Annotated in this window: 199 protein-coding genes, 5 tRNA genes, 2 pseudogenes and 2 riboswitches (2 of these 208 running past the window's edge); of the genes and pseudogenes, 93 read left to right on the top strand and 113 right to left on the bottom strand. The window is 73.2% G+C overall.

Annotated elements, in window-relative coordinates; translation table 11 throughout:
• The 3 genes in view from ACRB68_RS42115 to ACRB68_RS23215 are tightly spaced (at most 10 nt apart) and all read right to left on the bottom strand, a layout consistent with a single transcriptional unit that may run on beyond the window.
• Positions 1-667 carry the 5' portion of a carbohydrate kinase family protein gene (locus ACRB68_RS42115; protein WP_153535887.1) on the bottom strand. The gene continues 260 nt to the left of window position 1, outside the view, so only the first 667 of its 927 coding nucleotides appear in the window; it begins with the start codon at positions 665-667; its stop codon lies off the left edge, out of view.
• Positions 664-1,308, bottom strand: coding sequence for a hypothetical protein (locus tag ACRB68_RS23220; protein ID WP_153535885.1), 645 nt, complete (start codon positions 1,306-1,308; stop codon positions 664-666). The genes ACRB68_RS42115 and ACRB68_RS23220 overlap by 4 nt, the downstream gene beginning before the upstream one ends.
• 10 nt (positions 1,309-1,318) lie before the next feature.
• Positions 1,319-2,530: a UDP-N-acetyl glucosamine 2-epimerase gene (locus ACRB68_RS23215; protein WP_153535883.1), complete on the bottom strand. Its 1,212-nt coding sequence runs from the start codon at positions 2,528-2,530 to the stop codon at positions 1,319-1,321.
• Between the two features lie 228 nt (positions 2,531-2,758).
• On the opposite strand from ACRB68_RS23215, the gene ACRB68_RS23210 reads away from it, so the two are divergent.
• A complete protein-coding gene (locus ACRB68_RS23210; protein ID WP_153535881.1) occupies positions 2,759-5,800 on the top strand; it encodes an AfsR/SARP family transcriptional regulator in 3,042 nt (1,013 codons plus the stop codon).
• Positions 5,801-6,161: 361 nt separating this feature from the next.
• Here ACRB68_RS23210 and ACRB68_RS23205 read toward each other — a convergent pair whose 3' ends face one another.
• Positions 6,162-6,614 (bottom strand): ATP-binding protein, encoded by a 453-nt coding sequence (locus tag ACRB68_RS23205; protein WP_194293425.1) that lies wholly within the window; start codon positions 6,612-6,614, stop codon positions 6,162-6,164.
• A 70-nt stretch (positions 6,615-6,684) separates the two neighbouring features.
• Between ACRB68_RS23205 and ACRB68_RS23200 the strand changes: the two genes are divergently transcribed.
• The 5 genes from ACRB68_RS23200 (at position 6,685) to ACRB68_RS23180 (ending at position 15,598) form a co-directional block, all read left to right on the top strand.
• Positions 6,685-7,566, top strand: a complete 882-nt coding sequence (locus ACRB68_RS23200) for a metallophosphoesterase family protein (protein WP_153535877.1) — start codon at positions 6,685-6,687, stop codon at positions 7,564-7,566.
• 490 nt (positions 7,567-8,056) lie between these two features.
• Positions 8,057-13,813 (top strand): type I polyketide synthase, encoded by a 5,757-nt coding sequence (locus tag ACRB68_RS23195; RefSeq protein ID WP_153535875.1) that lies wholly within the window; start codon positions 8,057-8,059, stop codon positions 13,811-13,813.
• Positions 13,810-14,241 (top strand): acyl-CoA thioesterase, encoded by a 432-nt coding sequence (locus tag ACRB68_RS23190; RefSeq protein ID WP_328594638.1) that lies wholly within the window; start codon positions 13,810-13,812, stop codon positions 14,239-14,241. The genes ACRB68_RS23195 and ACRB68_RS23190 overlap by 4 nt, the downstream gene beginning before the upstream one ends.
• Positions 14,242-14,254: 13 nt before the next feature.
• Positions 14,255-15,061 carry a class I SAM-dependent methyltransferase gene (locus ACRB68_RS23185; protein WP_153535873.1) on the top strand — a complete coding sequence of 269 codons (807 nt, stop codon included), beginning with the start codon at positions 14,255-14,257 and terminating at the stop codon, positions 15,059-15,061.
• Between the two features lie 114 nt (positions 15,062-15,175).
• The gene (locus ACRB68_RS23180; protein ID WP_153535871.1) at positions 15,176-15,598 is read left to right on the top strand and encodes an SRPBCC family protein; all 423 of its coding nucleotides are present in this window, start codon (positions 15,176-15,178) and stop codon (positions 15,596-15,598) included.
• A gap of 63 nt (positions 15,599-15,661) precedes the next feature.
• On the opposite strand, the gene ACRB68_RS23175 is transcribed toward ACRB68_RS23180, so the two are convergent.
• The 3 genes from ACRB68_RS23175 to ACRB68_RS42550 all read right to left on the bottom strand — a co-directional run bounded on the left by ACRB68_RS23175 (position 15,662) and on the right by ACRB68_RS42550 (position 17,549).
• Positions 15,662-15,734: transfer RNA gene (locus tag ACRB68_RS23175), tRNA-Lys, on the bottom strand.
• A gap of 55 nt (positions 15,735-15,789) precedes the next feature.
• Complete coding sequence (locus tag ACRB68_RS23170) at positions 15,790-16,392, bottom strand: response regulator transcription factor (RefSeq protein ID WP_153535869.1); 603 nt, start codon at positions 16,390-16,392, stop codon at positions 15,790-15,792.
• Positions 16,389-17,549, bottom strand: a complete 1,161-nt coding sequence (locus tag ACRB68_RS42550) for a sensor histidine kinase (RefSeq protein ID WP_328594637.1) — start codon at positions 17,547-17,549, stop codon at positions 16,389-16,391. Before ACRB68_RS42550 ends, ACRB68_RS23170 begins: the two co-directional genes overlap by 4 nt.
• 135 nt (positions 17,550-17,684) lie before the next feature.
• Here ACRB68_RS42550 and ACRB68_RS23160 point away from each other — a divergent pair, with 135 nt between their 5' ends.
• The gene (locus tag ACRB68_RS23160; RefSeq protein WP_153535867.1) at positions 17,685-18,107 is read left to right on the top strand and encodes a hypothetical protein; all 423 of its coding nucleotides are present in this window, start codon (positions 17,685-17,687) and stop codon (positions 18,105-18,107) included.
• A complete protein-coding gene (locus ACRB68_RS23155; protein ID WP_153535865.1) occupies positions 18,100-18,654 on the top strand; it encodes a hypothetical protein in 555 nt (184 codons plus the stop codon). Before ACRB68_RS23160 ends, ACRB68_RS23155 begins: the two co-directional genes overlap by 8 nt.
• A 49-nt stretch (positions 18,655-18,703) precedes the next feature.
• Here the strand turns inward: ACRB68_RS23155 and ACRB68_RS23150 are convergent.
• Both ACRB68_RS23150 and ACRB68_RS23145 read right to left on the bottom strand, forming a co-directional pair.
• Positions 18,704-18,776 (bottom strand) — tRNA-Lys (locus ACRB68_RS23150).
• A gap of 49 nt (positions 18,777-18,825) precedes the next feature.
• On the bottom strand, positions 18,826-21,660 hold the full coding sequence (locus tag ACRB68_RS23145) for an NACHT domain-containing protein (RefSeq protein ID WP_153535863.1): 2,835 nt from the start codon (positions 21,658-21,660) through the stop codon (positions 18,826-18,828).
• 141 nt (positions 21,661-21,801) lie between these two features.
• Here ACRB68_RS23145 and ACRB68_RS23140 point away from each other — a divergent pair, with 141 nt between their 5' ends.
• From ACRB68_RS23140 to ACRB68_RS23120, 5 genes are all read left to right on the top strand, one after another.
• Positions 21,802-23,304: a serine/threonine-protein kinase gene (locus ACRB68_RS23140; RefSeq protein ID WP_153535861.1), complete on the top strand. Its 1,503-nt coding sequence runs from the start codon at positions 21,802-21,804 to the stop codon at positions 23,302-23,304.
• A 97-nt stretch (positions 23,305-23,401) separates the two neighbouring features.
• Positions 23,402-23,605 (top strand): hypothetical protein, encoded by a 204-nt coding sequence (locus tag ACRB68_RS23135; protein WP_153535859.1) that lies wholly within the window; start codon positions 23,402-23,404, stop codon positions 23,603-23,605.
• 4 nt (positions 23,606-23,609) lie between these two features.
• A complete protein-coding gene (locus ACRB68_RS23130; RefSeq protein ID WP_153535857.1) occupies positions 23,610-24,434 on the top strand; it encodes an SDR family oxidoreductase in 825 nt (274 codons plus the stop codon).
• 104 nt (positions 24,435-24,538) lie between these two features.
• Positions 24,539-25,141 carry a DUF4142 domain-containing protein gene (locus ACRB68_RS23125; RefSeq protein ID WP_153535855.1) on the top strand — a complete coding sequence of 201 codons (603 nt, stop codon included), beginning with the start codon at positions 24,539-24,541 and terminating at the stop codon, positions 25,139-25,141.
• Positions 25,142-25,145: 4 nt separating this feature from the next.
• Positions 25,146-26,399: an erythromycin esterase family protein gene (locus tag ACRB68_RS23120; protein ID WP_153535853.1), complete on the top strand. Its 1,254-nt coding sequence runs from the start codon at positions 25,146-25,148 to the stop codon at positions 26,397-26,399.
• Here ACRB68_RS23120 and ACRB68_RS23115 read toward each other — a convergent pair.
• On the bottom strand, positions 26,393-27,325 hold the full coding sequence (locus tag ACRB68_RS23115; RefSeq protein ID WP_235959865.1) for an alpha/beta hydrolase: 933 nt from the start codon (positions 27,323-27,325) through the stop codon (positions 26,393-26,395). The genes ACRB68_RS23120 and ACRB68_RS23115 overlap by 7 nt on opposite strands.
• Positions 27,326-27,778: 453 nt before the next feature.
• On the opposite strand from ACRB68_RS23115, the gene ACRB68_RS42545 reads away from it, so the two are divergent.
• Entirely contained in the window at positions 27,779-29,167 is a 1,389-nt protein-coding gene (locus ACRB68_RS42545) for a cytochrome P450 (protein WP_207709796.1), read from the top strand.
• Between the two features lie 37 nt (positions 29,168-29,204).
• A complete protein-coding gene (locus ACRB68_RS23105) occupies positions 29,205-30,011 on the top strand; it encodes an SAM-dependent methyltransferase (RefSeq protein ID WP_328594634.1) in 807 nt (268 codons plus the stop codon).
• Between the two features lie 4 nt (positions 30,012-30,015).
• Here the strand turns inward: ACRB68_RS23105 and ACRB68_RS23100 are convergent, their stop codons facing one another.
• The 4 genes from ACRB68_RS23100 to ACRB68_RS23085 all read right to left on the bottom strand — a co-directional run bounded on the left by ACRB68_RS23100 (position 30,016) and on the right by ACRB68_RS23085 (position 34,314).
• The gene (locus tag ACRB68_RS23100) at positions 30,016-31,161 is read right to left on the bottom strand and encodes an acyl-CoA dehydrogenase family protein (protein WP_153535849.1); all 1,146 of its coding nucleotides are present in this window, start codon (positions 31,159-31,161) and stop codon (positions 30,016-30,018) included.
• 59 nt (positions 31,162-31,220) lie between these two features.
• Positions 31,221-32,174 carry an acyl-ACP desaturase gene (locus ACRB68_RS23095; protein ID WP_153535847.1) on the bottom strand — a complete coding sequence of 318 codons (954 nt, stop codon included), beginning with the start codon at positions 32,172-32,174 and terminating at the stop codon, positions 31,221-31,223.
• A 209-nt stretch (positions 32,175-32,383) separates the two neighbouring features.
• Positions 32,384-33,766: a GntP family permease gene (locus ACRB68_RS23090; protein WP_153535845.1), complete on the bottom strand. Its 1,383-nt coding sequence runs from the start codon at positions 33,764-33,766 to the stop codon at positions 32,384-32,386.
• Positions 33,763-34,314, bottom strand: coding sequence for a gluconokinase (locus ACRB68_RS23085; protein WP_207709795.1), 552 nt, complete (start codon positions 34,312-34,314; stop codon positions 33,763-33,765). The genes ACRB68_RS23090 and ACRB68_RS23085 overlap by 4 nt, the downstream gene beginning before the upstream one ends.
• A 146-nt stretch (positions 34,315-34,460) precedes the next feature.
• Between ACRB68_RS23085 and ACRB68_RS23080 the strand changes: the two genes are divergently transcribed.
• On the top strand, positions 34,461-35,171 hold the full coding sequence (locus ACRB68_RS23080) for a FadR/GntR family transcriptional regulator (RefSeq protein ID WP_153535843.1): 711 nt from the start codon (positions 34,461-34,463) through the stop codon (positions 35,169-35,171).
• Positions 35,172-35,233: 62 nt separating this feature from the next.
• Here ACRB68_RS23080 and ACRB68_RS23075 read toward each other — a convergent pair.
• The 5 genes from ACRB68_RS23075 to ACRB68_RS23055 form a co-directional block, all read right to left on the bottom strand.
• Positions 35,234-35,306: transfer RNA gene (locus tag ACRB68_RS23075), tRNA-Lys, on the bottom strand.
• Positions 35,307-35,366: 60 nt separating this feature from the next.
• Positions 35,367-35,969 carry a response regulator transcription factor gene (locus ACRB68_RS23070; protein ID WP_153535841.1) on the bottom strand — a complete coding sequence of 201 codons (603 nt, stop codon included), beginning with the start codon at positions 35,967-35,969 and terminating at the stop codon, positions 35,367-35,369.
• Positions 35,970-36,056: 87 nt separating this feature from the next.
• Positions 36,057-37,019, bottom strand: coding sequence for a TIGR03557 family F420-dependent LLM class oxidoreductase (locus ACRB68_RS23065; RefSeq protein WP_153535839.1), 963 nt, complete (start codon positions 37,017-37,019; stop codon positions 36,057-36,059).
• A 786-nt stretch (positions 37,020-37,805) separates the two neighbouring features.
• Positions 37,806-41,711 carry an FxSxx-COOH system tetratricopeptide repeat protein gene (gene fxsT / locus ACRB68_RS23060; RefSeq protein ID WP_328594899.1) on the bottom strand — a complete coding sequence of 1,302 codons (3,906 nt, stop codon included), beginning with the start codon at positions 41,709-41,711 and terminating at the stop codon, positions 37,806-37,808.
• Between the two features lie 388 nt (positions 41,712-42,099).
• Positions 42,100-42,525 carry a YdcF family protein gene (locus ACRB68_RS23055; protein ID WP_328594632.1) on the bottom strand — a complete coding sequence of 142 codons (426 nt, stop codon included), beginning with the start codon at positions 42,523-42,525 and terminating at the stop codon, positions 42,100-42,102.
• A 330-nt stretch (positions 42,526-42,855) separates the two neighbouring features.
• Between ACRB68_RS23055 and ACRB68_RS23050 the strand changes: the two genes are divergently transcribed.
• Positions 42,856-43,326, top strand: coding sequence for a DUF488 domain-containing protein (locus ACRB68_RS23050; RefSeq protein ID WP_153535835.1), 471 nt, complete (start codon positions 42,856-42,858; stop codon positions 43,324-43,326).
• Here the strand turns inward: ACRB68_RS23050 and ACRB68_RS23045 are convergent.
• From ACRB68_RS23045 to ACRB68_RS23010, 8 genes and pseudogenes are all read right to left on the bottom strand, one after another.
• Entirely contained in the window at positions 43,311-44,135 is an 825-nt protein-coding gene (locus tag ACRB68_RS23045) for a hypothetical protein (RefSeq protein ID WP_194293423.1), read from the bottom strand. The two genes, ACRB68_RS23050 and ACRB68_RS23045, sit on opposite strands and share 16 nt — an antisense overlap.
• 141 nt (positions 44,136-44,276) lie before the next feature.
• Positions 44,277-44,608 (bottom strand): annotated as a pseudogene (locus tag ACRB68_RS42865) (GIY-YIG nuclease family protein).
• A 223-nt stretch (positions 44,609-44,831) separates the two neighbouring features.
• Entirely contained in the window at positions 44,832-46,763 is a 1,932-nt protein-coding gene (locus ACRB68_RS23035; RefSeq protein ID WP_153535830.1) for a DNA/RNA helicase domain-containing protein, read from the bottom strand.
• Positions 46,760-47,686: a hypothetical protein gene (locus ACRB68_RS23030; protein ID WP_153535828.1), complete on the bottom strand. Its 927-nt coding sequence runs from the start codon at positions 47,684-47,686 to the stop codon at positions 46,760-46,762. Before ACRB68_RS23030 ends, ACRB68_RS23035 begins: the two co-directional genes overlap by 4 nt.
• 329 nt (positions 47,687-48,015) lie before the next feature.
• Positions 48,016-48,091, bottom strand: a tRNA-His gene (locus ACRB68_RS23025).
• 70 nt (positions 48,092-48,161) lie between these two features.
• A complete protein-coding gene (gene orn, locus ACRB68_RS23020; RefSeq protein WP_153537629.1) occupies positions 48,162-48,764 on the bottom strand; it encodes an oligoribonuclease in 603 nt (200 codons plus the stop codon).
• A gap of 208 nt (positions 48,765-48,972) precedes the next feature.
• Positions 48,973-49,761, bottom strand: coding sequence for a class I SAM-dependent methyltransferase (locus ACRB68_RS23015; RefSeq protein WP_153535826.1), 789 nt, complete (start codon positions 49,759-49,761; stop codon positions 48,973-48,975).
• Between the two features lie 202 nt (positions 49,762-49,963).
• On the bottom strand, positions 49,964-50,611 hold the full coding sequence (locus ACRB68_RS23010) for a pyridoxamine 5'-phosphate oxidase family protein (protein WP_153535824.1): 648 nt from the start codon (positions 50,609-50,611) through the stop codon (positions 49,964-49,966).
• A 69-nt stretch (positions 50,612-50,680) separates the two neighbouring features.
• On the opposite strand from ACRB68_RS23010, the gene pdxR reads away from it, so the two are divergent.
• On the top strand, positions 50,681-52,045 hold the full coding sequence (gene pdxR, locus ACRB68_RS23005) for a MocR-like pyridoxine biosynthesis transcription factor PdxR (protein WP_153535822.1): 1,365 nt from the start codon (positions 50,681-50,683) through the stop codon (positions 52,043-52,045).
• Here pdxR and ACRB68_RS23000 read toward each other — a convergent pair.
• On the bottom strand, positions 52,005-52,691 hold the full coding sequence (locus ACRB68_RS23000) for a hypothetical protein (RefSeq protein ID WP_194293422.1): 687 nt from the start codon (positions 52,689-52,691) through the stop codon (positions 52,005-52,007). The genes pdxR and ACRB68_RS23000 overlap by 41 nt on opposite strands.
• A gap of 375 nt (positions 52,692-53,066) precedes the next feature.
• Between ACRB68_RS23000 and ACRB68_RS22995 the strand changes: the two genes are divergently transcribed.
• Entirely contained in the window at positions 53,067-54,158 is a 1,092-nt protein-coding gene (locus ACRB68_RS22995) for a phosphotransferase family protein (RefSeq protein WP_153535820.1), read from the top strand.
• A 7-nt stretch (positions 54,159-54,165) separates the two neighbouring features.
• On the opposite strand, the gene ACRB68_RS22990 is transcribed toward ACRB68_RS22995, so the two are convergent.
• The 3 genes from ACRB68_RS22990 to ACRB68_RS22980 all read right to left on the bottom strand — a co-directional run bounded on the left by ACRB68_RS22990 (position 54,166) and on the right by ACRB68_RS22980 (position 59,898).
• Positions 54,166-55,641, bottom strand: coding sequence for an RNA polymerase sigma factor (locus ACRB68_RS22990; RefSeq protein WP_153535818.1), 1,476 nt, complete (start codon positions 55,639-55,641; stop codon positions 54,166-54,168).
• Positions 55,642-55,827: 186 nt separating this feature from the next.
• Positions 55,828-57,354 carry an RNA polymerase sigma factor gene (locus ACRB68_RS22985; RefSeq protein WP_153535816.1) on the bottom strand — a complete coding sequence of 509 codons (1,527 nt, stop codon included), beginning with the start codon at positions 57,352-57,354 and terminating at the stop codon, positions 55,828-55,830.
• A gap of 231 nt (positions 57,355-57,585) precedes the next feature.
• Positions 57,586-59,898: a substrate-binding domain-containing protein gene (locus tag ACRB68_RS22980; RefSeq protein WP_328594629.1), complete on the bottom strand. Its 2,313-nt coding sequence runs from the start codon at positions 59,896-59,898 to the stop codon at positions 57,586-57,588.
• A 316-nt stretch (positions 59,899-60,214) separates the two neighbouring features.
• Here ACRB68_RS22980 and ACRB68_RS22975 point away from each other — a divergent pair, with 316 nt between their 5' ends.
• Complete coding sequence (locus ACRB68_RS22975) at positions 60,215-61,207, top strand: endonuclease/exonuclease/phosphatase family protein (protein WP_153535812.1); 993 nt, start codon at positions 60,215-60,217, stop codon at positions 61,205-61,207.
• Positions 61,208-61,238: 31 nt separating this feature from the next.
• Positions 61,239-62,054 carry a TrmH family RNA methyltransferase gene (locus ACRB68_RS22970; protein WP_153535810.1) on the top strand — a complete coding sequence of 272 codons (816 nt, stop codon included), beginning with the start codon at positions 61,239-61,241 and terminating at the stop codon, positions 62,052-62,054.
• A 1-nt stretch (position 62,055) separates the two neighbouring features.
• Here the strand turns inward: ACRB68_RS22970 and ACRB68_RS22965 are convergent, their stop codons facing one another.
• The 4 genes from ACRB68_RS22965 to ACRB68_RS22950 all read right to left on the bottom strand — a co-directional run bounded on the left by ACRB68_RS22965 (position 62,056) and on the right by ACRB68_RS22950 (position 69,251).
• Positions 62,056-63,120, bottom strand: coding sequence for a hypothetical protein (locus ACRB68_RS22965; RefSeq protein WP_153535808.1), 1,065 nt, complete (start codon positions 63,118-63,120; stop codon positions 62,056-62,058).
• 125 nt (positions 63,121-63,245) lie between these two features.
• Positions 63,246-63,614, bottom strand: coding sequence for a hypothetical protein (locus ACRB68_RS22960; protein ID WP_328594627.1), 369 nt, complete (start codon positions 63,612-63,614; stop codon positions 63,246-63,248).
• Positions 63,611-67,810: an SseB family protein gene (locus ACRB68_RS22955; protein WP_194293421.1), complete on the bottom strand. Its 4,200-nt coding sequence runs from the start codon at positions 67,808-67,810 to the stop codon at positions 63,611-63,613. The genes ACRB68_RS22960 and ACRB68_RS22955 overlap by 4 nt, the downstream gene beginning before the upstream one ends.
• Positions 67,811-67,952: 142 nt before the next feature.
• Complete coding sequence (locus ACRB68_RS22950; RefSeq protein WP_153535803.1) at positions 67,953-69,251, bottom strand: aminotransferase class V-fold PLP-dependent enzyme; 1,299 nt, start codon at positions 69,249-69,251, stop codon at positions 67,953-67,955.
• 48 nt (positions 69,252-69,299) lie between these two features.
• Positions 69,300-69,416: riboswitch (SAM riboswitch) on the bottom strand.
• A 26-nt stretch (positions 69,417-69,442) separates the two neighbouring features.
• On the opposite strand from ACRB68_RS22950, the gene ACRB68_RS22945 reads away from it, so the two are divergent.
• Entirely contained in the window at positions 69,443-69,847 is a 405-nt protein-coding gene (locus ACRB68_RS22945) for a hypothetical protein (protein WP_153535801.1), read from the top strand.
• A 50-nt stretch (positions 69,848-69,897) separates the two neighbouring features.
• Here the strand turns inward: ACRB68_RS22945 and ACRB68_RS40275 are convergent, their stop codons facing one another.
• The 3 genes from ACRB68_RS40275 to ACRB68_RS22930 form a co-directional block, all read right to left on the bottom strand.
• Positions 69,898-72,237 (bottom strand): transglycosylase domain-containing protein, encoded by a 2,340-nt coding sequence (locus ACRB68_RS40275; protein ID WP_194293420.1) that lies wholly within the window; start codon positions 72,235-72,237, stop codon positions 69,898-69,900.
• Between the two features lie 1,618 nt (positions 72,238-73,855).
• Entirely contained in the window at positions 73,856-74,968 is a 1,113-nt protein-coding gene (locus ACRB68_RS22935) for an FKBP-type peptidyl-prolyl cis-trans isomerase (protein ID WP_153535797.1), read from the bottom strand.
• A gap of 198 nt (positions 74,969-75,166) precedes the next feature.
• Positions 75,167-75,628, bottom strand: coding sequence for a hypothetical protein (locus tag ACRB68_RS22930; RefSeq protein ID WP_153535795.1), 462 nt, complete (start codon positions 75,626-75,628; stop codon positions 75,167-75,169).
• A gap of 92 nt (positions 75,629-75,720) precedes the next feature.
• Between ACRB68_RS22930 and ACRB68_RS22925 the strand changes: the two genes are divergently transcribed.
• From ACRB68_RS22925 to ACRB68_RS22905, 5 genes are all read left to right on the top strand, one after another.
• Positions 75,721-77,028, top strand: coding sequence for an FAD-binding oxidoreductase (locus ACRB68_RS22925; protein WP_153535793.1), 1,308 nt, complete (start codon positions 75,721-75,723; stop codon positions 77,026-77,028).
• 180 nt (positions 77,029-77,208) lie between these two features.
• Positions 77,209-78,699, top strand: a complete 1,491-nt coding sequence (locus tag ACRB68_RS22920; protein ID WP_153535791.1) for an MFS transporter — start codon at positions 77,209-77,211, stop codon at positions 78,697-78,699.
• 65 nt (positions 78,700-78,764) lie between these two features.
• A complete protein-coding gene (locus ACRB68_RS22915) occupies positions 78,765-79,304 on the top strand; it encodes an RNA polymerase sigma factor (protein WP_207709794.1) in 540 nt (179 codons plus the stop codon).
• Entirely contained in the window at positions 79,301-79,924 is a 624-nt protein-coding gene (locus tag ACRB68_RS22910) for a hypothetical protein (protein ID WP_207709793.1), read from the top strand. The genes ACRB68_RS22915 and ACRB68_RS22910 overlap by 4 nt, the downstream gene beginning before the upstream one ends.
• 111 nt (positions 79,925-80,035) lie before the next feature.
• Positions 80,036-80,428, top strand: coding sequence for a hypothetical protein (locus tag ACRB68_RS22905; RefSeq protein ID WP_153535787.1), 393 nt, complete (start codon positions 80,036-80,038; stop codon positions 80,426-80,428).
• 54 nt (positions 80,429-80,482) lie between these two features.
• On the opposite strand, the gene ACRB68_RS22900 is transcribed toward ACRB68_RS22905, so the two are convergent.
• From ACRB68_RS22900 to ACRB68_RS22885, 4 genes are all read right to left on the bottom strand, one after another.
• Positions 80,483-82,774 (bottom strand): catalase, encoded by a 2,292-nt coding sequence (locus ACRB68_RS22900; protein WP_153535785.1) that lies wholly within the window; start codon positions 82,772-82,774, stop codon positions 80,483-80,485.
• Between the two features lie 96 nt (positions 82,775-82,870).
• Positions 82,871-83,287: a CBS domain-containing protein gene (locus tag ACRB68_RS22895; protein WP_328594624.1), complete on the bottom strand. Its 417-nt coding sequence runs from the start codon at positions 83,285-83,287 to the stop codon at positions 82,871-82,873.
• Positions 83,288-83,337: 50 nt separating this feature from the next.
• Positions 83,338-84,132 (bottom strand): cytochrome c oxidase assembly protein, encoded by a 795-nt coding sequence (locus ACRB68_RS22890; protein WP_153535783.1) that lies wholly within the window; start codon positions 84,130-84,132, stop codon positions 83,338-83,340.
• Positions 84,122-84,631: a DUF2243 domain-containing protein gene (locus ACRB68_RS22885; RefSeq protein ID WP_153535781.1), complete on the bottom strand. Its 510-nt coding sequence runs from the start codon at positions 84,629-84,631 to the stop codon at positions 84,122-84,124. The genes ACRB68_RS22890 and ACRB68_RS22885 overlap by 11 nt, the downstream gene beginning before the upstream one ends.
• A gap of 105 nt (positions 84,632-84,736) precedes the next feature.
• Here ACRB68_RS22885 and ACRB68_RS22880 point away from each other — a divergent pair, with 105 nt between their 5' ends.
• Complete coding sequence (locus ACRB68_RS22880) at positions 84,737-86,035, top strand: MFS transporter (protein WP_153537620.1); 1,299 nt, start codon at positions 84,737-84,739, stop codon at positions 86,033-86,035.
• Positions 85,997-86,070: transfer RNA gene (locus tag ACRB68_RS22875), tRNA-Arg, on the top strand. The genes ACRB68_RS22880 and ACRB68_RS22875 overlap by 39 nt, the downstream gene beginning before the upstream one ends.
• 207 nt (positions 86,071-86,277) lie before the next feature.
• Here the strand turns inward: ACRB68_RS22875 and ACRB68_RS22870 are convergent.
• The 12 genes from ACRB68_RS22870 to ACRB68_RS22815 all read right to left on the bottom strand — a co-directional run bounded on the left by ACRB68_RS22870 (position 86,278) and on the right by ACRB68_RS22815 (position 94,352).
• Positions 86,278-87,660: a tyrosine-type recombinase/integrase gene (locus ACRB68_RS22870; protein WP_328594623.1), complete on the bottom strand. Its 1,383-nt coding sequence runs from the start codon at positions 87,658-87,660 to the stop codon at positions 86,278-86,280.
• Complete coding sequence (locus tag ACRB68_RS22865; RefSeq protein ID WP_153535777.1) at positions 87,657-87,854, bottom strand: helix-turn-helix transcriptional regulator; 198 nt, start codon at positions 87,852-87,854, stop codon at positions 87,657-87,659. Before ACRB68_RS22865 ends, ACRB68_RS22870 begins: the two co-directional genes overlap by 4 nt.
• Complete coding sequence (locus ACRB68_RS22860; RefSeq protein ID WP_328594622.1) at positions 87,851-89,563, bottom strand: replication initiator; 1,713 nt, start codon at positions 89,561-89,563, stop codon at positions 87,851-87,853. Before ACRB68_RS22860 ends, ACRB68_RS22865 begins: the two co-directional genes overlap by 4 nt.
• Positions 89,560-91,077: an FtsK/SpoIIIE domain-containing protein gene (locus tag ACRB68_RS22855; RefSeq protein WP_235959864.1), complete on the bottom strand. Its 1,518-nt coding sequence runs from the start codon at positions 91,075-91,077 to the stop codon at positions 89,560-89,562. Before ACRB68_RS22855 ends, ACRB68_RS22860 begins: the two co-directional genes overlap by 4 nt.
• Positions 91,078-91,170: 93 nt before the next feature.
• Positions 91,171-91,395, bottom strand: coding sequence for a hypothetical protein (locus tag ACRB68_RS22850; RefSeq protein ID WP_153535775.1), 225 nt, complete (start codon positions 91,393-91,395; stop codon positions 91,171-91,173).
• Positions 91,392-91,676, bottom strand: coding sequence for a hypothetical protein (locus ACRB68_RS22845; RefSeq protein WP_153535773.1), 285 nt, complete (start codon positions 91,674-91,676; stop codon positions 91,392-91,394). The genes ACRB68_RS22850 and ACRB68_RS22845 overlap by 4 nt, the downstream gene beginning before the upstream one ends.
• Positions 91,673-91,945, bottom strand: a complete 273-nt coding sequence (locus ACRB68_RS22840) for a hypothetical protein (protein WP_153535771.1) — start codon at positions 91,943-91,945, stop codon at positions 91,673-91,675. The genes ACRB68_RS22845 and ACRB68_RS22840 overlap by 4 nt, the downstream gene beginning before the upstream one ends.
• Complete coding sequence (locus tag ACRB68_RS22835; protein WP_153535768.1) at positions 91,945-92,415, bottom strand: plasmid replication, integration and excision activator; 471 nt, start codon at positions 92,413-92,415, stop codon at positions 91,945-91,947. The genes ACRB68_RS22840 and ACRB68_RS22835 overlap by 1 nt, the downstream gene beginning before the upstream one ends.
• Positions 92,416-92,569: 154 nt before the next feature.
• Positions 92,570-93,295, bottom strand: a complete 726-nt coding sequence (locus tag ACRB68_RS22830; protein ID WP_153535766.1) for a GntR family transcriptional regulator — start codon at positions 93,293-93,295, stop codon at positions 92,570-92,572.
• 117 nt (positions 93,296-93,412) lie between these two features.
• Positions 93,413-93,853 (bottom strand): hypothetical protein, encoded by a 441-nt coding sequence (locus ACRB68_RS22825; protein WP_153535764.1) that lies wholly within the window; start codon positions 93,851-93,853, stop codon positions 93,413-93,415.
• Positions 93,829-94,050 carry a hypothetical protein gene (locus tag ACRB68_RS22820; protein WP_153535762.1) on the bottom strand — a complete coding sequence of 74 codons (222 nt, stop codon included), beginning with the start codon at positions 94,048-94,050 and terminating at the stop codon, positions 93,829-93,831. The genes ACRB68_RS22825 and ACRB68_RS22820 overlap by 25 nt, the downstream gene beginning before the upstream one ends.
• Positions 94,047-94,352: a hypothetical protein gene (locus tag ACRB68_RS22815; RefSeq protein ID WP_153535760.1), complete on the bottom strand. Its 306-nt coding sequence runs from the start codon at positions 94,350-94,352 to the stop codon at positions 94,047-94,049. Before ACRB68_RS22815 ends, ACRB68_RS22820 begins: the two co-directional genes overlap by 4 nt.
• A 471-nt stretch (positions 94,353-94,823) precedes the next feature.
• Here ACRB68_RS22815 and ACRB68_RS22810 point away from each other — a divergent pair, with 471 nt between their 5' ends.
• Positions 94,824-96,101 (top strand): tetratricopeptide repeat protein, encoded by a 1,278-nt coding sequence (locus tag ACRB68_RS22810; RefSeq protein ID WP_153535758.1) that lies wholly within the window; start codon positions 94,824-94,826, stop codon positions 96,099-96,101.
• Here ACRB68_RS22810 and ACRB68_RS22805 read toward each other — a convergent pair.
• The 3 genes from ACRB68_RS22805 to ACRB68_RS22795 form a co-directional block, all read right to left on the bottom strand.
• On the bottom strand, positions 96,082-96,741 hold the full coding sequence (locus ACRB68_RS22805; RefSeq protein ID WP_153535756.1) for an HAD family hydrolase: 660 nt from the start codon (positions 96,739-96,741) through the stop codon (positions 96,082-96,084). The two genes, ACRB68_RS22810 and ACRB68_RS22805, sit on opposite strands and share 20 nt — an antisense overlap.
• A 167-nt stretch (positions 96,742-96,908) precedes the next feature.
• Positions 96,909-97,361 (bottom strand): hypothetical protein, encoded by a 453-nt coding sequence (locus ACRB68_RS40270; RefSeq protein ID WP_194293419.1) that lies wholly within the window; start codon positions 97,359-97,361, stop codon positions 96,909-96,911.
• Entirely contained in the window at positions 97,345-98,475 is a 1,131-nt protein-coding gene (locus ACRB68_RS22795) for a hypothetical protein (protein WP_153535754.1), read from the bottom strand. The genes ACRB68_RS40270 and ACRB68_RS22795 overlap by 17 nt, the downstream gene beginning before the upstream one ends.
• A 624-nt stretch (positions 98,476-99,099) precedes the next feature.
• Here ACRB68_RS22795 and ACRB68_RS40265 point away from each other — a divergent pair.
• On the top strand, positions 99,100-101,190 hold the full coding sequence (locus ACRB68_RS40265; RefSeq protein WP_194293418.1) for a tetratricopeptide repeat protein: 2,091 nt from the start codon (positions 99,100-99,102) through the stop codon (positions 101,188-101,190).
• A 372-nt stretch (positions 101,191-101,562) separates the two neighbouring features.
• Here the strand turns inward: ACRB68_RS40265 and ACRB68_RS22785 are convergent, their stop codons facing one another.
• Positions 101,563-102,471, bottom strand: coding sequence for a LysR family transcriptional regulator (locus ACRB68_RS22785; RefSeq protein ID WP_153535752.1), 909 nt, complete (start codon positions 102,469-102,471; stop codon positions 101,563-101,565).
• 137 nt (positions 102,472-102,608) lie between these two features.
• Between ACRB68_RS22785 and ACRB68_RS22780 the strand changes: the two genes are divergently transcribed.
• Together ACRB68_RS22780 and ACRB68_RS22775 are read left to right on the top strand one after the other, a co-directional pair.
• On the top strand, positions 102,609-103,412 hold the full coding sequence (locus ACRB68_RS22780; RefSeq protein ID WP_153535750.1) for a 3'(2'),5'-bisphosphate nucleotidase CysQ: 804 nt from the start codon (positions 102,609-102,611) through the stop codon (positions 103,410-103,412).
• A gap of 21 nt (positions 103,413-103,433) precedes the next feature.
• Positions 103,434-104,030 carry an NADPH-dependent F420 reductase gene (locus ACRB68_RS22775; protein WP_153535748.1) on the top strand — a complete coding sequence of 199 codons (597 nt, stop codon included), beginning with the start codon at positions 103,434-103,436 and terminating at the stop codon, positions 104,028-104,030.
• Between the two features lie 7 nt (positions 104,031-104,037).
• Here ACRB68_RS22775 and ACRB68_RS22770 read toward each other — a convergent pair whose 3' ends face one another.
• Positions 104,038-106,416 carry a cellulase family glycosylhydrolase gene (locus ACRB68_RS22770; protein WP_153535746.1) on the bottom strand — a complete coding sequence of 793 codons (2,379 nt, stop codon included), beginning with the start codon at positions 106,414-106,416 and terminating at the stop codon, positions 104,038-104,040.
• 354 nt (positions 106,417-106,770) lie between these two features.
• On the opposite strand from ACRB68_RS22770, the gene ACRB68_RS22765 reads away from it, so the two are divergent.
• Positions 106,771-108,906 (top strand): beta-glucosidase, encoded by a 2,136-nt coding sequence (locus ACRB68_RS22765; RefSeq protein WP_153535744.1) that lies wholly within the window; start codon positions 106,771-106,773, stop codon positions 108,904-108,906.
• Positions 108,907-108,936: 30 nt separating this feature from the next.
• On the opposite strand, the gene ACRB68_RS22760 is transcribed toward ACRB68_RS22765, so the two are convergent.
• The 5 genes from ACRB68_RS22760 to ACRB68_RS22740 all read right to left on the bottom strand — a co-directional run bounded on the left by ACRB68_RS22760 (position 108,937) and on the right by ACRB68_RS22740 (position 115,842).
• Complete coding sequence (locus ACRB68_RS22760) at positions 108,937-110,106, bottom strand: hypothetical protein (protein ID WP_153535742.1); 1,170 nt, start codon at positions 110,104-110,106, stop codon at positions 108,937-108,939.
• Positions 110,103-113,030 carry a DEAD/DEAH box helicase gene (locus tag ACRB68_RS22755; protein ID WP_153535740.1) on the bottom strand — a complete coding sequence of 976 codons (2,928 nt, stop codon included), beginning with the start codon at positions 113,028-113,030 and terminating at the stop codon, positions 110,103-110,105. The genes ACRB68_RS22760 and ACRB68_RS22755 overlap by 4 nt, the downstream gene beginning before the upstream one ends.
• A 16-nt stretch (positions 113,031-113,046) precedes the next feature.
• Entirely contained in the window at positions 113,047-114,060 is a 1,014-nt protein-coding gene (locus ACRB68_RS22750) for an HNH endonuclease signature motif containing protein (protein ID WP_153535738.1), read from the bottom strand.
• Between the two features lie 145 nt (positions 114,061-114,205).
• On the bottom strand, positions 114,206-114,877 hold the full coding sequence (locus ACRB68_RS22745; protein ID WP_153535736.1) for an alpha/beta hydrolase: 672 nt from the start codon (positions 114,875-114,877) through the stop codon (positions 114,206-114,208).
• Between the two features lie 107 nt (positions 114,878-114,984).
• Positions 114,985-115,842 carry a lipase family alpha/beta hydrolase gene (locus ACRB68_RS22740; protein WP_153535734.1) on the bottom strand — a complete coding sequence of 286 codons (858 nt, stop codon included), beginning with the start codon at positions 115,840-115,842 and terminating at the stop codon, positions 114,985-114,987.
• A gap of 100 nt (positions 115,843-115,942) precedes the next feature.
• Here ACRB68_RS22740 and ACRB68_RS22735 point away from each other — a divergent pair, with 100 nt between their 5' ends.
• The 3 genes from ACRB68_RS22735 (at position 115,943) to ACRB68_RS22725 (ending at position 118,938) form a co-directional block, all read left to right on the top strand.
• Positions 115,943-116,599, top strand: coding sequence for a TetR/AcrR family transcriptional regulator (locus ACRB68_RS22735; RefSeq protein ID WP_328594618.1), 657 nt, complete (start codon positions 115,943-115,945; stop codon positions 116,597-116,599).
• Positions 116,600-116,691: 92 nt separating this feature from the next.
• Positions 116,692-118,554 (top strand): HAD-IIIC family phosphatase, encoded by a 1,863-nt coding sequence (locus tag ACRB68_RS22730; protein WP_153535732.1) that lies wholly within the window; start codon positions 116,692-116,694, stop codon positions 118,552-118,554.
• Between the two features lie 9 nt (positions 118,555-118,563).
• Positions 118,564-118,938, top strand: a complete 375-nt coding sequence (locus ACRB68_RS22725; RefSeq protein WP_153535730.1) for a VOC family protein — start codon at positions 118,564-118,566, stop codon at positions 118,936-118,938.
• Here ACRB68_RS22725 and ACRB68_RS22720 read toward each other — a convergent pair.
• From ACRB68_RS22720 to ACRB68_RS22640, 17 genes are all read right to left on the bottom strand, one after another.
• Positions 118,831-120,099: an MFS transporter gene (locus ACRB68_RS22720; RefSeq protein WP_153535728.1), complete on the bottom strand. Its 1,269-nt coding sequence runs from the start codon at positions 120,097-120,099 to the stop codon at positions 118,831-118,833. The genes ACRB68_RS22725 and ACRB68_RS22720 overlap by 108 nt on opposite strands.
• Positions 120,096-120,848, bottom strand: a complete 753-nt coding sequence (locus tag ACRB68_RS22715) for an aminotransferase class IV (RefSeq protein WP_153535726.1) — start codon at positions 120,846-120,848, stop codon at positions 120,096-120,098. Before ACRB68_RS22715 ends, ACRB68_RS22720 begins: the two co-directional genes overlap by 4 nt.
• Positions 120,849-120,857: 9 nt before the next feature.
• Positions 120,858-122,051 (bottom strand): FAD-dependent monooxygenase, encoded by a 1,194-nt coding sequence (locus ACRB68_RS22710; protein WP_153535724.1) that lies wholly within the window; start codon positions 122,049-122,051, stop codon positions 120,858-120,860.
• Positions 122,052-122,056: 5 nt separating this feature from the next.
• Positions 122,057-122,497: a carboxymuconolactone decarboxylase family protein gene (locus tag ACRB68_RS22705; RefSeq protein ID WP_153535722.1), complete on the bottom strand. Its 441-nt coding sequence runs from the start codon at positions 122,495-122,497 to the stop codon at positions 122,057-122,059.
• 28 nt (positions 122,498-122,525) lie between these two features.
• The gene (locus tag ACRB68_RS22700; RefSeq protein WP_153535720.1) at positions 122,526-124,106 is read right to left on the bottom strand and encodes an AMP-binding protein; all 1,581 of its coding nucleotides are present in this window, start codon (positions 124,104-124,106) and stop codon (positions 122,526-122,528) included.
• Positions 124,107-124,129: 23 nt separating this feature from the next.
• On the bottom strand, positions 124,130-125,593 hold the full coding sequence (locus ACRB68_RS22695) for a class I adenylate-forming enzyme family protein (RefSeq protein WP_153535718.1): 1,464 nt from the start codon (positions 125,591-125,593) through the stop codon (positions 124,130-124,132).
• Positions 125,590-127,716, bottom strand: a complete 2,127-nt coding sequence (pabB, locus tag ACRB68_RS22690; protein WP_153535716.1) for an aminodeoxychorismate synthase component I — start codon at positions 127,714-127,716, stop codon at positions 125,590-125,592. Before pabB ends, ACRB68_RS22695 begins: the two co-directional genes overlap by 4 nt.
• A 42-nt stretch (positions 127,717-127,758) precedes the next feature.
• On the bottom strand, positions 127,759-128,463 hold the full coding sequence (locus tag ACRB68_RS22685) for an SAM-dependent methyltransferase (protein WP_153535714.1): 705 nt from the start codon (positions 128,461-128,463) through the stop codon (positions 127,759-127,761).
• Positions 128,464-128,506: 43 nt separating this feature from the next.
• A complete protein-coding gene (phzG, locus tag ACRB68_RS22680; protein WP_153535712.1) occupies positions 128,507-129,145 on the bottom strand; it encodes a phenazine biosynthesis FMN-dependent oxidase PhzG in 639 nt (212 codons plus the stop codon).
• Between the two features lie 19 nt (positions 129,146-129,164).
• A complete protein-coding gene (locus ACRB68_RS22675; protein WP_153535710.1) occupies positions 129,165-130,025 on the bottom strand; it encodes a PhzF family phenazine biosynthesis protein in 861 nt (286 codons plus the stop codon).
• A 29-nt stretch (positions 130,026-130,054) separates the two neighbouring features.
• On the bottom strand, positions 130,055-130,375 hold the full coding sequence (locus tag ACRB68_RS22670; RefSeq protein WP_153535708.1) for a hypothetical protein: 321 nt from the start codon (positions 130,373-130,375) through the stop codon (positions 130,055-130,057).
• The gene (locus ACRB68_RS22665; protein ID WP_153535706.1) at positions 130,315-132,246 is read right to left on the bottom strand and encodes an anthranilate synthase family protein; all 1,932 of its coding nucleotides are present in this window, start codon (positions 132,244-132,246) and stop codon (positions 130,315-130,317) included. Before ACRB68_RS22665 ends, ACRB68_RS22670 begins: the two co-directional genes overlap by 61 nt.
• Positions 132,243-132,866, bottom strand: a complete 624-nt coding sequence (locus ACRB68_RS22660) for an isochorismatase family protein (protein ID WP_328594615.1) — start codon at positions 132,864-132,866, stop codon at positions 132,243-132,245. The genes ACRB68_RS22665 and ACRB68_RS22660 overlap by 4 nt, the downstream gene beginning before the upstream one ends.
• Positions 132,867-132,877: 11 nt before the next feature.
• The gene (locus tag ACRB68_RS22655; RefSeq protein ID WP_153535704.1) at positions 132,878-134,074 is read right to left on the bottom strand and encodes a 3-deoxy-7-phosphoheptulonate synthase; all 1,197 of its coding nucleotides are present in this window, start codon (positions 134,072-134,074) and stop codon (positions 132,878-132,880) included.
• 35 nt (positions 134,075-134,109) lie between these two features.
• Complete coding sequence (locus ACRB68_RS22650; protein WP_153535702.1) at positions 134,110-134,589, bottom strand: PhzA/PhzB family protein; 480 nt, start codon at positions 134,587-134,589, stop codon at positions 134,110-134,112.
• A gap of 29 nt (positions 134,590-134,618) precedes the next feature.
• The gene (locus ACRB68_RS22645) at positions 134,619-135,830 is read right to left on the bottom strand and encodes an acyl-CoA dehydrogenase family protein (RefSeq protein ID WP_153535700.1); all 1,212 of its coding nucleotides are present in this window, start codon (positions 135,828-135,830) and stop codon (positions 134,619-134,621) included.
• A gap of 145 nt (positions 135,831-135,975) precedes the next feature.
• A complete protein-coding gene (locus ACRB68_RS22640) occupies positions 135,976-138,477 on the bottom strand; it encodes an AfsR/SARP family transcriptional regulator (RefSeq protein ID WP_194293417.1) in 2,502 nt (833 codons plus the stop codon).
• 374 nt (positions 138,478-138,851) lie between these two features.
• Here ACRB68_RS22640 and ACRB68_RS22635 point away from each other — a divergent pair, with 374 nt between their 5' ends.
• The 8 genes from ACRB68_RS22635 to ACRB68_RS22600 all read left to right on the top strand — a co-directional run bounded on the left by ACRB68_RS22635 (position 138,852) and on the right by ACRB68_RS22600 (position 146,775).
• Entirely contained in the window at positions 138,852-139,937 is a 1,086-nt protein-coding gene (locus ACRB68_RS22635; RefSeq protein ID WP_207709792.1) for an MDR family NADP-dependent oxidoreductase, read from the top strand.
• A gap of 10 nt (positions 139,938-139,947) precedes the next feature.
• The gene (locus ACRB68_RS22630; protein ID WP_328594613.1) at positions 139,948-141,030 is read left to right on the top strand and encodes a phenazine antibiotic biosynthesis protein; all 1,083 of its coding nucleotides are present in this window, start codon (positions 139,948-139,950) and stop codon (positions 141,028-141,030) included.
• Positions 141,030-142,406 (top strand): aldehyde dehydrogenase family protein, encoded by a 1,377-nt coding sequence (locus ACRB68_RS22625; RefSeq protein ID WP_153535693.1) that lies wholly within the window; start codon positions 141,030-141,032, stop codon positions 142,404-142,406. The genes ACRB68_RS22630 and ACRB68_RS22625 overlap by 1 nt, the downstream gene beginning before the upstream one ends.
• 58 nt (positions 142,407-142,464) lie before the next feature.
• Entirely contained in the window at positions 142,465-143,829 is a 1,365-nt protein-coding gene (locus ACRB68_RS22620) for an FAD-binding oxidoreductase (RefSeq protein ID WP_328594612.1), read from the top strand.
• Positions 143,830-143,859: 30 nt separating this feature from the next.
• The gene (locus ACRB68_RS22615; protein WP_153535691.1) at positions 143,860-145,311 is read left to right on the top strand and encodes a DHA2 family efflux MFS transporter permease subunit; all 1,452 of its coding nucleotides are present in this window, start codon (positions 143,860-143,862) and stop codon (positions 145,309-145,311) included.
• A complete protein-coding gene (locus tag ACRB68_RS22610) occupies positions 145,301-145,537 on the top strand; it encodes an acyl carrier protein (RefSeq protein ID WP_153535689.1) in 237 nt (78 codons plus the stop codon). The genes ACRB68_RS22615 and ACRB68_RS22610 overlap by 11 nt, the downstream gene beginning before the upstream one ends.
• Positions 145,534-146,451, top strand: coding sequence for a hypothetical protein (locus ACRB68_RS22605; protein WP_153535687.1), 918 nt, complete (start codon positions 145,534-145,536; stop codon positions 146,449-146,451). The genes ACRB68_RS22610 and ACRB68_RS22605 overlap by 4 nt, the downstream gene beginning before the upstream one ends.
• Before the next feature lie 69 nt (positions 146,452-146,520).
• Entirely contained in the window at positions 146,521-146,775 is a 255-nt protein-coding gene (locus ACRB68_RS22600) for a hypothetical protein (protein WP_153535685.1), read from the top strand.
• A 57-nt stretch (positions 146,776-146,832) separates the two neighbouring features.
• On the opposite strand, the gene ACRB68_RS22595 is transcribed toward ACRB68_RS22600, so the two are convergent.
• Positions 146,833-147,699 (bottom strand): STAS domain-containing protein, encoded by an 867-nt coding sequence (locus ACRB68_RS22595; protein ID WP_153535682.1) that lies wholly within the window; start codon positions 147,697-147,699, stop codon positions 146,833-146,835.
• Positions 147,696-148,079: a hypothetical protein gene (locus ACRB68_RS22590; RefSeq protein ID WP_153535680.1), complete on the bottom strand. Its 384-nt coding sequence runs from the start codon at positions 148,077-148,079 to the stop codon at positions 147,696-147,698. The genes ACRB68_RS22595 and ACRB68_RS22590 overlap by 4 nt, the downstream gene beginning before the upstream one ends.
• Positions 148,080-148,330: 251 nt before the next feature.
• On the opposite strand from ACRB68_RS22590, the gene treS reads away from it, so the two are divergent.
• Positions 148,331-150,289: a maltose alpha-D-glucosyltransferase gene (gene treS, locus ACRB68_RS22585; RefSeq protein WP_235959860.1), complete on the top strand. Its 1,959-nt coding sequence runs from the start codon at positions 148,331-148,333 to the stop codon at positions 150,287-150,289.
• A gap of 15 nt (positions 150,290-150,304) precedes the next feature.
• Here treS and ACRB68_RS22580 read toward each other — a convergent pair whose 3' ends face one another.
• Positions 150,305-151,687 carry an aldehyde dehydrogenase family protein gene (locus ACRB68_RS22580; protein ID WP_153535678.1) on the bottom strand — a complete coding sequence of 461 codons (1,383 nt, stop codon included), beginning with the start codon at positions 151,685-151,687 and terminating at the stop codon, positions 150,305-150,307.
• A 104-nt stretch (positions 151,688-151,791) separates the two neighbouring features.
• Here ACRB68_RS22580 and ACRB68_RS22575 point away from each other — a divergent pair, with 104 nt between their 5' ends.
• Complete coding sequence (locus ACRB68_RS22575; RefSeq protein ID WP_153535676.1) at positions 151,792-152,364, top strand: TetR/AcrR family transcriptional regulator; 573 nt, start codon at positions 151,792-151,794, stop codon at positions 152,362-152,364.
• On the opposite strand, the gene ACRB68_RS22570 is transcribed toward ACRB68_RS22575, so the two are convergent.
• The 3 genes from ACRB68_RS22570 to ACRB68_RS22560 form a co-directional block, all read right to left on the bottom strand.
• Positions 152,361-153,899 (bottom strand): serine/threonine-protein kinase, encoded by a 1,539-nt coding sequence (locus tag ACRB68_RS22570; protein WP_194293416.1) that lies wholly within the window; start codon positions 153,897-153,899, stop codon positions 152,361-152,363. The genes ACRB68_RS22575 and ACRB68_RS22570 overlap by 4 nt on opposite strands.
• Positions 153,900-153,928: 29 nt before the next feature.
• On the bottom strand, positions 153,929-155,068 hold the full coding sequence (locus ACRB68_RS22565) for a preprotein translocase subunit SecY (protein WP_194293415.1): 1,140 nt from the start codon (positions 155,066-155,068) through the stop codon (positions 153,929-153,931).
• A gap of 160 nt (positions 155,069-155,228) precedes the next feature.
• On the bottom strand, positions 155,229-155,612 hold the full coding sequence (locus ACRB68_RS22560; protein WP_153535670.1) for an ATP-binding protein: 384 nt from the start codon (positions 155,610-155,612) through the stop codon (positions 155,229-155,231).
• 165 nt (positions 155,613-155,777) lie between these two features.
• Between ACRB68_RS22560 and ACRB68_RS22555 the strand changes: the two genes are divergently transcribed.
• From ACRB68_RS22555 to ACRB68_RS22505, 11 genes are all read left to right on the top strand, one after another.
• Positions 155,778-156,539, top strand: coding sequence for a helix-turn-helix domain-containing protein (locus ACRB68_RS22555; protein WP_194293414.1), 762 nt, complete (start codon positions 155,778-155,780; stop codon positions 156,537-156,539).
• Between the two features lie 47 nt (positions 156,540-156,586).
• Positions 156,587-156,709, top strand: coding sequence for a DUF397 domain-containing protein (locus ACRB68_RS42860; protein ID WP_407924302.1), 123 nt, complete (start codon positions 156,587-156,589; stop codon positions 156,707-156,709).
• A 24-nt stretch (positions 156,710-156,733) separates the two neighbouring features.
• Complete coding sequence (locus ACRB68_RS22545) at positions 156,734-156,904, top strand: DUF397 domain-containing protein (protein ID WP_328594610.1); 171 nt, start codon at positions 156,734-156,736, stop codon at positions 156,902-156,904.
• 35 nt (positions 156,905-156,939) lie between these two features.
• Entirely contained in the window at positions 156,940-157,512 is a 573-nt protein-coding gene (locus ACRB68_RS22540; RefSeq protein ID WP_153535662.1) for a hypothetical protein, read from the top strand.
• Positions 157,513-157,635: 123 nt separating this feature from the next.
• Positions 157,636-158,427 carry a phosphotransferase gene (locus ACRB68_RS22535; RefSeq protein WP_194293413.1) on the top strand — a complete coding sequence of 264 codons (792 nt, stop codon included), beginning with the start codon at positions 157,636-157,638 and terminating at the stop codon, positions 158,425-158,427.
• A complete protein-coding gene (locus tag ACRB68_RS22530; protein WP_153535660.1) occupies positions 158,414-159,334 on the top strand; it encodes a cobalamin biosynthesis protein in 921 nt (306 codons plus the stop codon). Before ACRB68_RS22535 ends, ACRB68_RS22530 begins: the two co-directional genes overlap by 14 nt.
• Complete coding sequence (locus tag ACRB68_RS22525) at positions 159,335-160,846, top strand: cobyric acid synthase (RefSeq protein ID WP_328594609.1); 1,512 nt, start codon at positions 159,335-159,337, stop codon at positions 160,844-160,846.
• Between the two features lie 61 nt (positions 160,847-160,907).
• A complete protein-coding gene (locus ACRB68_RS22520) occupies positions 160,908-162,863 on the top strand; it encodes a hypothetical protein (protein WP_328594608.1) in 1,956 nt (651 codons plus the stop codon).
• Positions 162,864-162,958: 95 nt separating this feature from the next.
• Positions 162,959-163,570 (top strand): DUF1444 family protein, encoded by a 612-nt coding sequence (locus ACRB68_RS22515; protein WP_328594607.1) that lies wholly within the window; start codon positions 162,959-162,961, stop codon positions 163,568-163,570.
• Positions 163,571-163,683: 113 nt separating this feature from the next.
• Entirely contained in the window at positions 163,684-165,171 is a 1,488-nt protein-coding gene (locus ACRB68_RS22510; protein WP_153535658.1) for an AMP-binding protein, read from the top strand.
• 108 nt (positions 165,172-165,279) lie between these two features.
• Positions 165,280-166,488 carry a polysaccharide deacetylase family protein gene (locus tag ACRB68_RS22505; RefSeq protein ID WP_235959858.1) on the top strand — a complete coding sequence of 403 codons (1,209 nt, stop codon included), beginning with the start codon at positions 165,280-165,282 and terminating at the stop codon, positions 166,486-166,488.
• A gap of 6 nt (positions 166,489-166,494) precedes the next feature.
• Here ACRB68_RS22505 and ACRB68_RS22500 read toward each other — a convergent pair whose 3' ends face one another.
• Entirely contained in the window at positions 166,495-166,944 is a 450-nt protein-coding gene (locus tag ACRB68_RS22500) for a MarR family winged helix-turn-helix transcriptional regulator (protein WP_153535656.1), read from the bottom strand.
• A gap of 133 nt (positions 166,945-167,077) precedes the next feature.
• On the opposite strand from ACRB68_RS22500, the gene ACRB68_RS22495 reads away from it, so the two are divergent.
• The 3 genes from ACRB68_RS22495 to ACRB68_RS22485 all read left to right on the top strand — a co-directional run bounded on the left by ACRB68_RS22495 (position 167,078) and on the right by ACRB68_RS22485 (position 169,332).
• Positions 167,078-168,268, top strand: a complete 1,191-nt coding sequence (locus tag ACRB68_RS22495) for an MFS transporter (protein WP_153535654.1) — start codon at positions 167,078-167,080, stop codon at positions 168,266-168,268.
• Positions 168,269-168,311: 43 nt separating this feature from the next.
• Positions 168,312-168,947, top strand: a complete 636-nt coding sequence (locus ACRB68_RS22490) for a LysE family translocator (RefSeq protein ID WP_153535652.1) — start codon at positions 168,312-168,314, stop codon at positions 168,945-168,947.
• A 97-nt stretch (positions 168,948-169,044) separates the two neighbouring features.
• The gene (locus ACRB68_RS22485; RefSeq protein ID WP_153535650.1) at positions 169,045-169,332 is read left to right on the top strand and encodes a hypothetical protein; all 288 of its coding nucleotides are present in this window, start codon (positions 169,045-169,047) and stop codon (positions 169,330-169,332) included.
• Positions 169,333-169,381: 49 nt separating this feature from the next.
• Here the strand turns inward: ACRB68_RS22485 and ACRB68_RS22480 are convergent, their stop codons facing one another.
• From ACRB68_RS22480 to ACRB68_RS22470, 3 genes are read right to left on the bottom strand one after another with little or no spacing between them, the layout of a single operon-like run.
• Entirely contained in the window at positions 169,382-169,657 is a 276-nt protein-coding gene (locus ACRB68_RS22480; protein WP_153535648.1) for a hypothetical protein, read from the bottom strand.
• Positions 169,654-170,112 (bottom strand): toxin glutamine deamidase domain-containing protein, encoded by a 459-nt coding sequence (locus ACRB68_RS22475; protein WP_153535646.1) that lies wholly within the window; start codon positions 170,110-170,112, stop codon positions 169,654-169,656. Before ACRB68_RS22475 ends, ACRB68_RS22480 begins: the two co-directional genes overlap by 4 nt.
• A 39-nt stretch (positions 170,113-170,151) precedes the next feature.
• The gene (locus tag ACRB68_RS22470; RefSeq protein WP_194293412.1) at positions 170,152-171,564 is read right to left on the bottom strand and encodes an amino acid permease; all 1,413 of its coding nucleotides are present in this window, start codon (positions 171,562-171,564) and stop codon (positions 170,152-170,154) included.
• A 190-nt stretch (positions 171,565-171,754) separates the two neighbouring features.
• On the opposite strand from ACRB68_RS22470, the gene ACRB68_RS22465 reads away from it, so the two are divergent.
• On the top strand, positions 171,755-172,714 hold the full coding sequence (locus ACRB68_RS22465; protein WP_153535644.1) for an alpha/beta hydrolase: 960 nt from the start codon (positions 171,755-171,757) through the stop codon (positions 172,712-172,714).
• A 2-nt stretch (positions 172,715-172,716) separates the two neighbouring features.
• On the opposite strand, the gene ACRB68_RS22460 is transcribed toward ACRB68_RS22465, so the two are convergent.
• Both ACRB68_RS22460 and ACRB68_RS22455 read right to left on the bottom strand, forming a co-directional pair.
• Positions 172,717-174,468, bottom strand: a complete 1,752-nt coding sequence (locus ACRB68_RS22460; protein ID WP_153535642.1) for a serine/threonine-protein kinase — start codon at positions 174,466-174,468, stop codon at positions 172,717-172,719.
• A 62-nt stretch (positions 174,469-174,530) separates the two neighbouring features.
• A complete protein-coding gene (locus ACRB68_RS22455) occupies positions 174,531-175,205 on the bottom strand; it encodes a TetR family transcriptional regulator (protein ID WP_153535640.1) in 675 nt (224 codons plus the stop codon).
• 283 nt (positions 175,206-175,488) lie between these two features.
• Between ACRB68_RS22455 and ACRB68_RS22450 the strand changes: the two genes are divergently transcribed.
• On the top strand, positions 175,489-175,764 hold the full coding sequence (locus ACRB68_RS22450; RefSeq protein WP_328594604.1) for a hypothetical protein: 276 nt from the start codon (positions 175,489-175,491) through the stop codon (positions 175,762-175,764).
• 123 nt (positions 175,765-175,887) lie between these two features.
• Complete coding sequence (locus tag ACRB68_RS22445; RefSeq protein WP_153535638.1) at positions 175,888-176,160, top strand: DUF6504 family protein; 273 nt, start codon at positions 175,888-175,890, stop codon at positions 176,158-176,160.
• A gap of 8 nt (positions 176,161-176,168) precedes the next feature.
• Here ACRB68_RS22445 and ACRB68_RS22440 read toward each other — a convergent pair whose 3' ends face one another.
• The 4 genes from ACRB68_RS22440 to ACRB68_RS22425 form a co-directional block, all read right to left on the bottom strand.
• Positions 176,169-176,849: a DUF4328 domain-containing protein gene (locus ACRB68_RS22440; RefSeq protein WP_153535636.1), complete on the bottom strand. Its 681-nt coding sequence runs from the start codon at positions 176,847-176,849 to the stop codon at positions 176,169-176,171.
• A gap of 106 nt (positions 176,850-176,955) precedes the next feature.
• Positions 176,956-177,324, bottom strand: a complete 369-nt coding sequence (locus ACRB68_RS22435) for a hypothetical protein (RefSeq protein ID WP_328594603.1) — start codon at positions 177,322-177,324, stop codon at positions 176,956-176,958.
• The gene (locus tag ACRB68_RS22430) at positions 177,294-177,941 is read right to left on the bottom strand and encodes a response regulator transcription factor (RefSeq protein WP_328594601.1); all 648 of its coding nucleotides are present in this window, start codon (positions 177,939-177,941) and stop codon (positions 177,294-177,296) included. Before ACRB68_RS22430 ends, ACRB68_RS22435 begins: the two co-directional genes overlap by 31 nt.
• Positions 177,938-179,122 (bottom strand): sensor histidine kinase, encoded by a 1,185-nt coding sequence (locus ACRB68_RS22425; protein ID WP_153535634.1) that lies wholly within the window; start codon positions 179,120-179,122, stop codon positions 177,938-177,940. Before ACRB68_RS22425 ends, ACRB68_RS22430 begins: the two co-directional genes overlap by 4 nt.
• Before the next feature lie 120 nt (positions 179,123-179,242).
• Between ACRB68_RS22425 and ACRB68_RS22420 the strand changes: the two genes are divergently transcribed.
• The 4 genes from ACRB68_RS22420 (at position 179,243) to ACRB68_RS22405 (ending at position 182,564) form a co-directional block, all read left to right on the top strand.
• On the top strand, positions 179,243-179,380 hold the full coding sequence (locus ACRB68_RS22420; protein WP_153535632.1) for a hypothetical protein: 138 nt from the start codon (positions 179,243-179,245) through the stop codon (positions 179,378-179,380).
• Positions 179,377-180,117 carry an ABC transporter ATP-binding protein gene (locus ACRB68_RS22415; protein ID WP_153535631.1) on the top strand — a complete coding sequence of 247 codons (741 nt, stop codon included), beginning with the start codon at positions 179,377-179,379 and terminating at the stop codon, positions 180,115-180,117. Before ACRB68_RS22420 ends, ACRB68_RS22415 begins: the two co-directional genes overlap by 4 nt.
• Positions 180,117-182,069 carry an FtsX-like permease family protein gene (locus ACRB68_RS22410; RefSeq protein WP_153535629.1) on the top strand — a complete coding sequence of 651 codons (1,953 nt, stop codon included), beginning with the start codon at positions 180,117-180,119 and terminating at the stop codon, positions 182,067-182,069. The genes ACRB68_RS22415 and ACRB68_RS22410 overlap by 1 nt, the downstream gene beginning before the upstream one ends.
• A gap of 285 nt (positions 182,070-182,354) precedes the next feature.
• Positions 182,355-182,564: a hypothetical protein gene (locus ACRB68_RS22405; protein WP_153535627.1), complete on the top strand. Its 210-nt coding sequence runs from the start codon at positions 182,355-182,357 to the stop codon at positions 182,562-182,564.
• Positions 182,565-182,580: 16 nt separating this feature from the next.
• Here ACRB68_RS22405 and ACRB68_RS22400 read toward each other — a convergent pair whose 3' ends face one another.
• From ACRB68_RS22400 to ACRB68_RS22390, 3 genes are read right to left on the bottom strand one after another with little or no spacing between them, the layout of a single operon-like run.
• Entirely contained in the window at positions 182,581-183,228 is a 648-nt protein-coding gene (locus ACRB68_RS22400; protein ID WP_153535624.1) for a serine hydrolase, read from the bottom strand.
• Positions 183,229-183,237: 9 nt separating this feature from the next.
• Positions 183,238-183,801 carry a carboxymuconolactone decarboxylase family protein gene (locus ACRB68_RS22395; protein ID WP_328594600.1) on the bottom strand — a complete coding sequence of 188 codons (564 nt, stop codon included), beginning with the start codon at positions 183,799-183,801 and terminating at the stop codon, positions 183,238-183,240.
• Positions 183,802-183,818: 17 nt separating this feature from the next.
• Entirely contained in the window at positions 183,819-184,604 is a 786-nt protein-coding gene (locus ACRB68_RS22390) for an SAM-dependent methyltransferase (protein WP_153535622.1), read from the bottom strand.
• A gap of 119 nt (positions 184,605-184,723) precedes the next feature.
• Here ACRB68_RS22390 and ACRB68_RS22385 point away from each other — a divergent pair, with 119 nt between their 5' ends.
• Together ACRB68_RS22385 and ACRB68_RS22380 are read left to right on the top strand one after the other, a co-directional pair.
• Positions 184,724-185,521 carry a methyltransferase domain-containing protein gene (locus tag ACRB68_RS22385; RefSeq protein ID WP_153535620.1) on the top strand — a complete coding sequence of 266 codons (798 nt, stop codon included), beginning with the start codon at positions 184,724-184,726 and terminating at the stop codon, positions 185,519-185,521.
• Positions 185,522-185,528: 7 nt separating this feature from the next.
• On the top strand, positions 185,529-186,494 hold the full coding sequence (locus ACRB68_RS22380) for an NAD-dependent epimerase/dehydratase family protein (RefSeq protein WP_153535618.1): 966 nt from the start codon (positions 185,529-185,531) through the stop codon (positions 186,492-186,494).
• 9 nt (positions 186,495-186,503) lie between these two features.
• Here ACRB68_RS22380 and ACRB68_RS22375 read toward each other — a convergent pair whose 3' ends face one another.
• Positions 186,504-187,109 carry an NADPH-dependent FMN reductase gene (locus ACRB68_RS22375; protein WP_153535616.1) on the bottom strand — a complete coding sequence of 202 codons (606 nt, stop codon included), beginning with the start codon at positions 187,107-187,109 and terminating at the stop codon, positions 186,504-186,506.
• A 92-nt stretch (positions 187,110-187,201) separates the two neighbouring features.
• Between ACRB68_RS22375 and ACRB68_RS22370 the strand changes: the two genes are divergently transcribed.
• Both ACRB68_RS22370 and ACRB68_RS22365 read left to right on the top strand, forming a co-directional pair.
• Positions 187,202-187,831, top strand: a complete 630-nt coding sequence (locus ACRB68_RS22370; RefSeq protein WP_153535614.1) for a TetR/AcrR family transcriptional regulator — start codon at positions 187,202-187,204, stop codon at positions 187,829-187,831.
• A gap of 2 nt (positions 187,832-187,833) precedes the next feature.
• Positions 187,834-188,805: an aldo/keto reductase gene (locus ACRB68_RS22365; RefSeq protein WP_328594599.1), complete on the top strand. Its 972-nt coding sequence runs from the start codon at positions 187,834-187,836 to the stop codon at positions 188,803-188,805.
• On the opposite strand, the gene ACRB68_RS22360 is transcribed toward ACRB68_RS22365, so the two are convergent.
• From ACRB68_RS22360 to ACRB68_RS22345, 4 genes are all read right to left on the bottom strand, one after another.
• Positions 188,789-190,465, bottom strand: a complete 1,677-nt coding sequence (locus ACRB68_RS22360; RefSeq protein WP_153535612.1) for an acetolactate synthase large subunit — start codon at positions 190,463-190,465, stop codon at positions 188,789-188,791. The genes ACRB68_RS22365 and ACRB68_RS22360 overlap by 17 nt on opposite strands.
• A 110-nt stretch (positions 190,466-190,575) precedes the next feature.
• Positions 190,576-191,595, bottom strand: coding sequence for an LLM class F420-dependent oxidoreductase (locus ACRB68_RS22355; protein WP_153535610.1), 1,020 nt, complete (start codon positions 191,593-191,595; stop codon positions 190,576-190,578).
• A gap of 245 nt (positions 191,596-191,840) precedes the next feature.
• A complete protein-coding gene (locus ACRB68_RS22350) occupies positions 191,841-192,041 on the bottom strand; it encodes a DUF397 domain-containing protein (RefSeq protein WP_328594597.1) in 201 nt (66 codons plus the stop codon).
• Positions 192,038-192,880, bottom strand: coding sequence for a helix-turn-helix domain-containing protein (locus ACRB68_RS22345; RefSeq protein WP_153535608.1), 843 nt, complete (start codon positions 192,878-192,880; stop codon positions 192,038-192,040). The genes ACRB68_RS22350 and ACRB68_RS22345 overlap by 4 nt, the downstream gene beginning before the upstream one ends.
• 181 nt (positions 192,881-193,061) lie before the next feature.
• On the opposite strand from ACRB68_RS22345, the gene ACRB68_RS22340 reads away from it, so the two are divergent.
• Positions 193,062-193,637 (top strand): ATP-binding protein, encoded by a 576-nt coding sequence (locus tag ACRB68_RS22340; RefSeq protein ID WP_328594596.1) that lies wholly within the window; start codon positions 193,062-193,064, stop codon positions 193,635-193,637.
• Here ACRB68_RS22340 and ACRB68_RS22335 read toward each other — a convergent pair.
• Positions 193,634-194,260, bottom strand: coding sequence for a TetR/AcrR family transcriptional regulator (locus ACRB68_RS22335; protein ID WP_207709791.1), 627 nt, complete (start codon positions 194,258-194,260; stop codon positions 193,634-193,636). The two genes, ACRB68_RS22340 and ACRB68_RS22335, sit on opposite strands and share 4 nt — an antisense overlap.
• An 89-nt stretch (positions 194,261-194,349) precedes the next feature.
• Positions 194,350-194,473: riboswitch (cobalamin riboswitch) on the top strand.
• Positions 194,474-194,549: 76 nt separating this feature from the next.
• On the opposite strand from ACRB68_RS22335, the gene ACRB68_RS22330 reads away from it, so the two are divergent.
• The 14 genes from ACRB68_RS22330 to ACRB68_RS22265 all read left to right on the top strand — a co-directional run bounded on the left by ACRB68_RS22330 (position 194,550) and on the right by ACRB68_RS22265 (position 213,848).
• Positions 194,550-196,517, top strand: a complete 1,968-nt coding sequence (locus tag ACRB68_RS22330; RefSeq protein WP_153535606.1) for a putative cobaltochelatase — start codon at positions 194,550-194,552, stop codon at positions 196,515-196,517.
• Positions 196,518-196,532: 15 nt separating this feature from the next.
• Complete coding sequence (gene cobO, locus ACRB68_RS22325) at positions 196,533-197,135, top strand: cob(I)yrinic acid a,c-diamide adenosyltransferase (protein ID WP_153535604.1); 603 nt, start codon at positions 196,533-196,535, stop codon at positions 197,133-197,135.
• A 1-nt stretch (position 197,136) separates the two neighbouring features.
• Positions 197,137-198,456 carry a cobyrinate a,c-diamide synthase gene (locus ACRB68_RS22320; protein ID WP_153535602.1) on the top strand — a complete coding sequence of 440 codons (1,320 nt, stop codon included), beginning with the start codon at positions 197,137-197,139 and terminating at the stop codon, positions 198,454-198,456.
• Positions 198,453-199,529: a GNAT family N-acetyltransferase gene (locus ACRB68_RS22315; RefSeq protein ID WP_153535600.1), complete on the top strand. Its 1,077-nt coding sequence runs from the start codon at positions 198,453-198,455 to the stop codon at positions 199,527-199,529. The genes ACRB68_RS22320 and ACRB68_RS22315 overlap by 4 nt, the downstream gene beginning before the upstream one ends.
• A gap of 4 nt (positions 199,530-199,533) precedes the next feature.
• Complete coding sequence (gene cbiE / locus ACRB68_RS22310) at positions 199,534-200,748, top strand: precorrin-6y C5,15-methyltransferase (decarboxylating) subunit CbiE (RefSeq protein ID WP_153535598.1); 1,215 nt, start codon at positions 199,534-199,536, stop codon at positions 200,746-200,748.
• Positions 200,745-201,215, top strand: a complete 471-nt coding sequence (locus ACRB68_RS22305; RefSeq protein WP_153535596.1) for a cobalamin biosynthesis protein — start codon at positions 200,745-200,747, stop codon at positions 201,213-201,215. The genes cbiE and ACRB68_RS22305 overlap by 4 nt, the downstream gene beginning before the upstream one ends.
• A gap of 82 nt (positions 201,216-201,297) precedes the next feature.
• Entirely contained in the window at positions 201,298-201,894 is a 597-nt protein-coding gene (locus ACRB68_RS22300) for a precorrin-8X methylmutase (protein ID WP_328594595.1), read from the top strand.
• Complete coding sequence (cobC, locus tag ACRB68_RS22295; protein WP_153535592.1) at positions 201,891-202,910, top strand: Rv2231c family pyridoxal phosphate-dependent protein CobC; 1,020 nt, start codon at positions 201,891-201,893, stop codon at positions 202,908-202,910. Before ACRB68_RS22300 ends, cobC begins: the two co-directional genes overlap by 4 nt.
• Positions 202,894-204,624 carry a nicotinate-nucleotide--dimethylbenzimidazole phosphoribosyltransferase gene (cobT, locus tag ACRB68_RS22290; RefSeq protein WP_407924301.1) on the top strand — a complete coding sequence of 577 codons (1,731 nt, stop codon included), beginning with the start codon at positions 202,894-202,896 and terminating at the stop codon, positions 204,622-204,624. Before cobC ends, cobT begins: the two co-directional genes overlap by 17 nt.
• A 154-nt stretch (positions 204,625-204,778) precedes the next feature.
• Positions 204,779-206,017 (top strand): uroporphyrinogen-III C-methyltransferase, encoded by a 1,239-nt coding sequence (gene cobA, locus ACRB68_RS22285; RefSeq protein WP_328594594.1) that lies wholly within the window; start codon positions 204,779-204,781, stop codon positions 206,015-206,017.
• Positions 206,018-207,222: 1,205 nt separating this feature from the next.
• Positions 207,223-208,992 (top strand): GTPase family protein, encoded by a 1,770-nt coding sequence (locus tag ACRB68_RS22280; protein ID WP_328594593.1) that lies wholly within the window; start codon positions 207,223-207,225, stop codon positions 208,990-208,992.
• Positions 208,989-210,653, top strand: coding sequence for a GTPase family protein (locus tag ACRB68_RS22275; RefSeq protein WP_153535590.1), 1,665 nt, complete (start codon positions 208,989-208,991; stop codon positions 210,651-210,653). The genes ACRB68_RS22280 and ACRB68_RS22275 overlap by 4 nt, the downstream gene beginning before the upstream one ends.
• 99 nt (positions 210,654-210,752) lie before the next feature.
• Positions 210,753-211,481: a single-stranded DNA-binding protein gene (locus tag ACRB68_RS22270; protein ID WP_328594592.1), complete on the top strand. Its 729-nt coding sequence runs from the start codon at positions 210,753-210,755 to the stop codon at positions 211,479-211,481.
• A 1,164-nt stretch (positions 211,482-212,645) separates the two neighbouring features.
• The gene (locus ACRB68_RS22265; protein WP_328594591.1) at positions 212,646-213,848 is read left to right on the top strand and encodes a GGDEF domain-containing protein; all 1,203 of its coding nucleotides are present in this window, start codon (positions 212,646-212,648) and stop codon (positions 213,846-213,848) included.
• 626 nt (positions 213,849-214,474) lie between these two features.
• Here ACRB68_RS22265 and ACRB68_RS22260 read toward each other — a convergent pair.
• Positions 214,475-215,512: an amidohydrolase family protein gene (locus ACRB68_RS22260; protein ID WP_328594590.1), complete on the bottom strand. Its 1,038-nt coding sequence runs from the start codon at positions 215,510-215,512 to the stop codon at positions 214,475-214,477.
• Complete coding sequence (locus tag ACRB68_RS22255) at positions 215,509-216,210, bottom strand: SDR family NAD(P)-dependent oxidoreductase (RefSeq protein ID WP_153535586.1); 702 nt, start codon at positions 216,208-216,210, stop codon at positions 215,509-215,511. Before ACRB68_RS22255 ends, ACRB68_RS22260 begins: the two co-directional genes overlap by 4 nt.
• 300 nt (positions 216,211-216,510) lie before the next feature.
• Here ACRB68_RS22255 and ACRB68_RS22250 point away from each other — a divergent pair, with 300 nt between their 5' ends.
• The 5 genes from ACRB68_RS22250 (at position 216,511) to ACRB68_RS22230 (ending at position 220,384) form a co-directional block, all read left to right on the top strand.
• Complete coding sequence (locus ACRB68_RS22250) at positions 216,511-216,957, top strand: MarR family winged helix-turn-helix transcriptional regulator (protein ID WP_328594589.1); 447 nt, start codon at positions 216,511-216,513, stop codon at positions 216,955-216,957.
• A 343-nt stretch (positions 216,958-217,300) separates the two neighbouring features.
• A complete protein-coding gene (gene ettA / locus ACRB68_RS22245) occupies positions 217,301-218,965 on the top strand; it encodes an energy-dependent translational throttle protein EttA (RefSeq protein ID WP_153535584.1) in 1,665 nt (554 codons plus the stop codon).
• A 156-nt stretch (positions 218,966-219,121) separates the two neighbouring features.
• Positions 219,122-219,559, top strand: a complete 438-nt coding sequence (locus tag ACRB68_RS22240; RefSeq protein ID WP_153535582.1) for an acyl-CoA thioesterase — start codon at positions 219,122-219,124, stop codon at positions 219,557-219,559.
• Positions 219,556-220,110 (top strand): GNAT family N-acetyltransferase, encoded by a 555-nt coding sequence (locus tag ACRB68_RS22235; RefSeq protein ID WP_153535580.1) that lies wholly within the window; start codon positions 219,556-219,558, stop codon positions 220,108-220,110. The genes ACRB68_RS22240 and ACRB68_RS22235 overlap by 4 nt, the downstream gene beginning before the upstream one ends.
• 52 nt (positions 220,111-220,162) lie before the next feature.
• Positions 220,163-220,384, top strand: coding sequence for a hypothetical protein (locus ACRB68_RS22230; RefSeq protein ID WP_153535578.1), 222 nt, complete (start codon positions 220,163-220,165; stop codon positions 220,382-220,384).
• 4 nt (positions 220,385-220,388) lie between these two features.
• On the opposite strand, the gene ACRB68_RS22225 is transcribed toward ACRB68_RS22230, so the two are convergent.
• From ACRB68_RS22225 to ACRB68_RS22205, 5 genes and pseudogenes are all read right to left on the bottom strand, one after another.
• The gene (locus ACRB68_RS22225; protein WP_153535576.1) at positions 220,389-220,997 is read right to left on the bottom strand and encodes a hypothetical protein; all 609 of its coding nucleotides are present in this window, start codon (positions 220,995-220,997) and stop codon (positions 220,389-220,391) included.
• A 120-nt stretch (positions 220,998-221,117) separates the two neighbouring features.
• Positions 221,118-222,674 (bottom strand): glycoside hydrolase family 13 protein, encoded by a 1,557-nt coding sequence (locus ACRB68_RS22220; RefSeq protein ID WP_153535574.1) that lies wholly within the window; start codon positions 222,672-222,674, stop codon positions 221,118-221,120.
• Between the two features lie 22 nt (positions 222,675-222,696).
• A pseudogene (locus ACRB68_RS22215) lies at positions 222,697-223,062 on the bottom strand (globin); the annotation flags it as partial.
• A gap of 70 nt (positions 223,063-223,132) precedes the next feature.
• Positions 223,133-224,137, bottom strand: a complete 1,005-nt coding sequence (locus ACRB68_RS22210; RefSeq protein WP_153535570.1) for a mechanosensitive ion channel family protein — start codon at positions 224,135-224,137, stop codon at positions 223,133-223,135.
• Between the two features lie 296 nt (positions 224,138-224,433).
• Positions 224,434-224,811 carry a hypothetical protein gene (locus tag ACRB68_RS22205; RefSeq protein WP_328594586.1) on the bottom strand — a complete coding sequence of 126 codons (378 nt, stop codon included), beginning with the start codon at positions 224,809-224,811 and terminating at the stop codon, positions 224,434-224,436.
• A 468-nt stretch (positions 224,812-225,279) separates the two neighbouring features.
• Here ACRB68_RS22205 and ACRB68_RS22200 point away from each other — a divergent pair, with 468 nt between their 5' ends.
• Positions 225,280-226,250, top strand: the 5' portion of a protein-coding gene (locus ACRB68_RS22200) for an XRE family transcriptional regulator (protein WP_328594584.1). The gene runs 616 nt beyond the window's last position; only the first 971 of its 1,587 coding nucleotides appear in the window; it begins with the start codon at positions 225,280-225,282; the stop codon falls past the right edge of the window.

Below are 226,250 nucleotides of genomic sequence, written 5' to 3'. Positions count from 1 at the left end.
CGCGCAGCCCGAGCATGGCGCCGCGCGCGCCGAGGCCGACGCCGGCCAGGCGGCAGCGCGGGTAGCGCGCGAACAGGCCCGCCACCCACGCCCGCGGGTCGGCCAGCCGCTCGTGGCTGCAGAACACGATGTCCGCCGCCTCCAGCCAGGGCCGGTTGTAGGCGTCGTCGTGGTCGGCGACGCGGTGGACGTCGACCGCCACCGGCACGCCGAGCGCCGCGGCCTCCGGCACCAGCGGCCGGACGAACTTGGCGTTGGTGAGCACCAGCAGGTCCGCGCCCCGCGCCAGGCCGTGCAGGACATGGGCCGGGTAGGCGACCCGGGCGACCGGCGTGAGGTGGGGCAGCCCCATGCGCCGCCCGTCCGGATCGACCAGGACCACGCCCATGGAGGACTCGGCGGCCTCCACGACCCCCGGGCCGAGCAGCCCGAGCCGGCCGAGCTCCGCGCGGATCAGCAGGCCCGCCGCGTCCCGGCCGACGGGGGAGCAGAGGCGCACCTGGTCGCCGAGCGCGCGCTGCACGCGGGCGATGTGCCCCGCCGCGCCGGAGACCCCGGCGCCCATCCAGTCCGGGGTCAGCGACGGCCGGTACCGCAGGGGGAACTCCGGCACCGCGGCCGACACGTACAGGCTCGTCACGCCCGCCACCACGATCGCGGCGCTCACGACGCGGCCCGCCGGTCGGCCCGCGCGGCGGCGGGGACGACGGGCGCGACACGGCCGGCGACCTCCAGCAGCGCCGCCGGGCCGTCCGCCGGGCGCAGCCGCCCGGCGGCCAGGACGGCGCCCGTCAGATGCCGCACCGCGAACCCCTCCGCGCACCAGGCGTACAGGAACGAGCCGCACAGCTCCCGCCAGAGGCGCGCCGCGCCGCGCGCGCAGGCGAACCCGGCCGCGCCGCCGTCGCGCAGCACGGCGGTGCAGCCGGCCGGGTCCCACCCGACCGCCACCGCGCATCCGGGGTAGCGCGCCAGCACCCGGCGCAGCCGCGCGGCGGGCGCGCCGGCCGGCCGGTCGGCCTGGCCGGTGAGCACGTCGGCGGTCTCCTCCCGGCCCTCGTCGCCGGGGGCGTCGTGGCGCGCCACGGTGTGCGCGTCGACGCCCACGAGCGGGCCCGGCCAGGCCGGCGCGACCGCGTCCGGGCCGGTGAACAGCATCAGGAGCGGCTCGCAGGGCAGCCCGCCGCGCGGGATGAACAGCACGGCGGGCACCCCGCCCGCCGCAGGGCCGAGGCGGGCGCGCGGCCGCTCCAGGGCCAGCGGGTGCTCCAGCCGGAACAGCCAGGTACAGACGGTCTTCTCGGTCATGACGGCTCCGCTACGAGACGAGGAACGGGGGGAGGGCCGGCGGCGTGACCGGCACGCTGGCGGGCTGCGGCAGCCGCAGCTGCCGGTACATCAGCTGCCGCATGTTGCGGCCGAACCGCCCCGGCTCGGAGGTGATCCGCGCGGTCACCTGCCGCAGCGCCTCGGGCCGGAACTCCGCGGCGGCCCGCACCAGCCGGCGGTGCAGCGACCCGCGGCCGGTGAGGCGCGGCGCCGCCTCCCCGAGCCGCGCGGCGGGGGAGCCGGGGCTGACGTCGGCGTCGTGGAAGCCGCCGAGCAGCACCGGGACGCCCATGACGGCCGCGTACACCGTCGCCGATCCGTGGTCGCCGATGACCCAGTCGGCGGCGGCGAGCACGCCCCGCCAGTCGGCCTCGGGCGGGACGAGCCGCAGCCCGCGCCGCAGGTGGTCGGCCATCCAGGCCCTGATCTGCCACGTCCCGTACGCCGACCACAGGTTCGGGTGCAGCAGCGTCACCACCTGGAACCCGTCCCCCGGCAGGTCCGACAGCAGCCGCGACCACAGCTCCGGGCGCCGCCCGAGCAGGGAGTTGCGGCCCCACGTCGAGGTCACCACGACCAGCTTGCGGCCGTCGCCCGCGCCGAGCGCCACCTGGTAGGAGGAGCGCCGGTCCCGGCTGGCGACCAGCGCGTCGTAGGCCGGGTCGCCCACCACGCTGGCGACCGGGAGCGCCGCCGGGCACGAGCGCGCGAGCGCCGCCCGGTCGGCGGTGTGCGGCAGCGCGATCGCCGACGGGATCAGCGCGCCGTCGTGCACCAGCCGCTGCGGGTCCAGCCCGTAGACGAGCCGGGAGCCCACCGCGCGGCCCGCCCGCGCGGCCGCGAACTTGGTGAAGCCGGCCCCGTGCGGCATGACGATCAGCGGCGCGTGCACCTCGTGCAGGCCGCCGTAGGAGGCGGCGACGGCGAGGTCGAACCGGGTCTGGACGGCCTGCGCCCAGGGCACCGTGGCGGCGCCGAGGCCGGCCAGGAACTCCGGCACCCCCTCGCCGAAGACGTCGGGCCCCTGGGTGAAGACCGTCTGGACGCGCAGGTCGTTCTCCAGCAGGCGGGCGGCGTCCAGCAGCCGCTGACCGGAGGTGACGGTGTGCACGATCAGCAGCACGGTCCGACAGCCCGTGCGCGTCGCCCAGCGGCCGGCGTCCGGACCGACCGGAACCCGCCGCCATTCATTGCCTGACATCGCGTTCGTGCCCCCTTTGTTCGGCATGCGATTGTCGTGACGCGACCCACCCCGATGATTGGAAGCGGGCCTTGCGGCGGCGCTTGCGGAATCCCTTGCGGCGCTGCTGAACGGGCGTCCCATAGTGGCCACGGGACAGAACGCTTACTTATGGATATCCGCACTTGACAGTGCAACGATCACACTTGTCAAAGGCGTCGGTCGTGTCATTCCCAGCAGGGAGAGCGGATGGAATTCCGCATCCTCGGCCCGATGGAGCTGTGGGCGCGCGGTGAGCGCCACACGCCGGGCTGGGCGATGGAGCGCCGGGTGCTGGCCTGCCTGCTGCTGGCGCCCGGCCGGCCGGTGCCCGCCGAGACCCTGATCGAGCGGCTCTGGGACGACGAGCCGCCGAGCCGCGCCCGCAGCCTGCTGCACACTCAGATCACCCGGCTCCGCGGCCGGCTGCACGGCCTGGACGCCGACGTCCGGCTCCGGCACCGGCCGGGCGGCTACGTGCTGGAGACCGACCCCGAGAAGATCGACTACCACCGGTTCCGGACCCTGCGGGCGCAGGCCCGCGCCGTCGCCGACAGCGGGGACCCCGGGCGCGCGCTGCGGCTGCTGCGCGAGGCCGCGACGCTGTGGCGCGGCATCCCGCTGGACGGCGTCGCGGGGACCTGGGCCGACCGGGCGCGGCGCAACATCGAGGAGGACCTGCTCAGCGGCGCCCTCGACCGGCTGGCCCTGGAGCTGTCCCGGCACGGGCACGGCGAGGTGGTCACCGAGCTGAACGACCTGGCCGCCCGCTTCCCCTACGACGAGAAACCGGTCGAGCTGCTCATGGTGGCGCTGTACCGCAGCGGCCGGTCCGCCGAGGCCCTGCAGATCTACGAGCGGTTACGGCGGCGCCTGGACGACGAGCTCGGCGCCACCCCCGGAGCCGCCGTGCGCGAGCTGCACCGGCGCGTCCTCACCGCCGACCCGGACCTGATGCTCCCGGCGCGGGCCGCCCCCGCGGCGCGGCGGCCGAGCGACCTGCCGCGCGACGTCCCCACCTTCACCGGCCGCACGGCCGAGCTGGCCGCGCTGACCGCGCTCGCCGAACGCGACGGCGAGGCCGTCGCCGTCCTCGCCGTCGACGGGATGCCCGGCGTCGGCAAGACCGCGCTGGCCGTCCACCTCGCGCACCGGCTGGCGGACCGCTACCCCGACGGGCACGTCTTCCTCCAGCTGAACGCCCACCACTTCGAGTACGCGCCGCTCGACCCCGCCACCGCCCTGGAGCGGCTGCTGTCGATCTTCGGCGTCCCCGTCGAGGACCAGCCCGAGAGCCTGGAGGCCCGCGCCGGGCAGTGGCGCGGGCGGCTCGCGGGCCGCCGGGTGCTGCTGGTGCTGGACGACGTCGTCGGCCACGACCAGATCCGGCACCTGCTGCCGGGCACGCCGGGCAGCCTCGTCATCGTCACCGGCCGGCACCGCCTGGCGGGCCTGGACGCCGTCCGGCCGGTCAGCCTGGACGTGCTCGCGCCGGACGACGCCGTCCGGCTGCTCTCACGCGTCACCGCCGGCCGGATCGCCGCCGGCGACCCGCACGCGCGGACCGTCGCCGCCCTGTGCGGCCACCTCCCGCTCGCCCTGCAGCTCGCGGGCAGCCGCCTGCTGCACCGGCCGAGCTGGAGCGCCGCCGACCTCGCCGCCCGGCTCGGCGAGGGAGGCGACCGGCTGACCGGGATCCGCGCCGGCGACCGCGACCTCACCGGCGTCTTCGAGCTGTCCTACCGCGACCTGCCCGAGCGGGCCCGCCGGGCGTTCCGCCTCCTCGGCCTGTACCCCGGCGCGGACATCGCCGCCGCCGAGGCGGCGGTGCTCTTCGGCGCCTCCCGCGCGCAGAGCGAGGAGATCCTGGAGATCCTGCTGGACCACCACCTGGTCACCGAGCCGCAGCACGGGCGGCATCGCTTCCACGACCTGCTCCGCGAGTACGCGCGGCGGCTCGCCGCCGCGGACCCGCCGCCGGACGGCGAGGCGGCGCTGGACCGGCTGCTGGACCACTACCTGGACACCGCCGGCGGCGCGGGCACGCCCCGCCGCTGGCTCCGCGCGGAGATCGGCAACCTGCTGGCGGCGGCGGCCTTCGCCGCCGACCACGGCCGGCCGGCGCACGCGGCCCGGCTGGCCGCCCTGCTCGCCTCCTACATGGAGGCCGGCGGCCTGTGGGGCAAGGCCGCCGGCCTGCACGAACGCGCGGTGCGGATCTGGCGGGACCTCGGCGACGAGGCGGCGATGATGCGGGCGCTCGCGGACCTGGCCGAGATCGCCTGGCGGTCGGGGGACCACGAGCGGGCCCTGTCCGCCGCCGGGGAGGGACTGGAGATCGCCCGGGCCCGGCGGGACCGGCGCGCCACGGCGGGATTCCTGGACCGGTTCGGGCTCGTCCACTGGCACCGCTCGGAGTACGACGTCGCGACCGGGTACTTCGAACGGGCCCTCGCGGCCTACCGCGAGAGCGGGGAGCGCCGCGGCGAGGCGGAGGTGCTCGACCATATGGGGATCGTCCTGTGGCACCAGGGCAGGTACGCCGACGCCATCGCCCGCATGGAGGCCGCGCTGGCCCTCTACGAGAGCGAGGGCTATCTGCACGGGCAGCAGATGACGCTCCACAACATCGGCCGCGTGGAGAACAGCATCGGCCGCTATGAAGAGGCCATCGGGCATTACGAGCGATCCGCGGCGGTCAAGGAAATGAGGCCGCAGCACAGAGCCATCTGGCTGACCAATGTCGCCAATATCTACCGCGACACCGGCCGCGCGGAACATGCCATCGAGGAATACCGCAGGGCGCTGCTCATCTACCGGGAGATCGGCGACCGGCGCGGCGAGTGCGACTCGCTCAACCAGATCGGCGTCTGCTTCGCCCAGCTCGGCCGGGAGGGCGAGGCGGTCATCCACCACCAGATGGCGCTCAGTCTTTCCCAGGACCTGTCCGAGCGCTTCGAGCAGGCCCACGCGCTGTACGGCATCGGCGAGGCGCACCTGCGGGCGGGCCGTACCGGCCCCGCGCGCGAGCACTTCGAGAAGTCGCTGGAGATCGCCCGCTCGATCGCCGACGCCTACCAGGAGGCCCGCGCCCTCGACGGCATCGCCGACGTGCTGACGCAGACGCGCGGCCACGCCCAGGCCGAGCCGTACCGCCGGCGCGCGATGCGGCTCTACGAGGAGCTGGGCGTGCCAGAGGCGGATTCGCTGCGGGCCCGCCTGCGCGGGCCGAACGACGCCTCCGGTGCCTGAAATAGCACATTTGCGAAATATGTTCAGCTATGCCGATTAGTGCTGATCGTCGATCTTCCGCATTCGGTGCGCCGGCGCGGCGGCGGTGCGGTAGCGTCTCTTTCGCCCAGGCATAGCCTGCAATTTTCAGGCATGTACCGGTAGGTAATTGCACGCAGAACCATCGAGCGAGGAGAAAAACCTCTGATGCGCAGTTTCTCGACGATCGTGACCGTGACGGGCACGTTCATGACCATGGCGGTCGTACTGAACGAGGTCTTCGGGTCGCTGTTCGCATAGAGCCTGCCCGGCAGGGCGGCGCAGTAGCACCAGGGTCGGCGCGGCGATGTCCGCGCCGGCCCTCACGTCGTCCGCGGGCCGGTCAGGCGCCGAGGTGCAGTTCGAACCAGGAGGTCGCGGTGCCGTCGGGGTTGCGGCGGGTGCCGTGGGCGGTGGTGAGCGCCTCGACCAGGTGCAGGCCCCGGCCGCCCAGGTCGGGCAGGTCGGCCGGCAGCGGCGGGGGCCCGGTGTCGCCGGGACCGCCGTCGGTGACCTCCACGTGGAGGCGGCCGCCGGAGTGGGCGACGGTGAGCAGGATCGTCCCGCCCGGGCAGGGGCGGGCGTGCACGATGGCGTTGGTGACGACCTCGCTCGTCACCAGGGTGAGGTCGTCGAGGGCGGCGCCGGGGTGGCGCTCGGCGACCAGGGCACGGATGTAGGAGCGGGCCACCCGCACGGCGGCGGGGGTGGCGGCGAGGTCGACCTCGCCCAGCAGGGGGCCGGAGAACCGGGGCGGGGTCCGGCAGGCGGCGGCTTCGCGCAGGTGTTCGGTCATCCGCTCAAGGGGGTCCGTAGGGAGACGGGCTCGCATCGTTCGCACTCTGGCGCACCGGGCGGGCGAAGTCATGGGCACTTGCGCGCGCGCAACGCTCCAGCGATCGCTGTCTAGGATCCGCAGTGTGGGAGACCTCTACGCGATCAGCGATCTGCACGTGGGACACAGCGACAACCGGGCGTTCGTCGAGGGGCTGCGGCCGCGGTCGGGGAGCGACTGGCTCGTCGTCGCCGGCGACGTCGCCGAGCGGTTCGCCGACGTGGAGTGGGCGCTGCGCACCCTGGCCGGGCGGTACGCCAAGGTGATCTGGGTGCCCGGCAACCACGAGCTGTGGACGCCGAAGGGCGACCCGGTCCAGCTGCGGGGCGAGAGCCGGTACCGGCGGCTGGTCGCGATGTGCCGGGAGCACGGGGTGGTGACGCCCGAGGACCCGTACCCGGTGTGGGTGGGGGAGGGCGGGCCGCTGACGATCGCGCCGCTGTTCGTGCTCTACGACTACACGTTCCGGCCGGCGGGCGCCGCCACCAAGGAGGAGGCGCTGAGGATAGCCTACGAGGCGGGCGTGGTGTGCAGCGACGAGATGCTGCTGCACCCGGACCCGTATCCGACGCGCGACGCCTGGTGCGACGCCCGGATCGCCTACACCGAGCGGCGCATGGCCGATCTCGCGCCGGGCACCCGGACCGTCCTGGTCAACCACTTCCCGCTGACCCGCGAGCCCACCGAGATCCTCTGGTACCCCGAGTTCGCGCAGTGGTGCGGCAGCGAGCGCACCGCGGACTGGCACGTCCGCTTCAACGCGGCGGCGGTGGTCTACGGGCACCTGCACATCCCCCGGACGATGTGGAGCGACGGCGTCCGCTTCGAGGAGGTCTCGGTCGGCTACCCGCGCGAGTGGCGCCGGCGCGGCGAGGCCCCGGCCGGGCCGCGCCGGATCCTGCCGCTGCCGTGACGCGGTAATTCGGATTTTCATTCGGACGTTTTCCGGCTACCCGCGAGGTAATGGCCGACGGCTCCATCGGCTACCGCCGGCATGCGCGTTATGACGCTCGGCTGTTCTTCTCTCTCAGCGCATTCGAAAGGTGACGCACGGCCGATGATGCCAATCGGGCATCGGGGGACGCGGCGGGCCGGACGGCGCGTCCGGGCGCAGGGCGGCAGTGGCGGGGATGAGCGTTCCGATAAGGGCGCAGAAGGGCCGGAAAAAGTACTCACTTCTTGAGTGCCGGGCCGCTTGACGGCTGATCACCCGCCTGCTTACAGTCGAGTAACTTAGGTTGATCTTGAGGGGGACGGGCTCGGCGACGCCGCCGTCCACCGCTCCCGGAATGGTCGATCCCGCCTCGCGCGCTCCTTTTCACCTTACAGATGGACGTGTCTATTTGCCATGCCCGGATTCCGGGCCGCGCGAGGTGCCCGCCCGCGCCTTATGGGGGATGCACATGGATTCTCGTATTGCGATCGTCGGAATGGCGTGCCGGTTCCCCGACGCCGCCGACCCCGACGAACTGTGGGACAACGTCCTGGCCGGACGCCGGTCCTTCCGCCGCATCCCGGACCAGCGGATCCGGCTGGCGGACTACTACAACGCCGACCGCTCCTCGCCCGACCACATCTACATCACCGAGGCCGCGCTGCTGCGCGACTGGGAGTTCGACCGGGTCCGCTTCAAGGTCGCCGGGTCCACCTTCCGCAACGCCGACCTCACGCACTGGCTCGCGCTGGACGTGGCCGCCGAGGCCCTCGCCGACGCCGGGTTCCCCGAGGGCCGCGGCGCCCCCGGCGAGGCGACCGGCGTCGTCGTCGGCAACTCCCTGACCGGCGAGGGCATCCGCGCCGCGCAGATGCGGCTGCGCTGGCCCTACGTGCGCCGCGTCGTCGCCGCCGCGCTGGAGGGCGACATCGCCGCCGACCGGCTCGCGACCGTCCTCGCCGAGCTGGAGCACTCCTACAAGGCGCCGTTCCCGGTCCCCGACGGCGACTCGCTGGCGGGCGGCCTGTCCAACACCATCGCCGGCCGCATCTGCAACCACTTCGACTTCAACGGCGGCGGCTACGTGGTGGACGGCGCGTGCGCGTCGTCGCTGCTGTCGGTCATCACCGCCTGCAACGCCCTGCTGAGCGGCGACATGGACCTGGCCGTCGCGGGCGGCGTGGACATCAGCGTCGACGCCACCGAGCTGATCGGCTTCTCCCGGGCGGGCGCGCTCGCCATCGACGAGATGCGCGTCTACGACCAGCGCTCGGCCGGCTTCTGGCCCGGCGAGGGCTGCGGCATGGTGGTGCTGATGCGCGCCGAGGACGCCGTCGCGCGCGGCCACCGGGTGCACGGGTTCATCGACGGCTGGGGCGTGTCCTCCGACGGCGCGGGCGGCATCACCCGCCCCGAGACCGACGGCCAGCGCCTGGCCCTGGACCGCGCCTACCGCCGGGCCGGCTTCGGCCCGGCCGAGGTCGCCTACTTCGAGGGCCACGGCACCGGCACCGCCGTCGGCGACGCCGCCGAGCTGGAGACGATCATCGAGGCGCGGCGCGCCGCCGACCCGGCGGCGCCGCCCGCCGCGATCGGCTCGATCAAGGCCAACATCGGGCACACCAAGGCCGCCGCGGGCGTCGCCGGGCTGATCAAGAGCGTGAAGGCGGTCGGCGCGGGCGTGCTCCCGCCGACGACCGGCTGCGAGCGCCCGCACCCGCTGCTCGGCGAGGGCGCCCCCGCGCTGCGCGTGCTGCGCAAGGGCGAGGCGTGGCCCGAGGGCGCGCCGCTGCGCGCCGGCGTCAGCGCGATGGGCTTCGGCGGCATCAACACCCACGTGGTCGTCGAGGCGCCCCGCGCGGGCCGCCGCATCCGGGTCGACAACCGCACCCGCGCCGTCCTCAACTCGGTGCAGGACGCCGAGCTGTTCTGCCTGGACGCCGACTCGCCCGCCGCGCTCGCCGAGCGCGCGAGCGCCCTCGCGCCGATCGCCGCGGCCGCCGCCCGGTCCGAGCTGCCCGACCTCGCCGCCCACCTCGCCGGCCGGCTGCGGCGCCGCGCCTGGCGCGCCGCCGTCGTCGCGAACTCGCCGGCCGGGCTGGCCGCCGCGCTCGGCCAGGTCGCCGAGATCGCCGAGGCGGGCGCCGAGCGGCACCTGGACCCGGCCGCCGGGGTGTTCGTCGGCGGCCCCGCCGGGCTGCCGCGCATCGTCTACCTGTTCCCGGGCCAGGGCTCGGGCACCCGCTCCGACGGCGGCGCGCTCCGCCGCCGCTTCGAGACCGTCGAGGAGCTGTACGAGCTCGCCGCGCTGCCGGCCGGCGGCGACCAGGTCGAGACCGCCGTCGCCCAGCCGCGCATCGCGACCGCCTCGGCCGCCGGGCTGCGGCTGCTGGCCGCGCTCGGCGTGGAGGCGCAGGCCGCCGTCGGGCACAGCCTCGGCGAGATCACCGCGCTGCACTGGGCGGAGGCGTTCGACGAGGCCGCGCTGCTGCGCGTCACCGGCGCGCGCGGCCGCACCATGAGCGAGCTGGCCGACGGCGACGGCGAGATGGCGAGCATCGCCGCCGACGTCGCGACCGTCGAGGAGCTGCTGGCCGGGGACGCCGGCGGCGTCGTCGTCGCGGGCCACAACGGCCCCCGCCAGACCGTGGTGTCGGGCCGCGCCGCCGACCTGCTGCGCGTCATCGGCGCCGCCACCCGCGCCGGGCTGCAGGCCGTGCGCATCCCGGTGTCGCACGCCTTCCACTCGCCGCTGGTCGCGCCCGCCGCCGAGGCGTTCGCCGCGCACCTGGCGGGCGAGCCGGTCGCGCCGGTGCGCCGCCAGGTGTTCTCCACCGTGACCGGCGCGCCCGTCGCCGGCACCCCGGACGACCTGCGCGCGCTGCTGCGCGAGCAGATCACCGCGCCGGTCCGGTTCGCCGGCGCGCTGGAGGCCGCCGCGGCGGGCGCCGACCTGCTGATCGAGGTCGGCCCCGGCCAGGTCCTCACCCAGCTCGCCCGCGAGATCGTGGACGTCCCCGCCGTCGCGACCCGCACCGACGAGGACACCCTGGCCGGCCTGCTGAACGCCCTCGGCGCGGCCTTCGCGGCGGGCGCGGGCGTCGACGTCGACGAGCTGTTCGCCGACCGGCTGATCCGCCCGTTCGACCCCGACGCCGACCCGGTGTTCATCGCCAACTTCTGCGAGATCGTCCCCGACGTCGACGCCGCGCTGCTGGCGAGCGCCGACGCGCAGGCCGCCCGCCCCGGCGCCGCGCCCGCCGAGACGGCCCCCGAGGACATCGACGACCCGCTGCTGCTCCTGCGCACCCTGGTCGCCCGCCGCGCCGAGTTCCCGCTGGAGGCCGTGCAGGCCGACAGCAAGTTCCTCGACGACCTGCACCTCAGCTCCATCGTCGTCGGCGAGCTGGTCGGCGAGGCCATGCGGACGCTGCGGCTGAACGAGCCCGCCGCGCCCACCGGCTATGCCACCGCCACCCTCGGCCAGGTCGCCGACACCCTCGCCGAGCTGGTCGCGACCGGCGACGCCGGCGACGAGGACGCCGCGACCGCCGCCGCCCGGATCGTCCCGCCCGGCGTGGCGCCGTGGGTGCACGCGTTCGCGGTGGACCGCCGCGAGACACCGCGCCCGGCCCGCGTCGCGCCGCGCGCCGCGGGCGCCTGGCGGGTCGTCGGCGAGCACCCCGCCGCAGGCCTGCTGCGCGCCGCGCTGGAGGAGGCGGCGCTCGGCACCGGCGTGCTGGTGGTCGTCCCGTCCGGCCCGGACCGGCTGGCGGCGCTGCGCGCGGGCGCCGCCGCCGTCCTGGCCGACAAGGACGTCACCCGCTGCGTCCTCGTGCAGGACGGGCCCGGCGCCGCCGGGTTCGCCAAGACCCTGCACCTGGAGGCGCCCTGGGTCGCCACGACCGTGGTGACCGCCGACGTGTCCGACGCCGCCGCGATCGTGGCGGAAGCCGCCGCCACCGACCGGTTCCGCGAGGTCGTCCTGGACGGCGGCACCCGCCGCGAGCCCGTCCTCGCCCGGGTCGAGCCGGTCGCGGCCGACCTGCCGCTCGGCCCCGGCGACGTGCTGCTGGTCACCGGCGGCGGCAAGGGCATCTCCGCCGAGTGCGCCCTGGACCTGGCCCGCGAGAGCGGCGCCCGGCTCGTCCTGCTCGGCCGGTCCGACCCCGCCGGCGACGCCGAGCTGACCGCCAACCTCAAGCGGATGGCGGACGCGGGCGTCACCGCCAAGTACCTGCGCGCCGACGTCACCGACGCCGCCCGCGTCGCCGAGGCCGTCGCCGAGGCGCAGGCAGAGCTCGGCCCCGTCACCGCCGTCCTGCACGGCGCGGGCGGCAACGTGCCGAAGCTGCTGGAGGAGCTCACCGACGACGACTACGCCCGCACGATCGACCCGAAGGTGGCCGGCCTGGAGGCCGTCCTCGCCGCCGTCGACACCGCCGGGCTGCGCCTCGTCGTCACCTTCGGCAGCATGACCGGCCGCGCCGGGCTGCGCGGCGAGGCCCACTACGCCGTCGCCAACGAGTGGCAGAGCGACCTGGTCGAGCGCCTGGCCGCCGAGCTGCCGCACTGCCGGTTCCGCGCGGTCGAGTGGTCGCTGTGGTCGGGCGTCGGCATGGGCGAGCGGCTCGGGTCGGTGGAGAACCTGGCCCGCGCCGGCGTCACCACCATCACCCCCGACCAGGGCGTGGCGATGCTGCGCGCGCTGGTCGCCGACCCGGACGCGCCCGTCGTCGCCGTCGTCACCGGCCGGTTCGGCGAGATGCCGACGGTGTCGTTCGGCGCGGGCGAGCTGCCGCTGCTGCGGTTCCTGGAGCGGCCGCGCGTCGGCTACCCCGGCATCGAGCTGGTCGCCGACTCCGAGGTGACCTGGGAGAGCGACCCCTACCTGGCCGAGCACGTGTTCGGCGGCGGCACCGAGGCGGTGCTGCCCGGCACCGTCGGCATGGAGATCATGGCGCAGGCCGCGGCGGCGCTGCTGGAGATCGACACCGCGCCGGTGCTGTCGGACGTGGAGTTCCTGCGGGCCATCGCGGTCGCCGACGGCGCCCCGGTGACCGTCCGCGTCGCCGCGCTGCGCACCGGGCCGTCGACCGTCAGCGCGGTCGTGCGGTGCAGCACGACCAACTTCCAGGTGGAGCACTTCCGCGCCACCTGCGAGGCGCCCGCCGCGCCGAAGGGCAGCGGGCTGGTCAGGCAGGAGAACGCCGCGCTGCCGCCCATGGCGATCGACCCGCAGACCGAGCTGTACGGGCCGATGCTGTTCCACGGCCCCCGGTTCCGCCTCATGGGCGACATCCGCCGCGCCGACGCCACGCACGTCACTGCGCGGCTGCTGCCCGACACCCGCGTCGCCTGGTTCAGCCGGTACCTGCCTTCGCGGCTGCTGCTCGGCGACCCCGCCGCGCGCGACGCCTACATGCAGCCGCTCGCGCTGTGCGCACCGACCGTCCTCGCCATCCCGGCGGGCGTGCGGCGCCTCGTCCCCGGCCCGAACGCCGGCGCCACCGCCGCGTTCGTGCACGCCCGCTACCGGGTGGAGGAGGAGTGCTGGGACATGGAGGTCACCGACGAGGACGGCGAGCTGATCGAGACCTGGGAGGGCTTCCGCACCCGGCTCGTCGAGAAGTTCGCCCGGCCCGCCGGCTGGGTGCCCGCCCTGCTCGGCCCCTACGTCGAGCACGCCCTGGTCGCGTTCGGCCTGACCGGCAAGGCCCTGCTGGACAGCGACCCCGCGGGCGCCACCCGCCGCGAGGCCGCCGAGCTGGCCGCGCGGCGGCTGCTCGGCGGGGACGTGCGGCTGACGCACCGTCCCGACGGCAAGCCCGAGACCGGCGACGGCCGCGCGGTGTCGATCGCGCACTGCGCCGGGATCACCCTGGCCACCGGCACCCCCGGCTGCGACCTGGAGGCCGTCGCCTCCCGCGACCGGGACGCCTGGCACGGCCTGCTCGGCGGCGACGGCCTCGCCCTCGCCGAGGCGGTCGCGGCCGAGGCCGAGGAGGACCTCGACACCGCCGCGACCCGCGTCTGGGGCGCCGCCGAGTCGGCGGTCAAGGCCGGGCTGCCCGCCGGGACCGCGTTCACGCTCGACTCGGTGCGCGAGGAGGGCTGGATCGTCCTCGCGACCGGCGACCTGCGGGTGGCGACGCTGGCGACCGGGCTGCGCGGCGTCGCCGACCCCGTCGTCCTCGCCGTGCTGACCGGGCGGAGCGGCGCGTGAAGGGCTACGAGTACCGGCACGTCGTCGGGATCGAGGACACCGACCTGCTCGGCAACGTCAACTACGTCAACTACGTGCGCTGGCAGGGGCGCGCCCGCGAGATGTGCATGCGCGACTACGCCCCCGACGTCGCCGCCGGGTTCAGCGACGGCGTCCGGCTGCTCACCGTGAGCTGCCAGTGCGAGTACCTGCGCGAGCTGACCCTGTTCGACGAGGTCGTGGTCCGGATGGGCCTCGGCGAGCTCGGCCAGACGCAGATGGTCATGACGTTCGAGTACTGGCGGCGGCTCCCCGAAGGGGAGGAGCTGGTCGCCACCGGCGAGCAGCGCGTCGCCTGCGTCCGCGCCGAGAACGGCCACATGGTCCCCGCCCGCATCCCCGAGTCGATGCGGCGTCTCATGGACGCCGTCACCGCCGGCCGCCGCTGAAAGGAGCCGCGCCATGGAAGGTGTTTCCGCGACCGCCCGCTGGACGGCCGCCGCCCGCGCCGAGGAGACCCGCCGCGAGGACCGGCTGTTCACCGACGCCCTCGCCGCCGATCTCGCCGGGCCGGAGGGGTTCGCCCGGTACGAGCGCTACGCCAATCCCGGTACGACCGAGTTCCTGGCGATCCGTACCCGCTACCTGGACGACGTGATCGCCCGGCACGCCGGCCTCGCCCAGGTCGTCCTGGTCGCAGCCGGTCTGGACACCCGCTCGGCCCGGCTGGACTGGCCGGACGGGACCGTCCTGTACGAGCTGGACCAGCCCGACCTGGTCGAATGGAAGGAGAAGCGCCTGGCCGAGCTGGACGCCCGGCACCGCTGCGACCGGCGGCCCGTCGGCACCGACCTCACCGGCCCGTGGGAGGAGGAGCTGGCCGCCGCGGGCTGGGACCAGGCCGTCCCCACCCTGTGGATCGTCGAGGGCCTGCTGTTCTACCTCCCCGAGGCCGGCGCGCACGGCCTGCTGGAGCGGCTGGCGTTCCGGTCGGCGCCGGGCAGCGTCCTGGCGGGCGACCTGCTCGGCCACCAGTCCATGGTCAGCGAGTTCACCCAGGACGGCCTGCGCCGCCTGCGCGAGGACGGCTGCCCGTGGCTGTGGGGCACCGACCGGCCCGAGGACGTCCTGGCCGCCTGCGGCTGGCGGGTCGCCGACCTGAAGGTCCCCGGCGAGGACGGCGCGTCCTACGGCCGCTGGCCGTGGCCGCCGCTGCCCCGCGACACCGTCGGGCTGCCGATGAACCACCTGTTCACCGCCGCCCGCTGACCCCGCCGCCGGCCGCTCCCGCGAGCGGCCGGCGGCGGCTCCCCGTCGTGTCGGTGCAGGTCAGAACGGGTAGGTCCCCCCAAGGGCCGTCCAATGCGGCCAAGGGGGGACAAAATGGAGTACGAAGCGGAACAGCAGATGGAGGCCGACGGCCGCATGGTGTTCGAGGTCGCCGCCGACGTGTCCGCGATGCACCAGTGGCTGCCGGGGGAGATCCACGTCCAGCAGATCTCCGACGACCTCGCCGAGGGGACGTCGAACGTCGGGAACGTCCTGCACGACGACGTGCTGCTGCGGATGGCGCCCCAGCAGCTCCGGCTGGAGTGGGGCAGCCGCCGCCGCCCCGACTACACCGGGTGGCTGCAGGTGATGGAGCACCCCGACGGCGGCAGCAGCGTGGTCGCGCACCTGTCCTTCCTCGGCGACCAGCCGGAGGCCACGGGGTCGGAGCAGGTCCGCCAGGCCACCAAGCGCCTGCTGGAGCAGTCCCTGGACCGCCTCGCCGAAGAGGTGGGCCGCCGCGCCACCCAGCACTGACCCGGCCTCGAACGCGAAAAACCCTTCTTCGCTTGCGAAGAAGGGTTTTTCGGTTCCCATCGGTGCGCCGTCAGGGACTTGAACCCCGAACCCGCGGATTAAGAGTCCGCTGCTCTGCCAATTGAGCTAACGGCGCTTGTTGCTCAGTGAGATTATCAGGCCGGCAGGGGTGGAACGAACCGGTTTTCCGGTCAGATCCAGCCCTGCTCCCAGGCGTGGTGGGCGGCCGCGTGGCGGGTCGAGGCGCCCAGCTTGGACATGGCGGCGGACAGGTAGTTGCGGACCGTGCCCGGGGCCAGGTGGACCTGGGCGGCGATCTCGTTGACCGAGGCGCCGGTCCGGGCGGCACGCAGGACCTCCAGCTCGCGGTCGGTCAGCGGGCACTCGTCCTCGGTAAGGGCGGACGCGGCGATGTCGGGGTCGACGTAGCGGCGGCCCGCGGCGATGTCGCGGATGATCTCGGCGAGCCGGGCGGCCGGGGTCGTCTTCGGGACGAAGCCGCGCACGCCCGCGGCCAGGGCGCGGCGCAGCACGGCCGGCCGGGCGTGCCGGGTGACCAGCACGACCTGCGTGGGCAGCGCGGCGCGGATCTCGGCGGCGGCGCTCAGCCCGTCGGCCGGGGGCATCTCCAGGTCCAGGACGGCGATGTCGGGGCGGTGCTCCAGGGCCAGGCGCACCGCGTCGGCGGAGGTGGCCGCCTCGGCGACGACGGTGAGGTCGTCCTCCAGCGCGAGGAGGGCGGCCAGGGCGCTGCGCAGGAGCTCCTCGTCGTCGGCGATCAGCAGCCGGATCATCGGGCCTCCGGGCCGGCGGGCAGGGTGGCGGTGACCTCGAAGCGGTCGCCGTCGCGGGTCCAGGTCAGCGCGCCGCCGGCGCCGTGCAGCCGATCGGCGAGGGTGCGCAGGCCGGTGCCGGAGGCGTCGGCGGACGAGCCGTGCGCGCCGTCGTTGCCCACCCGCAGGCGGGCCACGCCGTCCGCCACGCGGTAGTCGACCGTCGCGTGCCGGGCCCGGCTGTGGCGCAGCACGTTGGTGGTGGCCTCCCGCATCACCAGGCCGAGCAGGTGGCGGGCCGGGCCGGCGAGGGCGGCGGGGGCCAGGTCCGTGCGCGCGTCGATGCCCGCCGCGGCCAGGACCCTGGTGGCGTTGGCGATCTCCTCGTCCAGGGCGGTGCGGCGGTAGCCCTGCACCACGGCGCGGGTGTCGCGGAGCGCGTCGGCGGCCAGCCGCCGCACCTCCTCCATCTCGGCGGCGGCGCGCGCCGGGTCGGCCGCGGCGAGGCGGGCCGCCAGCTCGCTCTTCAGCGCGATGACCTGGAGGTGGTGCCCCTGGATGTCGTGCAGGTCGGCGGCGAACCGCAGCCGCTCGTCCTTGACCGCCAGCTCCGCCGACAGCCGGCGCGCCTCGTCGAGCCGGCCCGCGACGTCCCACGCCCACAGCGGGCCGAGCGTCATCCAGGCGGCGAACAGCACCGTCCCGGCCGGGAACAGCACCGCGTACGCCAGGTCGCCGCCGCCGGTGACGGCGCCCGGCAGCATCGCGAGCGCCGCCGCGCCGAAGATCAGCCGCCGCCGCGGGCGCGGCGGCAGGTACGTGGCGATGATCGCCACCGTCATCGCGGGCGCGATCGCCCACCGCCCGTGATCATGCTCCGCCAGGGGGATCGCGGCGAGGACCGCCGCCGCCGTGATCGCGGCGGCCGTCCAGCCGGTAGGCGGGCGCGACCGCGGCCCGGCGGACAGCCGCCCGTGGAGCAGCGCCACGGCCGCCGCCACCTCGGCCGCCAGCGCGACGGCGGTCAGGGCGCGGGTCCACGGCGGTGCGCCGCCGTCCAGGACGGGGCCGCCGGTGAACAGCAGCAGGACGCCCACCGTGGTGCCCTGCACGGCCCACCAGGTGTAGCGGTGGAAGCCGGCCAGCCCCGTCCCGCGTTCGCTCGCCTCGTCGCGCACGCGGTCATTGTCGCAGCAGGCGCATGACAGATGTCATGCGCGCGGGTGCGGTTACGGCACTACCGGCGATCGCGCGCCCGCCGGAGGGTGGAGGCAGGCAGAGATACACCCCCGGCGTATAGGAGGAAGATCGTCATGGAGCACCCGATCGCACGGACGGGCCACCGGGCCTGGGGCCGCTTCGCCCGCCACTACCTGGAGATGATCGTCGCGATGGTGGCCGGGATGCTGATCCTCGGCGCGGCCGTCCGCGGCGGCCTCTCCCTCGCCGGCCTGGAGCTGTCGGCGGCGGAGCAGCCGGAGCTGTCCGCCCTGGAGATGGCGTTCGACATGTCGGCCGGGATGGCCGTGTGGATGCGCTTCCGCGGGCACGGCTGGACGAGCACCCTGGAGATGTGCGGGGCCATGTTCGCGCCGCTGGCGGTGCTGTCCCCGCTGCTGTGGCTGGACGTCATCACCGCCGGCTCGATGAGCACGCTCGAGCACGCGGTGATGCTCCCGCTGATGCTCGCGGTCATGCTCCTCCGCCGTGACGAGTACGGCCTGCACCATGGCTGAGGCGTCCACCGGACGACGGCCGGCGGCGCTGCTGCTGCGCCGCTGGCCCACGGCGCTGGCCGTCGCGAGCGCACTGCTCGTCATGTCGGGCGGCGCGGCCGGCGGGTTCGGGGAACTGCTGCTCCTGCTGCCCCTGGAGTACCTGGCCGTCGCCCAGGTCGGCCGGCGCGGGGCGTCCTGGCCCGTGGTCGGGGCCCTGACCACGGTCGTGATGGTGGCCGGCCTGCTGGACGTGGCGCCGGTGTCCACCGTCCTCGCCGGAATCGCGCTGGTCCTGCTCGTCTGGGGGGCGATCGGCGGGTCCCCGCACGGGCGGGCCGTCTTCGGCGTGCAGGCGGCGGGGATGATCGGCTTCGGCGCGCTCGCGGCGGCAGGCCTGCTGCTGGAGCCCGAAGCGGGCCGCTACCTGGTGGCGGCGGGCTGGTTCCTGCACGGCGTATGGGATTTCGTGCACCTCAAGCAGAACAAGGTGGTGTCCCGCTCCTACGCGGAATGGTGCGGCGTCCTGGATCTACTGGTTGCGGCCCAGCTCGTCTTCCTGCTGTAGGCGGAAATGCAAAAACCCCTCTTCGCGATGAAGAGGGGTATTGAGCGGGTGCGCCGTCAGGGACTTGAACCCCGAACCCGCGGATTAAGAGTCCGCTGCTCTGCCAATTGAGCTAACGGCGCGTGCCGGTGGGAGGCGCTGAGCGTCTCTCGGCTCGGAGAGATTATCAGGTCAGGCGGGGTGGGACGAACCGGATATCCGCAGCAGGGCGTGCACCTCCTCGACCGTTCGGGCGGGCACCCGGGTGGAGCGCGCGGCCTTGGCGAACAGCCGCGCCAGCGCCTCGGTGAGGCGCGCGGGCTCGCCGTGGTCGATCGCGGTGCGCAGCCGCGTCACGGTCGCGGGGACGAGCGGCTCCGGCACCGGCGCCTCGGGCGCGGCCAGCAGGAGGGCCACGCCCGCCGCCGCGTCCGGATTCCGGGACGCCAGCAGCCCGGCCAGCCAGGCGGCGGCCTCGGGGGACGGCGGCGTCGTGGTGAACGCCCTGGTCAGCGTGGTGACCGCAGCGGAGGCGACCTTGGGGTCCGGGCCGTCCAGCAGCCGGCCGGCGAGCCACGCCCGCGCCGCCGGATCGGTGGGCGCCGCCCACCCCTCCAGCCGGGCCCGGCGCCGGCGCGTCGCGGTGTCCTCGGCTTCCAGGAGCGTGCGCAGACCGGGGGTCAGCGCGCGCAGCACCCCGGCGGGGACCTGGTCGAGCCAGGCGTCGACGGCGCCGCCCACGGTGGCGGCGCTGCGCTCCGGGCGGGCGAGGGCGGCCAGGATCCGCCGCTGCCAGGCCACGTCGTCCCCGGCCAGCGCGATCTGGGCGGGGAAGACCCGGCGCGGCTCGACGGCGCGGCGCAGCGTCAGGCAGTCCAGGAACGACGCCCGCTGCGCCGGGGTGAGGCCGGGGGCGAGCGCGGTGGCGAGCGGGATGATCACCTGGGCGAGCGCGGTCCGCGGCGCGGTGGACGCCGCCAGCCGCTCCGCCGTCCAGGACGGGTCGGTCTCGGTGAACCGCCGCACCACCTCGATGTGGTCCATGCCGGTACGCGCCGCCCGCTCGACCAGCGCGTCCAGCATCTGCGCGCGGACGCCCAGGTCCTGTCCGGCGAGCCGCCGCAGGTACTCGACCTGCCCGTCCTGCCAGCCGGGCGGCGGTTCCTCGTCCGCCATCGCCACCGGCGACGTCCAGTCCCGGGCGGCGCGGACGGCGGGCTCGTGCCAGAACAGGCCGGTCAGCGCGACCGTCTCGGCCTTGCTGAGATGGGGCCGGGGTTCGGCGAGCGCGCGCGCCGCCAGGTCCGCGACGTCGGCACCGGTGAGGTGCGCGTCCAGGGCGAGGTGCGCGCGCAGCGCGGCCTGCTGGCCCCGGCGGCCGAGGCGGGCGTAGGTCTCGCGCAGCAGCGCGAGCGTGGCGGGCCGCGCGGGGTGCCCGTCCAGCGCGACGATCAGCTGTTCAGGGAGCGTCTCCCAGGTGGCGGCCGGCAGCGCGCCGGCCGCCCCGAGCACCGTCTCCAGCGCTGAGCGCAGTGCGTCCGGCGCTTCGGCCGCCGGATGGCGCGGCAGCAGCGCCGCCAGGGCCCGCACCGCCGGGACCGCGACCGACTCCGGGTGCGCCGCCAGCAGGGACAGCGCCGTCGCGAAGGCGTGCGGCACCCGCGCGGACGGCGCGTCGCCGAGCACGTTCAGCACCGGCGGCAGCAGCCCGGGCCGCCCCGCCACCTCGTCGGCGAACACCGCGAGGGCCTCGGGTTCGGGCCGGTGCAGCGCCGCGTAGGCGCGGACGCGCGCGGCGGGCGGACGGTCGGCAGGAAGCCGCTCGGCGAGCCGCAGGTAGTCGCGGTAGCCGGCTTGCAGCAGCAGCGAGCCGGCGATCTCCCACAGCGGGGTCGCGCCCGCGGCGACGCGCTCGCCGAACCGGACGGTCTCGGGGGCGTCGACGCCGCGGCGCAGCAGCCAGCGGGCGTGCCCGTACTCGGCGAACGTCTGGTGGAAGAACTCCAGCGCCGTGCCCCGGTCCCGCACGACGCCCTCGCTGAGCAGCAGGTCACGGCCTTCGGCGTCGGTGTCGTCCAGGCATGCGTCCGGGACGTGCGGCGCGACCGTGCCGTCGGGGCGGACGACGTGCGCGAGCAGCTTCAGCGCGGTGGTCTCCTTGGCCCGCCCCTCGGGCGTCCCGGCGAGCCCGCCGTGCGCGCGGATCCGGGTCTGCCAGTAGTCGTTGAACAGGCCGTGCACGGTCAGTTCCGGGGGGACGTGACCGAGGCCGGCGAACGTGCGGCAGGTGAGGGCGAGCCGCACCGGCAGCGAGCAGACCTCCTGCAGCGACCGGCGGCCGGCCATGCCGTCGCGCAGCGAGGCCAGGAAGGCGTCCCGGTCGGCGGGGTGCTCGTCGGTCCGGTCCAGGTACGCCTCGGCCCAGGCGATGATCTCCGGGGCGGATAAGGGGGGCAGGTCGAGCGGTTCCATGCGCCCGGCGAGCCAGTGCGCGCCGTCCGCCAGCAGGCCGGTGTACTCGGGGGCGCGGCAGCCGATGACGACGTGCCCGATCTCCAGGGCCCGGGCGAGCACCCGGGTGATCGGTTTCAGCGTGCGCTCGTCCAGGCGCAGGTCCAGGGAGTCGACGAGCAGCACCACCTCGCCGCCGCCCTGCGCCCGGACCCGTCCGAGCAGGTCCAGCAGGCCGTCGCCGGCGGCGCGGAGATCACCGGTGGCCATGCCGAGCGTCCGGTCCGCCGCCTCGAACGTGCCGAGGTCGCCGCCGGCCGGCGGGCACGGCACGAACACGACCGCGTGCCGCCGGCCGGCCTCCAGCCGCTCCAGGTACTGGCCGAGCAGCACGCTCTTGCCGATGCCGCCCTCGCCGCGCAGCACCAGCGCCCGGCGGCGGCCCGCGGCGTCGCGGCGGGGCAGCCCGGCGTCGGCCAGCCGGGGCGCGAGCAGTCCGGTGCGGTCCATCGGCCGCAGCGTGAAGGCGCCGAGCCCGGCGCGGCCGTGGGCGATGACGGGCGTGGACGTGTCCATGGGGACTCCGGCGCGCGGGGGGAGCGGGTCGCTGTCTGGCAGCGTATGCGGCGCGGGGGCCGGATGAGGGCGGATTGTGCCGACATCGCCGGACACTGAGTGGATAGTCTGCTCCCTTTGTCGCGCGGAGCGGGAGCGGGCATGGACATCCCGGGCTACGAGCTCGTCGACGTGCTGGGCGCGGGCGGGTTCGGCACCGTCCACCGGGCCCGGCAGACGGCCGTCGGCCGCGAGGTCGCCCTCAAGATCGACGGCCGGGTGCTGGCCACCGAGCGCGACCGGCGCCGCTTCCTGCGCGAGGTCACCGCCGCCGGGCGCCTGTCGGGGCACCCGCACGTCGTGGCGCTGTACGACGCCGGGGTGCTCCCCGACGGCCGCCCGTTCATGGTCATGGAGCTGTGCCCGAACGGGTCGCTGCGCGATCTGGTGAGCGAGCGCGGCCCGCTGCCCGCGGCGCAGGTCCGCGACATCGGGGTGCGCATCGCGAGCGCGCTCGCCGCCGCGCACGACGCCGGGATCCTGCACCGCGACGTCAAGCCCGCCAACATCCTGCTGGACCGGTACGGGAACGTGGCGCTGGCCGACTTCGGCCTGGCCGCGATGCCCGCGCCGGGCCTGGAGTCGTCGGCGACCCGGGAGGCGCTCACCCCCGCCTACGCGCCGCCGGAGGCGTTCCGGCTGGACGAGCCCGCGCCCGCCGGCGACGTCTACTCCCTCGCGGCCTCCCTGTACACGCTGCTGTCGGGCCGGCCGCCGCACGTGCCGCCGGACGGGCGCCTCAGCGTCCCCGCCCTCATCGCGGCGCAGCACCGGCCGCTCCCGGACCTGCCGGGCGTGCCGCCGGCGCTCACCGCCGTGCTGCGCCAGGGCATGGCGTACGACCCGGCGGAGCGGCCGCCGGGCGCGGCGGCCTTCGGCAAGGCCCTCGCCGAACTGTCGCCCGCCGAGCTCACCGCGTCGGCGCCCACCGGCCGTTCGCTGCCCACCGGGCCTTTCGCCCCCGCGCCGACCGTTCCCGCCGCCCCGGCGCCGCGCAGGCCGGCGCCGCGCGAGGAGCGGGCGGGCGGCCTGTCGCGCGGCGCCATCCTGGGGGCGGCGGCGCTGCTGACGGCCGGCGTCCTCGGCGCGGGCGCGCTCGTGGCCTTCGGGAACAAGGGGGACAGGGAGGAGGCGAAGGGCGGGGGCGGCGCGCAGCCGACCGCCGCGGCCGTCGCGGGGAAGCCCGACGTGCCGGTCCGGACGGCCGGCTGCCCCGCCGCGTCCGTGCCCGGCGCCAAGGCCGCCTGCCCGGTCACCCCCGAATGCTGGGGCGGCGTGGTCTCCATCGCCGGCGACGCGCGGGCGACCCGCCGCGACTGCCACACCACCCACAGCCTGGAGACCTTCGCGATCGCCGTCATGCCCAAGGACGGCGAGACCTGGGAGGACCGCGAACTGCAGCAGCACCCGACGGTCCGGCGGGTCTGCTCCCGGAAGGTCATGCTGGCGTCGCGGCGGGGCGCCGCCCTGCGCAAACCGGCCGCGCAATGGCGCTTCACCATCCTGCCGCCGTCCAAGGCGGCCTTCGACACGGGCGCCCGCACCTACCGCTGCCTGGGGGGACTGGGGCTGGACAGCCTGCGCGGGAGCGTCTTCGCCTCCTGAGGCAAATTTCCGGGCAGGGGCCCGCGTTGCGGGATTAGGCGCCGTCCGATCGGTTAGGGCCAGGGAGGTCAGTGCAGCGACCGACGGAAGGACGACCATGACGGAGCGCAAGCGCGACGACGACCCGGCGGACCGCGGACCGGGCGCCAGCTCGGGCCACGAGCAGCTGCCGCAGGAGCGGATCGTGCCGGGGCACGGGTCCGCCGCGGAGGGCTACGACGGCAAGGACTTCGGCGGCGGCACCAGCGACGGCGACCCGCTCGCCGGCGTGCGGATCGACGAGGACGAAGCGGACAAGTAACGCCATGGGCGAGCCGGCGGCCCCCCATATCGGGGGCGACTACGACCGGGTGGCGATCATCACCGGCGCCGACTCCGGCATCGGCCGCGCCACCGCGGTGGCCCTGGCCCGCCAGGGCTTCGACGTGGGCATCACCTACCACTCCGACCGGCAGGGCGCCGAGGACGCGGCCGCCGAGGTGCGCGACTGCGGGAGCCGCGCCGCCGTGCGGCGGCACGACCTGACCGATCCGCAGGCCGCGGCGGCCGTGGTGGACGAGCTCGCCGACGAGCTGGAGGGCCTCGGCGTGCTGGTCAACAACGCCGGCACCGGCAGCACCCGCCCGGTGCTGGACATGGACTACGCCGAATGGCGCTCGGTCCTGGCGGTGGACCTGGACGGGCCGTTCCTGTGCGCCCAGCGCGCCGCCCGCCGGATGATCGCGCGCGGCGCGGGCGGCCGGATCGTCAACGTGACCAGCGTGCACGAGGAGCACCCGCGGGTCGGGTCCGGCCCGTACTGCGCGGCCAAGGGCGGGCTGCGGATGCTGGCCCGGGTGCTGGCGCTGGAGCTGTCGGCGCACGGGATCACCGTCAACACCGTGGCGCCCGGGGAGATCGCCACCCCGATGACGGGGCAGGCCGACCGGCCGCCCGAGCCGGCGAGCCGCCCCGGCTACCCGCTGGCCCGGCCCGGCGACGCCCGCGAGGTCGCGGCGGCGATCGCCTTCCTGGCGGGGCCGATGGCGTCCTACATCACCGGCTCGTCGCTGTTCGTGGACGGCGGGCTCGGGCTCATGGGGCCGCAGGCCGCCGGTGCCCTGGAATCGGCGGACTGGCGCGCCGGGTAATGGGCCGTCCATTTATCGTCCCGGGCACCGGCGGGGCCGACATGGCGGGTCGGGGCGGCGGGTAGTCCGGCGGTGAATCCACGAACCGACATCTTGGAGATCTCATGAAAGGCGTCCGCCCGGCCGTCGCCGCGCTCACCGTCGCCGTCGCCGTGACGGCGTGCGGGAACACCGAGAACGGCCGCATGACCGCGGGCGGGTCCCCGGCCTCGCCGCCGCCGTCGTCCTCGACGGATTCGGCGGCACCGTCGATGTCGGCGTCGTCGTCGGCGTCCGCGCTCTCCGCCCAGGACCAGGCCTGGCTGGTGAGCGCGCACCAGGCGGACCTGGCCGAGATCAAGGCCGGCCGGCTCGCCGAGCAGAAGGGCACCGACCAGAAGGTGCGCGACATCGGCACCATGCTGGTGAAGGACCACACCGCCTTCGACCAGAAGCTCACCGCCGCCGCGTCCGCCGCCGGGGTGAAGCTGCCGGACGCGCCCACGGAGGAGCAGGCCAAGAAGGCGGCGGAACTCGGCCAGAAGCAGGGCAAGGAGTTCGACGTCCTCTTCCTCGCCGACATGACGGCCGCGCATAGCAAGGCCATCGCCGAGGGCAGGACCGAGGAGACCAAGGGGCAGTCCCCCCAGGTCGTCGCGCTCGCCAAGGAGGCGGGGCCGAAGCTGCAGCAGCACCTCGACGCGATCAAGAAGGCCGCCGGCAGCTGACGCGATGGACGAGGACCTCCTCCGGCACGCGCTCCCCCTCGAATACGAGGAGGACCTGGACCCGCTCCTGGAGCGGGCGGCGGGCGCGCGGTGCGTGCTGCTGGGCGAGGCGAGCCACGGCACGCACGAGTACTACGCGTGGCGGGCGGCGATCACCCGGCGGCTGATCGCCGAGCACGGGTTCTCCTTCGTCGCGGTGGAGGGGGACTGGCCCGACTGCCGCCGGATCGACCGCAGCGTGAGGCTGGCGCCGGGAGCGCCGGACGACCCGCGCGAGGCCCTCGACGGCTTCCGGCGCTGGCCCACGTGGATGTGGGCCAACGAGGAGACCACCGAATTCTGCCGCTGGCTGCGCGCGCGCAACGCGGGCCTGCCGCCCGAGCGCCGGGTGGGTTTCTACGGCCTGGACGTCTACAGCCTCTGGGAGTCGCTGCGGGCCGTCATCGGCTACCTGTCGGACCACCGGCCGGAGGCGCTGGGGCCCGCCCTGGCCGCCTACCAGTGCTTCGAGCCCCACGGTGAGGACCCGCAGAGCTACGCCCGGGAGACGGCGCTCGTCCCGTCCGGGTGCAAGGACGAGGTCTTGGCGCTGCTCACCGGGCTGCGCCGCGAGGTGCCCGCCGCCGAGCTGGACGTCCTGCAGAACGCCGAGGTGGCGGCGGGCGCCGAACGCTACTACCGCGCCATGATCGACGGCGGCCCGGAGTCGTGGAACGTCCGGGACCGCCACATGGCCGACACCCTGGACCGTCTGCTCGCCCACCACGGGCCGGACCAGCATGGGGGCCGCGCGGTCGTCTGGGCGCACAACACGCACGTGGGCGACGCCCGCGCCACCGGCATGGCCGCCGCCGGCATGGTCAGCCTCGGCCAGCTCGCCCGCGAGCGGCACGGCCCGGACCGCGTCGCGCTGGCCGGGTTCGCCGGCGGCCCCGGCCAGGTGGTCGCCGCACCGCGCTGGGGCGCCGCGATGGAGGTCATGGCCGTCCCCGAGCCGCGGCCGGGGTCCCTGGAGGCGCTGCTCATGGACACCGGCCTGCGGCGCGCGCTGTTCGTCCCGCCGCCCGCCCTGACCCGGGGCCAGCGCGCCATCGGCGTCGTCTACGACCCCGGCCGCGACGGCCGCCAGTACGTCCCGAGCGAGGTCGCCGGCCGCTACGACGCCCTCTGCTGGTTCCGCACCACCTCGGCGCTGCGCCCGCTGCACCTGGAGGCGGCCCGCCGCGGCGAGCTGGAGACGATGCCGTCCGGCTACTGACCGAGGGCCCGCATCAGGAACGGGTAGGCGATGTGCAGTTCGCGCTGCCAGTACGGCCAGCTGTGCTGCCCGTCGTAGAAGCGCCTGGTGACCGGGATGCCGAGCTCGTCCAGCCGTCCGGTGAACGCCACGGCGTGGTCGTGCGCGGCGGCCTCCACCGGGTCGGTGAACGGCAGCCCGCCGAGCGGCCCGGCCCTGCCGTTGCCCGCCGCGACCCACAGCCGCACGCCGCGCAGCCTGCCGGCCAGGTCGTAGGGGTTGTGCGCGTGCCAGATCGCGGCCTGGTCGTCGGGGTCGCCCCACACCCGCCGCCAGTCGGTGCCGGGGCAGGACAGGGACGGGCCCCAGCCGGTGGAGTCGTCGCCGGGCCGGTGCCCGTACAGGGTGTGCAGGTAGCCGCTGAACGACGCCGCCGCCCGGAACGCGCCGGGGAAGCGGGCGGCGTAGAGCATGGTGCCGAGGCCGCCCATCGAGTTCCCGGCGATCACCCGCTCGGTCCCGGCGCGGTAGCCGCGCTCCAGGATGCGCCGGAGCTCGGTCATGTGGAAGGTCTCCCAGCGCGGCGGCCCGCCGTCGCCGTAGTTCCACCAGTCGGAGTAGTTGCCGCAGGAGCCGCCGTTCGGCATGACGACGATGACGTCCGAGTCCGCGGTGAGCCGCGCGACGTCGGTCTCGCGGGTCCAGGCGGTGTAGTCGTCGACGCCGCCGTGCAGCAGCCACAGCGTCGGCCAGGTGCGGCCGGCCGTCCGCGACCAGCCGGCCGGCAGCAGCAGGCGCACCTTCTGCCGGCCGCCCATGGCGGGCGAGTCGATGGTGAGGTCCAGGGTGCGGGGCGCGACGGCCGTCTCGGCGACGACGGCCGCGTCGGCCGCGGCCGGCCGGACGGGAAGGACGAGCGAGAGGAGCAGGAGGAGGATCCCCGGCAACGCTGCCAGGGACGTGCTACGGCCCAAGGGAGGGACCTTTCGAAACGGCCATGAGGGCATGGCCATCTGGGGAGAGGACGCCGTCATCACTACGGCGAGAAGCGCGGGCGTGCGTGTTCACCGCACCGGGCTTGTGAATTCAGCGGCTGGGCGCTGACGAAAACTTGGGAAGACGCTGGTCAGCCGTGGTGACCGGCTGACGGAGTATGAGGAGGGGCGTCGTAGGGGTTTCCGGCCGGGACCGGCTTACCGGACCCGCTGGGACAGCCGCACCGCTGACGCATCGCACTACCTCGAAAACCTTTTCCTGTACAGAAGCGTTCCCCGATCCGCCCGGTCCGCAACGCACGGTGGCGGGTTTTGTCCCGTGCTTTTTCCCGGTGCCGCCGCCCGCCACGAGGTTCGCCGGCCGGCCGCGGGGCAAGGGGGGCCGATGATGAAGAAGGAGCCCACGTGACCACTGTCCACACCAGGCCCGACACCGCCACGGGCCCGCCCGCCCGGGCGTCGGTCGCCGACACCCTGCGCGCCGGCGCGCTCGTGCTCGCCCCGATCATCGCGCGCGGCATCCTCGCCCGCCGCCCGCGCGTGGTGGCCCTGGCCGAAATGCTCCAGGCCGACCGCACCGGCGGCCGGGTCATGCAGGGGCTGCGGGCCAAGTACGGGCCGGGGCCGCTGCTGCTGCGGATCCCCGGCCGGACGATGGCCCTGATCCTGTCCCCGGCCGACGTCGAGCGCGTGCTGACCGGCACGCCCGAGCCGTTCGCGGCCGCCACCAAGGAGAAGCGCGCGGCGCTCGCGCACTTCCAGCCGCACGGCGTGCTCGCCTCGCACGGCATCGAGCGCGCCGACCGGCGCGCGTTCAACGAGCTGGTGCTGGAGACCGGGCGGCCGGTGCACGGCAACGCCGCGTCGATCGTCCGGAAGGTCGAGGAGGAGGCCGCGCTGCTGGCCGCGGCCGTCGGCCGGTCCGGGGAACTGGACTGGGACCACTTCCGGGTGGCGTGGTGGCGGGTGATCCGCCGCGTCGTCCTCGGCGACGCCGCCCGCGACGACAACGAGATCAGCGACCTGCTCACCCGGCTGCGGATGGACGCCAACTGGGCCTACGCCCACCCCCGCCGCGACGCCGTCCGGCACCGCTTCCTGCGCCGCGTGCACGCCTACGTCGAGCGGGCCGAGCCGGGCAGCCTCGCCGAGCTGGTCGCCACGACGCGCAAGGCCGCGGACACCGAGCCCGACGAGCAGGTCCCGCAGTGGCTGTTCGCGTTCGAGCCCGCCGGGATGGCCGCCTATCGCGCGCTGGCGCTGCTGGCGTCCCACCCCGAGCCCGGCAGGCGCGCCCGCGAGGAGGCCCGCACGGGGGACGTGGAGCTGCCCTACCTGCGCGCCTGCGTGCAGGAGTCGGTGCGGCTGTGGCCGACCACCCTGGCGATCCTGCGCGACACCACCGCCGAGACCGTGTGGGCGGGCCGGACGCTGCCGGCGGGCACCGGGCTGGCCGTCGTCACCCCGTTCGTCCAGCGCGACGACGAGACGCTGCCGTTCGCCGACTCCTTCGTGCCGGGCATCTGGCTGGACGGCACCGCCGCGGGCGACTGGTCGCTCGTCCCGTTCAGCGGGGGACCGGCCGAGTGCCCCGGCCGCGACCTCGTCCTGCTGACGACCAGCCTGTTCCTGGCCGCGCTGCTGCGCCCGTTCCAATTCCGGCAGTCGGCCGGTATCCGGCTGAGGCCGGACCGCCCGCTGCCGCGCACATTCGGCCCGTTCCGCGTGCGGTTCCAGGCGAAAAGAATGAACGAGAACAAGACCGCCCCCGGGGAACGCCGTCCCATGCCATGATCGGTGGGAAACGGCTCCCGATGTTCAGGCGGTGTGCGTGTCCGGTCCCAGCAAGCCCGCTTTCACCTACGACCCGTCCAAGCCGAGCATCGCCCGCGTTTACGACCACTGGCTGGGCGGAAAGGACAATTTCGCCGCCGACCGGAATTTCGCCGACGAACTCGCCGGGGTGCTGCCGAACGTCCACCAGATCGTCCGGGCCAACCGCCTTTTCCTCGGCAACGCGGTCCGGCACCTGGTCGCCGACCACGGGGTCGCGCAGTTCCTGGACATCGGCGCGGGCCTGCCCACCGCGGACAACGTGCACCAGGTGGCGCAGGCGTGCGACCCGCAGGCCCGCGTCGTCTACGTCGACAACGACCCCGAGGTCACCGCGCACGGCCGGGCGCTGCTGGCGGACGACGACCGGACCGGCGTCGTCGAGGCCGACCTGCGCGACCCGGACGCCGTGCTGGCCGACCCCGTGACGGCCGCGCTGCTGGACCGCGACCGGCCGGTGGCGGTCATGATGGTGAGCATCCTGCACTTCGTCGGCGACGCCGACGACCCGCACCGCATGGTGGCCCGCTACCTGGAGGCGGTGCCGCCGGGCAGCTTCCTGGTCGTCTCGGCGGCCCGCGCCGAACCCCTCGTCGGCGCGGAGATCGAGAACCTGTACCGCACCAGGCTGGGGGACCGGGGCGGCGACGGGGCCATCGCGCGCACCGAGGCGGAGATCCTGCGCTTCTTCGACGGCCTGGAGCTCCTGCCGCCCGGCCTGGTGAGCGTGACGCGCTGGCGCCCCGGCCAGGCCGCGGACGGCCCCGACGTGCCGTTCGTGGCCGCCGTCGCCCGCAAGCCCTGACCGCTCAGACCAGGGTCGCCGGGCCGGGGTCCAGGCCGAGCGCCACCCTGCCGTAGAGCGCGTAGGTGTCGTCGAGGTCGAAGGCCAGGTGCCCGGAGATCGTGGCGACGTCGCGCTGCACCCGCTGGAACGGCATGTGCATGAGCTGCGCGCTCGCCCCGGCGGCCAGGGCGATGTCGTTGACCACGCCGCGGGCCGTCGCCACCACCTGCGTGGCGGCCAGCCGGGCCCGGGCCCGCTCCAGCAGGCCGGCGCCGCCGGTGCGGGCCTGGAGGGCGGCGATGGCGTCGTCCAGCAGCAGCCCCGCCGCGGCCAGCTCCGCCGTCGCCCGGCCCAGCCGTATCTGCGCGCCGGTCCGGTCGGCCTGCCGGGTGCCCGAGTACGCCGACACCCGTTCCCCCAGCCGCTCCTGGAACCGGGCGAGCAGCCCCTCGGCCGCGCCGAGGACCGGCGCCGCCCCCGCCAGCGCCAGCATCGGGACCAGGGGGCGGCGGTAGGCGGCGCCCTCGTGCGAGGCCGCGCCGGGCGCGGCGCCCCGCACGAGGTCGGCCAGCGGCACCGCGCGGTGGGCGGGCACGAAGCGGTCGCGCACCTCGATGTCGTTGCTGCCCGTGGCGCGCATCCCGCTGGTGAACCAGACGTCGTGGACGACGACCTCGGCGGCGGGCAGCAGGAACACCGTCGGGCCCGCCTCGGCGGGCGCGCCGACCATCACCCAGTCCGCGTGCATGACGCCGGTGCCCCACGACCAGCGGCCGGTGACGCGGTGGCCGCCGTCGACCGGCCGGGCCCGCCCCGTCGGCGCCAGCGCGCAGGGGGCGAACGCGTAGGGGCGCTCGGCGAAGACCTCGTCCTGCGCCTTTTCCGGGAACAGGGACAGCACCCAGTTATGGAGCATGTAAATCGCCGCGACCCAGCCGGTCGAGGCGCACCCTGAGCCGAGTTCCCGTGCGATTCCCGCCAGGTCCGCCAGATCGAGTTCCGCGCCGCCCCGCGATTTCGGGACGAGCACTTCGAGGAATCCGGCATCGGCCATATCCCGGACGGTCTCCTCGGGGAGACGACGCAGCTCCTCGGCCGCCCGGGCGCGTTCCGCCAGCTGGGGCGCCAATTTCCGCGCCCGGACGAGCAGGTCGTTTCCACGCGTCATGGAAACGACCCTACTCGCGGCGGCCTCGGAAAAGAATGAAAGCCGCCCCGGGCGCGGGCTCAGCCCTGGCGGGCGGCCCGGCGCGCCTCGCGCTCGGCGCGGCGCTCCTCGAACCGGGCGGCGGCCTGGTCCAGGTTCTCCAGGAACGCGGCGAGCCTCTCGCGGGCCTGCTCGGCCTCGGCGTCCAGGCCGGTGAGGTCGAACACGCCCCACTTGCGCAGGATGGGCAGGACGACCTCGTCGTGGTGCAGGCGCAGGTCGTAGATGCCGGCGTTGGCGATCGCGACGGACTTGCGCAGGAAGCCGTCGATGGTGTTGCCGGGCATCTCGAACGTGGTCACCACGTCGGTGACCGCGCGCATGGCCTGGTTCGCGTCGGCCTCGAACGCGGCGCCGATGAAGTTCCGGTAGAAGATCATGTGCAGGTTCTCGTCCTTGGCGACCCGCGCCATCATCCGCTCGCAGAGCACGTCGCCCGAGGCCTTGCCGGTGTTGCGGTGCGAGACCCGGGTCGCCAGCTCCTGGAAGGCGACGTAGGTGGCGCCGCGCAGCATGTCGGTGCCGTGCGGCATCGCGTAGCCGACCTGCAGGTGCTGCATCCGGGCGCGCTCCAGGGCGACCGGGTCGATCGCCCGGGTGACCGTCAGGAAGTCGCGGATGACGATGCCGTGGCGGTTCTCCTCGGCGGTCCAGCGGTTGGTCCAGTAGCCGTACGCGCCGTCCTGCCCGAACACGCTGCGCAGGGCGAAGTGGTAGCCGGGCAGGTTGTCCTCGGTCAGCAGGTTGACCAGCAGGGCCTCGCGCGACTGCGGGGAGACCTTGGAGTCGCCGGGCTCCCAGCCCTCGCCGCCCTCGATGACGCCCGCGTAGGTGCGGCCCACGTCGTAGGGGACGTACTCGTGCGGGAACCACTCCTCGGCCGTCGCCACATGCCGGTTCACCTCCTTCTCCACCGTCGGTTCGAGCGCCATGAACAGGTCGAGCTGCTCGGTGGGGACGGAGGTGATCGACATGCCCGGCTCTCTTTCGACGGTGACGGGGGTGAGCTGGGGACGGCGCGGTGGACGTCCCTCCGGACGGCTCAGCGTAGTTACGCCCGATGCGCCGATCTTGTCGTACGAGCGCGGTTCGGTCAGCCCTTTTGTAGCTCGGATGACAAGTCATCCGTTTTCACCGGGTGCCGGGCGGGCCGTCCGGCAGCCGGCCGGCCCGCCCGGTGCGCCTAGACGACCAGGCCGAGGAGCAGGACGAAGACCAGCCCGCTCACCGACACGAACGTCTCCATCAGCGACCAGGACTTGACGGTCTGGCCCACGCTCAGCCCGAAGTACTCCTTGACCAGCCAGAACCCGGCGTCGTTGACGTGGGAGAAGAACAGCGAGCCGGCGCCGATGGCCAGCACCAGCAGCGAGGTCTGGCCGGTGTCCAGCGTGGTGACCAGCGGCGCCATGATCCCCGAGGCGGTGACGGTGGCGACCGTCGCCGAGCCGGTGGCCAGGCGGATCAGCACCGCCACCACCCAGGCGAGGAGCAGCACCGACATGCCGCTGCCGCTCACCCAGTCGGCGACGAGCTTGCCGATGCCGGTGTCGATCAGGGTCTGCTTGAAGCCGCCGCCCGCCGCCACGATGAGCAGGATGCCCGCGATGGGGGTGAGCGAGCGCTCCAGGGCGGTGGCGAGCGCCGCGCGGTCCATGCCGGCGCCGCGGCCGAGGGTGAACAGCGCGACGATGACGGCGATCAGCAGCGCCACCAGCGGCGTGCCGAGGTTGTCCAGGACGGTGCGGACCTGCGAGTCCTTGTCGGCGAAGATGTCGGCCAGCGCCTTGCCCATCATGAGCACGACCGGCAGCAGCACCGTGGCGAGGGTGAGGGCGAACGACGGCCGGGGCCGCGCGTCCGCGTCGTCGGTTTCCTGCGTGCCCTCGTACAGCTCGGGCGGCGCCACGTCCACCCAGCGGGCGGCGTAGCGGGCGAACAGCGGCCCGGCCAGCGCGATGGTGGGCAGCGCGACCAGCACGCCGAGGCCGAGCGTGATGCCGAGGTCGGCCTTCAGCGCGTCGATCGCCACCAGCGGGCCGGGGTGCGGCGGCACCAGGCCGTGCATGGCCGACAGGCCCGCCAGCGCGGGGATGCCGACCTTGACCAGCGACAGCCCGGAGCGGCGCGCCACCAGGAAGATCACCGGGATCAGCAGCACCAGGCCGATCTCGAAGAACATCGGCAGCCCGATCAGCGCGCCGACCAGGGCCATCGCCCAGGGCAGCGTGCGCCGCCCGGCGCGCCCGATGATGGTGTCGACGATCTGGTCGGCGCCGCCGCTGTCGGCCAGCAGCTTGCCGAACATCGCGCCGAGGGCGATGAGCCCGCCGACGCTCGCGGCGGTGCTGCCGAACCCGGTGGTGAACGAGGTGACGGTGTCGGCGGTCGGCAGGCCGGCCGTGATGCCGACGGTCAGCGCGCCGAGGGTGAGGCTGAGGAAGGGGTGCAGCTTCAGCCAGGTGATGAGCACGACGATCAGTGCGATGCCGAGGAGCGCGGCCAGCACGAGCTGGCCGCCGCCGGCGACGGGCTGCGGTGGCGGCGCCAGGGCGAGGAGGTTCATCGGTCGGCCTTCTTGGGGGTGGGGTCGGACAGGGGTGCCGCGGCCAGGTAGGCCGCGACGAGGTCGTCGAGCGGGGCGTCGAGGTCGAGCACGAGGCCCCGCTCACCGGGTTCGAGGGGTTCCAGCGTCTGGAACTGGGAGTCGACGAGCGAGGCGGGCATGAAGTGGCCCGGCCGCTCGGCCACGCGGCGCCGCACGATCTCCGGCGCGCCGTGCAGGTGCACGAAGGCCACGTCCGGCGCGTACTCCCGCAGCAGGTCGCGGTAGGAGCGCTTGAGCGCCGAGCAGCCCGCCACGCCGCCGTCCCGCGCGTGCCCGGCGAGCCAGGCGCCGATGGCGCGCAGCCACGGCAGCCGGTCCTCGTCGTCCAGCGGGACGCCGGCCGACATCTTGGCGATGCCGGCGGGGGTGTGGAAGTCGTCGGCGTCGGCGAAGGGCACGCCGAGCCGCCGGGCGAGCTCCGCGCCGAAGGTCGTCTTGCCCGACCCCGACACGCCCATGACGACGAGCAGCGGAGCGGCCTGCGCGGAGGCGGGGGTGGGACGCATCGCGGGGCACCTTTCTGCGACGTTCGGAGGAGTGTGGCATGACTCATCTGCTTTGAAAAGCTACTACTGACAATAAATCAGATCTTTTGGGCTGTTCAGCCATCTCATGCCCCCTGACATGGGAGGATCGGCCCGTGGTGGGGGACATGGCGGGATCCGGCGAGCCGGCGGGGCTGCACGGCAGCGTGCTGGACCGCCTCGGCGTGCTGATCACCTCGGGGGAGCTGGCCCCGGGCCTGGTGCTGCGGATCGAGGAGCTGGAGTCCCGCTTCGGGGTGTCGCGCTCGGTGGTGCGCGAGGCGATCCGGGTGCTGGAGTCGATGGGCATGGTCAGCAGCCGCCGCCGCGTCGGGGTCACCGTCGCCCCGCGCGAGCGGTGGAACCTGTTCGACCCCCGGATCATCGGCTGGCGGCTCGACGGCGCCGGCCGCGGCGAGCAGCTGCGGTCGCTGAACGAGCTGCGCCGCGGCGTCGAGCCGGTCGCCGCCGCCCTCGCCGCCCGCCGGGCGACCCCCGAGCAGTGCGGCGTGCTCACCGGCGCGGTCATGCAGATGGCGGTGCACGGCAGGTCGGGCGACCTGGAGGCCTACCTGGAGGCCGACACCGCCTTCCACCGCACGCTCCTGGAGGCGTCCGGCAACGAGATGCTGGGCGCGCTCGGCGACGTGGTGGCCGCGGTGCTGGCCGGCCGCACCCACCACCACCTGATGCCCCCGCGCCCCGAACCGCAGGCGATCCGCTGGCACGCCGAGGTCGCCCAGGCCGTCCAGGCGGGGGACGCGGCGGAGGCCGAGCGGGCGATGCGCGACATCGTCGCCGAGGCGACGCGGGCGCTGTCGGCCGGCGGGCAGGACTGAACCGGCCCCGGAGACGACGAAGGGCAGGCGCATCGGTGATGCGACTGCCCGGTCGAAGCGAGTGCGCCGTCAGGGACTTGAACCCCGAACCCGCGGATTAAGAGTCCGCTGCTCTGCCAATTGAGCTAACGGCGCATGTCGCGTGAGGTGCTGCGCCCTCCGGCGACAGAAAGAACAGTAGCAGGCGAGGCGAGCTCAGTGCGAATCGTTCGCACCCGGCCGCTCGCGCCCCGGCAGCACGCTCATCATGCCCCGCCACAGCGCGATGGCCGTCGCCCGCGAGCTCACCCCGAGCTTGGAGTAGATGCGGTTGACGTGGTTCTTCACCGTCTTCTCGCTGAGGAACAGCTGGCGCGCGATCTCCCCGTTGGAGCGGCCGCTGGCGATCAGGTCCATCACCTCGGCCTCGCGCGCCGACAGCCCGAGGCTGACCCGGGAGGCATCGCGGACGCTGCGGATCAGGTCCCGGGCGGTGAACGCGCCGGGCACCAGATGCCCGCAGGCGCCCGCCCGCAGGGCGCCCTCGACGGTGCCGCGGTCCTCGGCGCCGGCCAGCACGAACACCCGGGAGGCGCGGCTGAGCGGCGCGGCGTGCCCGGTGCGGGCGGCGCCCGCGCCGATCAGCACGATGTCGGGGCGCAGCCGCTCGGCCAGATCGACCGCGCCGGCGCCGTCGGCGGTCTCGGCCACGACCTCCAGCTCGTCGCTGCCCGCCAGCCGTGAGACGGCGTCGGCCCGGGCATGGGGGTCGCCGTCCACCACCAGCACGCGCAGTGGAGCCGTTTCGTCGACGTTCATCCCGCCTCCGGCGGTCGCCCTTGGCATTTATAAGATCGGAGCATAACCGTCCGATCACCTTCAGCCAATGCGACGCGCCTCCGCGGCTCAGTCCCCGAGCGCGCGGAGCGGCCCGGCCAGCTCGCGTTGGTAGAACCGCATGAAGCCGTCGGGGTCGGGCCCGGAGTTCATCAGCACCAGATGGTCGAAGCCGGCGCCCGCGAACTGCCGCGCGACCTCCAGGTGCCGCTCGGGGTCCGGGCCGCAGGCGACGTTCTGCCGGATGACGTCCTCGCCGATCAGCGCGGTCGCGGCCTCGAAGTTGACCGGGTTCGGCAGCTCGGCCATCACCTTCCAGCCGGTCTGCCCGAACCGCGCCAGCCGGTGCGCCGACGCGACGGCCTCCTGCTCGTCGGCCGCCCACGACACCGGGACCTCGCCGTAGCGCGGCCCGCGCCCGCCGGCCTTGCGGTAGGCCTCCACCACGTCGGGGACGGCCTCGGTGTTGAACAGCCCGTCGCCCAGATCGGCGGCGATCTTGGCGGCCTGCGGGCCGCCCGCCGCGACGATGATCTGCGGCTGCTCCTCGGGCAGGTCGTAGACGCGGGCGTCCTCCAGGTCCAGGTGCCGGCCCTCGTAGGAGTGGTAGCCGCCGGTCCACAGCAGCCGGATGATCTCCAGCGCCTCGCGCAGCATCTCGTGCCGCACGGTGACCGAGGGCCAGCCGACCCCGACGATGTGCTCGTTCAGCCGCTCGCCGGACCCGACCCCGAGCACGAACCGCCCGTCGGACAAGATCGCGGTGGTCGCCGCCGCCTGCGCGATGATCGCCGGGTGGTACCGCACGGTCGGGCAGGTCACCCCGGTCGCCATCGTGATCGTGGACGTCCGCGCCGCGATCGCGGCGAGCATCGACCAGGCGAACCCCGAGTGGTCCTGGCTGTACAGCCAGGGGTGGAAGTGGTCGCTGATCTCCACGAAGTCGAACCCGGCCCGCTCGGCCTCGACGGCCTGCCGCACGATCTCCTTGGGCCCGTAGGCCTCGGCGAAGAGCTTGTATCCGATTTTCATGTGGGTGATCTGTCCGGCCGGGCGGCGGCTACACGCCCGGCCCGGCCAAGAAACGCACAACCGCTCCCAAGCCCGCCGCAACGGCGAGGGCCCCGGCCATCAACGATGACCGGGGCCCTGCAGCCTGGGGTGAGTGAGGGGACTTGAACCCCCGACATCTTGGACCACAACCAGGTGTCGACCCTTGAGGCACACCGCCTACCTCACCGTTCTGGCAGGTCAGACGGGGTAGCAGGAGCCGGGCTGACCGCTGCTGAGAGCACGTAACCGCATCTCACCGCATGGTCCCGCTCCCGCTCTCGCTCCCACCGAAGAGCCGAAAGCAGCGGCGCGACTCCCTTGACCCCAGGACGGTAGGGGAAAGGTATATGCAGCTCAGGACATGATTCGAACGCGTGATTGAAGTGCGTTGATCAGGGTTCTGTTCGATCGGAGGCATGGCATGTGGCCCCCATCTGGTCCCCGAGGTTGGCTCACTCACAGGCAGACGGCTCGTTCGCCAGCTGCTGCGCTTAAGCGTCCGTCCCGCCGAACTCAGCCGCCACCTGTCGGGCGGCGTCATGGTCTCCTTGCTCACATAGAAACGTACCAGGAAGTAGAGGGAGGACTCGTCTCTCCAAGCGCAACGCGCTGCCACAACTCCTCTTTCTGGCCTTCCTCGTACAGCAGTCGATCCAGCTAGCGGCGCGTCAGCCGATCACACAAGCCACAGCAGCGTCCAGCCACGCGCGACGACCGTAGGGAGCCGACATCGTGACGACCTGATCCGTAGCCAGCGCAACGAAATCACTTATTCTTCCCTCTCCCCCCTTTCCTTTTCTGCTTCCCCTTCTTGGGGATTTGCATTTCTATCACGCGGGCGGCGTTACCTCTTCCCGATTCCGAAAGGATAATTACGAGATTTCTGGCGGAGGTGAGGGTGTCGAGGTGGTCGTCGCCCAGGATGCGTCGGCGGCGTTCGTAGGTGTCCTGGGCGAGGGGGAGGGCTTGGTTGTCCCGGCCCAGCGCGCGAAGGGTGCCAGCGAGGTTGTTGGCGGAGGTGAGGGTGTCGGGGTGGTCGTCGCCCAGGATGCGTCGGCAGCGTTCGTGGGCGTCCTGGGCGAGGGGGAGGGCTTGGTTGTCCCGGCCCAGCGCGCGGAGGAGGACGGCGAGGTTGTTGGCGGAGTTGAGGGTGTCGGGGTGGTCGTCGCCCAGGATGCGTCGGCGGCGTTCGTGGGTGTCCTGGGCGAGGGGGAGGGCTTGGTTGTCCCGGCCCAGCGCGCTGAGGGTGCCAGCGAGGTTGTTGGCGGAGGTGAGGGTGTCGGGGTGGTCCTCGCCCAGGATGCGTCGGCAGCGTTCGTGGGCGTCCTTGTCCAGGGGTAGGGCTTCGTTGGCCCGGCCCAGCGCGCTGAGGATGGCGGCGAGGTTGTTGGCGGAGGTGAGGGTGTCGGGGTGGTCGTCGCCCAGGATGCGTCGGCAGCGTTCGTAGGTGTCCTGGGCGAAGGGTAGGGCTTCGTTGGCCCGGCCCAGCGCGCGGAGGAGGGCGGCGAGGTTGTTGGCGGAGGTGAGGGTGCCGGGGTGGTCGTCGCCCAGGACGCGTCGGCAGCGTTCGTAGGTGTCCTGGGCGAAGGGTAGGGCTTCGTTGGCCCGGCCCAGCGCGCGGAGGGTGCCAGCGAGGTTGCTGGCGGAGGTGAGGGTGTCGGGGTGGTCGTCGCCCAGGACGCGTCGGCGGCGTTCGTGGGTGTCCTGGGCGAGGGGGAGGGCTTGGTTGTCCCGGCCCAGCGCGCGGAGGGTGCCAGCGAGGTTGCCGGCGGAGTTGAGGGTGCCGGGATGGTCGTCGCCCAGGACGCGTCGGCAGCGTTCGTAGGTGTCCTGGGCGAAGGGTAGGGCTTCGTTGGCCCGGCCCAGCGCGCGGAGGGTGCCAGCGAGGTTGCCGGCGGAGGTGAGGGTGTCGGGGTGGTCCTCGCCCAGGACGCGTCGGCGACGTTCGTGGGCGTCCTTGTCCAGGGGTAGGGCTTCGTTGTCCCGGCCCAGCGCGCTGAGGGTGACGGCGAGGTTGTTGGCGGAGGTGAGGGTGTCGGGGTGGTCCTCGCCCAGCGTCTGACGATGGTGGCGCAGGGTGGCTTGGCTGATGATGTGGGCGGTGGTGTAGTCGCCGAGGTCTCGTAGGGCATGCGTGCGATGTTGGGCGGCGGTGAGAGTGTCGGTGTGATCGGCGCCGAGATGTTCGGCCCAGCCTTGGTGGAGGCTGGTGGTGAGTGTGTGGGCTGCCTTGGTTTGTCCGCTGACAATGAGGTAGTGGGCAGCCTTGCAGGCGACCTGCCGGAGGGGCGGGGAGGAGGTGGTGTAGAGGTTGGTTGCTAGGAGGTGCGGGGTGAGGCGTTTCCATTGCGGCCAGTACGTGGTGTCGCCAGAGTCGAGTGGTGCGGCGGTGGTGAGGATGTCGGCGGCCAAGGTTTGGTAAGCGTCGGTTTGGTGGCGGGTGTGGTCGCGGATGATGGCTTGGGTGAGGCGGTGGAGTCGCATGCCGCTGGCGTCGAGCCGACCGAGTCCTTTGTCGCGGATGAGAGAGAATGCGGCACTTGTATCGAGTACCCCCTGTGGGAGCGGTCCCGGTGCCGTTGTCGCGGTGTGGGAAGCGGGTAGTGCACGGAACCAGTCGGCGGGGATGGGTTCGGGAGCCAGATAGCAGCACAGCTGGAGCAGGTTCGCGGCTGTGGGGGATTCGTCTGCGAGTTTGGTGGTGGCGACCAGGGTGATCGCTGCGAGCGTTTCACCGTAGGACCGTTTCGCTCCATGATCGAGCACTTTCTTGGCCTGCTCGCTGATCAGGGTCCGGAGTTCGGCAGGGGAAACACCTGCGCCCAGGACACCCGATACTTGTGCCAGGGCGAGAGGAAGGTCTCCGAGGATGTCGGCGACCTGCCCGGCGTCCTGCGCATCCAGTCCCTGGACATTTCTGGTCAGCAGGTCGATGGACTCGGCGCGGTGGAACTCTTCGACAGGGATCGGGTGGGCGAGTTCCTGCCAGCCGCCTGCGCGGGAGGTTGCGAGGACATGCCCTGATCCCTTGGGGAGCCAGGGTTGTAGGTCATCCGGGTGCACGATGTTATCGAAGACCAGCAACCAGTTCTGGCGGTGTTGGAGTGCTTCGATGGTGGCCTTGGCGGCGGTGTCGGTATCGACCGTTGCAGAGGCCACCCCGATGGCCACCCCCAACTCGCCGATCTGAGCAGCAATCAGTTCCGGGGTCTCGGCATTCACAAACTGGACCAGGTCGTACCGGTCAGCGAACCGGTACGCGTACTCGACCGCCACTGAGGACTTGCCCACGCCACCAGGGCCATACAAGGCCACCGGAGAGGGTGGAGTCTCCGATAGGGCCTGCTCCACCTTCGACAGCAACTCACCACGCCCGGTGAATCCGCGCAGCCGCTGCGGAAGTCCTCGATCGATCACATCGCTGCCGTTTTGGACCAAGGATTGAGGATCGGTCGGCGGTGAGGGTGTGGGTGGCGAGTCCTTGTGCGCGAGTGCCGTTGACGGGTCGAGAGCTTTCAGGAAGGCGGAAATGGCCGAGGCCCATGTGATGGTTTCTGCTAGCTGCTGCTGAAGTGCTCGGGCTTGCTGGAAAGCGGTGGTGCGGTTCTTGAGGACCGCTTCGATCGCGCGGCCCCAGTTCTCAGCGGTAGCCTTGTCGTCGCTGGTCGTTTCCACAACGGTCCGCAGCGATTCCTGGTCGAGAGCCTCAGTCAGCAAGGTCCCCAGCCCGCTGGTACTGCTCACCAGAACCGGTGTGCCTGCCACGATCGCCTCAGCCCCCACCAGCCCGAATCCTTCAGCGCGTGAAGGCATGATCACCAGGCTGGCCGCCCGCAGGTCATCTGCCAGCCTGGCCGGCTGCGTCGTGTACTGCTTAACGCGGACGTTGAGCCCCTTGTCCCGGGCCTGTTTACGGACCCGCCTGGTCACCTCGGCGGCCGTGCCCTTCCGCGCACCACGGATCACCAACTCGATACCGGGCAGGTCCCGAACACGCCGGGCGGCCTGGGAAAACCCAGCGGCAGCGATGTCCAGGCCCTTGAGCCGCTCATCCTCGGCCCGGCCGAACAACAACACCATCCACGGCTCCCCTAGCGGGGGAGTCCGCTGCGCAGGCGCCTCGACGTCAAAGCCCGGATCGAAACGCAGCAACTTACCCGGATCGACCCCACGCGCATGAAGATCGCGCAGGAACCACGCATATATACGCGGGCCCACCGCAACGACCAGATCCGCCGCCTCACTCAACTCCAACTCGGCCTGATGCCGCTCCTCCGCCAACACCTCGGCATCAACACCACGGCCGGGCTTATGACGTTCGATGTCATCAGGAATCATGTGAATGAAATGCACACGCCTGGCTCCCGGGAAGTAGTCACTCAAAGCATGAGCAGCCGGCCCCGTGATGCGAGCATGCCCAACGATCACCTGTGGCTCACCGGCATCCCCGAGATCAGGTCGACGAGAAAGCCGATCACCCTCCGGCGTCCCCGGGGGCCTGGGCGCCTCTACCAGAGTCACGCCCCGCCCGGCGGCGTCCTGAACTTCCTCTGCGGACGCACGAAGAACCAGACAAGTCACCCGAATACCGTCATTCAAGGCTAGATGGGCGCATAGTTGGCGATTGAATGTGCTCAATCCCCCCTGCGCCGACCCCCACTCTGTCGCCACCACCAGAAAATGCGAACTCACCTAACACCACCCCGGTTGACCTGATCTGCCCCAAGTTTCCCCCGCATCGGAGTCCAAAGGAAGCCGAACCGGCGAACCTGCCACCGCTGACAACACCCTGACCGTCCCGTATGGCCAAGCGAGTCGGCATGGATGTGGTGCCTGGTCGGACCAGCGGACCGAGACCGGCCCGAAGAGGCTGCATACCCGGCCCGGACGGACCGGCCGGCGGCCGTGGAGCGGGAGCCTTTGAAGGAGTAGGGAAAGTTTGCACGGCTCCGCCGAGCAAACTTCTAATGATGAGGAACGCCTGCTCGGTGCCCTTGTGCAGCAGGTCTCGCCGTGAACGGGCTGGTTCTGCGGTGTGAATCTTGGTCGAAGCGGTTGGTCAGGCCACTAGGCGGGCGGTGTAGCCGTGGTCGACGAGTCGCTGGAACGCCTTGCGGACGTTCTCGGGCATTGGCTGCGGGATGGCGAATCCTCGCTCGGCGTAGACCTCGATGCGCTGAGTGTCGCCCACCAGCATGGACACCACGCGGTCAACGTCACCGATGGAGGCGACGTAGTCGTCCAACTTCATCGGGTGGGCTCCGCAGATCACTTCGACCTCGGGCCAGATTTTGCGGCATGTCGCGTAGGCGCGCCGTTGTTGATACGGGCGGCTGATGAGGAGGACCGAATGCGGCGTGAGACCGCGCTCGGCGAGTAGGTCCCGGGTCAGTGTGAGGTTTTCGGCGGTGTTGGTCGTGGCCGGCTCGATCAGGATGGTGTCCTCGGGGACACCGAGAGACAGTGCGTGCTCGCGGTAGTGCACGGCCTCGCCGCGCGGGAAACGGGCCTTGGTGGTCGAGGCGTTCGCGCCCCTGCAAGCCGAGCAGATGGGCCACGAGGTTCCCGGAATGCGGCGGCGTCTACGGCTGCGCCACCCCGGAGATGCGGGCGGCCCTCCGGAAGGCGCTCCATGCAAGCTGGGAGGCCGCTCTGCGACAGCGGGCACCCCTGTCTCCGCGTTCGGACGTCCAACTCCTCAACACCCTGCTCCAAGAGGTCTATGCGCCCGAGGGCGCCTCATGAATCGGGAGGTATCGCACACCATGACGGGCTGGGGCTTTACAGCCATCGTCGCCGTGAGAGGCTGTGGCGCATGCTCGTAACCGATCGATTCACCGGCCAGTCCGGCTTGACCGGGATCGGCTATGAGGGACACGACATGGAGTCCTTCCTGGCCCAGCTCGCTGGCCAGGGAGTCTCCCTCCTGGTCGATGTCCGGCTGAACCCGATCTCACGCAAACGGGGTTTCAGCAAGCGGGCACTGAGCGAGGCGCTGAACTCCGCAGGCATCGACTACGAGCATGCTCGCCCGCTCGGCAATCCGAAGGACAACCGTGCCGGATTCGGTGGATCGCCGACCGAGCTGAGCCAGGCCAGGCGCCGGTTCGCCGACGAACTGCAAACGTCGGCCGCCATGGAGTGGCTTACCGCGATCGCGGATTGGGCCGCCGAGCGGAGAGTGGCACTGCTCTGCTTCGAGGCCGAGCAGGAACGCTGCCACCGCGACGTGGTCGCCGAGGCCGTCACTGCAGCGCAGACCCGGGGCGTTCACCGCTTGGGGTAGAAGGCTCCCAGGGTCATGAACGCTTGCGGATGCTTGGCCAGGTTCCCCACATAGAAGATCGTGTCTTGGCGCGGACCGCACATCTGCTCGAAGAACTTGAGGCGAAGCTGTTCCTTGGCTTCGGCATCGCTGAACCGGCGCAGATTGCGTTGTAGAGCGACCCACTCCCAGTCGTAGATGCCCTGTCTGTGTCCTCTGCAGGGCGGCGACTGACAAAGGTAGTGGTACCAGCCTTGAAAACGAGGTGCCTCAAGGGCGGTGCGCGGCCCGCTGCTGAACAGTTCTTCTTGCTGGATGTAGCGGTCGATCTTCCTCTGCTCGGCAGCGCTCCAGCCGGGATGAGCCTTGATCTCGAGGTTCTTGACCACCCGAGGGCGGATGGCGGCCAGAGAGCGAGCCAGCGGACGCTCACGGATCTCGCTCAGCAGTTCGCACATCGACGCTTGCACATGGTCGATCACGAAGACCTTCCGTCGCTCCCAGGTGTCCAGATACGACAGGGTCTGGACGGTCTCGACGATCGGCCGGTAGCTCTCGACGCGGGGATCGGCATGCGCGGGCCGGGCTCGCAGGGAGATGATGTCGTACTTCCGGAAGGTGTTCTCCCGCTCAAGCTCGCGATAGTTGATCGGGTAGAGCCGTACCCAGCAAGTCGGGTGTACGTCGATTCGAATCCCCGCCACGCAGACGGTCTCACCGTAGGTCTCCGAAGGGTTCGGCGCGGCTTTGACCGTGATCAACACCTCCATGGTCTCTTCGGCGCGGCCGGGAGACTTCACCGGTGCGGAGGTCGGATCCGGACCGAACAAGGACGGTTGATCAGCTGTGCCCAAGAGGTGCCCCCTATCTCAGCCCTGCCAAAAGCGTCCGGCTGAGATAGGGGAAACGCCAGGGCATGGCCGCATCCGGCAGGCTGTACGGCTCTTTGTGGCCCGAAGGGCAGAGAACGCTCAGCTCGTGACCCGCAGCTCCCGGGTACGCTGCCTGGCTTGGGAACGCAGGCTGGTGAGCTGGTGATGAAACGTATTGTGCTTGTTCTGATCGAGGTTGAGCGGAAGATCAAGACACGCGATGAGTTCGGACTCGAAGGCCCATGGCTCCGGATGCTCAATCCAGCAGACGCGGGCGTGGTCGGCCATCCAGGAGGTCAGTTGCGACTCGCCGGATTTTCCGAATGTCATGAGCCAGCCGCTGCCGACTCGCCGGAGTTTCAAGCCGAGCAGGCACCCAGAGTGAGTCGCAAGGTGGAGCCTTCGGCGTTTCCTCGGTAGTGATAGCGCACGCGTTTGCGCAGGTTCTGTGTGCTGAGACGGTCGCCGTTCTTCGAGGCGCGATCCCGACGTACAGCAGAGTTTCGGTCCGGAGGGCAGGGTGAGGCGCGGCGTCGAAGTGCCTCCCGTAGACGCCGGGAGCAGGTGGGACTGCGCTCGGGCGGGCGAGAACCTCGGCAGCGGTCCAGAGCCTTTCTGATCTTATGAGGAGCGAGGGGTGCATGAGGGGTCCTCTTAGTGCCTGGTTGCGACGAGTGTGCTGAGGAAGCGCTGGGTTTCGGGATCGGTCGAGTAGATGCGGGTGGCGCGGTTGCTACGGGTGAGCAGGACCCGATAGGTGTTGAGGGCCAAGGGCAGGTACCGCTCCGGGGTCAGGTCTTTTCCCCTCATGGCGTTGTCGTGGCTGAGCCTGGGGTCGGCGTGCCAGGAACCGTTACGGCGGACCAGGTCGGGGCCGATGATGACACCGCCGTAGTCGTACTCCATGCCTTGGGCGGTGTAGATGCAGCCGACCTGCTTATGTCCTCCAGGGTCGGTGGCCCAGAAGTTGCGCGCCGGAGCGATGGTGCCGGCATCGTTGATGCGCTCACGGGCGTTCCAGGGGGCCTTCCAGCTCTGCTCGGTCCCGTCCGCCCGCGTCCAGGTGATGGCGACTTCCGGTAGAAGGCGCTGGCCGTGGCGTTCCCAGGGCCAGCAGAAGCCGGCCGTCATCCGGGCCCGTGCTCCCTTGGCGTGATGTTCTTCGATCCAGGCTTGCATGTGCGCTGGATCGGAGACGAGGGCCAGGTCGAAGTCATCACCGGTCCATGGCTGCGGAGTCTCGTACAGCAGCTGGTCGACCCAGGTCATGTAGGCGCGTGAGCCATTGGAGCGGAAGCTGCCTGCAAGTGAGATTTTCTGAACTTTGCGCCCGTAGGCTGCGGCGAACTGCTCGACCTGAGCGATAGTGACGCCTTCCTGTGGGCGGACGATCTGCCGTTCGTCCAAGAACAACACCAGGATCTGATGCTTCTTGATCAGTTTCTCCAGCTGCGTTTCCTTCGGGCTCGGTCTGCGCAGGCGCTGAGCTTCGTCCACGATGGCCAATGGCGTCTTGCCCTCCGGATGCCCCAGGTTGAGCAGGTCGCCGGGGAAGACAAAGAGGTTCTTTGCGGCGGGCGGCACGCTGCGGCGCATCTGCGCGATCAACGTGCCCGAAGGGGTTGCATAGCGCACGTCCAGGTGGCGCCGCGCCGACTCCCTCCGGAGGTTAAGGGCGAGCAGCCGGGCGGCGATCACTGTTTTCCCGCTGCCGGGTCCGCCGGTCACCACCACAACGGATCCTGCGGACTCGTGACCGGCGATCAGGTCGATGGCCCGCTGGATCCGCAGCAGAGCGTCCTGCTGATCGCCGAACAGCACGAAGGACCGGTTGCCTTGCAGCATTGTCCCGACGTTGTCCAGCAGCCGCTGCGACGGTGTCCACCGGGTCCGCGCGAACGCCGTGATCCGCTGCTCGCCAGGAGGCTGCAGATCCGTCATCTGTAATGCACCGACCAGCTGCTCCGCACTCATCTCAAGCGTCAGGTCCTCGCCGCTGAGGATCGGTATATCCCGGCAGTGCTTGTTGCAGGTGACGTGCAGCGGTTCGACCTGAGCACGAGTGGCGTTGTGCAGGAATACCACCCCGCGTATCTGCACGGCTCCGGTGCCGGCCTCGAACCAGTTGCGCAGAAAGGCCAGGTAGCCGCTCACCTGGACGGCTGGATGCGTCATCTCCAAACCGTCGGAACGGCGCACCAGCTCCGGCGACAGGACCTCCACGTCGGTCCACTGCTTCAACTCGATCACCGTCAGCGCCGGTGCCCCGTCGGGCGCGTCGGCCAGGAGCAACGCGTCGAACCTGCTGGCACCGCCCGCGGCGCTGTACTCCAGATAGATCTGCATCTGCTCCAGGCCGGCCCGGAGCAGTACGTCTATCAACGCCGGCCAGCTGAACCGCCAGCTGCGATACTCGCTGTCACCGACTTCGCCGAACCCGGCGTTCCGGTAACGCAAGGCGCATTCGCGCAGGAACTCCGGGCGCTGGAGTTGCCGGGCCAGCTCGGCTACCCGCCCCTGCCATACACATGGCACCTGCGATAACCGGTCGTCTTCAGCCTCCAGCGCTCGCCCGGTTTGCTTCATGAGGCGTCCTGCGCGACGTGCTGACGGTGCCAGGCGAAATAGTCGCTGCTGGCGGTGTCGAAGGCCAGACAGGGCTTCCCTGCCCGTTCGGCCACAGGGCCGGCCAGGCCGGGGTCGGCCAGCGCCACAGCCGTGGCCGTGATGATCCCCGATCCGTCAACGAACAGGAAGCCGTGCTCGAACAGCACGTCGCAGCCCAGCACGCACGCACCCATGATGTTGGCCAGGTCCCGGCGCTCGTTGAACGTGCAGTTGCGGCGCCGCTTGATATGCGCGGTATGGACGACCCTCGCCGGCAGCTTCAGCCCGCACAGGGAGCACTGCAGCCGCGTGGACTTGCCGAACTTGGCGTTGCGCAGTCGCTGCTGCTCTTTGCGCACCAGGGTGCGGGCCCGCTGGTCCAGGTCGCCGTCGATGTCCAGGTATCGGTCGGCGGTGTGGTCGACAAGCTCGCTATCGGCGGCCTGCTGAGTCACGGCCTCGATGACCCCGTCGACAGCGGCGGACCCTTGCTGGAGGACGGGAGCGCCCTGTTTGTTGGCCGACAGCCGCAGCGCTTCCATCGCGTCGTCGCCCAGGATCTCGCCGGTCACTCCCTCCTGGATCTCCAGGATGTTCAGCCGGATCCGGAAGGGATAGACACCGTCCGGCCATACCGGCGCGGTGTCCTGGAAGACCTTCCCGGTGATCTGGGCGACCACGAGCTGCTGGAGCCGTGCCCCTGACCACCCGCCGGCGGCCACCCGGGCATTGGGCCCCTTGTGTCCCAGAAGCAGGTAGTCGCCCGGCTGCAGACTCTCCAGTACCTGCTCGGTACCGCCTTTGGCGACGGTCTCGGCCTTCCAACCCCAGAGCGAGCGCTCGATCCCGATCTGTAAGTTCCCCTTCGACGGCGCAGGCACATAAATCAGGGCGGTAGCCATCAGCGGCCCTCCACACAACACGACTCCCGGCGGGAGTTCCGGTGATGCCGCTCCGCTGCGAAGCCACGATGGTGGAAGGCGCAGCGAGCGTACGGACGGGCTAACAGCTATCAGACACCACTGACATATCAGACATCAATGGCATTCGGCCTTGCTCCGTTCGGAGGACGGCCGAAGCGGCTCAGGGACGGCGCTCGACGGCGGCGTCTGAGCAAGATCACTCCCAGATCGCTCCCAAAATCGGACATCCGAGGGTGGGAGCTTGGCACCGGGAACGACAAAGGGCCGGGTCATCGTTACGATGACCCGGCCCTTTGTCGTTCACTGCCTGGGGTGAGTGAGGGGACTTGAACCCCCGACATCTTGGACCACAACCAAGTGCTCTGCCAGCTGAGCTACACCCACCAAGTCGCCCGGATCGCTCCCGGCTCAAGCAAGTGTAGCGGTTCCGCGGGGGTGGTACGCCCACCGTTTCTCAGGTGTCGGCGACGATGTCGGCCGCGATGGCGCGGGCCGTCTCGGAGTCGGGGCCGGGCTGGGGGACGAACACCGCCCGGCGGTAGTAGCGCAGCTCCTGGATGCTCTCGGTGATGTCGGCGAGCGCGCGGTGGCCGCCCTTCTTCTGCGGGCTGGCGAAGTAGACCCGCGGGTACCAGCGGCGGGTCAGCTCCTTGATGCTGGAGACGTCGACCATCCGGTAGTGCAGGTGGGCGTCCAGGTCCGGCATGTCGCGGGCGATGAAGGAGCGGTCGGTGGCGATGGAGTTGCCGCAGAGCGGCAGCTTCTTGGGGTCCTTCACGTGGCCGCGGAAGTAGTCCAGCACCGTCTGCTCGGCCTCGGCGAGGGTGATGCCGCCCGGGAGCGCCTCCAGCAGGCCCGAGGTGGTGTGCATGTCGCGCACGACCGGCGACATCTGGGTGAGCGACTCCGGCGGCGGCTTGATGACCAGGTCCACGCCCGCGTCGAGGATGTTCAGCTCGCTGTCGGTGACGAGCGCGGCTATCTCGATCAGGGCGTCCGCCCGCAGGTCGAGCCCGGTCATCTCGCAGTCGATCCACGCCAGCAGTTCCATGCCCATATGCCCTCTCACCTGGGAACGATCCCGGGTCGGCCAGCCGAAGAGTCCAGCGTCGCCGGGGAGGTAGGAGCCGCGTCGCGCGCCATCCCCGGCACCCGCATGTGCCCAGGCTACGGCGCGGGCGGCCGATCCACGACATCAGCCCGCACGCACGCGGGCCCCGCCGCCCGGGGAAGGCGGCGGGGCCCGCGGCGCGAGCGGGCGCGGGTCACTCCGGGACGCGCGCCACGCAGAAGACGGTCTGGCCGAACGGCGGGCGCACCAGGCGCTCGATGCCCCGGGTCAGCGGGATGACGGTCCGGTCGTAGATCTTGACCAGCCGGGGGTCGGGGTAGCCGGCGCCGCCGCGGCGGACCGCGGCCCACCAGGCGATGCCGCCGAGGAAGTTGATCGGCTTGAGCACCTCGGGGAGCAGGCCCGCCTCGCGCACCGCGGTCGACAGGGTCGCCGGGGTGTAGCGGGTGACGTGCCCGACCTTGCGGTCGAACTCCCCGTACAGCTGCATGTAGCCGGGCACCCAGATGACGATGCGGCCGCCGGGCAGGGTGACCGAGGCCAGGTCGCGCAGCGCCTGGACGTCGTCCTTGATGTGCTCCAGCACGTTCATCATCACGACGGTGTCCACCTTCTGGCGGATGTCGATGTCGGCCGGCAGCTCCAGGGCCAGCACCTCGACGTCGTCGGAGTCGGCGTAGCGGTCGCGCAGCTCGCCCACGCAGTAGGGGTCGTTGTCGCTGACGGCCAGGTAGTCCAGCCGGCCGGCGAACTGCTCGGAGAAGTGGCCGAGACCCGAGCCGATCTCCAGCAGCGAGCGGCCGACGTACGGGGCGACCATGTCGTACTCGTACTTGCGGTAGTTGCGTGCCTCGTCACCGCCCAGGTGGTTCTCCAGGGCGTCCTCGCCGGCGGCGGGCTGGACCAGCTCGCCGTCTCCCGCGGTGGGCACCGACGGCGTTGCGGCTGGGCTGCTGCCGAGGACCCTCAGCAGCGTTCCCATGACGGTCTTCTTCGGGCGTGGCGAGTCTGTGCTCTCCACCGCCTGGCGGGTACGGATCACCGGCCGAACCTCTCACCTTTGCAAGATCAATTGGGACGGTAGCGACGAAGATCTACCGAATCGACATGTGAAGCGGGCGAGAGAGCACCATTTCATGGTTGTACGGTGACCTGGAACTCCGAACGGGAACCCCGTTCGTCCGCTACCAGGACGCGAGCCCGGCCGGCACCGGGACGCCCTCGCGCAGCAGCGGGTCGGGCACGGGCTCGCCGAACGTCTGCCGGACCGGGACGACCCCCGCCCACACGTCCAGAGCATAGTCCGGCTCGTCGTCGCCGGGCGGCCCCTGCCGCACCTTGACCGAGGCCTCCGCCAGGGACAGGGCGAGGACGGACGTCGCGGCGAGCTCCTTGCCGTTCGGCCGCCGGGCGGTGTCCCAGCGGCCCGGGGACAGGGTCTCGGTGATCGCGCGCAGGCCCGCCAGCTTCTCGGCGGGGTCGGTGACCTGGCGCGGCGTCCCGTAGATCATCGCGCTGCGGTAGTTGAGTGAGTGGTGGAACAGCGAGCGGGCCAGCACGATGCCGTCCAGGTGGGTGACGGTGACGCAGATCTCCTGCCGCGCCCCGCCGCGCAGGCTGGCGGCGCCGGTGGAGCCGTGCAGGTACAGCGTCTCGCCCGCGCGCCCGTAGCCGGTCGGGATCACGCGCGGTGTGCCGTCGATCACCACGCCGAGGTGGCAGACGCGGCCGGTGTCGAGGATCTCGTGCAGGACGGCGCGGTCGGTCCCGGCGCGTTCGCGCAGGCGGCCGAGGCGGGTGCGGTCGGTGGAGGACAGGGGTGCGGTGCTCATGGCGCCTTACGCTAGGCGGGCAGTGGACTGGTGTGCAGGGCCAATCCGCGCGGATTCACGGAGACCACTTTGATCGATCTGCCCCTGGTGCTGGAGCGGGCCGGCGGGGTGCCGCTGCGGGCGCAGCTCGTCGCGCAGCTGCGCGCGGCGATGGCGGAGGGCCGGCTCGCGGCGGGCGAGCGGCTGCCGTCCAGCCGGGCGCTCGCCGGGACGCTGGCGGTCAGCCGGACGGTCGTCACCGAGGCCTACGAGCAGCTGTACGCCGAGGGCTGGCTGGAGGGCCGGCACGGCTCGGGGACCTACGTCAGCGACATCGCGCTGCCGGGCGGCGCGGCCGAGCGGCCGGCAGAGACGCCCGGGTACCTGGGCCGGGCGGCGCCGCCGGGGATGCTGGACCTGCGTCCGGGCGTGGCCTGGACGGGCGCGCTGCACACCCCGGCCTGGCGGCGGGCGTGGCGGCTGGCGGCGGACGCCGGCCTCGGCGAGCGGCCCGACGCGCGCGGCCTGCCGGGCCTGCGCGCCGCGCTCGCCGACCTGGTGCGCCGCACCCGCGGGGTGGCCTGCCCGGTGGAGCGGCTGATGGTGACGCGGGGCGCGACCAACGGGCTGGACATGCTGGCGGCCGCGCTGACGCGGCCCGGCGACCGGGTCGGGATCGAGGAGCCGGGCTACGGGCGGGCCCGGGCGGTCCTGGCGGCGCGCGGGCTGGAGGTGGTGCCGTGCCCGGTGGACGAGCACGGCCTGGTGGTGGACGCGCTGCCGGACGGCCTGCGCCTGGTCTACACCACGCCCTCGCACCAGTACCCGCTCGGCGGCGTGCTGCCGGTGCCGCGGCGGCAGGCGCTGCTGGCCTGGGCGCGCCGCAACGACGCGCTGGTGGTGGAGGACGACTACGACGGGGAGTTCCGCTTCGACGTGGCCCCGCTGCCCGCGCTGTACGGGCTGGACCCCGACCGGGTCGTCTACCTCGGCACCGCCTCCAAGATCCTCAGCTCGGCGGTCGGCGTCGGCTGGCTGGTGGCCCGGCCCGGCGTGGTCGCCGCGGTCGCGCGGCGGCGCGAGGAGGTCGCCGACCGGACCCCGGGCGTGCCGCAGGAGGCGATGCGGCTGCTGCTGGAGCGCGGCGACCTGGACCGGCACGTCCGGCGGATGCGCGGCGAGTACGCGCGCCGCCGCGCCGTGGTGGCGGAGGCCCTGGCGGGGCTGCCGCTGCGCGGCGACACCGCCGGCCTGCACCTGGTCGCCGAGCTGCCCGCCGGGCGCGCCGAGCGGGTGGCGGTGGAGGCGGCGCGGCGCGGGGTGCTGGTGGAGACGCTGGCGCGCGCGTACGCCGGCCCGCCGGCCGTGTCCGGGCTGGTGATCGGCTACGGCGCGGCGGGCGGGCCGGGCGATCTCAGGAGCGGCTGCTCGCTGGTTCGGGAACTGGCGGGTTAGCCGAGGGGGCGCGCACCGCCGCGGGCTTCGGCCGGACCGGCCGCAGCGCGGCCGGGCCCTCCCGGCCCGGTAGCGGGCGCGGCAGCGGGATGGCGGCGAGCGGGGTGTCGGGCCCGGTGATCCGCCGCACGTCGATCGCGCCGGGGTCGGGACGCTCGGCGCCGGGCGCCTGGGAGGCGCCGAAGTGGCCGCCGCGCGCCCAGTTCCGCCGGTCGCGGCCGGAATGGTAGGACTGCGGCGAGGGCAGCGGCGGCCCGGCCGGCCAGCGGCGGGCGACGCCCCAGGCGTCCAGCAGGCGGGTGATCGGGTCCAGCCCGGTCAGCAGCGAGCCGGTGAACGGCGTGCGGGCGAAGCCGACCACCACGATCTGCGCGCAGACGCGGCCCTCCCGGTCGACGCCGTCGCCGAGCCGCAGGCCCGCGCGGGTCACCGGCAGCAGCTGGATCGTCTCACCGGTGACCGGGTTCCACACCAGGTGCGCCGGCCGCTCCTCGCGGATCAGGTCGGCGGCCACCGACCGGGCCGACACGGCCCGCGGGTCGGATTCGCTGGTGAACCAGACGGCGCGGGGCGCGCCTCCCCGCAACGCCCCGCCGTCGTGTCGTGCCGGCATGCGCGCGGCGCCCGGTAGCCATGCGTCAGCCACGGTCCATCCCCCCACTCGGGTGGACCAGCCCCCCGAACTGGTCTGCTTCCTCGTTCGTAGCCCAGCCGGACCTGGAAGTCCAGCGGGCACGTTTCTTGGTGTTCGTGCTTTAGGTCCCACCCTGGCCCTGTGTGGGGCCCTTTGCGTAGCCTTTCGGGCGGATGAATCCGCCGGATGGGCCCGCCCGTGCACCCGGACCGGGCGCCGGCCGCCGCCGGAACGGTGTTCCCGCAGGTGAACGCGTATTTCCCCGGCCCGGCGGGTAGGTGTCGTGCTGTGGCCGGAAGTGGACGGAGCGTCACCGGCCCCGCCGGTAAACCGATCGGCGGGGGTGGGCTTCCCAGGTCATACCGAGCCGCGTTCTAATAGGGCCCCATGACCGTTGACGCTGAACTTCCGGCCGGGGTCCCCGGCATCGACGTCCCCCGCCTGGCGGAGTGGCTGGCCCGCGCGCTGCCCGGCGCCGGCCGGATCACCGCGATCGACCTCATCGCGGGCGGCCGCTCCAACCTGACCTACGGGATCACGCTGGCCGGCGGCGACCGCGACCGGATCGTGCTGCGCCGCCCGCCGCTCGGGCACGTCCTGCCGACCGCGCACGACATGGGCCGCGAGTACCGGGTGCTGGCGGCGCTCGGCGCGGCGGGCGGGGTGCCGGTCCCCGAGACGCTGGCGTTCTGCGACGACGACGCCGTCATCGGCGCCCGCTTCTACCTCATGGGCTTCGTCGAGGGCCGGGTGCTGCGGACGGCGGAGGACGCCGCCGGCCTCACCCCCGCCCAGGCCCGCGGCCTCAGCGAGCGCCTCGCCGAGGCCCTCGCGGCGGTGCACACGGTGGACGTGGACGCCGCCGGGCTCGGCGGCTTCGGGCGCCCCGAGGGGTACATGGCCCGCCAGCTGAAGCGCTGGGGCAAGCAGTGGGACTCCTCGCAGGAGGCGATCGGCGCCGCCGGGGCCGTCCACGAGGTGCCCGGATACGACCGCCTCGTCGCGCGCCTCGCCGAGCGGCTCCCGGCCGACGCCCCGGCCCGGCTGGTGCACGGCGACTTCCGGCTGGACAACGCGCTGGCCCGGCTGGAGCCGCGGCCGGAGATCGCCGCCGTCGTCGACTGGGAGATGTCCACGCTCGGCGACCCGCTGTCCGACCTCGGCCTCACCCTCGTCTACTGGGCCGAGCCCGGCGACGAGGACCCGCTGCCGGTCGGCGCGACGATCACCGCCGCGCCCGGCTTCTTCACCCGCCGCGAGTTCGCCGGGCGCTACGCCGAGCTGACCGGGTTCGACCTGGCCGGCCTGGACTTCTACGTGGCGTTCGCCTGCTTCAAGCTGGCGGTGATCCTGGAGGGGATCCACGCCCGCTTCCTGCAGAAGGCCACCGTCGGCGAGGGCTTCGACCAGATCGGCGCCGCGGTGCCGCTGCTGGTCGGGCGCGCCCACCGCATCCTGGACTCGGGCTCGCCCTGGTAGCGGGGCCTCAGCAGTAGGCGACGGGCGCGGTGCCGCCGGGGGAGAACCGCACCGCGCCGTGCCGGCCGCCCCAGCAGAACATGCCGGTCCGCGCGACCGTCACCGCGGCGCTCTGCCCGTCCCGCAGGTGCCCCGACCCGCCCGCCGACAGCTGGCCGGAGACCTCGGCGACCTGCCAGTCCACCGGGCCGCCGACGGCGGTGACGGTGACCGTGCAGGAGTGGCCGCCGCCCATGTCGCAGCCGATGACGTTCAGGCTCCCCGGCGCCGGGCGGGGCGCCGGCGTGCTGGAGGTGGGCACGGGACCGGGCGCCTTGACGGTCGGGCCGCCGGACGGTCTGCGCTTCGGCGGCTTGCGGGTACGGGAGGGCGAGGGCGTGGGAGAGGCGCTCGCCGCCCGGCGCGTCGTCCGCGGCGCGGTGGGCGACGCGGACGGCTCATCGCTGATCAGCGGCCCGCTGCGGCGGGTCGGCCGCGGCTCGGGGGCGGCCGAGCCGGTCGGCTCGCCGCCGTCGAAGATCGTCAGGGAGCCCGCGATCAGCGCGACGGCGGCCAGCCCGCCGCCGACGGCCGTCAGGATCCGGCCCCGGCGGTGCCCCACCGGGCGCTCGCGGGCCGGCCCCGGCCGGTAGGGGAGCGGCCGCCCGGCCTCGTCGAACGGCTCGGCGAGGGCGGCGACGGCGCGGCGGTTGTCCGCGCGGTCGGGGGCGGTCGCGGCCGTCAGCACGTCCAGCCGCAGGTCGGCCGGGACCGCCGCGATCGGCAGCACGGCCAGCAGCCGGTCGAGGGGCAGGGCCGGCACCTCGTGCGCGCTGCACACGGGACAGCCGTGCACGTGGCGGGGCAGCGAGCGCGCGCGCTCGGGCTGCAGCGGCCAGGCCCCGGTGAGCGCGGCGAGGCTGGGGCAGTCCTCCCAGTGCAGATGCGCGACCAGGACGGCCCGGGTCGCCTCCTCCAGGTCCCGCCGGGCGTCGCTCAGCAGCTGCATGGCCTCGGCGGGCGGGATGCCGAAGATGCCCGCGAGGTCCACCGCGTCCAGTTCGTGGCGGCCCGTCAGGTCGATGGCCTCGCGCTGCCGCCCGTCGAGCGCGGCGAGCGCGCTGTGCGCGATCAGCCGCCGCTCGGCGCGGCGCGCGCGCTGCTCCTCGCTCAGGTCGTCCTCGCCGACCTCCGGCGCGGTCTGGCCCAGGTGCCGGCTGGGGTTGTCGCGGCGCCGCATGCACTCCTTGCGGGCGAGGGCGTACAACCAGCCGCGCAGCCGCTCGGGCTCACGCAGGTTGCCGACGTGCTCGCGCGCCGCGATGAGGCAGTTGCGCAACGCCCCGGCCGCCTCCACGCGGTCGCGCAGCAGGCCGTGGCAGTAGTCGAACAGGTACGGCGCATAGGTGTCGTAGACCTCGCTCAGCGCGATGACGTCACCGGCACGCAGGGCAGCCGCCAGACGTGGGTCGTCGAACCGACCCGAATCGGGACCACCGGACACGAGACTCCTCCAGGCGTTGGGGACGCTCCGGCTGCCTGATCTTGCCACCTGGAATCGGGTGTTTCCGGCGTTTGGCTGTTTCGGGGGTGGTCGGCGGGCGGTTTCGCCCGCGCTGACCACCGGTTTCCCATGAATGTGAGGTGAATCGCGTTTGAAGTGTCCGATCGTGGAGACGCGCGATCGGTCCTACGGCTTCGGCTGCGGCTTCGGCTGCGGACAGGTCCAGAAGACCTCCGCGGAGCCGCCCGGGGAGAAGGTGACCGTGCCGCTCCCGCCCTGCGCGTCCGCCGAACAGTCGACGCTGCGGGCGGCCGTGACCGCCGCGGTGCCGCCCGCGCGCAGCCGCCCCCCGCCGCTCGCGGTCACCCCGGCGGCGCCGGTGACCGCCCAGGTCACCGGGCCGCCGACGGCGCGCACGGTGATGCCGCAGGTGGTCGCGCCCTCGGGGATCGTGCAGCCGTTCACCACCAGCGTGCCCGGCGCCGTCGGCTCGGGCGTCCGCGAGGCGTGGGGCGGCTTGCGCGTCGGCGTCCGGTGCGGGGTGGGCGTCGGGCTGGTCGTGGTGGGGGTCGGCGTCGGGGACGTCGTGGACGGCGTGGGCGTCGGTGTGGCCGACGGGGTCGGCTCCGGGCGGTCGGTCTCGCCGTCGGTGGCGGACGGGTCGGCGGCCGGCGCCGAGGTGGCCGGCGACTGCGCGCCCGCCTCCTTGCCCGGTCCGCCCGGCATCAGCATGAACGCGCCCGTCACCAGGAGCATGACGACCGCGGCGGCGGCGATGGCCGGCAGCAGCCGGGGCGGGACGTGGCCGCCGCGGCTCCGGGGCGCCTCGCCCGGCTCCAGCGGGACCGGCCACCCCCGCTCGTCGAACGGCTCGGCCCGCAGCACGGCCGCGTGCAGCGTCTCGGCCCGGGCCGGGTCGGCCGCGGTCGCCAGGATGCGGTCGCGCACGTTCAGCGGCATGAGCGCGACCGGCAGCACCTGCAGCAGCCGCGCCGTCGACACCGTGCGGTCGCGGCGCTCGCCGCAGACCGGGCAGGTCCCGATGTGCCGGACGAGCTTGCGCACCGTGGCCGGCGGGAGCGGCGACTCGCCGCCTCCGGCGGCGTCGCCCGCGATGGCCGCCGCGCCCGGGCAGCCGTCCTGGCCGCCGCGCGCGATCAGCGCGGCGGCGAGCGCGTCGTCCAGCCGGGCCCGGGCCGCGCCGACCAGCTCGGTGGCCTGCTGGGCGGGCAGCCCGAGCACGTCGCCGATCTCGGCGGGGTCCAGGCCGTGCCGGGCCAGCAGGTCCAGCGCCTCGCGCTCGCGGCCGCGCAGCCCGGCGAGGGCGCCGTGCACCAGCCGCCGGGTCTCCAGCCGCTGCGCCCGCTCGGGCCCGTCCAGGAACATGTCCTCGACCTCGGGCGCCTCGTGCCGCTCGGCCGGACGGGCGGGATCGCGCAGATGGCGCAGGCACTCGTTGCGCACCAGCGCGTACACCCAGGAGCGGAAACGGCCGGGGCGCTGCAGCAGCGCGGCGTGCGCGCACGCGCCGAGCAGGGCGTCGTGCAAGGCCACGGCCGCCGCGTCCTGGTCGCGCAGCAGCGCGTGGCAGTAGTCGTACAGCCGGGCCGCGTAGCGGTCCACGAGCCGGGACAGGGCGCCGGGATCGCCTGCGGCCAGCGCGTGCGCGAGCCGTTCGTCGTCCAGGCGGTCGAGACTTGGCCAAGCGGACACAAGGTCCTCCCCGCGAGCTGAGATCAGCCATCACAGGCTCTGAGAAAAACAGAAAGGGAAGCGGTGCTTCGCGCCTTCTCCCGCCGGCCCCCGGGGTCCGGGCCGTTCCCTGTCGCGGGTCAGGGAGGAGAAGAGGTCGGAGGCCCGACGGCCCCGCTCCCCGTCGGGCCTCCACTAGATGGACGGCCGGCCCGCCCGTCCGGTTGACACCGGACGGGCGGAAATTTCCGGCTACTGCTTGATCCGGCGCGACAGCATCTTCAGGAAGATCTTGGAGATCTCCTGCGGCGTCGAGGCGACCTGCACGCTGCCGTTGGTGACCCCGGCGATCTTCTCCAGCTCGCCGCGGTCGACGCCCGGGCCGAACCCGATCATGTTGACCTGGATCGGCTTGTTCGGGTCGGTCTCCTTGCGCAGCCTGGCCAGCGTCTCGTTCAGCGTCGGGCCGCCCTTGTCGTCGTTGGCGCCGTCGGTGAGCAGCAGGATCGAGTTGCCGAACTCGGGCTTGTAGCTGCGCTTCATGTACTTGTAGGCGGCGAGCACGCTGTCGTACAGGCCGGTGTCGCCGGTCGGCTTCGGCTGCAGCTGCCCGAGCTGCGACAGCACCAGGTTGCGCCGGCTGGTCGAGCCGATCCGCTCGTTCAGCGGGCCGACCGACACGACCTCGCGGTAGTCCAGGTCGCCGCGCATCTTGGTGGAGAACTGCCAGATGCCGAGCTCGGTGTCGTCGGACATCATGGTCAGGCCGCCCTGCGCGACGCGGGCCGTCGCCTGCAGCCGGGTGGTGTTCGGCGCGACCTGCTCCGACATCGAGCCCGACACGTCGATCAGCGTCAGGATGCGCAGGCCGAGCGACAGCTTGGACCACGCCTGCATGACCTGCGCGACCTCGGCCGGCCGCGGCGCGGTGAGCTGGCGCGGCCGCGCCGGGCTGACGCCGAGCTTGGCCCCGAACGAGGCGGGCGCCTTGCCCTCGGGCGAGCGGAAACCGAGGTCGCGCACCTCGGTGCGGGTGGTCTCGGTGTTCATGGCCTGCTCGAGCAGCTGCGCGGCCTTGGCCTTGTCGCCGTCGTCGGTGGTGACGGTGAAGGGGTAGTCCTGCATCATCGTGCCCTCGATGGGGTACAGCGCGACCGCCGGCTCGGCCGGCCCGGTCTTGTTGTACTGCCACACCGCCTGCTCGGAGGCGAACGCGACCGGCTGCCTGCCGGGCCGGTTCTTGCGGAACAGCTTGAACTGGTCGGCCACCGTCGGCACGGTCGCCTCGCGGATCGTCCGGACGATGCCGGTGAAGATCGACTCGCGGTTCGGGTCGTTGGTCAGCAGCGCGTTGGTGACCATCAGCGCGGTCATGCCGGCCGCGTTGGTGGACGGCTCGGGCACCAGCAGCCGGACCGTGCCGGGCTGGATCATCTGGTTCTTGGTGACGCCGCCGCCCGCCGTGCCGCCGGCGGCCTTCAGCAGGTTGTCCCACGAGGGCGTGGTGGTCACGCCCTCCTGCTTCAGCCGCCCGGCCAGGGTCTGCGGCAGCGCGATGACCAGCGGGCTCGCCGCGACCGAGGTCTTGGTGGAGCGGACGGCGTCCTTGCCCTTCGGCGAGCTGCGCACCAGCGAGGCCCACATCGAGGAGTCGGGGATCCACACGTCCGGCCGCTTGTTGCCGTCGGTCGGCACGCCCTGCCCCGACAGCAGCGTCGCCACGGACGCCGCCGGGACCTTGGTCACCACGGCCTTGACGCACTTGCCGGAGACCTTGTGCTTGGCGTCGTTGAACCGGCCGGCCGCCTTGGTCACCACGGGCTCGATGTCGGGGGCGGCCGACACGCCGAGGGCGATCGCGCCGTCGCCGTCGCAGTCGCCGCCGCCCTCGGCGAAGGCGTAGACGCCGACGCCGAGCAGCAGCGCGAGGCCGACCGCGCCCGCCATCGGGCCGATCAGCGCGGCCGCGCTGCGCTTCTTCTTGCGGCGGCCGTACTCGCCGCTGCCGCCGCCGTAACCGCCCGAACCACCCGGGCCGCCGCCGTAGTCGCCGCCGCCCGAACCGCCCGCGCGGCCGCCGAAGAAGCCGGCCGGCCGCTCGTCGGAGCGGGAGACGGTGTCGTAGTCGCCGTAGCCGCCGGACGCGGCGGAGGCCGCGCCCGCGCCGAAGGCCGCGGCCTCGGCGTCGCCGGGCCGCCGGACGCCCTCGCCGTAGCGGTCGTCGCCGGCCGCGCCCTGCGGGACCGGCCGGCCGAGGCCGTAGCCGCCCGCGTCGGAGGCGCCGCTGAAACCGCCCGCGCCGTACGCCGGCTCCTCGCCCGGACCGCGCGGGGTGAACCACTCGGGCGTCTCGGAGGACTCGCCGGGGCCGGGGACCTGCTGCGCGCCGGACGCGCCGGGCGGCGGGACGCCGGGACCGGGGGTCACCGGCGGGCTCTGGCTGTCGCGTGGACCGAACCAGTCGGAAGACCCGTCGTTGGCAGGGCCGAAGAGAGGCCGGGACGGATCGTGCTCGCCGTCGCCCGGCGTCCCCTCGGGGAAGTCATTGCGATGACGTCCGCTCACGGCTGTCCTCGTTTCACCAGAAACCCATCGATGTTCCCCGGCACTGTAGTAGTACGAACGAGAGGTTACAAAGAACTCAAAAATGATAATGACGCAGGTCATCAGCGTATCGCTCGATGATCATGGCAGCCGGGGGGCCGGTGACCGTCCGCGATCACGATGCGACGGCCCGGCGCGGCAACTCCGCGGACCGCCCGGACGTCAGTATTCCTGGGGATGTACGGGCCCGGGGCCGCGCGCGCAGGGGCGCCGGGCGGCGGGCCCGGACGAGGGGGCGAGCCTGATGGACGACGACGGCGCACGGCCGGGAAAAAACTTGCCCGGGCGCTCCGCGCGATGGCGGACCGCGGCGGCCTGGACCGGCGTCGCCGCCTGGGGGACCTGGGCCCTGGTCCGGTTCGCGGGCGGCGACCGGCTGCCCGGCGTCGGGGCGCTGACCGCCCCCGCCCTCGCCCTCACCCCCTACGCGGCAGCCGCCGCGCCGCTGCCGGTCCTGGCCGCCCTGCTGCTGCGCCGCCGCCGGGCCGCCCTCGCGGGGGTGCTCGTCGCGGGTACCCTCGCCGCCGCCGTGCTGCCCCGGGCCTTCGGCGGCGGCGAACCCCCGGCGCGCGGGCCGGTGTTCCGGGTGCTGACGGCGAACCTGATGTTCGGCGAGGCCGACCCGGCGCGGCTGATCGACCTCGTCCGCCGCACCGGCGCCGACGTGCTCAGCCTCCAGGAACTCCCGCCCGAGGCCGTCGCCCGCTACGAGCGGGCCGGGCTCACCGCGCTGCTGCCGAACAAGGTCGTGGACGCCCGCTGGGGCGCCGCCGGGTCGGGCCTGTACTCCCGCCACCCGCTGCGCGCCCTGCCGCCGCTCGCCCGGACCCAGATGGCCATGCCGTCGGCCGAGCTGACGCTGCCCGGCGGCCGCCGCGTCGAGATCACCGCCGTGCACCCCGTCCCGCCCATCTCGGCCGAGTCGCTGCACGACTGGAAGCGCGACCTCGGCGAGCTGCCGGCCGCCCACCCGGCGGACATGGCCGCGGGCGCCGCCGCGACGGCCGCGCCGGTGCGCATCCTGGCGGGCGACTTCAACGCCACCCTCGACCACGCCACGCTGCGCCGGGTGATCGGCCGCGGCTACGCCGACGCCGCCGACCGCGCGGGCGCCGGGCTGGTCCCGACCTGGGGGCTGGCCGACCCGAGGCCGCCGCTCACCATCGACCACGTCCTCGCCGACCGGCGCTGCGCCGTCCGCGCCGTCTCCGTGCACGACCTGCCCGGCAGCGACCACCGCGCGGTGTTCGCCGAGCTCCGGCTGCCCTGACCATGGGCGTTCCGCCCCCACAATGGAGGGCATGGCCCGCCTGGTTCCCGTCACCGACCCCGCCGACCCGCGCCTCGCCGACTACGTGTCGCTGCGCGACGTGAACCTGCGCAAGAGCCTGGAGGCCGAGCACGGGCTGTTCATCGCCGAGGGGGAGAAGGTCATCCGGCGCGCCGCCCGCACCGGCTTCCCGCCCCGCTCGTTCCTGATGGCCGAACGCCGGGTCGCGCCGCTCGCCGATCTGCTGGACGGCCTGGACGCGCCCGTCTACGTCGCCGACGACGCGACGGTGGAGGCCGTCGCCGGGTTCCCGGTGCACCGCGGCGCGCTCGCCTCGATGCGCCGGCTGCCGCCCCCGCCGGTGCCGGAGGTGCTGGCGGGCGCCCGGCGCGTCCTGGTCCTGGAGGACCTGGTCGACCACGCCAACGTCGGCGCGATCTTCCGCTGCGCGGCGGCCCTCGGCGTCGACGCCGTCGTGCTGTCGCCGCGCTGCGCCGACCCGCTGTACCGGCGCTCGATCAAGGTGTCGATGGGCGCGGTCTTCGCCGTCCCCTACGCCCGGATGACCGGCTGGCACGACGGGCTCGCCGTGCTGCGCGACGCGGGGTTCACGCTGCTGGCGCTCACCCCCGACCAGGCCGCCGTCCCGCTGGACGAGGCGCCGGCGGGCGAGCGCGTCGCGCTGCTGCTCGGCTCCGAGGGCGACGGGCTGACCTCGCGCTGGCTCGCCGAGGCCGACGCGCCGGTCTGCATCCCGATGAGCGCCGGCGCCATGGCGAACGGCGTGGACTCCCTCAACGTGGTCGCCGCCGCCGCGATCGCCTGCCACGCCCTCACGCGTTCGTGACTCACCGGCCGAAGACGCCCCGCCGGCCCCGCCGGTGCACGCCCTGCGCCCGGCGCGCCGCCTCGTCGGCGGGCGACGGCCGCCGCCCGCCGAGCCGCAGCTGGGTGAGCAGCAGCGAGACCGCCACCATCAGCGCGGCGAGCCACGCCACCTGCGTGCTGGCCATCCGCTCGAACGTCAGCTCCTGCGCGACCGGGGCCTTGTTGCTGCGCAGCCGGCTCGCCGGTGTGGTCGACACGTTCCCGGCGGGCGCGACCGACGGGGACGGCACGGAGGTCGTGATCGGCGGGAGCGCCACCTTGGGGTCCTTCGCGGCCGAAGGCGGGGTGAACGTGCCGTTGGGGGCGGGCGGGGGCGTCGAGGGCGGCGGCGTCGTCGTGCTGGAGGCGCCGCTGCTGCCGCCGCTGTCCTTCTTGCCGTCCTTGGACTTGCCGGCCTTCTTGGGGACGACGTAGGAGACGCGGGTCGCGGCCGTGACCGGCCCGGCGTTGGCCGCCTTCACCGTCACGGTGAGCGTCACCGTCGTGGACTTCTTCAGGTCCTTCGGCAGCGTCACGGTGGACAGGACCGTGTCGCGGTGCCCGGCGGGCAGCGTCCCGATCGTGCAGCCGCCCGCGGTGAACGGCGCCGGGCACTCGCCGCCCACCTTGGCCTGGCCGCTGCTGGCGCGGACTCCGGTGACCCGCGTGCCGGTCACCTCGGCGCCCCGCGCGAGGACGCGCGTCGTCAGTGCGACGCGCTGGCCGGGCGCGGCGGTGACGTCGGCCGCGGTGACGCTGACGTACAGCTGCGGCTTGGGCGGCGGCGGCGTCGTGGGCGGCGGCGGCTCACTGCTCTTGGTCGCCGTCGGCTTGCTGCTCTTGGACGGCGTGCCGCTGCTCTTGGACGGCGTGGCCGAGGCCGTCGCCTGGCCGCTCTTGGTCGGCGTGGCCGAGGCGGACGGCCTGCCGCCGCTCGTGCTCGGTGTCGGGGTGGGCGCCGCCGCCGCGGGGGCCGCACCCGCCGCCAGCACCGCGGCGGTGCCGAGCCCCGCCAAGACCGGTCTGCCTGCCGAGCGGGAGAGCATGCCCGTCGCACCTCCGTCGCGTCACCGTCGAACGCCTGAGCCTCGCTTTACCCTGAAGGCCTTCCCGGAAATCATGCGAACACGGAACCACGGGCGAAGCAACCCCGCCGGGCGGCTTCCGCCGTCTAGGCGAACTCCTCGCGCAGGTCCTCGATCTCGGCCTGCGGCGCCCAGCTCTGCCATACGCCCTGGTCCACGCGCTCCAGCCCGAGCCCCTCGGCGACCGGGGACCGGCCGCCGGCGTACTCCACCCGCAGCCAGCCCTCGTGCTCGCCGACGACGACGAACCGCTCCCCGCGCCACGTGCAGGTGGTGCGGACGTACCGCAGCTGCTCCACCTCGAACGCCGGGACGACCCGGCGGTACCGGCCGGGCCGCAGCTCCTCGAAACCGTCGGTCGGCTCGGCGGCGTACAGCCGGATCTCCCCGTCGGCGCCGGGCGCGGCCTCGAACTCGCGGCCGAGCCAGCGGGCCAGGTACCCGTCCCGGATCACTGCGCGGCCTCCGTCCGCTCGGCGGAACCGGCGTCCTCGCCCTCGGGCCGCAGCCAGGCGAGCCGGTCCGGGTCGTACATCGCGATGAACCGCTCCGAGCGGTCCTTGCCCAGGTAGTACATCTCGGCCCCGTACGGCAGGCGGACGCTGTCGACCTTGTACTCGCGGATCGAGCCGGCGCTGCCGGGCGCGAAGCCCGAACCGGCGAACGGCTCCCGCTCGATCACCCAGCCGGCCTCGCCCCACGCCGCCAGCTCCTCCTCGGACCGCCCGCCGAACGGGATCCGGTAGAGGCCGGGGCAGTAGGCGGGCCAGCGGATCACGTAGACGCCCTCGTCGGACGGCGCGAACGCCGAGTCCTCGTAGAGCAGGCCGAGCGTCTCGTACAGCTGGGCGGGCGTCTGCAGCTCGGCGACGTCCGACGTCGGGTGCACGAAGCCGCCGACCCGGTCGTAGCCCTGCTCCAGGTACCAGCCGACGTGCCCGTGCGGCACGACCTTCTGCATGATCGCCGGCTGCGGGACCGGCTCGCCCTCCGGCTCGGGCAGGTCCGGGTACGGCGCGGGTCGCGCCGCCGGCGCCTCGGCCACCGGCTGCGCCTCGGGCTCCGGCACCGGCTGCGGCTCGGCGACGGGCTCGGGCGGCAGGTGCGGCGGCGGCATCGGCGGCGCCTCGGGCCGGGGCTGCACCAGCCCGACCCGCACCGCCCACTCGCTGAGCGCCCGCACCTGGTCGCCGCGCAGCGACGCGCCGATCCGGGTACCGGGGTTCAGCAGCATGGCCCACTCCTCGCGGGGCCACGAGCCGATCAGCTCCCGGAAGTCGGCGTACACGAACCGCGACTCGGGCAGCACCTCGCGCAGCCGCACCAGGGAGGTGAACACCCGCACCGCCGCGTCGTCGCGCAGCGCCGCGTCCCAGCGGAACTCGCGCTGGACGGGGGTGACCTCCAGCGGGGCGTCCTGCGGGATCGGCACCAGCACGTTCGCGGCGAGCAGCACCCGCAGGAACGCGTCGGAGTCGCCGGCCAGCGCCGCCTCGTACAGCTCCTGGTCGATCCGGTTGCCCGGCTCGAACTCCGGCTCGCGGACCGGCTGCGGCACGGTGGGCGCGTCGGCGGCCACGGCCGCCGCGATCGGCTCGGCGGGGACCTCGGGCTCGGCCGGCTCGGACGGGCCGCTCAGCGCGTGGATCTGCTCGGCCGGCATCGCCGCGTCGATCGGCGTGCCGGGGTTCAGCACCAGCGTCCAGTCCGCGTCGGGCCAGGCCGCCACGACCTCCAGGAAGCTCGGCATCACGAACCGCGACGACCCGATGGAGTCGTTCATCCAGCGCAGCGAGGTGAACACCTGGATGGCGGGCCGCCCGTGCACCGGCACCGGCCGCCACGGGAACTCCGGGTCGGCCGGCTCGATGCCCCACGGCGTCTCGGGCTCGGCCGGGACCAGCACCTGCGCGCCGAGCAGCACCTTGAAGAAGGCGTCGGTGTCGCGCCGCAGGGCGGCGTCGAACAGCCGCTGCTCCACCTCGTTCTGCGGCTCGAAGTCCTCGGCCATCCGGCGCGCGGCCCGCTGGTCGGCCCAGGTGGCCAGGCCGGGGAGCTGGTCGGCCTGGATCGTCCCGCCGGCCGGGGAGCCGGAGTTGATCGCCAGCAGCCAGGCGTGATCGGGCCAGTACCGCAGCACCGTGGTGAACGGCAGGTTGATGAACTCGGTGCCGGTCCCGGCCGCCTGCGCGGCCTCGACCAGCCGCTCGGGCGAGGTGAACACCGGCACGGTGAGCGCGCCGTCCACCTCCCTGGTCTGCCACGGGAACCCAGGCCGGCCGGGGCGCAGCGTGTAGTCCATCTCCTCGGGGACGGGCAGCAGCACCTCTGCGTCGGCCAGCGTCTGCAGGAACAGGTCGTGGTCGTCGGCGACGGCGGCGCGCAGCAGGCCGCGCTCGACGTCGTTGGCGGGCTGGAACTCCGGCCGCGGCTCGGTCCGGGGCAGCTCCCGGTGCTGGTCGTGGAGCTCTTCCCAGCCGGTCTCGCCGGTCTGCTCCGCGATGGCCTGGACGTCCAGCTCGGGCGCGGTCACGTTGGGGTCGCCCCCGGCGTCCGCCGGGGCCGGCCCGCCCGGCAGAGCGGAGGCGCCCGCGACATGGACGTCGGGCCCGGAAGGCGGCGCCTCCTCGCTCTCCGGCGCCGGCGCCGGCGGCAGCCCGCCGGGCAGGTGGGCGGCCAGGTCCTCGACGGTGGTGTCGGGCGAGACCGGAGGCGGCGGGTAGGCGGAGGCGCCGTTCAGAGACGCGTCGGGCCGCGCCGGAGGCACGTCGTAGGGAAGACCCGCCTGCTCCGAACCGGCCGGGGTCGCGCCCTCCTGCTCGGGAGCGGGGAAGGGCGAGTCCGGCCGCTCGGAGCCAGGAGCGGCCTCGCCGGCGGAGGCGGAAGTGGCCCCGCTTGGCTGCTCTGGAGCGGCGAAGGCCGCGCTCGACTGCTCGGAGCCCGGAATGGTGCCGTTCGGCTGCGCCGGGCCGGAAGCGGCCTCGCCCGGCTGCGCGGGAGCGGGAGGAACCGCGCCCGGCTGCGTGGGAGCGGGGAAGTCCGCGCCGGGATGCTGGAGGCCGGGAAGGGCCCCGCCCGGCTGGTCCGGGCCGGCAGTGATCGGGCCCGGCTGCTCAGGGGCAGGGAAGGCCGAGCTTGGCTGATCGAGGCCGGGAGTGGCGGTACCTGGCTGATCAGGGTCGGCGAAGGCCGCGCCTGGCCGTTCCGGAGCGGGAGTGGCCGCGCCCGGCTGCGCGGGCGCGGGCGGGACCGCACCCGGCTGCTCTGGCGTGGGGTAGGTCGTACCCGGCTGCTCTGGGGCGGAAGTGACCCCACCAGGCTGCGCGGGAGCGGACGGGACCGCACCCGACTGATCGGGGGCGGGGTAGGCCACGTCTGGATGTTCTGGGGCGGGAGTGGCCCCGCCTGGCTGATCGGGGGTAGGGAAGGTCGCGCCCGGTCGCTCTGGGGCGGAAGTGACCCCACCTGGCTGTGCGGGAGCGGGCGGGACCGCGCCCGGCTGATCGGAGGTAGGGAAAGCTGAACCCAGCTGATCAGGAGCGGGGTAGGCCGCACCCGGCTGTGCGGGGCCGGGGAGCGGTGCGCTCGGCTGAGCAGGAGCGGACGGGTCCGCCACCGGCTGTTCCGGGGCGGGGTAGGCCGCGCCCAATTGATCAGGAGCGGGGTAGGCCACGTCTGGGTGGGGAGTGGCTCCGCCCGGCTGCGCGGGAGCGGACGGGACCTCGCCCGGCTGCTCTGGCGTGGGGTAGGCCGCATCCGGCCGCTCTGGGGCGGAAGTGGCCCCGCCCGGCTGATCGGGGGCGGGGTAGGCCACGTCTGGATGTTCTGGGGCGGGAGTGGCCGCGCCCGGCTGTGCGGGAGCGGGCGGGACCGCGCCCGGCTGATCAGGAGCGGGGAAGGCCGCACCCGGCTGCGCGGGGCCGGGGAGCGGCGCGCTCGGCGCGTAGGGCGGCGGGGTGGTGGGCCCGTAGGGCTCGGGTGCGCCATCGGCGGGGAGGGCGCTGGCGCCGGTGGTGATGCCCTCGTCCGGCACGTCGCCGGGTGTGCCGCCGCCGACGAGGTCGCGGACGTCCTCGCCGGCCGGGCCGAGGGCGTCGGGGTGTGCCGAAGCGGCGGGCGGCGCGAGGGGAGCGCCGCCGCTGACGCCGTTGTAGGCGGACAGGCCCGCGGCCGGCCCCTGCGGCGCGAGGAGCGCCGGGAGCCCCGCCTGCGGGGGCTTGGCGTCGCCCTCGGCGAGCTGCTTCAGGTACCAGGTGGGCAGCCGGCCCTCGATGGGCAGCGGGACGGCGTCCGGCACGCCCCGGACGGGCACGTCGACCGCGAGCCACCAGCGGGGGTCGGGCCAGGTCTCGGCCAGGTCGCCGAACTTCAGCCGGACGAAGTGCCGGTACGCCGGTCCGAGGCACGCGCGCATGGCGGCCGCGGAGGTGTAGGCCAGCACGTAGGTGCGGCCCTCCTCCTCCTGGACCGGCCATGTCGGCTGGGCCTCGTTGGCGAGCACGTCGTCGATCAGGTCCGGCGGAACGGGGATCACCAGCTCGCTGTCCGCCAGGAGGCGGAAGTACCCTTCCGGATCCCCCGTGCGGACGGTCTCCTGCAGCCGTCGCTCGAGTTCCGACGTGGGCCGCCACGCGTCGGCCACGGTCGCCACCCCCATTTTCTTCCCGCGCCGTCTTCCAGCCAGCCCCGCCGGGTCCCCGGGGGACTGGCTACGGACGTCACTAACGCTACATGGGTGAACAGGGCCAAAGCGTCGGATCACACCCGTCAGGGCAGGAAGGTCCCGGCCGCGGTCAGCCGGTCAGCCTGGTCAGCGCCGCCAGCAGCCGGTCGACGTCCCGCTCGTCCGAGCCGATGCCGAAGCTCGCCCGCACCGCCGAGCCCTGCCCGTCGGCGCACCCCGCGCCGCCCTCTTCCAGCAGGTGACGGACGAAAGGATGCGCGCAGAACTTCCCGTCGCGGACCCCGATGCCGTACTCACCCGACAGCGTAAGCGCCACATCGCGCGCGTTCCAGCCGTCCACCACGAAGGACACGATTCCCACCCTGGGGTTACGGTCGCCCCACAAGGTGAGTTCGCGCACGCCGGAGATGTGGGCGAGGCCGGTCCGCAGCCGGTCCAGCAGCCGCTCCTCGTGCGCGACGAGGGCGTCCCAGCCGGTCGCGGCGAGCGTCTCGCAGGCGGCGGCGAGGGCGATCACGCCGAGCACGTTGGGGGTGCCGGCCTCGTGCCGCGCCTCGGGGTCGGCCTGCCAGCGGGTGGCGTCGCCGCCCTCGGTGACGGCCGCGCTCGCGCCGCCGCCCTTCAGGTAGGGCGGGGCGGCGCGCAGCCAGTCGGCGCGGCCGGCCAGCACCCCCGCGCCGAACGGCGCGTAAAGCTTGTGTCCGGAAAAAGCCACGTAATCCAGGCCGAGTTCGGTCATGTCCAGCGGCCGGTGCGGGACGTGCTGCGCGGCGTCCACCGCGATCCGCGCGCCGTGCCGGCGGGCGACCTCGGCCAGCTCGCGGATCGGCCACAGCTCACCGGTCACGTTGGAGGCGGCGGTGACCACCAGCAGCCGCGGCCCGGCCGGCGCCGCGGCCAGCGCGCGGCCGGCGGCCGCGATCGCCTCGACGGGCGAGGCCGGCGCGGGCAGCCGCACCGCCCGCTTCCACGGCAGCAGGGTCGCGTGGTGCTCGGTCTCGAAGACCACGACGGTCGTCCCGGCCGGCACCGCGTGCGCGAGCAGGTTCATCGCGTCGGTGGTGTTGCGGGTGAAGACCACCGACGCGCGCCGCTCGGCGCCGAGGAAGCCGCGGACGGTCTCGCGCGCCTTCTCGTAGGCGGCCGTGGTGACCTGCGAGGCGTAGCCCGCGCCGCGGTGCACGCTGCTGTAGTACGGCAGCGCCCGGGTGACCGCCTCGTGGACCGCCTCCAGACAGGGCGCGCTCGCCGCGTAGTCGAAGTTGGCGTAGGTGGTGCTGCCGCCGTCGTTCAGCGGGACGACGGCGTCCGCGCCGATGATCCGCGGCAGGGAGGAAACGGTGCGAACCAGACCGCCCCGCGGTGACGTCTCAGCAGTGACGGCGGGGGAGAGGGTGGCGAGGGACATGGCGACGGCCTCCTACAGGAGTCAGGGACCCCTGGTGAAGGAAGGCGGGGCCCGCGCTTGCCGGAGCGCGGTGTTGCGTCCGGCCAGGTCCTCACCCGGGGCACCCCATCGCAGGCGAAGGGTTGCCGGCCAGCAAGCCGGGGCTTGACGCTGGCGCTCATGACCTCATGCGGAAGTATATGCGGACGTTCTTGGAATTCAAGCTGGAGGATGCGATGCGAATTGGGGCATTCCGGGCCTGGGCCGGGCTGCTGCTGTTGGGCGGCACCGGTCTGCTGACCGGTTGCGGAATGCTGGGAGGGGACAACACCAGCACGGTCTGCGCGGACGCGAAGACGGCGTTCCAGCAGTACATGACGCAGGTCAGGAGCGTCTCACCGGCGCAGCCGGCCGAGTGGCGCCCGCCGACCGAGCAGCTCGCCGGACGGGTCGGCGCGCTCGCCGGCAAGGCCGAGGACACGAAGCTGAAGGCCGCCCTCACCGATGTGTCGGGCCGGCTGAAGGCCGCCTCGGCGACCATCGGCACCGGCGACGCCGCGCAGCTGAACGCGGTGATGAAGGACACACCCCAGCGCATCGGCAAGGCCTGCGGCTGAACGATGCGAGAAGGGCCCGGCGCGGTGCGCCGGGCCCTTCTTCACGTCCCTCAGTGCCTGCGGTCGGGGCCCAGCCCCGCGTCCCCGCCGCCCGGCGTCGGGATGGGCGGCAGCGTCGGCAGCGTCGGCCGGTGGGTCGGCGGCGTCGGGCGCTTGGTGTTCTCGCCGTCGCCCGGCCGCGGCGTCCGCGTCCGGCTCGGCGTCCGCGTCGGCTCCGGCCCGGACGTGCGCGACGGGCCCGTCGGGCCGCCGTTGCTCGGCGGCCCGTCGTCATAGCCGCCGCCGTACGACGAGGGCTCGGGGAAGCTCTCGGCCGAGTAGCCCTTGATGTTCACGGCCTCGCTCATGTAGCTGCTCCAGATCTGCGCCGGGAGCTGCCCGCCGTAGGAGCCGTACCCGGGGATGTTCAGCGGCTTGTTGTCGCTGCGGAACATCGCCACCGTGGTCGCCATCTGCGGGATGAACCCGTTGAACCAGATCGCGCGGCCCTCGTTGGTGGTGCCGGTCTTGCCCGCCACGTCCCGGCCGTCGGGCAGCTGCGCGCCCCGGCCGGTGCCGCCGCGCACCACCCGCTCCATCGCGTAGGTGGCGTCGTGCGCGGTCTGCGCGCTGAAGGCCTGCTTGCCCTTCTCGGAGAAGGTGCGCGTCGACTCGCCCTTGCTGCCGCTCACCGACTTCACCACGTAGGGCTGCCGGAACTTGCCGTTCGCGGCGAAGGTGGCGTACACGCCGGCCTGCTGCACCGGGTGCACCGAGATCACGCCGAGCGGGAAGACCGCGGACGCCCGCTGGGCGGCGGTCATCTGGTCGGCCGGGATGCCCATCTTCTCGGCCATCTTGGCGATCTTGTCGTTGCCGATGTCCTGGGCGAGGTTGACGTAGGCGGTGTTGATCGAGTGCTCGGTCATGGTGACCAGGTCCACCGAGCCGAAGTTCTCGTTGCTGTCGTTGTGGACCGGGAAGCGCCCGAAGTACTGCGGGGACGAGCCGTCGTAGGAGGTGCCGAGGCTCTTGCCGTCGTCCAGCGCGGCGGCGAGCGCGATCGGCTTGAAGCCCGAACCCGCCTGCGCCCAGTCGCCGAACGCGCTGCTCAGCGCCTCGTCCAGGTAGTTGCGGCCGCCGTAGAAGGCCACCACCTGCCCGGTCCCGGGATCCACCGACACCGCCGCGGTGCGGATCTGCTGCTTGGTCCCCTTCGGGACGTTGGAGTTCACCGCCTCCTTCAGCGCGTCCATCAGCCGCTTGTCGAAGGTCGTGGTGATCTTCAGCCCGGACCGGTTGATCTCGTCCTCGCTGAAGCCGCGCCGCTCCACCAGCTCCTTCTTGGCCACATTGACCATGTAGCCCTTCTGGCCCTTGAGGATGTTGGTGATCTTCAGTCGGACCGGCGTGGGGAACGTCATCGCGTTCGCGTCGGCCTGGGTGACGGCGTTGTCGCGGACCATGTTGCCGACCACGGCGTGCCAGCGCTGCTCGGCGTAGGCGCGCTTGGCGCCCTCGGGCTCGGAGAAGTTGCTCGGCTGCTGGATCGCCGCCGCCAGGTAGGCGCCCTCGGCGGGGGTGAGCTGCTTGACGTCCTTGCCGTAGTAGGCCTTCGCGGCGGCCTGCACGCCGTAGGCGTCGCGGCCGAAGTAGATGGTGTTGAGGTACTGCTCCAGGATCCAGTCCTTGGACTTCTCCCGGCCGATCTTCAAGGAGACCATGATCTCCTTGAGCTTGCGGGTGACCGAGCGCTCCTTGCCGATGCCGCCGTAGTAGTTGCGGACCATCTGCTGGGTGATGGTGGAGCCGCCCTGGAGCTGCTCGCCGGTCGCCGTCGTCCAGAAGGCGCGCGCGGTGCCCTTCACCGACACGCCCGGGTCCTGGTAGAAGCTGCGGTTCTCGGCGGCGATGACGGCGTTGCGCACGCCCGGCGGGATGTCGCTCAGCCGGACGGCCTCCCGGTTGACGCCGGTCTTGGCGATCTGGGTCTTGCCGTCGGAGTAGTAGAACGTCGGCCCCTGCGCGATGGCCGCTTCCTGCGGCGTGGGGACCGGGGTGAAGAAGTAGGCGACCCCGAAGGCGGCGACGACGAAACCGATGAATGCGAGCAGGCTGAACAGAATGCGCCGCCCGTAGCGCGCGCGCCGGCTGCGCACCTTCTTCGGGGGCTTGCCGCCGCCGCCCTTGCCACCCTTGGCATCGGCGGGGGGCTTCTCGGTCGTGGTGCCGTCGGCGGCGGGCAGCGCGCTCGTGGTGGCGGTCTCGCCCTGTGCGGCCACCGCGGTCTTCCCGTCCGCGTCGCCCTTGCCGGAGACTTCGCTCGCGGCCGCCTTGCCGTCGCCCTTCGCGGTGGGCTCACCGTCGACGACGGTCCCACCTGCGGCGGACGCCTTGACCGACGCGAGCACCTCACCCTGTGCGCCGGCCTGCTCCAGTACGGCGGTTTCGTCCGGTGCGGCAGCCCCGCTCGCAGCAGCGGACTTGCCTGCGGTGGGCGTTTCGTCCCGCGCGGCGGCTCCGCTCGCTGCGGCTCCGCCCGCGGTGGGCGCGCTGCTCGCGGCGGTGGTCTCGCCTACGGTGGCTGTTTCGTCCTGTGCGGCGGTCTCACCAGTGGCGGCTCCGCCTGCGGTGGGTGCCCCGCCCGCAGCGGTGGTCTCGCCTGCGGTGGGCGTTTCGTCCTGTGCGGCGGCCTTGCCCGTGACGGCCCCGCCCGCTGCGGCCCCGCCCGAGGTGAGTGCGTCGCCCGCGGCGGCGGTCTCGCCTGCGGTGGGTGTTTCATCCTGCGCAGTGGTCCCGCTCGCTGCGGCGCTGCCTGCGGTGGGTGCGCTGCTCGCGGCGGCGGTCTCGCCCGCGGCGGGCGTTTCGTCTCGCGCGGCGATTCCGTCCGCGATAGCTCCACTCCCTGCGGCGCCGCCTGCGCCGCTCGTAGCGGCGGTCTCGCTTGCGGGGGGTGTTTCGTCTTGTGCAGCGCCCCCGCCCGCAGCGGCTCCGCCTGCGGCGAGTGTGCCGCTCGCTGCGGCGGATTTGTCTGCGGCGGGCGTTTCGTCCGGCGCGGCGATCCCGCCTGTGGCAAGTGCGCCGCTCGCGGCGGCGGTCTCGCTTGTGGTGGGCGTTTCGTCCCGCGCGGCGTTTTCGCCCGCGATGGCTCCGCCCGCGGCGAGTGCGCCGCCCGCTGCGGCGGTCCCGCCTGCGGCGGGCGCGCTGTTTGCTGCGGCGTTTTCGTCTGCGGCGGGTGTTTCGTTCTGCGCGGCGGTCTCGCCCGCGACGGCTCCCCCTGCGGTGAGTGCGCCGCTTGCTGCGGTGGTCTCGCCGGTGGCGGGCGCGCTCGTGCCGGCCTCGTCCGCGACGGGCATGTCGACGCGCGTGGGCGTATCGCCATTCGCGGATGCCTCGTCCACAGAGCTCATGTCGACCCTGGTGGGCGTCTCGCCGTTCGTGGCGAGTTCGTCGCCGGCGAGCGGCAGGTCGACCCTGGTGGGGTCGTCCACGTAGGGCAGGTCGGCGCGGGTGAGCGTGCCGTGAGCGAAGGAGTCGTCCGCGTCGGACGCCTCGCCCTCCGGGGTGGGGTGGCCGTTGGTGGCGGCCTTGTCTCCAGGGCGCATGTCGACTCGGGTGGGTGTCTCGCCGCCGGTGGCGGCCGGCTCGGGAGCTGCGGGCCCGGACGGCCCGGCGCCGGGCATGGCGCCGGCGCTTCCGGCGGCCGTGCCGGATGCGGTGTCGTCGGTCTTCCCATCGTGAGGCCCGGTGGGCAGGTCGCCCGCCGGGCCCTTGTCACTACTGCTCACAAGCCCCCCGTGATGATTTCGTTACCGACGATACCCGAGGGGTCCGGCGGCTTCGGCCGTTCGTGCTCACTCCGCCGGCCTCCCCTCAGAAGGACGATCCGCCCGGCGTCCGGGTTGTCACAAGACCGCAACGGCCGTCCCTCCTGCCCCACCCTGCCCCGCGATCCGGCCGGAATGCCGAACGGCGGGCACCTGTCTGCCAGGTCCCCGCCGTTCGGCGTGTGCCGTTATGCCCGGACCATCACTTCGCGAAGACGCTGATGATGTCCACGACGAACACCAGGGTGTCGGTGCCCTTGATCCCGGCCTGCGGGTTGCCCTTGTCGCCGTAGCCCTCCTTGGGCGGCAGGACCAGCAGGACGCGGCTGCCGACCTTCTGGCCGAGCAGGCCCTTGTCGAAGCCGGGGACGGTGCCGCCGGTGCCGATCGGGAACTGCGCCGCGGCGCCGCTCTGCCAGCTGGAGTCGAACACCTTGCCGTCGCGCCAGAGCTGCCCCTGGTAGTTGACGACGGCGTTGTCGCCCTTGACCAGCGCCGGGCCGGTGCCGACGACGAGCGGCTTGATCTGCAGCTTGTCGGGGGCGTCGACCTTCGGCACGGTCACCTTGGGCGCCTCGCCGGGCTTGCCCGCCTCGACCTTCGGCAGGTTCTTGTCGGTGAGCTTCTGCTCGGTGCCGCTCGGGGTGGCGTTCTTGGGGACGACCGCCAGGACGTCCATGCCGAACACGACCGAGTCCTTCGGGCCGAGCCCGACCTGCTCGGCCTGCTCGCCGAAGCCCTGCGACGGCGGGATCTGCAGCACGACGCGGCTGCCGGCGGTCTGGCCGACCATGCCCTTGTCGACGCCCTTGACGCCGCTCTTGCCGATGACCAGCGGCCGCACCTGCGGCTCCTTGAAGGAGGAGTTGACCTCCTTGCTGGTGCTCTTCTTCCCGTCGCCCTTGCCCCACTGGTAGAAGGCGTACTTGGCGAAGATGGTGTCGCCTTCGCTGATCTTGGCGCCGTTGCCCTTGACCGGGGTGGTCACCTTCAGCTTGTTCCCGGGCTGCAGGTCCTTGGGGATGCTGACCTTCAGCTCCTTGGCGAACGCGCCGGTGACCTTGATCTGCGGCCCGGGCCGGGTCAGGTAGTAGGTCGTGCCGCCGGCGACGGCCAGCACGGCGACCACGCCGACGGCGATCCCCACCTGCTTGCGCTTCTTGGCCTGCGCCGCGGTGAGCGCGGACGGCCGGGGGCCGCTGCCGCGCCCGGCGCTGATGCCGTGGGGGGTGAACTCCGGGCTGCGAATGTTCTTGGCGTTCGGCAGCTTCGCCTTGACCGCCGGCTCACCCCGGGGCTTGTCATCCTCAGACATGTTTCCTCACTCGCTCCGGGATCGACGACACCACGAAGGTCACACCCTGCCACCCGCCGCCTAAGCAGACTGTGAAAGCAGGGCAAAAAAGACCGGCCTCGAATCTACCGGTCTCCGGGTCGCCGACAAGCCAGTGTGGTGGACGGGGCCCCCGGTGTCACCCCGCCGGGCCCAGAGGGCCCGAATCACCGCAAAGGATCATGGATCCAGGGTGGTGAGGGCGCCGTGGACCACCAGCCCGTAGGCGAGGTGGGGCACGGCGTCGGAGAGCCAGTCCGCGGCGGACCAGCCGCGCGGGTCGGTGATCTTCAGCGCGGTCATCGGCAGCGCGGTGGCGGCCATGGTGCCCACCGTCACCAGCGCGGCCCCCAGCCAGAACGGCGGTCGCGCCCCCGCCGCCCGCACCGCCGCGGCCGCGACGCCGATGGCGACGCCGGTGCCGAGCCCGGTGAGCGCGCCGAGCCCGCTCAGCCGGTTGTCCCGCTGTTCCCCCGTGCCCGGGACGGGGTGCCCGGCGAGGCGGCCGAGCCGGTCGACGGTCTCGCTCGGGGTCTCGCTGGCAGGACGTCCGCGCCAGGCCATGTCGGCATAGGTCGTGATGTCGAGGGCCGTGGTCCCCGCCGCCCCCGCGATCGCCCCCCGCCATATGGTTTTCCACATGCTGGTGCCGTCCCCGCAGGCGGCCGGCGGAAAACACCCGTCACATCCCTCTCGCGTGCTCCGTCATAGCCGTGACGATGAGGGAGGACCACATGAACACGAGACTGCGTTCGCTCGTCCGCGGCCGGGTGCTGCTGGAGGGCGACGAGGGGTTCGACGAGGCGCGCCTGCCGTGGAACCGCGCGGTGGAGCAGCCGGTGGCGGCGGTCGTCGAGGCCGCGGACGCCGCCGATGTCGCGGCCGTCGTCCGTCACGCCCGCGACGCCGGGCTGGCGGTGGCGGCCCAGCCGAGCGGCCACGGCGCCGGCGGGAACACGGCGGGGACGATCCTGCTGCGCACCCGCGCGCTGGACGGCCTGCGGGTGGACGCCCCGGCCCGCACCGCGCGGGCCGGAGCGGGCGTCACCTGGGGCGCGGTGCAGTCGGCGGCCGGGGCGCACGGCCTGACCGGGCTGGCGGGCAGTTCCCCGGTCGTCAGTGTGACCGGTTACACCCTCGGCGGCGGGCTGAGCTGGTTCGGCCGCAGGCACGGGTGGGCCGCCGACAGCGTCACCGCCTTCGAGGTCGTGGACGCGGACGGCGAGCAGGCCCGGGTGACCGCCGAATCCGACGCCGACCTGTTCTGGGCACTGCGCGGCGGCGGCGGGGACTTCGCGATCGTCACCGCGATCGAGTTCGGCCTGCACCCGGCGCCCGTCCTGTTCGGGGGACGCGTCGTGTGGCACGCATCCCGGGCGGCGCAGGTGTTCCAGGCCTTCCGGGAGATCACCGCGTCGGCCCCCGACGAGCTGACCGTCTGGCTCTCGCTGCTGCAGTTCCCCGGCGACGCCCCGCCCATGGTCGCCGTGGACGTCACCTACCTCGGCGACCCGGCGGAGGCGCGGGCACTGCTGCGGCCGCTGGACGGCGCCGGCGACCCGATGTCCGACGGGCGGGGCGTCCTGCCGGTGGCCGGGCTCGGCTCGATCACCAACGAGCCGGCCGACCCCGCGCCCGGCATCGGCCGGACCGAGCTGCTGACCGATCTGGACGACGCGGCCGTCGAGGCGCTGCTGGCCGAACCGATCGCCCCGCTGCTCGGCGTGCAGCTCCGGCACCTGGGCGGCGCGCTCGCCCGCCCCTCCGACAGCCCGCATGGGCCGCTCACCGAGCGCTACTCCCTCGCCATGTTCGGGGCGCCGTTCACGCCCGGCGGGCCGCCCGCCGTCCGCGCCCGGCAGCAGGAGCTGGCCAGGGCGCTCGCGCCCCGCGTCAGCGGCCGCAAGCCCTTCACCAACCTGGTGCCCGGCGACAGCGCCGCCGACGCGTTCGCCCCCGACGCCCTGGACCGCCTCCGCCGGATCAAGCAGAAGCGCGACCCGCACCGCGTCCTCCGCAGCAACTTCCCTGTCGCGGACTGAGCAGACCTCTTTCTCCGGCGGAGCGGTCACATCTTCCCGCTCCGCTCCGTCAGTGCATCAGAAGCCGATGAGGGCCGCCTGAGCAGGCGCCTTTCCCAGAACCACCAGTGCGGAGCTGTGTTCCGCATGCCCGGAACCCGCCCGGGCGGCCCTCGACCGAACTCCTCTGGAGACCGTCCCATGACCGCGACCGCACCGTCCTTCCTGGGGACGGCGCGCGGCAGGCTCACCCTGACCCTGCTGTGCGCCATCGCCTTCCTCGACTTCATCGACGCCTCGATCGTCAACGTCGCGCTGCCCGCCATGCGCGCCGACCTGCACTTCTCCATGCAGGACCTGCAGTGGGTGCCGAGCGGCTACCTGCTCACCTACGGCGGGTTCATGCTGCTCGGCGGCCGCGCCGCCGACCTGCTCGGCCGCCGCCGCGTGGTCGTCGCCGGGACCGTCCTGTTCGGGGCGTCCTCGGTGGTCGGCGGCCTCGCCGGCAGCCCGGGCCTGCTGATCGCCGCCCGGCTGGCGCAGGGCGTCGGCGCCGCGCTGATGCTCCCGGCCACGCTGTCGATCCTGACCACGGCGTTCCAGGGCCCCGACCGGGCCAAGGCGCTCGGCGTGTGGGGCGGCGTCGGCGGCGGCGCCTCCGCGGCCGGCGTGCTGCTCGGCGGCCTGCTCACCGACGGCCCCGGCTGGCGCTGGGTGATGCTGGTCAACCCGCCCGTCTGCGTGCTGGTGCTCGTCGGCGTCTACCTGCTGGTGGACGACGACCGCCGCACCGCCCGCCTCGCCCACTTCGACCTGCCCGGCGCGATCCTGGCCACCGGCGGCATGCTGCTGCTCGTCTTCACCCTGATCAAGGCGCCGGACGCCGGCTGGGACACCGCCCGCACGATCGGCGGCCTGGCGGGGGCGTTCGCGGTGCTCGCGGTGTTCCTGCTGAACGAGCGGCGCGCCCGGCACCCGCTGCTGCCCCTGTCGATCTTCCGGATCCGGGGCCTGGCGGCGGCCGACGTCACCCAGCTCATCGCGATGGCGGGCTTCCTCGCCATGTTCTTCTTCCTCAGCCTCTACATGGAGAACGTGCTCGGGTACTCCCCGCTGCAGACCGGCGCGGCCTACCTCCCGCTCTGCGCCGGCGTCGGCATCGCCGCCGGTGTCACCGCGCAGCTGATCCCGCGCACCGGCACCCGCCCGCTCATCATCGCGGGCCTGCTGATCGCGGCGGCCGGCCTGTACCTGCTGTCGCGGGTCCCGGTGGACGGCACCTACCTGGCCGACCTGCTGCCCGGCCTGCTGGTCGCCTCGGCCGGCCTCGGCCTGGTGTTCGTGGCGGTCACCACCGCCGCCAACGCCGGGGTGCCCGTGGAGCAGGCGGGGCTGGCGGCGTCGCTGATCAACGCCTCGCAGCAGCTCGGCGGCGCGGTCGGCCTGGCGGTCTTCTCCGCGCTCGCTGCCGCCCGCACCACCGACCTGGCGGCGGGCGGCCGACCCGTCCCCGAGGCGCTGACCGGCGGTTTCCACCGCGCGCTGCTCGGCGCGGCGGTGTTCGTCGCCGCCGCGGCGGTCGTCGCGCTGCGCGCCGCGAACACCCGCGGTGAGCACGAGGGCGAGCACGAGGAGGACGCGTCCGAGCCCCCGGCCGCCGTCCCGGCCGCTGAGCCGCTCAGGTTCTCCTAACCTGACGGCTACTCTCTGTTCCCAAACATATCCACTCCGTCGCTCCCTCCTGTCTGATGGCCCGGGTGAGCGCACCAGGGGACAGGGAGGAACGGGAGGGCGCCGAGTCCGCCCGGCGCGAGTTCGACGAGGTCTTCTGCGCGCTGCTGCCGAGGCTGTACCGGCGGGCCGTCCTGCTGGCCGGGCACGCGCACGCCGAGGACGCCGTCCACGACGCCTACCTGAAGCTGCGGCGCCGTCCGGCGGCGTTCACCCGGCACCCCGAGCCCTACGCCTACGCGTTCGCCGCGCTGACCAGCGTGCTGCGCGACCACTGGCGGCGCGGGCGCCGGCGGCGGCTGGCCGAACTGCCGGCCGGCCTGCCGCCGGAACGGGCCGACGGCGGCGACGGCGGCATCGCCGAGCGCGGCGCCGAGCTGGAGGTGCGCCGGATGCTGGCCGGCCTCACCGGCCGCCAGCGCGCGGCGGTGCTGCTGGTCGACCTCGATGGGTACACCATCGACGAGGCCGCGGCGCTGCTCGGCGTGCACCGGGGCACGGTGTCGCGGTCGCGGGGCCGCGCCCTCGCGGCGCTGCGCGAGGCGCTGAGAGGGGGCGTGGAGTGAGGAGCGAGGAGGCGGCGTCCCACGACGACCCGCACGACGGGCCGGAACACGGGGCCGCGGCGGACCTGCGGGCCGCGCTGCGCCGCGCCGAGGCCTCGATCGAGATCCCGCCCGGCCTGGCCCGCCGGGTCTGCGGCGGGACGCACCGGGCGCCGGGCCGGCTGGCGGGCCGGCTGGCGGGACGGGTGCCGCGGTGGGACGCCGGCCGGCTCGTGATCGCGGGCGCGACCGCGGTGGCCGTCCTCGCCGGCGTGTTCGTCGGCGGCTTCCTCGCCGGCCGCCCGCACGGCCGGCCGCACGCGCTCGGCGCGGGCGCGCCGCCGGTGACGCTGGCCGTCTACAACGCCGAACGGCCCTGCCGCCCGCTGCGCACCATCGAGTGCGGCATCGCGGTCATGGCCACGCCCCGCAAGACGGGCGCGCCGATCGCCCGCGTCTGGCACGGCGACCCGGTGCGCGCCGACTGCGTGGCCGTCGGCGACCCGGTCACCGACGAAGCGGGGATCGCCTCGGCGCGCTGGTACCACGTCACCCTGCCGGGCCCGGGCACCGCCGGGTGGCTGCCGGGCGTCCGCACCCGCAACACCACCGAGATCGCGCCGTGCGCGGACGATCACTGAGTGTGACGCAGCTCACATCGGCCGGTGTCATACGGCGGCGCCGCCCCGGACGTGTGCCGGGTGTCCATGCAACCCATGGACACACGCACCTCCGAACGAACGGGGAGACATATGAGGAAGTGCATCACCACCGGAGCCGTGCTCGCGGTCCTCGGCGGTTCGGCGCTCGGCATCGCCCCGGCGGCGCAGGCCGGGCCCGCCCCCCAGCCGGTCCCGGGCGGGGTCAAGGTCACCAAGGCCAAGGCGTCGCTGCCCGGCATGAAGTCGCTGAAGCACGCCGCCGGCCGGCGCGCCCGCCACGTCGCGAGCGTGGACAGCGTCCGCTACGACTCCGTCTCGTGGACGGCCAACGTCCGCATCGACCGCGGCTCCAACGGGGCCTGGACCAAGTGCAGCGACGGCAGCCTGCACTACGGCCCGCGGGTCGGCCCCGGCTACTGGAGGTTCGGCGGCAACTGCTCGGGCTACGGCAACCTCGTCGACTTCGGGACCTACGGCGACTGACGCGGCGATCCCCGGCCTTCGCGCGAAGGCCGGGGATCACCGGGTGCCCGCCGGTCAGGCGGTCAGGTCGGCCGCGGTCGGGAAGCGGTCCCAGACGCGGTGCCGCCCGAGCAGCCCGACGACCTCTCCCAGCACCGCCGTGGCGTCCGTGCCGACGACGACACCGGGCGCGTCCGCCGGGATGCCGGCCTTGCCGAGGACCTCGGCGGCGTCCCCCCAGCCGCCGATCGCCTTGGCGTGCCGGTAGACCTCGGTGAGCATCAGCACCGCCCGGCTGTCGGTGCGGGCGGCGGCGGCCGAGGCGATGCCCGCCTTGGCGTCGCGGGCGGCGTAGTCGTCCTTGCCGGGCGCGGGCGTGCCGGCCAGCAGCAGGGCGTCGAACTCCACCGACCGCGCGGTGGCGAAGGTGCGCTGCACCGGCAGCGGGTCGGCGCCGTCCGCGCCGAGCAGCCCGCCGGCCGGCGCGATGATCAGCGGCACCATGCCGCCGTCCAGCACCGCCTGCCGCACCTGGCGCAGCGTGCCGAGGTCGGTGGAGTCGTCGGCGACGATGCCGATGATCCGCCCGTCCGCCGGCCAGGTCTGCCCGAGCTGGGACAGCGCCGGGCTCGGCTGCGGCCCGGCCAGCGGCTCGGCCGGGTCCGGCGCGGGCAGGCCGAGCGCGGCCGCGACCTGCTCGCACAGGTAGGGGTCGATCCGCGCGAGCACCCGCAGGTTCCGCTCCTTGATCGACTGCTCGTAGACCTTGCCGAGCTCGAAGCTGTAGGCGGCGATGATGTGCTCGCGCTCCACCGGCGTCATGCTCAGCCAGAACAGCCGGGCCTGGCTGAAGTGGTCGGCGAACGAGGCCGGCGCCTCACGGACCTTGCGGGCCGCCGGCACCTGCACCGGCGTCTCCACGTAGCCGCCCTCCGCCGCCCCGGCGAAGAACGGGCAGCCGCCGTCCAGCGAGTTCGGCTTGTAGGGCGCGACGCCGCCGTGCACCGCCGTCTGGTGCATGCCGTCGCGCAGCATGTCGTTGACCGGCGCGTGCGGGCGGTTGATCGGCAGCTGGGCGAAGTTGGGCCCGCCAAGCCGGCTGATCTGGGTGTCCAGGTAGGAGAACAGCCGCCCCGACAGGAGCGGGTCGTCGGTGATGTCGATGCCGGGCACCAGGTGGCCCGGGTGGAAGGCGACCTGCTCGGTCTCGGCGAAGAAGTTGACCGGGTTGGCGTTCAGCGTGAGCAGCCCGATCGGCTGGACCGGCGCCAGCTCCTCGGGGACGATCTTCGTCGGGTCCAGCAGGTCGATGCCCTCGAAGGTCTGCTCGGGGGTGTCGGGGAAGGTCTGGATGCCGAGTTCCCACTGCGGGTGGGCGCCCGCCTCGATCGCGTCGGCCAGGTCGCGCCGGTGGAAGTCGGGGTCGGCGCCGGCGACCAGCTGCGCCTCCTCCCACACCAGCGAGTGCACCCCGGCCTTCGGCTTCCAGTGGAACTTCACCAGCGTCGTCTCACCGGCCTCGTTCACCAGCCGGAAGGTGTGGATGCCGAAGCCCTCCATCATCCGGTAGGAGCGCGGGATGGCGCGGTCGGACATGTTCCACAGCGTGTGGTGCGTCGCCTCGGTGTGCAGGGAGACGAAGTCCCAGAAGGTGTCGTGGGCGCTCTGCGCCTGCGGGATCTCGCGGTCGGGGTGCGGCTTCCCGGCGTGGATGATGTCGGGGAACTTGATCGCGTCCTGGATGAAGAAGACCGGGATGTTGTTGCCGACCAGGTCGAAGACGCCCTCGCTGGTGTAGAACTTCGTCGCGAAGCCGCGGGTGTCGCGCACGGTGTCGGCCGAGCCGCGCGACCCCAGCACCGTGGAGAAACGGGTGAAGACCGGCGTCTCGACGTCCTTGCCCAGGAACGCGGCCTTGGTGACCGCCGATGCCGTCCCGTACCCGCGGAAGACGCCGTGCGCGGCGGCGCCGCGCGCGTGCACGACACGCTCGGGGATGCGCTCATGGTCGAAATGCGTGATCTTCTCGCGCAGGTGGTGGTCCTGCAGCAGCACCGGCCCGCGCGGGCCGGCCTTGAGGGAGTGGTCGGAGTCCGGAAGCCGCAGGCCCTGCGCCGACGTCAGATACGCGCCGCTCTGCGCGCGCGCTGTGGGCGGCACCTTGGTGTGCTGCCCGGTGGGGGAGTACGGGCCGGGGCCCTCCTGGTCGGGCTTGGGAGGAAGCGGGCCGTGCGGCTCGGTGGGCTCCTCGACGGGCGGCGTCGCACTGCTCGGCCGGCCCGGAATGGACGGTTTCCCGCCCTTGCCGTCGCCCACGGCGTCGGCGACCTTGTCGGCCACGGCCTTCAGCGGGTTGGTCTCTTCCATGCTGGGTTCCTCCTATGGGCGTGGCGGCGCCCGGCTTGCCAATGGGGAGCACAGGCCGCGCCCCACCGGAGGATCCGGTGGGGCGCGGCGATCCGTTCAGTCGGCCGTCAGGGCCTGGATGAGGTCGCCCGCCTTCGGGTCGCTCACCGCGCGCGCGACGTCGGCGGTCGCGACGATGCCGACGAGCCGGTGGCCGTCGATCACCGGCAGCCGGCGGACCTGGTGGTCGGCCATGGTGCGCAGGATCTCCTCGGCCTCGTCGTCGGCGCCGATGGTGACGGCCTCGCCCTGCGCCAGCTCGCCCGCCCTGGTCGTGCCGGGGTCCTTGCCCTCGGCCAGGACCTTCACCACGATGTCGCGGTCGGTCAGCATTCCCTTCAGCCGGTCGTCGTTGCCGCAGATCGGCAGCGCGCCGACCCCGAGGTCGGCCATCTTCCGCGCCGCGTCCAGGGCGCTCTCGGACTCGCTCACACACTCGGCGCCGGGCGTCATGATCTCTCGTGCGGTCGTCACGTCGACTCCTTCCTCCATAGGGTTCAGGGGCGATGCCTCGCCTACCCGCCCTAACGAGGACCACGCACGGCTTGGGCTTGTTTTGAGGAGAAGGACGTCATGTCCGCACCGGCGCGCGCGGGACGCCAGGCCGCCACCAGCGCCGCGGCCAGCAGCAACTCGGCGATGTCGCCGCCGTAGTACATGATCTGCGCCGCCCCCTGGATCTGCTCGGCGGGCGCGTCCACCCGCAGGTACAGGCCGCTGTACATCAGCTGGGAGACGGTGGCGTGCGCGGCGACGGCGACGCCCAGCAGCACCAGCCGCGCCGGCACGCCGGGCCGGTGCGGAGCCGGGTCGGGACCGGCGATCACCCAGGCGAACAGGCACCCGGCCAGCAGGAAATGCAGGTGCAGCAAGTGGTGCAGCACCGGCTGCCCGCTCATGACGCCGTACAGCGGGCTGTAATAGAGCACCCCCAGCACGCCCACGCTGAGCAGCAGGGCGACGACCGGATCGGCCAGGACACGCATCGCCCTGCTGCGGAGAAGTGCCGTCACCCGCCGCGCCTGCCGCGCCGGCAGCGCGCGCAGCAGCAACGTGACGGGGGCGCCCAGCACCAGCGCGATGGGCGCGTACATGCCGATGAGCATGTGCTGGAGCATGTGCCCGCGGAAGTCGTCGTGCGCCCAAGGCCCGATCGGCGGAAGCAGCGCGACGGCCACCAGCACCACGCCGAAAAGGAACGCCCCGGTGCGCCACCCCGGCCAGGGGCCGCGCCGCCGCGCCCGGACGACCAGCCACAGATACCCGGCCGCCATCAGCAGCGGCAGCAGCCCCTCCGGGCCGTGCATCTCATGACTCATGCGGCGCCCCGCGCTGAAGGAGCCACCCACCGGCCACCAGCAGCGCCCCGAGAACCAGGAAGGCGACGTCCCACCACACCTGCCCGGGCCCCGACCGGACGTGGTGGATGCCGAGAAGATGGTGGTCGACGACGCCTTCGACCAGGTTGAACAGGCCCCAGCCCGCGAGGACCCAGCCCCACAGTGCCCGGGACGTCCAGACCCGCCGCCGGTCCCGGGTCACCCGCGCGTAGAGCACCCCCAGGCCGGACAGCACGGCCAGCCAGCACACGACATGGAAGATCCCGTCCCACAGCGTGTTCATCTGCAGCCCCGGCACCGTGTCGGCGGGGTAGTACTTCACGCCGATGTTGTCGCTGTCGGTACTGGTCAGCATGTGGTGCCACTGCAGTACCTGGTGGAGCAGGATGCCGTCGACGAACCCCCCAAGCCCTACCCCGAGCAACACCCCGGGCAGCCGAAGCGCACCGGTCCGTCCGCTCACCTCACTGGCGACCATGACGATTCACCTCCTGTGGATCTCTCTCCTTTCCCGTGAGAGCCGGAACAGTCGTCCACGGTGAGGTCGGAAAGCCGCCGGACTCCCGCGCCGGCGGCCGCTGCAATGGGACACATGCCGATGACCACCGAACGACCGTCCCCGCGCGCCTGGGCGGCCGTGGCCACACTGACACTGGGGATCTTCACGATCGTCACCACCGAGATCCTCCCGGTCGGCCTGCTGACGCCGATCGGCGCGAGCTTCACCGTCTCGGACGGCGCGGCCGGGCTGATGATGACGATGCCGGGCCTGCTCGCCGCCGTCGCGGCGCCCACGATCTCCGCCGCGACCGCCCGCCTGGACCGCAGACGCCTGCTGGCCTCCTTCACCGCCCTCCTCCTGCTGGCCAACGTCCTGGCGGCCGCCGCGCCGGGCTACCCGGTCATGCTTTTGTCCCGGGTGCTGCTCGGGATCGTCGTCGGCGGGTTCTGGTCGGTCGGCGCCGGCCTCGCGGCCCGCCTGGTGCCGCCGCGCTCGGTCCCCCGGGCCACCGCCGTGATCTTCTCGGCGGTCCCGCTGGGTTCGGTGCTCGGCGTCCCGGCGGGGACCTTCGTCGGGGACGTCGCGGGCTGGCGGACGGCGTTCGCCGTCCTGGCGGCGCTGGCGGCGGTGACACTGGCCGCGCTCTGGGCCCTGCTCCCGCCGCTGCCGCCGGAGGAGACCACCCGCCCCGCCGCCCTGCGCGTGCTGCTGGGCCGCACCGGCATCCGGTCCGCCCTCCTGGTGACCTTCCTGATCGTCCTGGCCCACTTCGGCACCTACACCTACCTGACCCCTTTCCTGGCCGACGTCACGCGCCTGGACCCTTCCCTGACGCCGACCTTCCTGCTGGTCTACGGAGTCGCGGGCATCGCGGGGAACTTCGCCGGCGGCTCGGCCGTGGCGCGCTTCCCGCGGGCCTCGTTCGCGACCGCCACCGGAGGGATCGCCGCGGCGACCCTGCTGCTGCCCCTCCTCGGCCACCGGCCCGCCGCCGTGATCGCCCTGCTGGTCCTGTGGGGTTTCGCCTACGGGGCCGTCCCGGTGTGCTCGCAGACCTGGTTCGCGAACGCGGCCCCGGACGCGCCGGGGGCCGCGTCCGTCCTGTTCACCGCGTCGTTCCAGGCGACGCTCTCGGCCGGCGCCCTCACCGGCGGCGTCCTCGTGGACCGCACGTCCCCCGCGACCGTCATGGCCCTCGGCGGCGCGACGGCCCTCCTCGCCACCCTGGCGATCGCCGTGCGCCCCAGTGATCTTCGCCGCATCCGGCCCCGCCGCACCGCCACCAGGCGAATACGCCCGTGCGAAGACCACCGGCCGCGTTCTACACTCAGTGCGCACCAGGCGCCCATAGCTCAGCCGGATAGAGCATCGGACTTCTAATCCGACGGTCGGGGGTTCGAATCCCTCTGGGCGCGCCCAGCCAGACCCGTTGAACCAGGCTCCACCTGGGGAAACGCCCCCGACGGCCGCCGTCGCCATGTGCAGCCGTATGCCGCCGCGAGCAGCCGAAACGAAGCCTTCCCGGAATATACGCGGAATGATCTTGGCGGCGTCTTCGCAGGTCAGCCCCAGGAAACGGCGAAGCCCCGGACGCATCCGGGGCCCGTCACCACTCGTGATCTTCACGCGGCCAACGCGTCCTCGATGCGCTGGTTCGCAACGTCGCGTTGCCCGTCGATGCACTTCGCGTAGACCCGCAACATCACATCGACCCCATGCCCCGCCCGCTCGGCCGCCTCAGGCGCATGGACCCCAGCGTTCAGCCACAGCGACACCGCCGCATGGCGAAGGTCGTAAGGGCGCGCGGCAAGCGGCGAACCGACTTGATCGGGAGTCAGCGCCAGCAGCCGCGCCCGCTTCCAGATCTGTGCGTAGGCCGACCCGGAGAAGTCCCCGCCCGTGCTGGTGACGAACAGCCGCCCGTCATCCGCTGTGCCGAAGGCGTCGATGTGCTCGCGCAGGATCTTGACCAGCTCTGGCGGCGCCGGAACGGGCCGGTCAACGTCGTCCTCACGGTGCTTGAGTCCCCGTTCATCGTGAGCGCGGCCCGTGTCGGTGTAACGTTTGTTGGTCTGCGGACGTGTCTTGCGGACCGTGATCACTCCCCAGCCCTCTTCGGGAAGCGCGCAGTCCTGCACGCGGAGACCCGCCGCCTCAGCCGGACGCAGGCCGGCGAAGTACATACAGGCGAACATGGCACGCAAGCGAGGACCACGCACACGCCCCACGTAGGTCACCGCGACGAGGAGTTCGCGCGCCTGGCTCGGATTGACCACCACACGTCGGTCAACGGTCCCGCCCTGCTTGGGAGGCCGCCACTTCACCCGATCGAGCGGATTCGACTGAAGGTCGCCCACCTCGACCGCGTAGCCGAGGGCATGCTTGAAGACCGCCCGCTTGCGCCGGAACGTCGAGGGCGCCGCAGGCTTGCCCTCCAGCGTGACCGCCAGGACCTCCAGCGCGGTACGAGCCAACTTCGGATCGTCCAGGTCGGTGATGGGCAGCGAGGCGGCTTCAAGCCAGCTCAGCGCCTTACCGAGATCCGGGTCGAGGTCAGGCCGTCGACTCTCCGGGACGAACACGTACGTGCGCAGCAGCAGCCGCAGCACCTCGGGAGCCGGACGGTTCGGCGCATCCTTGACGAGGGTCGCCGTCACCGCCGTCATCGTGTCCGTGAGTCCTTCACGCGACTTGGCCGCAGCGTGAGGCCAGCGGGCATCGACGTAGGCACGGGCGAACTCCAGCCACGTCCGCGCCGTCGCGGCCTTGAGCATCGACAGGGGAAGCCCGCTGTCCATGTCGAAGGCTTCACCGGCTTTGGCGGCCTGGCGCAGGTCGGAGAGGAAGTTCTTCGCCTGCGCCGATTTGCCGAAAGTCTGCGACTTCTCCCGGCCGCCGACCGTCCACCGGACGGTGTAAGAGATGACCTTGCTCGGCTTGCCCGGCCTGGCAACGGACTTGTTCGACCGCACTTCCCAGAGCTTGACCTTGTAGGAGGTGTTCACGCCGCCGCCTCCTTGAGGGAGTAGAGCCAGAGGTCGAGGTCGCTGCGGTAGATGCGGATCTCGCCGTTCGGGAGCTTGATACCAGCGGGAGCCCGCCCGATCTCGCGCCAGCGGTAGAAGGTGCGCCGAGAGATCCCGCCCAGCTCGGCGAGCACCTGGTCAACGGTGAGGAGTTCGTCTCGCTTGCTGCTCATGCCGCCTCCCGCGAAGTTGCCGAAAGTTCGGTGAGGGTCTGTTGGGCTTGGTCGAGTTGCTGGCGTCGCTGCGCGCGTTCGTTGATCAGCAGCAAGAGCCGGTGTTCGACGGGCTTGACATCCGGGTCACCAGGCCCGGCGCGTTCCCAGACGTGCGCGGCCTTCGGGTCGGCCGGGTTGCTGACGGGGATTCCGGCCTCAGCCAGCCGGGCCAGCGCCCAAGCCGTGCGGTCGGCTTTGTGGTCGGCGAGGGTCTTGCCGGACCACTTGCGCGAGACCAGGACCCGCCGGCCCCCGTAGCCCAGGTGTTGGCGGCGGTGGGCTTTGCCCTTGCAGAACCCAGGGGTCAGGCCCTTGCGGGGGTTCTTGGGCTGGATGCCGTAGCGCAGCCAGTTCGCGCACGTGGGCGAGCACGGTTCGTAGCGCAGCGTCTCGGCCATCCGGTCCACGTGCTGACGCTGCGTTTCGGTTTCGGCTTCGTGGCATTCGGCGACGCCTTTGACCAGGTACTTGGTCAGGTAGCCGATGCAGCGCCGCGAATCGGGAGAGTCGGCGATGACGCCTTGGGCGTCGATCTGGCGGCCGAAGCGGACCACGTGCAGGGGTTGGGCGTCGTCGTCCTGGTCGAGGGCGTCAAGGGCGTCGTCCCAGGTCGGCAGCACCTCACCGGACACGGGATCGACGTAGCCGCCGTTCTCGCTCGCGGCGGCGTCCCAGATGGGCAGGTGTTCGCCGGAGTAGACGACGCGTTCGGTCGAAGGCCACCACACCTGGTGATAGGTCGCGGCGACGACTTGGCGCAGTTCGGCGCGGGAGATGGTTCCGCGGATGGCCATGTGCAGGTGTGGGGCGAGGCGACGTTGGGGTTCGACGACGGCGAAGTACTGGACGTCGTAGCCGACGAACCGGCGCAGGTTCTGCACGAACCGATCGACCAGCTTGGAGAAGTGCAGCGCATCCCGAGCCGCCCGAACGTAGTCGTAGCCGTCCGGATCAACCGGGGTGCCGTCCGGACGCACCCGCCCGTAGCTGTCCAGGGTCAGGGTGAGGAACAGCGAGGGCCGGAAGGTCTTGCCGTCCTTGCCTCGGTAGACCTTGCCGACCGTGCGCGCGTCAACGGGCCGGCGGGGCAGGTCCGCGACGTCTTGGCGCCGCCGGGTGGAGCGGGTGCGCCGTGCCTTCTGCTCACCGGTCTTCAGCGTCCCGCGCACGCCCGAGCGTTCGATCTCGCCGTCCAGGCGGGCGAGGAGGCCGTCCCAGAACTCGAGGTCTTCCCCGTGCGCGGTTCCGTGCTGCTCGGCATGATCGCGTTCGGCCTGAGCTTGGGCACGCAGCTCCATGAGCGCGGCTTGTTGGGCGTTGGGGTCGGCGCGTTCGATGATTGGTTCTTGGTCCAGGTGCCAGCCCTGGCGGCACTGCACGGCCCGGAGCTTGCGCTTGCGTTCGGCGCAGGTTGGGCAGACCGAGGCGAGGGTGTGGCCGCAGGGGACGTAGACGACGGTGGTCTCTCCGCTGTGCAGGTCGGTCCGGCGCATCGGGACCGGCCGCACGCACACGTCCTGCTCGACCGCGACAGCTTCCAGGACGCCACGAGCGAGCGGCGGCATGGTCTTGACCAGCCGTGCGACTTCAGCAGGGACCAGGGCGGCCGGGGGAAGGTCGGCGGTGCCGTCCGTCGACAACTGCCCGGCAATGGTGAGGCTGGTCATGCGGCGTCCGGGGTGGAGTCGTCGGGGACGGCGAGGGTGACCATGTGGCGGATGTCGTGGTCGTCGACGAACGCGGCCCGGACTCGGATGGGGTCGGGGGAGGTCTCCAGCCGGACGAAGCCCACCCCCGCGCCGATCGCGGGGACCGGTGAGATCTGGTCAGCGAGCGCGCCCCGGTCGCGGGCGCCATCACCGAGAACCATGTCGACCTGTTCGGACTCATCCAGCCGCAGGGCGATGCGGTCGGGGAACAGGTTGCGCAGGTTGTTGACCTCTTTGCGGGCGTCCTGCTGCGCGCCGATCACGCAGTACCCCACCGAACGGCCCTGGCTGGTGAGCACCGCCAACGCCGCCTCAGCGCGCTTCCTGAGGTCGCGTTCGGGGCAGTAGGCGGTCAGGAACGCCAGCTCATCGACGATCACCACCCGGAACGGGTGCCGGTGCGACGGCGTGAAGGAGCGGACGACCCCGGCGAACTCGGCGGCCCGCTCGTTCATGTCCGTTGCCGCGTCCTCCAGGAGCTTGACCATGCCGCCGGTCGGGTCGTCGCAGTACCGGCCGTAGCGTTCGAACAGGGCGCGGCCGAACGACAGCTCCATCCGCTTGGGGTCGACCGCCCACACCTCCACCAGCCCGGCCAGGATCAGCGGCAGCAGCGCGCGCACGGTGGACCAGATGATCGACCCCTTGCCGGCCCCCGTCGCACCGGCGATCAGAACGTGGGTGCCGAGCAGCCGCAGCCGCCACGGGGAGCCGTCTTCCTGGCGGCCGATGACCACGCCGCGTAGATCGACCTCGGAGGCCTCCAGTAGCGGCAGAGCAGGCATCGGGACGGCGAGCGCATCCTTGCGGACGAACTCCAGCCAGATCCGGCCCGGCTTGGGTACCTGGCGGACGCGCAGGACACCGGCGTCCCAGTACCAGCGGTTCGCCGTCCCCTGGCGGACGCGGACGAGCTGTGCGCCGAAGCCGTGTGCGAGGTTGGGCGCGACCTTCTCCCAGGCGTCGGGTGCCTGCCCTTTGAGCATGCGCACCAGCACCCGATCACACGTCGGACCGCAGCACACGCGCACGATCGAGGGCAGGTACTCACGCCGCTTGTGCGTCCGCGACAGCCCAGCGGTGGTGAGCACCGGTTGCCAGTCGCGCCGGTAGACCCGCACCAGCCGCCACCGCGCCCGGACAGGACGGCCGATGCAGCGCACGAAGGAAGGCCGGTCTATGACCGCCCACGCGCCAACGGCGAGGAGCACCAGGACCACGAGGGCAGCCGGGAGCTGCCAGCCGAACCGGTGCCCCAGCCAGGCCAGCGCCGAGGCGGCCGAGACGGGGACGATGTTGCGGATCAGGACGACCGCCACGCGCACCAGGACGCGGACGACGTTGACGGCCAGGACGAGGAACTCCGGCATGTGCCACACCGGAGGCGCCCACTTGGGCGCGGCGAACGGGTCGGTCTGGGCCTCGACGGCGACATTCTCACCAGGGCCGGTCTTGCGGAACTCCCATGCCATGATGGGCACACCTCTTCTCACACTCAGGGCCTTTGAGGACGAGCGAGAGGCGGGGCGGCCGGAGGTACCAGCTCCAGCCGCCCCACCCACAGGTCACCCGCTCGGAGCGCGGACGCGGGCCGGAACCGGCAGCCGGGGAACCTCGCGAGACAGGCACCGCGACCGGCACACCCCGCACTCGCCGTTGCCGCAGAACCGCACCACCGTGTGCGCCCACCGGATGTCACGACGCTTCTGGGCGTAGAGGTACAGGGACCGCAGCCCGGCCACCGCCGCAGCCGTCAGCAGGACCAGGAGCAGGACCGCCAGGCCGATCACGCCGCACGCTCCGAGGTGTCCCCGCCGTCCTCACCGGCCGCGTTCTGCTCGGCGTGCAGGCGCTCGCACTCGGCCGCGTACGTGGTGACCGCCTTCAGCAGGTCCCGCGCGTTGTCCACGTCGCTCGCGTCGATGTCCTGGCGCCCCTCCGGGGACAGGTGCAGGGTCACCCCGCTGGAGCTGATCGACAGAATCGGCGTTGCGTGGGCGTAGACCGCGCAGTCGATCCGCGCGTCATCGCCGATGCGGATGCCCAGCATGCTCCAGGTGCCGCCGCTCACGCCGCACGCCCCTTCCCCAGTCGGCCCGAGGCCGAGCGACCCGCGCGGTACAGCCGCTCCACCTCGACCGCATACGCCGCCGCCTGCTCGGCCAGGTTCCGCGCGAACTCCACGTCCCCGGCGTGCAGCCGCTCGGGCAGCGTGAGCGTGACCAGGACCCGGCCCGCCGCCACCGAGAACAGCGGGGTACGCGACGCGAACGCCCGGAACTCGCTAGAGGCGTAACCGTCGATCGGCAGCGTCAGCGCCGACATCCGCCGCCCCGCCATCACGCCGCGTCCTTAGCCGGCCCCGACGAGGACGCCGACGAGGCGGACGAGGAGGAGGCGGCCGGGCGGGCGGCGGGCTTGCCCGGACCACTCGCCGGACGGACCCCGCGCGCCCGCCACGAGTACGCCACCCGGGTACGCACCCGCCCGTTGCGGTCGGTCCCGGTCTCCTCCACGTACGGGGTCACCGTCAGGCCGTCGAACTCGCAGGGCCGGAACGGCCCAAACATCGGCTCCGGCACCACCGGGCACACCTGCGCGGCCACCTTGATCCGGATCGCGGAGTTCTTGTGGCTCGCCTCAGGGTCGGCGTCGTAGACGTCCACCACCCACACCGGGAGCCCGGTGTCCTTGTCGGTCTCCTGCCGCTTGGTGTCGAAGTTCTCCAGCGGCACCGCCGGACCCGTCGCGAACACCCCGTGCGGGAACACGTCCCCGAAGCTGACGGGGATCCTGCCCTGAATCGCCATGCGCGATCACCTCCGGTTTCACCCGACCGCTTAACCGATCGAGTTGCTACCTAGATAGTACGTCGCACACTCGACCGGACAAGTGAATAAGAGTGTGACCTGAGTCACATCAATCAAGTTGGGAATGTAACCGCAGGTCAGCCGCTACAGCCCCTCAGTCGGAGACGCTGTAGACGTCTTCCAGCTCATGCAGAGTGCCCGGCATGACGACCTCTACGACGAATCGCGGAGTATCGGCCGCATCGTGCAGTGAGGCCAGCGCCGACAGCACCGGATCCGAAGTGGAGATCTTCAGCAGCTCGGCTTCGCTACCCGAGGCCAGCCGCGCCGACAGTCGCTCGGTGACGTGGTCCAGGCGCAGATCCTTGACGGTCCGCAGATGCTCCCGCACACCCGCGGGCAGCGGCTTATTGCGATCGAGATAGGTCCCCTGGACCAGAGCAGGCGGGAACCAGCAGGTTACGAGGTCAGAGGCGATGCCGTCACGAATGTTCAGCCAGCGCCGCATCACGACCCGTTCACCGGCATCCAGGTTCAGCAGGCCCGCGACCTGGCTGGGGGCTTCCACCGTGCCGACCGACAGGGGGCCGGCTGAATCCGACTGTTCGAGAACCGCCAGCCCCGGACGCGTGTGATGTTCGCGGGTCACTGGCCGCCCCCGCACGAACGACCCGCGCCCATGCTCACGCGTGATCCATCCGTCCTGCTGGAGGATCTGCAAGGCTCGCACGGCCGTACTGCGGCCAACCGCGAACTCTCGCATCAACTGCGTTTCGGAGGGCAGCGCATCGCCGGGTCGCAGCTCCCCTTCTTCGATCTGCCGCCGGATCTCAAGTACGAGCCGGGCGTACTTGGGGGGCTGGAACTCCAAACTCGACATCTCGACCGCCTGACGACTTCGCCGCTCGTGTGCATAAGTACATCCTCTGCGACTGTAACGCCAGCGGGGAGGAGAAATCACCTCCCTGGAGCCACGTACCCGTGCGCAGAGCCGGGTTTACCGCGCGTTCCCTCGCAGCAGCCGGAACCACAGGTCAACGGCCTTGCTATGACGGATCCGAGGTGACTCGGCGATCTCGTCACCGGAGGGCCCGCGCACCGTCCGGCGGATGAAGTAGTGCCCGCCCAGACTGCACAGCTCATACAGCGTCGCCCGGCATTCGCAGGTGTGCGCCAGCACCCGCAGCCGCTCAGCAGGTCCAAGAACCGGCGCATCGGGCTCGCCGATTTTTCGCCACTCGACCACTTCGAAGCCGCCCCGCCGCATCGCCACATGCGGCCCGTGGAATTCCTCACCACCAGGCGCCCAGGGCGTACCGGCGAAGAACCCCGACCGCCACGACCGATACCGCGCCGCAGGCGTCGCCCCTTTGTCCGGCTGCTTAGGGGCGGCCATCGCGTTACCGGGCCGGTTCAGCCGGCGGACGAGCGCGGCCAACCCCGCGCCTTCTCGATGGCCTGCGCCAGCTCTGCTGGTGTGGGCGCTTCCACCAGCCGCCATCGCCCGCCCCACACCAGCGCCCACCAGTTCCCGGTGTGAGTGCCGTACCAGGACTTCGCCCCCGGATACCGTCGCGCGATCTCTTGCCGGATCATCTCCACTTGATCGGCCGGGATGATGCCCACGCCGGTCATCGCCGCTCACCCGCCCGCACATCATCGCTATAGGGCAGGTCCTGGGTGAGGAACTCCAGCAGCCGCAGCGCGGCCCCCGGCACATCGGTCACCGAGTGCCAGCCGCCAGCCCGCCACCAGGCGAACATCCGCCGGTCGTCGATCACCACATACGCCGACGCCCACCGCGGCCCGTCCCGCCGCACCGCGACAGCCAGCCCGGGAAAGTCGTCCGGGGGACGCACCCGCGCGCCGAGCCTGCCCAGCGCCGTACCCAACTCGGCCAGCAACCGGCGGTCATCGTCCTCTGCACTCCACCACATACCCGCGCTCCTTCCGCCAGGCATGGACGCGGGACCGGTGATGCGGGGACATGGCCGTCCGCCCCGCGCAGCCCAACGGGGAAAGGGCCACACGAGAACCACCCACACCACATCACCGGCCCCGCAGCTCATCACGCCGCCGTGGCCTTACGGGGCTCACGGCAGGCGTCACAGGGTTGGCGCTTCGGTTCCGGTCCCTGCCCCGTGCCCTGTCGCGTCAGGAACAGGCCACGCCGCGAAGAAACCCACTTCCAGCCCCGTCCACCGCAGCGAAGGCACTTGACAGGCGAACCCGAATCGCTCATGGATGCAGCATGGACCGTGATTAAGGCCACTTGAAGGCCCTACAGAGGTCTTCTAGAGGACGTTTAGCGGCCTTATTGGCCTCGAACGGCGGTCTGATGACCTCTTTGCGCCCGGATGCGGTTTAAGGTCAGAGCAGAGAGCAACGACGCATGGAGGTGCGATCTCATGCCCCGAACGGCTGGCAACGCGCGACTCAAGGCAGCGCGGCAACACGCCGGTTATGCCTCTCAGCAGGCATTTGCCGACGCCCTGACCGCCGCCGCTCCCGCCATCGGGCTACGCAACATGCAGGTGAGCGCCCGCCAGGTGCGCCGTTGGGAGTCGGCTTCGCCGCCCTGGCCCCGCGCCGACCATCAGCGGCTCCTGACTCATGTCCTGCAACTCCCTATGGAGCAGCTGGGCTTCACACCCCCGTGGAGCGACCAGGCAGCCCCCGCCACTTCGGGCACGATGAACCCTCCCACTTCCACGCCGATCCAGGTCCCCGGGGCAGCTCTCCCACTCCCCAAGGCCGCCGCTGCGGTGCAGCCGCCCACGGTGGGAGCGGACTTCGCCGCCATCAACGCCGCACACCGGCGTCTGTACTTCAGCGTTCAGCCGGCCCAGCTCCACCCGACCGTGCTGGAACACACCCGCTTGGGCACGCAGCTCCTGGCCGAGACCACCGGCGTCCCCCGCCGGATCCTGGCAACGGCACTGGCCGAGTCCCTCCTGCTCGTGGGACGCATCGAGTTCTTCGACCTGCGCCAGTCCGAAGAAGCCGACGCGACCTATGTCCGCGCCCTCCAGGCCGCCGGGGAAGCCGATGACCCGCTACTGGGATCGGCGATCCTGGCGCACGCCGCGTTCATCCCCGGATGGGACAACCGGCGCGACGAGGCGGCCGAGCGCATGCGCGCGGCCCGGACCTATGCCCGCCGCGGCCCCGCCTCCGCCGAATTCTGGGCATGGCTGGACGCCGTCGAAGCCGAGTGCGAAACCCTGTGCGGGCACCCGCGCGAAGCACTGCGGCTGATCAGCCACGGTGAAAGCGTCCTCGCCGAGGGCAACGAGAACGCCTCACCCGAGTGGTTCAACTGGTTCTCGCCGGTCAGCCTGGCCGCGTTCAAGGGCAACACCCAGCTCAAGGCAGGCCAGCCGGCCCAGGCCAAGGCCACCCTTCAGCAGGTGCTCACCGCGCTCGGCGACAGCAATGCCAAGCAGCGCTCGGTCATTCTCGGCGACCTGGCCGCCGTCGAAGTCGCCCAAGGCCACCCCGACCAGGCATGCGCCTACGCCGAGCAGGCCCTCGACCAGTTGGCCGTCACCTGGTACGCCACCGGCATGGACCGGATCAACGAAGTCCGCCGATCCCTACAGCGCTGGTCCGACCACGAATGCGTGCAGCGCCTCGACGACCGCCTATACGGCTGGCAGACAACGCTCAGCGCGCTCCAGCGTTGAACTCAGCCACACGGCCCGGAAGCTCGGCCAGCGAATCGATCCGCATCGTCGGAACGCGGTCGGCTTCCGGGTCGTCCTGCTGAATGATCCCCCACGGCCCCCGCCGGATCAGCGCCGTCAGCAACCCGACCTCCACCGCCGGCCGAACGTCATTGTCGAGCCGGTCACCCACATACAAGATCTCGCCCGCCGCACACGGCGCCGCCTCCACCACCGCGCGGAAGAACCCCGGATCCGGCTTGGACACACCCCAGTCATCCGACGTCGCGATCAGGTCATGGGGCAGGTCCAGCGACCGCAGGATCCCGCCGGCCCGCACCGTCTGATTCCCCGCGATGCCCACCCACAGCCCATCATCACGCAGCTTCGCCAGCGTCGGCCGCGCGTCGGGGTACAGATCCTCTTTCCCAAACGTCTCCGGCCGCCCGACCTCAGCGCGCTTCTCCCGCTGCTCGGTCAGATCGAACCCCGGCGCGAACACCTGGAACGTCTCCCGGTAGTCCAGCCCACGAGCGATCACCGCACCGAACATCGCCGAGAACGTATGCCGAGGCACCCCCAGCCAGTCAGCCCACGTCCCATACTCACGCGTCTCGTTGACGAGGCACTCGCCCACATCGAACACCACAGCCCGGATCATGCCGAACAGCCTACGAGACACCCTCGCGTGGCCTTCAAAGGCCACTCCTCAGTCACAACTTTCTCTACGGTTCCGAGGGCGTCCCGCTGACGCAGCCCGTCAGGCAAATTCCCGCCCGGCATGCCGGGCGTGCGGCCTATTCCGTCTGATCCCGCTGCTCATCCGCCTTACTCGGAAGTTCTCGGGAAAGCGCGTCCACGTACTTCAGCCGCGTCCCTCAACTTTGAGGCTGCCTTCTTTAGTGCATTTTGTGTCTGGAGGCTCCGAAAATCGATGTACCCGTGTCCTGGTGGGCAAGGATCGGGACGGGTTGGTGCATGTTGGTCATCAACTGCCCTCAGGCCAATTTTGCCTACTTCATCCACGGAAACAATCCAACTTCCGGCGGAATCTAGCTGTAGTCTCGCGGTATGGAAAATAAAAGCTTCTTCTGCGGAAACCTGTGAGCCGCGACTAATGGAAAGTTCGCCCGCATCTTTTTCGGTGGGACGAAATGCCTGACTCGTCACCCGGCCATCTTGAACAAACTGAGGATGGACCTGGCGATACAAAAACTCATCAACCTCCCCGATCAGCTCTTCCCCCGGACGAAGTTCCTCAGATTCATTCGGCGAGCTCATCAAGGCTCCTGCGTATGAAGTTGTTTATATTACTGGTTTCTGACCATGACGTTTCCAGTTCAAACTCTCGCTCTTCGTCGAGCTTCGAGAAGGCGAAGAGGCTAACCTGTCCACTGGGGAGTATTTCGGCAGAGACTTCGGCTAGTTCGAGTAGCCACTCGAACTGCACCCCACCGCTAGGCATTGGATATATTCTAGGCTTTTCTATCCCAGAGTCCAGGAAGTCTAGCAAGAGGCTTTCGGCTTGCCTCAGCACTCGCCTACTGATTGACATCCCATCGCCGTCGAGCCATCCGTCAGGCAGTCCCTCAATCTCGCGTAGGCGCGAATTCCATTCTTCCGGAAGCACGGGCTCGATGCCGAGCACGTCCTGAATCTCAACGATCTGCCGATCACCTGATTGTAGAGCGACGCAACTGATCGACACGGTCGGCGCCATGCTGGAAGAGTCTAGATAAGCTTTAAGTTCCCGGACGATTTCATCGGAAGAAAAGTGTCCTGAAACGGTTTTACCTTCTCTGCCCACCCTGAATTCGAAGGCACTTCGATCGGCCATGATACTGACCACTTGACCAATTAGAATGGTCTCAACTTCGAAGCGATCAAGATCGGCAATCTCTTGAATAGTCCTCCGGATACTTTGAGTATATATCGCCGAATGATTTGTCCCGGGATCAAATTCCAGGGTCTCGTCATCTTGTAGGCTGCGACCGAATCTCGAAAATTCTTTCAGTGCCTGTGGTGGAAACGATGGCGGGATCTTTCCCTGCTGATGAATTGAGCGCAAAGTATCCTGAATTAGGATGCGCGCTTCTTCAAAAATGGAGCTGTCAACTCCATTGAACAAGGCGTCTTCTGGTGTGGCAGGCGCCTCGAGTACAGGGATGACGCTACCGGGTTGAATATCCGTTAGGCGGAGCTCAAAATTATCAGTGAACCCCCGAGGCGCGCGCACTCTTTCGCGATGGCGCCGCTTATAAAGCCCCTTCGCTACGTCAATAACTAGTCGCTCGTAGCGGGCAAACTCCGGCAGCGCCTCCACTGGCAAGCCAGCTTTTTCGTAGCGCCCACCCCGCAAACGCCAGCGACCAAACGGTACCGACGGGTTAGTCATGCTCACAGGCTAGTACAGATATCTGACCTGTCCAGTGGGTTTGGCCCTAGATTCAGGCAACCATGGTTGGCTGTTGCTAGTTGGGCTACACGAGCTTGGGGCAGGGACTTGCGGCCCCAGCCCCGCGAGCCGGAGTGATCGTCTGCGGGTCGCATCCGTGAGACTCGTGATGAAAGCTCCATTGCCGAATTCTGCTGTTTGGGATCAAGGGGCGGCGGCGCTTGCGCCGCTGCGCGGCCCGACGCCGACGCCGCCCGGCGCGTGCGGCGTGGGCGCCGGTCACCGGTCAGCGGGCGCCGGGCCGCGCATCGTGCAGCCGCCGCCCGCTGCTCGGCGAACGGCGGTCACGGGGTCGCGCCGCCGCCCCGCGGATTCAGCGCCAGGACAGTTGATCGAGCGCGACTCGGGGGCACGCTGCCCCCGAACCCCCTGCGAACCGGAGCACTCGTTCGCGCGCTTCTGCCTGTCACACCGTCTCGCCGTTCGCGCGAACGAGCACTCCGGAGCGATGCGGCCTGTGCAGCGTGTTGAGTGACCTGCACAGGCCAGTTTCGGCGGGTTGCTCCTGTTGCGGGGTGCCGGGTGCCAGGCTTGGGCTGTGCGATGGCGTGAGGTGGTGCGAGCGTGAGGCGCAGAAGTGTCATCTGGGCGGGGGCATTGGCGGGTGCGGCCGCGCTGCTGGTGGTGATTCCTGCGCTGCTGAAGGAAGCGGGTATCAAGGGGCGTTGGTGGCTGGTGGCCGCTGGTGTGGTCGCGGCATTGGCGCCCTTGGTGGCGGGGGTGTGGAAGACCCGGTTCGAGGGGGCGGTGAAGGCCCGCGAGGATCAGGCTAAGGAGCTGGCCAGGGGCACGTTCACGCCAGGTGGGAAGGTGCCTCGGGTGCGTGAGGTGACCGATCCGATCGGTGTGGTCGGAGTGCACCCAGCTCGCCGGCTGGTTGCCGAAACCCCGGTTGGAGCCAGTGACCGGGTACCGGCATACGTGCCGCGTGATTTCGATGTCGAGCTGCGGGCGGCGTTGGGATGGAGCGGGTTTGTGCTGCTGGTGGGCGATTCGACGGCGGGCAAGACGCGGGCAGCGTTCGAGGCGGTACGGGCGGTGCTGCCCGATCACCGGTTGATCGTGCCGCACACCCGGGATGCGGTCGGGGCTGCTGTGACCGAAGCGGCCGCATCGCGGCGATGCGTGCTGTGGCTCAACGACCTGGAGGGCTACCTCGGTCCGGACGGAATCACCGGTAAGCACGTCGCCGAGTTGCTGGCCGGCGATGGGCATCACCGGGTGATCGTGGCGACGCTGCGCGCGGCCGAGGAGGACCGCCTCACCGCTGCTGCCCAGGACGACGAAGGGCGTTCGTCGCGGCGGGAGAGCGCAGCGGTACTGGAGCAGGCACGGCCCCGGATCTGGGTGGAGTGCCACTTCAGCCAGGCCGAGCAGCAGCGCGCTGCTGAAGTGGCCACCGACGACGCCCGCATCAACGATGCCTTAGCACATGCCAACACATACGGGATTGCCGAGTACCTGGCGTGCGGGCCGCAGTTGATGCAGGAATGGCAGCGGGCATGGGCACGCGGAACACACCCTCGGGGCGCTGCCTTGGTCGCTGCCGCCATCGACATTCGCCGCGCCGGCTACACCTCCCCGCAACCCCGCCAACTCATCAGCCAGGCTTCCACTGTCTACTTGGAGCAACGAGGAGGGGCACGCCTGAACCCCGAGACCGAGGAACAGGCCTGGCAGTGGGCCACCCAGACCCGCGATTCCGGAAACGCACCTCTGCAGTTGAACGGCAACGACACCTGCGAGGTGTTCGACTACCTGCTGGACACCGTGCAACGCACCGCCAACCCCAACGACCACATCCCCCAGGCCACCATCGCTGCCGCCCTCGCCCACGCCACCCCCGCCGACGCGAACAACATCGCCAACGCACTGCACGACCAAGGCCGCTACCAGCTCGCAGAAACCGCAGCACACCAAGCTCTCAACGACTACCAACAGCAATACAGCCCCGAACACCCCAGGGCTTTGGCCAGTCGTAGCAATCTCGCCGTCGCGCTGAGTGATCTGGGGCGGTGGGAGGAGGCCGAGGCCGAGCAGCGCGCCGTCTTGGAGATCAGGAATCGGGCGCTGGGGGCCGAACATCCCGACGTCTTGACCGGTCGTAGCAATCTCGCCGTCATGCTGAGTGATCTGGGGCGGTGGGAGGAGGCCGAGGCCGAGCAGCGCGCCGTCTTGGAGATCAGGAGCCGGGTGCTGGGGGCCGAACATCCCAGCACCTTGACCAGTCGTAGCAATCTCGCCGTCGTGCTGCGTGATCTGGGGCGGTGGGAGGAGGCCGAGGCCGAGCAGCGCGCCGTCTTGGAGATCAGGAGCCGGGTGCTGGGGGCCGAACATCCCGACATCTTGACCGGTCGTAGCAATCTCGCCATCGTGCTGCGTGATCTGGGGCGGTCGGCCGAGGCCGAGGCCGAGCAGCGCGCCGTCTTGGAGATCAGGAACCGGGTGCTGGGGGCCGAACATCCCAGCACCTTGACCAGTCGTAACAACCTCGCCAACGTGCTGCGTGATCTGGGGCGGTCGGCCGAGGCCGAGGCCGAGCAGCGCGCCGTCTTGGAGATCAGGAGCCGGGTGCTGGGGGCCGAACATCCCGACACCTTGGACAGTCGTAACAACCTCGCCATCGTGCTGCGAGATCAGGAAAATCCTCAATAGGAAACCGCCATATTGAGCGATCCCAAACCCGTCCTAACCAAGTGCTGTATCTCCAGCGCATACTGACGGCAACAGTGAGGCGGGCCGAACTGATAAGGATGCAGTCGCCCAGCCAAGGTTGCCGAGGCGGCGCGTATCAAGATCCGGAACATGTGCGGAATGATCTTGGTTGGCGAGGTGCTGCTTGGGGGCTCGTGTGCAGGTCAGGCGGGCTTGCCCGGGTGAGGTGATCGGCGGTCTTCTAATCCGACGGTCGGGGGTTCGAATCCCTCTGGGCGCGCCTTTTTGGGCAGGGTGGGCGCGAGGATGTCGCCAATGCCCGGCGTGGCTTTCGTCCCGGTATGGCGGGGCCGGCTGCTCGGCGGCCCCGTCTCACGGTGATGTGCCGCACGTGGCCAGCGCGGTCCGTGCCAGTCCGCGTAGCCAGGCATGGGCGGGGTCGGTGTCGTAGCGCTGATGCCAGGACAGGTGGATCGGTGCCGGCGGCAGTTCGAGCGGCAGGGGGAGCACGGCCAGGCCGAGGTCGGTGACCGCGGACCGCGTGGTGACTTCGGGGACGCAGACCAGGAGGTCGGAGCCGCGCGCGAATTCCAGCGCGGCCGCTTCGGTGGGCGCGCTCGCCACCACGCGGCGGGTGAGGCCGAGCCGCGCGAGGGCGTCGTCGAGAGCGTTGCCGAGGCTTCCCCGCCGCGAGACGGTGACGTGCTCGGCGGCGGCGTACTGCTGTGCCGTGATGCTCTCGAGGCGGGTGAGGGGGTGCCCCTTCCTGGCGACGATGACCAGGCGGGTCTCGCCCACGTTCTCGGCGCGGATGTCCGGTGCGGTGGGCTGGTTGGCGTTCGCCTCTAGGTCGACCTCACCGCGCCGCAGCTCGGGGGTGTCGATACTCGATTCGGCGATGAAGCGCAGTCGCACGCCCGGCGCCTGTTCACGCACGGCCGACAGGAGCGCAGGGCCGCTCAAGGCGACCAGGGAATCGTGCCAGCGGAGGGTGAAGGTGCGCTCCAGCGTCGCCAGATCGAGTTCACGGCTGGGGGCCAGCACGCCCTGGACCTGGTGCAGCAGCTCGTGCACCTGTTCCCGGATCGCGATCGCATACGGCGTCGGGGTCATCGTGCGGCCGGTGCGCACCAGGATCTGATCCCCGGTGGTGCGGCGGATTCGGCCCAGGCTCCGGCTCATCGCGGGAGCGGTGACGTGGAGGCGCGCGGCCGCCCCGGCCACGCTTCCCTCCTCCAGCAGCGCGTCGAGCGCGGAGAGCAGATTCAAATCCAGTTGCATGGTGGTAATCCTAGGCGTGCCTGACATGCACTTGTGGTTAATCAAGGGGCTCTCTACCTTCGAGATCAGAGCGCGGGACCGAAACGCCATCCGGTCTGACCCCGCCTTGTTCACCCTTTTCGCACGGGAGTGCCGCCATGTCCGAAACGCTCCAGATCACTGACGCCGACCTGCTCGACCAGACCGCGATCGCCGTGCAGGAGGCCGGCTCGGCGTTGCTCGAGCGCTTCGGCGAGGTGGTCGGCTACCAGACCCGCGAAGAGCTGATGGCCGCGCTCGTCGCCAACGACGACGCGGCCCTGGCGATCCTGCGCCCCCGGCTCACCCGCCTGCGCCCGGACGCCGGGTGGGTGGAGGACGAGCTGGACGGCGGGGCCCTGCCGGCCGGTGAATGGTGGGTCGTGGATCCGGCCGAAGGCAACGTCAACCACCTGCACGCCCTGCCGGAGTGGGCGGTGACCGCCACGCTCGTGCGCGACAACCGGCCGGTGCTGACCGCGGTCCACCTGCCGCTGACCGGCCAGACCTACACCGCCCTCGCCGGCGCGGGCGCCCACCTCGACGGCCGGCCGCTGCGCGTCTCCCGGACCGCGGACCTCGGCCTGGGCATCGTGGCCACCAGCCAGGCCAGGCCGGACGAGGACGAGGAGGTCGTGCGGCGCGTCGGCTCCTCGATCACCGCGATGCTCTTCGACGCGCTCGTCGTCCGCACCTCCGTGCCCGCGACCCTGCACCTGCTGAACGTCGCGGCCGGCCGGATCGACGTCTTCTGGCAGTTCGCCGGCGCCCGCGCGGACCTGCTGCCCGGGGCGCTCCTCGTCACCGAGGCCGGCGGACGGATCTCCGACGCCGGGGGCCGCCCCTGGACCCCGGAGAGCGAGAGCTTCCTGGCCGCCGCGCCCGGCGTCCACGCCGGGGCCGTCGCCACGCTCTCACGCTGACCACGAAAGGACCACATCATCATGAGCGCGATCGCAGTTCTGGGAAACGGCCGCGTCGGCGGCAATCTGGCCGCGGCCCTCACCCGGGCGGGGCATGAGGTGACCGTCGCCGACCGCGCGCCGGGTGCCGCCGCCGATGCCGCCCGCACCGCCCGGATCGTCATCAACGCCACCCCGGGAGCAGGCTCGCTGGAGCGGCTCGCCGCGCTGCGTGAGGAGCTGCGCAACACCATTCTCATCGACGTCTCCAACGCCACTCTCGACGGACCCGACGGGCTGCCCGCCGACCTGGTCTACCCCGGCTCAAGCCTCGCCGAGCGGCTCCAAGAGGCGCTCCCCGACACCCGGGTCGTCAAGACGCTCAACACGATGCTCTTCCCCGTGATGACCGCGCCAGGCATGCTCGCCCAGGCGCCGGACGTCTTCCTGTCCGGCGACGACCCGCAGGCCAAGCAGGCCGTCCGCGCACTCCTGGCCGACCTCGGCTGGCGCGAGGAGTGGATCACTGATCTCGGCGGGATCCAGACCGCCCGCGCCACCGAGGCCGCGATCCTGTTCGTCCCCTATGTGATCCGCGCCAACGGATTCACGCCCTTCGCCATCTCGATCGCCCGCTGATCCGTGCTCAGCGAGCCTCGATGGTGAGGCGGTAGCGGCCGGCGGCGCAGCCGCTGACCCGCCATCCGCCCGGGGTCTTGCGGGCGGTGAGCGCGGTGACGCCCCCGCCGGTCAGGGTGGGCCGTGTGTCGCCGGGGACCCAGACGTCCACGGTGCAGTCGCCCTTGCCCGCCGTTCCGGCCAGGAGCAGGCGGCGCGCGGACGGGGTGGACAGCGAGGTCAGGGAGCCGGGGACGGCGCGCGGGTAGGCGCGGGAGAGCTCCTCGGCGGCGACCGGGTCGCGGGGCAGGTCCTTGCCGGTGGCGCACTCGACGCTGTTGAAGCCGCCGCCGATCGGCCCGTGGCCGTTCTGCGGGTCGCCGCACGCCTGCTTCCACACCCAGAACGCGCCGCCGATCCGGTGCTCGTCCTCCTGCGCGGTGTAGCGGCGGGTCCTGGCCTGGACGGTCGGCTTCTCGCCCCAGTAGCCCCATTCGCCGTTCCAGACGGGGATGTCCCCGGCGGCGCGGAGCGCCTGGGTGAAGCCGTGCTCGATCGTGGTGGCCGGCGGCAGGCCGAGCGAGGCGTCCATGGTGATCGACTCGGCGTACAGGTGCGGGGCGAACACCAGGTCCGGGTCGCCGCGGAACGCGCCGCGCGGGATCGCGTCGAAGCCGGTGCCCGACCAGAAGATGCTCGGCTCGAAGAAGAACAGGTGCGGGCGGGACTCGGCGGCGCGGACCGCCCTCAGCACGCGGTCGTAGAAGCGGCCGAGCAGCAGGGTGGAGGTGATCGGGGCCTGCTCGCCGAAGCCCGGCTCGTTGAGCGGGTCGAACCCCGCGATCGACGGGTCGCCGCCGTAGCGGGCGGCGAGCATCGCCCACGCCTTCACCAGGTGGGTCTGCACGCCGTCGCGGTCGTAGTAGAAGTTCGTGAACGCCCGGTCGCTCGCCGGGGAGATGTCGCGGCCGGTGAACTGGCAGCGGGGCGCGCCGTCGGCGTGGGTCGCCCAGGCCGGCGCGCCGTCATAGCCGGACATCTTGGAGGTTCCGGGCGGGCAGGACGTGCCGGCCGGGGTCGGCTGGTTGTTCCAGCCGTCCTGGTGCATGTCGAGCACGGTGTACATGTCGTACTTGGCGGCCCAGGCCACCGCCTGGTCGACCCGGGCCAGATAGGACGGGTCGTAGCGGCCGGGCGACGGCTCGACCTTCGACCAGGACATCCCGAGGCGCACGACGTTGAAGCCGAGTCCGGCCATCTGCCGGAAGTCGTCCTCCGTGAGCGGCCGGGTCGAGGGGACCTTGGGGTCCTCGGTGTAGAAGTCGACGAGCTGGTTGACGTTGACGCCGCGCAGCAGCACCTGCCGGCCCGCGGCGTCGACGATCCGCGGCCGGTCGCCGCGCACCGCGCGCAGCGGGGACAGGCCGCCGCCGGCCTGGCCGGAGGGAACGGCGGCGGCTCCCGAGGCGCCGCCTGCCGTCACCACCGCGCCCACCGTGACGACCGCCGCCACCCCGGCGGCGGTCCGGCGCATCCGGGTGTGCGAGCGCAGCGAAGCGGTCCGGCGGGTCGCCACCAGGCCGGCTATCCACCCGAACATCACGCCGAGCGCGACCCCCTCGCAGACCCGCACGTACAGGGCGGCCGGTGTCTGGAGCGGGCCGCCGAACCCGTCCATCGCACAGAGCACGGCGGTCTGGACGAGCCCGAGCGCGGCGCCCGCCCACAGCGTGGCCAGCCACGCGCCGGCGAAGGCCTGTGAAGCGTTCCGCGCCCGCCGCCCGAAGGTTGCCTGGGTCCGCGCCAGCGCCAGGAACAGGACCGCCAGTCCGGCGGCCAGGCCGAGAGGGCCCGCCTGCGGCGCGACCGAGGGGACGCCCTGCGGCAGGTCCTGCGACCAGTGCGACGCCACCCACGGCCCGGTCGCGGCCACCGCGACCGTGACGACGCCCGCCACCGGCCACGCCGCCTGTGCCGAGGGGGCCGGTTCGGGCGCCGGGGCGCGGCCGAGCAGGGACGCGGCGGCCGGAAGGAGCGCGAAGAGCGCGGCCTTGGGGACGGTGTAGGAGGTCGCCCAGACCACGTCGGCGAGGTGGAGCGACGGGACCGTCGCCACCAGGGCCATGGCCGTCTTGGCGACCAGCGCCGACAGTACGATCCCGCCCCACACGGTGGCGAACCGCTGCCGGCGCGGCAGGCCGCCGAAGGTGCGCGCCGTCCAGGCCGTTCCCGCCAGCAGCAGCGGGACGTAGACCGCGAGCGGCGCCGCCTGCCAGCGGGTCGCGGGCAGGAACCGGCCGGGGTTCCCGTAGAGCGCGAAGAACCCCACGGGGTCCGCCAGGGCTCCGGCGACGATCAGAACGGCGAGGGTGCCGGTGACCAGCACCGGAAGACGGCCCGCGGACAAGGTGCCCCCTAGGGGAGTGGCCAGGACCACGGAAATTACATGAAATAGCCTCATGTTTCTAGATCGCGGGGCCGGGAAAGATCCATTCCTGGCTCCGGAGGGCTCGGCCTCGCGGAATGCCGGGCGAACGCGAAGCGGGACCGGTGCCGGACCGTCGGCCGGGGGATCGGTGACCGTAAGTAACGATCTTGCAAATCATCGCGCCGGACTCTGGCGTAACAGTGCACTTCATGAGTGATCCTTGGTCGCGCCGGTTCGAACGGCGCGGCTTTTTATCACTCTCCGCGCATAATGCTGGATTCCTCACTATGATTCCGGCCTGTGCCTAAAAGGATCTTTCGGACGACCGTTGGCGTGATCATCGTGGCGGCCGCCGCGATCCCCGTCGCGCGCTCGTTCAGTGACGCCCCGCGCCCGGCCGGCCTGACCGGGAGCGCGCTCTCCTCGCCCTGCGCGGTGCGCGTCGCCCGTCCGTGGTGCGACATCCGCCTGTCGGCCGATGCCCGTGCGCAGTTGGTGGTCAAGGCACTCACCCAGGACGAGAAGCTCGGCCTGATGGCCGGTGACGACCTGCTCGGCCCGTTGAAGGCCGCCGACGACGCCCGGTTCCGCGCTGGAACGGTCCACGGTGTCGCGCGGCTGGGGATTCCGGAGCTGTTCATGGTGGACGCCGGGTCCATGGGCGTGAAGCAGGGCCCGAACACCGCGCTGGCGGCGGGGGTGTCGCTGGCGGCGACGTTCGACACCGGCGCCGCCCGCCGGGCGGCCGCGGTGGTGGCCGACGAGGCCGCGCACCGGGGCAACGACGTGGTGCTGGGCCCGGCGGTGGACATCATGCGCACGCCCAAGGGCGGGCGGACGTTCGAGGCCTACGGCGAGGACCCGCTGCTGTCATCGCGGATGGGCGTGGAGTGGGTCAAGACGGTGCAGAAGGCCGGGCTGATGGCCGAGGTGAAGCACTTCCCGGCCAACAACCAGGAGGCCAACCGCTACCGCGTCAACGCCGTCATCGACCAGCGGGCGCTGCGCGAGGTCTACCTGGCGCCTTTTGAGGCCGCGGTCCGCCAGGGCGACGCCGCGACCGTGATGTGCGGCTACAACCTGGTCAACGGCCGGCCCAGCTGCTCGGACCGGACCGTCCTGGGCGGCATCCTGCGCAAGCAGTGGGGGTTCAAGGGCGCGGTGGTCAGCGACTGGGCGATGGCCGCCAAGAACACCGACGCCTCGGTGACCAACGGCCTGGACCTGGAGATGCCGGTCGGCGCCCACTACACCCCGCCGCTGCTGCGCTCGGTGCTGAACTCCAAGAAGATCACCTGGGGCGACGTCGACCAGCGGCTGCACGCCCGGCTGCGCGTCATGTTCGCCTACGGCATGTTCGACAAGCCCAAGCGCGCCGCCGACGGCAGGCCCGACTACGCCGGGCACGGCAAGACCGCCCAGGACCTGGCCGAGCAGGGCATCACCCTGCTGAAGAACAGCGGCGGCGTGCTGCCGCTGACCACCGGCACCAAGGTCGCGGTCATCGGCAAGGCCGCGTCCCAGTTCCGCACCGGCATCGGCTCGATGTACGTCAAGCCGACCGCGGTCACCACGCCGCTGCAGGGCATCACCGCCCGCGCCGGCGCCGGCAACGTCACCTACAACGACGGCAACGATCTCAATGCCGCCGCCAATGCCGCCCGCAACGCCCAGGTCGTCGTGGTGGTCGCCGCCGACGCCCGCGCCGAGGACGCCGACGTGTCCTGCCTGACGCTCAAGTGCGGCGCGGCCAAGGACACCGCGCTGGGCGACCAGGACGCCCTCATCAACGCCGTCACCGCCGCCAACCCCAGCACCGTGGTGGTGCTGCAGACCGGCGGCCCCGTCCTGACCCCCTGGGCCGCCAAGACCAAGGGAATCGTGCAGGCCTGGTACGCCGGCCAGCATGGCGGCGCCGCGATCGCCCGCGTCCTTTACGGCGACACCGACCCCGGCGGCCGCCTGCCCGTCACCTTCCCCGCCGCCGAGAAGGACGCCCCCGCCGCCGGCTCCAGTGCGCTGCATCCCGGGGTGAACAACACCGTCACCTACCGCGAGGGCGTCAACGTCGGCTACCGCCACTACGACACCGGCAAGATCACCCCGGCGTTCCCCTTCGGGCACGGCCTGTCCTACACCACCTTCAAGCTGACCGGCCTCAAGACCGGCCGCACCGGCGTCACCGTGACCGTCACCAACACCGGCACCCGCCGCGGCTACGCCGTCCCCCAGCTCTACCTCGGCCTGACCGCCGCCAAGGGCGCCGCCCAGCCGCCCCGCCAGCTCAAGGGCTTCACCAAACTCGCCCTCGACCCCGGCCGGTCCACCACCGTCACCTTCCCCCTGGGCGCCCGCGCCCGCGCCTACTGGGACACCGCCACCAGCACCTGGAAGACCGCCCCCGGCTGCGCCAAGGCCATGGTCGGGTTCTCCTCCCGCGACCTCCCCCTCACCGGCACCGTCTGCTGATCTCCCGGCGTCATGCTGGAGGGGGCCGGGTCATTCCGCGAGGTCGAGGGTGCCGTAGCCCGCGTTGCGGGCGTGTCTGCGCAGGTCGTCGAGGGTGACGTCGCGGTCCGGTTCGAGCTGGCGGCAGACGCGGCCGAGGAAGGCGGTGACCTCCGGCACGGTGCGGCCGGTCGCCGTGGCGTAGACCAGGGCGCGTTCCAGGACGGTCCTGGTCCGGGTGGCGGCGTCCGAGCACCACAGCTGGAGGACGTGGCCGCGCGGAGCCACGTACGAGCCGAGCATCGTCGGCGAGAAGGAGCCCTTCCCGCGTTCACGGCCGCTGTACGCGGAAGGCGGGAGGACGAGCCGGGCGCTGTAGTGGTCGAGCCAGACGAGCGAGCGGGGGTCGATGCCCCGTTCGCGCATCCACTCCCCGAAGTGCTCGCGCGGGTGCTCGGTGTCGGTGCCCTCCAGCACGTGCGTGACCGCCGGCCAGGCGTTGCAGATCTCCTCCAGGTGGTGGTCCCGTAGCTCGGCGACGCCGGAGTAGACGAGTGTCGTGAGCCGGCCGCCGTCGTACGCCCTGACGGCGTAGCAGGGAAGGAAGGCCCGGCCCACCTCCAGGACCTTCAGGTCCAGCAGTTCGTCCGGCAGGTCGTATTCGCCGCGGTCGGGGCGCCGGGCGAGTTCCGCGACGGCGTCCGGGCGGAAGCCGCGCTCCTCCGGCATGAGGCGGAAGGTCCGCTGGGCGAGGGCGGCGTCGCGGTCGAGGATCCGGACGCCGCGGGCGTAGTGCCCGGTGCGCAGGGGCCCGCACCGCACTCCGTCGAAGTACAGGCGCAGCCTGTCCTGCTTCACGGTGTAGCGGCGGTCGTCGCGGACCGACCGAAAGCCGCGTTCGGTCAGGGAGAGGGCGTCGGCGGAGCCCGTCAGGTGGCCGATGCCGCCCAGGAAGCGCAGCACCCGGTCGACCATGTGCTCGGAGATGCCCAGGAACTCGGCGATGTCCTGACGGCGGGTGAAGCCGGCCTCGGCGATGGTCAGGCCGACATACCGGTCGAGCAGGTCGAACGGCCCGCTTTCCTCGATCGTGGCGGACAGTTCGACCGCGTGCAGGGGAAAGGCGAGGGCGTGCACGCGCAGCGGCCTGACCCCGGGAAGCCCGGCGGCGTGTTCCAGGGCGCGGGCCTGCGTGTACAGGGCGGTGGAGGTCCCGCTCATGCGCCCTCCTTGAGGTGTCGCATGACCTCGCGGTATCCCCGCAGGTCCCCCGAGGCCCGCACATGGTCGTGCAGTGCCTGCGCAAGGTGGCGGAAGCCGGGATCGGCGGCGTTGAGGAGCGTGGAGAGGTCCCCGACGAGGACCAGCCGCTGCCTGGCCCGCGAGAAGGCGACGTTCGAGCGGCGCACCTCCCGCAGGAAACCGACCCTCCCGTCGGGGTTGCTGAGGGTGAACCCGAACAGGATGGTGTCGTGCTGGCCGCCCTGGAAGGAGTCGACGGTCGCCACCCGGCGGGCCACCGCCTCCTCGTCGCCGATGCGCCGGGCGAGCAGGGAGGTGACCAGCCCGATCTGGGCCGCGTACGGCAGGATCACCGCCCAGTCGTCGGACCGCGCGTGGTAGTGGGCCGCCAGGAGGGCCAGCAGCTCGGCCTCGCACTCGTTGAGGCGGCTGTCCTTGGGCCAGGGCTCGTCCTGGCGGGGTTTGCGGTCGCGCCGTTGCCGCTGGGGGAGTTCCGCGGTGTCGACGAACGCGATGGGAGCGGCGAACAGGTCGTCACGGTGGACCCGTTTCACGTCGCTTTCGAGGAACCCCCCGTAGAAGTGGCCGGAGATGAAGCGGGCCAGGGGCTCGGGCATCCGGCGCTGGTAGCGCAGCACCTCCTTGTTCTCCTGGGGCACCGAGGGGAACAGCAGCTCGAAGGCGCTGTCGGTGACCAGCCGCGTCATCCCGGGGTCGCCGGGATGCTCGGTCCGCGTCCAGGCGACGAGCCGGTCGTCGGGCAGCGGCGGGAGCTGGACGTGGTCGCCGACGAGGACGGCCCGGCGCGCCCGGACCAGCGGGACGAGCACGTCCGCGGTGCTGATCTGGCCCGCCTCGTCGACGATCGCCAGGTCGAAGCCGAGGTCGTCGAGATGCCCGCTCGTCGCGCTGCCGATGCACGTCGCCCCGACCACGTCGGCGTACCTGAGGAGCTCGCCGTAGAGCTGCTCGGTGCGCCGTTCGAGGTTGCCGCGCCAGGAGGTCAGCAGCTCCAGCCTCCGGCGCATCAGGGCGAGCGCGGCGCCCGCGGCGGCCTGGAAGGCGGCCAGCCCGGCGGGGTCGGCGGTGATCTCGGGCAGTTCGCCCTCGATCAGTTCCCGCAGGGGCGCGGCGACGAGTGCGGCCCGCTCGGCGCGGGACCGCTGCTCGGCCACGTCGCGTTCATGGGCCCGGCGGGCGGCGATCAGGGCGGGGTGGGCGGTGCGGACCCGGCCGAGCTCGGCGGCCGCCTGCGCCTGGTCTCCGGCGATCGCGTCGAGCGTGTGGCGGACGCCCCCGGCCTCGGCGCCCACCGCCGACCGCTCGGCTTCGAGGCGCGTGGCCCGGCGGCGGAAGAGCGCGCCGATCAGCGGGAACCCGGCGGTGCGCCGGGCCCTGTCCAGCGCGCGTTCCAGCCGCTGAAGGGACCAGGTGCGCTCGGCGAGCAGTTCCTCGTGGTGCCGCCGCGCCTCGTCCAGGGACCTCATCCGCTGCACCAGGGGCGCGGTCACGGCGGCCTCGCGGTCGGCCGCCGCGGCGGCGCTGCGCCGGGCGGTCGCCACGGCCTCATCGAGCCGGCGCAGATCCTCGGCCAGCTGCCGGAACAGGGCGTCGGCCGCGCCGTCCCGGGCGGCGGCGCGGTAGCGGTCGAGGACGGGTTCGGTGCGGTCGGCGATCAGGCGCTGCAGCTCGGCCGCCCGTGCTTCGAGCGTCAGGTGCTCGCAGCCGGGGGTGATGCCGTCCTCCCTCCCCACGCGCAGGACCAGCATGTTCGTCGGAAGGTCCTTGAGCACGTTGTCGACGGCCCGGTTGGTGTACGAGGAGATCAGCACCTTGCGGCCCTGCTCGGCGCACGCCAGGACGACCTGCCGGATGGTGTGGGTCTTGCCGGTGCCCGGCGGCCCCTGGATCAGCGCCAGGTCGGGAACGGCCAGCGCCTTGCGGAACGCGCTCAGCTGACTGTCGTCCAGGGGCTCGCGGGGACGCACCCCGGTGGCGGGGGCGAACGGCTGGAACGCGCGGTCGGCCAGCGCCGTCAGCAACAGCGGATTGGGCGAGCGCTGCCGGCGCAGGATGTCGATGGCCTCGCTCTTCTTGTCGTAGGCGACCAGGTTGGGCGACTCGGCGAACGCGCCGATCTCGGGTATCCGGCCGAAGTCCACCGGCCGTTCGAACCGGATCGTCGCCACGCCCTCGTCGATCCGCTCGATCCGGCCGCGCAGGTCGGGCGCGCCGTCGATGTGGACGCGGGTGCCGGTCGCCGGCCGGGCGGCGTCGATGAGCTGGAAGGAGTGCACCGACCGGGCGGACCGCCGGGTCGCGGCCACCGGGGTGACCCGGCGGTACCGGACGAGGCGGCGGGCGTCGCCGGCCGACGCCTCGATGCGCCGCCCCTCGTCCACCAGGGTCGCCAGCCGGTCGAGGTAGGCGGTGTGGGAGTCCGGGAGCGGCGGCCCGCCGCCGGGCGGCCCGGCGCCCGCGGCGGACCAGGCGGCCTGGACCTGCGGCCAGCCGGACAGGTGGCGCAGCTCGCGGGGGTGGTCGAAGACCCGCCAGCGTCCGGCGCGCAGCGACAGGCCGCCCCGGACGATCTGGTCGTGGTCGTCGAAGCGCATCGGGTGGACGCCGCCGACCCAGTAGCCGCGCTGGTCCCGGGTGGGGAAGAGCAGGAGGGCGTACCGGCCGGCGAGGTAGATCTTGAGGAAGTCGCCGCGTCCCTGCCTGCCCCGCTCCAGCCGGGCGGGCACCAGGTCCTGCGGGCCCAGCGACCACAGGTCCCGGCCGATCCCCTCCAGGCCCGGCAGGAGGGGATGGCGTTCGCGCTGCTCGACCAGCGTGCCGGGGAACTTCTTGGACCAGACCAGGCCGGCCTCGGGACCGAGGTCGACGATCTTTTCCGTCACGGTCGGCTCCTCCGCGTCAAGGGCGCAGGGCGGCGCCGAGTTCCGCGACGCCTCCGCGCTCGGCCGGGCCGGGGGACAGCGCGCGCCCGAGCGCCCGGGCGAAGGCCTCCGGCACGGCGGGGTTCAGGACGGCGGCCGAGACGAGCGGGACCGGCGGCCGCCCCGTCACGGTCAGGTGCAGCAGCTCGGCCAGCCGGCGGACGTCCTCGGCGGGGTCGGCGCGGTCGGCGCGGTCCCAGGACGCGCGGCCGGTGTCGCGCAGGAAGAGCGCCCCCGCCCGGTCGGCCATGATCGAATCGCGGTCCAGGGCCCCGTGGGCGAGGCCCCGGGCGTGCAGCGCGGCCAGCCCCGCGCAGACCCCGGCCACGCCGGCCCCCAGCACGCGTACGGCCTCGGCCTCCCGGCCCCGGCCGTCGTAGAAGCCGGCCATGGTCGTGAACGAGGGGACCGCGGTGACCAGCACGGCGGTCTCCGGTGTCATGGACGCGGCGACGAGCCGCGGAAGCCCGGGGAGCGCTTCGGCGAGCAGGCCGGCCTCGGCGGCCAGGCGGGCCCGCCGCTCCAGTGCCTCCGGGCCGGGCCGCCGGGAGGCGATCCTGCGGACCCAGACGCCCCCGCCCTCCGGCGCGAGCGCGAACGCCCGGGACACGATCGCCGTGGCGTCGGCGGTCCGGTCCTCCTCCGGGGCGCCCACGATCTGGAAGGCGGTGCCGCCGATCTCGACGGCTTCGCCGATGCCCGCAAGCTCCGCACCGGGGGGCTCCTCCCGCTCGGGCCGGGCCCGCTCGACGACCACCCATCCCTCGTGTTCGGCCTTGATGGCGCGCAGCTGCTGCTCCGGCCAGAGGCCCGGCTCCTTGTCGATGGTCCGGTGGCAGCTCGGGCACAGGAGCATGAGGTTGTCGAAACCGTCCACGTCGGCCGGCCTGGCCGCTTCCTGGCGCGGGCCCCGCGGGGAATGGGGGGCGATGTGGCCCATCTCGCCGATGTGCTGGGTGCCGCCCTCGATGTCCAGGGGCCTGACGCACATGGTGCACCGTCTGCCGGTCGCGTCGAACAGTGCACTCTGAGTTGCCGGGGGAATTCTTTTGCGCCTGGTCTGCGCCACGCGACAGAGAATACCGCCGCCGTTCTCCGGCGACGTGAAGTCCAAGGATCTTTAGCGGCGAGAACCCCTACCGGTGCTGGAGTTCTCCCTCGCTCGCCCAAGCAGGGGGCGCGGCATCGGTCAGGGTCGCCAGGACGAAGTCCGTTGTCATCGTCCAGCAGTCGTCTGCGTGCTTGAGCAGGAAATGGCCGTCGCCCGGAAGTTCGCACCGCTGGATCCGGGGAGTGATCTCCCGGGCGCGCTCGGCGTAGGCGAGGGAGAGGGCGGCCGAGGCGGTGCTGCGGTCCTTGTCGCCGTGCAGGATCAGGACCCGGCGTCCGGCGAGGTGTTCCACGGGCTCGCCTTCGGGCAGCCAGGGGGCGACGCCGGTGACGCTCACCACGGCGGGCTCGCCGGCGACCGCGAACGCCGCGCGGCCGCCGAGCGAGTTGCCGACCAGGGCCACCGGCACCTTGCCGTAGCGGCGCTCGATCTCGGCCAGTGCCCAGCGGGCGTCGGCGGCGGTGTCGGCGTCGTTCCAGCCCCGGTAGCGGTAGCGCAGCAGGTGGACCGCGACGCCCGCGTCCGCGCCGCGCTCGGCGATGCGGGCCGCCAGGGTCCGCAGGCCCTTTTCCAGGAAGGCCCAGGGGCGGCCGTGGCTCTTGACCGATCCGCCGGGCAGCAGCAGCACCACCGCACGCACTTCCTGAGCGCCTTGGCGTTCGCTCAGTTCCGGCCTGCGCTCCTGTCGGGTGAACATCGTGGACCTCCGTGCCCTGGGGGATGACCTCCATCTTCGTGAGGTGCTGACGTGGGCGGCAGGGCCGGAGATCACGGGTTGGACGGTACGAAAGTCACATCGCCAGGTCAGAAGGGCAGGCCGTACCCGCAGGGGACGGGCTTGGGGTGGGCGGGGTCGAGGGCGTTGCCGACGAGGGCGGCGACGGTGGCGTCGTAGGCCAGGCCGATGTGGCCGACCGGGTCGGACGGACAGCGGTCCTGGACGTAGGTGTTGGTGACGCCGGGCTCGTCCACGAACGACGTCCCCTTCGGGGTGACCAGGGCGTCGGAGGTCGAGGCGATCACGGTGTAGGCGATGCCGGGCTGGGCGATGGGGCCGTCGTTGAGCTTGGCGATGGTGGGCGCGCCGGTCGTCAGCTCGGTGCAGGCCTGGCAGCCCGCTGCCGACAGGACCTGGTTGACCTGCGCCATGATGCCGAGCCGGTGGGCGATGGTCACCAGGTCGGCGAACGAGGTGCCGTGGGTCGGGGGCGCCAGGGCCACCACGTTGGCGATCCTGCCGGCCTGGCCGGGGACGAACTTGGGGACGTAGAGCGACTGGAAGCCGCCCTCGGAGTGGCCGACGATGTCCACTTTGTCGGCGCCGGTCGAGGCGAGGATCTTGTCGACGGTGCCCGCGATCTCCCGCGCCGAGGTGTCGATGGCGACGAACCCGCCGACCGGGATCGGGGGAAGCGCCTCGCCGTAGGTCGGGGCGAACACGCAGTACCCCGAGTTCGCGAGGCCGGGGCCGAGGGTGAGGAAGTTGCCCGGGCCGTTGCCGCCGAGGCCGTGCAGCAGCAGGACGGGGCGGGGGTGGGCGGCGGAGGGTCGGCAGTTCCAGTCATTGAAGCCCGACGACGGCGCCGCGTGCGCCGGGGCCTGGACGCCCAGGGCGAGCAGGACACCGGTCGCGGCGATGGCCAGGGCTTTGCGGAGGGGCATGGGGTGCCTCCACGGGAGGGGACGGGCGCTCAGTAGAACATGGTGGCTTGTTAGGAACAAGGCATCTTGTTGATAACTCGCGGCGGGGTACGTTCGGGGGGTGACCAAGGAGCCGGCGACGCGCAAGCGGGTGATCCGGGGGCTGGACGCGGAGCAGCGCCGGACCGAGCGCCGGCAGCGGCTGCTGGATTCGGCGCTGGAGCTGTTCGCCGCCCAGGGCTACCAGAACACCTCGATCGAGCAGATCTGCCAGAACGCCTATGTCGGCACCAAGGGCTTCTACGAGATCTTCGACGGCCGCGAGGACTGCTACCTCGCGCTGCTGGACCAGGTCACCGAGGGGCTGAAGCGGGAGATGGCCGAGCGGCTGGCCGCGGTCCCCGCCGATCCGCGCCAGGCCGAGCGGGCGCTGATCGAGGCCTTCGCGCACGGCCTCATCGACGATCCGCGCCGCGCCCTGGTGACCTTCGGGCAGGCCGGGGCGATCTCTCCGGCGGTGGAGCGGCAGCGTCGGGCCAACCGCCGCTGGGCCGCGGAGTTCGTGCACGGGCTGTGGCGCGGCCAGGGCGTCCCGCAGGAGGCGGCGGCCGCGGGCCACCGCGTCGCCCTCGGGCTGATCGGCGGCCTGTTCGACCTGGTCGCCGACTGGCTGCTGCACCGCGACCCCGGCGACCCCGCCCATGTCGAGGCCCTGATCGCGGACCTGGACGCCTTCTATGCCGTCACCCGCGCCGGCCTCGGCGCCCTGGACCGCTGAACGGCGGGTTGCGGATGGTCATTTAAGGGGATAAGGAGAGACTGATTCGCCGCTGCGGTTTTTCCGGTGAAGTGCCGGGAAGCGGTGGCGCCATGGCCGAGTCACACGAGTCCGCACGCCCGCGCTCGTCCGAGGGCGCAGCCGACACCGACACGATCCTGTCCGAACTACGCGCCGCCGTCGCCGACGGCGGTGTTCCCGACGCGCGGGTCCGGGGGCGTCTCGCCGCGCTGTCCGACCCCCAGGCGGTGCGCCGGGCCGGGAAGGTCCTGGCGCGGATGCCCGAGGGCGGTGACCTGCGGCCCGCGCGGATCGCCGTGCTCGGCACCGCCACCCCCGGCTCCTACGAGGCGATGCTGCGGGTCCAGCTCGTCGCGGCGGGGGTGCGGCCCGGCATCGAGGTCGCCGACTACGGCGCCTTCGAGATGACCCTCGCCGGCCGCTCGCTCGCCGATGCCGACGTCGTCAGCTGCGTGCTGGACGACGGCTACTTCCTCGGCGACGACTGGAGCGCCGCGGACGTCGACGGGCTCATCGAGCACTTCCAGGCGCGGCTGGGCGGGCTGCGGGAGCTGCTGCTCGCCAACGCCGAGGCCGGTTCCGCCACGTTCGTGCTGCACACCGTGCCGCTGCCGGCGCGGGTCCGCGACAGCGTGATCGGCTGGCGGGACCGGGCCCGGCTCTCCCGCGCCTGGCACGAGCTCAACGCCGGGCTGCTCGGGCTGGCCGAGCACCCGCGGATCGCCGTCACCGACCTGGTGGGGCTCCTCGCCGACGCCGGCGTCGCGGCCAGGGACGACCGCCTCTACCGGTTCGGGGACATGCCCTACACCGACGGCGCGCTGCTCGTCCTGGCCAAGGAGGTGCGCCGGTTCGTCCAGGGGCGGCTGGGGCTGTCGCGCAAGGTGCTCGCGCTCGACCTGGACAACACCCTGTGGGGCGGCGTGATCGGCGAGGTCGGCGCGGCCGGGGTCGAGCTCGGCGGGCTCTACCCCGGCAACTGCTACCAGGAGCTGCAGCGCACCGCCGCGCGGCTGCGCGAGCAGGGCGTGGTGCTCGTCCTGCTCAGCAAGAACGACGCCGACGCCGTCGAAGAGGCCCTCGCCGAGCACCCGGAGATGGTGCTGCGGGCGGACGCCTTCTCGGCGCGCGTGGTGAACTGGGCGCCGAAGGTGGACAATCTCAAGGCCGCCGCCGAGGCGCTGAACCTGTCCCCGGGGTCGTTCGTGTTCCTGGACGACTCGGCGTTCGAGCGCGGCCACGTCACCGACGAGCTGCCGGAGGTCGTCGCGCTCGACTCCGGCGGCGACCCCGCCCACATCGAGCGGACGCTCCTGGCGCACGGCTGGTTCGACGTCCCGGAGCTGACCGGCACCGACCGCGACCGCCCGAAGCTGTACCGCGACCGGGTGCTGCGCGAGGACTTCGCGTCCGGGTTCGGCTCCTCCGAGGACTACCTGGCCGCGCTGGAGATCGAGGTGACGGCCGAGCCGGCGGGCGAGTACAGCGTGCCGCGGATCGCCCAGCTCGCCGCCCGCACCAACCAGTTCAACCTGACCGGCCGCCGGTTCGACGCGGCGGAGACCACGCGGATGGCCGAGGACGCCGGGCATCTGGTCGCCTCGTTCGCGGTGAAGGACCGCTTCGGCGACGAGGGGGTCATCGGTGCCGCCTGGGTCGAGTGCGGCGCGGAGCGGTGGCGGGTGCTCAACCTGGTGCTCAGCTGCCGGGTCCTCGGGCGGGGCGTGGAGCTGGCCATCGCCGACTGGATCGTCGGGCGGGCCCGGGAGGCGGGCGCCCGGGTGGTCGAGGGCGAGTTCGAGCCCTCGCCGAAGAACCGCGTCTCGGCCGACTTCTGGGAGCGGGCCGGGTTCGAGGCCGCCGGGGACGGCGTCTTCACCGTGGACGTCGGGAACGCCGTCGAGCGGCCCAAGTGGATCACCCTGAACGGCTAGGAGGCACCCATGGAAGACCGGTTCTTTCCCGTCGTCGTCGCCGAGCGGGTCGACGAGACCGCCGGGTTCTACGAGCGGTTCGGCTTCACCCGGCACGCGCAGCTGCCCAAGGACGGCGAACCCACCTATGTCGGGCTGCGCCGGGGCTCCGCCGAGCTCGCCGTGGTGGACACCGGCTGGCCCGGGCGGCAGTACGGCGGCGACGGCGCGGGCCGCACCGAGCTGTTCGTCCACGTGGCGGACGTGGACGCCACGCTGAAGGAGCTGCGGGCCGCCTCAGTGGCGGTGCTGCGCGAACCCGTCGACATGCCGTGGGGGGAGCGGATCGGCTACGTCGCCGACCCCGCGGGCAACCCCGTCGCGATCGCCTCGCGGGTGCCGTGAGCCCGGCCGCCGGCCGGCCGCCAGCACCAGCGCCGCCCCGCACAGGAGCAGCGCCGCCACGCTCCACAGGACCGCGGGCAGGCCGGCGCCGCGCAGCACCACGGCCAGCTGCGGCCCGAGGCTCGCGCCGGTGAGCAGCGCGAAGGTGTATAGCGCCTGGCCGGCGGCGCGGGCCTCGCCGGACAGCTCCGCGACGACGGCCGTCAGGGCGGGCGACACCGCGGTGAGCGCGCCGACGAAGACCAGCAGGAGCAGCGCGATGACGATCGCCGAGTGCGCGGCCGCGCCGAGGACGGCGGCCACAGCGGCGGCGAGCGCCATCGCGCCGGCCGCGCGGACGGTGGGCCTCAGCCGGGTGAGGACGGGCGCGAGGAACGGCACCGCGACCAGGGCGGGCAGCGCGGCGGCGCGCAGCCGGAGCATGGCGGCGGGGTGGCCGGCCAGCTCCGGCGGGCCCATCAGCTGAAGGGCGCTGTAGACGGCGACGAACCCGCCGAGGACCGTCAGCGCCGCCGTGTAGATGAGCGGCAGGGGGCCCGGCCTGAGCAGGCGGGCCATGGCCGTGAACGCCTCGCGGGTGCGGGTCGCGCCGGCGGGGCCGTCGGGCAGCATCACCCGCCACAGCGCGACGGCGAGCGCCGCCTCGGCGAGGGCGCCGATGACGAAGGCGCCCTGCCAGCCGAACAGCGCGGCGCCGGCCTGCGCGAACAGCTGGCCGACGACCACCGCGCCGACCATCGCGGTGATCAGGCAGGTGAGGGCGATCGGGCGGCGGCGCGGCTCGATCCGCTCGGTGAGGTAGGCGAGGGCGGCGGGGGAGAACGCGGCGGCGGCGAGCCCCTGCGCCGCGCGCGTCGCGAGGGCGGCCGGCAGGTTCGGGGCCAGCGCCATGGCGCCGGTGGCGGCCACCAGCGCGGCCATGCCCACCGCGATGACGCGGCGGCGGCCGTACCGGTCGGCCAGCGGGCCGGTGAGGAGGAAGCCGGCCGCGTAGACCAGCCCGAACACGGTCGCCGTCCAGGCCGCCGCGGCGGGCGTGGTGCCCCAGCTCGCGGCCATCTTCGGCAGCAGCGGCAGCACGGCGTACATCTGCCCGACGACGACCAGGCCCGCCAGGGTCGTGACGGCGACGGTGCGGCCGAACGGTGCGGTGTCTGTCATGTCTCCTCCCAGGGGGCGGCCAGGCCGTCCCACCACCGCCGCCAGTGCGCGGCGCGATGGGGCGGCCCGGGACGGAACGGCGTGCCGGCCCAGGCGGTGACGGGGCGGATGCCGTGCAGGGCGTTGACCAGCCAGGTCTCCCGACCGGCCAGGTCGGGCAGGCGGGGGCGGCCGTGGGCGACGGGGACGCCCCGGGTGAGGGCCTCGTCCCGGATCAGCCCGGCGGTCACGCTCGGCAGGACGGGCAGGTCCGGCTCGGGGAAGCACAGCCGGTCCTCCTCCCACCAGACCAGGCTGGTCGTCGCCCCTTCCAGGACGATCCCGTCGGGCGTCACCAGCAGGGCCTCGTCGGCTCCGTGCCGCCGGGCCTCGGCGCGCAGGTCTCCGAGAACGTCCAGGTCCGGGCCTTTGCGCCGGGGATGGCGGCGCGGGTCCGGGGTGTCCGGGACCCAGACGCCGATGGTCTCGCCGCGCGGCGGCGCCGGGCGCAGGCGGAGCGCGAGCACCGGGGGATCGGTGTCGGCCAGTTCCACGCGCGGGAACCATTCGCCCGTGGCCGGCAGCCGGCCCAGCACCGCCGTCCAGAAGGCGGACACGTCCGTGCCGCACGCCCCGGCGAAGCGGGCCCGGTGCCGGTCCAGGCCCCGGGCCCGCCCCTCCTGGACGAGCCAGGAGTCGGCCGCCAGCGGCGGTTCGTCCGGGACAGAACCCGGGACGAATCCGTCCTTCCAGATCAGCGGCTCGCTCATGTAATGCTCCTAGTACTTGCCGTGCGGGTTGCCGGTCGGGCCCGAGCGCGGCCCGTAGGGGGCATGCTCCAGCCAGTCCCCGAACCGGGGCGCCACCGGGGCGAGCCGGGCGGCCGCCCGGTGGCGCAGCAGGTCCGCGCGGGACGGCTTCAGGTGCTTCAGCGCGGAGCCGACCGCGGCGCTGTTGTGCACCGCGGCGGCCCGGCGGTCGCGGCCGTACCGCTCGACCGCCTCGGCGGCGCGGGCCGGGTTCGTGGCGGCCAGGGCGGCCACCACCGCGACGGCCGCCGCGTCGGCGTCGGCCATGCCGCTGTTCATGCCGCGCGCCCCGAACGGCGGGAACAGGTGCGCGGCCTCCCCGGCCAGCAGCACCCGGTGGTACGGGTCGGCGAACGCGTCGGCGAGGACCTGAAGGTAGTGGTACTTCGACACCCACAGGATCGCGTCCTCGTACCCCGGCCCGACGACGCGCGGCAGCCAGCGGCGGGCCTGCTCGGCACCGGCGAACCGGTCCGGGTCGTCGCCGTCGTGGCACTGCAGGTCGACCTGGAAGCCGCCGGCGAACGGCACGCGCAACACGTTGCGCCCGCCCATCGCCGGATGCTCGTAGTGGAACTCGCGGGTGTCGGCGGCCTTGTCGTCCTCGACGTCGACGACGACGTGGAAGCCCTCCGCGCGGTCGCCCTGCATGCCGATGCCGAGCGCGCGCCGCACACCGGAGCGGGCGCCGTCGGCCGCGACCACATAGCGGGCGCGGAACGGCTCGCCGCCGGCGTGCAGCGTCACGCCGTCGCCGGAAGACTCGGCGCCGGTGACGGGCGCGCCCCACACGATCCGCACGCCCGCGGCCTTGGCCGCGCCGAGCAGGTGCCGCTCGGTCTCGACCTGCCGCAGGCTGGTGAACGGCGGCAGCTCGCCCGGCGGCGAGGCCGGGTAGGTGCGGCGGTACACCTCGCGGCCCCCGTACAGGGTCCGCCGGGTCCGCCACACCACCCCGTGGCCGGCCAGCTCCCGGCCGAGGCCGGGGCTGGCGGTCTCCAGCAGGCGCAGCGACGAGCGGTGCACGAACAGCGCCCGGCTGCCCGGCCGGGTCCGGTCCTGCGGATCGGCCTCCAGCAGCGTGACGGGCAGGCCGTAGGAGCGGAGCGCCAGCGCGGCGGTCAGCCCGACGGGACCGGCGCCCACGACGATGACCGGGTCCATGGGCCTCACCCGATCGGCAGCCGCTGGACGATCCCGAGCCGGTTCCACGCGTTGATCGAGACGATCTCCATGACGATCCGGGCCAGGGTCTTCTCGTCGAAGTGCTCGGCGGCCTCCCGGTACACCTCGTCGGGGACGTGCCCGTCGGAGATCAGGGTGACGGCCTCGGTGAGCGCGAGCACCGCGCGCTCGGGCCCGCTGAACAGCCCGGTCTCGCGCCAGGCGTTCAGCGCGTACAGCCGCCGCTCGGACTCGCCGGCCTCGCGGGCGTCCTTGGTGTGCATGTCGACGCAGAGCGCGCAGCCGTTGACCTGCGAGGCCCTGACCTTGATCAGGTCGCTCAGCTTGCGGTCCAGCGGGGTCTCCGCCAGGGCGCGGTCCAGCTCGGCCAGCGCCTTCTTGGCGGCCGGGTAGACGGCCCCGAAGTCGAGTCGGGCGTTGCTCATGATCGTTCCTTCCCTTCGTGTGCGTCGGTCAGGCGGTGGTCCCGGCCAGCTTCTGCTCCAGGTCGCGGCGCTGGACCTTCCAGGTCGAGGTGCGCGGCACCTCGTCGAAGGGCAGGTGCAGCGGCGCGGCGAGGCCGGCCAGGTCGCGGGCGGCCTGGTCCCAGCGGGCGGTGTCGAGCGGGCGGTCGTCCTCGGTGCAGACGACCGGCAGCGGCACGCCGTCGGGGCCCTCGACGATGACGACCTCGCGCAGCTCGGGCAGCCGCTCCATCAGCAGGTCCTCGGCGTGCAGGTTGCTCGGCACCGCGGCCAGCTTGTCGATCTCGCGGTCGAGCAGCGAGACCCGGCCGCGGCGGTCCACCGCGCCGAGGTCGCCGAGCCGCCACCAGCCGTCGTTCAGCTGCGCGGCGAACCGGTCGTCCTCGCCGAAGTAGCCGATGATGCGGCCGCGGCTGCGCGCCTCCAGGTGGCCGGGCTCGCCGTGCCGCACCGGGCGGCCGTCCGGGCCGGTCGCGCGGACCCGGGTGAAGCCGGGCAGCGCGAAGCCGACCAGCCGGGCGTCCATGCCCGCCGCGCCGCGCCGGGTGTGCACCCGCGCGGTCAGCGGCCCGGTCTCGGCCTGGCCGTACAGCTGGAAGAACAGCGGGCGGGCGCGCCGCGAGGCGTGCAGCAGCCGCTGGACGGTGCGCGGGTGGATCGCGTCGAACGTCCCGCCGAAGACGCGGACGCTCGCCAGCGGTGAGTCCGGTGCGTCCGCCATCTTCTCCCACTCGATGTAGACGTTCGGGTGGGTCTCCACGTACCCGGGACGGACGCGGGTGAACAGCGGCGCGACCGCCTCCGGGTCGGTCTCCAGCGCGACCAGCAGCGGGTTGCCGAGCCGCAGGAAGACCCCGAGCGCGTGGTAGAAGCGCGAGTGCACGAACGTCATGCAGAGCGCGGCCGGCTCGCGGCGGCGGATCGGCCAGGCCATCGCCAGCTGCGGGACCAGGCGGTTCCACAGCGTGCTGGGGCAGTGCACGGCGAGCTTCGGCACGCCGGTGGTGCCCGAGCTGTGGGTGATCAGCGCCGGCTCGCGCGGCCCGGGCCGCGGCGCCGGCGGGGCGGCCGTGCCGGGCCGCGGGGCGAGGACGGTCACGCCGTCGCGGGGCTCGCCGGCGCTGAGCAGCACCCCCCGCGTGGGCGCCTCGGGCAGGCGCCCCGCCCAGGCGCCGTCCAGGGTGGCGCCGTCGGTGACCAGCCACGGCCGGTCCAGCCGGCGCAGCAGCCGGTCCACGACGTCGGCGGGCAGCGGTGGCGCGAGCAGCGCCGGGATCGCGCCGAGCCGGGAGATCGCGCAGGCCAGCAGGACGATGTCGAAGTTGTTGGTCTTGTGGACCGCGACCCGCTCGCGGGGGCGCACCCCGGCGGCCGACAGCGCGGCGGCCAGCTCCTCGACGCGCCGGGCGAGGCCGTCCACGGTGTGCCCGGTCCCGTCCTGCGGGGCCAGGCCGAGCGGCCGGTCGAGGACGACCGGGGTGCGCGGGTCGCGCGCGGCGGCGTCGGCGAACATCCGCCCGATGTCGAAGGAGCGGCCGGCGGTCAGGCGGCCGATGATCTGGGACAGCATGACGTTCTTCCTTTCCGTTGGGTTCAGGACGCGCGCAGCCGGTGCCGGCGCAGCTTGCCGGACGGCGTGCGCGGCAGTTCGTCCACCAGCTGCACCGCGCGCGGCACCTTGAAGGCGGCGAGCCGGTCGCGGGCGAGCGCGACGAGCCGGCCGGGCAGGTCGTCGGCGGCGCCGGGGGAGGGGACGACCAGGGCGCGCAGCCCGGTGGCGCCGGCCGCGTCGGCGGTGGCGACCACCGCGACCTCGCGCACGTCGCGGTGGGTGGCGAGCAGGTCCTCCACCTCCAGCGGGGAGACCTTGATGCCGCCGACCATCTCCATGTCGTCGGCGCGGCCGGCGTAGGCGAAGGTGCCGTCCGGGCGCGCCACCACCCGGTCGCCGGTGAGCAGCCCGCCGTCGACGAGTACTTCGGCGGTGTCCCCGGGGCGGTTCAGGTAGCCCTCCATGAGGGTCGGGCCGCGCACCCACAGGTCGCCCTCGACGCCCGGCCCGACGGGGCGGCGCCACTCGTCGAGCACCCGCACGGTGTGGCCGGGGACGGCGGGGCCGATCGTGCCGGGCACGTTGCGGTCGACGCGGTTGGCGGTGGCGGCGCAGCCGAGCTCGGTGGTGCCGAGCTGGTCCAGCACCGGCGCGCCGAGCGCCGCGGCGACCCGCTCGGACTGCGCGAGGGTGAACCGCTCGCCGCCGGATACCGCCGCGCGGACGCTGGAGAAGGCGGCCGGGTCGCCCTGCGCGGCGAGCCGCCCGTACCAGGACGGGACGGCGTACAGCCGCGTCACGCCGTGGCGGGCCACCTGTTCGGCCGCCGCGTCCGGGGTGAGCCGCTCGGTGCCGAGGACGACGGACGAGCCGGAGAACAGCGGGAAGACGAACGCGTTGCAGAAGCCGTAGGTGAAGTACAGCTTCGAGATCGAGAGCGTCACGTCGTCCGGCCCGATCCGCAGGCAGCCCTCCCCGATGGCGCGGTGGTAGTCGGCCGGGTCGCCGTGGCGGTGCGCGACGCCCTTCGGCGTGCCCGTCGTGCCCGAGGTGTAGTGGATGTACAGCGGCTCGCCGGTCTCGACGGCGGCGGCCGGCGCGGCCCTTTCCGCTTCGGCGAGCAGCTCCTCCTCGGTCAGGAGGTCGAGGCCGGCGAAGGCGTCCAGGGCCTCCTCGTCCGCGATCGCCAGGCGCGCGCCGCAGTCCTCGGCCATGAACCGGTGGTCGGCGGCGGGCAGCCGCGGGTTCACCGGCACGGCGGTGGCGCCGATCCGGGCGCAGGCGAGGAAGGCGGCGAACCAGCCGGGGCCGTCGGGCAGTGCGATCACGACCCGCCATCCGGGCCCGGCGCCGCGGGCGGCGAGCACGGTGGCCGCGCGGGCGGCCAGGTCGTGCACCTGGCCGTGGGTGTGGTCGCCCCGCCCGGTGTACAGCGCGGGGCGGGCGTCCCAGCCGTGGCGGCGGCTGCGGGCGGCGAGGCCGGCGGCGAGGTTGCGGGCGGTCATGCCGTCCTCCCCGCGGACTCGGCGGACTCGGCGGCCGCGCCGGCGCGCAGCGTGGCCCGCAGCTTGAGCAGCATCTCCTCGTACTCGTCGGCCGGGTCGGAGTCGAGCACGATGGCGCCGCCCGCGCCGACCCGCCAGACGCCGCCACTGCGCACCGCGGTGCGGATGACGATGTTGAGGTCGGCGGTGCCGCGGCAGCCGAGGAACCCGATCGCGCCCGAGTACACCCCGCGCGCCTCGGTCTCCAGGCTGTCGATGATCTCCAGGGTGCGCCGCTTGGGGGCGCCGGTCATCGAGCCGCCGGGGAAGCAGGCGCGGACGCAGTCGATGACGTCGACCTCCGGGCGCAGCCGGCCGCGGATGGTGGACACCAGCTGGTGCACCGTGGCGTAGCTCTCCACCGCCATCAGCCGCGGCACGTGCACCGAGCCGATCTCGCAGACCCGGCCGAGGTCGTTGCGCAGCAGGTCGACGATCATCAGGTTCTCGGCGCGCGTCTTGGCGCTGCCGGCGAGGGTGTCGCGCAGCTCCCGGTCCTCCGCCGGGGTCGCGCCGCGCGGCGCGGTGCCCTTGATCGGCTTGGTCTCGGCCCACCGGTCGGCGGTGACGCGCAGGAACCGCTCGGGGGACGAGCAGGCCACCTCCACGTCGTCGAACCGCAGGTAGGAGCCGTAGGGCGCGGGGTTGACGCGGCGCAGCGCGCGGTAGAAGGACGGCCCGTCGGCGCGGGCGGGCAGCGTCGCGGCGTTGGTCAGGCAGATCTCGTAGCTCTCCCCGGCGTGCAGCCGGTCCTGGCTGGTCCGCACGTCGGCCAGGTACTGCTCGCGGTCGCGGGTGAGCAGCGCCTCCACGTCGGCGCGGCCGGGTTCGCGGGCGGGCGGCGGGCCGTCCCGCCGCGGCGGGTCCAGGGTGCGCAGCGTCGCGGCCGTCCGCTCCAGCCACGCCTCGGCGTCCGCCTCGCTGCCGGGGCGGTCCGGGCGGTACAGGGCGAGCGCGTAGGTGCGGCCCTCCTGGTGGTCGACCGCGACGAGCCGGTCGGCGAACAGCCACGCGGCGTCGGGGGTCTCGGCGCGGTACCGCCGGTCCGCGCCGAGGTCGGCCTTCAGCTCGTACCCGAAGTAGCCGACGTACCCGCCGGTGAAGTCGAACGGCAGGGCGGCGGTGTCGCTCTCGGGGACGGTCCGCTCGCGCAGCGCGCCGGCGAGGTGGTCGAAGATCGTGCCGGGCGCCTCGGCCGGCGGTCCGTCGCCGGACCGGACGCGGACGGCGCCGTCGTCCACCGAGTAGGTGAGGTGCTCGCTGAGCGGGCCGCGGTCGTCGCCGAGGTAGGAGAACCGGGCGAGGCCGGGCTCGACGTGCGAGCTGTCCAGCCAGAACGCGCGGGGAGCGGCGGCGAACAGGACCTGGAACGCGGCCTCGGTGTCCACCTCGCGGTCGATGGCGGTGTGGCGGAGGCGGTAGGCCGGCTCCGGGGCCGTCCGCTCGGGGGAGCGGTCCGGCCCGCGCACCGGGATCGAGACCGGGGCGCGGCCGGTGGCGCGCTGGTGCTCGCGGGTGAGGTCGCGGAAGTTGGCGACGATCTCGGCGCCGTGCTCCGACGCCACCGACTCGGGGTGGAACTGCACGCCCCACAGCGGGCGGTGCCGGTGCCGCAGGCCCATGACCACGCCGTCCTCGGCCCAGGCGGTGGCCTCCAGGGTCGGCGGCAGCTCCTGCCGCGCGCACAGCGAGTGGTAGCGGACGGCGGTGAAGACCGGGGGCAGGCCGCGGAACAGCGCGTCGCCGTCGTGGGAGACCTTGGTCAGGTGGCCGTGCCGGGCGGCGGGCGCGCGGTCGACGCGGCCGCCGGCGTCGACCACCACGCCCTGGTGGCCGAGGCAGACGCCGAGCAGCGGGATGTCGGCGCGGGCGATGGCGGTGGCCGACAGGCCCATGTCGCGCTCGCGGTCGGGGCGCCCGGGGCCGGGCGAGACGACCACGTTGTCGAACGCGGCCAGGTCCAGGTCGGCCTCGTCCCACTGGTCGTTGGTGATGACCGCGGGCTCCTCGCCGAGGACGCCGGCGATCAGCTGGAACAGGTTGTAGGTGTAGGAGTCGTGGTTGTCTATCAGCAGGGTGCGCATCGGGTGGTCCTCCCGTCGGTCGGTCCGGGGCCCGGCCCGGGGTCAGGTCCGCTCGGCGAGGACCGTCCAGATCGGCAGCTCGGTGCGGCCCTGCTCGTCGACGTCCGGGCGCGCGCCGACCTTGTCCAGGAACTTCTGCGTGACTGCGGCGACGCCCTTGAACACCGACGGGCGCACCTCCTGCGGCTTCCAGCCGTGCCGCTCCAGCGCGTCGCGCAGGTAGGGCTCGGACACCGCGAGCGGCGCCGGCATGCCGCCGGGCACCTCGGCGAAGCAGAGCATGACGAGCCGGCCGCCGGGGCGCGCGGCGCGGTGGACGGCGTCCAGGTAGCGCTCGCGGGCGTCGCCCTCCAGGGTGTGGAACAGGGCGCTGTCGAGGATCGTGTCGAAGCGGCCCTCGAAGCCGTCCAGGCGGGTGGCGTCGGCGACGGCGAAGTCCACGGCGCCGGCCACGCCGGCGTCGTCGGCGCGGCGGCGGGCGTGCTCGATCGCCAGCGGCGCGGCGTCCACGGCGGTGACCCGGATGCCCCGGCCGGCCAGGTGGATCGCGTTGTCGCCGAGGCCGCAGCCGATGTCGAGGACGGCGCCGCGCAGGTGCCCCTGCTCGGCCAGCTCGATCACGGCGGGCTGGGCCGCGCCGATGTCCCAGGGCACGCCGGTGATCTCCGAGCCCTCCAGGAACTCGCCGCCCCGGTAGACGGCGTCGAAGTCGGCGGTGGCGAAGTCGTACTTCTGGTCGGTGGACATGCGTTCTCCTTCGTCGGTTCTCGGTTCTGTCGGTTCTCGGATGTCAGGGCTGGAGGCGGGTGGTCCGCCACCCGGCGCCGGTGCGGCGGTAGTGCAGCCGGCGGTGCATGCGGTCGTCGCTCGCGGCCCAGAACTCGACCTCCTCGGGCACCAGCCGGTAGCCGACGAAGCCGGGCGGGCGGGGCAGCGGGCGGTCCAGCAGCTCCAGTTCGCGGGCCTGGGCGCGCAGGCCGTCGGGGTCGGGCAGCGGCTCGCTCTGCCGTGACACGCTCGACATGGCGTGCAGCGGCACCGGCCGGGCGTCCCAGAGCCGCTCGGACTCGGCGGGGGCGCACTCGCGCACCGGCCCGGCGAAGATCACCTGCTGGCCGGTCTCGCGCCAGTACAGCAGTCCCGACGCCCAGCAGACGGCGGCCATCTCGCGGGCCTTGCGGCTGCCGGCGTGGGTGCAGAACAGCACCCCGTCCGCGTCCACCGCGATGATCGCGATGACCCGCTGCCAGCACCGGCCGGCCCGGTCGGCGGTGGCCAGCGTCATCGCGCGCGGCTCGCGCACGCCCTGCTCGGCCGCCGCGGCGAGCCAGCCGGCCACCAGGTCCATCGGCTCGGCGGGCGGGTCGTCGTACTCGCCGAACGCCAGGCCGGTCCCGCCGGTCAGCGTCTCGAACCTGCTCGCGCCCATGTCGTGTCTCTCCTTGGTCTCAGACGTGGAAGGTGCCGTGGGCGACGACCACGCCGGGCCCGCCCACCTCGACGCGGTCCAGCCGCTCGTCGCAGCCGTGCGCGACCGCCAGCATCCGGGCGTGGCGCCCCATCTCGACGCCCTGCGCGATCTCGACGCGCTCGCCGTAGTCGGCCAGGCCGTACCGGGCCAGGTGCACCGCCAGCGGGCCCGCGGCCGAGCCGGTCGCGGCGTCCTCGGCGACGCCGTAGGCGGGCGAGAACATCCGCATCCGCCAGCGGGGCCCGTCGGCGGCGAAGCAGTTGGCCGCCATCTCCGGCAGTTCCGCCAGTGCGCGCAGGTCCGGCCGCAGCGCCGACAGCGTGGCGAGGTCGCGGCAGTGCACCAGCACGTGCCGGGGCCCGTTGTCGTACAGCTCGACGGGCAGGTCGACGGGCTTGTCGCCGAGCCCGAGCGCGTCGCACAGCTCGGCGGCGAACCCGCACGCGCGCCACGTCGGCAGCGGCTGGTCCATCCAGGCCGTGACCGGCGCGCCGGCCCGCGCCGCGGCCGGGTCCAGGTCCGTCAGGCGGACCGGGACGGTCGCCCGCGCGGTCTCCAGCCGCAGCCGGTCGCGGCCCCAGGCCGCGCCGAGCGCGACCGCGGTGCCGAGCAGCGGGTGCCCGGCGAACGGCAGCTCGTTGACCGGCGTGAAGATGCGGATCCGGGCGTCCCCGCCGGTCTCGGGGGGCAGCACGAAGGTGACCTCCGACAGGTTCATCTCCTGCGCGATCCGCTGCATCGTCTCGGCGGGCAGGTTCCCGGCGTCGAAGAACACCGCGACCGGGTTGCCCCGCAGCGGGGTGTCGGCGAACGCGTCGACCACCTGGTACGGGCGCATCTGGCAGACCTCCTTCTCGGGGTGTCGGGTCAGCTGCCGGGGCCGAGCAACGGCGGCCCGGCCGGTCCGGGGACGGCGGCGACGACGCGCCAGCCGCAGCGTTCGTCGGGCGGGCCGCCGGCCAGCTCCGCGCCGCGGTTCGGCGGCAGCAGCCGGCCGGCCGGGCGGTCGGGGTCCCAGAGCATCACCGCGCCCCAGCGCTCGCGCACCGGGTCGGCGATCCACGCCTTCAGCGCCAGGCCCGGGACGTCCGCCCACGCCGCCACCTCTTCGGGGCGCAGCCCGGCGGTCAGGTCGCCCGGGACACGGCCGGTTCCGGCGAGGTCCCACCAGGCGAGGTCGAGTCGCATTGGTCCAGCACCTCCTGCAGGGCGCGGCAGATGATCTGCGGGCCGCGCTTGGTCAGGATCGATTCGGGATGGAACTGCACGGAGAAGAAGCCGGGGCCGCGCAGGGCGTCGACCTCGCCGCTCTCCGGGGCACGGGCGACCTCGACCGTGCCCACGCCGGGCACGTCGAGCCTGTCGTCGTCCGCGCGCAGCGCGAAGCTGTTGTAGAAGCCGACCAGCTCGGGTTCGCCGAACAGGTCGACGGTGCGCTGGGCGCCCTGGTTGGGCGCCGCGCGGCGGGCGATCGGCAGGCCGAGCTCGCGGCCGAGCACCTGGTGGCTCAGGCAGACCGCCAGGAACGGGCGCCGCCCGGCCAGCAGCCCGCGCACGGTGCCGCGCAGCCGGGCGATCCTGGGGTCGTCGTCGCCGGCCGGGTCGCCCGGGCCGGGGCCGAGGATCACCAGGTCGTGGCCCGCGGGGTCGTAGGGCTCGTCGAAGCGGCGCACGGTCACGGTGAGGCCGAGGGCGCACAGCTGGTGGCGCATCATCGCGGTGAAGGTGTCCTCGGCGTCGACCACCAGGACCTTGCGGCCGGCCAGGCCGCGCGCGCCGTCGCAGGCGTCCTGCCCGAGCCAGAAGCCGGCGAGGGGGGTGTTGCGCGCGGCGAGCCGGGCGCGCACGTCGGGGTGGTGCCGGAACCGGCCGCCCGGCGCGTCCATCGCGGCCAGCAGCCCGGCCGCCTTGGCGTGGGTCTCGGCGACCTCGGCGGCGGGGTCGGAGTGGCGCACCAGCGTCGCGCCGACACCGATCCGCATGTGCCCGCCGGGGTCGATCTCGGCGGTGCGGATGAGGATGGCCGAGTCGAGCGTGACGCCGCCGCCGGGGTCGCGGCCGATCAGGGCGAGCGCGCCGCTGTAGTAGCCGCGGCCGGTGTCCTCGTAGCGGCGGATCACCCGGCAGGCGCTCTCCAGCGGGCTGCCGGTGACGGTCGGCGCGAACATCGTCTCGCGCAGGACGTCGCGGACGTCGAGCCGGGTGCGCCCCTCGATGAAGTACTCGGTGTGGGCGAGCCGCGCCATCTCCTTCAGGTACGGGCCGCGGACCCGCAGCCCGTCGTGGCAGATGCGGGCCATCATCTTCAGCTCCTCGTCGACGACCATGTAGAGCTCGTCGGTCTCCTTGCGGTCGGCGAGGAAGTCCAGCAGGCCGCCCAGCCGGACGCCGTCGTCCGGGTAGCGGTAGGTGCCGCTGATCGGGTTCATCACCGCGAGGCCGTCGTCGACGGTGACGTGCCGCTCGGGGCTCGCGCCGACGAAGGTGCGGTCGCCGGTGTGCACCGCGAACGTCCAGTACGCGCCGGTCTCGCGCTCCAGCAGCCGGCGGAACACCCCGAGCGCCCAGGCGGGGGTGAAGTCCCGCACGGTGGCGTGGAAGGAGCGCATCATCACGAAGTTGGCGCCCTCGCCGCGGCCGATGGCCTCGTCGACGACCTCCTGGACGCGGCGGCCGTACTCGGCGTCGCCGACGTCGAAGCCGGCGCCGGCCAGCTCGGCCGGCCGCTCGCCGATCCACGCCGCCAGCTCGGCGGCGGGCAGCTCGGCGTGCTCGGCCACGGTCATCGCGATCAGCGGCGCGCCGTCGTCGACGCAGGCCAGGCCGCCCTCGGTGAGCTGCCGGTAGGGCAGCGCCACCAGGACGCGCCCGCCGGCCTCGGGGACCGGCACCTCGGCCAGCGTCTCCGGGCGGCCGACGGTCCCGACCAGCACCTCGACGGTGCCGGGGCCGGTGCGCTCGGGGCGGTGCAGCACCGCGAACGGCGGCGGGCACGGCCCGGTGATGCGCTCCAGCAGCCGGGCGGCGGCGGCCCGGTCGCCCGCGCGGGCGGTGCTCATGCGAACACCTCCGCGGCGGTGACGACCGCGGCGCAGCGCCGCGCCGCGTACTCGACCGTCATGCGGTGGTCGCCGGCGGAGAAGTCGGCGATCCCGTCGGCGACCAGGAACGGCTGCACGTCGTTGCTGAAGGCGTCGATGGCCGAGGCGAGCACGCCGACGTGCGCGTACACGCCGCAGAGCAGCAGCTGGTCGCGGCCGGCGTCGCGCAGCTTCTCCAGCAGCGGGGTGCGGGCGAACGCGCTGTAGCGCCACTTGGTGAGCGTCCAGTCGCCGGGCGCGGGCGCGAGCTCCTCGACGACCTCGCGGTCGGCGGGGTCGGTGCGCATGCCCGGTCCCCAGAAGTCCTTCAGCAGGCCGCGCTGCCGGTCGGTCATCCGGCCCGGCTGCGCGGTGTAGGCGACCGGGACGCCGAGGCCGGCGCAGCGGCGGCGCAGCGCGGCGACGTTGGCCACCAGTTCGGCGCGCAGCGGCTCGGGCAGCGCCCGCAGGAAGTACCGCTGCATGTCATGGACGAGCAGGACGGCGCGCCCGGGGTCGGGGGTCCAGTCCACGCCGCCGGCGGGCAGGTCGGCCGCGGTCGGCAACGGGTAGGGCTCGATGACAGGGATGCCTGGCACGGCCGTTCACCTCACTCTCTCTCCGGCTGCCGGGCCCACGCCGACACGACGTCGAGCGCCTGGGCCGCGTTGAGCCGCGGGTCGCAGAACGTCGTGTACGGGCGGTCGCCGGCCGCCAGGTCGGTTTCGTCGATCACGCACTCGGTCACGTCCTCGGGCGTGGCCTCCAGGTGCAGGCCGCCGACCACCCCGCCGGACTCCTCCACCACCTCGCGGAACCGCCGCGCCTCGGTGACGATCGCGTCGAGGTAGCGGGTCTTGCGGCCGCCCGCCGCGGTGACGGTGTTGCCGTGCATCGGGTCGCAGATCCAGATCACCGGGTGCCCGGCGGACCGGGCGGCCTCCACCAGCAGGGGCAGGCGCTCGGCCACCTGGTCGGCGCCCATCCGGGAGATGAAGGTGAGCCGGCCGGGCTCGCGGTCGGGGTCGAGCCGCTCGGCGAGCGCGTACACGTCGTCGGGCCCGGCGTCCGGGCCGAACTTGCAGGCGACCGGGTTGGCCACCTTGGCCAGCAGGTCCACGTGCGCGCCGTCGGGCTGGCGGGTGCGGTCGCCGATCCACGGCCAGTGCGTGCTGCCGAGCCAGCGCCGCCCGGTCTCGTCGCAGCGCACCAGGGGCCGCTCGTAGTCGAGCAGCAGCGCCTCGTGGCTGGTCCACACCACCGGGGCGCCGGGGCCGGGCGGCAGCGGGCGCGGCCCGGCCGGCCCGCGCCAGCCGAGGCTCTCCATCACGTCGGTGGCCGCCATGAACCCGGTGAGCAGCCGCAGCGGGTCGGCCTCGCGGGCCCGCGGGTCCGGCTCGGGGTCGTTGACCATGTGGCCGCGGTAGGCGGGCAGCTCCCGGCCGCCCACGTTGTCGGTCGGCTTGGAGCGGGGCTTGGCGAACTGGCCGGCGATCCGGCCGACCTTCAGCACCGGCCCTTCGCCGGCCATCTCCAGCGCGGCCGACAGCAGGTTCAGCAGGCCGGCCTTGCGGTGCACGTGCTCGGCGGTGCACTCGGCGGGGTCCTCGGCGCAGTCGCCGGCCTGCATGACCAGCGCCTCGCCCGCGGCGACACGGGCCAGGGAGTCGCGCAGCACGAGCACGTCCTCCGCGCGCACCAGGGGCGGCCGTGCGGCCAGGATGTCCTGGACGCGCCGCAGCTGCTCGGGGTCGGGCCAGTGCGGCTGCTGACGGGCGGGTCGGTGCCCGACGATCGGGTCGGTCATGATCCTCGTTCCCATCGTGTGGTCGCCTCGTTCGCTCAGGTGGGGATGCCGGCCCGCTCGATGCGCGGGACCGGGATGTCCAGGGCCTGGAACTGGCGGCAGGGGTTCATGAACTCGCGCTGCCGCTTGATCTTTCCGCCCTCGAACTCGAACGCGTGCAGGAAGTGGTTGCGGTACAGGCCGTCGGGGTAGCCGGGGAACCGGATCTGCCCCACGCCGTCGCATTCGACCCAGAACCGGTCGGGGTCCTGCGTGTCGAAGATCTGAATGTCGGTCCACACCCAGTCGGGGAAGCACTTCAGCGACCAGACGGCGTGCTCGCCGAGCCGGTCGCGGCCCCGGATGACGATGGGCTCGCCGGTCTCGGTGGTCCACAGGCCGCCCTCGCCGTCCTCGGTGAACAGCAGGTGGCGGCGGAGCCGGTCCTCGCCGCGGCACTCCATGTACTGGCGGACGATCTCGCGGTTGCGGGCGCGGACCTCGTCGGTGTCGTACTGCTGTTGGGTGATGGTCATGACGGTTCTCCTGTCGTCGCTGAAAGGGCTCACACCAGGGGGCTGATCTCGCGGGGGTCGCCGCCGACCAGGGCGTGGCCGTAGACCAGTTCGGGGACGCCCATGCCGAAGCCGGCGTGCCGGCTCGCCACGTGGACGTCGCGCCAGATGCGCTGCAGCGGGTTGGCCTCGCTGAACGAGCTCGTGCCGTGCGCGGTCACCAGCGCCTCGACGGCGTCGCGGCACTGCCGGGTGACCCAGGTCGAGCCCATCCGGCCGCGGGCTCGGGTCTCCCAGCCGGCGTTGGCACCGGTGCCGGCCAGCTCGTCGACGGTCGCGGCGAGGCGGTGCGCCTCGGCCCGCGCCGCTTCCAGGGCGGTGGCGGCCTCGGCCAGGTCGATCCGGAACATCGGCGACTCGGCCTGGCTGGCGAACTTCGAACCGGCCACCGGCCGCCGCGCGGCCTGCTCGCGGACGAACTCCAGCGCCGCCTGCGTGCCCCCGACGACCGACCCGATCAGGCCGATCATGAACAGGCCGGTGAGGCTGTTGCGGTAGGGGTGCGCGGGGTCGACCAGGCCGTCGGTCTCGCCGTACAGCAGCGGCTGGTAGGGCATCAGGCGGTGCCGGGGCACCGCGACGCGCTCGGCGGTGATGGTGTTGCTGCCGGTGCCGCGCATGCCGGTGAAGTGCCAGGTGTCCTTGATCTCGACCTGGCCGGCGGGCATGAGCGCGAAGTGCGGCGCCATGCCGGTGCCGGTGTCGGCGAGGACGAGCACGCAGACCCAGCCGGCGTGCAGCGAGCCCGAGGCGTAGGGCCATTCGCCGCTGACGAGGAACTCCTCGCCGGCGGGTTCGGCCGGCGGCGCGGGGCGGCCGAGCACCAGCGCGGTGCGGTTGTCGGGGCCGGCGGCCCAGACCTCGTCCTGCGCGGCGCGGGGGAACAGCGAGACCACGAAGTTGCCGGCGTTGCAGACGCCGAGCACCCAGGAGGCCGAGCAGCAGCCCCGGCCGACCTCGACGGCGGTGTCCAGCAGCGTGCGCATGTCGGCCGCGTGCCCGCCGTAGCGGCGCGGGGTCATCAGGCGGAACAGGCCCGCCGCGGTGAGCGCGTCCAGGTCGCCGTCGGTGAGCCGGCGGCGGCGGTCGCACTCGGGGGCGTCCTGCCAGAGCCGCTCGCGCAGCGCGGCGGCGCGGGCCACCAGGTCGTCGTGTCCGGGAGCCTCGTCGCGGCCCCCGGGGCGCTCCATGGTCTGTGTCATCGCGGTATCCCTCGCTCACGTCTCGGCGCTCTCGGGGCGGTTCGGTGACCATGCTCGCCCCGGCCGCTATCGGGCCGGTTAGCGCGCGCCATCGACCGCCCTGCCCGCCGGCTATCGGCGGCGGGGAGGGAGGGGGACCGTCAGGTCAGGGAAGGTCCTTCAGGAGGGTGCGGAGCAGGGCGTGGCCAGGGGCGTCGCCGAGATCGGCCAGGATCTCGGCCGCCCGCTCCCACCGCGCCGCCGCGTCCGCGCCGCGGCCCTCCAGCAGGGCGAGCGCGCCGAGCGAGTGCAGCAGCGCGGCCTCGCCGCGCCGCTCGCCCGCCGCGCGGACGGCCGCGAGGGCGCCCTCGTGCGTGGCGTGCCAGTCCGCGTGGTGCTTGCCCACCTCGAACAGGGCGGCCAGGCCGGTCGCCAGCTCCCAGCCCAGGCCGTCCGGTTCCGCGCGGGCCGCCAGGGCGACGGCCTCGATCAGCGTGGGCCGTTCCCGCTCGTACCAGGCGAGCGGGTCGGCGAGCAGGGCGTCCACCAGCGGCGCGGGCAGCGGGTGCCGCGGCGACGGCCCCGCCAGCGGGACCAGGCCGCCGGGGCCGCGGCGGCGGGCCTCCTCGGCCAGGTGCAGCAGGGCGCCGAGCAGCCGGCGCCGGGCGGCGGCGCGGTCCGGCTCGGGCTCCTCCTCGGCCAGCCGCTCCGCGGCGTAGGCGCGGACGAGCTCGTGCAGCCGGTAGCGCGGCACGCCGACGGCGCCGCGGGCCACCTCCACCAGCCGGACGTCGACCAGCTCCTCCAGCACGTCCTCGGCGCGGACCGCGCCGTGCTCCAGCAGCGGCTCGCCGACCCAGGCGTCGAAGTCGCCGCCCGGCACCAGCGCCAGCCGGCGGAACAGCCGCCGGGCGCCCGGGCCGAGCCCGGCGTAGGTCACCTCGATGTTGGAGCGGATGCCGAGGCCGCCGTGGGCGAGCTCGTCCAGGCGGCGGCGCTCCCCGTCGGCGAGCCGCGACACCAGGCGCGACAGCGGCCAGTGCGGTTTGGCGGCGGCGCGCGCCGCCGCGATCCGCAGCGCGAGCGGCAGCCCGCCGCAGTGCCGGACCAGGGCGCGGGCGGCGTCGGGCTCGGCGTCGGCCCGGGCCGCGCCGATGATCCCGCGCACCAGCGCCAGCCCGGAGGCCACGTCGAAGACGCCGAGGTCGACCCGGTACGCGCCGGGCAGGGACGTCAGCCGCCGCCGCGCCGTCACCAGCAGCGCGCTGCCGCCGGAGCCGGGCAGCAGCGGCAGGATCTGCTCCTCGTCGGCGGCGTCGTCGAGCACCACCAGCACCCGCCGCCCGGCGAGCCGCGCCCGGTACAGCTCGGCCCGCTCCTCCAGGGTGGGCGGGATCTCGGGGTCGGTCACGCCGAGGGCGCGCAGCAGGCGCTCCAGCGCGGCCACCGGCGCGAGCGGCCGCTGGGACGCGCCGCTCAGCGTGGTGTAGAGCTGCCCGCCGGGGAACCGGGCGGCGACCTGGTGCGCCACGTGGACGGCGAGGGTCGTCTTCCCGACGCCGCCCTGCCCGCTGATCGCGACCACCGGGACCGGCGCGGCCGGGTCGGGCTCCAGCCGGCGGCCGAGCTCGGCGGCCAGCTCCTCGCGGCCGGTGAAGTCGGCGATGTCGGCGGGCAGGAAGCGCGGCACGGCGGGCACGACCGGCCGGGGCACCACGAACGGCGCCGCCACCTCGGCCGCCGGGCGCGGGACTGGGAGCACCGCCTCGGGCAGGGCGTCGCCGGCGTCGCCGGGCGGCGGCGCCGCGGCGGGCGAGATCTCCCCGGGCGCGCCCGCCTCGCCGGTGCGGTCGGCGGTGACGCCGGTGCTGATGTCGGTGCTGACGTCGGCGGTGATGTCGGCGGGGACCAGCTCGGCCGGCTGGAAGCCGGGGTCGCCGGAGAGGATGGACTGCTCCAGCCGGCGCAGCGCCGGGGCGGGCTCCAGCCCGAGCTCCTCCACCAGCTGCTCGCGGCCCTCCCGGTACACCGCCAGGGCCTCGGCGGACCGGCCGTCGCGGCTGAGCGCGGTCATCAGCTGGGCGCGCAGCCGCTCGCGCAGCGGGTGCGCGGCGGCCAGCGCGGTCAGCTCGCCGATGAGCTCGTGGTGCTCGCCGAGCCGCAGCCGCACGTCCATGCTCTGCTCGACCAGCCCGAGCCGGCGCTCGGTGAGCGCGACCGCGGCGTTGTTCAGGGCGGCACGGTCCAGGCCGCCGAACGGCTCGCCGCGCCACAGCTCCAGGGCCCGCCGGTAGCAGTCCGCGGCGTCGGCCACCCGGCCCTCGGCCTCGGCGCCCCGGCCCTCCGCCGCGAGCCGGTCGAAGACGCGCAGGTCCAGCTCCTCGCCCGGGACCTCGATCAGGTAGCCGGGCGGGCGGGTGCGGATGGCGTCGCCGATGCCGGCGCCGGCCAGCGTGCGGCGCAGGGCGGAGATGCAGATCTGGATCTGGCTGCGGGCGCTCGGCGGCGGGTCGTCGTCCCACACCGCCGCGGCGAGGCGCTCCACCGGGACCACCCGGCCGGCCTCCAGCAGGAGCACCGACAGCACGATCCGCTGCCGCGCGGAGGCGATCCGCACCGGACCGGCCGTGCCCTCCACCACCAGCTCGCCGAGGATCCGGTACCGCACGCCATCCCCCAGGGCCGGGCCGGCTCCGCACCAATCCGGCCGATCAACGCAGGCGACCGGCCGGCGCAGCCGCGCTGGAGCCCGCCGGACCGTTCGGATCATACACATTAAAGACCTTTCAAAGAATGCCTCATGGCCTTACCAAATGGGTGATCTTTCAATAACGGCCGCCATCACGGGTCGATAGCGAGGCGATACGGCGGCGATGGGCGCGGCGTTTAGCGTCAGCGGCGATGGGGCCGACAGCCCCGGCGGCACCGGGCCTGCGAAATGACGGGCCGCCCGGCCGCGGCGCGCGGATTTCCCTCTCCGCGCGTATCTCAAGGTCACGCCACCAGGTGACCGTCGCCCGCCGAGAAACGCACGGAGGACACGTGGTCACGCCGACCGGAACCGCCGCCGAACAATGCGCGGCGGGCACCCGCGCCGGACTGCCGGGCACCGCCCGCGAGGTCCGGCTCGCCCGGACGCCGGACGCCCTGCCGGCCGAGGACGACCTGTGGGTCGTCGCGGCCCCGCCGCGCCCGCCCGGACCGGGCGAGGTGCTGGTGCGCAACCTGTGCTTCCACGTCTCCACCGCGATCCGGCTGCTCATCGCCGGCGCGGTGCGCGACACCCCCTTCCCGCCGCTGCGCGCCGGCGACACCCTGGTCGGCGCCGCCGTCGGCGAGGTGGCCGCGGCCGGAGAGGACGCCGGCCTGAACGAGGGCGACCTGGTCTTCCACTGGTACGGCTGGCGCGAGTACGCCACCGTCCCGACAGAGCAGTGCGACCGCATCGCCGACCCGCTGCCCGACCCCGCCGCGCACCTCGGGCAGGGCTGGACCGCCTACGCCGCGCTCACCCACGGCGTGGACCTGCGCCCCGGCGACACCGTCCTCGTCACCGCCGCGAGCGGCGCGATCGGCTCGATGGCCGGTCCGCTCGCCCGGCTGCTCGGCGCGGGCCGCGTCATCGGCAGCACCGGCTCGGCGGACAAGGCCCGGCGCCTCACCGCCGAGCTCGGGTACGACGCGGTCGTGCGGCGCGACGGCGGCGACCTCGCCGCGCAGCTCGCCGAGGCCGCGCCCGGCGGGATCGACGTGTGCGTCGACAACACCGGCGGGGAGCAGCTGAGCGCGGCGGTCCGGGCCGCCAATCCCGGCGCCCGGTTCGTCCTCGTGGGCGCCCTCGCCGGCCAGCTCGACGCGTCCGGCGACGGCACCGCCGCGCCGGTGGAGCTGGACTCGCTGCGGCTCATCCACCAGCGGATCACGCTGCGCGGGTTCAGCGCCGACGACGTGGACCCGGCCGAGCGGGCGCGGTGGGAGCGGCGCTACGCCGGCTGGCTGCGCGCGGGCGAGCTGACGTTCGCGCACACCCGCGTGCACGGGCTGGACGCCGCGCCCCGCGCGCTGACCGAGACGCTGCGGGGCCGCCACCTCGGCTGCGTCGTGGCCGACCTGACGAACCGAACCTGAGGAGACCGGCGTGCCGACCGATGTGCTGGACATCCCGAACCCCGACCCCGACGAGTACGTCCGGGCCGCCATGGCGTGGCACTTCGACCCGCGCACCGGCAGCCCGTTCTGGCTGCGCCGCGCCGAGACCCTCGGCTTCGACCCGCGCGCCGACGTGCGCGGCGCCGCCGACCTGGCGCTCTTCCCGAACGTGGCGGCCGAGCTGCGCGACGTCCCGGTCCGCGACCTGGTCCCGCGCGGCTACGGCGACCGGCCCGAGGTGGTCGGCGTGTACGAGAGCGGCGGCACCACCGGCGCGCCGAAGCGCGTCGTCCTGCTGCGCGACTGGATGGAGCGGATGGTGGAGTGGAGCGCGCGCAACATGGACGCGCACGGCTTCCCGCGCGGCACCGACTGGCTCGGCGTCGTGCCGACCGGCCCGCACGTGGTCGGCGAGTACTTCCGCCGCTTCGCCTCCTCCCACGGCCGGCACGGCTTCACCGTCGACCTGGACCCCCGCTGGGTCAAGCGGCTCATGGCCGAGGGGCGCATGGACGAGGCCGACGCCTACGGCGAGCACCTGGTCGACCAGGCCGCGCTGGTGCTGCGCTCCCAGGAGATCGGCGTGCTCACCATCACCCCGCCGCTGCTGGAACGGCTCGCCCGGCGCGAGGAGCTGGTGGAGCTGGTCGGCAAGAAGGTCCGCGCGATCCGCTGGGGCGGCACGCAGATGGACGCCGACTCGCGGTACCTGTACCGCACCGAGATCTTCCCCGGCACCGCCCTGTGCGGCCAGTACGGCAGCACGATGATGCTCGGCTTCGCCGCCGAGCGGCCCGGCGGCGACGACCCGGCGGCGTGCGTGTTCGACCCGCTCAGCCCGGCCGTCACCTTCGCCGTGGTCGACCCGGAGTCCGGCGCGCCCGTCGGGTACGGCGAACGCGGCCGGGTGGTGGTGAACCACGTCAGCCGCTCGTTCCTGCTTCCCAACAACCTCGAACGCGACCTGGCGACCCGGGTCGAGCCCGCCCCCGGCCAGGTGGGCGACTCGCTGTCGGACATCGGGCCGGTGGACCGGTTCGAGGACGAGGCCGTCATCGAGGGGGTGTACTGATGTCCGAGCCGCTCTGGCTGGACGCGCTCGGCCCGCGCGGCCCCTACCGCGCCCGCAACCGCACGACCGTCACCGACGTGGCGGGCGCGCCGGTCGCCGAGCTCAGCCTGGTCCCCGGCGTCTACACCGACCGCGCGCTGGCCGCGCTGCACCGCACCGAGCCGCCGCCCCCCGATGAGCTGCCCGGCCTGCTGGCCCGCGCGGCCGAGCTGTTCGCCACCGCCACGCTCGCCGGGCAGACCGTCGCCGGCTACCAGCACGCGGTGAGCCGGGTCGGCGGGATCCCGCTGCCGGTCGTCCGCACCGCGACCGCCAACGTCGCCGCCCGGCTGGGCCAGGTGCACCGCAGCGTGCTCCAGGCCCGTCCGGCGGGCGCCGCCGGCGACTGGCGCGACCCCGCGACCCGCGCCGGGCACGCGGTGTGGACGCGCCGCGGCGAGGTGCTCGCCGTGCACGCCGCCGGCAACCATCCCGGCACCCACAGCCTGTGGCCGGAGGCGCTCGCCCTCGGCTACCGCGTCGCGGTACGGCCCTCGCGCCGCGAGCCGTTCACCGCGCACCGGCTGGTGACCGCGCTCCGCGAGGCCGGGTTCCCCGACGGCGCGGTGGCGCTGCTGCCGACCGAACGCGACGACGCCGGCGCGCTGCTGCGCGGCGCCGACCTCGGCCTGGTCTACGGCGGCGCGGACGTCGCCGCCCGCTACGGCGGCGACCCGCGGGTGCTGGTCCAGGGACCGGGCCGCTCCAAGATCCTGATCACCGCCGACGTGGACTGGCGCGAGCACCTGGACGTCATCGCCGGCTCGATCGCCGGGCACGGCGGCACCGGCTGCGTCAACGCCACCGCCGTCCTCGTCGAAGGCGACCCGGCGCCGCTCTGCGCCGCCCTCGCCGAGCGCCTGGCCGCACTGCCGAGCGCCCGGCCCGAGGACGACAAGGCGGCGCTGCCCGTCCAGCCCGCCGCGGCCGCGCACGCGATCGCCCGCCACCTGGCGGGCCGGGCCGCGGGCGCGCGCGCCTGGCTCGGCGCGGACGGCGTCGCCGACGAGCTCGGCGACGGCTCGGCCGTGCTGCGGCCCGCGCTGCACCAGCTGGACGCGCCGGACGACGAGCGGCTCGGCGCCGAACTGCCCTTCCCCTGCGCCTGGGTGGCGCCCTGGACCCGCGAGGCGGGGACCGCGCCGCTGCGCGGCAGCCTGGTGCTCACCGCCCTCACCCGGGACGACGACCTCATCGACCGGCTCCTTCGGGAGCCCACCATCGGCAACCTGCACATCGGCGACCGCCCCACGCACTGGATGGAGGCCGGGCTGCCGCACGACGGCTACCTGGCGGAGTTCCTGATGCGCGGCAAGACCGTCGTTCGCGACCGGTGATCCGGGGTACGCAACTTCGAGCGAACAGACGAGTCAACCGGTCAGAAAGGTACGGATCGTGACAGACGAACTGCGTGCGAGGCTCCAGGACGGCGTCCAGGGCCCGGTCCTGTGGCGCGGCGACGACGGCTACGACGACGAGGTGCGCGGCTTCCAGACCGCCTACGCGCACCGGCCCGACGTCGTCGTCGGCGCGACCGGCCCCGGCGACGTGCAGGCCGCGGTCCGGTACGCGCTGGACCGCGGCGTCTCGATCGCCGTGCAGTCCACCGGCCACGGCGTCACCGTCACCGAGGACGGCGGGGTGCTCGTCACCACCGGCCGCCTGGGCCGGGTGACGGTGGACCCCGCGACCGGGCGCGCCCGGATCGGCGCGGGAGCGCGCTGGCGGGACGTGGCCGAGGCCGCCGCCCCGCACGGCCTGATCCCGCCGAGCGGCTCGGCGCCGCACGTCGGCGTCGCCGGGTACACCCTCGCGGGCGGCATGAGCCTGCTCGGGCGGCAGCTCGGCTACGCCGCCGACCGCGTCACCGCGCTCACCGTCGTCACCGCCGACGCCGAGGTGCGGCGCGTCACCGCCGACTCCGACCCGGACCTGTTCTGGGCGCTGCGCGGCGGCCGCGACAACTTCGGCATCGTCACCGAGCTGGAGATCGAGCTGCTGCGCGGCGACCGGATCTGGGGCGGCGGCATCCACTTCGACGCGTCCCGCGCCGCAGAGGTGCTGGAGCTGTTCCGCACCTGGAGCGCCGGACTGCCCGACACCATGACCCCGTCGATCGGGATGCTCGGCTACCCGCCGATCCCGGCGCTGCCCGAGCCGCTGCGCGGCCGGCACGTCGTGCACGTCCGGTTCGCCAGCACCGACCTGGCGGGCGCGCCCGAGCTGGCGCGGCCGTTCCTGGACCTCGGCGACCCGGTGCTGTCCAAGCTCGGCGAGCTGCCCTACACCGAGGCCGGGTCGATCTACGGCGAACCCGACTTCGCGCACGCCTACACCGGCAACAACGTGCTGCTCGGTGAACTGGACGCCGAGGCGCTCGCCGACGTGCCCGCGCTGACCGGCCCGGACGCCCCCGTCCCCTGCATCATGGACCTGCGCCAGCTCGGCGGCGCGTTCTCCCGCCCGCCCGAGGCGCCGAACGCGGTGCCGTTCCGCGAGGCCGCCTACGTGCTGCGGGTGCTGTCCCCGCTGGACGACCAGGACCCGCAGGAGATCCGCGACACCCACGCCCGGTTCTACGACCGGTTCAAGCCGTGGACGATCGGCCGCTCGCTCAACTTCGTCTACGGACGCAGCGGCCCGACCGACTACACCCACGAGCTGTACGACAGCGAGACCCTGGCGCGCCTCACCGCGCTGAAGAAGACCTACGACCCGGGCAACGTGTTCCGCTGCACCCAGAACATCCCGCCCGCCTGACCGACCGCCCTCCGCCCCCCGGGAGGAAACATGCGCTCGACAGCCGGGCCGGTGCGCCCCTATCTCGCGCTGACCGCGATCTGCACCGGCTTCTTCCTGCTGATGATGGACATCACGATCGTCAACGTGGCGGTCCCGACCATGCAGCGCGAGCTGCCCGCCACGCTCAACGACGTGACGTGGATCAACAGCGTCTACCTGCTGACCTACGCGGTGCCGCTGCTGCTCGCCGGGCGGCTCGGCGACCGGCTCGGCCGCGGCCGGGTGTTCCTGGCCGGCATGGCCGTGTTCACGGCCGCGTCGCTGGCCTGCGGCCTGGTCGGCTCGGCGCCGGCGCTCATCGCCGCCCGCGCCGTCCAGGGCCTCGGCGCGGCGGCCGTCGCCGCGCAGACGATGGCGCTGATCTCGGCGCTGTTCCCGCCGGACCGGCGCGGCGCCCCGATGGGGATCTGGGGCGGCACCGGCGCGGCCGCCGCCGCGATCGCGCCGGTGCTCGGCGGCACGCTGATCGGCCTGGCCGGCTGGCGCGGCATCTTCCTGATCAACGTGCCGGTCGGGCTGGCCGGGCTGGTCCTCGGCTGGCGCGCGCTGCCGCGCGAGCGGCCCGCCGCGTCCATCGCCCTGGACCCCGCCGGGGTGCTGCTCTCGGGGCTCGGCCTCTTCGGCGTCGTCTACGGCCTGCAGGCCGGGGAGCGTCACGACTGGGGCCGCGTCCTCGGCCCGTTCACCGCGGTCGAGGTCGCGGCGGCCGGAGCGCTGCTGCTGGTGGCGTTCGTGCTGTGGGAGGGACACCGCCGCGACGCCGCGCTGATGCCCCTCACCCTGTTCCGCCGCCCCGGCTTCCCGGTCTCGGCCGCCGTCGTCGCCATGGTCGGCTTCGGCTGGGCCGGGCTGTTCATGCCGCTGATGCTGCTGCTGCAGGAGCAGCTCCACCTGTCGGCGCTGCAGGCCGGCCTGTACGCGATGCCGCAGGCGATCGCGGCCGGCCTGGTCGCCCCGGCGGCGGGACGGCTGTCGGACCGGATCGGCGCCCGGGGCGTGGTGATCGCCTCGAACGTCCTGACCGGCCTCGGGCTGGCGCTGCTCGCGCTCGCCTCGGGCCGCCACGTCGACCGGTGGAGCGTGCTGGCCGGGGTGACCCTGGTCGGGCTCGGCACCGGCGCGGTCTTCCCGGCGCTGGCGAGCGCCGCGATGCGGCACGTCCCGGGCCCGCTGATGGGCACCGCGTCCGGCGTCTACAGCACGGCGCGCCAGGTCGGCGTGGTGCTCGGCACCGCGGCGGTCGGCGTGCTGCTGCAGGCCGAGGTGCGCGACCACGCGGTGCTCGGGACGGCCGTGCGCTGGACGCTGCTGCTGCCGCTGGCGGTCGTCGCGGTCGCCGTGGCCGCCGCCCTCGGCATGGAACGGGCCGCCCGCCCGCAGGACGGGCCGGCGGCCGACGTGCGCAACGACAAGGAGATGGAGCAGACCGATGCCCGCTGACACCGCAGGCGCCGTCCTGGACATCCTCGGCGACGTGCTGGAGCTTCCCGCCGAGGACCTGCGCAAGGAACCCGACCTGAAATCGCACGGCTGGGACAGCGTGGCCACGCTGGAGGCGCTGGCCCGGCTCGAACAGCACTTCGACGTCAAGTTCGACCTGCGCGAGTTCGCGGCGGCCCGGACCGCCGACGAGGTCGTCGCGCTGACCGAGGGGGAGCGCTCATGACCGTCGCGGTGATCTTCGGACCGAACAGCGGCCGCCACGACATGGCCGACATGCGCGGGCTCGCCGGGCGGCACCCGCGGGTGGCGGGCGCCTACGAGCGCGCCGCCGAGGTCGCCGGCATCCCCGCCGACGTGCTGCTGCACGAGCGGGAGCGCCCGGCGGACCTGGAGCCGACCCGGCTGAACGGCGTCGCCCTCGCCGCCGGGATGATCGGCGTCGCCGACACCCTGGCGGACGCCGGCCTCGCCCCGGACGTCGCGGGCGGGATCAGCCTCGGCGAGTCCGTCGCCGCCGGCGTCACCGGCGGGATCGCCGAGCGCGACCTCATCGCGGCCCTCGCGGGCGCCGACGTGGGCCCGGCCGACCCCGGGCGCGCGGAGGGCATCGGGTTCGTCTTCGTCCCGCGCGGCGTCGACGCCGCCCCCTACGAGGAGCACGTGGCCGTCGACTACGGCCCGGTGCGCCGCGGCCGGGGCCGCCTCATCATGGTGAGCGGCCGCCGCGAGGACCTGCGCCGCCTGGAGGAGGAGGGCCCGCTGCCGATCGACGTGGCCGAGGCGCCCTACAGCACCACCGCGCACCACACCCCGCTGCGCGAGCACGCCCGCGCCCGGCTGGAGCGGCACCTGGACGCCGTCCCGCAGGCCGACCCGCAGGTCCCCGTCTGCACCGGCCTGGACGGCGGCCGGACGGTGACCACCGCCGAAGGCGTGCGCGACCTGCTGCTGCGCAACGAGGTCGAGCCCCTGTCGGTGCCCGGCATGCTGCGCGAGGTGACGGCGCACGAGCCCACCGCCGCGATCGCCGTCGGCCCGTTCCTGCGCAAGGTCGGCTTCGACGTGCCCTACCCGGTCGCCTACGTCGACGGCCCGGACGAGCTGGACCGCGCCCTGGAGACCGTCGGAAAGGGATGACCGGCAGGCCGATTAACGCCGTGTAATCGGGAATATACTGATAGTCACCACGGCGATAGAAGGACGGCCATGAAGTACCTGCTGGGGGCCCGCGTCGACGAGACGCCGGGCTACAAACGCTGCGTGCCGGTACGGCACGCGATCAGGGCCACCGCGGACTCGGCGGAGGGGCACCGCTCCTACGAGACCCTCTGCGACGGGAGTCAGGCGATACCGGTGGGCGGCTGGGCCCGCGGCGAGGACGAGAAACTATGCCCGAAATGCCGGGCCACCGTCGCCGCCGACGCGGAGCGTCCGATGAGCCATACGGGGACCGCCCGGTAGGACGGTCCCCGTATGGCGGGCTCCCGGAGGAGCGTGCCCTCCGGGAACGCGCGGCCGCTACCCGCTCGCCCGCTTGCGGGCGGGAGTGCAGGGCCGGAACACCTCGGACAGGCCCTCACGCTCGATGAGGTCGCAGATCCGGGCCGGCGGGTTCAGCAGCGACAGGCAGCCGCCCTCGGCGCTGACGCGCCAGCGGGCACCGAGCAGGACGGGCAGCGGGTCGCACCGCACGCCGAGCTCGGGGTGCATCTTCAGCTTGAGGTGATGCAGCCTGCCGTCGATCAGGGTGGTCAGCGTCGCGCCCAGCTGCGGCACGGTCACCCGGTCCAGGGTGCCGGTCACCTCGACCATCATGACGTGGTGCTCCTCGTCGGTGGCGGTCGTGGTGATGACCAGCTCCGACGGGGACCGCCGCTGGGTCAGCTGGGCGTCCCGCGGGTGCAGCCGGCGGATCGCGTCCAGCACCCGGGTGCTGTCGCTGGTCGCCGGGCGCGGCCCGGTGACCGGCGGGGCCGAGGTGGCCGCCTCGACGTCGGGGTACACCGGCACGAGCGCGGCGAGGCCGGTCGCCTCCAGCGCGTACCGCAGCCGCGCCGAGCCGGGCGGCACCACCAGCCGCAGCGGGCCGCCGACCAGCCGCGCCCGGGTCTGCGTACGGGCGAGCAGGACCAGGCCGGCGGCGTCCAGCAGAGCGGTCTCACCGAGATCGATCACGATCCCGGCGTACTTCTGCTGGACCGCTACCGTCAGCGTCTGGCAGAGGATCTCCCTGGTCGCGGCGTAGTTGTGCCAGCCGAGCCGGGCCGGCAGGCAGACCACCAGGAAGTCGTGCCGGGAGCCGAGCCGCAGGCCCGGCAGGCCGGCCCGCGGGCCGGTACGTTCGATGCCGTGTTCCTCTGGCGTGTCGACGGGCCGGATCGTCATCGGCGGGCCGCGATCATCGGGGCCGAGGAGACGGCGGGCTCGGGCTCGGGCGTCCCCGACAGCGCCGGCGACATCGCCGGCGACAGGGTCCTCGGCTCCGCGTGGCCGCGCGGGCACGGCGGCGGCAGCGGCGGCGGGACCGCGATCGGCGTGCGGGCCGGCCGTCCCTTGACGATGCCGGTGAGACGAGAGGCCGCGAGCCGCTCGATCAGCGTCGTGTCCGGAGTCAACCCCAGATGAGTGCAGCAGCACCACAGGTCGTCCAAGCAGTGCCGTACGGTCTCGGCAGGCACGTCGGCGAAGCGCGCGCACAACCGGTCCAACAAGGCGTCGGCTGCCGACGCCAGGCTCTCCCCGCGTTCCACTGTCCCTCCACTCATGTCGGGATGGTCCGGGACCGCGTGCTCCCGCGCCCCGACCTGTTCGTTGATCGACCCCGGGCATCGCCAGGAAATTCACACCCATTGGACGACCTACCCCGTACGACCGACAGAAAAGTCAATGCACGGGAAAGCGGATATGATGGCTTCCCCCTTCCCCCATGACCCGGTCGAAAGGTGCATATAACCCGCGGTTCCGGCTCTCTCACCGCGCGGTTCACCCCGATCCGGCGCCGAATACCGTTCTGGTCATGGGCGCCGCCGAAAAAACGCCGTCGCTTGGCCGGATCATGACCCGGCCGCACAACTGCCCATTCCCCGGCGCGGGAATGAAGCACTTCGGACATCGCGACCAGTGGGACGGCGTACAGGTGAAGCCCGAGGCATTGCTGCAGGACAGTCTGTACGGGGCCGGCGCCGGCCCCGCCGAACCGACGGCGCCCGGCGGTGGCGCGCAGGAGATCGTCGAACGGGAACGGGGCCCGGTATCGGACGCGTTCGATCCGGAGACGCCGCGTGATCCGCATTGGTTCAAGACGGCGGTGTTCTATGAGGTGTCGGTGCGGGGGTTCGCCGATTCCAACGGCGACGGCAACGGGGACCTGCGCGGGCTGATCTCCAAACTCGACCACCTGCAATGGCTCGGCATCGATTGCCTGTGGCTGCTGCCGATCTACCAGTCGCCCCTGCGTGACGGCGGCTACGACATCAGCGAATACACCAAGGTCCTGCCCGACTTCGGCGAACTCGGCGACTTCGTCGAACTCATCGAAGAAGCCCATGCGCGCGGGATCCGCGTCATCGCCGACCTGGTCATGAACCACACCTCCGATCAGCACCCCTGGTTTCAGGCCTCGCGCACCGATCCCGAGGGGCCGTTCGGGGACTTCTACATGTGGTCCGACACCGACACCAAGTACCCCGACGCGCGGATCATCTTCGTCGACACCGAGCAGTCCAACTGGGCCTACGACCCGGTGCGCGGGCAGTACTACTGGCACCGGTTCTTCTCCCACCAGCCCGACTTGAACTATGACAATCCCGCGGTGCAGGACGCCCTGCTGGAGGTGCTGCGGTTCTGGCTCGACCTGGGCATCGACGGGTTCCGCCTGGACGCGGTCCCCTACCTGTACGCGCGGGAAGGGACCAACTGCGAGAACCTGCCCGAGACCCACGCCTACCTCAAACGGGTGCGCGCCGAGGTCGACCGCCTCTACCCCGACCGCGTCCTGCTGGCCGAAGCGAACCAGTGGCCCGCCGATGTGGTCGACTACTTCGGCGATCCGGCCGCCGGCGGCGATGAGTGCCACATGGCGTTCCACTTCCCCGTCATGCCCCGCATCTTCATGGCCGTGCGGCGCGAACAGCGCTACCCCATCTCGGAGATCATGGCGCAGACACCCAAGATCCCCGCCAACTGCCAGTGGGGCATCTTCCTGCGCAACCACGACGAGCTCACGCTCGAGATGGTCACCGACGAAGAGCGCGACTACATGTACACCGAGTACGCCAAAGACCCCCGCATGAAGGCCAACATCGGCATCCGCCGCCGCCTGGCGCCCCTGCTGGACAACGACCGCAACCAACTCGAACTCTTCACCGCGCTGCTGCTGTCACTCCCCGGGTCGCCGGTGATGTACTACGGCGACGAGATCGGCATGGGCGACAACATCTGGCTCGGCGACCGCGACGGCGTCCGTACGCCGATGCAGTGGACCCCCGACCGCAACGCCGGCTTTTCTGCCTGCGATCCGGGGCGGTTGTATCTGCCGGTCATCATGGATCCGATCTACGGGTACCAGGCCGTCAACGTCGAGGCTCAGCGCGACAACCCGGGGTCGTTGCTGCACTGGACCCGCAAAATGATCGAGATCCGCCAACGCCACCCCGTCTTCGGCGTGGGGGATTATGTGGAGCTGTCGGCGTCCAACCCCTCGGTCCTGGCGTTCGTGCGGGAGATCGCCGAAGGCGAGAGCAACCACTGGGGCGGCATGGACACCATCTTGTGCGTCAACAACCTGTCCCGCTTCCCCCAGCCGGTCGAGTTGGATCTTCGTCGCTTCCGCGGTTCGGCGCCGATCGAGTGCATGGGCGGGGTGCAGTTCCCTCCGATCGGTGAGCTGCCTTATCTGCTCACCCTTCCCGGACACGGCTTCTACTGGTTCCTGCTCCCGCCCCCGCACATGGGCTTCGGCGACGACATCGACTGACCGCCGCGTCCCGGCTCACGCGAAGCGGCGGATCAGCCGTTCCTTGATCGCGGTGAAGGGCGGGTAGGCGACCCGCATGGTGTCGGGGGACAGGGGCTTGTCGAGCACCGCCTTCGCGTGGCTGAACGTCTCGAAGGAGTACTCCCCGTGGTAGCGCCCGACGCCGCTCTCGCCGACGCCGCCGAACGGCAGGCCGGGGACCGTGAGGTGGGCGTTGGGCAGCCCGAAGCCGAGCGCGCCCGAGGACGTCTCGGTCAGCAGCCGCCGCCGGGTCCGCTCGTCCGAGGTGAAGGCGTACAGGGCGAGCGGCTTGTCGCGGGCGTTGACGAACGCGATCGCGGCGTCCAGGTCGGGCATCCGCAGGATCGGCAGGATCGGCCCGAAGATCTCCTCGCGCATCACCGGCGCGTCCGGGGCGACGTCCGCGAGCACCGTCGGGGCGATGTAGCGGGCGGCGCGGTCGTGGTCGCCGCCGGTCACCACGCGGCCGTCGCCGAGCAGGGCGGCCAGCCGGTCGAAGTGGCGCTCGTTGACGACGCGCCCGTAGTCGGGGCTCGCGGCCGGATCCGTCCCGTACATGGCACGGACCGCCGTGGCCAGGTGCCCTTCCAGGGCGTCCGCGGTGTCGCCGATCGCGAGGACGTGGTCCGGGGCGGTGCAGCTCTGCCCGGCGTTGAGGAACTTGCCCCAGGCGATCCGGCGCGCGGTGGCGGCGAGGTCGGCGCCCGGCTCGACGATCACCGGGCACTTGCCGCCGAGCTCCAGCGTGACGGGGGTGAGGTGCCGGGCCGCGGCCGCCATGACGACGCGCCCGACCGTGCCGTTGCCGGTGTAGAAGACGTGGTCGAAGCGCTGTTCCAGCAGGTCGGTGGTCTCGGGCACGCCGCCCTCGACGACGGCGACGGCATCGGTGTCCAGGTGGCGCGGCAGCAGCCGGGCCAGCTCGGCCGAGACCGCCGGGGCCAGTTCGCTCGGCTTCAGCACGACGCAGTTCCCGGCGGCCAGCGCACCGACCATCGGGGCCAGCGAGAGCTGCACCGGGTAGTTCCACGGACTGATGACGAGGACCACGCCGAGGGGTTCGCGGATCGTCCGGGCCCGCGCGGGCCGCAGCGAGACGGGCACCGAAACCCGCCGGGGCCGCGCCCATCCGTCCAGGTGCCGCAGCGCGTGGTCGATCTCGTTGGTGACGAAGCGCAGCTCGGAGGTGAACGCCTCGACGGGGCTTTTGCCGAGGTCGGCGCGGAGCGCCTCGGTGAGGTCGGGGGCGTGCTCGTCCAGCAGCGCGCGGAGGGCGTGCAACTGGCGCCGCCGCCAGGCCAGGGGGCGGGTCCGCCCGGTGCCGAAGGTCTCACGTAGCCGGCCGACCGTTTCCGTCGCCCGCGAATCGTCGCTCATCCTGCCTCCTCGCTTGAAAACACAACGCACCGTTGCACTCTGGACGCTAGCCGGTCGGGGCGGCCGGACGCAACGCACCGTTGCGTTGTATTACCCTCGGCGGCATGACGGTGGAACGTTCGGCCGGCGGCCCGCGCCGGCGGCGGCAGATCTTCGACGCGGCCTTGCAGGCGCTCGCCCGCGACGGCTTCGAGGCCATGACGATCGAGGGCGTCGCCGAGCAGGCCGGCGTCAACAAGACGACGATCTACCGCTGGTGGCCGTCCAAGTCCGCGCTGCTCGGGGCGGCGCTGCTCGACGCGCCGCTGCTGGAGCTGCCGCTGCCCGACACCGGCAGCCTGCGCGGCGACCTGGTGGAGCTCGTCGGCGCCCTGGTCCGGCTGCTGACCGGGGAGCCCGCGGGGCCGGTCGCCCGGGCCGCGCTCGGGGCGGCCGTCGGGGACCCGGCGCTCGCCATGCGTTTCCGGGCCTTCTTCGCCGACCGGCTGGTGCGGGAGCAGGCGGTGGTCGACCGCGCGGTGGCCCGCGGCGAACTGCCGGAGGGGATCGACACGATGCTGCTGATGGACCTGCTGGCGGGGGCGGTCTGGGTGCGGGGCATCTTCCGCGGGCTTCCCCTGAACGACGATTTCGCCCGCGAGGCCGTCGCGGCCGTCCTGGACGGCGTCCTCCCCTAAGGCCGGCGGCGGGAGCGGGTGCGGCAGGCGTTCAGCAGTTCCTGCGCGTGCAGGGTCTGCGCGGCGGCGGGGCCGAACCTGCGCTGGAGGGCCTGGTGGACCTGGACGGCCAGCGCCTCCGCCTCGGCCCGCTGCCCGCGCGTCAGCAGGATCCAGCCGATGAGCTGCCGGGTGTCGAAGGTGTCCTCGTGCTCCTCGCCCAGCACCTCGGCCTGCGTCCGCGCCAGGTCGTGCGCCGCCGCCATGGCCTCGTCGTCGCGGCCCAGCATGTGCAGGCTCCAGGTGAGGGTGCTGCGGCTGTCCAGGGTGGCGGGGTCGCGGGGCCCGAGGACGGCCGCGCGGTCGGCCGCGACACCGGCCGCGATGGGCAGCGCCTCGTGGTGGCGTTCGAGCATGTAGAGGGTGGTGGCCAGCAGGTGCCAGCTGTTGAGGGTGTCGGCGTGGTGCCGTCCCAGCACCCGGTACCTGGCGTGGGCGGTCGCCTGGGCGACGGGCAGCGCCTCGGCCTCGCGGTCGAGCTGGTAGAGCGCCGTGGCGACCAGGTGGGAGGCCGCGAGCGTGCCGGGATGGTCGGCGCCGAGCAGCCGCCCCCGCTCGCGGGCGGCGTGGTCGGCCAGGGGGAGGGCCAGGTCGGGCCGCTGCCCGTGCAGGTGGTCGGCCGCGATCCGGTACTCGTGCTCCAGCGGGACGGGCGGGGGCTGCGGCGCGCCGCCGTCGCGCAGCGCCTCCAGCCGGCGGGTGACCGTGTCGGCGTCGGCGGGGCGGCCGGCCGGGTCCTTGGCCAGCAGCTCCAGGACCAGCCGGTCCACCTCCGCGGGCACCTGCGGGTTGACGGCGCGCGGCCCGTCGGGGACCTGGTGGAGATGGGCGTGGATGAGCGCGGGGACGCCCTTGTCGGTCAGGAACGGCGGGCGCCCGCACAGCATCTGGTGCAGCACGCAGCCGAGCGCGTACAGGTCGGTGCGGCCGTCGATCTCGCCGACGGAGATCTGCTCGGGCGCCATGAAGATCGGGCTGCCGATCATCGCGCTCCCGGTCAGCCCGGTCGCGGACTGGACGAACCGGGCGATGCCGAAGTCGCAGATCTTCACCCAGCCGCCGCTGGTGAGCACGAGGTTGGCCGGCTTGATGTCGCGGTGCACGATGCCGCGGGCGTGCGCGACCGCGAGGGCCCGGCTGATCTGCACCGCGTACGCCAGCGCCTGCCCGACCGGCATGCCCTCGGGGTGCTCGGCGAGCACCTTGGCCAGGTCCCGGCCGTCGAGCAGCTCCATCACCAGGTAAAGGAGCGCGTCGTCCTCGTCGATGTCGTGGACGACCGTGATGCCGGGGTGCTGGAGCGAGGCGGCGAGCTGGGCCTCCCGCTGGAACCGGGTCAGCTGCCCGGGGTCGGCGTCCGCCGCGATCGGCAGCACCTTGACCGCGACCGGCCGGTCCAGGCGCAGGTCGGCGGCCCGCCACACCTCGCCCATGCCGCCCCGGCCGATGCGCGTCTCCAGCCGGTAGCGGCCGCCCAGCATGCGTCCTTCGTGCATCACGGCTCCTTCCGCGGACGACGGAAGGATCATTTCAGGAAGCCCGCGTACGCCCGCATGGCTTCCGCGCGGAACAGGCCGGGCAGCAGGTCGCAGAGGCGGACGAACATGAGGAGCGCGATGACGAGGCCGAGGGGGAAACCGTCCGCCGCCCCGGAAACAAGCGCGACGACCACCGGGACGAGCAGCAGCATGCCCTGGAAGAACACGCCGCCCGCGGTGAGGCGCTGGAGGACGTAGCCGAGGTATTCGGCGGTCGGGCGCCCGGGGCGGATGCCGGGGACGAAACCGCCCGCCCGCTTCAGCTTGTCGGAGACCTCCTGGACGTCGAAGGTGGCCGCGACGAAGAAGTGCAGGAAGACGAACACGACGCAGAAGAGGGCCAGTTGCCACACGCCGCCGTCGCGCAGGACCGGCGGGAACATCAGCACCGAGGCGTAGGTGATCGGGGTGATGCCCGCCTGGGTGACCCTGACCGGGACGTAGGTGGCGGTGCCGCCGAACGGCCGCCGCCCCATCATCCGCTTGGAGTACTGGATCGGGATGCGGCGCTGCGCCTGCGCCAGACAGACCACGCCGACGCCGGCCGCGACGGTCAGCGCGAGCACGAGCGCGAACACCGGTCCGCCCTGGGAGCCGTAGGCGTGCCACAGCTGCCGGGGGAGCACCGCGATGATCGAGGCGTACATCAGGACCGTCACGCCGTCACCGATGCCGTACCGGGTGATCAGCCCGGCCAGCCACAGGGTGAGGACGGCCCCCGCCGCGACGCAGACGACGAACGCGGTGACCGTGAGAACACCGGTGCCGTGCAGAAGATCCCGCCGGCAGCCGGGAACCAGATGACGGGACGCGGCCAGAGCCACGAGCCCGGCCGCCTCCAGCACCGCGACCCCGGCGGTGAGAGCGCGCAAACTCACGGGGCCCGCCTTCACCCGCTCCCGCATGCGCGGGCTGACCGCCGCGAGCAGGCTCACGAGCAGCCCGGCGGTGATGACGGGCAGCACCCCGAGCGCGAACACCGTCAGCCTCGGCAGCCCCCCGCCGCTGAACAGATCGGCCAGCCCGTAGAGGTCGAAATGATGGTCCCTGGCGGCCCGATCCGTGCAGGCCTTGACGGCGCGCACGTCCACCCCCGGCGCGGGCAGGTTCTGTCCGACCCGGAACACCAGGATGAGGCCGAGCGTGACCAGCGTCTCCCTGCTCAGGAGAGCCCTGGCCCAGCTCCGGTTGGATGCGGTCAGCGCTGCCTCCTCTACCCGGCCTGATCAAGCCCCGCCGCCACCGCAATCTAGCAAACAAAGATGTACTTCTGAGAGGCCCGCGCTTTCAGAACGGCTCCGCCCGTCCCAGCAGCGCGTGGACGCACTTGCCGCGCGGCGCCACCGGCCGCCACCCGAGGGACACGGTCATCAGTTCCAGCATGGCGAGCCCGCGCCCCGACTCGCTGTCGCAGTCGAAGGCGTGCACCACGGGCAGGGCGGGGCTGTCGTCGAACACCTCGATGACGGGGCCGCGCTCGGTCAGGAAGGCCCGCACCGTGATGGTCGCGGACGCGGTGTGGGTCATCGCGTTGCCGGCGAGTTCGGAAACGCAGAGCCGGGCGGTCTCGGCGTCGAGGCCCCATTCGGCGAAGACCTTTCCGATGAATTCCCGGGCATCGCGAAGCCGCTCGGGGTCATTCTCGATCACCAGCATGATCGGTTCGCGCATGCGAGCCTCCGAAATCTGTGATGTGGGCCACAGATTGAACGGAATGGCCTAGCGTTGTCACTGTTCCCGGGAACAGTCGCAACAGTGCGCAACGTGCGTCATTGCGGAAGGTGATCAATGTCCCTCAGGCCGTCACCGGATCCGATGTCCTCAATGTGGGCATGGTTGGCCTACGACCTGCGCTTTTACCGTACGCGAGCGCGGATGAGCGGTGAGAAGTTCGGGAAGATCATTGGGGTGGTGCGCTCGACTGTTTCCAGGCTGGAGTCTGGAGAGTTGCGCCTTGACGAGAAACAAGCCGCCGCACTGGATCAACACTTCGCAACAAGCGGGCATTTCCTCCGATTGCTCACCTATGCGAAGCTTGGCCACGACCCAGACTGGTTCAAAGAGCATGTTAGCTACGAGGCCCGCGCATTCCTCCTCAAGATTTACGAGTTGGCGCTCATCCCCGGCCTGCTCCAAACCGAGGAATACGCACGTGCCTGCTTCGAGGCGGCGGGGGTGGAGGATGTCGATGCTCAGGTGGCCGCACGCCTCGCGCGCCAGAAGACACTGGAGCGAAGCCCTCGCCCCCTGTTGTGGATTCTTCTCTCGCAGAACGTCATCGAGTGGCCTGTGGGCGGGCCGGAAGTGATGCGCAGGCAGCTTGGGCATCTCTTGGACGCGACACGGGGCTCGGATGCGATCCTGCGGGTCGTTCCTCGCACAACGGGCGCGACCATCGGGCTGGACGGAGCGTTCAAGATCCTGTCCGTCGCGGAGGGGGATGTGGCGTATACCGAGGCGCACGGGGGTGGGCGACTGATCCTCGCTACTCAAGAGGCGCGACAGTTCGGTATCCGATGGGACAGGATTGGAGGCAATGCGCTCCCCAAGGACGCTTCGCGGAGCATGATCGAGCAAGTCATGGAGGACATGCGGTGATTCAGTGGCGCAAGGCGAGCCGTTCCAACACGCAGGGAGGGGACTGTGTGGAGGTGGCGCGCTTCCCGGCCGCCGTTGGCCTGCGTGACAGCAAGGACCCGGAGGGGCCCAGGCTCGTGCTCGGCCGCGATGCCTTCAAGGCGTTCACGGACGCGCTGAAGGCCGGGTAGTGCTTGGAGGAGAGGAGGGGTTCGGTGAACTGGCGCAAGAGCAGCCACAGCGGGACTCAGCAGAGTGATTGCGTGGAGGCAGCGCGCTTCCCGGCGGCTGTCGCCCTGCGTGACAGCAAGGACCCCGCGGGGCCGAAGCTCGTCCTCGGCCGCGATGCCTTCAAGGCGCTCACGGACGCCCTGAAAGCCGACTAGCCCACCACCCAGGTCGTGTCCGGCGAGAGGTGAGCATGCAGCAGGTCTTCTGGCTCGACACCCGGTACGACCGGGAGGCCGGCCGGGATGCCGCCGGCCGCTATGCGGAGATGCTGGCGGCCAACATCGCCGAGTTCGACGGCACCTGGGGGGACATCGCGCCGGTCGGCTTCGCCTGTGCCGCCTGGCGGGTGGCGACGCCGCCGATCTCGTCGCCGGGCCTGGTGCGGTGGCACCGGCGTGTCCTGTCGGCGTCCTGCGTCCGCAACACCTGGGACGGTTCGATGACCGCCAGGGTGACGCTCGTATCGCCGCTGCCGGAGCCCCTCACGGCGAACCGCACCTGGTGGCGCGACCGCGGCTGGCAGGGCTGGCCGGAGATCTTCGGCCAGTTCGTCGAGCCGGCCCAGCAGGACCTGGCCAAGGCGCCGCACGTCCGCGCGACCCTGCTCGTGGACGCCCCGCTCCCGCTGGAAGGGCTCCCGGCGGCCCCGGACGGCCCGGACGACGACCCGGCCGATGCCGCTCACCGGGCCCTGGCCGTCATGGTCGCCGGGCTCAACGAACTGCTGTCCCCGCTTGTCGCCCAGTTGGAGGGTGTGTCCTGAGCCGCCTGACCCGGGGCCGGGGCGTTCGCTCCGACGCCGCAGGCCGGCCACCTTCACGCGGCGGATTCCGGGGGCCTGACGGGCGGTCCGAGCGGTTCGTGCGAGGTCATATCGTTGCTGACCATGGCGGTGAAAGACGAGATGCCGCTCTCCGGCGGGGACGTGACGGAGGGCGTGGTGCGGGTGGGCGACACGGTGCGCCGCCCGCTCGGCCCGCACAGCCCGGCGGTGCACGGCCTGCTCCGCCACCTGGAGCGGGTGGGCTTCGACGGCGCCCCGAAGGTGCTCGGGGTGGACGAGCGGGGGCGCGAGATCCTCAGCTGGATGGCCGGCGAGACCCCCGGCCGGCCGCTGCCCGCCTACGCCGTCACCGACGAGGCCCTTGAGGGCGTGGCGCGGCTGCTGCGCCGCTACCACGATGCCGTCGCCTCCTACGAGCCGCCCGCGGGTGCTCCGTGGGATCGGGCCGCCTCCAATCTGGACGGGCCGCCCGAGCTGGTCGGGCACTGCGACGTGACGCCCGAGAACGTCGTCTTCCGCAGTGGCGCGCCTTACGCGCTGATCGACTTCGACCTGGCGCGGCCGACGACCCGGCTCTACGACGTCGTCACCGCGCTGCGGCACTGGGCGCCGATCGCCGACCCCGCCGATCGCGACGACCTGCTCTACCAGGCCGATGTGGGCCGCCGGATGCGGATCTTCAGCGACGCCTACGGGCTGGACCGGGACGCCCGGCGCGAGCTGCTGCCCGCGTCCCGGACCCGGTTCGAGCGCTCCTACCAGGCGATGCGGCACCGCGCCGAGCGGTTCGGCGGCGCCTGGGCGCGGATGTGGCAGGCCGGCGCCGGGCCGCGCATCCGCCGCGCGCAGGACTGGCTGGAGTGCAACTGGGACGAGCTCGATGCGCGCCTCTGACGCCAGGGCGCTCGGTCTGGTCCTCGGTGTGGCGCTGGACGCTCTTTTCGGGGACCCCCGGCGCGGTCATCCGGTCGCGGCGTTCGGGCGGACCGCGTCCCGGCTGGAGCGAGGGTTCTATGCCGACTCGCGGGCGCGGGGCGTGCTGTTCACCGGCCTGCTGGTCGGCGGGGCCGGTGCGCTCGGCGTCGGGGTGGAGCGGGCGGCGCGCCGTCCGGTGGCCCGGGTGGGCGTGACCGCGTTGGCGACGTGGGCCGTGCTGGGCGGGACGTCGCTGGGGCGGGAGGGGCGCGTCATGGCCTCTTATCTGGAGGCCGGCGACCTGGACGCCGCCCGGGGGCGGCTCTCTCATTTGTGCGCGCGCGACCCCGCCGGCCTGGACGCGGACGCGCTCGCCCGCGCGACCGTCGAGTCCGTCGCCGAGAACACCTCCGACGCCGCGATCGCGCCGCTGGTGTGGGGCGCCGTCGCGGGCGTCCCCGGCCTGCTCGCCTACCGCGCCGCCAACACCCTGGACGCCATGGTCGGCTACCGCAGTCCGCGTTATGCGAACTTCGGCTGGGCTTCGGCGCGTTTCGACGACGTGGTGAACTGGGTCCCGGCCCGGCTGACGGGCCTGCTGACCGTGGCCGTCGCCCCGCGCAGCGACGCCTGGCGGGTGCTGCGCCGCGACGGCGCGTCCCATCCGAGTCCGAACGCGGGCCGCTGCGAGGCCGCGTTCGCCGGCGCGCTCGGCGTCCGGCTCGGCGGGACCAACGCCTACGGCGGGCGGGTCGAGCACCGGCCGGAGCTCGGTGACGGCCGTGCGCCGCAAGTGCCCGACATCCGGCGTGCCGTCCGCTTGTCGGCGGCTGTTACCGTCTCCGCCGCGGCGGTATGCGCCGCATGGGCGTGGAAAGGCAGATAAGTGGGCGGGGCGCTGCTGGTGGCGGGGACGACGTCGGACGCGGGCAAGAGCGTCCTCACCGCCGGGATCTGCCGGTGGCTCGCCCGGCAGGGCGTGCGGGTCGCGCCGTTCAAGGCGCAGAACATGTCGCTGAACTCGATGGTCACCGCGGACGGCGCGGAGATCGGCCGCGCCCAGTACACCCAGGCCCTGGCCGCCGGGGTGGAACCGCGCGCGATCATGAACCCGGTGCTGCTGAAGCCGGGCAGCGACCGCCGCAGCCAGGTGGTGCTGCTCGGAAGGCCCGTCGCCGAGGTGGACGCGCTGGAGTACGGCGCGCACAAGGAGCGGCTGCGCGCCGTCGTCGCCGACAGCCTGGCCCGGCTGCGCGCCGAATACGACGTGGTGGTCTGCGAGGGCGCGGGCAGCCCCGCCGAGATCAACCTGCGCGCCGGGGACATCGCCAACATGGGCCTGGCGCGGGCGGCGGGCCTGCCGGTGGTCGTGGTCGGCGACATCGACCGCGGCGGCGTCTTCGCCGCCCTGTACGGGACGGTCGGGCTGCTGGAGCCGGCCGACCAGGCGCTGGTCGCCGGCTTTGTGATCAACAAGTTCCGGGGCGCGGCCGAGCTGCTCGCGCCGGGGCTGGAGCAGCTGCGCGCGCTGACCGGGCGGCCCACGCTCGGCGTGCTGCCCTGGCAGCCGGGCCTGCACCTGGACGCCGAGGACTCGCTGTCCCTGGACGGCCCCCGCCCCGACGCGCAGCCCCCCTACGGCAAGGAGACGCTGCGGGTCGCGGTGGTCCGCTTCCCCCGCATCTCCAACTTCACCGACCTGGACGCGCTGGCCTGCGAGCCCGGTGTCGTCGTCCGGTACGCGACCGGCCCCGGTGACCTGGCCGACGCCGACCTGGTCGTGCTGCCCGGCAGCCGCGCCACCGTCAGCGACCTGGCGTGGCTGCGCGAGCGCGGCCTGGCCGCGGCGATCGGCGAGCGGGCCGCGCAGGGCCGCCCCATTCTGGGTGTTTGCGGCGGTTACCAGATGCTCGCCCGGCACATCGACGACGAGGTGGAGTCGAAGACCGGGGGAGTGGACGGCCTCGGCCTGCTGCCCGCCCGGGTCGTCTTCGCCGCGGACAAGACCCTCGGCCGCCCCGAGGGCGGCGCCTACGGCGAGCCGGTGCGCGCCTACGAGATCCACCACGGGATCGTCGAGACCGAGGGCGGCGAGCCGTTCCTGGACGGCTGCCGCGCCGGCGCCGTCTACGGCACGACCTGGCACGGCGCGATGGAGAACGACGGCTTCCGCCGCGCCTTCCTCGCCGACGTCGCGGCGCGGGCGGGCCGCGACTTCACCCCGGCGCCGGACGTGTCGTTCGCCGCGCTGCGGGAGCGGACGCTGGACGTCCTCGGCGACCTGGTGGCCGAGCACCTGGACACCGAGGCGCTGTGGCGGCTCATCGAGCAGGGCGCTCCGGCGGGCCTGCCGGTGGTCGCGCCGGGCGGTGTGCCGGAAGTGTCTGCTGACAAGTAAGTGATCCCTGGTTAGGATCACCCCTGTTCACGAGGATGGTTCATATTCAGGGGTGACGCCGGTGCGGCGGATTTTCGGTGTGCTGGCGGCGTCCGGCGGGCTGCTGCTCGGCCTGACGGCCCCCGTCCACGCGGCGGGCGGCGAGCTGGCGGCGGCGGCCGAGCAGGCCGCGCGGGGCTGCGACCCCATCGACCCGGCCGCGTGCCTGGTCCCCTTCCCCAACGACGTCTACACGGTGCCGGCCGCGACCGACACCGGGCGGCGGGTCGCGCTGAAGCCCGGCGCGATGCCGCGCAACGTCATCGGCAAGGGCGTCGACCCCGCCGAGCTGAACCGCAGCGACGGCTTCTCGCCCGGCTCGCCGATCCTGCTGCAGGTCCCCGGCGTCGACCCGGCGAAGACCGGCCTCGCGCCGAGCACCGACATCGGGCGGTCGCTGGCGGCGGACGCCCCGATCGCGCTGGTGAACGCCCGGACCGGCGAGCGGCACCCCTACTGGACCGAACTGGACGCCCAGGACCCGCAGCACCGCACGCTGATCGTCCGCCCGGCCCGGCGGCTGGACGAGGGGACCCGCTACCTGGTCGCCGTCCGCGGCCTGAAGAACGCGAGCGGCGCGCCGATCGGCCCCGGCCCCGTCTTCACCGCGCTCAGCCGCAAGAGCGCCCCGGCCGACGCCCGCCTGAAGCCCCGCTGGCGCGCCCTGCAGACCACCCTGGCCGACCTGCGCAAGGCCGGCGCCGGCGCGGACCTCGACCTGGCCTGGGACTTCACCACCGCGTCCGCCCGCAGCATCACCGGCCGCGCCGTCGCGATGCGCGACACCGCGTTCGCGCGGCTCGGCGCCAAGGCGCCCAAGGTGCTCGTCACCTCCGACAAGGCCACCGACGACCCGAAGATCGCGCGGCGGATCAACGGCCTGATCGAGGTGCCGAGCTTCCTGAACCCGGCCGGGACGCGGCTGACCTACGCCAAGGCCGACCCCGGCCCCTACGACCCGCCCGTCGCGCCGGCGTGGCGCACCTACCACGCGCCGTTCCAGTGCAACGTCCCGCGCACGGCCGGCAAGGTCCGGCCGGTGCTGTACGGGCACGGCCTGTTCGGCGACTACACCGTCATCGACTCCGACGCCTCCAAGGCGTTCGCCGCCGAGTACGGCCTGATGCTGTGCGCCACCAACTGGATGGGCATCTCCGGCCCCGACAAGCCCTACCTGGCGCTGCTGACCGACCTCAGCAACTTCCCGGTCATCCCGGACCGGATGCAGCAGTCCTACATCAACGCCCTCTTCCTCGGCCGCTGGATGGCCCACCCGAAGGGCGCGCGCACCAAGGTGGCGAACCTGGACCCGGCCGCCAAGCTCACCTACTCGGGCGTCAGCCACGGCGGCATCCAGGGCGCCGCGCTCACCGCGCTCGCGCAGGACTTCACCACCGCCGTGCTGAGCGTCCCCGGCCAGGGCTTCTCGACGCTGCTGAACCGCAGCGCGTCCTTCGCCCCGGTGGCGCAGGTCATCGACATCCCCTACCCCGACAAGGCCGACCAGCAGATCGGGTTCGCGCTGCTGCAGACCCTGTGGGACCGCGGCGAGGCCGACGGGTACACCGCGCACCTGGTGCGCGACCCGCTGCCCCGCACGCCCGCGCACCGCGTCCTGCTGCACGAGGCGTTCGGCGACGACGCGGTGGCCAACGTGACCACCGAGGTCGAGGCCCGCACGCTCGGCATCCCGGTGAAGCAGCCCGCGCTCCGCCCCGGCCGCAGCAACGACGTCACCCCGCTGTGGGGCATCCCGGGCCTGACCGCCTTCCCCTACACCGGCTCCGCGCTGGTCGTGTGGGACAGCGGCAGCCCCGCCCCGCCGCCGGGCAACGTGCCGGCGACCCCGCCGCAGAGCCCGCACGACAGCACGGTGCGCAGCGTCCTGGCCCGCCAGCAGGCCGCGCACTACCTGAAGACGGGCGGCCAGCTGATCGACGTCTGCGCCGGCGCCCCCTGCGTCATCCCGGTGGGGTGACGCACACCTAACGAGACGGCCCAGGTCCGGCGGTCACACCCGGCACAGCGGTATCGTGATCCACTCTGTTGCCGTCGGCCCAGGAGGAAGTACCCGTGACCGATTCGCGGACCAGCCTGATCGTCCCGCTGATGAAGGCGCGGGTCCCGGCCGAGGTGCAGCTGGAGTTCCCGCTGCCGCCGGGCGAGGAGCCGATCCGCGAGGAGTTCGCCGGCGACCTGTACGTCACCTACGCGCTGGAGCTGGCGGGCGAGCCCGCCCGCCGGTACGAGCACGTCGCGCGGCGGCACTGCGCCGAGCTCGGGCTGGAGCCGGCCGGGCTGCGCCGCCGCGCCGCGCTGAACCTGCGCGACCGGCGGCCCGACCTCGCCCTCGGCTGGTACCCCGACGCGCGGGCGGTGACGGTCACCCTCGGCGAGGGCGGCCTGGCCGCCGCGCTGCTGCTGGACGAGGGGTTCCTGGACAAGCTGGCCCAGGACGTCGAGGGCGACCTGGTGATCGCGGTCCCGGCGCGGGACGTGTTCGTGGCGTCGGGCACCGGCCACCCCGACGGGATCGACAAGCTGCGCTGGGCCGTCGCGCAGGTGTGGGCGGAGGACCGCGGCGAGGAGGAGGCCGGCCCGGGCTGGGACGTGCCCGCCGGGAGCCTGCTCACCCGGGACCTGCTGGTGCGCCGGGACGGTGCCTGGGAGACCCTCGCCGCCTGAGCGTCTGACCTAATCAGGCCTTCTTTCAGACCGAAATACCGAGAACCCGCCGTGTCGGTACGCCTACCCGGCGTAGCCTCCGCTTGTCGTGCTCAGGCAGGAGGGATTCGGCCATGGAAGGCAATCTCGCGATCGCGCTGGCTCACCGCGCGGACACCCAGGGGTGGCGCGACCGCCCGCTGTTCCACACCGGCGGCGCCGTGCTCACCCACGGCGAGGCGCATGACGCCGCCGCCCGCGCGTCCGGGGTGCTGCACGCGGCCGGCGTCCGGCCCGGGCAGCGGGTGCTGATCGCGCTGCCCGACTCGCCGGGGTTCGTCGCGGCGCTGCTCGGCACGCTGCGGCTCGGCGCCGTCGCGGTGCTGGCCGGGCCCGAGCAGTCCGCGGCCGAGCACGCCTACGTCCGCGCCGACGCCGAGCCGCAGGCGGTCGTCTGCGACGCCGCGCTGGCGCATCGCTTCCCCACGGTGCAGGTGCTCACCGGCGACGACCTCTCCGACGAGCCCGCGGCGGTACCCGCCCCGGCGCCCGCCGGCCCGGACACCCCCGCCTACGTGCAGTACACCTCCGGCACGACCGGCAAGCCCAAGGGCGTCGTGCACCGGCACGGCGACCCCGCGGCCTACGTCCGGGCGCTCGCGCTCGGCGCGCTCGGCATGACGGCCGGCGACGTCACGTTCTCGCTGTCCAAGGCGTGCTACCCCTTCGGTCTCGGCGCCACGGTGTTCTTCCCGATGTTCTGCGGCGGCTCGTCGGTGCTGTGGCCGCAGCAGCCGAGCGTCGCGGGCGCGGCCGCGCAGCTGCAGCGGCACCGGCCGACGCTGCTGTTCACCGTCCCGACCTGGTACGCCCGGCTCGTCGGCGACCCGGCGGTGCGCGCCGCCGCCGGGTCGCTGCGGGCGGCGGTGTCGGCGGGCGAGCCGCTGCTGCCGTCGCTGGCCGACCGGATCGAGCGGGTGCTCGGCTGCCCGGTGCTGGACGGCCTCGGTAGTACCGAGGCCGGGCACACCTTCGTCTCCAACACCCTCGCCCGGCGGCGGCGGGGCACGCTCGGCGTGGTGCTGGACCCGTTCCAGATCGAGGTGCGCGGCGAGGGCGGCGCCCCGGCCCCGGCCGGCGAGACGGGCGTGCTGTACGTGCGCGGCCCGTCGGTGATGCGCGAGTACCTCGGCCGGCCGGACAGGACCGCCGAGGTGCCGGCGCCGGACGGCTGGCTGCGCACCGGCGACCTGGTGCACGTGGACGCCGAGGGGTTCGTCCACCACCACGGGCGGCTGCTCGACCAGGTGACGGTGTCGGGGGAGCCGGTCCGCCCGCTGGAGGTGGAGCGGATCTTCGGGCTGCACCCCGAGGTGGTCGAGGTCGCCGTCGTCGCCGACCCGGCGGGCCGGCTGCGCGCGTTCACCGTGCTGGAGGGGCGGCCGCCCGCCCCGGCGGTGGCCGGGCCCGCGCTGCTGGCGTTCGCCCGGGAGCGGCTGCCCGACCACAAGGTGCCGCGCTCGGTGACGTTCCTGCCCGAGCTGCCGCGCACCTCGACCGGGAAGGTGCGGCGGGGGCTGCTCGCGCGGCTGGGCGACGGCGAGCCGGACATGCCCCGGTAAGGGCCCTGACCTGGGCAAACGATCGGCAACGACTCGCCGGTCGGCGGCCTGCCCCGATGATCTCCTGGGTACCACCCGCCCTGGTGATGATCTCCCAGGGGGGGCCGGATGACGGCGATGGCGGCGAAGGCGGCCGGCGGTGTGGCGGCGGGTGCCGCCCTGGTCGCGGCACTGGCCTACCAGTGCGGGACGTTCCACGCCCATGAGGCGGCCTCGGACCGGCCGGCGGGCGCCGCGCAGCCCAAGGCCGCGCCGGTCCGGCTCATCGGGGACGGCTCGATGGCCGACACCGGCCCGCAGCCGAACACCTTCCGGGCCGCGCGGCTCGCCCCCGGGCAGCGCCCGCCGCAGTTCGTCGTCTTCTCCTGGGACGGCGCGGGCGAGGACTCCAACCGGCTGTTCTCGCGCTTCCGGAGCCTCGGCGCCCGCTACGGCGCGACGCAGACGTTCTTCCTCAGCGGCCTGTACGTGCTGCCCGAGTCGCAGCGCAGGCGCTACCGGCCGCCGGGGCGCCCGGCCGGCGCGTCGTCGATCTCCTACCTCAGCACGGCGAGCGTGCGCCGCACCCTGGACGAGCTGCGCGCCGCGTGGCTGGAGGGCAACGAGATCGGCACCCACTTCAACGGGCACTTCTGCGGCCCGTCGGGCGTCGGCTCCTGGTCGCCCGCGCAGTGGCGCTCGGAGATCAGGCAGGCCAAGTGGCTGGTGGCGAACTGGAAGACCACGACCGGCTGGACCGCGCAGCCGCCGCTGCCGTTCGACTACGGCAAGGAGCTGATCGGCGGCCGGGCGCCCTGCCTGGAGGGCCGCGCGAACCTGGTCCGGGCGGCCCGCGAGATGGGGTTCCGCTACGACTCCAGCGGCGTCGGCCGGCAGGTCTGGCCGGGCAAGCGCGGCGGGCTGTGGGACGTGCCGATGCAGATCGTGCCGATGCCGGGGCGGCACATGGAGGTGCTGTCCATGGACTACAACTTCCTCGCCAACCAGTCCCGCAGCCCGCGCGCGCGGCCGGCGAACGAGAAGCAGATGCGCGAGGGGCTGATGCGCGGCTTCCGGCGCGCCTACGACGGCAACCGCGCCCCGCTGATCATCGGCAACCACTTCGAGGACTGGAACGGCGGCATCTACATGCGGGCCGTCGCCGACGTCATGCGCGACGTGTGCAGCACGCCCGAGGTGCAGTGCGTGTCGTTCCGCAACCTGGTCGACTGGCTGGACGCGCAGGACCCGGCCGTGCTGCGCGAGCTGCGCGGCCTGGACGTCGGCGAGCGCCCCGAGCGCGGCTGGCCGGGCGCGATGCGGTCCGCCGACTCCTGACCCCGCCTACACCTTCACCTTCAGCGAGGCGAGCGACTCCAGGGCGCGCACGAGCGGGGCGAGTTCGGGCAGCTCGGCGGCGTCGGCGAGGGCGGCGTCCAGCGCGGCGTTGTGCGTCGGCGCGGCCTGCCGCTCCAGCAGCACGCCCGCCTCGGTGGCCTCGGCGTAGATGCCGCGGCGGTCCTCGTCCGACAGCACCCGGGTGATCAGGCCGCGCTTCTCCAGCCGGGTGACCAGCCGGGTCGTCGCGCTCTGGCTGAGCACCAGCATCCCGGCGAGCTGCTGCATGCGGGTGTGCCGCCCCGCCGGCCCGGCGAGGTGGTGCAGCGCGCAGAACTCGTTGACGCTGAGGCCGTGCCGCTCCTGCAGCGCCTGCTCGATCCGGTCCTCGATCCGGGCCTGCAGCGCGGCCAGCGTCCGCCATCCCTGCACCCGCGCCTCGTCGGGACGTGACATGACCCACCCTCCGCCCGGTTGCCCGGAGTCTCTTTGCATGGCGAGATAGCGAGCGTGTGCAATTAATGCATACGCTCCCTACATGCGTACGCCTCTTACATGTGCGCGCTCACTACTTTACCGGAGGACCCTCATGCCGCTCGCCGTCCTCGCGCTCGCCCTCGGCGCCTTCGGCATCGGGACGACCGAGTTCGTCATCGCCGGGCTGCTGCCCGACCTCGCCGCCGACTTCCACACCTCCATCCCGGCCGCCGGGCTGCTGGTCTCGGGCTACGCCTTCGGCTGCGTCGTCGGCGCGCCCCTGGTCACCGCGCTCGGCGCCCGGCTGCCGCGCCGCACCATGCTGCTCGGGCTGATGGCGCTGTTCGTCGCGGCGCACCTGCTGTCGGCGCTCGCGCCCTCGTTCGGCCCGCTGCTGGCCGCCCGGGTCGTCGCCTCCTTCGCGCACGGCGCCTACATGGGCATCGGCTCGGTCGTCGCCGCCGAGCTGGTCCGGCCGGAGAAGCGGGCGAGCGCGGTCGCGCTGATGTTCGCCGGGCTCAGCCTGGCCAACGTGCTCGGCGTGCCGCTCGGCACGTTCGTCGGGCAGCAGTTCGGCTGGCGGGCCACGTTCTGGATGGTCGCCGGGGTCGGCGTGCTCGCCCTCGCCGGCATCGCGCTGCTGGTGCCGCGCGGCGGCCGGCCCGCCGGCGGCCTGCGCGGCGAGCTCGCGGTCTTCCGCAGCGGCCAGGTGTGGCTGACGCTCGCCATGACGACGCTCGGCTGGGCGCCCGCCCTCGCCGTCATCACCTACGTCGCGCCGCTGCTCACCGACGTCACCGGGTTCGGCGCGGGCGCGGTGCCGCTGGTGATGACGCTGCTCGGCGTCGGCATGCTCGGCGGCGGCTTCGCCGGCGGCCGGCTCGCCGGGCGCGCCCCGCTGCCCGCCGTCTACGGCACCCTCGCCGCGCTCGCCGCGACGTCCGCGCTGCTCCTGCCGGCCGCGCACAGCAAGATCGCCGTGGTGGCGGTGCTCGGGCTGTTCGGCCTCGTCGCCTCGGCGGCCATCCCGGCGCTGCAGATGCGGGTGCTGGACAAGGCCGCCGAGGCGCCGACCATGGCCTCGGCCGCCAACGTCGCCGCGTTCAACCTCGGCAACACCATCGGCCCCGCCCTCGCGGGCCTGGCCATCGGCGCCGGCTTCGGCTACACCTCGCCGCTCTGGGTGGGCGCGCTGCTCGGCGCCGCCGGCCTCGCCGTCGCGCTGCTGTCGGGGCTGCTGGAGCGGACGGCCCCCGCGCCGCAGGACGCGCCCGCCACCGAACCGGCGCCCGTCACCAGGTGATTAATCGCTGTCGCCCCGCGCGGCGCCCGCCGATAATCGGCGCATGGTCTCGCTTGAGCAGTTGCTCGCCTTCTGCGCCATGTCCGTCGTCATCGTCCTGATACCGGGGCCTTCGGTGCTGTTCGTGGTGGGCCGCGCCCTCGCGCACGGCCGCCGCACCGCGCTCACCGGCGTCGTCGGCAACGAGCTCGGCGCCCTGCTGCTGACGACCGCGGTCGCGCTCGGCGTCGGCGGCGTCGTCGCCCGGTCGGCGGTGGTGTTCACCGTGCTGAAGTTCGCCGGCGCCGCCTACATCGTCCACCTGGGCGTCCAGGCGATCCGGCACCGCCGCTCGCTGCAGGACGCGGTCGGCGCGCCGGCGGCGGGCGACCGGGGCCGCGCGCTCTGGCAGGGCTTCGTGGTCGGCGTGACCAACCCCAAGACGACGGTGTTCTTCGCCGCGGTGCTGCCGCAGTTCGCTGACCGCGACCGCGGCCACGTCCCGCTGCAGATGATGGTGTTCGGGCTGGTCTTCTGCCTGATCGCGCTGCTGCTGGACAGCCTGTGGGGCCTGGCGGCGGGCACCGCCCGCGCCTGGTTCGCGCGCTCGCCGCGCCGGCTGGCGGCGATCGGCGGCACCGGCGGCCTGATGATGATCGGCCTCGGCGTCACCGTCGCCGCGACCGGCCGCACGGATTAGCCGGACCCGGCCAAGCCGGATATATCGGGTGTGTGGGGTCGGTGGTGATCGCTAGGGTGAGCCGACTTTCCGGCCCACACCCCCCAGGAATCACACAGTGAACATCGACTTCAACGCCGAGCCCACCTTCTCGTGGTACGTCCTCCTGCTCGCCTTCGCGGGCGTCGTCATGGTCGTCATGGCGGCGCTCGGCGGCGGCCAGGGCGCCGGCATGCGCGTCCTGAACGGCCTGTTCGGCGTCGGCTTCCTCGGCTACGCCTTCTACCTGGCCTTCATCTTCGAGGGCGGCAGCTACGTGCTGTTCTTCAAGGCGTTCATCCTGCCCGTGCTGCTGCTGATCAACTTCGTCCGCACGCTGCTCGGGCGCCGCTCCGCCTCGGCCTGACCCCGCCGCGCCCGTGCCCCGCGCCGCTCCCGGCGCGGGCACGCGCGCGTCAGGAGGACAGGCTGCGCCGGTACAGCTCGGCGACCTGCGGCGCCGCCAGCCGCGGCCACACGCTGGACCGGCCGGTCTGCCGGTCGATGACCAGCACGCTGCCGCCGATCGTGGACGGCGGCCGCGACCAGTCGGCGGGCGGCGGCTCCACCGGCCACACCACGAACCCGAGGTCGAACTCGTGCACGCCGACGTCGAAGCGGCGGCCCCGCGCGGAGGGCGCATTGTCGAACATCGCCCGGGACCGTTCCACGACCTGCTCGCGAGTGATCACGCCATGCCCCGTCCGTCGGTGCCGGTGACGATGACCCACACCCCGTGCACGTTGGGGTAGAGGGGGGTCTGCGAGCGCTCGCCGGTGTTGGCGTCCATCCACACCAGCCGGCCCTCGTGGTTGCACACGCTCCAGGCGTGCGTGCCGGTGCCCTCGGCCGGATGCCAGCCGTTGACGATCAGCGCGGCGTGGCCGTGCCCGAGCGACAGCAGCCGGTCGGCCAGGACCTGCAGTGCCGCGGCGTCCGGCCCGAGGTAGCGGAACGGCACGCCGAGCCGCTGCTCGGCGCGCTCGCGTCCGCCGGCCTCGCCCTGCAGCAGGCTGAGCGGGTCCTGCGGGTCGTAGGAGACCGGCGACGCCACGCGCGGCGTCCCGTACCAGGTCTCCAGGAAGCTCAGCGCGCAGTCCAGCGCGTTGCCGGTGCGGCTGCCCTCCGTCTGCGGGGGGTGTGTCATAAGGGGTGCGACTCCGAATCTGTGATGATCTCGGCGATGCTATGTCACCGGCGGACCGGAGACGATCGGATCGGCCGGCCCGGGGACCTCGGCGGACGGGGCCTCGGCGCCGAAGCGGCGGCGCAGCGGGTACAGGGCCGCGACGACGGCGAGGCCCGCCAGCGAGGCGGCCAGCTGGGAGCGCTGCTCCGGCATGAACGCCATGGACACCAGCACCGCCACCAGCACCGCGACCACCAGCCACGACAGGTAGGGGAAGGCCCACATCCGGTAGGTGAGGCTCGCCGGGTCCTCGCGCCGCAGGCGGGCGCGCAGCCGCAGCTGGGAGAACATGATCGCCAGGTAGACGAACGCCAGGATCACCCCGATCGAGTTCATCAGGAACCGGAACACCTGGTCGGGGGAGAGGTAGGAGGCGAGCACCGCGCACCACGCCGCGACCGTGCCGAGCAGGATCGCGCGGACCGGGACGCCGCGCCGGTTCAGCCTCGCCAGGCCCGCCGGGGCGTCGCCGGCGCGGGTGAGCACGTGCAGCATCCGCGACGAGACGTAGACCGCCGAGTTCAGCACCGACAGCACGGCGGTGAGGATGACCGCCTGCATGGCGGTCCCGGCGGCGGGCACGTCCATGTGCTCCAGCGCGCCGACGAACGGGCTCTGCAGCACCCGGGCGTCGTCCCACGGCAGGATCGCCACCACCAGGAAGATCGACAGCACGTAGAACAGGCCGACCCGCCACAGCACGTTGCTGGTGGCGCGGGCGACCGCGCGGCCCGGCTCGTCGCTCTCGGCCGCCGCGATGGTGACGATCTCGGTGCCGCCGAACGCGAACATCACCGCCACGACCGCCGAGAACACCGAGGCCGCGCCGTTCGGGACCAGGCCGCCGTGCGCGGTCAGCGTGCCGAGGCCGCCGGGCGAGTCCGGCCAGAGCCCGAGGACGTACAGGACGCCGAGGATCGCGAAGACCGCGATGGCCGCCACCTTGATCGAGGCGAACCAGAACTCGAACTCGCCGAACGACTTCACCGACACCAGGTTCACCGCCGTCATGACGAGCAGCAGCGCGGCCGCGAGCAGCCACTGCGGCAGGTCGATCCAGGCCGCCAGGATCGCCGCCCCCGCGACGGCCTCGGCGCCGACCAGGATCACGTACAGGTACCAGTAGAGCCAGCCGACGGTGAAGCCGGCGAACGGGCCGAGCGCCATCCGCGCGTACCCGGCGAGCGAGCCCGCGTCGGGCCGCGCCACCACCATCTCGCCGAGCGCCCGCAGGACGCCGAGGACGAGCAGCCCGGCGGCGGCGTAGGACAGGATCGCGGCCGGTCCCGCCGTCTTGATCACGTTGCCGCTGCCGACGAACAGGCCGGCGCCGACCGCGCCCCCGATGGCGAGCATGGTCATATGGCGGCGCCGCAGCCCGGCCTGCAGCCCCGTACTGGTTTCGGACATCCTCTGCTTTCCCCGTGCCTCGCGTTGCCGACAGGGATTCACCCTAGGTGGGCTGCGGCAATGCGAAGAACCGGAAGAAAGGGACGGCCGAATCATGTGATCTTGCCGATGGCGAAGCGGGGGCGGCGGACCGCGAGGCCGCCGTCACCTCGCGGCACCGTGCCCGTTCCGCCCATCGTAGGGTGACCCCATGGACGCGACGCAGGATGTGCTGGGGCCCGGTTACGAGGCCATCGAACTGCCCCTCGGCGAGGACGCCGAAGGCCCGCTCGTCGCCACCCTCGTGCGGCGGCGCGGACCGGAGCCGAGCCGCCGCGCCGTGCTCTACGTGCACGGCTTCGTCGACTACTTCTTCCAGACGCACCTGGCCGACTTCTACGCCGGGCTCGGCTTCGACTTCTACGCGCTGGACCTGCGCCGCTACGGCCGCTCGCTGCGCCCGCACCAGACGCCCAACCACGTCGACAGCCTCACCGAGTACTTCACCGAGATCGACGAGGCCGTGCGGATTATCCGGGAGGAGGACGGCCACGACGTCCTGCTCGTCAACGGCCACTCCACCGGCGGCCTGATCGCCGCGCTGTGGGCCGACCGGGTCAAGGGCCGGGGCCTGGTCGACGGACTGTTCCTCAACAGCCCGTTCTTCGACATCAACGACTCGCTGCTCATGCGCAAGGCCGGCGCCGGCCTGGCCCGCACGCTGCGCCCGCGCTTCCCCAAGGCCGTGCTGCCCGCCGGCGTCTCGGAGGCCTACGCGCGCTCACTGCACCGCGACCACGGGGGCGAGTGGGACTTCGACGTGGCGTGGAAGCCCCTGGCCGGGTTCCCGGTGCGGGCCGCGTGGCTCGCCGCGATCCGCCGCGGCCAGCGGCGCCTGCACGCCGGGCTCGGCATCGACGTCCCGGTGCTGGTCATGGCCTCGGCCGGCAGCAGCCGCCCGTCCGCCCGCGCGCAGGCCAAGGTGGTGCTGAGCGAGGTCGACGCGGTGCTGGACGTCGAGCACATCGCCCGCTGGACGCCCCGCCTCGGCCGCCACGTCACGCTGGTGCGGATCGCGGGCGGGATGCACGACCTGGTGCTGTCGGCCAAGCCCGCCCGCGACGAGGTGTTCGCCGAGCTGGCCCGCTGGATCCGCGGCTACCTGGACTGAGCTCAGTCCAGGATCTTGGAGATGTCGAAGTCGTCGAACTCGGCGACGGCCTTGATCGAGGTGTTGCCGCCGCTGGCGAGCTGAAGCCCGGTCCAGCCCGTCGGCAGCGGCTGGTCGGTGTCGGTGAGGTCCACCGCCTGCTCGCCGTTCACCCACGCCCGCAGCCGCACCTTCTTGCCCTTGTCCTCGTCCTCGCAGGCCAGCTGCAGCTTGTTGGTGCCCTTGGTCTTGTAGCCGGGCACCTCGGCGGGCGTGGCGAGGTTCTTGGTGCCCCGGTCCTTGGCCGCCTTCCCCAGGATCGCGCCCTTGCCGTCCTTGCGGACCACGAACGAGTAGAGCGTCTTGTTGTCGTCGTGCGCGTGGCAGTACAGGCCGAAGGTGGCGTCGTCGGGCCCTTCGGAATGGACGACGTTGACGGTGAGCAGCGTCCGGGGCGGTATGTCCGGGCCGGGCTTCGGGGCGGGGTAGGCGCGGAAGGTGTTGTACTGGTCGGTCTCGAACCGGTACTTGCCCTCGCTGTAGCCGGATCCGTTGATTCCGCTGATGAAGGCGCCCCCGTTCCAGCCCGAGCCGGTGTTGGCGAAGGTGTCGCTGAACACCGTGGCCAGCTTGCTCTGGTCGGGCGGGCCGTCCGGCCCGCGCAGCGACCACACGCCGATGCCGAGGACCAGCACGCCCGCCACGGCCGCCGCGCCGATCATCAGCGGCTTGCGCGGCAGGTCCGCCAGCGGCGACGGCGCACCCGGGCGGGACGCGTCGCCGCGGGTGGCGTCGCCGCCGAGCATCGCGGTCGGCGCGGGCTGCTGGTAGGTGGCGTGCGGCGGCGGGACGGGCGGCGCCGCCGGCGACGGCCGCGGGCCGGCCGGGCCGAGCCCGTGCCACGACGACTGGACCGTCTCGGCGATCCGCTCGGGGTTCGGCTGCGCGTGCCCGACGAGCCGGGCCAGCAGCTCCTGCACGGTGGGCCGGCTGCGCGGGTCCTTGTCCAGCGCCGCCGCGACCACGTCGCGCAGCGCCGGGTCCAGCCGGGACAGGTCGGGCTCCTCGTGCGCCACCCGGTAGAAGATCTCCGGGACGGTGTTGCCGGCGAACGGCGCGCCGCCGGTGCCGGCGTAGGCGACCACGCAGCCCCAGGCGAACACGTCCGAGGCGGGGGAGACCGGCTCGCCGCGCAGCAGCTCGGGCGGCAGGTAGTTCGGGGTGCCGACGAACTGACCGGTGCGGGTCGGGCCGTCGGCGGCGTCCAGGGCGCGCGCGATACCGAAGTCGATCACGCGCGGGCCGGTCGCGGACAGCAGCACGTTGGCGGGCTTGAGGTCGCGGTGCACGATCCCCGCACCGTGGATGGCGCTGAGCGCGGTGGCCATGCCGACCGCGATGCCCTCCAGGTCCGAGCCGGGCAGCGGGCCGCGCTCGGCGACCGCGCGCTCCAGGCTCGGGCCCTCGATGTACTCGGTGACCACGTACAGCGGGTCGTGCTCCAGCTCGGCGTCGATCACCGGCGCGGTGCAGAACCGGCGGACCTGCCGGGCGGCGGTCACCTCGCGCTGGAACCGCTCGCGGAAGGCGGCCTCGCCGGCCAGCTCACGGTTGATCACCTTGACCGCGACGCGGCGGCCGGCGGCGTCCTGCCCGAGGAACACCGTGCCCATCCCGCCCCGGCCGAGACGGCCGAGCAGCCGGTACGGCCCGAGCTCGGCCGGGTCCTCGGGCCGCAGCGATTCGGCGTTCTCTCCTGCGTGGGTGGTCATCATGATCCTGGGGGTCGGGGGGAGCCAGTGGGACAAACCATATCGATCAGGAGTACCGGTGCGTGTCAGATCCAGTCACGCATGGTCTGACGCGCCAGGCCGACGGTGCGCTCCACCTGCGCGGCGACGGTCGCGGGGTCCCAGATGTCGCGCCGGGCGCAGTCCTCGAACGCCACCCGCGCCGCCGCGCCGTGGAAGCCCACGATGATCTGCGGCCGCAGGTCGGTCTCGGGGTCCACCCCCTGGCGGCGGGCGATCTCGGTGGCCAGCACCTTCTCCGACGCCGAGTAGCGGGCCATCTGCGCGGCCACCAGCGCCGGCGTGGCCTCGATCACCTGGCGGACGCGGCGGAACCGCTCGATGTCGGCCGGGCCGCTCTCGGCGATGGTGCGCACCATCACCCGCAGCGACTCGAACAGCGCGGTGAAGGGCGGCTCGCCGGGCGGGCGCTCGGTCAGCGCCTCGGCGAGCACCTGGTCGAACTCGGCGAGGAAGCCGGTGACCACGTCCTCCTTGGTGGCGAAGTAGCGGAAGAAGGTCCGCTGGGACACCTCGACCGCCGCCACGATCTCGTCGATCGTGGTCGCCTCGTACCCCTTGGCCAGGAACAGGTCGAGCGCGGCGTCGATCAGCGCCATCCGGGTGCGCTGCTTCTTGCGTTCGCGCAGGCCCGCCAGGGCGCGTCCCGGACGCTCGCCGGCGCCGGACGCGGCCGGGGACGGGGGGCGGACGGCGGTCATCGCGGGTTCCTCCGGCTCTCCGGACGGTGTGGTCCACGGGTCCACCACGCCGGCGGCCGCTGCCGGCCGCCGCGGGGCGTGCCCGTACGTACGTAAGTATGTCGCGGTCCCGCACTCCGTAGGCGCGGCCGGAAATTAGGTCGACCGAAGTCCGCCCGATTGCCTCCGCCGACCATTCGTCCCGGGCCATCCTGGGGGTCCGGATACCCGATGTCGCCGTCCGGGCCTTGCGCGCGCCGCCGGACGGCCGGTGCTCTCGCACCCTGCGACGAGGCGGCTGATCGTGTTGTCTGTTGTCGGTGCCCAGGAAATCGCCGAGGTCCGGCGACGCCATCTGGCCAGGCTGGCCTACGAGGCCGAGGCGCGCGGGCTGCGCTGGCGGCTGGCCGGCCCCGAGGAGTCGGTGCTGGCCGTCGTCGGCCCGCGCACCCGCCGCCGGATCATGGTGGTGGCGACCCCGTCGGGCGGCGGCTGGTCCTATCTGTGGTCGGGCAACGGGATGGCCGACGTCGGCGAGGTCGCCGATGTCGCCGACCGGCTCGCCCGCCTGCTGGCCTGACCCGGGGCCGGGTTGCCGCGCGCGCGGGCCCTTCCCTACACTCTGTGGCGAACGTATGTTCGAATAGGCCGCATGACCTTCCCCCGTGCGGCGGCCGCGAGGCGCACAGGGCGGGGGAGGCGGATGACACGCGTGTTCGGGGACCCGGTGGACGTCTGGGTGAGGGACGGGCGGCCGGTCCGCTTCGACTGGCGGGGGCGGCCCTACACCGTCCGCCGGGTGCTGGAGCACTGGGTGACCACCCGCGACTGGTGGCGGGAGCAGCAGCCGGAGGCGGAGGAGGGGCCGCGGGAGTTCTGGCGGGTGGAGGCGACGCCCGGCCGCGAGGTCGGGGTGTACGAGCTGCGCCACGACGAGAGGCGCGGCTCCTGGACGCTGTCGCGCCGGTGGGACTGAGCCGGGCCCTACTCGCCCCGGGTGACCTGCAGCCGGGTGACCTGGAAGACGGTGACCATGCAGAACGCGGCGGCCAGCGCCAGCAGGGCCGCCGCGGCGACGCCGAGGTGCATGTCGAACCGGGCCTCGGCGAGGGAGTCCACGCCGGCGCCGGCGAACAGCCGGGCCGTCAGCCCGCCGAGCAGCAGGCAGCCCCACCAGGCGGCGACGACCGCGCCCGCCAGCTGGCGCTCGGCCGTCCGGTACCGGCCGCTGTTCACCCACACGTCGTAGACCAGGCGCGGCGGCAGCCACAGGTTCACCACCGGGACGAACCAGCCGAGCAGCGCCCACACCCGGTGGTGGCGGTGCGGGCCGGGCGCCTGCCCGCAGGCGCGCCACAGCCAGGCCAGGTAGAGCAGCCCGGTGAGGCCCGCCAGCGCCCCGCAGATCGCGAACACCTCGCCGTAGGGGGCGAGGGCGCGGACGGCCGCGGACCGGTCGAAGGTGTCGTGGGTGGTGCTGCGCAGCGGCTGCGCCGACCGCAGCAGGCTGATCCCCGAGCCGAGCGCGACGAAGGCGTTGAAGCCGAGCAGCATGAACACCGCCACGCCGACGGCCCGGAAGTCGCGGCGCCGCGCCCAGGCCCCGCAGGCCGGGCAGCGCGCGACCTCGGTCGGGATGATGTCCCCGCACAGCGCGCACGGCATGGTCCACCTCCCTCGGCCTTGGCGTCCCGATGTCCGGGATCCTACGTACCTTTGACTTTCGGCGCGCACTCGCGGTTCGCGTCCGCGGGAAACCGGTGCGAAAGACTCACCCGACGGCATGGGACGCCAGCGCCGCCCCGGTGGCGGCGAGGACGAGCCAGGCGGCGCACCGGCGCAGGCCGCCGTCCTGCACCAGCCGCTCGGGGCGCAGGCCCGTGACCAGAAGCAGCGCCCACCATTCGGCGCCGAGCGCGATCGCGGCGTGCAGTGAGCCGAACCCGACGGTCGCGAACGCCAGGATCTGCGTCGGCGGGGTGATGGCGTGCAGGAACAGCGCGGGCGCGCGGCCCCGGCCGCGCAGTCCCCGGCGCAGCCCGGCCAGGACCGCGCCCCAGCCGGCCGCGGACAGCAGCCAGACCGCCAGTACCGCCGCGGGGACGCCGTTCAGCGGACCAGGCCCGACTCCCAGGCCCACGCCGCGACCTCCACCCGGTTCCGGGCGGCGAGCTTGCGGTGCACGCTGCCCAGGTGCGTCTTGACGGTGGACAGCGACACGAACAGCTCGCCCGCGATCTCCTCGTTGGTGCGGCCGCGCGCGACGAGCCGGACCACCTCCAGCTCCCGCCCGGTGAGCGGTTCGCGCGGCGGCGCCGGCGCGGCGGGCGGCCGGGCCAGGCCGGCCAGCAGCCGGACCGTGATCGACGGTGACACCAGCGCCTCGCCGTTGGCGGCGGCGCGGACCGCCTCCACCAGCAGCGCCGGGCCGCTGTCCTTCAGCAGGAAACCGACGGCGCCGCCGCGCAGCGCGCCGTAGACGTACTCGTCCATGTCGAACGTCGTCACGATCACCACCCGCAGCGGGTCGGCGACGCCCGGGCCGGCCAGCAGCCGGGTCGCCTCCAGGCCGTCCATGCGCGGCATCCGGATGTCGAACAGGCACACGTCGGGGCGCAGCGCGCGGGCCCGCGCGACGGCGTCCGCGCCGTCGGCGGCCTCCCCGACCACCTGCATGCCGGGCTGCGAATCGATGATCATCCGGAATCCGGTCCGGACCATCTCCTGGTCGTCGGCGATCAGCACACGGATGGTCACGGCGACGATTCTCCCAGCCGCGCGGCACCGCCGAACACCGCCACCACCTCCCAGCCGCCCTCGGGGCGCGGCCCCGCGCGCAGCCGGCCGCCCGCCGCCTCCACCCGCTCGGCGAGCCCGGCGAGGCCGAACCCGCCGGACGGCAGCCGCCGCCCGCGGCCCTGGCCGTCGTCGCGGACGGCCACCTCGACCGCCCCGCCGGGCGCCGGGGCGACCGTCACGTGCACCGCGGTGGCGTCCGCGGCGTGCTTGCGGACGTTGGTCAGCGCCTCCTGCACCACCCGGTGCACCGACGTGGTCACCTCGGGCGGCAGCTCGCCGAGGCCGGGGTCCAGCACGAGCGTGGCGGGCGGGTCGCCGAACCCCTCGACCAGCTCCCGCACCTGCGACAGGTCGCCGACCGGGCGGGTCGCGCCGGCCGCGGCCGGCATGTCCTGCGCCTCGCGCAGCAGCCCGACCATCCGCCGCATCGAGGTGAGCGCCTCGGTGCCGGCCTTCTCGATCCCGGCGAACATGGTGTCCAGCCGCTCGGGGCTCTGCGCCGCGCCCGACTGCGCGGCGAACCGCGCCGCCTGCGCCTGCACCACGATCCCGGTCACGTGGTGGGCGACGAAGTCGTGCAGGTCGCGGGCGAGCTCCAGCCGCTCGTCGCGGCGCGCGTCGCCGAGCGCGCGGGCCCGCCGGGCGTCCAGCGCCCGCAGGTACAGCCCGGCGCCGATCGCGATCGCCACCAGCACCGCCAGCGGCGCCGAGAACAGCATCGCCGTGATCAGCGAGGCCCGCAGCGGCAGCGCCACGACCGCGCCGCCGACCAGCGCGGTCATCGCGACCAGCCACTCGCGGGGGACCTTCCACACCACCCGGGCGACCAGCACCAGCAGGCCGGTGCCCTCCAGCAGCACGCTCGGGCTGACGATGTGCGGGTCCGCCACCGCGATGGCCGTGGTCAGCGCGATGGACAGGCCGGCGGTCGCCGCCGCCCAGTACTCCATCCGCCGCCAGACCAGCGCGCCGACCGCGGCCGCGACCGCCGCCGCGTACAGCCCGGCGTCCCAGCCGCCGTTGCGGCGGGACACCAGGCAGAGCAGCAGGTAGAGCGCGGCACATCCCCAGGCCGCCGCGCGGACCAGGCAGCCGCCCACCGAGTGGATGCGGTCCAGCCGGCCCCCCGAATCGTTCATGACCACCGAGGTTATGACCTCCGGGCCGATCCCCCATCGGCCATTCGGCCGATGGGCCGCCGGCCGGAACCGCACCTGCGCCCGATGTGGCCGGACCGGGCGTTTTGCCAGCCTGGAGCCATGAACCCGATGTACCTGATCTACGTGCCGGTGGCCGTCCTGTTCGCCGCCTTCGTGGTGTACGGCGGCCTGATCATGCCCCTCACCGAGATGACCGAGTCGCTGCGCCGCCACGAGGAGAGCAGGGGCGGCCGATGAGCGAGACCGTGCCGGCGGGCGCCGTGCTGGCGGGCGCCGTGCTGGCGGGCGCCGGGCTGCGCAAGCGGTTCGGCCCCGCCGTCGCGCTGGACGGCGTGGACCTGGCGGTCGGCCGCGGCGAGGCCGTGGCGATCATGGGCCCGTCCGGCTCGGGCAAGTCGACCCTGCTGCACTGCCTCGCCGGGATCATGACGCCGGACCAGGGCACCGTGCACCTGCTCGGGCAGCGCATCGACGACCTCGGCGAACGCCGCCGCAGCGCGCTGCGGCGCAGCCGGTTCGGGTTCGTCTTCCAGTTCGGGCAGCTGCTGCCGGAGCTGCCCGCCGAGGAGAACGTGGCGCTGCCGCTGATGCTCGGCGGCACCTCCCGCCGCGACGCCGTCCGGGCCGCCCGCGCCTGGTTCGGGCCGCTCGGCCTGGCCGGCCTGGAGGGCCGCCGCCCCGGCGAGCTGTCGGGCGGCCAGGCCCAGCGGGTCGCGATCGCCCGCGCCCTGGTCACCGGCCCCGCCGTCGTCTTCGCCGACGAGCCGACCGGCGCCCTGGACCAGGCCACCGGCCAGGACACCATGAACCTGCTGGTGGAGGCCACCCGCCACAACGACGCCGCCCTCGTCGTCGTCACCCACGACCCGAACGTGGCCCGCTGGTGCACCCGCACCGTCGAGGTCCGGGACGGTCGTCTCACCGCCTCTGCCGCGCAGCACACCTATGACGCACAGCGGGCGGGGGGCGTCTGATGCGCACCGATCTTGAGATCGCCTGGCGGCTGCTGCGCGGGGGCGGCCGGCGCGGGCTGCTCGGGACCGTGCTCACCCTCGCCGCCGTCGCCGTCTCCACCGGCCTGCTGCTGTTCTCGCTCGGCGCCGTCCACGCCTTCGGCGAGCGCGCGACCGCCGACGCCTGGCGGCATCCCGCCGCCGCCAAGGGGCGGGCGACGGCCGTGCAGGCGCTGTCCACCGACTACGTACGGGGCCGGCCGATCACGGTCGTGGATCTGGCCGCGCTGTCCGATGACGCACCGGTGCCGCCCGGGATGTCCCGGTTCCCGAGACCGGGGGAGACGTGGACGTCCCCGGGCCTCGCCGCGCTGATGGTGCGGCTGCCCGCCGCCGAGCTGGCCGGCCGGTTCCCCGCCCGCGCCGGGACGCTTCGCGAGGACGCCCTCGTGCATCCCGGAGAGCTGGTCGCCGTCGTCGGCCGTGCCCCCGGCGACCCGGCCATGACGGCGCCGCGCCCGGAGCGGGCCGACGACGTCACCGCCCCGCCCGCCCGCATCGACCGGTACGCCACCGGCGCGGTCTCCACCGTCCAGCAGATCTACCAGGTCCTCGCGGCCATCGCCGCGGTGCTCATGGTCGTCCCGCTGCTGGTGTTCGGCGGCGCGGCCGCGCGGCTCACCGTGGCCCGCCGCGACGAGCGCCTCGCCGCGCTGCGGCTGGTCGGCGCGACGCCCGGGCAGGTCGTGGCGATCACCGTCGCCGAGGCGGTGCTCACCGCCGCTGCGGGCGCGCTCGCCGGCGTCGCCCTGTACGCGCCGGCGGTCCCGGCGCTCACGCACGTGACCATCGCGGGCGGCGGCTGGTACGCCGCCGACCTGTGGCCGCCGCTCACCTGGCTGCTCGGCGTGCTCGCCGGGGTGCCGCTGCTGGTCGGCGTGAGCGCGGTGGCCGGGCTGCGCCGCGTGGTCGTCAGCCCGCTCGGCGTCGCGCGGCGCGAGACGCCGCCCGCGATGAGGGCGGTGCGGCTCGTCGCGCTCGGCGCCGTGCTGGTGGTGTTCGCCCTGGCCGGCGGCAGCCTGACCGGGCTCGGCAAGGCGGGCGCGGTCATCCTGCTGGTGCTGGTGGCACTCGCCTTCCTGGCGATCAACCTGGCCGGCCCGTGGGCGGTGGCGCTGGTCGGCCGGATCACGGCGGCGACCGCCCGCACCCCCGCCCGCCTGCTGGCCGGGCGGCGGCTGCTGGACGACCCGCGCTCGGCCTGGCGCACCGTCGCCGGGATCGCGCTGACCGGCTTCGTCGCCGGCTTCCTGGCGCTGCTGAACCCCTCTTCGGGGATGTCCGGCGACCGCGCGGCCGACCGGCTGGAGCTGACCGTCCCGCACGCGCAGGCCGCCGCGGTCGCCGCGCGGGCCGGAGAGCTGCTGCACGCGCCGGTCCAGGTGAAGCGCTACGCGACCCTCGACACCGTCACGGTCACCGTGCCGGGCGGCGAGGCCGCGGTCGACCGGGCCCGCACCGCGCTGCACGACGTCGTCCCCGGGCAGCCCGCCGTCCGCCCGGCCGACGACACGACGCAGGTCTTCTTCGTGGCCGACCTGCGCACGGGCGCGCTCACCGTGCTGGCGGCGTCGTTCCTGATCGCCATCACCAGCGCGGGCATCACCGGGGCGTCGGCGGTGCTGGACCGCCGCCGCGCCTACGCGATGCTGCGCCTCGCCGGCACCCCGCTGCCGGTGCTGGACCGGGCGCGCCGGCAGGAGACGCTGCTCCCGCTGGTGGTGATGGGCGGCGGGTCGCTGCTGACGGGGCTGGTCTTCGCGAGCCCGTTCGGCATCCGGCCCGGCCTGCCGGGCCTGGTGACCCTGCTGGTCTGCGTGGCCCTCGGGTTCGGCGGCGTCCTCGGCGCGAGCGCGCTCAGCCGCCCGCTGCTCCGCTCGGTCACCGCCGACCCGGCGCCCCGGCCCGACTGACGGAAAACCCGTCGCGTCCGCCGGGCCCTTTCCGGCAAGCTGATCAGCGACGACGACCCTGGGTGAAGGGTTGGGTCTCACCCGTCACGGGTATGCCGTACCGCAATCGTGCATCGCCTCCGGCACCTCCCGGAAATGTCAGAGGCGGACCGTAGATTCACCTCGTGACGTGGGAGACGTCACGGAATACGCGTCGAACCGGGGAGCTTGTTCGATGCGTACCTCCGGGTATGCGCCGTCCGGTGGAACGGGGATCGATCCACCGGAGCGAGAAGAGGGGCAACAGTGAGCGAAGCGACGTTCCATCTCACCCACCCGCAGCTGCACGGGCCCGCCGAGCGGACCCTGGTCGAGCCGCGGCTCTCCGCCATGTCCAACCCGGCCCTCAACGCCTACGCCGAAGCGCCGCCGCTCGTGCCGGGCGGCCTGTCCCTGGTCGAGATCCTGTCCGCCGCCCCCCAGCCGGCCCACCACCCGCACGCCCTGGCCGCCTGACGTCCCAGGGTCCCGCTCACCGCGCGCCGGAGCTGAGAAACGCGCTCTGACGCGCCACGACGCGGATTCCGTCGGCCAGCGTCGGGTGCCCGCTGGTGAGCACCGCCACCAGCAGGTCCCGGCGCGGGCCGCTGATCCGCCCGATGCTGTTGACCGTCCATTTTCCGCCGTCCGCGTCGCGGGGCGTCCAGCCGTTCTTGACCGCGGCCGTCTCGCCGTCCCCGGCCAGCGCGCCGACGCCCCAGCGCTGGTCCTCCCGCACGCCCTCCATCAGCTCGAGCGCGTACCGCTGTTCGGCCTGGCCGAGCGGGCTTTCGGCGTCGACCAGTACTTCCAGCAGCCGGATCTGGTCGGCGGCCGTGGTCATCGTCCTGCCCCAGGCCGGGTCGGGGACGGTGTCGCGCAGGCCGAGGCCGCGGTTCACCTCGGCCAGGCCGGCGGCGCCGCCGATCCGCTGCCACAGCGCGGACGCGGCGTCGTTGTCGCTGGCCTGGATCATCGCGGCGGCCGCCGCGGTGTCCTCGGTGGTGAGCCTCTCCTCGCGCAGCAGCAGCGCGACCAGCACGTTCACCTTCACCACGCTCGCCGCCGCGAAGCGCAGCTCCCCGCCCGACACCGAGCGGTGCCCGCTCCGCCGGTCGAGCACCGCCACCGAGCGTTCCATGCCCCGACCCTATGCGCGCGCCCCCGGCGGCACCGCGTCAGGAACGGCGTAGCCCTCGCGGACGAGGCGCTCGGCCATCGGCAGGTAGGCGCGCGGGTCCGCGGGGGCCGGGGTGCCGAGGCCGTCGACATAGCGGTTGTACATGCAGAACGCGGCGGCGATGAGGACCGTGTCGTGGATCTCCACGTCGTCCGCGCCGGCCTCGCGCGCGGCCGCCACGTCGGCGGCGCCGACCTGCCCGCCGCCGCGCTGGACGGCCGCCGCGATGCGCAGCAGGGCCCGCAGCCGGGCGGGGACGGGCGCCGCGGCGGGATCGGCGTGCACCCGCTCGACCAGCGGCATGCCCTCGTCCAGCTGGACGGCGGCGCAGGCGCCGTGCGTGCCCGCGCAGAAGCCGCAGCCGTTCAGGACCGACACGTAGGAGGCGATCAGCTCGCGCTCGCCCCGCGCCAGCGGCCCCGGACCGCGCAGCAGGACCTCGGCGAGGTCGCTCAGCGGGCGGGCCGTCTCCGGCCGGAACCGCAGCAGCGCGGGCAGGCCGGGAAGCGGGTTGCCGAGGTCGATGTGGGCCACGCGGACACCTCCGGGGGTCAGGGCTTGCGGGCGACCCCGCAGAAGGTCATCACTTCCTCGGGCTCGCCCCAGCGGCTCGGTTCGGGCCGCCACCGGGTGCAGGACACCACACCCGGCTCGACAAGATCGAGACCTGCGAAGAAATCGGTGATCTCCGCGTGGGTGCGGGGCCGCACCGGGTGCGGGGTGCCGCTGTCGTTCCACACCCGCACGGCGAGCCGGGTCGCCTCCACGTCCAGGCAGGCGTGCGAGAGCGCCAGGTAGCTGCCCGAGGGCAGCGCCGCGACGAGCCGCGCGACGGCGTCGCGGGCCTCGCCGGCGTCGGTGAGCAGGTGGACGACGGCGAGCAGCATCAGCGCGACCGGCCGGTCCAGGTCCAGCGTGCGGGCGGCCTCGCGCAGGATCGTGCCGGTGTCGCGCACGTCGGCGTCGACGTAGCTGGTCGCGCCCTCGCGCGTGCTGGTGAGCAGCGCGCGGGCGTGGGAGAGCACCAGCGGGTCGTTGTCGACGTAGACGATGCGCGACGCGGGCGCGACCCGCTGCGCGATCTCGTGGGTGTTGTCGGCGGTGGGCAGGCCGGTGCCGACGTCCAGGAACTGCCGGACGCCCTGCCCGACCAGGTGGCGGACGCAGCGGCCGAGGAACTGGCGGTCGGCGCGGGCCGCCGCCACGATGCCCGGCACGGCCTGGGCGACCTCGTCCCCGGCGCGGCGGTCGATCTCGTAGTGGTCCTTACCGCCCAGCCAGTAATTCCAGACTCGCGCGGACACAGGTCTGGCCCCATCGGCAGTCATGCGCCCCATTGTCGGCCACGGCCCCGCCGGGAGCGCCGCCGGAACCCCGCTATCTCACTATTCAAGACACTATTCTCAAATAGCGAGAAGCTGGCCTAGGGTCGGAGCATCCGAGAAAGGGGATCGCGATGAACGTCTACACCCACGGCCACCACCGGACCGTGCTGAGCTCGCACCGGTGGCGGACGGTCGAGAACTCCGCGGCCTACCTGATCCCGCACCTGCGTCCCGGCGCCGCGGTGCTGGACGTCGGCTGCGGTCCCGGCACGATCACCGCCGGGCTGGCCGGGCGGGTCGCGCCGGGCGGGGTGACCGCCGTCGACGCCGCCGAGGGCGTGCTGGCCGAGGCCGCCCGCGCCGCCGCCGAGCAGGGCGTCCAGAACGTGCGGTTCGCCGTCGCCGACGTGCACGCGCTGGAGTACCCCGACGACTCCTTCGACGTCGTGCACGCCCACCAGGTCCTGCAGCACGTCGCCGACCCCGTCCAGGCGCTGCGCGAGATGCGCCGGGTCTGCCGGCCGGGCGGCGTCGTCGCGGCCCGCGACGCCGACTACGGCGGCATGTTCTGGCACCCTGCCCCGGCCGCCATGGCTCCCTGGCGCGACATCTACTACAAGGTGGCGCGCGGTAACGGCGGCGAGCCGGACGCCGGGCGGCGCCTGCTGGGCTGGGCGCGGCAGGCCGGCTTCACCGACATCGCCTCCTCCGCCGACATCTGGTCCTATGCCACGCCCGAGGAGCGCGAGTGGTGGAGCGAGTCGTGGGGCGGCCGCATGATCCACTCGGCGATGGCCGATCAGGCGGTCGCGGGCGGCCACGCCACCCGCGCGGAGCTGGAGAGCGCCTACGCGGGCTGGAAGGAGTGGGCCGCCGCCGAGGACGGCTGGTTCGCCGTCCCGCACGGGGAGATCGTCTGCCGCGCATGATGGCGGTATGAGACTTCTGATGCTCGGCGGCACCGAGTTCGCCGGCCACGCCCTCACCGAGGACGCCCTCGCCCGCGGCTGGGACGTGACGGTCTTCCACCGGGGCCGGCACGCCCCGCCGCCCGGCGCGTCCGCCCTGCGCGGGGACCGCCTCGGCGACCTGTCGGCGCTGGCGCGCGGCGAATGGGACGCGGTCGTGGACACCTGGTCGGCCGAGCCCGCGGCCGTCCGCGACACCGCCCGCCTCCTGGCCGGCCGGACCGCCCGCTACGCCTACGTCTCCAGCGTCTCGGTCTACGGCTTCCCGATCCCGCCCGGCCTCACCGAGGACGCGCCGGTGGTGGACGGCTCGCCGGACGCCCCCGCCACCGACTACGCCGCCGACAAGCGCGGCGGCGAACTGGCCGCCATCGAGGCCTTCGGGGACCGGGCCCTGCTCGTCCGGGCGGGCCTGATCCTCGGCCCGCGCGAGAACATCGGCCGCCTCCCGTGGTGGCTGGAGCGCATCGCCCGCGGGGGCCCGGTGCCGGCGCCGGGCCCCCGCGACCTGGAACTGCAGTACATCGACGTCCGCGACCTGGCCGCCTGGACCCTGGACGCCCTCGCCCAGGACCTCGGCGGCCCCTGCAATCTGGTGGGCCCGCCCGCCTCCACCACGATGGGCGAGCTGCTGGAGACCTGTGTCCAGGTCACCGGCGCCGCCGCCGAACCGCGCTGGATCGACCCCGAGGCGGTCCTGGCGGCGGGCGTGCAGCCCTGGACGGAGCTGCCGGTCTGGCTGCCGCCGGGCGAGGCCCACGACGGCCTCATGCGCGTGGACGGCACCCGGGCCCTCATGACCGGCCTGCGCTGCCGGCCCGTCCAGGAGACGGTCGCCGACACCTGGGCCTGGCAGCGCACGCTGGACGGCCCGCCCCCGCGCCGCCCCGGGATCGGCCTGCCGCCCGGGGCCGAGGACCGCCTCCTCGGCTGAGGGGAGCGGTCAGGCGGCCGTCGGCTGCGGGGTGCGCAGCGGGGCGAGCGCGGCGGACCAGGCGATCACCTCGGTGAGCATCGCGTGCAGGAGCGGCTCCTGGTGCTCACCCGGGGCGAAGCGGCCGGTCTCCAGCGGGTCGGTGATCTCGAAATCGGTGTAGACCGACAGCTGGACCTGGGTGCGGACGTCGGCGATGCGCATCTCGCCGACGATCTGCCGCAGGTGCTCGACGGCGCGCGCCCCGCCCGCCGTGCCATAACCGACGAACCCGGCCGCCTTGTTCGCCCATTCGGCGTCGAGGTAGTCGATCGCGTTCTTCAGGGCGGCGGGCAGGGAGTGGTTGTACTCGGGCGTCACGAAGACGAAGCCGTCGAACGAGCCGATCGTCTCGGCCCAGCGCAGGGTATGCGGGTTGGCGTAGGAACCGAAGGCGGCGGGGGCGGCCTCGTCCAGCAGCGGCAGGTCGTGGTCGGCGAGGTCGACCAGCGCGAACTCCGCCTCGCCGGCGGCGGCGGCCGGGTGGCGGGCGGCGGCCGCGGCGACCCAGTCCGCCACGGCGGCGCCGCGGCGGCCGGGACGGGTGCTGCCGATGATGATCCCGATGCGGGTCATGGGTTCTCCTTCATAGTGACCGACGTGCGCTAAAGTACAACGAACGTTGTAACAAGTAAAACGTGCGTTGTAGAAACGTGGGAAGAGGGCGGATGACCAGGGACGACGGCGAACGGCGCGGGCGCTCGGAGAAGCGGTGCGCGATCCTGGCGGGCGCGCTGACGATCTTCGCCCGCGACGGCTACACCCGCGCGGGCATCGACGCCATCGCGGCCGAGGCGGGCGTGTCCACCCGCACGATCTACAACCACTTCCAGGACAAGGCCGGCCTCTTCCAGGCCGTCATCCAGGACAGCGCGACCCGGGTGGCCGACGCGCAGATCGCGATCGTCGACCGGCACCTGCGCAAGGTCACCGACCTGGAGGCCGACCTGGTCGCGTTCGGCCGCGACTGGGTGACCGCCGGGCAGACCGAGCACGCCGCGCACAGCGCCCTCGTCCGGCAGGTCAACGCCGAGAGCGGGCACGTCCCGCAGGCCGCGATCGAGGCCTGGCAGGAGGCCGGGCCGCTGCGGGTGCGCGGGGCGCTCGCCGCCCGGCTGGAGGAACTGGCGCGGCAGGGACTGCTGAAGGCCGGCGATCCCAGGCGGGCCGCGCTGCACCTGATGATCCTGACCGCCACGTCCAACCCCTCCTACCGGGGCGCCCGCCTGTCCGAGGCCGAGGCCGAGGAGATGGTCACCGCGGGCGTCCGCGCCTTCCTCTACGGATACGGGGGCTAGCCGTGCGCTACCGGCTGCTGGGCAACACCGGCCTGCGCGTCGCCGAGTTGTTCCTCGGCGCGATGCGCTTCCACGAGGACGGCGCGGCCCGCCGCGTCCTCGACCGCTACGACGACGCGGGCGGCAACGTCGTCGACACCGCGAGCATGTACGGCGAGAGCGAGAACGTCGTCGGGCGCCTCCTGGAGGGCCGCCGCGACCGCTTCGTCCTCGCCACGAAGTACACCGGCACCCGCGACGCCCGCGACCCGAACGCGGGCGGCAACCACCGCAAGAACCTGGTGCTGTCGCTGGAGGAGAGCCTGCGCAAACTGCGCACCGACTACGTCGACCTGCTCTGGGTGCACGTCTGGGACCATCACACGCCGGTCGAGGAGACGATGCGCGCCCTCGACGACGTCGTCCGTGCCGGGAAGGTCCTGTACGTCGGCATCTCGGACGCGCCCGCCTGGGTCGTCGCGCACGCCAACACCCTGGCCGCCTGGCGCGGCTGGACGCCCTTCGCGGGCCTCCAGGTCCCCTACAGCCTGCTGGAACGCGACGTCGAACGCGAGCTGCTGCCCATGGCGGAGGCGTTCGGCATGACGGTCGCGGCCTGGGGTCCGCTGGCCCATGGCGTCCTGGCGGGCAAACCGACCGACGACCCGCGCGCGCTTGCCGTCGCCCGCGTAGTGGGCGAGGTCGCAAAAGAACTGAACGCGACCCCGGCACAAGTGGCCCTCGCCTGGACGATGGCCCGTTCGCGCGCCGTCCACCCCCTCGCGGGCGCGAGCAGCGTCGAACAGCTCGACGCCAACCTGGTCGCCCTGGACCTCGCTCTGCCCCCCGAGGCGGTGGCGCGGCTGGAGGACGCCACCGGCTTCACCCTCGGCTTCCCCGGCGACTTCATCGCGGGGGCGGCGCGGGTGTTCGGCGAGGCGGCCGCCGAAGGACGCGTCAGCGGCCGCCCCACACCGTTCAGAACGGCCCGGTGAGCTCCCCGAGCTTGTCGGTGAGCTGCAGGTTGTGCGAGTAGTCGACCGGGACCGTCACCACCGAGACGCCGTCCTCGGCGAGGGCCTTGCGCAGCGTCGGCAGGAACTCGTCCGCGGAGGCGACGCGGTGGCCGTGCGCGCCGAAGCTCTCGGCGTACTTCACGAAGTCGGGGTTGCCGAAGCCGACGTGGGAGCTGGTGCCGAGCTCCAGCTCCATCTTCCACCCGATCAGCCCGTAGGCGTTGTCCTCCCAGATCAGCACGGTGATCGGGACGTTCTCGCGGACGGCGGTCTCCAGCTCCTGGGAGTTCATCAGGAACGCCCCGTCGCCGGTCGCGGCGAGCACCTTGCGGTCCGGGCGGGCGAGCTTGGCGGCGATCGCGCCCGGCACCGCGAAGCCCATCGAGGACAGGCCGTTGGACACCAGCAGCGTGTTCGGCTCGTAGGTCGGGTACATCCGGGCCATCCACATCTTCACCGCGCCCGTGTCGGCGAGGACGATGTCCTCGCGGCCCATCGCCTCCCGGATGTCGGCGACGACCCGGCGCGGCGACAGTGGGAACCCGTCCTCGTGGCGGCCCTGCTCCAGCTCCTCGCGGATGAGCCGGCGGATCTTCTCGCCGGTGCCGGTCACGTCGAACCGGCGGTGCACCGCCTCGCCGAGCTGGCGCAGCGAGCGGGAGATGTCGCCCTGGATGCCCACCTCGACCGGGTAGTGGTCGTCCACCTCGGCCGGGAAGCCGTGAATGTGGATGATCTTCTTGTCCGCGTGCGGGTTGATCTTGACGGGGTCGAACTCCTGCAGCTCGTAGCCGACCGCGATCAGCACGTCCGCCTCGTCGAAGCCGAAGTTGACGTAGTCATGCCGCATGAACCCGACCGGGCCGAGCGCGTTGCGGTGGTCGTCGGGGAACACGCCCTTGCCGTTGAAGGTCGTGGCGACCGGCAGCCCGAGCTTCTCGGCGAACCAGACGAGCGCCTGACCCGCGCCCGCCCGGGTCGCGCCGTGCCCGGCCAGCACGATCGGCTGCCGCGCCATCGCGATCACGTCGGCGGCGCGCGCGATCTGCGCGGGGGAGGGCTCCTGCGGCCGGACCACGTTGATCTTCAACGGGGCCAGGGCGGCGTCGACCGGCGCCTCCTCCACGTCCTCGGGGATCGCCAGGTACACCGCGCCGGGCCGCTCGGTCTGCGCCGTCTTGAACGCCTTGCGCACCATCTCCGGCAGCGCCTCGGCGGTCGGCGCCAGCTCGGCCCACTTGGTGATCGGCCGGAACAGCGACACCAGGTCCACGATCTGGTGCGACTCCTTGTAGATGCGGTCCAGCCCGACCTGCGCGGAGATCGCCACGACCGGGGTGGAGTTGGTGGTGGCGTCGGCCACCCCGAGCTGCAGGTTGATCGCGCCGGGGCCGAGCGTCGCCGAGGCCACCCCCGCCTTCCCGGTGAGCCGGCCGTAGATCTCGGCCATGAACGCCGCGCCCTGCTCGTGCCGGACCAGGACGTAGCGGATGCTGGAATCGTTCAGCGCGTTGACGAAGTGGATGTTCTCCTCGCCCGGGATCCCGAAGACGTACTCGACGCCTTCGGCCTCCAGGGTGCGGACGAGCAGCTGGGCGGCATTGGCCTGGTGGGCGGAGCCGGTCGTGCGGCGAGACATCGTGTGTCCCTACTTCCGATAGCGATGGTGTGGGCGCGAGGTCCGGACAACCCGTGCAGCATCCGGACCATGCGCCTCATTCCATCGCATCGTGTGGCGCGGGCCACGCCCTACCCGTGCACCAGCTCCGCCAGGGCGCGCAGGTTCGGCTCGTCCCGCACGCCCGCGATCAGCAGCGTGGTGACGGGGCTGTCGCGCCAGAGCGGCAGCCGCTCGCGGATCCGCTCGATCGGGCCGAGCAGCGAGATGGAGTCGGCCAGCTCGTCGGGCACCGCCTTGATCGCCTCGGCCCGGCGGCCGTCCAGGAACAGCTCCTGCACCCGCGCGGCCTCCTCGGCGTAGCCGAGCCGGCCGATCAGGTCGAGGTGGAAGTTGCGGTCCTTGGCGCCCATCCCGCCGATGTAGAAGGCGAGGGGGGCCTTGGCGATCTCCAGCGCGGCCGCCACGTCGGGGGTGATGATCGTGGTGACGGTGGCGGCGATCTCGAAGTCGTCCGGCCGCCCGGCCAGCGACTCGCCGAACAGCGTCTCGATCTGCGCCGGGTCCACGAACAGCGGCAGCCACCCCTGGGCGATCTCGGCCGCCAGCGCGATGTTCTTCGGCCCCTCCGCGCCCAGGTAGACCGGGATCCGCGGCCGCACCGGGTGCACGATCGACTTCAGCGGCTTGCCGAGCCCCGCGCCGCCGGGGTAGGGCAGCGGGTAGTGCGGCCCGGCGCTGGTCACCGGCGCCTCGCGGCGCCACACCTGCCGCATGATGTCCAGGTACTCGCGGGTGCGGGCGAGCGGCTTGGGGAACGGCTGCCCGTACCAGCCCTCCACCACCTGCGGGCCGGACGCGCCGACGCCGAGGATCACCCGGCCGCCCGACAGCGCGTCCAGGGTGAGGGCGTGCATCGCGGTCGTCACCGGGGGCCGGGCCGACAGCTGCGCCACCGAGGTGCCCAGCTTGATCCGCGACGTGCGGGCCGCGTACCAGGTGAGCGGGGTGAAGCAGTCCGACCCGTAGGCCTCGGCGGTGAACACCGAGTCGTAGCCGAGCCGCTCGGCGGCGAGCACCGTCTCGGTGTGGTCCTCCGGGCCGCCGCCCCAGTAGCCGACGTTGATGCCCAGCTTCAGCCCGGTGCCCATGTGTCACCCTCCGCTCCTCGACGCAGGGCGATACTAGACCGTGTTCCACAAGCATGGCCAGGGCCTCGCACCCGGCCGGACCGGGGCGAGCGCCGCCTTGTTTTGCTATCGGCCCAGGTGGGGGGCGCCTCGGCGTCCCCCACCTGGATCCGCTGGTGCACGGGCGCGGCCGTGCCGAACATTAATGAGAACTTGTTCTAGTCAGCGCGGGCCGCGGCCCGCGCGGTCGTGCGGCCGGGTGCCGCTCAGGACTCCCGGGCGGACTCCAGCAGACGGCGCCAGCCCGCCGTGGACAGGACGAAGGACGGGCCGAGCGGGTCCTTGGAGTCGCGCACGGCGTGCCTGTCGCTGGACAGGGACGCCACCTGCACGCACTGGTCGCCGCTCCCGCTGTGGGAGGACGTGCGCCAGGTGGCTCCGGTGAGTTCGCGCTGGAGATCGGTCACAGGCTGCTCCTTGCTGCCTTGGCGATGAGGTGCGCGGATTCCTCAGGGGACAGGGCCGCCTCGACGATCAGCTCGAAGCGGTCCCTGTGCTTGGTGATTGCCTCGGTGCTCTCCAGATAAACGTCGCCCATGGTGCCCTCTACGTAGGCGATATCGGGGTCCGCCTGGTCCGGATACGAAAATATCGTGAAACGTCCGTCCAGACCGGCGTGCTCGCAGGCCGCGTACGGCAGCACCTGGATGGTGATGTTCGGCCGCGCCGCGGCCCCGGCGAGGAACTCCAGCTGCTCGCCCATCACCTCGGCGCCGCCGATGGGCCGGTGCAGCAGCCCCTCGTCGAAGATCATGTGGAACTTCGGCGGGTCCGGCCGGGTCAGCACCAGCTGGCGGATCTTGCGGGCGGCGATGCGCCGCTCCACCCGCTCGCGGTCGGGCAGCAGCCGGCCCGCGGTGATGACGGCGCGCGCGTACCGCTCGGTCTGCAGCAGGCCGTGCACGAGCTGGGGGTCCCAGGTGCGGATGTGGGCGGCCCCGTCCTCCAGGGCGGCGTAGCTGCCGGCGAAGACGTCGGCGTAGGCCGTCCACCAGCCGCGTTTGCCCGCCTCCTGGGCGAGGTTGAGCAGGGCGTCCCGGTCGGGGCTGGGCACGCCGTACAGGTCGAGCAGGTCGGCGGTGTCGTCCGGTTTGGGACGGGTCTGCCCGGTCTCCAGGCGGGAGACGGTGGCGCGCGACCAGTCGAGCCGGTCGGCGACCTCCTGCAGGGTGAGCCCCTGCTCCTCGCGGAGCCTGCGCAGTTCCCGTGCCAGCCGGCGGCCGCGGACGGTGGGCCGGTAGGTCATGGACGCGAGTCTCCCCACTGTCACCGGCGCGCGCCCGGGGAATGGCGAAGCCGGTAGAACAATCTCGCCGAGGCGCTTGCGGGACTGAGATTCTCAGGGGACGCTGATGCGTAACGATACGGGAACGGACAGTGACGATCAGGCGGAGAATCGACACTGGATGTGACCGTGGGAGGAACCCGTGAAAATCTCGCCCCAGACCACTGACGAGCCCGAGGCCTCACTGCCCGCGCGGCGGGCCGCGCGCGACCGGCTGAAGGCCGGGCCCGGCCCGGCCGGCGCCGAGGCGCACCCCCCGTCCGGCGACGACCCCCCGGGCCGCGCGTGGGCGCTGCCGGGCGGCCCCGGCTGCGCCCGGCACGCCCGCGCGGTGCTGGCCGAGGCGCTGACCGCGCTCGGCGTGCCGCGCGACGTCGTCGCCGACGCCCGGCTGATGGTCAGCGAGCTGGCCACCAACGCCTACCAGCACGCCGCCGACTACGGCCCGCACGAGCTGTGGCTCTACACCGGCGAATCGGGCGAGCTGCGGTGCGCGGTCTTCGACGGGGACGCGGGCGCACGCCTGCCGGGCTACTCCTGGACCTCCGGCGACTGCGGGCGCGGGCTCAGCATCGTCGGCGAGCTGTCGGAGGGCCGCTGGGGCACGACGCGGACGGTCTCGCGCATCGGCGTCCCCATCCCCGGCAAAGCGGTCTGGTTCACGATCCCGGCGTCGCCGCCGGTCTCCTTCGAACCCGCCGCCGGGCAGAGCGCCTAGCGGTTCTGGAGGGCGGGCGCGATGTCGGTGACGAGCGCCAGCAGCGAGCGCGCGAGCAGCGTGTGCGTCTGCGCCCGGTCCAGCACGCCCTCCTGCAGCCACTGGCGGGACGCGGCCTCGGCGAACCCCGAGTAGGCGCGCAGCACCGCGCGCAGCACGTCGGTCGGCTCGGGGACGCGCAGCATCGCCAGCAGGTGCTCGACGGTGTCGTCGCGCATCCGGTTGACGATGCGCAGCAGCTCGGGGTCCTGCCCGAACCCCTCGGCGTCCACCGCCGCGAACCAGGTGGTGGCGTTGGCCTCGGCCGCGTCCAGGTACAGGTCCACGCACAGCTCGACGGTGCGCTCCAGCGGCAGCCGCTCGTCGGGCGCGGGCGCCTGCACCGCGATCGCGGCGGTGAGGTCGCGCACCACCTCCAGGAACAGCTCCCGCTTGGTCCCGAAGTAGTAGTGGATCAGCCCGCGGCGGACGCCGGCCCGCTCGGCGATCGCGGTCGTGGAGACCTCGGCGTAGGGCAGCTCGCTGAACGCCCGGCGCGCCACCTGCAGGATCTGCGCGCGCCGCTGGTCGGGCGCCAGCCGGCGGCGGCCGGGCGGCGCGGCTGCGGAGGCGGGGTCGGGCACCCCGCCAGCCTATGCGCCCGGCGGGTCGCGGCCGGTGCGCGACTTGGGCGCGTCCAGGCGGTATGCCATCCTGTGCAGCGACGGACGCGGAGGAACCCGGTGGAATTCCGGGGCTGTCCCGCAACTGTGACCAGGGGAGCTCTCCCTCGCACACGGCCACGGCGCACAGCCGGAAGGCCGAGGGGGAGCGGTGATCCGGGAGCCAGGAGACTCCGGCCGTCGGACCGCACCGCCACGGGCGAGGACACCCGAGGGAAGGACGTTGAGGCATGCCCTCTCAGATGGGCCGATGAGCCGCGCCGGTACTGCGCGCTACCCCTTTTCCGCCGTCGTCGGAATGGACGACCTGAAGCTCGCGCTGCTGGTCAACGCGGTGTCGCCCGGTGTCGGCGGGGTGCTGGTGCGGGGGGAGAAGGGCACCGCCAAGTCCACCATCGTGCGGGCGCTGGCCGCGTTGCTGCCGCCCGCGCGGGTGGTGACCGGCTGCCGCTTCTCCTGCGATCCGGCCGCGCCCGACCCGGGCTGCCCGGACGGCCCCCATGACGGCGTCCCGGCCGTCGAGCGGCCCGCGCGGCTGGTGGAGCTGCCGGTCGGCGCGTCCGAGGACCGCCTCACCGGCTCACTGGACATCGAGCGGGCGCTCACCGAGGGCGTGAAGGCGTTCGAGCCGGGCCTGCTCGCCGCCGCGCACCGGGGCGTGCTGTACGTCGACGAGGTCAACCTGCTGCACGACCACCTGGTGGACCTGCTGCTGGACGCCGCCGCGATGGGCGAGTCCCATGTCGAGCGCGAGGGCGTCTCGGTGCGGCACGCCGCGCGGTTCCTGCTGGTCGGCACGATGAACCCCGAGGAGGGGGAGCTGCGGCCGCAGCTGCTCGACCGGTTCGGGCTGACGGTGGAGGTCGCCGCGACCCGCGACCCGGCCGAGCGGGCCGAGGTCGTCCGCCGCCGGCTGCGCTTCGAGGAGGACCCGGCGGCGTTCGCGCCCGCCTGGGCGGACGCCGAGGCCGAGCTGGCGGCGCGCATCGCCGCCGCGCAGGAGCGGCTGCCGCGGGTCGAGCTGACCGACGCGGCGCTGCGGCAGATCACCGCGGTCTGCGCGGCGTTCGAGGTGGACGGGCTGCGCGCCGACCTGGTCACCGCGCGCGCCGCGATCGCGCTGGCGGCCTGGCACGGCCGCGACGCGGTCAACGAGGACGACGTGCGCACCGCCGCGCGGCTGGCGCTGCCGCACCGCCGCCGCCGCGACCCGTTCGACGCGCCGGGCCTGGACCAGGAGAAGCTCGACGAGATCCTGGACGAGCACAGTTCCCCTGACAACGGGCCTTCTCCCGATGACGACCCCGGGCCGCCCGACGACGACGGCGGCAGTGGCGGAACGCCACCTGAGTCGTCCAGCCCGCCGCCGCCGTCCTCGTCGCCCGAGCAGAACGGCCCGGCGCAGAAACCCGGTCAGGACAGCGAACCGGCCCCGGCCGATGCCGCCTACAAGCCGCGCCTGTTCACCGTGCCCGGCCTGGGAACGGGCGCGCCGGGCCGCCGTTCCAAGGCGCGCAGCCCGCACGGGCGCGTTTCGGGCGCCCGGCCGGGGGCGCGGGGTGTCCACCTGAGCGCCACCCTGCGTGCCGCCGCTCCGCACCAGCGCGCGCGCGGGCGCAGCGGGCCGGGCCTGCTCGTCACCTCCGCGGACCTGCGCGAGACCGTCCGCGACGGCCGCGAAGGCAATCTCGTGCTGTTCGTCGTGGACGCCAGCGGCTCGATGGCCGCCCGGCAGCGGATGCGCGCGGTCAAGGGCGCGGTGCTCAGCCTGCTCACCGACGCCTACCAGCGCCGCGACAAGGTCGGCCTGATCACCTTCCGGGGCCGCGACGCCGAGCTGGCGCTGCCGCCGACGTCGTCGGTGGAGGCCGGGGCGCGGCGGCTGGAGCGGCTGCCGACCGGCGGCCGCACACCGCTGTCGGCCGGGCTGGTGCGGGCCGCCGAGGTGCTGCGGGTTGAGCGGCTGCGCGATCCGTCCCGCCGGCCCCTGCTGGTGCTGGTGACCGACGGCCGCGCCACCCACGGGCCCGACCCGTCCGCCGCCGCCGGGCTGCTGGCGGGCGTCGCGACGGTCGTCGTGGACTGCGAGTCCGGGCCGGTGCGCCTCGGTCTCGCCGCCGCCCTCGGGGGGCTGCTGGACGCCGAGGTCGTCCGGCTGGACGAACTCGGTGCGGCCTCGCTCGCCGGTGTCGTCCGTGATTCCAGAAAAGCCGCTTGAGCGAGAAGAGCTGACATGCCGCAGGGAAAGCCGGAGTACGTCCCCGACGACGGGCTCACCACGCGCGCGCGCCGCAACCGGCCGCTGGTCATCGTGCACACGGGCCCGGGCAAGGGGAAGTCGACCGCCGCGTTCGGTCTGGCGCTGCGCTCCTGGAACCAGGGCTGGCCGATCGGGGTGTTCCAGTTCGTCAAGTCCGCCAAGTGGCGCATCGGCGAGGAGACCGCGCTGCGCGTCCTCGGCGACAGCGCCGAGGGCGGCACCGTCGACTGGCACAAGATGGGCGAGGGCTGGTCGTGGATCCAGCGGCCCGGCTCCGAGGAGGACCACGCCGCCGACGCGCGCGAGGGCTGGGAGCAGATCAAGCGCGACCTGGCCGCCGAGAAGTACCGTCTGTACGTGCTGGACGAGTTCACCTACCCGATGAAGTGGGGCTGGGTCGACGTCGAGGACGTCGTCGCGGCGCTGCGCGACCGGCCCGGCAACCAGCACGTGGTCATCACCGGCCGCGACGCCGACCCGCGGCTGCTGGAGTTCGCCGACCTGGTCACCGAGATGGGCAAGGTCAAGCACCCCATGGACCAGGGGCAGAAGGGCCAGAAGGGCATCGAGTGGTGACATGAGCGTCCCCCGCCTGGTCGTCGCCGCGCCCGCCTCGGGCAGCGGCAAGACCACCGTGGCCACCGGGCTGATGGCCGCGTTCGCGGCGCGCGGCCTGGCCGTCTCGCCGCACAAGGTGGGGCCCGACTACATCGACCCGGGCTACCACGCCCTGGCGACCGGGCGGCCCGGCCGCAACCTGGACCCGTGGCTGACCGCGGAGGACCTGATCGTGCCGCTGCTGCGGCACGGGGCGGCCGGCGCCGACCTGGCGGTCGTCGAGGGCGTCATGGGCCTGTACGACGGCGCCGCCAACGGCGACTTCGCCTCCACCGCGCACATCTCCCGGCTGCTGGACGCGCCCGTGGTGCTGGTCGTGGACGCCTCGGCCGCGTCCGGCCGGTCGGTGGCCGCGCTCGTGCACGGGTTCCGCACGTTCGGCGAGGTGAACCTGGCCGGGGTGATCCTTAACCGGCTCGGCTCCGACGGGCACGAGCGGCTCTGCCGCGACGCGATCGCCGAGCTCGGGCTGCCCGTGCTCGGCGCGCTGCGCCGCCACGACGACGTCGCCAAGCCCTCGCGGCACCTCGGCCTGGTCCCGGCCGCCGAACGCCGCGCCGAGGCCGTGTCGACGGTCGCGCGGCTCGGTGAGCTCGTCGCGGCGTCCTGCGACCTGGACGCGCTGTACGCGCTGGCCAGGAGCGCGCCGCCGCTGTCGGCGCCCGCCTGGTCGCCGCCGCTGGAGGGCGCGCCGGGGCCCCGGATCGCGGTCGCGGGCGGTCCGGCGTTCACCTTCGGCTACGCCGAGAACGAGGAGCTGCTCGCCGCCGCCGGGGCGGAGGTCGTCCGGTTCGACCCGCTGCGCGACGAGCGGCTGCCCGAGGGGACGCGCGGTGTCGTCATCGGCGGCGGCTTCCCGGAGGTCTACGCGTCCGAGCTGTCGGCGAACGAGCCGCTGCGCAAGGAACTGGCCTCCTTCACCGGAGCCGTCTACGCCGAATGCGCCGGACTGCTGTATCTGGCCGAGTCCTTGGACGGCGCGCCCATGTGCGGTGTCCTACCTGGCGTGACCGCCACCATGAGCCCCCGCCTCACCCTGGGCTACCGGGCCGCCGTGGCGGTTTCGGACTCCGTCCTAGCGCGCGCGGGCGAACGCGTCCACGGCCACGAATTCCACCGCACCGTGACTTCCCCCGGGCACGGCGGCACTCCGGCATGGCAATGGACGAAAACCGGCCCCGAAGGCTTCGTCCAGGGCAGCACACTGGCTTCGTACCTGCACCTGCACTGGGCCGCCACACCATGGGCGGCACAACGACTCGTGGACGCGTGCCGATGAACGACACCTTCACCGACCCGGTCTACCTACAGGGACCCCGCGTCGTCCTGCGGCCCTTCGGCCTCGATGACGCCGCCGCCTACATCGAGGTCGTCCGGGCCGGTGAAGACTGGATGCCGCCCAATTTCCCCACCGACCTGAACGCAGAGCACCTCGCGTGGTGGCTCGGCCAGGGCGTCAACCAGGTCCACAAGCTCGGCCTCGGCATCCACCTGGCCATCCTGGACGGCGCCGCTCTCGTCGGGACGATCGGCCTGTTCCGCATCGACTGGGCCCAGCTCACCTGCGAGGTCGGCTACGGCCTGCGCCCGGCGTACCGCGGCCGCGGCTACGCCACCGAGGCCTTGCGCACCGTGGCGGCGTGGGCGCTGCGCGATTGCGGCCTGCACCGGATGGAACTGCGCGCGATCGTCGCCAACGCCGCCTCGATCGCCGTCGCCGAACGCGCCGGCTTCCACCTGGAGGGCCGGGCGCGCGGCGCCGAGCGCATCGCCGGCGTGAGCCACGACCAGTACGTCTTCGGCCTCCTGCGCACCGATCTGGACGTCCCCGGCGCGCCGGACGGCCTCACCCCCGCCGCTTCGGGAGGCTCGACGCCCATGACGACCAACAAGGCCATCGCCGCCGCGGGCGAGACGACCCTCGTCCTGCACGCGGACGCCGCCGAGGCGGCCCGGCGGATGCTGCCCAAGCTGCCCGAGGTGTGCTTCGCCGAGGCGCCCGCCGACATGCGGCCGCTCGTCGCCGACGCCGCCGCCCACGGCCTCACCCAGATCATCGTCGTGGCCCCCGTGGCGGCGCTCGCCGAGCAGGCCGATCCGGCCGACCCGGCCCGCGTGCTCGGCGAGGTCACCGCCGACATGGGCGGCACGCCCGAGCTGAGCGCCGCGATCACCTCCCAGAACGCCCGCGGGCTGTGGGAGGAGGCCGGGCTGCTCGGGACCTGCGGCCGCGAGCTGTGCCGCCGCGTCGCGGGCGTCCTGGACGGCCCGGTCGCCGTCCAGGTCGTGCTGGTGGACGGACCCGACGGCAAGATGATCGGCATGTTCGGCCGGATGTCGCGCGCGGGGTGACGCCATGATCACCGTCATCGGCCACGACGGCGCCCCTCCCGCCGGCGAAGCCGCCGCCCGGCTCGCCGCCGCGGCGCTGGTCGTCGGCCGCCCCCGCGACCTGGCCGCCGCATCGCCGGACCCCGCCCGCACCCTCATCGTGGACGACCCCCTGACGGCCCTGGACGCGATCGACGCCGCGTCCGCCGACGGAGAGGTGGTGGTGCTGGCCGCGGGCGACCCCGGGTATTTCGGCGTCGTGCGGGCCCTGCGCGACCGCGGCCACCGCCCGCTGGTCCTGCCCGCCGTCTCCACGGTGGCCCGCGCCTTCGCCCGCGCGAGCCTCCCCTGGGACGACGCCCTGGTGGTCTCCGCCCCCGCGCCCGACGCGCTGCGGCGTGCGGCGAACGTGTGCCGGGCGCATCCGAAGGTGGCGGTGCTCACCGGACCCGGAGCCGGCCCGGCCGAGCTGGCGCGCGAGCTGTTCCCGCAGACCCCGCGCACGTTCGTGGTCTGCGAGGACCTCGGCGGCCCGCGCGAGCGCGTCGTGCACGTGCGCCCCGCCGAGGCCACCACACGGCCCTGGAACGACCCCGAGGCGGTGCTCGTCCTCGACCCGCGCCGGGCGGTCGGGGAACCGGCGTGGCTCGCCGGGGCGCGGCCGGGGCCGGCCGGGTGGGCGCTGCCCGACGAGGCGTTCGAGCCGCCCGGCCCGTCCCCGGTGCCGCCCGAGGTGCGGGCGTTCGTGCTGGCCAGGCTCGGGCCCCGGCTCGGCGACCTGGTGTGGGACATCGGTGCGGGCGACGGCGCCGTCGCGGTCGAGTGCGCCCGGTTCGGGGCGGCGGCCGTCGCCGTCGACCGGAACGCGGCGGCCTGCACGGCGATCCGCGCCAACGTCCGCGCGCACGGCGTGAAGGTCGCGGTCTCGCTCGGCACCGCCCCGGACGTGCTCGACCACCTGCCCGTCCCCGACGCGGTCTTCGTCGGCGGCGGCGGGCCGCAGGTCCTGCGGGCGTGCGCCGCCCGCGCCCTGCGCGCCGTCGTCACCGTGGCGGACGAGCCCGGCCAGGCCGCCGCCACGCTGGAGACCGCCGGCTTCACCGCCCGTTCTGTGCTGATCAGTGGGGACATGGGTACACCGATGTTCGTTGTGTGGGGCGACAGGGGCGCGCCGCCCGCCGGCCGGCCGGCCGCCGCCCCCGCCCGCCGCATCGAAACGATCAAGGGGTTGCCCGGATGACCGACGTCGCACCGGACGCCGATGAGGCGGAGGGCCGGTCCGGCGGGCGGCCCGTCCACCGGCCGCCGGCGCTGGTCGTCGGCGTGGGCGCGGTGCGCGGCGTCACGGCGGCCGAGGTGGGCGCGCTGATCGACGCCGCGCTCGCCGGCCACGACCCCGGATCGGTCCGCGTCGTGGCCGCCAAGGCCGGGGAACCGGGCATCGTGGCGGCGGCCCGCGAGCGCGGCTGGCCCGTCGTGTCGTACCCGGCCGAAATACTGGCTGGAGTCGCCGTCCCGAATCCCTCGGAGCTGGTCCGTGGGCACGCCGGGACGCCCAGTGTCGCCGAGGCGTCCGCGCTGCACGCCGCCCGGATGTACGGGCGCGGCGGCGAGCTGATCGTGCCGAAGATCAAGTCCGGCCGCGTCACCGTCGCCGTCGCGCGCCTGGTGCCGCACGCCGTCCGGGTCCCCGGCGCCGCCCGATGATCGCCCACCGGCCGGTCCGTGCGACCCTTGTCTGCCCTTTCCGACGGCGGCGCGCGGCCGCCCCGACCCACCAGGAGGCCCGGTGACGGTCCGCCAGCCCCACCCGATCGAGGTCCGGTCCTACGAGATCCTGCGCTCGCGCGTCGACCTGTCCCCGATGCCGCCGCTCTGGCGGGCGGTCGCCGAGCGCGTGATCCACGTGAGTGCCGACCTGGAGTACGCGGTGGACCTGGCGACCCGCGAGGAGCATCTGGCGCAGGGCCTGGCCGCGCTGCGCGCCGGGGCGCCGATCATCGCCGACGAGGGCATGGTCGTGGCCGGGATCAGCTCCCGCCAGGCCCTCTGCCACCTCGGCGACCCCGCCGCCGGCCGGATGGCCCGCGCGGCCGGCATCACCCGCGAGGCCGCCGCGATCCGGCTGTCGTACTCCGAGGTCGGCCCCGGCGCGGTCTGGGTCGTCGGGTCCGCGCCGAGCGCCATCTTCGAGATCATCGCCCGCAAGGTGCGGCCCGCGCTGGTGATCGGGCTGCCGGTCGGGTTCGTCGGCGCCGCCGAGGCCAAGGAGGCGCTGCGCGCGAGCGGCCTGCCGCAGCTCAGCAACCACTCCGAGAAGGGCGGCTCGGCCGTCGCCGCCGCCGCCGTGAACGCGCTGCTGTACTACGAGGGCGAGGCGCGATGAACGGCGAACCCGACCTGCGCCACCACGGCGACACCGAGGTCTGCGGCGGGATGGCCGACTTCGCGGTGAACGTGCGGACCGGCACCCCGCCGGCCTGGCTCGCCGACCGGCTGCGCGCCTCGATCGCGGACCTGGCCGCCTACCCCGACCCCACCGCGGCCCGGCAGGCCGTCGCCCGCCGGCACGGCCGCGCCGCCGGCGAGGTGCTGCTCACCGCCGGCGCCGCCGAGGCGTTCGTGCTGCTCGCCCGGGTGCTGGCGCCGCAGCGCGCCGTCGTGGTGCACCCGCAGTTCACCGAGCCCGAGGCCGCGCTGCGCGCCGCCGGGCACCCGGTCGAGCGGGTCGTGCTGGGCAAGGACTTCACCTTCGACCCCGGCGCCGTCCCCGCGAGCGCCGACCTGGTCATGATCGGCAACCCGACCAACCCCACCTCGGTGCTGCACCCGGCGGCCGCGATCACCGCGCTCGCCCGCCCCGGCCGCACCGTCGTGGTCGACGAGGCGTTCATGGACTGCGTCCCCGGCGAACCCGAGAGCCTCGCCGGGCGGCTGCCCCCGGGCGTCGTGGTGCTGCGCAGCCTCACCAAGACCTGGGGCCTGGCGGGCCTGCGCGCCGGATACGTGCTGGCCGCCCCGTCGCTGATCGCCCGGCTGGCCGAGGCGCAGCCGCTGTGGGCGGTGTCCACGCCCGCGCTCGTGGCGATCGAGGCGTGCAGCACGCCCGAGGCCGTCGCCGAGGCGGACGCCTGGGCCGTGGAGATGGGCGCCGAACGCGACCGGTTCGCCGCCGAGCTGACCGGCCGGGGCCTGTACGTCGTCCCCGGCGCGCGCGCGTCGTTCCTCTGCCTGCGGGTGCCCGACGCGCTCGGCATCCGCGCCCTGCTGCGCCAGCGCGGCTACGCGGTCCGGCGCGGCGACACCTTCCCCGGGCTCGGCCCCGACTGGCTGCGCGTCGCCGTCCGCGACCGCGCCGCCGACGACGAGCTGCTGGAGGTGCTGTGTGACCTCGGCATCTGACGTCCTGCAGCGGGTGATCGCCGAGCGCCGGGACATGCGCGAGGGGTTCCGGCCCGACCCGGTCGACGACGCCGTCCTCACCCGCGTCCTGCAGGCCGCGCACCGGGCCCCGTCGGTCGGCCTCACCCAGCCCTGGGACTTCCTGGTCATCCGCGACCCGGCCCGCCGCGCCCGCGTCCGCGACCTGGCCGAACGCCAGCGCGCCGCCTACGCCGCCTCGCTCGTCCCGGCCCGCGCCGCCCGCTTCGACGGCATGAAGGTCGAGGCGATCCGGGAGGCGCCGGTCAACATCGCCGTCACCTGCGACCCCACCCGCGGCGGCCGCAACCCGCTCGGCCGCGCCACCCAGCCGCAGATGGCGCCCTACTCGGTCGCCTGCGCCGTGCAGAACCTGTGGCTGGCCGCCCGCGCCGAGGACGTCGGCGTCGGCTGGGTCAGCTTCTTCGACGAGCGCGAGCTGGCCGCCGAGCTCGGCCTGCCCGCCCACCTGGAGATCGTGGCGTACCTGTGCGTGGGGCACGTGGACGCCTTCCCGCCCGCGCCGCGGCTCGCCCTGTCGGGCTGGGCCCGCCGCCGCCCCCTCGCCTGGGCGGTGCACAACGAGACCTACGGCCACCGTGGCCTGCCCGGGGAGGAAACCGTGAACCTGATCGACGAGACCGTCGCCGCGATCGGCCCGCTGGACGAGGCCGCCATGCGCGACGCCCGCGACCACCAGGCCCGCCTCACCAAGCCGCCCGGCAGCCTCGGCGTCCTGGAGGAGCTGTCGGTGCGGCTGGCCGGGCTGGCCGGGCAGTGCCCGCCGCCGCTGCCCGAGCCCGCCGCCGTCGCGGTCTTCGCCGCCGACCACGGCGTGCACGCCCAGGGCGTCACCCCCTGGCCGCAGGAGGTGACCGCCCAGATGGTCGCCAACTTCCTGGCCGGCGGCGCCGTGGTCAACGCCTTCGCCCGCCAGGTCGGTGCCGAGGTGTCGGTCGTCGACATCGGCGTCGCCGCCGAACTGGACGCCGCGCCGGGCCTGCTGCCCCGCAAGATCGCCCGCGGCACCGCCGACATGACGCAGGGCCCGGCGATGACCCCCGATGAGGCCCGCCGGGCGGTGGAGACCGGCATCGAGATCGCCCGCGACCTGGTGTCGGCGGGCGCGCGCTGCCTGCTCACCGGCGACATGGGCATCGCCAACACCACCGCGTCGGCCGCGCTGATCGCCGCCTTCACCGGCCTGCCCCCCGAGCAGGTCACCGGCCGGGGCACCGGCATCGACGACGCCACCCACGCCCGCAAGATCGACGTGATCAAGGCGGCGCTGGCCCGGCACGGGCTGCCCCGCGACGGCGCGGACCCGCTGGAGGTCCTCGCCGCCGTCGGCGGCCTGGAGCACGCGGCGCTCGCCGGATTCATCCTCGGCGCGGCCGCGCTGCGCGTGCCCGTCGTGCTGGACGGCGTGATCGCCGGGGCCGCCGCGCTCGTCGCCGGGGCGATCGCACCGGACGCCCTCGGCGCCTGCGTGGCGGGCCACCGGTCGGTCGAACCCGGACATTCCGCTACAGTCGCGCACCTGGGCCTCCGTCCTCTGGTGGACCTGGAGCTCCGCCTCGGCGAGGGGACCGGCGCACTGCTCGCGCTGCCGCTCGTCCAGGGCGCGGTCCGGGTGCTGCACGAGGTCGCCACCTTCGACTCGGCCGGGGTGAGCGGGAAACGGCCCGGGGAATAACGGCCTGGTCACGGGAAGGGTCACCGTCGGCTATCGACTGGGCGGGGACCCTCTCCATGGGCTTGCCGGGCCGAGTACCTTTGGTCCACAAAGACACACGTCCGTCACCCGCGTCCGTGAACGACCCCAGAGACCCGATCGAGAGAACGAACGAGTGCCTCCGTACCTGCTTGGCCTGCGACTCGGCGGGCGACGTGTCCTCGTCGTCGGCGGAGGGCGGGTCGCCCAGCGCCGCGTGCCCGCCCTGCTGGCCGCCGGCGCCGAGGTCGTGCTGGTCTCACCCGAGGTCACGCCCTCGCTGGAAGACCTGATCGCCGACGGCCGCGTGGAGTGGCACCGCCGCCCCTACGCCCCCGGAGACTGCGCGGGCGCCTGGCTCGTCCAGGCCGTCACCGACGACGGCAAGACCAACGCCGCGGTGGTCGCCGAGGCCGAGGAGGCCCGGATCTGGTCGGTGCGCGCCGACGACGCCGACGCCTCCCCGGGCTGGACCCCGGCGAGCGGCCAGGTCGGCGAGACGACCGTCGGCGTCCTCTCCGGCGGCGACCCGCGCCGCGCCGCCGGCATCCGCGACGCCGTGGTCGAAGGACTGCGCGACGCCACCCTGGAATCGCGGCACTCGCGCCGCAAGCCGGTCGGCGTCGCGCTGGTCGGCGGCGGCCCCGGCGACCCCGGCCTGATCACCGTGCGCGGCCGCCAGCTGCTCGCCCAGGCCGACGTGGTCGTCACCGACCGCCTCGCGCCGCGCGAGCTGCTGGACGAGCTGGCCGCCGACGTCGAGGTCATCGACGCCGCCAAGATCCCCTACGGGCGCACCGTCACCCAGGAGCGCATCAACGACTACCTGGTCGAGCACGCCAGCCAGGGCAAGTTCGTGGTGCGGCTGAAGGGCGGCGACCCGTTCGTGTTCGGGCGCGGCGGCGAAGAGGCCCTGCACTGCGCCCGGCACGGCATCCCGGTCACCGTCGTCCCGGGCATCACCAGCGCCGTCGCGGTGCCGTCCGCGGCGGGCATCCCGGTCACCCATCGCGGGGTGTCCCAGGAGTTCCACGTGGTGTCGGCGCACGTCGCGCCGGACCACCCCGAATCGACCGTCGACTGGGCCGCCCTCGCCGCCTCCCACGGCACGCTCGTGCTGCTCATGTCGGTGGAGCGGATGGCCCTCATCGCGGACGCCCTCATGCGCTATGGTCGGGCGGCGGACACCCCCGTCGCGGTGATCCAGGACGGCACCCTCCCGGGCCAGCGGACCCTGACCGCCACGCTCGGCACGGTCGCGGACGAGATGGCCGCCGCCGGGGTGCGGCCCCCGGCGATCGTGGTCGTGGGCGACGTGGTCACCGTGGCGCGCGAGATCGACACTCTTCGAGCGGACTTGGGACGGGATCCGTGACACCCCCGGCAGAACAGAGCGCGGTCCACGACGAGGCGGGCTCTGGGCGTGAGCCCGGCGCGGCGCCGTCCGGCCCGGCCGCCCTCGGCCAGGACGCGACGTCCGGGCCGTCCGCCGCGGGCGCCGCACGCCGCCGCCCGCCCGGCCTCGAGACAGGCGATGACATGGCTCTAGGCACCGACTCCGCCCCCGCCCCCGAGGCCGAGGCGGCGAACGAAGCACCCACGAGCGGGCCCGCGGGCGAAACGACCACGGAACGCGTCGGCAAGCACGCCAAGCCGGCCGGCAAGACGGCGGACGAAACGGCTGTGACAAGCGCCAAGCCGAGCGAAAAGCCCGACGAGCAGGCTCTGGCCACTGGCCAGGCCTCTGAGACGGGCGCCGAGTCCGCCGACGCGTCGAGTGTGAAGGCCGAGGCTGCTGCGGACTCTTCCGAGGCGCGCGGTGAGATCGGCGCCAAGCCCGACGGTGAGCCTGCCGGGCAGGATCAGGCGGCTGGGCAGGTGTCTGGGACGCAGGGCGAGACTGCGGTCGCGTCGGGTGCCGAGACTGCTGTGGCCTCTTCCGAAGCGCCTGGTGAGGTCGGCACCGAGTCGGGCGAAGCGTCCGGTGGGCAGTCTGCCGGGCAGGTGTCCGGGACGCATGGCGAGTCTGCCGTCACATCGGGTGCCGAGGCCGCAGCCGAGAGTGTTGTGGGCTCTTCCGAGTCGCATGGTGAGGGCGGCGCCAAGTCGGGCAGAGCGCCCGGTGGCGAGCCTGCGGTCGCGTCGGACGCCGAGGCCGCAGCCGAGAGTACTGCGAGCTCTTCCGAGTCGCCTGGTGAGGCCGGCGCCGAGTCGAACGGAACGTCCGACGGTGGGTCTGCCGGGCAGGTTCAGGCGGCTGCGCAGGTGTCTGAGACGCGGGGCGAGTCTGCGGTCGCGTCAGGTGCCGAGGCCGCAGCCGAGAGTGCTGCGAGATCTTCCGAGACGCGTAGCGAGGCCAGTGCCAAGCCGGGCGGAGCGCTCGGTGGTGAGCCTGTGGTCGCATCGGGTGTCAAGAGCACGGCCGAGACTGCTGCGGGCTCCTCCGAGTCGCGCGGCGAGACCGCGGGCGAAACGGCTGTGACCAGCGCCAAGCCGAGCGAAAAGCCCGGTGAGGCCGGCGCCAAGTCGGGCGAAAAGCCTGGCAGCGAGACCGCTGGACAGGGCTGGGCCGCTGCTCCCGTGCCGTCCGAGCCTGCGGGCGGGAAGGCCGGCGCCAAGGGCGCGGGCCAGGCGCGGTCCGCCGCCGCGTCGCGCGAGCCCCTGCGGCAGAGCGATCTGACGCGGGCGCTGAGCGACCTGCGCGACCGGCTCGACACGTTCGAGTTCGTGCTCGAGGTCCCCGGCGTCGAGGAGGCCCGCGAGGCGCGCCTGGAGCTGCGCAACCAGCTGGAGGACTACGCCCTGCCCCGCATCCAGGCGGCCGGCGTCCCCATGCTGGTGGTCCTCGGCGGTTCGACCGGCGCGGGCAAGTCCACCCTGGTCAACACGCTCGTCGGGTCCCGGGTCAGCGCCACCGGCGTGCTGCGCCCGACCACCAGCAGCCCCATCCTGGTCTGCCACCCCGACCACGCCGAGTGGTTCCTGAAGGGCCCGATGCTGCCCGGCATGGGACGCGTCCGCGGCCCCGCGCCCGACGCCATCGCCGGCGACCAGCTCGTCATCATCTCCAGCGACGTCCTGCCCCCGGGTCTCGCGCTGCTGGACAGCCCCGACTTCGACTCGGTCTTCGAGGACCACTACGAGTTCGCCACCAAGCTGATGGCGGCGGCCGACCTGTGGCTGTGCGTCACCACCGCGGCCCGGTACGCCGACGCGCAGGTGTGGCAGATGCTGCAGCGCGCGCGCGACAACGGCGCCAGCATCGGCGTCGTGCTGTCGCGCGTCCCGCAGGGCGCCGGCGCCGAGGTCGTCGACCACTTCGGCGAGATGCTCGCCGAGCAGGGCGTCGGCGACGCGCGCCGCTTCACCATCCCCGAGACCCGCGTCGAGGACAGCCGGCTGCCCGAGGAGACCATCGAGGACATCCGGGCCTGGCTCGTCGGCGTCGCCGAGGACGCCACCGACCGCGAGATCGTCGTCGGCGACACCCTCGGCGGCGTGCTCGACAGCTTCCGCACCCGCATCCCCGAGCTGGCCAAGCACGTCGAGGCGCAGGTCGAGCAGCGCGCCGAGCTCGCCCAGCTCGTCGAGTCCGCCTACGGCACCGCCCTCGCCGAGCTGGACGAGGCCACCCGCAACGGCTCGCTGCTGCGCGGCGAGGTGCTGGCCCGCTGGCAGGACTTCGCCGGTACCGGCGACCTGCTGCGCGCGCTGCACGTCCGGCGCGGCCGGCTGTCGCTGACGCGCCGCTCCAGCCGGCGGCACCGCGCCCCGAGCCGGGTCCGCTCGCTCAAGGCCGCGCTGCGCAGCGGCCTGGAGTCGCTGATCCTGTCCACCGCCGAGCACGCGGCCGAGCAGGTCCTGGCGGGCTGGCGCGGGCACCCCGCGGGCGGGCAGGTGCTGGCGGGCCCCGCCGCCACGCTCGGCACCGCCTCGCCGGAGCTGTCGCGCCGCGTCACCCGCGCCGTCAGCTCCTGGCAGGACCACGTCCAGGAGCTCATCCGCACCGAGGGCGTCACCAAGCGCTCGGTCGCCAAGCTGGTGTCGTTCGACTCCGAGGCGCTGTCGCTCGTCCTGATGATCGGCCTGCTCGGCTACGGCACCTCCGACGTCGCGGTCGAGGGCGGCACCAGCGCCGTCCCGCAGCGGCTGCTGAAGGCGTTGTTCGGCGCCGAGTCGCTGCGCGGCATGGGCGCCAAGGCCCGCGCCGACCTGCGCAGCCGCATCGGCATGCTGTTCGACGAGGAGGCCATCCGGTTCGGGCAGGCGCTCGACGCGGCCGGCATCCCCGACGAGACCGTCCCCGTCCAGCTCTACCAGGCCACCTACAACCTCGAGGTCGCCCGATGACCACTGCGGCCATCCCCGCGAGCCCGGCCGGGCCCGCGTCCCCCGACTCCGCCGCCGACCTGTCCGGCCGGCTCACCGCGCTGGACCGCATGGTCGAGCTCGGCACCGGCCGGCTGGACGACAAGCTGCTCGGCGACGCCGCCGTCCTGCTGGAGCGCGCCGGCGAACGGCTGCGCCTGTCGGGCGAGCACACCGTCGTCACCCTCGCCGGCGGCACCGGCAGCGGCAAGTCGTCGCTGTTCAACGCCATCTGCGGGCTGGAGCTGTCGCCGACCGGGGTGCGCCGCCCGATGACGTCCAAGGCGCACGCCTGCGTGTGGGGCCTGGACGGCGCCGGCCCGCTGCTGGACTGGCTGGACGTCGACAAGCGGCACCGCTACGCCCGCGCCAGCGCGCTGGACTCGGCCCGCTCGGACTCCTCGCTGCAGGGCCTGGTCCTGCTGGACCTGCCCGACCACGACTCCATCCAGGCGGTGCACCGGGCCGAGGTCGACCGGTTCGTCACCATCGCCGACCTGCTGGTGTGGGTCGTCGACCCGCAGAAGTACGCCGACGCGGCCCTGCACCGCAACTACATCGTGCCCTTCGCCCGGTACGCCGGCGTCACCCTGATCGTCCTCAACCAGGTCGACAAGCTGCAGCCCGGCGAGGTCGACGACTGCGTCGCCGACCTGCGCCGCCTGCTGGAGGCCGAGGGCCTGGCCAAGCCGCGGATCGTCACCACCTCGGCGGCCAGCGAGGACGGCGTGCTCGGCTTCCGCGACGTCCTGGTCGACACCGTCGCCGCCCGCCGGGCCCGCAGCGAGCGCATCACCACCGACGTGGACCGGCTCGCCGACCGGTTCGCCCCCTACCGCGGCGACGCCGAGCCGCCCGCCGGGGTGTCCGCGCAGGCGCGCACCGAGCTGGTCGAGGAGCTCACCAACGCCGCCGGGGCGCCCGCCGTCGCCGAGGCCATGGAGAGCGCCTACGAGCTGCGCGCCGCCGACTTCGTCGGCTGGCCCGTCCACGCCATGATCGCCCGGCTGCGCAGCGACCCGCTGCGCCGGATGCGCCTCACCGAGCTGCGCGAGGAGCTGCGCAACGCCTTCACCGGCCCGGTCGGGGCGCAGCAGGGCGATGTGGACAACGCCCTCGTCCGCGTCACCGAAGGGATCACGGGCGACCTCCCGGCCGCCTGGGCCCGTTCGGTCCGCGCGGCCGCGCGCGCGCACGCCGCCGGGCTGCCCGAGGCCCTCGGCGCCTCCCTCAAGGACGCGCTGCCGACGTTCAACCAGGTGCCGCGCTGGTGGTGGCTCGTCAAGACCTGGCAGTACTTCCTGGTGCTGGCGACCGTCCTCGGCGTCGCCTGGATCGGCCTGCTGGTCGCCTACGGCGTCTTCAAGGTGGGCGGCGAGAACCCGAACGCGCTGCTCGGCGAGCCCGGCCTCATCCCCTATGTCGCGGTGCTGGTCGTCTCCACGCTCGGCATGGGCTGGCTGACGTCCTCGGCCTGCCGCAACATGGTGGCGCTGTCGTCGGCCAAGCACGGCGAACGCATGGAACAGCACATGCTCGACAGCATCGAGCGCGTCGCCGACAGCATGATCATCGAGCCGATCGCGGACGAACTGGACGTCTACGCCCGGTTCCGCGCGGCCGTCGACGCCGCCCGCAGCTGAGTTATCCACAGTTTCCGCACCCCCTTCCCCGCTCCCGTCGCCGTAAGCCACCGTGGACTCACCGCGGGTCACCCCGGCCCGCCGCCCCACGGAGGACACGTGAACGAGGCACAGATCACCGTCATCGGCTGGGTCGCCGCGGAGCCCTACTACTCGGTGACGGGCAACGGGACCCCCTACCTGTCGCTGCGGGTCGGCTGCACGCCCCGGCGCTACGACCGCCGCTCGGCCCAGTGGCAGGACCTCGAGACGATGTTCCTGACCGTCAACTGCTGGCGCACCCTCGCCGACAACGTCAACGCCTCCGAGATCAAGCGCGGGCATCCCGTCGTCGTCACCGGCCGGCTGCGCATCCGCCAGTACGAGAAGGACGGCCAGTGGCGGTTCTCGGCCGACATCGAGGCGACCACGGTCGGGCACGACCTGAACCGCGGCACGGCCGACTTCCGCCCGGTCGTCCGCAGCGCGGGACTGACCGAGGACGACCGCCGCGAGGTCCACGAGGCCACCGACCAGTGGGCCCTGGCAGGTCCCTTGGCGGCACCGGCCGCCGTCCACCCGGGCGCCCTGCTCGCCGGAGAGGCCGGGTCGTCCACCACCCGCCCGGACATCCCCGGCAACGACCTCACGGCGCCCCGCCCCGAGAAGGGGCCGCCCCTCACCCTCTTCGACCGTCCCCCCGCCAACACGAAAACCCTCCAAGATCCGCAGACCCCCGCCACCGCGTCCCCGCCGGACTTCGCCCGCACCGACGAACCCTCTCCGGACCAACCACCGAAAGAGGGCAAGGCCCGCTCCTCCCGAGGCCGTCACGTCAAAGCCGCCTGACCCTCCAGACGGAACCATCCGCCGACCCGGCCAGAACCGGCAGGCGCTCCGTGGCCCAGTGACAGTGATGTGGACGGCTTGTGCCAAGCCCGTCTCGGCGCGCGGGTGTCTCTTTGGTCGGCATGGTCGGAACGGGTAGGCGCTCCGCGGCTCAGTGACAGCGAAGCGGACAACCTGTGCCAAGCCTGCCTCAGCGCGCGGGTACCTCTTGGTCGGCATGACGGAACAGGCGGGCGCTCCGCGGTACAGCGAAGGGAACCAGCAGGCTGATCAAGGCCACCTGAACGTTCAGGGGCTCCGCCGCCGACGCGGCCGGAACCAGTGAGCGCTCCGCGGCCCAGTGACAGGGGGCCGTGCGGGCCGTACGGGACAGGCGTGACCCGGAGCCGGAAAAGAAGCTGAGGAGGTTCGGAAAGCCGGAGGTGATCAGAGAGAGGAAGGCGAGCGGCAGGCGGGGCGGGTGAGTTGAATGTTGAACTTGGTCAGAGAGCACTCACCTCGTCGGCGTCCCCGACTTGTTCCCAAAATTGTAAAGGTCGACGTACTCTCGGTAATCATGGGTCAGAGTTGGGGAGCCGGACACACCGGAGGCGGATATCGGCCGCCACCGTGGTGCCGCAGAGACGGATCGACGTCGGCGGTGAGGCCCGCGGGGCGAAGCGCGAGGGCGCCTGAAAGCCCTGCCGGCCGAACCCGGAGAACGCATCGCGGCGCGGTTCGGGAGGCGAGCGGAGGGCCCTGACCGGGAGACGGGAGTCCTGTCCATGAAGACACTGGAAGGGAAACGGTCATCACGGTCCTGAACCGCCTCCCGCCCTCGGTGGCGGGGGCGTCGCGGCAGCACCGCTGCCGGTCGGCGCCCCCGCGCCGTCGGGGTCGCGTCCGCGTCAGATCCAGGAAACGCCGCGCATGCTGTTCTCCCCCTCCGGATGTGCTGAGGGCCGCGGAAGTCGCGGACCTCTCCGCGGGTGCCCGAAACGGACACCCACATGTGCGTAATCGAAGGTACCGGTTTCCGGTCCACTCCGCACACGTTGCAACTATCGTGTTACACAACGTGATGCATAGGGGGGAAGGATGACGGCTGTGCAGTCGTCCGCCGAGGATCGCGGCGGAGACATCACCGGAAAACCCCGGCGGCGGGGGGTTCCGGGGCGCCCGTCCGTGCTGGGCGTGTACGTGCCGGCGGTCGTCCTGGTGCACCTGACGCTGACCGTCGCGGGCCTCACCCGGACCCCGGTGCGCCTCAACGATCTACTGACATTTGGCGCGTTGCTGGCGTGTGGCGCGGTCTGCATCGAGACCTCCCGGCGGCTCGGCATGCCGGCCGGCGTGGCGCGGGACCTGCTGTCGGCCTGGTGGCTGCCGGTCGTCCTGCTGCTGCCCCCGCTCTACGCGCTGCTGATCCCGATCCCGCTGCAGATGCTGCTGCAGTTCCGGGTCCGCCGGACGCTGCTCTACCGGCGGGTGCTGGTGATCGCGGCGCTGGGCGTCTCGGGGGCCTGCGCGTCGGTGGCCTTCCACCACGTCGTGCCCGAGCCCCTGGCCGGGACGCCCGGGTGGGTCATCGACGGCTGGCCCGGCATCCCGGCGGCGGTGGGCTGCGCGGCGCTGTTCACGGTGCTCAACACCTTCCTCGTCGCGTTCGCGGCGCACGCGGCCGACCCCGAGGGCCGCTGGCGCGACGTCCTGTGGAACCGGGAGAGCCTGCTGCTGGACGTCGTCGACCTGTGCGTCGGCGTCACCGTGGCGGTCACCAGCGCGCTGTCGCTCGGCATGCTGGCGCTGACGCTGCCGCCCGTGGTGCTGCTGCAGCGCAGCCTGATGCACCAGCAGCTCCAGGCGGCGGCACGCACCGACGCCAAGACGGGCCTGCTCAACGCGGCGGCCTGGCAGCGCGAGGCCGACACCGAGCTCTCCCGCGCGCAGCGCACCCATGATCCGCTGGCCCTGCTGCTCATCGACATCGACCACTTCAAGCGCGTCAACGACACCCACGGCCACCTGCTCGGCGACCAGGTGCTCATCGGCGTCGCCGGCACCCTGTGCGGCCAGCTGCGCGACTACGACGTGGTGGGCCGGTTCGGCGGCGAGGAGTTCGTGGTGCTGCTGCCCGGCGCCGACACCGTCGAGGCGTGCCGCGTCGCCGAACGCCTGCGCGGCCGTGTGCGCCGCCTCGCGGTGCCCGCCGAGGACGGCACGATCGGCGTGACGATCTCGGTCGGCGTCGCCCTCTACCGGATGCACGGCGACGACCTGATCGAACTGCTGGCGGCGGCCGACCTGGCCCTCTACCGGGCCAAACAGTCCGGCCGCGACCGCGTCTGCCTCCCCGCCCTCGACAGCCCCAAGGCCACCGAAGGCTGACCCCCGCCCAAGCCACGGCCACCAGCGGACCGTCCAGGGCACTTCACGCGAAACACCGAGCGGCCGCACCCATTGGCGGGCTGGACGCTCGGGGCCGGCCGCGTGCTTGGTCGGTAACGGCCATGCCTAGTGGCGGTGTGGCAGGAGTGCGGGCTTCGTGCGGATGTTGAAGGGGGGCATGATCGCCAGCGGGTCCTGTCGTCCAAGGGGCTTCGCCGGAGCACCATGCGGTCGCACCTGTGGGCGGGCGGACGTCCGGAACCCGGCCGTGCGGTCGCTGGGCAACGGCCATGCCTAGTGGCGGTGTGGCAGGAGCGTGGGCTTCGTGCGGATGTTGAAGGGGGGCATGATCGCCAGCGGGTCCTGTCGTCCAAGGGGCTTCGCCGGAGCACCATGCGGTCGCACCTGTGGGCGGGCGGACGTCCGGGCCCGGCTGCGCGGTTACTGGGTGATGGGCATGCCTATGAGCCCATCCTTCCAGCAGGGTGCGGTTCAGGCGCTCCACCTGCCGTTCGTCTGGGGTGGTACAGGCGTCTGCCGTGGATGGTGAGCCGGGCACTGGAGCGGGGGATCAGGGCCTCGTCAGTGCGGCAGTGGCCGGCGAGAAGCGGGGTGGTGCGCCGCGCTCATTCGGGGGCCTTCGCCAGGTGGAACAGTGCTTCCGCATTGCCGTAGGCGATCTTGGCGCGGTCGGCGGGGTCGGGGATGGCGTCGAGGAACTGCCCGACCGCTGCGGCGTCGGGGCGGTGGAAGGGGTAGTCGGTGGAGAACAGCACCTTCCCGGCACTGGTGAAGTCGAGGGTGTGGCGCAGCAGACGCTCCTGGAGCATGCCGCTGCTGGTGATGTGGATGTTGGTCTTGATGTAGTCCGCCACCCGGCGTTGCAGGTGCCCCGCGACGTTGGAGAGGCTGTCGGCCCTGTCCATCCAGAACAGCAGCATCTCGCCCCAGTGCCCGAGGACGAGCTGGAGCCCGGGGTGGCGATCGAAGGTGCCGCTCAGGATGAGGCGCAGCGCGGCCAGGCCGGTGTCCATGTGCCAGCCCCAGCCGAAGGTCGCCAGCCCCAGTTCGACCTGTGGGTCCAGGCCCCGGTAGGCGGCCTCGCGCAGTTCGTTGGAGGCGATCTGCGGGTGGATGAAGATCGGCTGGTGATGGCGGGCCGCGGTGGCGAACAGGTCGTCGTAGGCGGGGTCGTCCAGCGTGCGGCTGCCGGAGCGGCCGTGGACCATGGCGCCCACGTGGCCCAGCCGGGTGGCGCACCGTTCGAGTTCCGCGGCGGCGGCCTGCGGATCGCTGGTGGGCAGGGTCGCGAAGGCGCGGAAGCGGTCCGGGTGGGAACGGACGGCATCGGTGGCCTCGTCGTTCGCTTCCCGTGCGAGCGCGATGGCCTCCGGCGCGGGCAGCGGCTGTGTGGCGGGGGTGACGACCGACAGGATCGCGATGTCGATCCCGGCGGCGTCCATGGCCTCGATGCGGCCCTGCCCGATGTCCTCGAGCCTCGTCTGGGTGTCGCCCATGGCGTTGAAGGCGACGCTTTCATCACGTGTCGCGTGCGGCAGGCGGTCGAGCGCCTCGCGGATGGGGGCGCTGTTCCAGTGTTCTTCGATGGCGATGGTCTTCATGGTGGTGTGCTCCGGGTAGGCCGTGAGGGGCGCGGTGGTCACCAGTTGACGGTCCGGCCTTGCCGGTCCAGGTAGTGCAGTCCGCCCCTGCCGGCCTGCGCCTCGATCGTGTCGGCGAGGCCGGGGACGGACTCGTCGATGGTCAGGCGAGCGCTGGGGCCGCCCAGATCGGTTTTCACCCAGCCCGGCGCCATCAGCAGCAGCGTGCGCGGGTCGTCGGCGTGCCGGGCGGCGAAGCTGCGCATGAGCTGGTTCAGCGCCGACTTGCTCGCCCGGTAGACCTCGAAGCCGCCGTTGGTGTTGTCGGTGACACTGCCCTGGCCCGACGACATCACCCCGATCGTCCCGCTCGCCGGGACCAGGTCCTGCAGGGTCTCGATGACGCGCATCGGGCTCAGCGCGTTGGTCACCATGACGCGGACGAAGTCCTCGGTGGACACATCGGCGAAGGTCGCCGAGGGGTCGGTGGTGTAGTTCGTTCCGGCGTTGACGTACAGCAGGTCGAACCGCGACCCCGCCAGACGCTCGTGCAGTGCCGTGACCTGCTCGGGAACGGTGATGTCCACGTTCTCCACGGTGAGCCGGCCCCCGGCCGGCCCGGCCAGCCCGTGCAGAGCGGAGGGCGTCCGCTCCGTCGCGGTGACCTGCCAGCCACGGCTGAGGAACTCGGCGGCCAGCGCATGGCCCAGACCGCGCGACGCGCCGATGATCAGCGCCTTCTTCTCGCTACCCGCACTCATGACGGTTCCCTTCCCTGCTCTCAGGACGGGCCGGATCAGGCTCCTGCCCGGGCCCGGATTCACGTATCTCGCCTACAGCGGCATCTTCGCTGCCGGGCTGATTGCCGGGCGATGCGCCGGATGTGATCGCGACCCGCGCAAGGCTTCGGCCTGTGGCGTCCCCGGTCCGGCCGCCGCGGCCCTTCCGGGCTTCCTGGAGAAAGCGACAGAGGTAGCTATCGACTGATAGCTAATCTATCCGCCCATGATGATGCCTGTCAAAAGATAGGTATCGCGGGATAGGGAAGATAGGCTGGCGGGGTGGAAGAGAAGCAGAACGCGCAGCTCTTCGAGCTCGCCGACCTGATCCTGGCGGTGGGCCGCCACATCAACGCGGCCAAGGAAGCCGACGCCGAATCGGGGACACCCATGGAAGGGGCGGTGATGCGGTACGTCGACCGCCACCCCGGCACGACGGTCAGCGCGGCGGCCGAGGCGACCCAGATGATCTCCAGCAACGTCAGCAGAGCCGTCCGCGGCCTGGTGAGGAAGGGCCTGGTGCGACGCGACGCCGACGCGCACGACGCCCGGCGCGTACGCCTCTACCCCACCCCCAAGGCGGCGGAGAACCTGCAGCGGCTGCGTGACACATGGACCCGCCTGCTCGACGGAACCGTCACCGACGCCGACGAGATCGACACCTTGATCGCAGCCCTCCAGAACATCGAGACCCGGCTCGTCGCCCGATCTCGCGGTACCAGCCGATAGGCGTGGTAGCTGGTCGCGGCAGCACAACGCGGACCGTTGACAACGTACGGTCCGGGGCCGCGCCTCACACTGGCGCCGAGCGGGTGGACGGCCGCCGGCAGGGCCGCAGGGCTCGCGGGCGGGAGTTGATCGAGGGCGCGGCCACAGCGGGCATAGGTCTGCGGGCGGCGGGTGAGCGCATGCTCGGCTGCAGGCCGAGGGCCACCGGGTGGGGGACGGGCGGCAGGGGTTGTTCAGTGGGGGAGGGGCCTGGGGTGGCCGGGTGTGGTCATCGGGGGACGCCGGGCCGTGCCGGGGCGGAGCTGGGTCGATCGGTGGCCTGAAGGCCTTAGGCTTGACGATTATGGCCGAGTACATCTACACGATGCAGCGTGTGCGCAAGGCACATGGCGACAAGGTCGTCCTCGACGACGTCACCCTGCACTTTCTGCCCGGCGCCAAGATCGGTGTCCTGGGCCCCAACGGGACTGGAAAGTCCACGCTGCTGCGCATGATGGCCGGCCTGGAGCAGCCCTCCAACGGCGAGGCCCGCCTCATGCCCGGCTTCACCGTCGGCATCCTGCAGCAGGAGCCGCCGCTGAACGAGGACAAGAACGTCCTCGGCAACGTGGAGGAGGGCGTCGCCGAGACCAAGGCGATGCTCGACCGGTTCAACGAGATCGCCGAGCTGATGGCGACCGACTACAGCGACGCGCTGATGGAGGAGATGGGCAAGCTGCAGGAGCAGCTCGACCATCGCAACGCCTGGGACCTCGACAGCCAGCTCGAGCAGGCGATGGACGCGCTGCGCTGCCCGCCGCCGGACGCCGACGTGACCATGCTGTCCGGTGGTGAGCGCCGCCGCGTCGCGCTGTGCAAGCTGCTGCTCCAGGCGCCCGACCTGCTGCTCCTGGACGAGCCCACCAACCACCTCGACGCCGAGAGCGTGAACTGGCTGGAGCAGTTCCTGGCCAAGTACGAGGGCACCGTCCTCGCCGTCACCCACGACCGGTACTTCCTGGACAACGTGGCGACCTGGATCCTGGAGCTGGACCGCGGCCGCTGCCACCCCTACGAGGGCAACTACTCCACCTACCTGGAGAAGAAGGCCGAGCGGCTGAAGGTCGAGGGCAACAAGGACGCCAAGCGCAAGAAGCGCCTGGAGGACGAGCTGGAGTGGGTCCGCTCCAACCCCAAGGCCCGGCAGACCAAGAGCAAGGCGCGTCTGCAGCGGTACGAGGAGATGGCGTCCGAGGCGGCCAAGACCCGCAAGCTGGACTTCGAGGAGATCCAGATCCCGCCGGGCCCGCGCCTCGGCAACACGGTGATCGTGGCCGAGGAGCTCGGCAAGGGCTTCGGCGACCGGCTGCTGATGGAGAAGCTGTCGTTCAACCTGCCGCCGAACGGCATCGTCGGCGTGATCGGCCCGAACGGCGTCGGCAAGACCACGCTGTTCCGTATGATCATCGGTGAGGAGCAGCCCGACTCGGGCGGCCTGCGCATCGGCGAGACCGTGCAGATCTCCTACGTCGACCAGAGCCGCGGCGGCATCGACCCCAAGAAGAACGTGTGGGAGGTCGTCTCCGACGGGCTCGACCACATCAAGGTCGGCCAGGTCGAGATGCCGTCCCGCGCCTACATCGCGGCGTTCGGGTTCAAGGGCCCCGACCAGCAGAAGCCGGCCGGGGTGCTGTCGGGCGGCGAGCGCAACCGGCTGAACCTGGCGATGACCCTCAAGCAGGGCGGCAACGTGCTGCTGCTGGACGAGCCCACCAACGACCTGGACACCGAGACGCTGTCCAGCCTGGAGAACGCGCTGCTGGAGTTCCCCGGCTGCGCCGTGATCACCTCGCACGACCGGTGGTTCCTGGACCGCATCGCCACCCACATCCTGGCGTGGGAAGAGGGCTCGAACTGGTTCTGGTTCGAGGGCAACTTCGCCGACTACGAGAAGAACAAGGTCGAGCGCCTCGGCGCCGACGCGGCCCGTCCGCACCGGGTGACGCACCGCAAGCTCACCCGCGACTGACGTCCGCAGGAGAACGCCGCGCCCCGGTCCGGGGTGCGGCGTTCTTTTTGTCAGGGGTTGCTCGGTTATGGGCGTTGTGCGGGGCGTGCTGCCGTTCCGGGCGGCTCGCGACGGTAGCATCGGCCCGACCGCGACCCCGACCTCCCAGGCGAGGACATGCAGCGCACCGAGATCCCCCCGGCCGAGTTCCGGCACGTCTACGAGTTCCACCTCCGTTTCGGGGACATCGACTCCCAGGGGCACGTGAACAACGTCAAGTTCCTCGGCTACCTGGAGGACGCCCGGCTGGAGATGTTCCACGGCGACCCGGTGCGCAAGGGGGAGCAGCCCGTCCGCGGCATGGTGATCTCCCGCCACGAGATCGACTACAAGGCGCCGCTGCTGCCGACGGTCTACCCGGTCCGGGTGGAGACGTGGGTGACCGAGGCGCGGGCCGCCTCCTTCCGCCTCGCCTACCAGGTGTGCGACGACGACACCGTCTACGCGACGGCCAGCTCGGTGCTGGTCGCGTTCGACGTGGAGGCCGGCCGGCTGCGCCGCTTCACGCCGGAGGAGCGGGAGTTCATCGGCCGCTACCTCGCGCCGAAGGAGTGACAGGCCTCCGGCTGGTCCGGTTGGAGGACGCCGAGGCGCTCGCCGCGCTCTATGTCGACAACCATGATCACCTCCGCCGCTGGGAGCCGGACCGGGCGCCGGAGTACTTCACGCCCGAGGGGCAGCGCGACAACGTCCGCGCCCAGCTCGAGGGGCTCGCGCGCGGAGAGCGCTGGCCCGGCGCCATCCTGGTGGACGGGCAGGTGGCGGGGTGCATCACGCTCAACAACATCCTGCGCGGCCCCCTGCGGAGCTGCTTCGTCGGCTACTGGGTGGCGCGCGCCCACACGGGCCGCGGCGTCGCCACCGAGGCCCTGCGGCAGGTCCTCGACGTGGCCTTCGGGGAGCTGCGGCTGCACCGGGTGGAGGCTTTCACCCAGGTGGACAACCACGCCTCGCAGCGCGTGCTGGAGCGCAACGGGTTCTCGCCCATCGGGGTGGCCCGGCGGCACATCCATGTGAACGGGCGCTGGCATGACGAGCGCCTCTTCGAGCGCCTGGCGCCCTGGGATGACGGAATCTCGCTACTTCCACCCGCTGAGCTGGGGTAACGATCTCCGATTACGGGGAGTGAGTGAGTAGAACGTCTCCCCGAGGTGAACGATGTCTCCCTATCTCGCCGCCTGGATCCTGTGGATCCTCATGTTCTTCGCCATCGAGCTGCCGGCGGTGTTCAACCGGCAGCCCGGCGACACCCTCTCCGAACTCGTCTGGAACGTCTTCGCCGTGCGGGGCAAGCCCGCCGGGTGGCTGGTGCGCCGGCTGGTCCTGCTCGTCGGCCTGGTCTGGCTGACGATGCACTTCCTCACCGGCGGCCTGGTCTGACCGGTCAGGCCGAGTAGAGCCAGGGGTCGGTGAGGTCGTGGTAGGCGACGTCGCCGTCGTAGAAGCCCTGGAGCTCCTCCATCTGCGCCCGCATCTCCGGTGGCGGCTCGACGCGCTCGCCCTCGCGGGCGGCGGCCTCGGTGGTGAAGTAGATCGCCTCGGTCAGGCCGCCGTCGCCGTGCGGGGCCATGACCCCGCCGATGATGTCGGGCCGGGCCGCGCGCAGGGCCGTCATGTCCTGGCGGCCCATCCAGGCGCGCAGCCCGTCCAGGTCGCGGACGCGGCTCTGCATGATCTGGACGAAGCCGGCGTCGTCGGAGCCGCCGTCCAGCCAGGTGTCGCACTCGGCGCAGTCGTGGAAGGCGACCTCGCCGGTGAACAGCTTGGACGCGCCCGCCCACCATTCGCCCTGCTCGGGGCGCTCGCTGTTGCGGCGGGCCGCCTCGGCGGACTCGAAGCGGGCGAGGGCGAGCAGCGTGCCGCCAGAGGTCACGCCGCACGTCGAGCCGAGCCAGCCGTCCGCGCCGGGGGCCAGCTCCTGGATCCACCGGTCGAACGTCGCCTTGACCTGGGCGGGGTTCTCCACCTTGCCCTGGATGACCTGGATGAACATCGCGTTTCTCCTCTCCGCGATCACGGGATGGAAGGAAACGGTCACAGGTGGCCGCTTTTTCCGACGCTATGCCTGTGCCATGACCGTGACAAGAGAGGTTCCGCAGGCAAGTGCGGCGGTTCAGGTGCTGGTCAGCCAGGCCGCGGAGTTGCCGGGCAGCAGCTCGCCGTACAGGGGCCCGCTCGTCAGGACGACCTCGCCCGCGGGCAGGCGGGCGGGGTTCTCCCCGAAGTTCAGGGCGCAGACCAGCGGCCCGCGCCGGAAGACGAGCAGCGTCGGGGTCGCCTCCAGCCACTCCAGCGAATCCGGCAGGGAGGGCAGCAGCGCGCGCCGTTCCCGCAGGGCCTGCCGGTAGAAGGTGAGCGTGGACATCGGGTCGGCCTGCTGCGCTTCGACCGACAGGGAACGCCAGGCGTCCGGCATGGGCAGCCAGGGGCGCGTACCGTCCGGACCGAAGCCGTACGGCTCCTTCGTGCCGGACCAGGGGATCGGGACCCGGCAGCCGTCGCGGCCCCGCTGCGTGCCGTTGCTGCGCTTCCAGATGGGGTCTCGCAGGGCTTCCTCGGGCAGGTCGGTCACCTCGTGCAGCCCGAGCTCCTCACCCTGGTAGAGGTACGCCGATCCGGGCAGCGCCAGCAGGAACAGCAGCGCCGCCCGCGCGCGCGCAAGGCCGATGCCCGGCACGCCGCCCTGCTGCTCGTACCGGGTGACGTGCCGGACGGAGTCGTGGCTCGACAGCACCCAGGTGGGAGCGGCCTCGGTGGACGCGACGGCCTTCAGCGCGGCGGTGACGACGTCGCGGAACGCCTCGGCCGACCACGGCGCCAGCTGGAGGTCGAACTGGAACACCTGGTGCAGCTCGTCCGGCCGCAGGTAAAGGGCGAGGTCCTCCGGGGCGTCGGTCCAGACCTCGCCGATCGCCATCCGGTCGCCGTCGTAGGAGTCCAGGATGCGCCGCCAGTCGCGGTAGACCTCGTGCACCTCGGGCCGGCTGTAGATCGGGCCGTCCACCACGTGCCGGCCGCGGTCGCCGAGGTCGCTGAACGAGGCGTCCTTGAACAGGCCGGCCGCGACGTCGATGCGGAAGCCGTCCACGCCGCGGTCCAGCCAGAACCGCAGGATGTCCTCGAACTCGCGCCGCACCTCGGGGTTGCGCCAGTTGAGGTCGGGCTGCTCGGGCGCGTACAGGTGCAGGTACCACTCGCCGTCGGGCAGCCGCGCCCAGGCCGGCCCGCCGAACGCCGAGGGCCAGTCGTTGGGCGGCTCGTCCGAGCCCGGGCGGCCGGGCCGGAAGATGTAGCGGTCGCGGGCGGGGGAGCCGGGCGGGGCGGCGAGCGCCTCCTGGAACCAGGCGTGCCGGTCGGAGGTGTGGTTGGGCACGATGTCGACGATGATCCGCAGGCCGTGCGCGTGCGCGTCCGCGATCAGCGCGTCCAGGTCGTCCAGGGTGCCGAACCGGGGGTCGACGTCGCGGTAGTCGGCGACGTCGTAGCCGCCGTCGGCCAGCGGCGAGCGGTAGAAGGGGGTGAGCCAGAGGGCGTCCACGCCGAGCTCGCGGAGATGCCCCAGCCGGGAGCGGATTCCGCGCAGGTCGCCGTCACCGTCGCCGTCGGCGTCGGTGAAGCTGCGGACATAGACCTCGTACACGACGGCGTTGCGCCACCAGGGGGACGTCATACACCGCGATCTACCCTCAGGACGGGGCGTTCACCATGCTGTGCGCGGCCATCGTGAAGTAGTCCCAGAGCATCTTGTCCAGCTGCTCGGGCAGCGCCAGCTCGTCCACGGCCTCGCGCATGTGCCGCAGCCACGCGTCGCGCTCGGCCTCGCCGATCACGAAGGGGACGTGCCGCATCCGCAGCCGCGGGTGCCCGCGCAGCTGGTTGTAGGTGTTCGGGCCGCCCCAGTACTGGATGAGGAACAGCCGCAGCCGCTCCTCGGCGGGACCGAGGTCCTCCTCCGGGTAGAGGGGGCGCAGGAGGGGGTCGTCCGCGACGCCCTGATAGAAGCGGTGCACCAGACGCCGGAACGTCTCTTCGCCGCCGACCGCTTCGTAGAAGGTCACCTGTTGCGTCATATCGACCCCCACCCTATGTGACAAGAACGGCGGCGGGATGCGGGATCGGTCACTTCGATCAAGAAGCGGGCGCGGGCGTCCCGACCGCGATGCCCGCGCCGTCGAAGGCGACCTTGACCCGCTCGCGCAGCTCGCGCGCCACCTCGCCCTGCTTGCCCGGGGCGGTCTTCAGCACCACCCGGATGATCAGCGCGTCGCCGGCCATCGCCTGCACGCCCCACACCGACGGCTTCTCCAGCACCACGTCCTCCCAGTCGGCGGACTCGGCGAGCTTGTCCGCGGTGACCTGGAGGATCTCCTTGACCTTCTCGATGTCCTCGGCGATGTCGACCGGGATGTCCAGCACCGCCCGGCCCCAGTTCTGCGACTCGTTGCCGACCTTCTTGATCTCGCCGTTCGGCACGTACCAGACCACGCCGTCGACGTCGCGCATCCGGGTGACCCGCAGGGTGACCGCCTCGACGGTGCCCTTGGCGGTGCCGACGTCGATGACGTCGCCGACGCCGTACTGGTCCTCCAGCAGCATGAACAGCCCGGCCAGGAAGTCCTTGACGATGTTCTGCGCGCCGAAGCCGACCGCGACGCCGACGACGCTCGCGCTGGCCAGGATCGGCGCCAGGTTCAGCCCGAGCGAGCCGAGGATGCTGGACGCCGCGGTGCCCATGATGAGGATGGAGGCGATGCTGCGCAGCACCGAGCCGAGCGTCTTGGCGCGCTGCGCCCGCCGCTGGTTGAGCAGCGCGGGGCTGCCGTCGAAGTGCGTGCGGGTCCGCTCGCGCACCCGCTCGGACATGGTGCCCTCGGCCATCCGGACCGTGACCTGGGTGATCATCCGGTGCGCGAAGTTGCGCAGCACCAGCGCGATCACGAAGGTGACGACGATCCAGAAGACCGTGTTCAGCGGCTGGTCGAGCCAGTCGCGGAAGAAGTGGGTGAAGTCGGTGTTGTGGGAGACGTTCCACACGACCCGGCAGGCCACGCTGGGCTCGTTGGTCTTGCACGCGGTCTCCGCGGTGTCCCCCGGCGCGAGCAGCGCCAGAGCGGACACGTGGATGGGTGACATTGAGGCAGACCCTCCCCGGCCGGTTGTGGTGTCACGTCACATCGCCGTGGACCTGCGGCGGTACGAGCCGATCGTAGGGGACGGTGACGAAAGGTTCGTACCGCACCGGGCGTAGGGCGTGACGTCGGCCGGGGAGGAGAGGGGGATGCCGTGGTCCCGGCACGGGGGTCGGCCGGGACCACGGCAGTCGATGCCGAGCGTGGCGCGCGGCCCGCTCGGTCCAGTTCACGAACGCGTCCCGTGGGGTCCGCGGCTGCCGCGCCGTTCCGGCCACGGCCCCACGGGACACGCCCGGCTCATGGGTGGCCGGTCTGCCACTCCAGATCCAGATCCAGGGCCGGGGCGCGGACCGCCCGGCCCTGCGCCCGGTGCCCGCACACCTCGCGGCGCTGCTCCAGCCGGAGCGGCTGCAGGACGTGCGCCAGCTTCACCGCGGCGCCGCCGGGGTCGTCGACCCGGTGCATGCGCTCCCCCCAGGACCACCAGTAGTAGTGATCGCGTGACTCGGGCGCGGGAGCGCACGTCACGTCCTCGGCCAGGCTCGCGGCGTCCGGGTTGACCACTCTCAGGAAGGCCGGCCCGGACCGGGTCCGCACCACGCGGGCGACGAGCCCGCGGCTGCCCAGTTCGTGCTCCAGCTCCTCGAGGTAGCCGACGCGTCTGTCGCTGACCACCCGTGCACCCCCTCCGTCTTTCGTGCTGCGAGGACCGTTGCCGTCGTTCCCGTGTGATCAACTCTCTGCATCTGCGTTCTCGCTCGTAGTGAGAATTGCAACTCTCATGACGACCGGTCAAGGGGGGCGTCGTCCGGGCGCGGGGCGGATTTGCGCACCTCAGGGGAGGTTCACCGCCCTCCGGTGGAGGATCCTCTACCCGAGGGGCGAATGCTCTCCCCGGAGCGTCCGCCTTTCCCGGGAATCGCTTGGCGCGCCCTGTGCCTGGAGTTACGCTCTGTCAGCGAGAGATCATTGGTCGTGGCCACCACTGCAACCGGTCGCCGTGGCCGGACCGCCGCCCCTCCCCGAGGGCGACGGGCCGGCCCAGCGGTGAGGAGGCCGGAAGTAATGTCGGAACCCCCCCGCAAGGAAACGGACATAGCCCGCAGGATCCGCGCGCACGGCCTGGCCCGAGGGCGCCTTCCCGTGGAGATCGCACAAGAGATCCACGAGCAGTGCGGGCCGCTTTTCGGCACCAGCGAGGTGAAGGCGCACCGCCTTTCCCACGGGGTTCCGCTGTCCGACATCGTGGCCCAGGTCCAGGCGTTGTTCGAGGTCGACGGCAAGCCGCGGCCCCGGATCGGGGAGACGCTGCTCTCGGCCTACGAGAGCGGTTACAAAAGGCCCGGACCCGAATACCTGCACTACCTCTGCGCCGTCTACCGGGTGGATCCCGACAGGCTCGGCTACCAGAACCCCTGCATCTGCGGGCGCGGCCACGCGTCCCCGGTGGCCGCCGAGGCCGCGGTACCGCAACCGCGGGTGCCGCAAGGACGGCCGGTGCAGGAATCGGGTGCCGCCCTGGAGGGAGCGGTCCTGGTCCCCATGCGGGACGAGAGCCGCTGGATGACGGTGAACGAATCGATCAGGGGTCTCGACCGCGCCGCGGGCCCCATTTCCATTGATGTAGGAGAGGAGGACATCGTGCTGCGTAGGACACTTCTGCAGCTGTTGGCCGGAGCGGGCGTGGCGCTCGACGGCCAGTTCCTGGGAGCGGTGGACAACCTTCGGCGCAAGATGGACGACACGCTGGTCAACGCGACCGTGTCCCCGACCATGCTGGACCAGTGGGAGGAGACGACGCTCGGGTACGGCCAGTCCTACCAGGCGACGCCGTCGCTGCGGATGCTGTGCGACGTGCTGCTGGACTTCAGCGAGGTGCGCCGCATGGTCGACAAGCGGCAGCCGGTCGACCTGCAGGAGCGGCTCTGCCGCATCGCCGCCCAGCTGTCCGGGCTGTCCGGGCTCATCATGATCAACCTGGGCGACCACCGGCTGGCCCGCTCGTTCTTCCGCACCGCGCGCACCGCCGCCGACGAGACCGGCGACCGCAAGCTGCGCGCCTGGGTCACCGTCCGCGAGGCGCTGGTGCCCATGTACTATGGCGACCCGCGCGA

Source organism: Actinomadura macrotermitis (genome assembly GCF_009604375.1).
Classification (GTDB): domain Bacteria; phylum Actinomycetota; class Actinomycetes; order Streptosporangiales; family Streptosporangiaceae; genus Spirillospora; species Spirillospora macrotermitis.
Note: the sequence above shows the minus strand (reverse complement) of the source record. Positions and strands in the feature narration are given on the sequence as shown.

What these genes read in the sequence shown, in the direction of transcription:
- ACRB68_RS22305 (WP_153535596.1), top strand. Translation starts at nt 200,745, where the DNA reads ATGACCGACGTCGCACCGGACGCCGATGAGGCGGAGGGCCGGTCCGGC.
- ACRB68_RS22320 (WP_153535602.1), top strand. Translation starts at nt 197,137, where the DNA reads ATGAGCGTCCCCCGCCTGGTCGTCGCCGCGCCCGCCTCGGGCAGCGGC.
- ACRB68_RS23080 (WP_153535843.1), top strand. Translation starts at nt 34,461, where the DNA reads ATGGCGGGATCCGGCGAGCCGGCGGGGCTGCACGGCAGCGTGCTGGAC.
- ACRB68_RS23070 (WP_153535841.1), bottom strand. Translation starts at nt 35,969, where the DNA reads ATGAACGTCGACGAAACGGCTCCACTGCGCGTGCTGGTGGTGGACGGC.
- ACRB68_RS22240 (WP_153535582.1), top strand. Translation starts at nt 219,122, where the DNA reads ATGCAGCGCACCGAGATCCCCCCGGCCGAGTTCCGGCACGTCTACGAG.
- cobC (WP_153535592.1), top strand. Translation starts at nt 201,891, where the DNA reads ATGAACGGCGAACCCGACCTGCGCCACCACGGCGACACCGAGGTCTGC.
- ACRB68_RS22780 (WP_153535750.1), top strand. Translation starts at nt 102,609, where the DNA reads ATGTCCGAAACGCTCCAGATCACTGACGCCGACCTGCTCGACCAGACC.
- ACRB68_RS22745 (WP_153535736.1), bottom strand. Translation starts at nt 114,877, where the DNA reads ATGTTCACCCGACAGGAGCGCAGGCCGGAACTGAGCGAACGCCAAGGC.
- ACRB68_RS22865 (WP_153535777.1), bottom strand. Translation starts at nt 87,854, where the DNA reads ATGAGCAGCAAGCGAGACGAACTCCTCACCGTTGACCAGGTGCTCGCC.
- ACRB68_RS23130 (WP_153535857.1), top strand. Translation starts at nt 23,610, where the DNA reads ATGGGCGAGCCGGCGGCCCCCCATATCGGGGGCGACTACGACCGGGTG.
- ACRB68_RS23125 (WP_153535855.1), top strand. Translation starts at nt 24,539, where the DNA reads ATGAAAGGCGTCCGCCCGGCCGTCGCCGCGCTCACCGTCGCCGTCGCC.
- ACRB68_RS40270 (WP_194293419.1), bottom strand. Translation starts at nt 97,361, where the DNA reads ATGAGCTCGCCGAATGAATCTGAGGAACTTCGTCCGGGGGAAGAGCTG.
- ACRB68_RS22655 (WP_153535704.1), bottom strand. Translation starts at nt 134,074, where the DNA reads ATGACCGACCCGATCGTCGGGCACCGACCCGCCCGTCAGCAGCCGCAC.
- ACRB68_RS22775 (WP_153535748.1), top strand. Translation starts at nt 103,434, where the DNA reads ATGAGCGCGATCGCAGTTCTGGGAAACGGCCGCGTCGGCGGCAATCTG.
- ACRB68_RS22815 (WP_153535760.1), bottom strand. Translation starts at nt 94,352, where the DNA reads ATGTGGTGGAGTGCAGAGGACGATGACCGCCGGTTGCTGGCCGAGTTG.
- ACRB68_RS22425 (WP_153535634.1), bottom strand. Translation starts at nt 179,122, where the DNA reads ATGAACGATTCGGGGGGCCGGCTGGACCGCATCCACTCGGTGGGCGGC.
- ACRB68_RS22710 (WP_153535724.1), bottom strand. Translation starts at nt 122,051, where the DNA reads ATGGACCCGGTCATCGTCGTGGGCGCCGGTCCCGTCGGGCTGACCGCC.
- ACRB68_RS22355 (WP_153535610.1), bottom strand. Translation starts at nt 191,595, where the DNA reads ATGGGCACCGGGCTGAAGCTGGGCATCAACGTCGGCTACTGGGGCGGC.
- ACRB68_RS22805 (WP_153535756.1), bottom strand. Translation starts at nt 96,741, where the DNA reads ATGATCCGGGCTGTGGTGTTCGATGTGGGCGAGTGCCTCGTCAACGAG.
- ACRB68_RS22415 (WP_153535631.1), top strand. Translation starts at nt 179,377, where the DNA reads ATGAGCGAGACCGTGCCGGCGGGCGCCGTGCTGGCGGGCGCCGTGCTG.
- treS (WP_235959860.1), top strand. Translation starts at nt 148,331, where the DNA reads ATGGGCGCCGCCGAAAAAACGCCGTCGCTTGGCCGGATCATGACCCGG.
- ACRB68_RS22610 (WP_153535689.1), top strand. Translation starts at nt 145,301, where the DNA reads ATGCCCGCTGACACCGCAGGCGCCGTCCTGGACATCCTCGGCGACGTG.
- ACRB68_RS22615 (WP_153535691.1), top strand. Translation starts at nt 143,860, where the DNA reads ATGCGCTCGACAGCCGGGCCGGTGCGCCCCTATCTCGCGCTGACCGCG.
- ACRB68_RS22570 (WP_194293416.1), bottom strand. Translation starts at nt 153,899, where the DNA reads ATGCACGAAGGACGCATGCTGGGCGGCCGCTACCGGCTGGAGACGCGC.
- ACRB68_RS22445 (WP_153535638.1), top strand. Translation starts at nt 175,888, where the DNA reads ATGACACGCGTGTTCGGGGACCCGGTGGACGTCTGGGTGAGGGACGGG.
- ACRB68_RS22440 (WP_153535636.1), bottom strand. Translation starts at nt 176,849, where the DNA reads ATGCCGTGCGCGCTGTGCGGGGACATCATCCCGACCGAGGTCGCGCGC.
- ACRB68_RS22600 (WP_153535685.1), top strand. Translation starts at nt 146,521, where the DNA reads ATGAAGTACCTGCTGGGGGCCCGCGTCGACGAGACGCCGGGCTACAAA.
- ACRB68_RS22740 (WP_153535734.1), bottom strand. Translation starts at nt 115,842, where the DNA reads ATGCCCCTCCGCAAAGCCCTGGCCATCGCCGCGACCGGTGTCCTGCTC.
- ACRB68_RS22230 (WP_153535578.1), top strand. Translation starts at nt 220,163, where the DNA reads ATGTCTCCCTATCTCGCCGCCTGGATCCTGTGGATCCTCATGTTCTTC.
- ACRB68_RS22930 (WP_153535795.1), bottom strand. Translation starts at nt 75,628, where the DNA reads ATGTGGAAAACCATATGGCGGGGGGCGATCGCGGGGGCGGCGGGGACC.
- ACRB68_RS22950 (WP_153535803.1), bottom strand. Translation starts at nt 69,251, where the DNA reads ATGTCCCTCGCCACCCTCTCCCCCGCCGTCACTGCTGAGACGTCACCG.
- ACRB68_RS22275 (WP_153535590.1), top strand. Translation starts at nt 208,989, where the DNA reads ATGACCACTGCGGCCATCCCCGCGAGCCCGGCCGGGCCCGCGTCCCCC.
- ACRB68_RS22685 (WP_153535714.1), bottom strand. Translation starts at nt 128,463, where the DNA reads ATGTCCACCGACCAGAAGTACGACTTCGCCACCGCCGACTTCGACGCC.
- ACRB68_RS22890 (WP_153535783.1), bottom strand. Translation starts at nt 84,132, where the DNA reads ATGAGTCATGAGATGCACGGCCCGGAGGGGCTGCTGCCGCTGCTGATG.
- ACRB68_RS23155 (WP_153535865.1), top strand. Translation starts at nt 18,100, where the DNA reads ATGGCTGAGGCGTCCACCGGACGACGGCCGGCGGCGCTGCTGCTGCGC.
- ACRB68_RS22920 (WP_153535791.1), top strand. Translation starts at nt 77,209, where the DNA reads ATGACCGCGACCGCACCGTCCTTCCTGGGGACGGCGCGCGGCAGGCTC.
- ettA (WP_153535584.1), top strand. Translation starts at nt 217,301, where the DNA reads ATGGCCGAGTACATCTACACGATGCAGCGTGTGCGCAAGGCACATGGC.
- ACRB68_RS22495 (WP_153535654.1), top strand. Translation starts at nt 167,078, where the DNA reads ATGCCGCTCGCCGTCCTCGCGCTCGCCCTCGGCGCCTTCGGCATCGGG.
- ACRB68_RS22650 (WP_153535702.1), bottom strand. Translation starts at nt 134,589, where the DNA reads ATGACCATCACCCAACAGCAGTACGACACCGACGAGGTCCGCGCCCGC.
- ACRB68_RS23015 (WP_153535826.1), bottom strand. Translation starts at nt 49,761, where the DNA reads ATGGGAACGCTGCTGAGGGTCCTCGGCAGCAGCCCAGCCGCAACGCCG.
- cbiE (WP_153535598.1), top strand. Translation starts at nt 199,534, where the DNA reads ATGATCACCGTCATCGGCCACGACGGCGCCCCTCCCGCCGGCGAAGCC.
- ACRB68_RS22665 (WP_153535706.1), bottom strand. Translation starts at nt 132,246, where the DNA reads ATGAGCACCGCCCGCGCGGGCGACCGGGCCGCCGCCGCCCGGCTGCTG.
- ACRB68_RS23030 (WP_153535828.1), bottom strand. Translation starts at nt 47,686, where the DNA reads ATGGCTACCGCCCTGATTTATGTGCCTGCGCCGTCGAAGGGGAACTTA.
- cobO (WP_153535604.1), top strand. Translation starts at nt 196,533, where the DNA reads ATGCCGCAGGGAAAGCCGGAGTACGTCCCCGACGACGGGCTCACCACG.
- ACRB68_RS22540 (WP_153535662.1), top strand. Translation starts at nt 156,940, where the DNA reads ATGCAGCAGGTCTTCTGGCTCGACACCCGGTACGACCGGGAGGCCGGC.
- ACRB68_RS22840 (WP_153535771.1), bottom strand. Translation starts at nt 91,945, where the DNA reads ATGGCGGGGCGGCGGATGTCGGCGCTGACGCTGCCGATCGACGGTTAC.
- ACRB68_RS22730 (WP_153535732.1), top strand. Translation starts at nt 116,692, where the DNA reads ATGGCCGAGTCACACGAGTCCGCACGCCCGCGCTCGTCCGAGGGCGCA.
- ACRB68_RS22835 (WP_153535768.1), bottom strand. Translation starts at nt 92,415, where the DNA reads ATGGCGATTCAGGGCAGGATCCCCGTCAGCTTCGGGGACGTGTTCCCG.
- ACRB68_RS22510 (WP_153535658.1), top strand. Translation starts at nt 163,684, where the DNA reads ATGGAAGGCAATCTCGCGATCGCGCTGGCTCACCGCGCGGACACCCAG.
- ACRB68_RS22360 (WP_153535612.1), bottom strand. Translation starts at nt 190,465, where the DNA reads ATGTCTCGCCGCACGACCGGCTCCGCCCACCAGGCCAATGCCGCCCAG.
- ACRB68_RS23035 (WP_153535830.1), bottom strand. Translation starts at nt 46,763, where the DNA reads ATGAAGCAAACCGGGCGAGCGCTGGAGGCTGAAGACGACCGGTTATCG.
- ACRB68_RS22575 (WP_153535676.1), top strand. Translation starts at nt 151,792, where the DNA reads ATGACGGTGGAACGTTCGGCCGGCGGCCCGCGCCGGCGGCGGCAGATC.
- ACRB68_RS23215 (WP_153535883.1), bottom strand. Translation starts at nt 2,530, where the DNA reads ATGTCAGGCAATGAATGGCGGCGGGTTCCGGTCGGTCCGGACGCCGGC.
- ACRB68_RS22715 (WP_153535726.1), bottom strand. Translation starts at nt 120,848, where the DNA reads ATGAGCGAGCCGCTGATCTGGAAGGACGGATTCGTCCCGGGTTCTGTC.
- ACRB68_RS22820 (WP_153535762.1), bottom strand. Translation starts at nt 94,050, where the DNA reads ATGACCGGCGTGGGCATCATCCCGGCCGATCAAGTGGAGATGATCCGG.
- ACRB68_RS23220 (WP_153535885.1), bottom strand. Translation starts at nt 1,308, where the DNA reads ATGACCGAGAAGACCGTCTGTACCTGGCTGTTCCGGCTGGAGCACCCG.
- ACRB68_RS22595 (WP_153535682.1), bottom strand. Translation starts at nt 147,699, where the DNA reads ATGACGATCCGGCCCGTCGACACGCCAGAGGAACACGGCATCGAACGT.
- ACRB68_RS22500 (WP_153535656.1), bottom strand. Translation starts at nt 166,944, where the DNA reads ATGTCACGTCCCGACGAGGCGCGGGTGCAGGGATGGCGGACGCTGGCC.
- ACRB68_RS22695 (WP_153535718.1), bottom strand. Translation starts at nt 125,593, where the DNA reads ATGACCGCCCGCAACCTCGCCGCCGGCCTCGCCGCCCGCAGCCGCCGC.
- ACRB68_RS22470 (WP_194293412.1), bottom strand. Translation starts at nt 171,564, where the DNA reads ATGTCCGAAACCAGTACGGGGCTGCAGGCCGGGCTGCGGCGCCGCCAT.
- ACRB68_RS23090 (WP_153535845.1), bottom strand. Translation starts at nt 33,766, where the DNA reads ATGAACCTCCTCGCCCTGGCGCCGCCACCGCAGCCCGTCGCCGGCGGC.
- ACRB68_RS22900 (WP_153535785.1), bottom strand. Translation starts at nt 82,774, where the DNA reads ATGGAAGAGACCAACCCGCTGAAGGCCGTGGCCGACAAGGTCGCCGAC.
- ACRB68_RS22505 (WP_235959858.1), top strand. Translation starts at nt 165,280, where the DNA reads ATGACGGCGATGGCGGCGAAGGCGGCCGGCGGTGTGGCGGCGGGTGCC.
- ACRB68_RS22315 (WP_153535600.1), top strand. Translation starts at nt 198,453, where the DNA reads ATGAACGACACCTTCACCGACCCGGTCTACCTACAGGGACCCCGCGTC.
- ACRB68_RS22670 (WP_153535708.1), bottom strand. Translation starts at nt 130,375, where the DNA reads ATGCGACTCGACCTCGCCTGGTGGGACCTCGCCGGAACCGGCCGTGTC.
- ACRB68_RS22380 (WP_153535618.1), top strand. Translation starts at nt 185,529, where the DNA reads ATGAGACTTCTGATGCTCGGCGGCACCGAGTTCGCCGGCCACGCCCTC.
- ACRB68_RS23120 (WP_153535853.1), top strand. Translation starts at nt 25,146, where the DNA reads ATGGACGAGGACCTCCTCCGGCACGCGCTCCCCCTCGAATACGAGGAG.
- ACRB68_RS23140 (WP_153535861.1), top strand. Translation starts at nt 21,802, where the DNA reads ATGGACATCCCGGGCTACGAGCTCGTCGACGTGCTGGGCGCGGGCGGG.
- ACRB68_RS22210 (WP_153535570.1), bottom strand. Translation starts at nt 224,137, where the DNA reads ATGTCACCCATCCACGTGTCCGCTCTGGCGCTGCTCGCGCCGGGGGAC.
- ACRB68_RS23145 (WP_153535863.1), bottom strand. Translation starts at nt 21,660, where the DNA reads ATGGACACGTCCACGCCCGTCATCGCCCACGGCCGCGCCGGGCTCGGC.
- ACRB68_RS23050 (WP_153535835.1), top strand. Translation starts at nt 42,856, where the DNA reads ATGCTCGTAACCGATCGATTCACCGGCCAGTCCGGCTTGACCGGGATC.
- pabB (WP_153535716.1), bottom strand. Translation starts at nt 127,716, where the DNA reads ATGCGCACCCTGCTGATAGACAACCACGACTCCTACACCTACAACCTG.
- ACRB68_RS23065 (WP_153535839.1), bottom strand. Translation starts at nt 37,019, where the DNA reads ATGAAAATCGGATACAAGCTCTTCGCCGAGGCCTACGGGCCCAAGGAG.
- ACRB68_RS22645 (WP_153535700.1), bottom strand. Translation starts at nt 135,830, where the DNA reads ATGACACAGACCATGGAGCGCCCCGGGGGCCGCGACGAGGCTCCCGGA.
- ACRB68_RS22490 (WP_153535652.1), top strand. Translation starts at nt 168,312, where the DNA reads ATGGTCTCGCTTGAGCAGTTGCTCGCCTTCTGCGCCATGTCCGTCGTC.
- ACRB68_RS22465 (WP_153535644.1), top strand. Translation starts at nt 171,755, where the DNA reads ATGGACGCGACGCAGGATGTGCTGGGGCCCGGTTACGAGGCCATCGAA.
- ACRB68_RS23095 (WP_153535847.1), bottom strand. Translation starts at nt 32,174, where the DNA reads ATGTCGATCACCTCCGTCCCCACCGAGCAGCTCGACCTGTTCATGGCG.
- ACRB68_RS23160 (WP_153535867.1), top strand. Translation starts at nt 17,685, where the DNA reads ATGGAGCACCCGATCGCACGGACGGGCCACCGGGCCTGGGGCCGCTTC.
- ACRB68_RS22400 (WP_153535624.1), bottom strand. Translation starts at nt 183,228, where the DNA reads ATGGAACGCTCGGTGGCGGTGCTCGACCGGCGGAGCGGGCACCGCTCG.
- ACRB68_RS22410 (WP_153535629.1), top strand. Translation starts at nt 180,117, where the DNA reads ATGCGCACCGATCTTGAGATCGCCTGGCGGCTGCTGCGCGGGGGCGGC.
- ACRB68_RS22220 (WP_153535574.1), bottom strand. Translation starts at nt 222,674, where the DNA reads ATGACGTCCCCCTGGTGGCGCAACGCCGTCGTGTACGAGGTCTATGTC.
- ACRB68_RS22385 (WP_153535620.1), top strand. Translation starts at nt 184,724, where the DNA reads ATGAACGTCTACACCCACGGCCACCACCGGACCGTGCTGAGCTCGCAC.
- ACRB68_RS22760 (WP_153535742.1), bottom strand. Translation starts at nt 110,106, where the DNA reads ATGAGCGGGACCTCCACCGCCCTGTACACGCAGGCCCGCGCCCTGGAA.
- ACRB68_RS22675 (WP_153535710.1), bottom strand. Translation starts at nt 130,025, where the DNA reads ATGCGCCCGTACCAGGTGGTCGACGCGTTCGCCGACACCCCGCTGCGG.
- orn (WP_153537629.1), bottom strand. Translation starts at nt 48,764, where the DNA reads ATGGGCATGGAACTGCTGGCGTGGATCGACTGCGAGATGACCGGGCTC.
- ACRB68_RS22925 (WP_153535793.1), top strand. Translation starts at nt 75,721, where the DNA reads ATGAACACGAGACTGCGTTCGCTCGTCCGCGGCCGGGTGCTGCTGGAG.
- ACRB68_RS22830 (WP_153535766.1), bottom strand. Translation starts at nt 93,295, where the DNA reads ATGTCGAGTTTGGAGTTCCAGCCCCCCAAGTACGCCCGGCTCGTACTT.
- ACRB68_RS22785 (WP_153535752.1), bottom strand. Translation starts at nt 102,471, where the DNA reads ATGCAACTGGATTTGAATCTGCTCTCCGCGCTCGACGCGCTGCTGGAG.
- ACRB68_RS22965 (WP_153535808.1), bottom strand. Translation starts at nt 63,120, where the DNA reads ATGCTCTCCCGCTCGGCAGGCAGACCGGTCTTGGCGGGGCTCGGCACC.
- ACRB68_RS22795 (WP_153535754.1), bottom strand. Translation starts at nt 98,475, where the DNA reads ATGACTAACCCGTCGGTACCGTTTGGTCGCTGGCGTTTGCGGGGTGGG.
- ACRB68_RS22580 (WP_153535678.1), bottom strand. Translation starts at nt 151,687, where the DNA reads ATGAGCGACGATTCGCGGGCGACGGAAACGGTCGGCCGGCTACGTGAG.
- ACRB68_RS22460 (WP_153535642.1), bottom strand. Translation starts at nt 174,468, where the DNA reads ATGATGACCACCCACGCAGGAGAGAACGCCGAATCGCTGCGGCCCGAG.
- ACRB68_RS22475 (WP_153535646.1), bottom strand. Translation starts at nt 170,112, where the DNA reads ATGACACACCCCCCGCAGACGGAGGGCAGCCGCACCGGCAACGCGCTG.
- ACRB68_RS22255 (WP_153535586.1), bottom strand. Translation starts at nt 216,210, where the DNA reads ATGAGTGCGGGTAGCGAGAAGAAGGCGCTGATCATCGGCGCGTCGCGC.
- ACRB68_RS23210 (WP_153535881.1), top strand. Translation starts at nt 2,759, where the DNA reads ATGGAATTCCGCATCCTCGGCCCGATGGAGCTGTGGGCGCGCGGTGAG.
- ACRB68_RS22705 (WP_153535722.1), bottom strand. Translation starts at nt 122,497, where the DNA reads ATGAGCAACGCCCGACTCGACTTCGGGGCCGTCTACCCGGCCGCCAAG.
- ACRB68_RS22725 (WP_153535730.1), top strand. Translation starts at nt 118,564, where the DNA reads ATGGAAGACCGGTTCTTTCCCGTCGTCGTCGCCGAGCGGGTCGACGAG.
- ACRB68_RS22970 (WP_153535810.1), top strand. Translation starts at nt 61,239, where the DNA reads ATGGCCCGCCTGGTTCCCGTCACCGACCCCGCCGACCCGCGCCTCGCC.
- ACRB68_RS22420 (WP_153535632.1), top strand. Translation starts at nt 179,243, where the DNA reads ATGAACCCGATGTACCTGATCTACGTGCCGGTGGCCGTCCTGTTCGCC.
- ACRB68_RS23195 (WP_153535875.1), top strand. Translation starts at nt 8,057, where the DNA reads ATGGATTCTCGTATTGCGATCGTCGGAATGGCGTGCCGGTTCCCCGAC.
- ACRB68_RS23170 (WP_153535869.1), bottom strand. Translation starts at nt 16,392, where the DNA reads ATGATCCGGCTGCTGATCGCCGACGACGAGGAGCTCCTGCGCAGCGCC.
- ACRB68_RS23185 (WP_153535873.1), top strand. Translation starts at nt 14,255, where the DNA reads ATGGAAGGTGTTTCCGCGACCGCCCGCTGGACGGCCGCCGCCCGCGCC.
- ACRB68_RS23100 (WP_153535849.1), bottom strand. Translation starts at nt 31,161, where the DNA reads ATGACGCGTGGAAACGACCTGCTCGTCCGGGCGCGGAAATTGGCGCCC.
- ACRB68_RS22700 (WP_153535720.1), bottom strand. Translation starts at nt 124,106, where the DNA reads ATGCTGTCCCAGATCATCGGCCGCCTGACCGCCGGCCGCTCCTTCGAC.
- ACRB68_RS23205 (WP_194293425.1), bottom strand. Translation starts at nt 6,614, where the DNA reads ATGACCGAACACCTGCGCGAAGCCGCCGCCTGCCGGACCCCGCCCCGG.
- ACRB68_RS22855 (WP_235959864.1), bottom strand. Translation starts at nt 91,077, where the DNA reads ATGGCATGGGAGTTCCGCAAGACCGGCCCTGGTGAGAATGTCGCCGTC.
- ACRB68_RS23180 (WP_153535871.1), top strand. Translation starts at nt 15,176, where the DNA reads ATGGAGTACGAAGCGGAACAGCAGATGGAGGCCGACGGCCGCATGGTG.
- ACRB68_RS22605 (WP_153535687.1), top strand. Translation starts at nt 145,534, where the DNA reads ATGACCGTCGCGGTGATCTTCGGACCGAACAGCGGCCGCCACGACATG.
- ACRB68_RS22375 (WP_153535616.1), bottom strand. Translation starts at nt 187,109, where the DNA reads ATGACCCGCATCGGGATCATCATCGGCAGCACCCGTCCCGGCCGCCGC.
- ACRB68_RS22905 (WP_153535787.1), top strand. Translation starts at nt 80,036, where the DNA reads ATGAGGAAGTGCATCACCACCGGAGCCGTGCTCGCGGTCCTCGGCGGT.
- ACRB68_RS23010 (WP_153535824.1), bottom strand. Translation starts at nt 50,611, where the DNA reads ATGAGCACCGCACCCCTGTCCTCCACCGACCGCACCCGCCTCGGCCGC.
- ACRB68_RS22590 (WP_153535680.1), bottom strand. Translation starts at nt 148,079, where the DNA reads ATGAGTGGAGGGACAGTGGAACGCGGGGAGAGCCTGGCGTCGGCAGCC.
- ACRB68_RS22225 (WP_153535576.1), bottom strand. Translation starts at nt 220,997, where the DNA reads ATGTTCATCCAGGTCATCCAGGGCAAGGTGGAGAACCCCGCCCAGGTC.
- ACRB68_RS23200 (WP_153535877.1), top strand. Translation starts at nt 6,685, where the DNA reads ATGGGCACTTGCGCGCGCGCAACGCTCCAGCGATCGCTGTCTAGGATC.
- ACRB68_RS22625 (WP_153535693.1), top strand. Translation starts at nt 141,030, where the DNA reads ATGTCCGAGCCGCTCTGGCTGGACGCGCTCGGCCCGCGCGGCCCCTAC.
- ACRB68_RS22455 (WP_153535640.1), bottom strand. Translation starts at nt 175,205, where the DNA reads ATGACCGCCGTCCGCCCCCCGTCCCCGGCCGCGTCCGGCGCCGGCGAG.
- ACRB68_RS22995 (WP_153535820.1), top strand. Translation starts at nt 53,067, where the DNA reads ATGACCGTTGACGCTGAACTTCCGGCCGGGGTCCCCGGCATCGACGTC.
- ACRB68_RS22935 (WP_153535797.1), bottom strand. Translation starts at nt 74,968, where the DNA reads ATGTCTGAGGATGACAAGCCCCGGGGTGAGCCGGCGGTCAAGGCGAAG.
- ACRB68_RS22330 (WP_153535606.1), top strand. Translation starts at nt 194,550, where the DNA reads ATGAGCCGCGCCGGTACTGCGCGCTACCCCTTTTCCGCCGTCGTCGGA.
- ACRB68_RS23135 (WP_153535859.1), top strand. Translation starts at nt 23,402, where the DNA reads ATGACGGAGCGCAAGCGCGACGACGACCCGGCGGACCGCGGACCGGGC.
- ACRB68_RS22750 (WP_153535738.1), bottom strand. Translation starts at nt 114,060, where the DNA reads ATGTGCGTCAGGCCCCTGGACATCGAGGGCGGCACCCAGCACATCGGC.
- ACRB68_RS22810 (WP_153535758.1), top strand. Translation starts at nt 94,824, where the DNA reads ATGCCCCGAACGGCTGGCAACGCGCGACTCAAGGCAGCGCGGCAACAC.
- ACRB68_RS22390 (WP_153535622.1), bottom strand. Translation starts at nt 184,604, where the DNA reads ATGGGGCGCATGACTGCCGATGGGGCCAGACCTGTGTCCGCGCGAGTC.
- ACRB68_RS22560 (WP_153535670.1), bottom strand. Translation starts at nt 155,612, where the DNA reads ATGCGCGAACCGATCATGCTGGTGATCGAGAATGACCCCGAGCGGCTT.
- ACRB68_RS22370 (WP_153535614.1), top strand. Translation starts at nt 187,202, where the DNA reads ATGACCAGGGACGACGGCGAACGGCGCGGGCGCTCGGAGAAGCGGTGC.
- phzG (WP_153535712.1), bottom strand. Translation starts at nt 129,145, where the DNA reads ATGGGCGCGAGCAGGTTCGAGACGCTGACCGGCGGGACCGGCCTGGCG.
- ACRB68_RS22720 (WP_153535728.1), bottom strand. Translation starts at nt 120,099, where the DNA reads ATGACAGACACCGCACCGTTCGGCCGCACCGTCGCCGTCACGACCCTG.
- ACRB68_RS22880 (WP_153537620.1), top strand. Translation starts at nt 84,737, where the DNA reads ATGGGACACATGCCGATGACCACCGAACGACCGTCCCCGCGCGCCTGG.
- ACRB68_RS22345 (WP_153535608.1), bottom strand. Translation starts at nt 192,880, where the DNA reads ATGACCTACCGGCCCACCGTCCGCGGCCGCCGGCTGGCACGGGAACTG.
- ACRB68_RS23085 (WP_207709795.1), bottom strand. Translation starts at nt 34,314, where the DNA reads ATGCGTCCCACCCCCGCCTCCGCGCAGGCCGCTCCGCTGCTCGTCGTC.
- ACRB68_RS22535 (WP_194293413.1), top strand. Translation starts at nt 157,636, where the DNA reads ATGGCGGTGAAAGACGAGATGCCGCTCTCCGGCGGGGACGTGACGGAG.
- ACRB68_RS22530 (WP_153535660.1), top strand. Translation starts at nt 158,414, where the DNA reads ATGCGCGCCTCTGACGCCAGGGCGCTCGGTCTGGTCCTCGGTGTGGCG.
- ACRB68_RS22885 (WP_153535781.1), bottom strand. Translation starts at nt 84,631, where the DNA reads ATGGTCGCCAGTGAGGTGAGCGGACGGACCGGTGCGCTTCGGCTGCCC.
- ACRB68_RS22860 (WP_328594622.1), bottom strand. Translation starts at nt 89,563, where the DNA reads ATGACCAGCCTCACCATTGCCGGGCAGTTGTCGACGGACGGCACCGCC.